Genomic DNA, 227,919 nt, shown 5'->3' with positions numbered 1-227,919 from the left:
GGCGCGCCACGAATACAACATCGAGAAGACGTATGAGGCGGGTCTCGTGCTCACGGGCACGGAGGTGAAGTCGCTTCGCCAGGGGCGAGCCAACCTGTCCGACGGCTACGCGTACATCGACGGGGGAGAGGCGTGGCTGGATGCGGTGCACATCCCCGAGTACTCCCAGGGGCATTGGACGAACCACGCCACCAAGCGCACCCGCAAGCTGCTGCTGCACAAGGACGAGATCATCAAGCTCAGCCACGCGGTGTCGGCCGGCGGCTACACGCTCGTGCCGCTGAAGCTGTACTTCTCGGACGGCCGGGCGAAGGTCGAGATCGCGATCGCCAAGGGCAAGCACGAGTGGGACAAGCGCCAGACGCTCCGCGAGCGTCAGGACAAGCGCGAGGCCGAGCGTGCCATGCGCTCCCGCAACCGAATGGGCGAGTAGCGCTTCTCGGCGAGCGACCGGATGCCGCGGCATCCGGCGCGCATCAACTTCGGACTATCGCGCCTCCATCGGCGCGGAACGGCCAAGCCGTCCGAAGTAGGTGACATTCTCCGAAGTCGGTGCGCCGGTGAGGCTCGCGGACGCGTGGCGCGACGCACTTCGTCTCGCTTCGCTCGCTCAGTGACCGGGGGGCGTGAAGACCGGAGCCCTCTCGCTCGCTCAGTGACCGGGGTCGGCCTAGCGGACGACCGGCTCGATCGCCGTCTCCGCTACGGCGGCATCGGTGAAGGCGGTGCGAGGAACGAAGGCCAGAGCCGCAGCGGCGACGAGGGCCGTGACGCCGCACACCATCCACACGGTGAAGTAGCCGCTCAGCGAGCCCGCCGTCCCATCACCCGCGGCGCCCGAGACACCCTGCAGCAGCGCGATGCCGAAGACGCACGAGGCGATCGCGCCGCCGACGGTCTTGACCGAGTTCGTCAGCCCCGTGGCGACGCCGGTCTGCGATGCCGGAGCAGCGGATGCCGCGGCCGCCGGCAGGGCGGCGACCAGTGCGCCCGACCCCAGGCCCACGACGACCATGTTCGTGATGACCTGCCCGTAGGTCTCATGGAACGGAAGGAACATCAGGAATCCGACACCGACCAGGATCGACGCCCCGATCAGCGTCAGCCGAGGCGCGGTGAGCCGCGCGATCACCGGGAACAGCAGCGCACCCACGATCATCGCGATCAGGTAGATGCCGATGATGAGCGAGGTGGCGAACCCCGACGTTCCGAGCCCATACCCGTACACCGCCGGGTCGGTCCGCGCGAAGGTCGACAGCGGCGCTTGGGCTCCCAGGACCGAAACGCCGAACAGCCCCGCTGTGAGGAACACCGGCCCCAGCGCCGGTGACCGGAACATCCTCACGTCGATGAGCGGATCCTGGTGGCGCAGCTCCCACAGAGCGAACGGCGCCACCAGCGCAAGCCCGAGTCCGACGGTCGCCCACGACCACGGGTTGCCGAGCCCGCCGTCGAGGCGCAGCAGACTGAGCCCGCCGGTGAAGCAGATGAGCGCCAGCGAGATGAGCACCAGCCCCACGGTGTCGAACACGCCGCCGGTGGGCTCCGGCGACTCCTTCACTCCGAACAGGATCACGAAGAAGCAGACCACGATCAGCACCGCGGGCACGAGCAGCACGACCGTCAGCGGCAGGGAGTCGATGAGCGCGCCGCCCGCGAGCGCTCCGACGATCGCCCCGACCTCCAGGGCCGCCACCAGCAGTCCGGCCGCGCGCGCCGTGATCACCGAGCGCCCTTCCATCCGGCGCGATCGCGACCAGATCAGGGCGATCTCCAGCGGGAGCCACACGACGTAGAACCCCATCAGCGCCCACGCGACGAGGAACACCGCGAAGGAATCCGTGAACGGCAGCACCAGCGCCGCGGCTCCGGTCAGTGCCGTGGAGATCAGCAGCATCCGCTTGTGGCCGACCATGTCGCCCAGCTTCGCGAACGCCGGCACGACGAGCGCCGAGAGCATCAGCTGCGCGCCCTCGAGCCAGTTGACGTCGGCGTCGTGGATGCCGAGGTGCCGGGCGATGTCGGTGAGCATGGGCGTGTAGTAGCCCTGCAGAACGCCGCTCGTGAACTCGACGAAGGCGAGGAAGCCGACGACGGTCGCGAGAGTGCCAAGAACGGCGCGCTTCATCGCGGCTCCTTCTGAACGGATGTTTCGGGTGCGATCACTGTAGCCGCTGCCCGACCGCCCGAGTGGCGTACAGGCGTCATCCTGTGGATCGGATCAGGGCAAGCGCCGGAGCAGTGCTCGCTGGAACCGTTCCCCCCGTTCCAGGGAGGCGATCTCGACCCGTTCGTCGACGCCGTGAATGGAAGCCCGCTGCGCCTTGGACATCTCCAGCGGCGCGAACCGGTACACCGCCGGGGAGAAGCGGTGGAAGTGGCGCGAGTCGGTCGCCGCCATCATCACGTAGGGCACCGTTGCGGCTTCCGGATACGACGTCTTCACGGCGTCGACGATCAGCGCGAACTGAGCGTTGTCGGTGGGCGATTCGGGCGACGGCTCGCTCGCCTCGACCACCGTCACCTCGACGAGGGGATCCGCGATCCGGCGCTTCACTCGCCGCAGCGTGCCCTCGACCGTCTCGCCGATCGCGATCCGAAGATTCAGAACAGCGGATGCCTGTGAAGGAAGCACATTCGCGGCGGTGCCGCCGTGCTGCATGGTCGCCGCCACGGTCGTGCGCACGAGCGCCGCCGCCTCGCCGCCCATCCGGGAAAACGCCCTCGCGGTCAGCCAGGGGAACGTCGCCAGCGTGCGCAGCAGCGTCTGCTCCGGGCCTCTGGCGCGGTTCGCGAACAGGCTCAGCATCCGTGTGATCGCCGGGGGCGTCCGCGCCGGGAAGGTGCTGGGCCCGAGCCGGTCGACGGCCCGGGCGATGCGCCCGACGGCCGTCACGGGAGGCGGCGCCGACGCATGTCCGCCTTCGCCCCGAGCCGTCAGGCGCAGGGTCAGCACGCCCTTCTCGCCGACGCCCACCATCGCGGCGTCGCCGAGCGCGAAGGGCAGCGGTGCGTCGACGACGGCGCCGCCCTCGTCGAGCACGAGCCACGGCACGATCCCGCGGTCCTCGAGTGTGGCCGCGATCCGCTGCGCCGCCGCGCCGTAGATCTCCTCGTTCCCGCCGAACGACAGATAGACGTCGCGCGCGGGGGTGAAGTCCTCCGCGAGCAGGTTCTCCACCGCATCCATCACCACCGCGAGGGGACCCTTGTCATCGAGCGCTCCGCGCCCGAAGACCCAGCCGTCCTCGATCCGGCCCTCGAACGGCGGGAAGGTCCAGTCGTCCGACTCGTCGACGGGCACCACGTCGTAGTGCGCCATCAGCACGACCGGCTGGGCGGATGCCTCGTGCCCGGCCCATCGGAAGAGCAGGCCGAAGTCCGTGATGCGCTCGAGCGTGAGGCGCTCGTGCACGAGCGGGTAGAGCTCGGCGAGCAGGCGAGCGAAGTCCTCGAAGAGCTCCGGTCCACGGGCGTCGAGCTCGGCACTCACGGTCGGCAGCCGAATCATGCGCGACAGGCGTTCACCGATGCCCGGGCGTGCCGTGTGTGCCTCCGATGATGGCGCGGTCGCCGGCATCCGCGTCAGCTGGCCGTGAAACGCGCCTCGACGGCGGCGCTCACGACGATCGGCTGCGGCTCGAACTCGAGCGCCGGCGTTCCGGACATGTCGGATGCCATCATGGCCCGCATCATCTTGGGCGAGCCCGGTGCCGACTCCTGGCCCGCCTTGCTCAGCAGGCCCACATCCGCGATCTCGAGGGCGGTGACGCTGCCGAGGCCGATGGCGGCGGCGTAGGCGGTGGCGCGGTCGACGGCGACCTGCACGGCCTGGCTCGCGACATCCCGTTCGGTGGCCTTGGAGGTCTCGGGCGTGAGCTCCCACGTGACGCCGTCGACGGTGATGCCCTCGCGCTCCGACACCTTGGTGACCCACTCGGACAGGGCCGCGAAGTCGCTGAACTCGGCGCGCGCGCCGACGCTTGCGTGGTGCACGAGGGCGAGGCGCTTGCCGTCCTGGCTCCAGGGGCGGTCGGACCAGATCGAGACCCGATCGCTCGACCATCGGATCAGCGCGCCGCTTGCTTCGAGTGCCTGCAGCTCTTCACGCAGCTGCAGCGAGAGGGTGGACGCGTCGGTCATGACCTGCTCGCGCTTCGGGCCGTCCAGGCGGACGGAGACGCGTGCGACGCCGACCTCGGCGGGGATGCGGTTCTCGTGCTCGCCGCGAACGGCGATGGTTACTTCACTCATGGAAGGGACTCTACGCGCGGCGATGCGGAATGGTCTGGCTGCGGCATCCGTTGTAGACTGTGATGCTTGACACCGAAAGGTGCGAGCTGACAATTCAACAGCGCGTGACAGCGGCCTCTGCAAGCAGAGGAACTCATGGGGATGATCGGTTTCGACAGCGCCTGAGCTCCTGCGAGAAGCGGGCCGAGGATGCAGGGTTATCTCGTAAACGATCTCTGCAAACCAATAAGTGCCAATTCCAAGCGCACTGAGTTCGCCCTCGCCGCCTAGGCGAGCCTGAACTCCGTCAGACCGTAGGTGTTCCCGCTACGGACCCTGGCGTCATCTAGGGGACTTGCTGAGAAACGGCGTCTGGACGCTTCTCGGGACTTTTTCCAGACTGGGCCTGTCGACCTGGATGCCTGTGGCAAAGGTCGGGGCCGAGCAGAACGTCAGCACAGGCTACGCCCGTAGAAGGCGCAGAGACACAGCGTTGGACGGGGGTTCGATTCCCCCCATCTCCACCACTCCGCCGTCACGGCGAACAAGGCCCGGCCCCTCATTGGGGTCGGGCCTTTGTCGTGCCTCCGATCCACCCCGGCAGCGCCAGATGTCAGGCTGTCGGGATGAGTGCTCTGATCATCTGCTGGAACCGCGACAAGTGGGATGGATGGGACACACCGTACGATGCCATTGCCGAGGCGATGCGAGATCCCGCCTTCCGGTATGTGTGCCGTTGGTCTGTCGGCGCCCGCCGCACCGTGACTGTCGGCACGGACGCGTGGCTGCTCAGACAGGGACGGATCCGAGGGCTCATCGGTCACGGACGCGTGCTGACCGAGCCGGTCGAGGGCCCTCATTTCACGGATCCGGGGAAGACCCGCCGCTACGTACTCGTCGAATTCGACACGCTGCTCGATGAATCCGACGTCATTCCCGCTGATCTCCTACAGGCGGTCGTGCCGCAGGTTGCGTGGGCGTTCCAATTCCAGTCCGGCAACTCGGTACCGGGTGATGCGGAGTCTCAGCTGCTCGAACTGTGGACGGATGCCACGGGTCGCGCGATCATGAACTGAATTGCCGGATGCCGTGAGCGATGCCCTCACACCGGGAGCGTTCCATCCGCCCACAGGTCATCCATCGTGATCGGCCGGCCGAGGATGCTCGACGCCGCGCGATGGCCGGAACCGATGGCGGCGGCGACGGTCGCGGGGTCGTCCGTCCACGTCGCTTCGCCGGCGATGTGAAGCACGCCGCCGACGGGCGCCGCCAGGGCCTCGTGGTCCATCGTCGTCGAGCCCACCGTCATGTACGCGTAGGAGCCGCGCGCGAAGGGATCGCCCTGCCAGTCGGTGACGTGCACGCGGGTGGGTTCTGCGACGGCGCTGCCGAAGAGACGCCGGAGCTGCGAGAGCACGGAGTCGACCAGCCGCTCCTCGCTCCAGTCCCGCGTCTCCACGGCGGCCGGTCCCGCGGCGAAGGTCAGCAGGGTCGGTGTTCCGTGCAGAGGAGTGAGGTCGTACCAGGAGTGCCACCAGCGGCCTTCGGAGCCCTGCTGGCGGATCGCATAGACGCCGTCATCCCAGAACTTCGTCGGGAATCGTAGGACGACCTTCTCGAAGGCGTTCATTCTCAGGCGACTCAAGGCACCGGCGTTGGGCTCGGGAAGCGGCGGCTCGATCACGAAGTCCTCCGACTGCAGCACCCCGACGGGCACCGTCACCACCGCGGTGTCCGCCGTGAAGATGCCGCGATCCGTTGTCACGGTCACACCGTCTGCGGCCCGGCGCACGCGGGACACGACGTGCTGCACGCGGACCTCGAGTCCAGCCGCGAGCTGTGCGGTAAGCACGTCGTAGCCATCCGGGAACACGACCTCGTCACCTTCGATGGAGTCGTCGTCGAGGCCATGCGCTGCGAGGTCCTCGATCCAGGCCCCGTACTGCTCCTCCGACCGGTGCTCCAAGTACTCGCGGACGCGCTGGGTGCGCTCCTCGTCCCAGCCCTGGGCGGCGAGCGCCGCCTCTGTGACATCGCGGTAGGAAGCATCCGGAGCCGACTCGGCGACGACGTCGAGGAGCGTGGCGTCGAGGGTGTGGATGTCGTCCGCGAAGCGCCGGGCGGCAGAATCCGAGAGTCGCTTGCCGTCCGGGCCGTAGTAGGCGATCGGGCGACTGTCGGGCTGGTAGCCGCCGACCGTGAACTCGACCATGCGCATGCCGAACGCCTCGGCGGCCGAGGCGACGGGGGAGTCGGTGATGCCATGGATCCAGGACGCGCCGAGGTCGGTCACGAGCCCGTCCGTGCGCTCGGTGTAGACGCGGCCGCCCGCGCGGTCGCGCGCCTCGAGCACGACGACGCGGCGGCCGGCCTTGGCGAGCAGGCGGGCGGCGGTGAGGCCCGCCACGCCCGCGCCGACCACGATCGTGTTGAAGTGATCCATCGACCAGCCTTCCGCTCTGGCACACGGTGCACCGTGTGCTCTGAACGCTAGCGACCGGAGCGCGACTCTGCGAGCCGACGCCCGGCGAGTGCACCGCGTTTCGTCTCGCGCAGCGGTTCTTGAGCGAGGACGCTTCGTCTCGCGCAGCGGTCCCTGAGCAAAGACGCTTCGTCTCGCCTCGCTCGCTCAGCGACCGGCTCCGCGACGAAACGAAGGGCGCTCAGCGACCGGTGTGGTCCGCCCGCCTGCGACGGCAGGACTCTGAATCTCGGGCCTCGAACGCGATTGGATGCCGAAGCGGTCTAACCTTTTCGAGGCTCGAGTCGTCGGCCGCGGTTCTATCGAGAAGGAGCATCACATGCGCGCACTCATCCACTTCACATTCGGCGACCCGACTGAAGTGCTCGAGGTCGCCGATCGCCCACTGCCCGAACCCGGTGCGGGCCAGGTGCGGGTGCGCACGCTGCTCTCGCCCATCCACAACCACGACCTCTGGACTATTCGCGGCAGCTACGGCTTCACGCCCGAGCTGCCGGCGGCATCGGGCAGCGATGCGGTCGGCATCGTCGACGCGTTGGGCGAGGGCGTCGAGCAGCTGCGGGTGGGCCAGCGGGTCGCCGGCGGCACCTTCGGTGCCTGGGCCGAGTACTACGTGGCACACGCGGCAGGGCTCGTGCCCGTGCCGGACTCGATGGCCGACGAGACCGCCGCACAGCTGCTCTCGATGCCGTACAGCGCGCTCGCCCTGCTCCACACCCTCGACATGAAGCCCGGCGAGTGGATCGCGCAGAACACAGCGAATGGGCTCGTCGGCAAGCTGGTCGCGCAGTTCGCTCGATCCCGCGGGATCCGTGTGCTCGGCCTGGTGCGGCGGGACGCCGCCGTCGACGAGCTGGCGGCTCTCGGCATCGGCGACGTCGTCTCCACCGAGAGCGCCGACTGGCGCGATCGCGTCGCGGAGATCCTCGACGGAGCGCAACCGCGCGCGGCGGTGGACTCCATCGGCGGCACGGCGGCCGGAGACCTGCTGTCCCTCCTCGGCGAGGGCGGCACGCTGGTGTCGTTCGGCGCGATGGGATCGGAGACGCTGCAGCTGTCCGCGGGCGACCTCATCTTCAGGCAACTCACCGTGAAGGGGTTCTGGGCCAGCACCATCGGCAGGACGATGGATGCCGCCACGCGGGAAGTCCTGTTCTCTGAGCTGCTTCAGCGCGTCGGGTCCGGCGAGATCGCTCTGCCGGTGGAGGCGGTGTACCCCTTCGAGGAGGCTCGGGCCGCCGCTGCCGCGAGCGCCGTGCCGGGGCGGGCGGGGAAGATCCTGCTGCGATTCTCGTCCTGACGACGAGAATCGCGTCGTCATGCCGCTTCAACGGCGCGCGGCGAGCTCCTGTGTGCCGAGCACCGAGAGGAGGCGTAGCAGGTCGTAGCTCTCCGTTCCCGGCGTCGCTGTGAGAACGAGCAGGGTCTGGCCCTGCTCCGGGTCGACCAGGAACTGGCACTGCAGCTCCATCACCCCGACCTCTGGATGCTGCACGCGCTTCTCTCGCGGGTGGTTGCTGCGCACGTCGTGGGTTTCCCACAGCGCCGCGAACTCGGGACTCTCCGCGAGCAGCGCCCGAACCATCGCGCTGGCGCGCGAGTGCTCACCGTGCTTCGCATAGACCGTACGGATGTCGGCGGTGAACGCCCGCGAGTGCATCGGGTGGTCCTCTGCGGGGTATACGTCGCGCACCGACAGGTCCATGAACCACCGGAAGCCGACGCTGCGCATGAGCCCCTCGTAGCGCGTCTCGTCCCCGAAGAGTGCTCGCGCGGCTGGTGTCTGAGCGAGGGTCTCACCGAGCTCCGTCATCACCTGCGCGGGCGTGTCCGCGAGGCGATCGAGCACGCGCATGATCCCGGGGGAGATGTGGTCGCTGCGCAACGCCCGCACCGGCGCGGTGTGCCCAGCGAGCCGGAACAGGTGGTCCCGCTCATCCAGCGTGAGCCGCAGTCCGCGGGCCATGGCGGCGAGCATCTGCTCCGACGGCTGCGGACCGCGGCTCTGCTCCAGCCGGCTGTAGTAGTCGACCGACATGTCGCAGAGCGCGGCGACCTCCTCGCGGCGAAGGCCGGAAGTGCGTCGGCGGGAGCCGCGCCGCAGGCCGACATCCTCCGGCTGCAGCGCCTCGCGGCGACGACGCAGGAAGTCTGCCAGCTGTGCTTTGTCCATGAGGTGAGTCTCCGAGATCGATGAGTCGGGAACAAGGGATCGATGGTCCCTGGCTGCGCCGCCTTCGGCAAGCTCCTACCTGTGCACGCCGCGACGCGCTCAACCCGCGACCTTCACGCCGACGAGGCGCTCCGACAGATCCCAGATGCGGCGCGCGCCCGCGTCATCCTGCAGTCGCGAATACACGCGCTGCTCGGCCGGCAGGCCACTCAGGTGCTGGAACCCCTTGGGACCGTAGAGGCGCCCACCGGCGGCATCCGGGCTCGCCGCGGCATACACGGCCGACAGCGCGGCCGACGCCGGAGTGCCGACGAGGATGCCGAGCCGTGACATCGCGCGGATGACCTTGACGGCTCCCGTGTCCTGCGCGCGGCCCATCCCGGGCTGGGCGGCGAGCAGATTGGTCGGGGTGATGCCCGGGTGCGAGAGATTACTCCGGATGCCCCAGCCCGCGGCATCCGACCGCCGTTGCAGCTCCATCGCGAACAGGCCGAAAGCGATCTTGGAGGAGCTGTACGCCTTCATAGGGTCGTAACCGCGTTCCCAGCTGAGGTCGTCCCAGTTGATCGCACCCTGGTCGGCCGCGAGGCTGACCTGGCTCGTCACGCGTGCGTTGCCCGCGGTCAGCAGCGGCAGCAGGCGGGCGACGAGCGCGAAGTGACCGAGGTGATTGGTCGCGAACTGCAGCTCGAACCCGTCGTCGGTCGACCTGCGCGTCGGCGGGGTCATGACTCCGGCGTTATTGATCTGGATGTCGATTGCTCGTCCCTCCGCGAGGAGCTGGTCGGCGAGCGATGCGACCGACTCGAGCGACGACAGATCGAGTGGGCGGATGCGGATGCCGGCGCCGGGCGTCCGCTCCCGGATGCGGGCGGCCGCCGCCTCACCCTTCTCGGGATTCCGGACCGGCATGAGGATGTCGGCGCCGGCACGGGCGAGCCGGGCGGCGATCTCGAATCCGACGCCGTCGCTTGCGCCGGTCACGAGCGCGAGCCTTCCGGTGAGGTCGGGGACGGGAATGTCGAGGGTCTTCGGCATGAGGGGCAGCTCCTGGTCAGGTGGGATTGCCTCTATGGTCGATCGTTCACCCGGGGGAGATTCAGGGCCCGGTTACCCAGGGATCGCCGATCCGTGTCTGGGTGTGGATAACGTCAGACGGCACGCGCGCCACCCCCTAGATTCGATGCAGGGCCCGCATCCCCCCCAGCGGGCCGGATCTGGAGACCCTCGCACATGGATCTGTTCGGACTCATCGGCATCGCAGTCGCTGTCGGAGTCATCCTCTTCATCGCGCTGCTCGGATTCCTTCTGTTCCGAGCCTGGTACCAGGTGCCGAAGGCCGACGAGGCCATCGTCATCGTCGGAAAGAAGGCCCGCGACAGCACCGAGGGCGAAGCCAACAAGATGACCGTCATCAGCGGTCGCGGCGCGTTCGTCAACAAGCTGACCCAGCGCTCCGACAAGGTGTCGCTTCGGTCGCGGCAGATCAAGTTCGAGCCGACCGCGCAGACCATCAACGGCGTGACGATCGACCTGACCGGGGTCGCCCTGGTGAAGATCGGCTCCACGCCCGACCAGGTTCGCCGTGCGGCCGAGCGCTTCGCGTCTCAGGACGAGGCCATCGTCATCTTCACGACCGAGCAGCTCGAGGGCGCGCTGCGCGGCGTCGTCGCCAAGCTCACTGTCGAGCAGGTCATGCAGGACCGCCAGAAGCTCAGTGACGAGATCGCCGAGGGCATCTCCGGCGACCTGCTGTCACAGGGCCTCGTGCTGGACTCGTTCGCCATCCAGGGCATCACCGATAAGAACAACTACATCTCCGCGCTCGGCGCGAAGGAGGTCCAGCGCGTCAAGCGCGAGGCGGATGTCGCGGAGATCGACGCGACGCGCGAGGTGAAGAAGCGCCAGCTGGCCGCCGACGAGGCGAACCTGATCGAGCAGACCGCGCTCGACAAGAACAGCGCGGCCGCGAAGTCCGAGGTCGGGCGAGCCAACGCGCAGGCCGAGCAGGCCGAGAACCTCGCCCGCGCCGAGGCCGAGCAGGGTGTGCTTCTGCAGGAGGCGAACAACACGCAGGCACGACTGGATGCCGAGGTGAAGAAGGTCGCCGACGCCGACAAGTACAAGCAGCAGACGTCGGCCGATGCCGAGGCGTACCGGCAGCAGATCGCCGCGGATGCCGAGGCCTACAAGCGCGAGAAGAACGCCGAGGCCGACCGCAAGGTGGCCCAGACGAAGTCCGACGCGGAGGCGTACGCGGTGAAGGCACAGGCCGAGGCCCGCGAGGCCTCCGCTTCGGCCGAGGCGGCGGCGGTGCGGATGCAGGCGGAAGCCGAGGCTGCCGCGGTCCGTGTGAAGGCGGAGGCCGAAGCCGAATCCATCCGCCTCCGCGGTAACGCCACGGCCGAAGCCGTCGCCGCTGAAGCGGCCGCGCTCCGCGAGAACCAGGACGCGATCCTGGCCAGGGAGGTCATCGGCCAGCTGCCGCAGCTGATGGCGGAGTTCGCCAAGGGCTACGACAAGGTCGGCAACATCACCCTCATCGGCGGCGACAGCGCGGGCACCCACCTCGCCCGTGAGCAGTCGGCGAGCCTCACCGCGACCTTCGAGAGCGTGAAGGCCGCCACGGGACTCGACCTCGGTGCCGTCATCCAGGGGCAGGCCCTCGGTCGCGGTATCGCGGACGGTGCGCAGGCAGCGGGCGCGAACGGTCACGCGGAGGTCGCCAAAGCCTGACCCGCACCCGACGACGGCGGTGGTGGTCCGCGTGAAGGGCCGGCCTCAACGCAGCAGAACGGGCCCGGCATCGATGGGGAACCGGAACAGGTGGTATGGGTACACCCGCAGATCCTCGCCATCCTGATACTTGTCCTGACGGTGCAGCTGGTTGGCGGTGACGTAGAGGTACCCGTCGGTGGCAACAGACATCGTGTCGGGCCAGAGCAGACGCTCGTCGTGCACGAGCGTCTGCAGTTCGCCGCTCGGCAGGCGCCGCAGCACCGCATTGTGCTCCCAGTTCGTTGAGTAGATGCGGCCCTGATCGTCGCTCTCGAGGCCGTCGGCCGCGCCGCCCTTGTCGCCCTCGTCGGCGACGGTGGCCGCGACATCCTCATCCGACATTTCCCGGTCCCGCAGCGCCGAGGTCGCCACGCTGTACCAGCGCCGGGAGATCAGCGGGCAGTACCAGAGGCGCTCACCGTCGTGCGATATCGCAATGCCGTCGGATCCCATCTTCACGGGCTGCGGCGGCTCGCCGGGGGAGCGCTCGGCGAAGACCCGGCCCTCTGCCATCGGCGCCATCTCCGCAAATGGCAGCGCCTTTGTGCTGGGGTGATCGTGCAGCCGCCGCCAGGCCTCACCGGTCGCAAGGTCCACGACGATGATGCCGTTGGGGCCGCTGTCCGAGGAGTCGGTGATGTAGGCGATTCCGCCGCCGCCCTGGCGCAGGTCGAATCGGACGTCGTTGAGATACGTCGTGGGCAGCGCGACGTCCTGCTCGAAGAGGATCGTCTGCGTCAGGGTGTCCGTCGTGAGATCGACGCAGACGAGCTTCGGACCACCCCGCTGCGTCGGTTGGAACATGGGGCTTCCCGTGTCCAGGATCCACAGCCGATCGAGCGGATCCACGACGATGCTCTGCACAGAAACGAGCGCGTCCGGGTCGGCATCCGACCCCGGCTGGTTGTACTGAACGCTCGGATAGGGCACCGGTCGACCGTCGACGAGCTCGACGACCGTCGCCGGCACCTCGTCGCCCCACTTGGGAAAGTTCACGAAGATGCGGCCGGTATGGGAGACGCTGACGCCCGTGGGCATCGGGCCGTCGTCGAAGGTGTGCACCACCTCCAGGGAACCGCGCGCGGTATCCGTGGGCACGGTCGGCCGGCTCGTGCCGTCACCAAGAAATGCGTTGCTCATGGGAGCCTCCTGTCGATCGCCCGAAGCCAAGCTCTTGCACGACGGCGAAGCGAGGGGGTTGACGGCAGCGGCATCCGCGGTGCGCGCCCGCAGTCCTGTGCGACCGGCCCGAGGAGTTCACGCGACCCGTAGCCCACGCCGCGCCCCGGGTCTACCCTCGAACCGAGCCTCCTGGTGGATCGCCTGATCCCGGCTGAGGAGCGATGAGCATGGAACAGAAACGGCTGGCACAGCTGCATTCCCGCGCCGAGGCGAAACTCGGCCGCATTCCCGGCGTGATGGGCGTCGGTTTCGGATTGAAGGAGGTGGGCGGGCTCACCACCGAGGAACGGGCGTTCCGGGTCTACGTCCGCGAGAAGAAGCCGCTGGGCGACGTGCCGGCGGACGAGGTGCTGCCGCGCGAGTTCGAGGGAATCCCCGTCGACGTGCTGGTGGTCCGCGAATTCGAGCCCGTGCACTGCGAGGACATGGCGCAGCATCACCCGCTTCTCGGCGGCATCAGCATCACGAACTTCGATGTCAGCGCTGACGACAGATACGGCTCCGGCACCCTCGGGTTCTTCGCCACGCTCAACGGGGTGGAGGGTCCGAAGAACGTGGTGCTCGTCTCGAACCGCCACGTCCTGATGGCCAACGGCGCGGCGGTCGGCAATGCGATCTATCAGCCGAAGTACATCAAGCAGGATGGCGCCGTCGTCCTCGACCTCGGTCCCGACTCGAGAAGGGCGATCGCCGACATCCACGATGCGGGAATCGAGGGCAGCCACTCATTCGCCTACCCCGGGGAGACGGCCCAGGACTACTACGTCGACGCATCCACTGCGCTGTTGAAGATCTCGGTCTCGAGCTGGTGCAACTCGAACTGCGGGGTGTCGTACAAGAACGAGATCAGACAGTTGGACATCGGCGGCAGCAGCAGGATCGAGGATGTCGCGCGCGTCGCTCAGGCGAATCTGGATGCGGAGGGGGACTACGCGGTCTTCAAGGTCGGGCGCAAGACGGGCAAGACGGTCGGCAAGGTGGTCGACATCGCGGCGGTGCTCTCGACCGCGCAGCGCGTCATCGAGATCGATCCCACCGCCCCCGACTGCGACGGACGGAACCAGTTCGTCGCCGAGGGCGACTCCGGCTCGGCGTTGATCAACGCCCAGAACCGGCTCGTCGGACTGGTCTTCGGGCGGGGCAAGGGATCGGAAGCCCACAAGGGGTTCGCGTCGCACATCCACCCGGTGATGGACAGGCTCAAGATCACGCCGGTCAGCATGGCCAACCCGCCGGTGAAGCCTGCGGGACAGGCCGGCTCGGCGCGCGCCGGGGCCTCAACGGGCGAGCAGGATGCCAGCATGCAGCTTCGGCAGCGTGCCCAGGGCAACCCGGGGAGCGCGCCCCTCTATGCCGCTTTCGAGCGGCATCGCGAGGAGGCGGTCGGTCTGGTCAACTATCATCGACCGGTCACCGTCGCCTGGCACAAAGGCAAAGGTCCTGCCTGGCTCGCCCACATCGCCGAGAACGCCCGCAGCCCCGAGCACCGGATCCCGTTCGAGATCGACGGCGTCAGCCGTCGTGACCTGGTGACGAGACTCGCGGATGCTCTGGAGGCGTGGGGCAGCGAGCGACTCCGTGGTGCGGTCGCCGGGCAGCGGGACGCGCTGCTGGCGATGATCGACGGGTTCGACGACCTGCACGAGCTGGTCCGTCGGCTCGAGGGGGATCCCGCTCCCGGTTGACCGGGCGGATGAGGAGAACGGGCCGCCATCCCGTGGCGACCCGTTCTTCTTCTCAATCCGCTGTGCCGAATGCCGTCACCGACGACCTCCGCTGTGGACGCATGTTCCTATTCGGGTGCGACGTCGTCCCACAGCCCCAAGGGAGCGAGCACGGACTCCGTCCAGGTCTGCACCTCTACGGTGTCGACGCGGTACGGGAAGCCCTGGCCCCCGCAGCTCCAGTTCTTCACCCACGAGTTGACGCCGAGGACCGTGTCGGTGTCTCCGGCGAAGACCGGACCACCCGAGTCGCCGAAGCAGGTGCCGACGCGCCCGTTGCCGAAGTTCGACGCGAGCTGCAGGTTGTAACCCGCGGTGTCGGGATTGCGCGTGCTGATGATGAACGTCTCGCCCATCAGGCGCTCCCGATACGAGACGGTGTTCTGGCCGGTCTTGCCGTTGGTGCGCGTCACGCCGTAGCCGGAGACCGTGACGACAGCGTCAACGCCGGTGCCGAGCTCGTCGGCGGCGCCCACCGGTGCGAGCGTCCCAAAGGTGTCGATCTCGGGATAGACCGCCTCGAGGGCCCCGTCCTCCAGCACGATGAGTCCGACATCCTGGGTCTCCGGGATCGTCGAGAGGTCGGTGAATCCGTAGTTGTACAGCATGGTGGACGTCACTCCGCCGCTGACCGGGTAGCCGGAGGTCGCCGGAGTGCCCGTTGCGGGGTCGTAGTCGGCGCCGGCGTCCTGTTCGAACCAGATTCGTGCGGATGCGGCGACGTTGCCTTCATCGTCGCCGGCAACGCAGTGCCCGGCGGTGAGGAACACCTCCGGAGACAGCAGCGTCCCCGAGCACCGGTGCAGGAAGACTCCGTCCTCGTCGTAGAAGGCGACGAGTCCGACGTACTCGTGTTCGAAGTCCTCGGTGATGTTCGGGCCTGTGATCGCCCCCGCTGGGGTCGCCACGAGGGCCGTCGCTGTCATCGCCAGTGCCAGTGGTGCCAGCACCCAGCGACCGAACCTTGCAAGCATGTGATGCTCCTTAGGGTTGGTGGTAATGGATGCGACCGTTGTAGTTCATCGCGGGAAAATCCCACAAGCGCTTGCGAATCTGGACGCAGGGTGTAGTGAAGACGCGGCGCCGACTCCTCAGTCGAAGTGCCGGAGTGCCCCGGAGTGGCCGTCGGGGGCGCGCTGCAGCGGTTCCGCGCAGGAGTGCAGCTGCTCGTGGGTGCAGCCTTCAGTTCGAGGGGCTCGAGATCGGCTGATCCTCCGGAGAGACGTCTTCTCCCGACCCCCCGGGGCCGGAAGAAGACGTCTCTGTTCGGTTGTCAGTCGATCGATCGATAGATGCTGCCGTTGCTCCGGTCCTCGAACTCCATGCCGTCCACGTCCCCGCAGAGTGCCGCCTCCAGCGTGGAGGGGTACTCGCGGCCGCAGGTGGTGCATTCCTTCACTTCGGTCCCCCTCTCCATGCAGAAAGGTCGCTCCCCGCATCAGGGCGCGACCTCTGCGTACGACGATACCCGGAGCCGCCGAGGCTGGAGAAGATGCGAAACACAACGTTCACGCAGTCTTTTTTTGGCCGGTGCATCCAAAGCCGTCGCGTGCGCGGAAGAACTCCTTGAAGGGCGGAACCCCCCGCCCACCCCAAGGAGGACAACGTGCGTAAGACAATCGCAGCCGGCGCAGTGGCCGGTTTCGTCCTGGCGGCGGGCTTCGCAGCCCCCGCACAGGCGATCTCAGCAACCACCGCGGACCTTTCCGTTCTTCACGCGATCCCCGGCCTGACCGTGGACGTGTACGTCAACGGCGCATTGACGCTGGACGACTTCGAGCCCGGCGACCTTGCCGGACCGCTCGACCTGCCGGCCGGTGAGTATGTGATCAACGTGACCGCCTCGGACGCAGCGGATGACAGCGCTCCGGTGCTGACGGCGACCGTTCCCCTCGAGGCGAACAAGAGCTACACGGCCACGGCGAACCTCACCGAGGCCGGCGAGCCCGCCCTGAACCTCTTCACGAACGACACCGCGACCACGAAGGCGGGCGAAGGCCGGCTGACGGTCCGCCACGTCGCCGCCGCACCGGCCGTCGACATCCTTGCAGGGGGAGCACCCGTCGTGTCGAGCCTGGTCAACCCGGATGAGGCGACGCTGAACCTTCCGGTCGGCACCGTCTCGGCCGCCGTCGCGCTTGCCGGCACCACCCAGCCGGTCATCGGACCGGCGGATGTCCCCATCGAGGACGGCAAGCTCACGATCGTCTACGCGTGGGGCAGTGCCGAGGACGCGAATCTCGCCCTGGCCGTCCAGTCGGTGACGGTCGGACACTCCACCCCCGGTGGCGTTCCCTCCGGCACCGCCGGCTACGCCGCCGAGCGCGACGCGATGAACGAGGCGTTCGGCATCATCGGCTTCGCCTTCGCCGCAGCCGCGGCATCCGTCGTCGCCTTCATGGTGCGCCGCTCGCGTGCCGTGAAGACCGACAACTGACCCGCCCCCAAGGCCGTGAGAGAGAACCACCAAGACGTGGAGACACCCTTCGTGAAGACACGCCTCATCGCACCCATGGTGCTGGTGCTCGCTCTCGCCGCCTGCGCGCCCGCCCCGTCCCCCAGCGGGGCGGGTGCCGCCTCCTCTTCGCCGCCCCCGACGGCGTCTCCGGCGCCGGCGGCGACGCCGACTGTCGATGTCCCCATCGTCGCCACCACGCCGCAGGCGGCTCGGGCGCCCGTGCCTCCCGTGCGGGTGCGGATCGCGCAGATCGAGGTCGACATGCAGGTGATCCCGGTCGGGGTCGAACCCGGTGGCTTCATGGAGTTGCCCGTGGATCCCGCCACAGCGGGATGGTACGAGTTCGGCCCCGATCCGTGGAGCGCCGACGGCAACACCGTCATCTCCGCGCACATCGACGCCCCGCAGTATCCGATCGGGCCGTTCGCCCGCCTGCGGGATCTGACACAGGGCAACGAAGTGGTCGTCGCGGCAGCGGATGGGACGGAAGCCCGCTACTCGGTGGCCAGCGTGACGTACTATCCCAAGCAGGAGCTTCCGGTGGAGGAGATCTTCGCGCGGTCCGGCACGAGGGCACTGGTGCTGATCACGTGCGGGGGAGCGTTCGACAGCTCGACCGGACGTTACGCCGACAATGTCGTCGTGGTGGCCCAGCCCCTGGCCTGATGGACGCCCCATGACACAGCCGAGGAGTGCAGTGAACGACGCCGAGAACGAAGCGGCATGGGATGCCCGCTTCATCGCGGGCGACGAACGTGCCCTCGAGCAGGTCTACCGGAGGTGGTCACCCGTCGTCTTCACCCTGGCGCTGCGTTCCCTGGGCGACCGCGGCGACGCGGAGGATGTCACGCAGAAGACCTTCGTGTCGGCCTGGACGTCGCGGGCATCGTTCGATCCGACACGGGCGCGCCTTTCCACCTGGCTGGTCGCGATCGCGAAGCGCCGCATCGCCGACACGCACGAGGCCCGCGCCCGAATCCGCGCGCTGCAGCAGCAGCTGCAGCGGGTCACACGGCCGGATGACCTGGTGCAGGCGCCCGGGGTCGACCTGGGCGAGACCCTGCTCGTCGCCCAGGAGATAGAACGGCTCGAACCGGACGCCCAGCAGGTCATGCGTCTGGCCTTCTTCGACGATCTCACGCATCAGGAGATAGCCAGGCGACTGGACATGCCACTGGGTACGGTCAAGAGCCACATCCGCCGAAGTCTCACCCGAATGCGCACCCGATTGGGGGTCACACATGTCTCACCTTGAGCCGGAGCAGCTCGCTCTGCTTGCCATGGGCGAACCAGTGGCTTCCGATGCGGAAGCCGATCACCTCGCGGAGTGCGCCGTGTGCGCCGACGAATTGGCCCTGTTCCGCCATACCGCGATCGTCGGTCGGTCGGCCATCGACGCGGGCGAGCTCGAAACGCCTCCCGATGTCGTCTGGTCGCGGATCTCGGAGGAGCTCGGTCTCGGCGCGCACGTCCTGGTCGCCGACCGCGTAGACGAGCAGCACGAGCCCGAGCGCGCCCCCGCGCCGGCCACGGCATCCGCCCCCACCGCCGACGTGGCGGCCGTTCCGGCTCCCGCGCGGCACGCCAAGCCGCGACGTCGCTCGCGGCTCGTCTGGGCACTCGCTGCCGCCCTTGTCGTGGTGGCGGGCGTCGGTGTCGGCAGCTGGGCGCTGTTGCAGCGCAACGCCTCCACGGAGATCGCCCAGGCCGAGTTGAATCCGTTCCCGGACCACCCCGACGCCGTCGGCGCGGCGGTCGTCGAGGAGGAACGCGACGGCGAGCTGCTCGTGCGGGTGACCGTCGATTCAGCGGCCACGCCGGACACGTACCGGGAGGTCTGGCTGATCAACAGCGACGCCACCGCGCTCATCAGCCTCGGCGTGCTCGACGGCACGGAGGGGACGTTCCCGATTCCGTCGGGCGTGGACCTGCGCGACTACGTGCTCGTGGACGTCTCGCAGGAGCCGATCGACGGCGACCCCCAGCACTCGGGGGACTCCATCGTGCGCGGCGAACTCTCCTTCGTCTGAGCCGTCCGCGTGCGGGTCAGCCGGCCCAGGTGATCAGCAGCAGTCCCTGCTTGGTGTCGGCCAGTTTCACCCAGCCGTCGCCGAACAGGTACGTCATGCCGTAGCCGTCGGCGTCGGTCGTGATCGTCGTCTCGGGGTTCTCGGTGATGTAGACGCCCTCGTCGGACTCCTCGCGCAGCCAGCCTTCGGTGAGCAGCGACTCCTGGGCGTCCGCGGCCGCATCGGCCTCGATCGGGGCCCATCCGAAGATCTGCACGTGGTCGGTCGCCGGGCCGGAGAAGTCTGCCCACACGCACTGGATGCCGTCCTCGATGACCGTGGCACCGACGCGGAACTCCTCCTGCTCGGCCGACCAGGCGAGGCTCTCGAAGTCCTCCACGGTGGCCGCGGGGATGATCGTCTCGCAGGTCGGCTCGGCACCGGCGACCGGTGTCTCGTCCACTTCCGAGGCGGGCGGAGGGGTGTTGGCGCCGGACGGCGCGATCGTCGGCAGGGCCGAGGGCGCGGGGGCGGGCGTGCCGCACGCCGTAACCACGGTCATCGCGGCGGCGATCGCGAAGGCGGCGCCGAGGCGGTGAAGGGGTGTCATCGTCGGTACTCCGGGGGCAGTGCGTCGGGGAAGGGGAAGGTGAGGCGAGGAAGGCGGAAGGAGAGGCGGGCGTGGTTCACCGCGTCGGGTGACGGGCTCAGGAGGCGTGGAAGAAGTCGAGGAAGGCGTCGTGCAGCACGCCGTTGGTCGCCAGTGTCGACCGGGCCGAGATCGTCTCGGCGCCATCGAACGAGGTCAGCCGGCCGCCGGCCTCCGTGATGATCGGAACGGCGGCCGCGATGTCGTACTCCTTGACGTCGAACTCGGCCACCATGTCGATGCGGCCCTCGGCGAGCAGCATGTACGCCCACACATCGCCGTAGCCGCGATCTCGCCAGACTCCGCGAGAAAGGGCGATGAGCGCATCCAGCCGGCCGGCGGCGTCCCACTGGGCGATGCTCTGGAAGCTGACACTCGCGTTCTCGAGCGTGTCGACGGATGAGACGGTCAGGCGCTGCGGCTCGGTCTCGGTCGCGGTCCAGGCCCCGGAGCCGGCCGCGGCCCACCAGCGGCGTCCCAGGGCCGGGGCGCTGACCACCCCGACGCGCGGGACGCCCTCGACGGCCAGCGCGATCATCGTGCCCCAGACCGGGACCCCTCGAAGGAAGTTTGCCGTGCCGTCGATCGGGTCGATGATCCACTGGCGCGCGCTGTCGCCCTGGGCTCCGAACTCCTCGCCGAAGATGCCGTCATCCGGTCGTTCCGTCGCCAGCGCGTCGCGGATCACGCGCTCCACTGCGAGGTCGGCATCCGTGACGTGCGAGGCGTCGGCCTTCAGCGAGACGCGGAGGTCGGATGCCGCGAAGCGGGGGAGCGACTGCTCGTCGGCCGCGTCGGCGAGCCGGAGAGCGAGGGCCAGGTCGGCTCCGAACTCCCCATTCGCGGGCGCGCCGGAAGCGGGCGGGCGGGAAGGGGAGGGCACGTCTTCCAGGATACCGGGGCGAAGGCACCCCGATTGGCGGCGGACGTAACCGTGATGGTAATGTTGACCCTCGTTCGCCTCGGCGCGGGCGCACGCACCTCTAGCTCAATCGGCAGAGCAACTGACTCTTAATCAGTGGGTTCAGGGTTCAAGTCCCTGGGGGTGCACAGACAGGGCTCCGGCTTCAGCGAAACGCAGAAGTCGGGGCCTTCGCTGTCGGCTCAGGTGGCCTGTTTCAGTTGTTGGTTCGCTCTTCGGATGCCGGGGGATCGCGCATGAATCGGTACACCGTCGCCACGGATGGCGCCTGCATGCGCAATCCCGGTCCCGCGGGGTGGGCGTGGGTGGGGGAGGACGGGCGCTGGGCTGCCGGGTCGCTCGCCGCGGGGACCAACAACATCGGCGAGCTGCTGGCGGTGCTCCACGCGATCCGCGACCACGGCCATGTCGAAGACCTGCTGATCCAGGCGGATTCGATGTACGCGATCAACACCTACACGTCGTGGATGGACGCCCACAAGCGCCGGGGGTGGAAGACCAGCACCAAGGAGCCGACGAAGAACGCGGACATCCTCGAGGCGCTCATCGTGGCGCGCGACGCCCGTCGCGCCGCGGGGCTGCCCGATGTGACATTCGAGCACGTCCGTGGGCACGCGGGGCATCGGCTCAACGGCTGGGCGGACGAGCGCGCGGTGCGCGCCTCCCAGCACGGGGATCGGGGCCTCGAGGCGATCTGGTCGACGGATCGCGGGCAGGCGCTTCTCGACGTGTCGGTCGACGCGCCCAAGGCGGGCGAGGACCGGCCCAGGCGCCGCAAGGCGTAGCCCGGGTGCTCTCGGTGGGCGCCATGCTGCGGGTCTCCAGCGCCGTTCCCTACATCGCCAGCGCCACGACGAGGATCGCGACGTAGAACGTGAGGACGAAAAGCGCCGAGAGCGCTGCGGGGAACCTGTCCTTGCTGGACGTCAGGAATCGCACGATCGCGACGATGACGATGACCAGTGGAACAGCGGGCAGCCAGGCGAGGGGTGCGAGAAGCCACGGCTGCACCAGAGCGACATAGGCCGCGACCGCAGTGGTGGCGAGTGCTCCCACCACGAAGGTGGAGCCCGTGACCCCGAGGGCGTCGGAATAGAGGTGTTCGCCCGGAGTCCCGGTGCGGGCGGTCTTACGTGCGAACTCGAACTGGAGGAAGGTCCCGGCGAAGATGACGAGCGTCCAGACGACCACGGGATCCGGAGCGACCTGACCTGTCGCGACGGCCGACGTGAGCAGCCACCCCGTGAGCACGATCTGGATGGGATACGTCACGACGAGGTTCGCCAGGACGCGCGTCCGTATCCGCTCCGATCGCACCTCGATCGCCCAGAGAACCAGGCCGTAGGCGAGGGTCGCGAGAAGCAGGAGGGCCGTCCACGGGGCGAGTGCCACCGCCCCGGCGACGCTGACAGCGGCGATCACCGCCATCGCCGCCCGCAGGTCGCGCGCCGTCACCGCACCTGTCACGAGCGGCCGGTCGAGGTGGTGCGTGCGGTCGTAGGTAAGATCCTTCTGGTCGTCGATGATCCTCAGATACAGGAGGACCAGCAGCACGATTCCCACTCGTGCGGCGGTCTGCCACGTCGGCCGCCAGTCGGTGTCGGGCGGGGGAGGAGCGATCGTGGCCGCGGATGCCTCGACGGTCAGCGTCCACAGCACTCCGTAGAGCAGGTACTGGGCTTTGAACCGCGTCGCGGTGAATCGCGCGATACGCCGGATCATGCCCCCCACCGATTCCAGTGCGTGACCTCCGCGGCACTGCGCGGCGAAGAGCTTGCCGGATCTCCCCGCAGGTGCGCGACCGGGATCAGGGCGATCTGCGCGACATCGTCGAAGGGGATGCCGACGACCTCGGCGACCTCGCGCTCGTGCCGTAGATGCGCCGTGGTGAAGGTCGAGCCGAGCCCGCGCGAGCGCAGCGCGAGCTGGAAGCTCCAGATCGCCGGGATGATCGACCCGTAGAAGCTCGCGAGTTTCGATTCGAAGCCGACGGGGGGCCGTCCTTTCTGGCAGGTGAGAACGAGCACGGGCACGTTGCCCAGATTCATCGCGAGGTAGCGGGCCGAGTCCAGATCGGGGGATGCCGGGAGCCCGCGACCCGCGAGGTTCTCCTCGAAGCCGCGCCGGTAGAACCCCCTATCTGTACGCGCAGCCCTGGGTCGTCAACCGCGATGAACTGCCATGCGCGGCGATCCGAGCCGCTTGGGGCACGCACCGCGAGGTCGAGGCACTCCGAGATGACGGCCCGATCGACCGGACGTGACAGATCGAGCCGCCGGCGGAAGGCCCGCGTCGACGTCAGCGCCGTGTCTACGTCCATGCCCGCACCGGCCGGTACTGAAGGGTGATGGATGCCGCATCCCTTCCCTTCTGGCTCACCTGGCAGACGACGGACAGATCGTCCCGCTCCGACGTCGCCACCGCGGTCGCCGTGGCGACGAGATCCAGCTCGATGAAGCTCGTGAATCGAGCGGTGAGCCTGCGCAGCTCCATCGGCTCTTCGGTGTTCTTGCCCACGAACGCCACAGCCAGCTGCCGTGCCGCCTCGACGACGAGGGCACCCGGAACGTGGTCGAGGGGATGGTCGAAGAGAGTGGCGTGGTCGGTGTCCACCACCAGGTCGGCACGGAGGCCCTCCTCGGATTCACGAGGCTCGGTGATGACGACGTTTCGGCGGTCGATGCGTCCGACGGTGGCCGGCGAGGCCCGTTCGCCCGGCGCGAGCGCTCGTGGTTCGCCGGTAAGGCCGAGCCCCTCGCGCGCCGATGCGCGAAGAGCTTCCCACTGGCCGCGCGTGGTACCGGAGAAGCTGTACTGTGCTTTCGCCCCCGGCGCGCCGTCACGGCTCAGCGCCATGGCCACGAGCCCGCCCACGAGCCGATCCCCGGCGAGGAACGGTCGGACCAGCGAGACATCGCACACCAGCCGCGCCGGTGAAGGGTCACGGCGCCACGGCGTCTGGGCGACATCCTCGATCTCGAGGGTGCGAAGCAGGAACGCCGTCGACGTCGGCAGGCCGTGGAATCTGTGCATGACGGCCATTCCGCTCTGGCGGAATGCCTCCTGTAACAGGAGCAGGTCCCCGCTGCGCAGCCATGCCTCCGTATGGTCGCCGAAGTAGGCGTGCGAGCGCGGGAGCTGGATCGCGGCCTCGTGGCGCCCGTCGTCGGTCGCGCGGAGTCCGGTGACGAAGACCTCGGCGACCGATGCGCGGTGGACGAGATCGCGATGGATCGTGCGGTTGTAACTCGGCTTAGGAATCCTGGGCTCCTTCGTCGAGGTCGACGTCGTGGTCGATCGGTCGGGGCGGGGGGATGCGCATGGGGAGCACACTCGCGCCGACGACGATCGTCGGCCACGGATCGAGTGGCGTGCCCTGGTGCCAGGCGTCGCGCAGCGCGGTCGCCCACTCCGTGCCCTGGGAATCGGGCCGCAGGTTCGAGGCGTTGAGCTGCTCGATGAGTGCCGACTTGGCGACGTCCAGATCGAAGGACTGCTCGGGCGCTGACTCGTACAGGTTCGCCGCGATCCGGCGAGCGTCGGCCTCGCGATCCAGCCCCTGAAGCGCCTCGTGCACCACTGCCAGACGATCGCGTGCGCCGAAGTAGACACCGAGCTCCCGCAGTACTTCGGCCGCGGTGTCTGAGGTGTGCACGAAGTTCAAGAGGTAGGTGCTGCCGCCCAGCAGATGTCGCAGTTCACCGAGGCGTCGGTCCTTCGGTGCCGTCGGCCCTTTTCCCTCGGTCAGTCGCGGTGCGACCGGGCCGGATCGGTCGTCGGTGACGACGAGCAGGAGCGAGGGGGAGAGCTCGACCATGAGATCGGCGATCGTGCGCCTTTCGGGAGACGCGATGTGCCAGTTGTGGTACCAGAGCGCCCGGGCCCGCAGTCTGTCGACGGCCATCTCGCGGGCGGCCACCACTCGGTATCCGTTGGCGGCAAGCCAATCGAGGGTCGGCTCCACACCACGGGCGACGATCGCGTCGGGCTTCAGCAGGAGCAGTCCATGACGCTCGGCGAAGGGCCTGGCGTCAGCCCCGAGCTGCTGGACCGACTCGAGGTAATAGGTGTCGCGGTGGTAACGGATCGGCTCTTCACGCGAGCTGGTCATCTTGGCTCCACTCCTGCGGGACGGCCGCCGAGATAGCCGCTCTCGAGGCAGTGATCGATGAGGAGTCGCAGGTAGTCCGGACCCGTGCCGGGGCGCGGCCGCTCCACGAGTGCATCCGTATTCGTCGCATCGAAGGTCACGCGTCGATTGAAATAGCTGGCGTACATCTCGCCGAACCTGCGGTAGTAGCCGCGTTCGACCGCAGGCAGGTCGGCGACCGCGAACGCGCTCGGCGGAACATACCGGGCGATGAAGAACGGGGGATACTCGGCGAAGATGTCCGACAGCTGCCGCAGCGAGATGTCGTCCGCCCCGACAAGGTGGTGGGTCCGTCCCACGGCTTGATCTATCTGCCGCACGACGGATGCGAGCGCGTCGGCGACGTAGTCGATCGGGACGAGCGACAGCTTCGCGTCGTAGCGACCGGGCAAGGTCTGGAGCCGACCCTCGACCACCAGCTTGAGGATGGGATAAAGGTTCTTGTACGTGCCGATCGAGCCGTCTCGGCTGTCGCCGACGACGATGGACGGGCGGACGATCGCGGCGCGCAGCCCGTGCGCGGCCGCGGCGTGCACGAGGGTCTCGGCACGCAGTTTGCTGCTCTCGTAGCCGTTGCCGAACGCTTGACCCACATCGAGCTCGTCCTCGCGGACCGTGCCCCCGCGCATTCCGCAGACATACGCCGTACTGACGTAGACGAGCGGCACGTCGAGGTCGCGTGCGACGCCGATGGCGTGTGCCGTTCCCCGAACGTTCAGCGTCTCGTAGGCCGTGTCGTCGAGACCGAAGTCGGTGGTCGCCGCGCAGTGCACGATGCACTGGACGTCATCGAGCGAGGCAAGGATGCCGCTCGTCAGGCCGAGCGCCGGTTCGCGCACGTCCCCACGGACGGTGCGGATGCCCCCGATCGAGGCAGAATGGACGAGTCCGACCGGATCATCGACTCGGCCGACGAGTGCGCGGCCCAGCTCGCCGCTCGCTCCGGTGATGAGGACGCTCATGCGCTGCCGGCCGCGAGCGGCTGTGAGCCGCCGGACTCGAGCAGATCGCGGGCCTCGTCGAGCGGGAAGCTCGTGTCGAGGTATCCGCCCAGCCGCAGCCAGTCGTAGCCGATATCGAGGGTACGCCGCCATTCCTCCCTCGAGGCGAAGGAGGAGGGAAAGTCCGAGCCGCCGACGACGTCGCGGACGACCTCCGTGAACCGCACGAGGTGCTCGGCATCCGTCCGTGCCGTGGCAAGCGCCTCGAGGAATTCGTCGCGTCGCCATCCCTCCGCGGGCAGCATCCAGCGCACCGTAGCACCGGCGGCGACGTCGGCGGGCAGCGGATCGACGCCGAAGGCCGAGACGACCGCTCGCACGCCCATGGCCACGAGGCGGTCTGCGGCGATGCCGGCCACGGCGGACTGACCGCTCGCTATCGCGCCGTCAAGGTCTTCTCGGGCGTTCTCGAGCACGATGTTCGCCCAGACGAGCGCGATTGCGCTGCGCACGAACCGGGTTGCCGGAAGGGCGATGAGACTCACCGGCTCGCTGTTCGATGCATGCGCGCCGCGCAGCCCCAGGGCGGGTCGATGCGACGTGGGCGACGGCGTGGATCCCTCGAACACGGGACACATCGCAAGGGCGGGCCGCACCGGCTCGGTGCCCGTTCGCAGGCCGACGAGGCCCAGCTGGATGAACCTCGCGATGGTCGGTCGGTGCCGCGTGTCGAGTTGTGTGAGAGGACGGCCGAAGACCACCGAGCGCCATGCGGGCGCGGCGTCGTCCGACAGCACGAAAACGTCCGCACGACCCCGGATGACGTGCAGGCGCCCGGCGATGGGCCATGTGGTGACATCGGGGATGCGGCGCAGCACAAGACTCTCGCCATCGGCCGGAATGTCGACGCCGAACGCGGCCGCGCTCGCCAGTGCATCGAGGAAGGAGCCGGTCCGAGCGGACCGATAGTGGACCTGCGTCTCTTGGTCGGCGGATCGGTCGAACTGCTTCGGGAGCCATTTCGTCTCGATGTAGCCCTCGCCCTGTCCCGCGAGCCATGACTTCGCCGCCTGGTCGAGTCCGTCGCGAGCCCATCCGAGGGCCGATTCGTCATCCCCGAGGGCCGCGAGCGCCACGGCGAAGAGCAGCGCCTGCTCGGCCCGTTCGCGCCACCACCGCTGCATGTGCGCGGTGAAATCCGGATAGGGGAACAGCGCGCGAAGTCTATCCAGATCGGGAGCCCGGCCGTCGCGCGCGACCTCCTGCGCGCGAAGGAACCGCTGCACGCGGTTCAGTACGTCCTCGTCCGCCTCGCCCGACGCCGCGAGCTCGAGCTGACGACGCAGCTGGGCTTCCGACCGCGTGCGCACCTCGACGCGGCGCCCCGCCTCGAAGAGCACGGTCGGCATGGTCGGCGTCTCTTCGTCGCCGGCGATGAGCACCAGGAAGTCGACGTCCGAGCCCGCATTCCCGAAGCCTTCGGCGAGGGACCCCTCGTGTACGACGATCGCGTCCGGTGCAAGGTGCACACGGTTGCGCACGGCCGAGAAGATGGCGGCGATCTGCTCGGGGGCGCGATCGGGTCGCTCGCCCTGCAACGCAGTGGCGGGAATCATGCTTGCTCTCTCTCGTCGTCGAGGATCGTGACCGTGCCCGCAGCACCGTCGACCTCGATGTGCATCCCGGTGCGGATGAGCGTCGAGGCGTCCGGCAGCTGGACCACGGTGGGCACTCCGAGCTCGCGCGCGACGATCGCGAGATGGGTGAGTGGGCTGCCCCTCTCGATCACCAGGGCGCGGGCGGAGGGGAGGATGGCGACCCAGCCGGGGTCGGTGCGGTAGGCGACGAGGATACCCCCGGCGATGTCGGCGGGTTCGGTGACGACGACAGCGGTGCCGCGCACGATGCCGGCGGCCGATGGAACGCCTACCAGCACGGCGCCGAGAGTCGCCGCCTTCGTCGCCGCCACGGGCACCCAGCCCTGTTCGGCCAGCGCGGGTGCCCCGAAGTCGTCGCCCGAGGTCACGAAGCGCGCGGGAGCGACGAGCAGGGCATCGCGCGACTGCGCTGCGCGCCTCGCGGCGACCAGGTGGCGGTAGGACGGCCCGTTCGGCGCGCCCTCGTAGGCGTCCCGCAGCTCGTCCACGGTGAGCAGGAAGACGTCGGCGAACTCGTCGATCACGCCGCGTGCGACCAAGTCGCGCCCGAGCGCGCGAAGGGTCCGCTTCACCATCCCGAACGCCCTGGTCCGGCGGAACCGCAGGGTCTCACGATGACCGACCGCGCGGCTCGTCTTGCGGCGCAGACGCTCGTAGAGCGTTCGCCGGATGCCTCGGAGGTGCTCGTCGAGGTAGACGTCGGCATCCGGACCAGCCGTCAGCGGAGCATCCGCGGTCGCGCTGCGCAGCATGAGGAACAGGCTCGCCGGCTCTTCGCGAAGGTCGGGAACCTCGAGCTTCAATTCGTCGACGCTCCGGTAGCCGAAACGCCCGATGTATTGGTCCACGGCTCGCGCGAAGGCCGTCCACCGTGATCGGGCGAGCGCTTCGTACGCCTCCGCGGGCGGCGTGGCCGCCAGGAAGTCGGCGAGCTCTGGATCATCTCGCACGCTGCGTGCGAGCTCCCGCATCGCCAGCGCCGGTTCGGCCGACTCAACGTTGAGCCCGGGATTGACCACCGCGTACATGAGCCACTCGGGCGCGCGGGGGAGCCACGCCTTCGTCAGCGCGTACATCGCCCCCGAGAGCGTGAGCAGGATCGCGTCGAGAACCATCATCGGCCCCCACCGCTTGACGAGATCATCGACGGCGGCTCGGTAGCGCCTGTACAGTTCGTCGCCCGCAACCGAATCGAGGTCGTCCCGATCGAAGTCGTCGTAGGCGCGGGCGAAGTCCTGCGTGAACCGCTCCATCATCCGGTCGATTCCGGCGAGGCGGCGGGCGTAGACGACCGTCGTCACCGTCCGCGAGACCAGTCGGTGCACGGGGGAGCGGAAGACGAAGGGATGCAGCCGCCGGGCCTCCGCGGCCGCCAATGGTTCGCCGACACCGAGGGCCACCTCGAGCACTCGCCGGTTGAGTGGGTATCCGGGTGCGATGCCGACCATTCGGTACCAGTGCAGGAGGTTGTAGTACACACGGCCGTGGAAGATCCCCAGCATCGCTGGGGTCCAGCGGCTCATCTGCCGCAGCTGCGCAGGCGGCACACGCAGAGAGCGGGCGTACTCGAGGTAGACCCGGCCGTACACCTCTGCTGCGGTCGTCGCCGTGAGCGGAGACGTCACGCCGTTGAAGCTCTCGATGATGTTCGAGTTGTCCCAGATACGCCGTGCCCCAGGTTCGGTCCGCTCCTTCGCACCCAGAAGCGGTGCGGGCGGGAGCGCGGTGATCGGGCGGCATTGCAGCACCCACAGGTTTCCGTCGGCAACGGCGAACTCGATGTCGACGGGCCGCCCCAGCCGGCGCTCCTGCCGGAGGGCCGTCTCGACGATCCTGTCGGCAGTGGTGCCATCCAGCGCCGCAACGACCCTGTCCGCGTCCGGGACGGTCGACGTCGTGATCCCGTCACCGTCCGCCGCATCCCGACGATTCGCCTTCTCACCGACGACGGTCTCGAGAACGAGGCGTCGTGCACGGTCGATGACCAGGAGGTCCGCGTCGACAAGACCTTCCACCAGCCCCTCGCCGAGCCCGTAGACAGTGCTCACCAGCAGCCGCCGCCGATCGCCGGTGATGGGGTCTGCCGAGAAGACCACTCCACTGATGTCGGCGGCCACCATCGCCTGGACAACGACTGCGATCCCCGCCGTCGAGACGGACCTTCCTCGCGCAAGCCGATAGCTCGCGAGTCGATCGGAGAACGCGGATGCCCAGCACACCCGCACCGCGGACTCGAGACCGGTCGTGACGTTCAGCACCGTCGAGAACTGCCCCGCGTACGAGTCGGCGTCGCCATCCTCATCGAGCCCCGACGAGCGCACGGCCACGCGACCTCCACCCGCTCGCTCGTGCGCCGCGGCGAGGAGCCGGGACAGCTCAGGCCCGAGCGGCGCGGCGAGGATGCGACTTCGGATCTCCGCAAGGGCGGCTTCGGGCGCCGAATCGAGCCCAGTAATCAGCTCTGCCAGGTGTGCACGATCGACGAATTCGGCGAAGATATCGGTTCCCAGGACGGACCACGGCGGAACGCGCTCCCCGGAGCGCTGGAGCGCCTGCAGGCCGGCGGCTTTGGCGCCGCCGGTGCTCGCGACCCGATCGGACGGCGACGAGACGTCAAGGATGTGGAGCACCGCACCTCCGATGGCGAGGCGATGGCGCTGGACTCCGGACGCTCTCTCGAGGACGCAGCCGGGGCGCGTCATCGCGGGGACTCCGCCAAAGGCGGAGCGTGAGTCGATTATGCCCGTCCGGCGAGGTCAATGCCAACACCGGCATGTTCTCCATTCCCACAGGCGGCCGGGTCCCGATCGGTGGCCCACGTAGCGAATGCGTAACGACCGGCCGTCCGGGGTGCCCGCGGCTTGACGAAACTTCTAGAACTTTCTAAATTTGCGGTTACCTGAATCAGTTCTCAGGTTAGAACCTCCCGCACCAACCTTCCAATGGTGAAAGGCACTCACATGCGCGTAACGAAGAAGTTGCTCTTGGGCTCCGTGGTCGCCACGGCCGCTCTCGTCCTGGCGGCGTGCGCGCCGCAGGCCGCCGAAACCGGCGGCGCCGCTGACCCCTCGGCCGGCCCCCAGGAGGTCACGGTCGGCATCGTCACGAGCGAGACCGGCCCCCTGGCCGGATACGGCAAGCAGTACCTCGACGGCTTCAAGGCGGGTCTCGACTACGCGACCGACGGCACGGACGAGGTCGATGGGACCAAGATCGTCGTGGAGTACGCCGACGACGCCGGCGACCCGGACAAGGCGGTCACCGCCGTGAAGGAGCTCATCGGGTCGGGCATCAACATCATCGGCGGCAGCGCGTCCTCGGGCGTCGCCCTCGCCGTCGCCGAGCAGGCCGAGCAGAACGAGGTGCTGTTCGTCTCCGGCCCCGCCGCCGCCGACGCGATCACGGGCATCAACGACTACACCTTCCGCTCGGGCCGCCAGAGCGCCCAGGATGTCGCGACCGCCGGCACCTTCCTCGATGACCTCGACGGCAAGACGATCACGGTGTTCGCGCAGAACAGCGCCTTCGGCCAGGGCAACGAGGCGGCCGTCAAGGCGATCCTCGGCGCACAGGGCGCCACGGTGAACTCGGTGCTCGTCGCGGAGGACGTGACGGAGTTCACGCCGTTCGCGCAGCAGGTACTGGCCGGCAACCCCGACCTCGTCTTCGTGGCGTGGGCAGGCGCGACCTCCGGGGCGATGTGGCAGGCGATGAGCCAGCAGGGCGTGCTCGATGAGATCCCGGTCGTCACGGGCCTCGGCGACTCGGCGACCTTCGGCGCCTACGGCGAGGCATCCGAGAAGATCAGTTTCCTGAATCACTACTTTCCCGGAGCGAACGACAACGACGTGAACGCGGCGATGATCGAGGCCATCGAGGAGGCGGGTGGCACGCCCGACCTGTTCAGCCCCGACGGCTTCAACGCCGCCATCATGATCGTCCAGGCGATCAAGGAGGGCAAGGGCGACGTCGGTGCGATGATCGACGCTCTCGAGGGCTTCGAATTCGACGGTCCCAAGGGTGCGATGACCGTGCGCGCCGATGACCATGCGCTGATCCAGGAGATGTACCAGGCCAAGCTGGTCGCCGACGGCGGCACGTTCGTCCCCGAGCTCGTCGACACGGCCAGCGCTGACGAGGTGGCCCCGCCCGAGGCGGAGTAGTCGTGAACCGGCCGCTCCACCTCGACCGCTGAAAGGCACCATGAGCACCCCTGTCCCGTCCGCGCTGAAGATCGAAGGCCTCGGCCTGCAGATCGGCGGCGCAACCATCCTGAAGGATGTCGACCTCGATGTCGCCGCCGGCTCCATCGTCGGCGTCATCGGGCCCAACGGCGCCGGCAAGACCACGCTGTTCAACGTGATCTCCGGCGTGATGAAGCCCACGTCCGGTCGCATCCTGATGAACGGAGCCGACCTCACCGGCACGTCCGTGCCCAAGAGGGCGCGAGCGGGACTGGGTCGCACATTCCAGACATCCAGCCTCTTCCCGAGGCTCAGCGTTCTCGAGAACGTGCGGCTCGCGGCGCAGGTGGCGCAGGGCGGCAACTACTCGCTGCTGAGCTTTCCGCGTCGGTCGGATGCCGCCACGCAGATCGCCCGCGCGAAGCTCGATGAGGTCGGGCTCAGCCACAAGCTCGACACGGCCGCGGGTGACATCTCGCACGGCGACAAGCGGAAGCTCGAGATCGCGGTTCTCCTGGCGACGGATGCCCGCATCGTGCTGCTCGATGAGCCCATGGCCGGCGTCGCGTCGGGCGATGTGCCGGGGCTCGTCGACAACATCCGTCGCATGCATGCCGAGAAGGGATGCACCGTGCTGATGGTGGAGCACCACATCGACGTGCTGATGGGCCTCGTCGACAGGGTGGCGGTCATGTACTTCGGCACGCTCATCGCCTTCGACACCCCGCAGAACGTCATGGCGAACCCGCTCGTGCAGAGCGCCTACCTGGGAACTGCCGCATGAGCGCGCCGATTCTCGAGGTGCGGGGGCTGCGCGCCTCGATCGCCGGGCAGCAGGTCGTCGAGGATGTGACATTCGAGGTGCCGGCGACCGGGATCACGGCCGTGCTCGGACGCAACGGAGTCGGAAAGACCTCCACGCTGCGCGGCATCCTGGGTCTCATTCAGCGCAAGGGCGAGGTGCGCCTCGCGGGCGAACGGATCGACGGGATACCCACCCACCGGATCGTGCAGCGGGGCGTCGGCTACGTGCCAGAGGACCGCGAGGTCTTCGCCCGGCTCTCGGTCGCCGAGAACCTCGCCCTCGCCGAGCGGCAGCGCAACCCCCGCCGCGAGTTCGTCGCCGAGCTGTTCCCCGACCTCGTGCAGCGCCGCGACCAGATGGCCGGCACGCTGTCCGGCGGACAGCAGCAGATGGTCTCGGTGGCGCGGGCACTCATCAACGACAACCAGCTGCTGCTCGTCGACGAGCCGACGAAGGGCCTCGCGCCGATGATCGTGACACAGGTCGCCGATGCGCTCCTCGAGGCGTCGAAGATCGTGCCGATCCTGCTCGTCGAGCAGAACCTCGAGGTCGTGCGCCGCCTCGCCGACGGGGCGATCGTGATCGCCGGCGGCCGCGTCGTGCACACGGGCCGGGCGACCGAGATCCTGGACGACGAGGGCCTCACGAGGCGCCTCCTCGGCGTGCACGCGGAGACGGTTCCCTCTCAGACGCCGTCCTCCCAGACCGGGCAGGGCACGAGATGAGCACCCTCGTCCTCACCCTCATCACCGGCGTCGGGCTGGGCGCACTCTACTTTCTGGTCGCATCCGGGCTGAGCCTGATCTACGGCCTCATGCACGTGCTCAATTTCGCGCACGGCGCGTTCCTGACCCTCAGCGCCTTCATCGGGTGGCAGGTCTCGCAGGCCCTCGGCACCGAGTCGTGGGGATCGTTCCTCGCCTCCGTGCTCGTCGGCGCGGTCGTCGGGGCGGTGTTCGCGACCCTGACGGAACTGGTGCTCATCCGCCCGCTCTACGAGCGGCACATCGAGCAGGTGCTCGTCACGGTCGGCCTCTCGTTCGCGGCCGTCGCCCTCTTCGAGGGCATCTGGGGCACCGACGCCATCAACATCTCCGGCCCTCCGTGGCTCAAGCAGACCACCGAGGTGCTCGGGGCGAAGATCCCGAACACCTACTGGGTGCTGATGATCGCTGCGGCGCTCGTGCTCGCCGGCCTCGTGCTGTTCCTGCAGAAGACCCGCTACGGCATGATCATCCGCGCCGGCGTGGAGAACCGCTCGATGGTCACGGCCCTCGGCATCGACGTGCGGCGCTCGTTCACCCTCGTCTTCGCCATCGGCGGCGCGGCGGCCGGCATCGGAGGGGTGCTCGCCATGCACTACACAACCTTCGTCTCGCCCCACTTGGGCGGCACGCTGCTGATCTTCGCGTTCATCGTCACGGTGATCGGCGGACTCGGCTCCCTCACAGGGGCCGCGATCGCGTCGGTGCTGGTGGCTGTGCTGCAGCAGTTCGCGAACTTCTATCTGCAGGGCACCGGCGACTTCATCGTCGTCATCCTGCTCGCCGTCGTGCTGCTCCTGCGGCCGTCGGGGCTGCTGGGGAGGAAGGCATGACCCTTCGACAGGCTCAGGGACCGGATGGACAGGCTCAGGGACCGGATGGACAGGCTCAGGGACCGGATGGACAGGTTCCGGGACCGGATGGACAGGCTCAGGGACCGGAGGCTGCGCGACCGGATGCCGCGAGCAGGCGCCTGGACATCCGTGCCCTGATCCCGGCGATCGTCGGCGTCGTTCTGGTCGTCCTCATGGCGATCCTGCCTCTGCTGAACATCTCGATCCCCGGCATCCTGCCCACCCCCACATACATGCCGGGAAGCCTCGCGCTGCTCTCGCTCTGCATGGTGTTCGCCGCGCTCGCGCTGTCGTACAACCTGCTGCTCGGGACGGCCGGGATGCTGTCGTTCGGGCACGCGCTGTACTTCGGCGCCGGCGCCTACGGGCTCGGCATCGTGCTCGAGAACGCGGGCGTTCCGCTGTTTCCCGGCATCCTGATCGCGCTCGTCGGCGGACTCGTCATCGCCCTCGTCACCGGTGCCGTGAGCATGCGGGTGTCGGGCATCCCGTTCGCGATGGTCACCCTCGCCTTCGCGCAGGCCGGCTCGGTGCTCGTGCGGCGCAATCCCCAGGTCACGGGCGGCGAGGAGGGCCTCGGGCTCAACACCGACAACGTGCCGGACTGGCTCGTCGGCGTCGCAGACACGCGCAACCTGTACTGGTTCACGCTCGCCGTGCTCGTGATCGTCTACCTCGTCGTGCTGTGGGTGGACACGTCGCGCCTGGGACACCTGGCCGAGGCGACCCGCGAGAACGAGCTGCGCGTTCGCGTGCTGGGCCTTCGCCCCTACACCGCGAAGCTCATCATCTTCGTGATCGCGGCGCTGCTCGCGAGCCTCGCCGGCATGGCCTACCTCCTGCTGCAGTCGGGCACGGTGCCCCGCTCCGTCTCGGCCGATCTGACGATCACCGTGCTCGTCATGGTGGTGCTCGGTGGTGTCGGGTTCCGGTGGGGTGCCATCGTGGGGGGCGTGGTGTACACGCTCCTCGACCAGCGCCTCACCGTGCTGGCCGGATCGGACGCCATCGCGGGCCTTCCCGCTGTGCTGCGCGTTCCGCTGTCGGAACCGCTCTTCATCCTCGGAGTGCTGTTCATCCTCGTCGTCATGTTCCTGCCGGGCGGCATCGCCGGCACCGCCGACGCGTGGGTGCGTCGTCGCCGCGGGGAGCGCGCCCGCACCTCGCTCGCCCGCCTCGACGATGCGGATGCCTCGGCCGAGACCGCACCCGAAGAGGTGAAGGCGTGACCTGGGAATGGGAGTTCGCCGGGCGCTCGTCGTCGGACGGAGCGCACACCATCGGACGGTGGCTGACCGACCGGGCCGTCGCCTCGCCGGACCGCATCGCGATCGATGACCGCGGCGTCACGATCGGCTACCGCGACCTCGAGACCCGGGCGCACGAACTGGCGCTCGCACTCCGCCGCGCGGGGTACGGTGCCGGCGACCGGATCGCCACGGTGTCGGGCAACTCCATCGATCACGTCGTCGCCTTCTTCGCGTGCGCCAAGGCGGGCGTCGCGTTCGTCCCGCTCTCGTGGCGCCTGACCGCCCGCGAACTGGCCGGGGTCGCGCAGCGCGCCGACGCGCAACTCGTGCTCGTCGAGGACGAATACGAGGCCGTGGCCGCCGATGCCCTGGTTGTGATGCGGATGGGGACGGATGCCCAGGCGCCGCCCATCGCGACGCTCGGCACGACCGGGGTCGAGGCGCTCGTGCCGCCGCGCGACCCGCGCTTCGGCATCCCGCGCGAGACCCGCGCGGTGCTCGACGACGACCCGCTGCTGATCATCTTCACCTCGGGCAGTGAGGCTGCGCCCAAAGGCGTGGTCCTGACACATGCCAACTGCTTCTGGAACAACCTCGCACTCGCCGGCGCCGTGCAGCTCACGGCCGATGACGTCGTACTGGCGATGCTTCCGCAGTTCCATGTCGCCGCCTGGAACTGCCAGCCGCTGCTCGCGTGGTGGGTGGGAGCGACCGTGGTGCTCGAGCGCTCGTTCCAGCCGTCCCGCGTGCTGCAGCTGCTGCAGGAGCGCCGGGTCACCACGATGATGGGGGTGCCCACGCAGTACCAGCTGCTGGCGGAGGACGCCCGCTTCGCGGCATCCGATCTCTCGCACCTGCGCACGGCGCTCGTGGGCGGCGCGACGATGCCGCCGGCCCTGTTCGACACGTGGACCGATCGCGGTGTCACACTGACTCAGGGATACGGGCTTACCGAAGCCGCCCCCAACGTGCTCTGTCTCACGCCCGCCGACGCGTCGCGGCATCCGGGCGCCGTCGGTCGCCCCTACCCGCACGTCGATGTCTGCCTCGCGGATCCCGAGACCGGCGAAGTGCTCGAGGGGCCGGTCACAGGCGAGCTGTGGGTACGAGGACCGAGCGTCTTCGTCGGATATCTCGGCGATCCGGATGCCACCCAGCGTGCGCGTTCCGGGGAGTGGCTGCGCACCGGCGACCTCGCAGCGCGCGATGCGGACGGCGTCTATCGGATCGTCGACCGCATCAAGGACATCTTCATCTCGGGGGGCGAGAACGTGGCACCCGCCGAGGTCGAGCAGGCGCTCATGCTGCATCCAGTGATCGAGGCGGCCGCGGTCGTCGGCGTTCCCGATCGCGTCTGGGGCGAGCGGGGCGTCGCATTCGTCGTCGCATCCGGCACGATCGACGAGGCCGAGGTGCTCGCGCACGCTCGTTCCGTGCTCGCCGCCTTCAAACTTCCCGTTCGTGTCGCCTTCGTCGACGAGCTGCCTCGCTCGACGATCGACAAGCTCGCCCGTTCCCGCCTCCGCGATCGCGCGCAGGCCCTCGTGGAGGAGGTGCGCCGTGAGCGCTCCTGACCCGCTGACCCTCGACGACGAGGCCGCCGGCATCTCGCAGGCGACCGGTCGCCCGCTCACCAAACGGGGGGAGGCGACTCGCCGCCGGCTGCTCGAGGCCGCGGAGCACGTGTTCGCCGAGTCCGGCTACCACGAGGCATCCATCGTCAAGATCACCGAGCGCGCGGGCGTGGGGCTCGGCACGTTCTACCTGTACTTCGACGGCAAGCAGGTGATCTTCGAGGCGCTGGTCATCGACCTGAACCGCCGCGTGCGCCACTCGATGGCGGAGGCGATGGCGGGCGCGGCGACGCGCCTCGAGGCCGAGCGCGCGGGATTCGCGGGCTTCTTCCGGTTCACCGCCGAGCACCCGGCGCTCTACCGGGTCGTGCGCGAGGCCGAGTTCGTCTCGCCCGAGACGCTGCGCATGCATTACACGCGCATCGTCGAAGGCTATGAATCGGGACTGCGGGCGGCGCAGGCCGTCGGCGAGGTCGACCCGGCTCTCGATCCGGGAATCACCGCGTGGGCGCTCATGGGGATGGGCGAGCTGATCGGGATGCGGTTCCTGCTGTGGGAGCGGGATGCCGATGGCCGGCCGCCGGCCGAGCTTCCGCCGGCCATCTTCGACGACATGATGCGCTTCATCCACAACGCACTGGCACCACGTGAGCAGGGGGATGCACGATGACCGAGCAGGATCTGAGTGGCAAGCGCGCGCTCGTCACGGGCGGCGCGAGCGGCATCGGGCTGGCCTGCGCCCGGGAGTTCGCCGGGCGCGGCGCACACGTGGTGATCGCCGACCTGGACGGACCGGCGGCGGACGCGGTGGCCGCCGAACTCGGCGGAGAGGCGTGGTCCGTCGACCTCGCGGCCACGACGGCCCTCGACGACCTGACGCTCGACGTCGACATCTTGGTCAACAACGCGGGCATCCAGCGCGTCAGCCCGATCCCGGAGTTCGATCCAGAGGCGTTCCGCCTGATCCAGCGGCTCATGGTCGAGTCGCCGTTCCTGCTGATCCGCGCGGCGCTGCCCACCATGTACGAGCGCGGCTGGGGGCGCATCGTCAACATCTCGAGCGTGCACGGCCTGCGCGCAAGCCCGTTCAAGTCGGCGTACGTCGCGGCCAAGCACGGCCTCGAGGGCCTGTCGAAGGTCACCGCGCTCGAGGGGGGGCCGCACGGAGTGACGAGCAACTGCATCAACCCCGGCTACGTCCGCACACCCCTCGTCGAGAAGCAGATCGCCGACCAGGCCCGCCTGCACGGCATCCCCGAGAGCGAGGTGGTCGAGAAGGTCATGCTGACCGAGAGCGCGATCAAGCGGCTCGTCGAGGCGACCGAGGTCGCGTCGCTGGCCGGCTGGCTCGTCTCGGACAAGGCCGGAATGGTCACGGGCGCCTCGTACACGATGGACGGCGGGTGGACGTCGCGATGACCGCGGGCGCCTATCGAACGCTGGACGTGCCCGTGGCCGGGGGAGACCTCCGGGTCGGGGTCTGGGAACCCGAGGGAGCGGAGGATCCGGATGCCGCGCCCGCCGTACTCCTGATCCACGGGGTGACGGCATCCCACCTGTCCTGGCCGCTGGTTGCGGAGCGCCTGCCTTTCGCGCGGGTGATCGCTCCCGACCTCCGGGGCCGCGGGCGCAGCAACGGCCTCGAAGGCCGCGCCGGGCTGGACACCCACGCCGCGGACCTGGTCGCCGTGCTCGACGCGCTCGGCGTGCAGCGCGCGATCGTCGTCGGACACTCGATGGGCGCGTTCGTGGCCCTCGTGCTGTGCGACCTGTACCCCGACCGCGTGTCGCGGATCGTGCTGGTGGACGGAGGCCTGCCGCTGGACCTGCCCGACGGCCTGTCGCCCGAGGGCACCATCAAGCTCGTGCTCGGCCCGACGGCCGAACGGCTGGCCATGCGGTTCGCCTCGGTCGACGCGTACCTCGACTTCTGGCGCGCGCACCCCGCGTTCCGGCGCGACTGGTCGCCGGCACTCGAGGCGTACCTCGCGTACGACCTCGTGGGAGCGGAGCCCGACCTGCGGCCCGCGACGAGCTACGCGACGCTCGAGGAGGACTCGATCGATCAGAACTCCGGGACGGCGATCGTCGATGCGCTGGCGAGGCTGCGGCATCCGACCGTTCTCCTGACCGCCGAGCGCGGACTGCTCGACCAGGTTCCGCCCCTCTACGGCGAGGATCGGCTGCCCGGACTGCTCGCCGCCTATCCGGGACTCGAGCACGTGCCGGTGCCCGACGTGAACCACTACACGATCGCCCTCTCCGACCGGGGCGCGGACGCCGTCGCCTCCGTGGTGCGCGAGCACGCCAGGATCCCGGCGGACACAACGCAGGACTGAGCGCCGTGCAGGGCCGAGTTCGGGACGCCTGGTGGCCCGATTCGACCCCGTTCTCCTGCGTTGTGTACGTGGGGCGGGGGCCGTTCGGACGTGTGCGTCGCGCGCCGGTCGGGTGGGTGTGGCCCGCCGGGGGCGCCGAGCTGCCGGTCGGCCCAGGACGCCGCCGATCACCGGGGAGCAGATCCGCGGTCCGCAGGCCCCTGGGGTGCGGATTCGTCGCTTTCGCGCCCGGATCTGCTCCCGAGTGCTCGGTCCGCTCCCCCCGCCGCGGCGCACCACCGGCGGGTCAGCGGCCCGAGGCCGCGATCCGGGTCGTGAGCTGGTGGGCGTGTGCAAGCAGCGTTCGGCCGAGGGACGGAAGCCGATCGGGGCCGAACCGGAACTCCACGCCCGTCAGGCTCAGCGCCCACTCCGGCTGGCCGGCGCGGTTGAAGACCGCCGCACCCAGACCCCAGCTGCCCTTGACGATGAGCCCGGGGTTGACCGCGTACCCGCGATCGCGGGTGTCCGCGATGCGGGCACGCAGCGGGCGGGGGGCGTGCGGGCGCCCGAAGCGCTCCGGCAGCTCGGGATGCCGCTCGAGGTAGGCCTCGACATCCGCCTCCGGCAGGAACGCGAGGATCGCGAGCCCCGCCGACGCCACGCCGAGCGGGAACCGCACGCCCTCGCTGAGCACGAACGACCGGATCGGGAAGCTGCCCTCTTCGCGCAGCAGGCAGACCGTCTCATCGGCGCGCCGCACGGACAGGAACGCGCTCTCCTCCGTCTTCACGGCGAGCGATCGCACGATGTCGCGCGCGAGACCCGTCACGTCGTACCGCGCGGCCGCGACGCTGCCCATCAGGAACAGCTCGGGCCCCGGCATCCACCGTGCGGTGTTCTCATCCTGGTCGACGAGTCCCTCCACGCGGAGAGCGGTGAGCAGCCGGTGGGCGGTGGAACGCGAGAGGTCGGCCTGCCGCGCGAGCTCCTGGACGCCTGCCCCCGTCTCGCCGGCGGCCGTCACGAGCCGCAGCAGCCGCGCCGCCCGCGCGATCGCCTGGGCACCGGGCACCGAGGTCGTCCGTTCCATAATGTGGACACTACGTCCCACGGAACCCACATCACAAGCAAACGCTTGAGACCTGCGTGCATACGGGAGCAGATTGGATGTGGCAACCCTGTCGGAACGCCACGCACCGGGCCGCGGGCAGCGGTTCTGCGCCGCAGTGCTCGCTGAAACCCAGAGTGCTCACCGAAGGCAGTGCTCACCGAAACTCAGTGCTCATCGAAACCGAGGGTGCACCGAAACCGGCGCCCACGACGACCAGTGTTCGACGAAGGAGTGGCAACACGTGATCGACAAGACGTACGCATCGGCGGCGGAAGCCGTGGCCGATATCCCGGACGGCGCAAGCCTCGCCGTCGGCGGATTCGGGCTCTCCGGCAACCCGATCGCCCTCATCGAAGCGCTGCTCGCGCAGGGAACGAGCGACCTCAGCATCGTCTCCAACAACTGCGGGGTGGATGACTGGGGCCTCGGCATCCTGCTGAACGCCAAGCGAATCCGCAAGATGACCTCGTCGTACGTCGGCGAGAACAAGGAGTTCGAGCGGCAGTTCCTCTCCGGCGAGCTCGAACTCGAGCTGACGCCCCAGGGCACGCTCGCCGAGAAGCTCCGCGCCGGAGGCTCCGGCGTTGCGGCCTTCTTCACGCAGACCGGCGTGGGGACGCAGGTGGCCGAGGGCGGCCTTCCTCGTCGCTACGACGGCAACGGCGGCATCGCGGTCGCATCGCCGGTGAAGGACGTGCGCACCTTCGATGTCAGCGGCGCCCCTCGCGAGTACGTGCTCGAGGAGGCGATCGTCACCGACTTCGCCCTCGTGCACGCGCTGAAGGGCGACCGGCACGGCAACCTGATCTTCAACAAGGCCGCCCGCAACTTCAACCCACTCGCCGCGATGGCGGGCAAGGTGTGCATCGCCCAGGTCGAGCAGCTCGTCGAGCCGGGCGAGCTCGATCCGGACCAGGTGCACCTCCCGGGAATCTACGTGCACCGCATCATCGAGGTCGGCACCGACATCGAGAAGCGCATCGAGCGCCGCACCGTCAGCGTCGACCGTTCGACAGGCTCACGGACCGATACCTCGGCCCCGATGCCGGAAGGAGCGTGACCGCCATGGCCCTCACCCGCAACGAGATGGCGGCCCGCGCGGCCGCCGAGCTCACCGACGGCTCGTACGTGAACCTCGGCATCGGTCTGCCGACCCTCGTCCCGAACTTCGTGCCCGAAGGCGTCACGCTCGTGCTGCAGTCCGAGAACGGCATCCTCGGCGTAGGCCCGTACCCGAGCGAAGAAGCCGTCGATCCCGACCTCATCAACGCCGGCAAGGAGACGGTGACGACGCTCCCCGGTGCGTCGTTCTTCGACTCGGCGACGAGCTTCGGCATGATCCGCGGCGGAAAGATCGATGCGGCGATCCTCGGCGCGATGCAGGTCTCCGCCACCGGTGACCTCGCCAACTGGATGATCCCCGGCAAGATGGTCAAGGGACCGGGCGGCGCGATGGACCTCGTGCACGGCGCCGCCAAGGTCATCGTGCTGATGGAGCATGTCGCCCGCGACGGATCGGCCAAGATCGTTGACGAATGCTCTCTCCCGCTCACCGGCAAGGGCGTGGTCGACCGGATCATCACGGACCTCGCGGTCATCGACGTGACGGATGCCGGACTCGTGCTCGTCGAGACGGCCCCCGGCGTCACCGTCGACCAGGTGCGAGAGTCCACCGAGCCGACCCTTCTCGTCTCCGACGCGCTTAAGGTGGCCTCATGAATTCCCGCACCGCCCTCGACACCGGCGACGTCGTGCTCGTCGCCGCCGCCCGCACGCCGCAGGGCCGGCTCAAGGGCCAGCTGGCCCCGCTGACGGCGACGCAGCTCGGCTCGATCGCGATCCGCGGCGCTCTCGAGCGCGGGGGCATCCCCGCCGACGCCGTCGACGCGGTGATCGTCGGGCAGGTCCTTCAAGCCGGGGCCGGCCAGAACCCCGCCCGCCAGGCCGCCGTCGGCGCCGGCATCCCGTGGTCCGTGCACTCCGTCGCCGTCAACAAGGTGTGCCTGTCCGGCCTCACCGCCATCATCGACGCGAAGCGCATGATCCAGACCGGCGATGCGGATGTCGTCGTCGCGGCCGGCATGGAATCCATGACGCGTTCGCCCCACCTGCTGATGGGCTCTCGCGACGGCTGGAACTACGGCAGCGTCGAGGTGCTCGACTCCATGGCGTACGACGGCCTGACCGACGCCTACGACTCCGAGAGCATGGGCGCCTCCACCGAGCGGCACAACGAGCGCTACGGAATCGATCGAACGACTCAGGATGCCGTGGCCGCCCGCTCGCACCAGCGCGCCGCGGCCGCCCAGGCTGCTGGCGTCTTCGATGCCGAGATCGTGCCGGTCGAGATCCCGCAGCGCAAGGGCGACCCGGTGGTCGTCACGAAGGACGAAGGCATCCGGCCCGACACCACGGTGGAGACCCTCGCCGGTCTGCGTGCCGCGTTCGCCGCCGGCGGCTCGATCACCGCCGGCAACTCGTCTCAGATCTCGGATGGCGCATCCGCCGTCGTGCTCACCACACGGGCCCACGCTGATGAGAAGGGGTGGCCCGTGCTCGCGGTCATCGGATCCTCCGGTCAGGTCGCCGGCCCCGACAACTCCCTCCACTCACAGCCGTCGCGGGCGATCGCCAACGCGTGCAAGAAGCAGGGCATCGAGCCCGCGGACCTCGACCTGGTCGAGATCAACGAGGCGTTCGGCGCGGTCGTCGCGGCGTCACAGGCGGAGCTGTCGCTGTCGGACGATGTCGTGAACATCCACGGCGGCGGCATCGCCATCGGCCACCCCATCGGTGCGTCCGGCAACCGCCTCGTCGTGCACGCGGTGCACGAGCTCGTCCGTCGAGGAGGCGGCACGGCGGCCGTCGGCCTCTGCGGCGGTGGGGGACAGGGCGAGGCCCTCATCCTCACCCGCTAGGGCGACCCCTCGACAGCTCGGGGACCCGGGAGGATTGCTGAGGGGCGACCCTCGACAGGCTCGGGGACCGGGCGGATCGGTGAGCCGCGTTCGGTCGCTGAGCCTGTCGAAGCGTCGGAGTACCCTCGGCAGGGTGACGACGATTGCGCGATTGACGGCATCCGACCACGACGAGTGGCTGTCGCTCTGGTCGGGATACCTCGACTTCTACGAGAGCGTCCTGACGCGGGAGCAGACCGAGCTCACGTTCCAGCGCATCCTCGACGCCGACTCCGGGATCCACGGCGCCATCGCTCGGGATGACGGGGGCCACGCAATCGGCATCACCCACTGGCTCACGCATCCGGCGACCTGGTCGGCCGGTCCGTACTGCTATCTGGAGGACCTGTATGTCGACCCGGCCGTGCGGCGTTCCGGGGCCGGCGCGGCGCTGATCGAGCATGTCCGGGACTGGGCGCGGGAGCACGGCTGCGCGAAGGTGTACTGGCTTACACAGGAGCACAACCGAACGGCCCGTTCGCTGTACGGCCGGGTCGCCAAGGACACCGGCTTCGTGCACTACGAGATCGAGCTCTGACACGAAGCCCGAGCCCCCCGGCCTTCGGACTACCGCGTCGACGCCTCGATCTTGCGAAGGCGCTTCGCGCGCAGCTTCGCTTCCTTCCCGTGCGCGGGTGAGTCCGGGTCGATGGGCGCACCCATCGCGGCGCGGCGCATGTCGACGATCGCCCCGACCGCGAGGGCGAAGGTGATACCCCAGCTGATCCACCCCAGCGCCTCCCGCCAGGTGAATCTGCTGTCTCGCGACCCGCGCAGCAGTGTGAGTCCTCCGACGATCGCCGGGATTATGCCGCTACCGAACAAGTACTTCCGCATGGCCCCACGCTATCGCGACCATTCGCTCGGATGGTGCCCCTTGACACCGGGCTGATCGCGATGCGAGGGCACGGTAGCCTGGAAAGACCGCGCCACCCACCGGCAGGAGCACGTGTGCCTCAGGCAGATTTCGTCGTCGTCGCGAACCGGCTTCCGGTTGATCGCGTCACGGATCCCGATGGCGAGCATTCCTGGCGGCGGTCGCCCGGTGGCCTCGTCACCGCCCTCGAGCCGGTCATGCGCCGCGCGGAGGGCGCGTGGGTCGGATGGCCGGGACAGCCGGACCTCGAGCTCGAGCCCTTCGATTTCGACGGGACGCATCTCGTTCCGATCTCGCTGAGCGCCGAGGACGTCGAGCTCTATTACGAGGGCTTCTCCAACGACACGATCTGGCCGCTCTACCACGACGTGATCGCCGAGCCCCGTTACAGCCGTCCCTGGTGGGACGCGTATGTACGCGTGAACCAGCGGTTCGCCGAGGCTGCGGCATCCGCCCTCGCCGAGAACGGCACCGTATGGGTGCAGGACTATCAACTCCAGCTCGTGCCGAAGATGATCCGCGAACTGCGGCCCGACGCGACGATCGGCTACTTCCACCACATACCCTTCCCGGCATACGGCTTGTTCTCGCAGCTGCCGTGGCGTCGCCAGGTTCTGGAGGGACTGCTCGGCGCCGACGTCATCGGCTTCCAGCGCGTGGCGGATGCCGGGAACTTCGCGCGCGCCGTGCGGCGGCAGCTGCGCTTCGAGACGAAGGCGTCCGGCATCACCGTGCCGCTCGCCGACGGCACGACCCGCATCGCCCGTGCCCGCGCGTTCCCGATCTCGATCGACGCGGCCTCGTATGTGCAGCTGGCCCGCAAGCCCGAGGTGCGTGCGCGCGCGGCGGAGATCCGCGAGAGCCTCGGCAACCCGAAGAAGATCCTGCTCGGCGTCGATCGCCTCGACTACACGAAGGGGATCGGCCATCGGCTCAAGGCCTACGGCGAACTGCTCGCCGAGGGCCGGCTCAACGTCGAGGACGTCACGCTCGTGCAGGTCGCGAGCCCGAGTCGCGAGCGGGTCGAGGCCTACATGTCGCTGCGCGACGAGATCGAGCTGACCGTGAGCCGCATCAACGGCGACGTCGACACGATGGGCCATTCGGCGATCCGCTACCTTCACCAGGGCTACCCCCGGGAGGAGATGGTCTCGCTGTTCCTTGCCGCCGACGTGATGCTGGTCACGGCCCTCCGCGACGGCATGAACCTCGTCGCGAAGGAGTACGTCGCGACGCGCACCGACAACCGCGGGGTGCTCGTGCTGAGCGAGTTCACCGGAGCGTCGGATGAGCTGGGCAGCGCGATCCGGATCAATCCCCACGACATCGAGGGCCTGAAGGACGCGATCATGCGCGCCATCGAAATGCCGGGAGCGGAGCAAGGGCGCCGGATGCGCGCACTCCGGCGTCGCGTGATGGAGCACGACGTCGACGCCTGGTCGCGGGACTTCCTGCGGGCACTCGAGCGGGCCAAGCGCGAGGACGCGCAGACGGAGGCGGCACGATGACCTCGGAACTCGACGACACGGCGCTGGAGAACGACACGGCGCTGGGCCAGACGACGGCGCTCGACCAGACGACGGTCGACGCGGTGCGCCGCATCGCGGCATCCGAGAGGCTGCTGATCGCGCTCGACTTCGACGGCACCCTGGCGCCCCTCGAGGACGAGCCGATGCGCGCCCGTGCACTTCCCGAGGCGATCGCGGCGATCGACCGTCTGACGGCGCTGCCGGACACGACGGTCGCCTTCGTCTCCGGACGGCAGCTCGCCGACCTGGTCGTGATCTCCGAGCACACCGACGCGTCGCTCATCCATCTCGCCGGATCGCACGGCGCGGAATTCTGGCACCCGGCGTCCAGCCGCGTCGCCGCGCGTCCTATGGCCGACGACGTCGCCGAGCGCGCGCACGCGGATGCGATCGTGGATTCCGCGCGCGACCTGGTCGCGAACATCCCCGGCGCATGGATCGAGCCCAAGGCCTTCGGGTTCGGGCTGCACACCCGCCTCGCGGACGACGCCGCCACCGTGCGGGCGACCGACGCGATCGACGAGCTCGTCACCACCCACGTCCCCCGGTGGCGCCGGCGCGTCGGCCGCGACATCCTCGAGTACGCCTGGCGACACGAAGGCAAGGACACCGCGGTCGAGGCCCTCAGAGAGCTCAGCGGGGCGACCGCCGTGCTCTTCGCGGGCGACGACGTGACCGACGAGGACGCCCTGGCGAGCCTCGGGCCCGATGACCTCGGCGTACGCGTCGGAGAAGGCAGGACGGCGGCGTCCGTTCGCGTTCCGGATGCCGCATCGCTGGCCGTGCTGCTCGATCTGCTCGGCACCTTCCGCGCCGAGCGCTCGCAATAGACTGCAGGAATGGCGTCAGACACCTCCGCTCCCGACATCAAACCCCGCAGCCGCGTCGTCACAGACGGCATCGAAGCGACCACGTCGCGCGGCATGCTGCGCGCCGTCGGGATGGGTGACGCCGACTGGGAGAAGCCCCAGATCGGCATCGCGTCGAGCTGGAACGAGATCACCCCCTGCAACCTGAGCCTGGACCGCCTCGCACAGGGCGCCAAGGAGGGCGTGCACTCCGGCGGCGGGTATCCGCTGCAGTTCGGCACCATCTCCGTCTCGGACGGCATCTCGATGGGCCACGAGGGCATGCACTTCTCGCTCGTCTCGCGCGAGGTCATCGCCGACTCGGTCGAGACCGTCGTGATGGCGGAGCGCCTCGACGGCACCGTCCTGCTTGCGGGGTGCGACAAGTCGATCCCGGGCATGCTCATGGCAAGCGCCCGCCTCGATCTCTCCAGCGTCTTCCTGTACGCCGGATCGATCGCCCCTGGTTGGGTGAAGCTCAGTGACGGCACCGAGAAGGACATCACGATCATCGACTCCTTCGAGGGCGTCGGCGCGTGCATGGCGGGCCGGATGACGGAGGCCGACCTCAAGCGCATCGAGTGCGCCTTCGCGCCTGGCGAGGGTGCCTGCGGCGGCATGTACACCGCGAACACGATGGCGTCGGTCGCCGAAGCCCTTGGCCTCAGCCTGCCCGGCTCCGCGGCGCCGCCCGCGGCCGACCGTCGCCGTGACTACTACGCGCATCGCTCCGGCGAGGCTGTGGTCAACCTGCTGCGCCTGGGCATCACCACGAGCGACATCCTCACCAAAGAGGCGTTCGAGAACGCGATCGCCCTCGCCATGGCGCTCGGAGGATCGACCAACGTCGTGCTGCATCTGCTGGCCATCGCTCGCGAGGCTCAGGTGGATCTGACCCTGCACGACTTCAACCGCATCGGCGACAAAACCCCCCACATCGCCGACATGAAGCCGTTCGGCAAGTACGTGATGAACGACGTCGACCGCCACGGCGGCATCCCGGTCATCATGAAGGCGATGCTCGACGAGGGCCTGCTGCACGGCGACGCCCTCACCGTGACGGGCAAGACGCTCGCCGAGAATCTGCGCGACCTCGACCCCGACCCGATCGATGGCACCGTGATCCACACCATCGACGATCCGATCCATGCCACCGGCGGCATCACGATCCTGCACGGCTCGCTCGCCCCCGAGGGGGCGGTCGTCAAGTCCGCCGGGTTCGACGCGAACGTGTTCGAGGGACCGGCCCGCGTCTTCGAGCGGGAGCGCGCCGCGATGGACGCCCTCGAGGCGGGGGAGATCGCCGCCGGGGATGTCGTCGTCATCCGCTACGAGGGACCGAAGGGCGGCCCGGGAATGCGCGAGATGCTCGCTATCACGGCCGCCATCAAGGGAGCCGGGCTCGGAAAAGATGTACTACTCTTGACGGACGGCAGATTCTCAGGCGGCACAACCGGCCTGTGCATCGGCCACATAGCACCCGAAGCGGTGGACTCAGGTCCGATCGCCTTCGTGCGCGATGGTGATCTGATACGGGTCGATATCGCGGCTCGCACTCTCGACCTACTCGTCGACGAGGCTGAGCTGAGCTCCCGCCGGGACGGCTGGGAGCCACTTCCTCCGCGCTATACCCGAGGCGTTCTGGCCAAGTACTCCCGACTCGTGCGCTCCGCTGCAGAGGGCGCGACGACGGGCTGAGGCCCGTCCCCGACATCCATCCGCAATCGCAAGGACACTCCCATGCCTGCCGAAACCGCCACGGCCGTACCTCGGCCACCCGCTCGCGCCGCGTCAACGCCCGTGCTCACGGGCGCGCAGGCGGTCGTCCGCTCCCTCGAGCTGCTGGGCGTCACCGACGTCTTCGGCCTCCCGGGCGGTGCCATCCTTCCCGTCTACGACCCGCTGATGGACTCCACCGAGCTGCGGCACATCCTCGTGCGCCACGAGCAGGGCGCCGGCCACGCGGCCGAGGGCTACGCCGCGGCCTCGAACAAGATCGGGGTGGCGATCGCCACGTCGGGCCCCGGCGCCACGAACCTGGTCACCGCCATCGCCGACGCCTACATGGACTCCGTGCCGATCGTCTGCATCACCGGCCAGGTCTTCTCGAACCTGATGGGCACCGACGCGTTCCAGGAGGCCGACATCGTCGGCATCACGATGCCGATCACGAAGCACTCGTTCCTCGTGAAGCGCCCGGAGGACATCCCCGGAGCCATCGCCGCCGCGTTCGAGGTGGCGGGCACCGGTCGCCCCGGCCCCGTGCTCGTGGACATCACGAAGGACGCCCAGCAGGCCGAGGCGCCGTTCATCTGGCCGCCGCGGATCGACCTTCCCGGCTACCGGCCCGTCACCAAGGCGCACGGCAAGCAGATCCAGGCGGCGGCGCAGCTGCTCGCCGAGGCGAAGCGGCCGGTGCTCTACGTCGGCGGCGGCGTGATCCGGTCCCAGGCGTCGGCCGAGCTGCTCGCCCTCGCCGAGACGACGGGCGCACCGGTGGTCACCACGTTGATGGCGCGCGGCGCGTTCCCGGACTCGCACCAGCAGCACCTCGGCATGCCGGGCATGCACGGCACGGTTCCGGCCGTGCTGGCGCTGCAGGAGGCCGACCTGCTCGTCTCGCTCGGCTCGCGGTTCGATGACCGCGTGACGGGCAAGGCGGCGCTGTTCGCGCCCAAGGCGAAGGTCGTGCACGTCGACATCGACCCCGCCGAGATCGGCAAGATCCGCGCCGCCGAGGTGCCGATCGTCGGTGACCTCAAGGACGTGCTCGTCGACCTCGAGGGCGCGTTCCGCGGTCAGACCGACGGCGCGAAGCCCGACTACGAGGAGTGGTGGTCGTACCTCGACGGCCTGCGTGCGGAGTTCCCGCTCGGCTATGCACCCACCACCGACGGGCTGATGGCACCCCAGTACGTGATCTCGCGCATCGGCGAGCTGACCGGGCCGGAGGGGATCTTCGCCGCCGGCGTCGGACAGCACCAGATGTGGGCGGCGCAGTTCATCAAGTACGAGCGGCCGAACGCCTGGCTCAACTCCGGCGGCGCCGGAACGATGGGCTACGCGGTGCCCGCCGCGATGGGGGCGAAGGTCGCCGAGCCGGACCGCCACGTGTGGGCGATCGACGGCGACGGCTGCTTCCAGATGACCAACCAGGAGCTCGCGACCTGTGCGATCAACAGCATCCCGATCAAGGTCGCCATCATCAACAACTCCTCGCTGGGCATGGTGCGCCAGTGGCAGACGCTGTTCTACAACGGCCGCTACTCGCACACCGACCTGAACACGGGTCACGACACCATCCGCATCCCCGACTTCGTGAAGCTGGCGGAGGCGTACGGATGCCTCGCGATCCGCGTTGAGCGGGAAGAGGACGTGGATGCCGCGATCAAGCTCGCGCTCGAGACGAACGATCGCCCCGTGGTGATCGACTTCGTCGTGAGCGCCGACGCGATGGTGTGGCCGATGGTGCCGCAGGGCGTCAGCAACAGCTACGTGCAGTACGCGAAGGACCACTCGCCGTCGTTCGAAGAGGAGGCCTGAGCGTATGCCCAGCCATGTGCTGAGTCTCCTCGTGGAGAACAAACCCGGTCTGCTGACCCGCGTGGCGGGGCTGTTCGCGCGGCGGGGCTTCAACATCGAGTCGCTCGCGGTGGGTGTCACGGAGATTCCGGGGCTCTCGCGCATCACGGTCGTCGTCGACGTCGAGGAGCTGCCGCTCGAGCAGGTGACGAAGCAGCTCAACAAGCTGATCAACGTCATCAAGATCGTGGAACTCGACCCCGTCGCATCCGTGCAGCGCGAGCACATGCTCGTGAAGGTGCGGGCCGACAACGCCACCCGATCGAACGTGCTCGAGGTCGTGAACCTGTTCCGCGGCTCGATCGTCGACTACGCCCCCGACGCACTCGTGGTGGAGGTGACCGGCGACTCCGGCAAGGTCGACGCCTTCCTCCGTGCGCTCGAGCCCTTCGGCATCCGGGAGCTGGCGCAATCCGGCCTGCTCGCCATCGGGCGCGGCGGCAAGAGCATCACCGAGCGCGTCCTGCGTGCGTGAGAACTGTCCCGGTCGCTGTAGTTCGACAGGCTCACTAACCGGTCGAAGCGTCGCGACCACAGCACGACCCCTCGACAGGCTCGGGGACCGATATCCGAACAAGGAGAAACAACACGTGACCGAGATCTTCTATGACTCCGACGCCGACCTCGCGCTCATCCAGAGCAAGAAGGTCGCGATCGTGGGCTATGGCTCGCAGGGCCACGCCCACGCCCTGAACCTGCGCGACTCCGGCGTCGAGGTCGTCGTCGCCCTCAAGGAGGGCTCGTCCTCGATCCAGAAGGCCGAAGAGGCCGGCTTCACCGTCAAGACGGTGGCGGATGCCGCGGAGTGGGCCGATGTGGTGGTCATCCTTGCGCCCGACCAGCACCAGCGCGGTATCTACGCCGAGTCGATCAAGGACAAGCTGACCGAGGGCAAGGCCCTGATCTTCAGCCACGGCTTCAACATCCGCTTCGGCTACATCCAGGCGCCGGAGGGCGTCGACGTCCTGCTCGTCGCGCCGAAGGGCCCGGGGCACACCGTGCGTCGCGAGTTCGAGGCCGGCCGCGGCGTGCCGATCATCGCGGCCGTCGAGGTCGACGCATCCGGCACCGCATGGGACCTCGCGTGGTCGTATGCGAAGGCGATCGGCGGCCTGCGCGCCGGGGGCATCAAGACCACGTTCACCGAAGAGACCGAGACCGATCTGTTCGGCGAGCAGGCCGTGCTCTGCGGCGGCACGTCGCAGCTGGTGCAGTACGGCTTCGAGACGCTGATCGAGGCCGGCTACCAGCCGCAGATCGCCTACTTCGAGGTGCTGCACGAGCTGAAGCTGATCGTCGACCTCATGTGGGAGGGGGGCATCGCCAAGCAGCGCTGGTCGATCTCCGACACGGCGGAGTACGGCGATTACGTCTCCGGTCCGCGGGTCATCGACCCCAGCGTCAAGGAGAACATGAAGGCCGTGCTCGCCGACATCCAGTCCGGTGCGTTCGCCGAGCGCTTCATCGCAGACCAGGACGCCGGAGCCCCGGAGTTCCTGGCGCTGCGCGAGAAGGGGGCGAACCACCCGATCGAGGCGACGGGCAAGGAGTTGCGCGCGCTCTTCGCGTGGAAGCAGCAGGATGCCGATTACACCGAGGGATCCGCCGCGCGCTGAGTCCGCGCTCGGTCCCTCGGCCGGCCGACTTCCGGCATCGACAAGGGCCGCCCCTCCGAGGGGCGGCCCTTCGTCATGCGCGGCGTTCATCCTCTTCCGTTTGCGGACGCCCTGAGCCACGCTGAAGGGTGGAAGGGATACTGGCATGAACCTCGAACCTTGGAGCACCGTCGGAGCGGGCGCCACCGGACCGGTGGTGACCGGCATCCAGTTCCTCCTTCGGGCTCGAGCGCACGCGGTCGCGGCCGACGGGGTGTATGGCCCCGCGACGGGTGCCGCCGTCGCCGCGTTCCAGTCGGCGGCGGGGGTGCCATCGGATGGCATCGTCGGTCCCGAGACCTGGCCGCAGCTCGTCGTCTCGACCGGCCCTGGTTCGACCGGCGACGCAGTCCGCGCCGTGCAGCAGTTCGGGCTGCTCACCATGCCCGGCGACCAGCCCCTCGCCGTGGACGGCGAGTACGGGCCGCTCACCACGGATCGGGTGAGCTTCTTCCAGGAGTCATGGGGCCTCTCGATGGACGGCTTCGCCGGTCCCGAGACGTGGTCGTTCCTGAGCACCGCACTGCCGGGGCCGCGGCCATGGCCCCTGGTGAAGCAGGGCGCGACGCAGGCGACCAACTGGCGGGTGCTCGCCGCCCAGCACCTGCTTCGAGCCAGGGGCCACGACATCGCCGCCGACGGCGACTTCGGCCTCGAGAGCGGGGGCGCCGTCATGGCGTTCCAGAGGACCCTGCGAGACACCGAGATCAGCACGAACCTGGGGCAGCTGGACTGGCCGGCGCTCGTTATCACCGTGCGCCAGGGCGACAGCGGCGAGGCCGTGCGGGCTTCGCAGACGCTGCTCGGCGGCGGGCTGGTGGTCGACGGAAAGTTCGGTCCTCAGACGGACGAAGCCGTGCGGGCCTTCCAGAAGAGCTTCGCTCCGCCCGCCGACGGGATCGTCGGTCCGGTGACCTGGCACGCGCTGACGCTGCGGATCTTCGACTGACGCAGCCGCCTCCGACGGGTCCGAGTTCCGTCAGGCGGCGGGCCGTTCACCGGCATCCGGCGACCAGCCCTCGCGCTGCAGGCGTGCAATCCGCGAACGGGCCGCCTCCTCCGACGTCGACCGCTCGCCCAGCAGCCCGCGCGCCGATCGGAGCACCGCGCTTGTCGCGGGCACGACGAGCAGCGGCGGCTTGCCGAGGCCGAGCATGCGGCGGTGCTGGGGCTCGAGCGAGGCGACCGCCCCGGCGAACATGATCCGGTACGCGGGCAGCATGCCCCGGGCCAGGGGAGGGTTGCGGATGAAACGCACGATCTCGCGTACCCGGTCGTCACTCTTCAGCACCCCATCGCGCGCGAAGGCGTCGAGGCGAGCGCGCAGTTCCGCGGCCGTTTCGGGCGGATGCTCCATGCCGATGAGCCGGCCGGCGACCGCCCACTCCCCAACATCGGCGTCCACGCCACCGGGAATGGGCGCCTCCCACAGCTCATGGCACGCGAGGAACGAATCGGTGAAGGCGAGGTGCACCCACTCGATCAAGTCCGGATCGCTCGCCTTGTATGAGCGGGACTCGCCGCGCGCGTCGACGTACTCTCCCTGCACTCGGCGATGAAGGCCTCGCACCATCGCGGATGAGCGCTCCGCCGTCGCACGGTCGCCGAAGGTCACGGTGATGAGCCACCGGATCGTCCCGGTCAGACGACCGGGGGGGTCCTCCCGGTAGCGCGACCAGTCGTGCACGCCCGCCATCGCCCCGGGATGCAGCGCCTGCACGAGAAGGGCCCGGATGCCGGCGACCATCGTCGCCATGCCTCCGTGGACGGCCCACGACGCGGAACCGGGACCGAAGTACCCCGCGTCATCTCCCCGCTCGAGATCGAGCACCCACTGCGGTGAGCCGTCGTCGGTGCCGGAGAGCGTCTGCAGCAGGTGCGAGCGCATCCTGTCGCGTACCGAGGCCATACGGCCAGTACAACACGGGCAGAAAGGGTCGAGGGCCGTCGGCAGGGTGTCTGGCTGGGGCAGCAGAGCGACGCGCCGTGAGGAGGCGGGTATCGGCACCTACACGATGTACCGCGACGACCAGGCCGATCCACCGGCCCTGGTCTGCCGGGTCGGCGCCATGACGCTCACGTACCACGCGTCGGCGATCGACGATCTCGCCGCGTGGCTCCGCGAGCAGGGCGACTGGGTCCCCCTCGGCGCCGCGGACGAGCAGAAGCCGGCCGCCGATGGCACCGTGGAGGCGTGGGGTCGCGATCTGACCGCGCGCACGAGGTTCGGAGAATGACGCGGAGCTCGGGGCCGCTGGCGAGAATCGCCTTCACGTCGCGACATCGTCCGAACTTCGTGGCGGCGCCCGAAGCAGCCTAAGAGCGCGGTTACGCTGACCCTATGGTCCGACGCGACGACGACGCCCTGTCCTGGGAAGGGGATGACGACCCGACGCTCGACGTCGGGTCACCGGCTCCGGGCGCAGAGGCCACCGGACCGACTCGCCCCGCGCCGAGCCCCGCGACGCTCCCGGATGGCTGGAGCGCCGTCGGCAAGGGCAGCAACGCGGTCGCCGCCGACGCGGCGGCCAAGGATTCCGCATCCGGATCCTCGGCATCCGAGTCTCCCGATGCCGCGCACGAGAGGGCGCCGGCCCTCGGAAACGGCGCCCTCATCGCCACGGGTGTGATCGGGGGCGTCTACCTGATCTACGCGATCGGATGGCTGATCGGGGGCCTGCGACTGCAGGGTCTCCGCACCTATCTCGTCACGGACGTCATGTACATCGGCAGCCTGTGGCTGGCCACCCTGGCCCCGCTCATCTGGTTCTCGACCGTATGGCTCCTCACCAGACGAAGCGCGACCTGGGTCCGGTTCGTCTGGCTCGCTGTAGGTCTGCTGCTGCTCTTGCCGTGGCCGTTCGTGCTGTTGGGAGCGGTAGGACAATGAGCAATACGACGGTGGATGCCGCGGCTCCGCGCCGCACTCCGACATGGCTCGTGGCGACGATCGCCGGCGCGTTCGGCCTGTTCTACGCGTATGCGGTGTGGAATGCCCTCGGCAACCTTGTGCAGGCTGCCGGCCTGCCGACGGGCATGAACGGACTCGGCTGGTTCGTGTGGATCTTCGCCGTGGCCTTCCCGATCCTCGTCTTCGCGGCCGCGTTCGCCTTCGGGTACAAGCGACCCCCCCACCACTTCTTCCTGCTTCTGTTGACGGGCCTCGCGCTGGTGGCCGTGGTCTGGCTCGATGTCGTGGCGTACACGACCCTCTACACGGCGTCGCTGCTGGCCTGACCGGTCGCGCGACGCCCAGCGGACCTCGCGGGCCGTCACAGAGTAGGGCGGCGCGCGAGCGAGCCGGTAGGCTGATCGGGCCTCGCCCCCACGGTGTGCGGCGGGGCGTCCCCATCGCTCTGCCCGCGCTTGCGCATGCATCAAAGGATCCGCTTTCGTGTCGAAGCCCGTCGTGCTCATCGCTGAAGAACTCTCTCCCGCAACGATCGAGGCCCTCGGCCCCGACTTCGAGGTGCGCAACGTCGACGGGACCGATCGCCCCGCCCTGCTCGCCGCACTCGCCGATGCGAGCGCCGTGCTCGTCCGCTCTGCGACGAAGGTGGATGCCGAGGCCCTCGCCGCCGCGCCCGCCCTGAAGGTCGTCGCCCGCGCCGGGGTGGGGCTCGACAACGTCGACATCAAGGCCGCGACCACCGCCGGCGTCATGGTCGTCAACGCCCCGACATCCAACATCATCTCGGCCGCGGAGTTGACCGTCGGCCACATCCTGAGCCTGGCCCGCCGCATCCCGGCCGCCCATGCCTCCCTCTCCCACGGTCAGTGGAAGCGCTCGTCGTTCACCGGCACCGAGCTCTTCGAGAAGACGGTCGGCATCATCGGCCTCGGCCGCATCGGCGCACTGATCGCGGCGCGCCTGAATGCGTTCGACATGCGCGTGATCGCGTACGACCCCTACGTCACCAGCGCCCGCGCCCAGCAGCTCGGCGTGCAGCTGGTGGGCCTCGACGAGCTGGTCGAGCAGAGCGACTTCATCACGATCCACATGCCGAAGACTCCGGAGACCACGGGGATGATCGGCGCCGAGCAGCTGAAGCGTATGAAGCCCACGGCATACGTCGTCAACGTCGCGCGGGGCGGGCTCATCGACGAGGACGCGCTCTTCTCCGCGCTCACCTCTGGAGAGATCGCCGGAGCGGGTCTGGATGTCTTCAACTCCGAGCCGCCGGTCGACAAGAAGCTGCTCGATCTGCCGAACGTCGTCGTGACCCCGCACCTCGGCGCCAGCACCGAAGAGGCGCAGGAGAAGGCGGGCGTCTCGGTCGCCCGGTCCGTGCGACTCGCGCTGGGCGGCGAGCTCGTTCCGGATGCGGTCAACGTCGCGGGCGGCGTGATCGACCCGTACGTCCGCCCCGGCATCCCGCTGGTCGAGAAGCTGGGCCAGATCTTCGCCGCCCTGTCGCACTCGCCCCTGACGAGCCTCGACGTCGAGGTGCACGGCGAGCTCAGCCAGTACGACGTCAGCGTTCTGAAGCTCGCGGCCCTCAAGGGCCTGTTCACGAACATCGTGAGCGAGTCGGTGTCGTACGTGAATGCGCCGCTGCTCGCCGAGCAGCGCGGGGTCGACGTGCGACTGATCGTGGATGACGAGAGCGACGAGTACCGCAACGTGATCACTCTGCGCGGCGCGCTGTCGGACGGATCCCAGCTGTCGGTGTCGGGAACCCTCACCGGAACGAAGCAGATCGAGAAGCTCGTGGGCATCAACGGCTATGCGGTCGAGCTGCCCATCGAGAAGCACCACATCGTGATGCTCTACACCGACCGCCCAGGCATCGTCGCCATCTACGGCCAGAAGTTCGGCGAGGCGGGGATCAACATCGCCGGTATGCAGATCGCGCGAACGGCCGCCGGCGGACAGGCGCTCAGCGTGCTGACCGTCGACTCGCCGGTGCCCGACGAGCTTCTGGACGTCGTCCGATCGGCGATCCAGGCAGACCTGTTCCGCCCGATCGAGATCACCGAGTCCTGACGCGCCTCCCTCGCTCGCTGGTCGCGAAGCGCGGGTAGCCAGAGCGGCGCCCCGCGGTTGGCGACGAGTGAGACGCCCGGACGACAGGGTCAGCGCTTCGTGGCGCCTTCGACGAGCTCGATGAGCGCATCCATGTCGGCGCCTTCGGGCACCGGACCGGGGATGCTGCCCCCGGCCAGCGCGTTGTTGAAGTAGAGGCCGTCGCTGACGAGCATCACGAGGTTGAGCGCCGCCTCGCCCCTGGTGTGCGGGCCGATCGCCTCGGCCCAGCGCCGCCGGATGTCACGCAGCGCAGCGCTCGCGGCCGGGCTGCCGTTCTGAGCGAGCCGTGCCGTCGCGATGATCGCGCGATCCAGAGGGTCGTTCTGCATCACGGACGAGCGCAGGAAGTAGGCGATCGGGCCCTCTTCGGCGCTCATGATCGCCGCGATATCCGCCTCGACGAGCACGTCCAGTCGCTCGAGCAGCCCGGCCTCGAGAGCCTCCTTGGAGCCGAAATGATAGAGCAATCCACCCTTGGACACGCCGGCCGCGCGGGCGGTCGCTTCGAGCGTCGCCCCGCGTTCTCCGCCGTCCACCAGGATCGCCTCGAAGGCGTCGAGCACGCTCTCACGGGCACGGGGAGGGCGGCTCATGGGCACGAGCCTAGTCACGCCTGCACGGTCATATCTGATACTATACCGGCTGGACGGTTTAGAAACTGAGGAACGGCGAATGACGGACACCATCACCCGCACGGCGGCCACCGCGACTCCGCGCGTCGGCTGGCGCGGCTGGGCTGCACTGGTCGTGCTGATGCTTCCGGTGCTGCTGGTCTCGGTCGACAACACGGTGCTGAGCTTCGCCCTGCCGCAGATCGCCCTTGACCTGGAGCCCACGGCCACGCAGCAGCTCTGGATCATCGACGCCTACCCGCTCGTGCTCGCGAGCCTGCTCGTCACGATGGGCACGCTCGGCGACCGCTTCGGGCGGCGGCGGATGCTGCTGATCGGTGCGACCGGCTTCGGCGTGGTCTCAGCCCTGGCGGCCTTCGCCCCGAGCGCCGAGTGGCTGATCGCGGCCCGGGCAGCCATGGGCGTGTTCGGGGCGATGCTGATGCCGTCGACCCTGTCGCTGCTGCGCAGCATCTTCACCAACCGGGATCAGCGCCGCATGGCGATCGCGGTCTGGGCGGCGGCCTTCTCGGCCGGCGCCGCGCTCGGACCGATCGTGGGCGGCATCCTGCTCGAGCACTTCGCATGGGGATCCGTGTTCCTGCTGGCCGTGCCGGTGCTCGTACCGCTGCTGATCCTCGTTCCGGTTCTCGTGCCCGAGAGCCGGGATCCTCATCCCGGCCGATTCGACCCGGTCAGCATCGCGCTCTCGCTCGGCACGATGGTGCCGATCGTGTACGCGATCAAGGAGTTCGCCGTGCACGGGGCGGAGAGCCCGCTGCCGCTCGTGCTCGCCGTCGCGGGAATCGCGTTCGGGGTGCTCTTCGTGCGCCGCCAGAATCGCCTCGAGACGCCCATGCTCGACATGAACCTGTTCCGCAGCGGTCCCTTCTCGGGCTCGGTGCTCGTGAACCTGCTGAGCGTGGTCGGCCTCGTCGGCTTCCTCTACTTCGTGGCGCAGCACCTGCAGCTCATCGTGGGGCTGTCGCCCCTCGAGGCCGGCCTGGCGCTCGTGCCGGGGCTGCTCGCGATGATCGTCGCCGGCATCGGCATCGTGCCGATCGCAAAGCGGGTTGCCCCGCGCGTCGTGGTTCCCGTGGCGCTGGTCTTCTCCGTCGTCGGCTATCTGCTGGTCGCAGTCAGCACGGACGCCGCCGCGCTGGGGCTGCTCGTCCTCGCGTTCGTCTCGCTGGGCATCGGCATCGGCGCGGCCGAGACGGTGTCGAACGAGCTGATCCTCGCCAGTGCCCCGCCCGCGAAGGCCGGCGCCGCGAGCGCCGTGTCGGAGACGGCGTACGAGCTCGGCGCCGTGCTGGGAACCACCATCCTCGGCGGCGTCCTCGCGGCGTTCTACCGCGCGAATCTGGCGCTGCCCGATGGATTTCCCACCGGTGCAGCGGATGCCGCGCGCGAGACGCTCGGGGGAGCGGTGGCGGCATCCGAGGGGCTCGAGGAGGCGCTGGGGCAGGCGCTGCGGGATGCGGCTGCGCACGCATTCGACGCCGGCGTCGGCGTGACGGCGCTCATCGGCGCGGGGCTCATCGTGGTCGCCGCGGTGATCGCTGCGCTGACCCTGGGCGGTCGCCCGAAGCAGACCGGCGCCCCGCACTGACGCGAGTCGACGCGCTGGCTTCAGCGTGCCGGCATCCGCCCCCTCTGCACCGCGGGCGCATGACTTCCCGTCCAACGCACGGAATCCCGCCCAACGCACGGCCCAGCGCGCCCGGAAGCCGTGCACTCGGCGGCATCCCGTGCACTCGGCGGCTTCGACCTCGCCGGTACGCTGGCAGGGACAGAAGGAGAGCGATGTCGCGCGCGCAGGAATCAGGGATCGTGAGGCTGGCCGTCATTCCCGGCGATGGGATCGGTCCCGAGGTGATCGCCGAGGCCGAGAGGGTTCTGGATGCCGCGACGGCGGGCTCCGGCATCCGCTTCGATAAGACCCGCTTCTCGCTGGGCGCGGGGCGGTATCTCGAGACCGGGGACACGCTCACCGACGATGACCTCGAGGCGATCAAAGGACACGACGCGATCCTGCTCGGCGCCGTCGGCGGAGTACCGGGCGACGTGCGGCTGAAGGACGCGAACATCGAGCGTGGCCTCCTGCTGAAGCTGCGCTTCGAGCTGGACCACTACGTCAACCTTCGTCCCTCGAAGCTCTACCCGGGTGCCGCGGGACCGCTCGCCGCGCCCGGTGAGATCGACTTCGTGGTCGTACGGGAGGGCACGGAGGGCCCGTACGTCGGCAACGGCGGATCGATCCGCAAGGGCACTTCGCACGAGGTCGCGAACGAGACATCCGTCAACACGGCCTACGGAATCGAGCGGGTCGTGCGTTACGCGTTCGATCTGGCGGAGCGCCGGCGCAAGACGCTCACGCTCGTGCACAAGACCAACGTGCTGGTGCACGCGGGCGGCATGTGGCAGCGCATCGTGAACGAGGTGGCGGGGGAGCACCCCGACGTGGCCGTAGACTATCTGCACGTCGACGCGGCGACCATCTTCCTGGTCACAAACCCGTCCCGCTTCGATGTCCTCGTCACCGACAACCTCTTCGGCGACATCCTGACAGACCTGGCCGGCGCCGTCACCGGTGGCATCGGTCTCGCCGCATCCGGGAACATCAACCCGGATGGCGCGTTCCCGTCGATGTTCGAGCCCGTCCACGGTTCGGCGCCCGACATCGCGGGGCAGCAGAAGGCCGACCCCACGGCCGCGATCCTCTCCATCTCGCTCCTGCTCGATCATCTCGGGCTGTCGGACGAAGCCGCCCGCGTGACCCGCGCGGCCGAGCAGGACATCGCGCAGAGGGACGGCACCGCCCGCACCACCGCACAGATCGGCGAAGCGATCGCCGAGCGACTGCGGGCGTAACCTGGACATCGCGGACCTCCACCCGCACCACACGCAGGAGCGCACATGACCCTTCTCGATTCCGACACAGGACTCGCCCCGCTCGAGTTCGCCGTCACCAAGAACCTCGCGGCGAAGTCGCCGGCTCAGCGAGACGAGATCCTCGCCAATCCGGGGTTCGGCACGAACTTCACCGACCACATGGTCGACATCTGCTGGTCGTCCCGCGGCGGATGGCACCGCCCGCGCGTGCAGCCGTACGGCCCGATCTCGCTCGACCCGGCCGCAGCCGTGCTGCACTACGGCCAGGAGATCTTCGAGGGGATCAAGGCCTACCGGCATCAGGACGGCTCGATCCACACCTTCCGGCCCGACCAGAACGGACGACGCCTGCAGCGCTCCGCGCGGCGCCTGGCTTTGCCGGAACTCCCGGTGGAGTACTTCATCCAGTCGCTGCGCGAGCTCGTGGCGGTGGACGGCGCCTGGGTCCCCTCGGGCGAGGACCAGAGCCTCTACCTGCGCCCCTTCATGTTCGCGAGGGAGGCGTTCCTCGGTGTGCGGCCAGCTCAGAAGGTCGCCTACTACGTGATCGCCAGCCCTGCGGGGGCCTACTTCCACGGCGGGGTGAACCCGGTCACGATCTGGCTGTCCGAGGACTACGCACGCGCCGGCAAGGGCGGCACCGGTGCGGCCAAGACCGGCGGCAACTACGCGGCGAGCCTGCTGCCGCAGTCGGAGGCGTACGAGCACGGCTGCGACCAGGTGGTGTTCCTGGACGGCGATGGCAACGTCGAGGAGCTCGGCGGGATGAACGTGATCTTCGTGATGAAGGACGGGACGCTGGTCACCCCGGAGTCGCCCAGCATCCTCGAGGGCATCACGCGCGACTCGATCCTGCAGTTGGCGCGCGACCGCGGGCACACCGTGCACGGGCGTTCCGTGTCGCTGGCTGAATGGCGCGAGGGCGTCGCCTCGGGCGACATCGTCGAGGTGTTCGCGTGCGGCACGGCCGCGGTGGTCACGCCGATCGGGACGCTCAAGGGCAAGGACTTCATCGACGAGCAGCCGACGGGCGAACTCGCCCTGTCGCTGCGCGAGGAGCTGACCGACATCCAGTACGGCCGCCGTGAGGACAAGCACGGCTGGCTTCTGAAGCTCGACGGTTAGCCTCTCGGGTCTTAACGCCGACCCGTCACCGCGAAACAGCACTTCGGCGCCGAGACATCGCCCATTGCGTGATGTCTCGGCGCCCCTGTGCTGTTTCGGTGCGCGCAGGGGGTTCGTCGGGCGGCGGGACGACCCCTGGGCCGTGTCCGTGGCCGTCGCTAGGCTGATCCGGTGAGAATCGCACGCTTCAGCCACCAGGACGCCATTCGCTACGGGATCGTGGATGACGGTGAACTCGTCGTGCTCGCGGGCGACCCGATGTTCGCCGGCTACGACACGACGGGCGAACGGGTGCCGCTGGCCGACGCGGTGCTGCTGGCCCCCGTCATCCCTCGGTCGAAGGTCGTTGCGGTGGGTCGCAACTACCGCGCGCACGCGGAGGAGCTCGGCAACGAGGTTCCCGCCGAGCCGATGCTCTTCTTCAAGCCCAACACCGCCGTCATCGGACCAGGCGATACGATCGTGCGACCGCCGCAGTCCAGCTTCACGTCGTTCGAGGGCGAGCTCGCCGTCGTCATCGGCTCCATAGCGAAGAACGTCAGTGCCGAGCGCGCCGACGAGGTGATCTTCGGCTACACGATCGCTAACGACATCACCGCCCGCGACCTGCAGAAGACCGACGGCCAGTGGGCCCGGGCGAAGGGCTTCGACACCTTCTGCCCGCTCGGGCCGGCGATCGAGACCGAGTTCGACGTCGCCGCGGCGACTCTCGAGACCCGCCTGAACGGCGAAGTGACACAGAGCGCTCCGCTGACCGACATGATCCACTCGGTCGCCGACATCATCGCCTATGCCTCGGCGGCCTTCACGCTGCTTCCTGGCGACGTCATCCTGACGGGCACGCCGTCCGGGGTCGGTCCGTTCCAGGCGGGCGACACGATCGAGGTCGAGATCAGCGGCCTCGGCATCCTCCGGAACGGCGCGCGCGATGCGTAGCGCAGCATCTCCCGCGCTGGCGCTCTGACGACCATGACCGACACGACGCTGGATGTCGCCGCCGTTCAGCGTCGCACCGTCTGGGTGCTCTCGGGCGGTCAGGTGCTCGGCGGTCTGGCCTTCGGAGCGACTGTTTCCCTCGGAGCGCTGCTGGCGGCGCGGATCTCCGGCGACGACTCCCTCTCGGGCCTCGCGACCGCGGCACTGACCCTCGGCTCGGCCGCTCTCGCGGTTCCGCTCGCGGCCCTCGCTCGCCGCCGGGGTCGTCGCGTGTCGCTGGCGGGCGGGATGCTGCTGGCCCTCACGGGCGTCGGGGTCGTCATCGTCGCCGCCGGGCTCTTCAGCTTCCCGCTGCTGCTCGTGGGCTTCGTGCTCATCGGCGCAGGGCAGGCGGCGAACCTCCAGTCCCGCTTCGCCGCCACCGATCTGGCGTCGGCGGCGACGCGCGGGCGCGACCTCTCCATCGTCGTCTGGGCGACGACGATCGGCGCCGTCCTCGGGCCGAACCTCGTGGGGCCCGGCGAAGCGATCGGGGCGGCCATCGGCATGCCGGTGCTCACGGGACCGTACGTCTTCGGCATCGCGGCCCAGATCGCCGCCGTGCTGCTCTACGTCATCTTCATGCGCCCCGACCCGCTCCTCCTCGCCGATCGCATCGCACGGCAGGAGCGTCTCGATCGCCCTGCCGCGGTGCAGAAGGCCGACCGTCCGTTCGTCGCGCGTTACGCGATCCTGGCCGTGTCGGCGAGTCACGGCGTCATGGTCTCGGTCATGGCTATGACGCCCGTGCACCTGCTGCATCACGGCGCCAGCCTGTCCATCGTGGGGCTGACGATCAGCATCCACGTCGCCGGCATGTTCGCCCTGTCGCCTGTGTTCGGCATCCTGGCCGACCGCGTCGGTCGATTCGCGACGATCCTGCTGGGACAGGCGCTGCTGCTCGCGGCGCTGGTGACTGCGTGGCTCGGCGCCGAGAGCACGACGGCCGTGACGGTCGCGCTCGGGCTGCTCGGGCTCGGGTGGAGTGCGGCGACCGTGGCAGGATCCGCGCTGCTGACCGAGGCCACGGCCGAACCCCTGCGCACCCGCCGCCAGGGCCGCAGCGACCTGACGATGAGCCTCGTCGGAGCATTCGGCGCAATCGTCGCGGGGCTGCTCCTGGGCTGGATCGGCTACGGCGGGCTCGCCGTCGTGGCGATCGGCGCCGTCGCCCTGGTCGTCGGCTTCACGCCCGTCGCGCGCGTCCGCGGGGCGGTCCAAGATGCGGACGCGTCCGTTGCGATTCCTGCGGTCCCGGGCGCGGCCGCGGCAGCCTCTGCGCCGGCAGCCACTTCTTCAGCGGACGCTGCGGCACCGGCCACTTCTGCCCGGACCTCAGCGGTGCAGAGCGGCGACGGCCAGCTCGACGTCCCGCTCGTCGTTGAAGACGTGGAACGCAACCCGCGCCCGCCCCGCCCGTCCTGACGCAACGATCCCGCCGACCGTGAGCCGGTCGAGGTCCCCACCGTCCGGGTCGTCCCACGTCACGATCGCGCTCGCGCGCGTCGGCTCGGGGATCCCGAGCTCCGCCCGCAACTGCGCCGCGAGCCGGGTCGTGTGCTCGTACACAGCGGCCGGATCGAGCGCTGCGAAGAGCTCGAGCGCCGGCTCGGCGCCCACGAACGCCTGCCAGGCAGGGGACACGTCGTAGCGCCGGGCGTCCTCGGCCAGGGTGGCACCTCCGCCGTAGCAGGCGGCCCACGGGTCATCGCCGGCGTACCAGCCGGCGTGGATGGGCCGCAGCTCCCAGCCCTCCGCGACAGTCAGGAACGCGACGCCTCGCGGCGCGCACAGCCACTTGTACGCGTGGCACACCGTCGCATCGAAGGCGGATGCCGACACCGGCAGCCACCCGACGGCCTGGGTCGTGTCGCAGAAGGTGCGGGCGCCGTGCCGGGCGACGCCGGCGACGATGGCCGCGGCATCCGCCACCTGCCCCGTCGCCGACTGCACGAGCGAGAACGCGACGAGGTCCGTAGCCTCGGTGATCGCTTCGGCGAGCCGGTCGAGTGGCACACTGCGCACGTGGATGCCTCGCCCGGCGTGCACGAAGGGCAGCACGATCGACGAGAAGTCGCCGTCCACGCAGAGGACCTCGGCGCCGTCCGGAAGCGACGCGGCGACGAGCCCCGCGAAGACCGAGGCCTGCGAGCCGATCGCCACTCGGCCCGGGTGCACACTCACGAGCCCCGCGTAGAGCTCTCGGCTCCGCTCGACGACAGCACAGTACTCCGCGATGTTCATGCGGCCGGCGGCTGCCGACTCGACGTCTGCGATGACCGCACGCCGCGTCGATGCCGGCGGCGGCCCGACGGTGCACGCGGCGAGATAGCCGGACTCGACCGCGAACGCGGCACGGCCCGAAGCGAGCGGGTCCAGGAGCTTCGCGGAGGTCATGGGTCCAGCATCCGTGTTGGCAACTCATCGGTCTACGGGCGGCTATCGATGCGTCATCGCTCGAATGCTTATGATTCCGGGTTGCGGGCACCGAGAAGGCGCGAACGGGCGGGCGCGTTCGCTGGAGGTCTGCGGCGAGCCCGCTATGGTCAGAGCCATGGCAGCAGAAGATCGTGATCAGATGCGTGGCGGCGTGCTCAGCAACGGTGGCAGTCCCGGACTGTGGGGAGCGCTGCTCGGGCTGATCGTCTTCGCCTTCATCGCCGTTCCGCTCTCTGCCGCCGTGAGGTATGCAACACATCCGGCATCACAGCAGCTGTTCGCCGGGCGACTTTCGGAGGCGACGACGGGGGGATACGTCGCGTTCTGGTGGATCGTCGCTCTCTTCCTCCTCGCGCTGCCGTTCCTCATCGGCTACGCCGTGGCCAACCTCTCCGGCCGAACGCTCGCGATCGTCGGCGCGGTCATCGTCTTCTTCTTCGTCGCCGTCCTGATCCTCGGTCAGCTCTTCGTCTTCTAGACCGCAGCGCTCGCTCCCGTCTGGCGGTGGGGCCGACCGCTACGAATCAACGGTTCACACCGGCAGACAGCCATAAATCAGCGCGTCCGCTTATGCTTCTGGCGTGCCCGATGATGAACTGCCGGATGTCGACCCCCTGACTCTGCGGGTGGTGAAGGCGATCGCCGACGAGGGGTCGGTGACGGCGGCCGCAGCGGCGCTCGGCTACAGCCAGTCGGCGCTCAGTCAGCACGTGCGCCGGGTCGAGGTCCGCCTCGGCGTGCCGCTCGTGGAGCGTGCCGGCAGGCGGCTGCGGCTGACGGAGGCCGGCCGCATCCTTGCTCGCCATGCCACGGCGGTGACGACGGCTCTGGATGCCGCGGCCGGCGAACTGGCCGAGTTGCAGGGTCTGCGCGCAGGGCGGGTTCGCCTCGCGGCCTTCCCCTCGGCGTCCCCGACGGTGCTGCCCCGGCTGATCCAGACTCTGCGCGACCGGCATCCCGGGCTTTCGCTCACCTACGTCGAGGCCGAGCCGCCGGAGGCCGTGCAGCTCGTGCGCGACGACAAGGTGGACCTCGCGCTCACCTTCAGCTACCCGGGGGACCTCGGCGATCCGCACCGCCGCAGCGCCCGGGGGCTGGCCACCCGACGGGTGGGTGCAGATGACGTGCTCGCCGTGCTGCCGGAAGGCCACGATCAGGCGCGCCGCGAGGCGGTGGACATCGGCGAGCTCTCCGCCGAGCCGTGGATCGCCGGCTGCCCCCGGTGTCGCGGCCACCTCGAACAGGTGTGCCGCACGGCCGGCTTCGACCCGGCGATCGCGTTCGAGACCGACAACTTCGTGGCCGTCGAGGGGCTGGTCGCCATGGGCATCGGCGTCGCGCTGCTCCCGCGCCTGGCGATCGACTCCTTTCCGGTGCTGGCGGGCGTCGTCGTGCGCCCCACCACCAACTCCGACGCCCGCACGATGCACCTCGTGTCGGCTCAGGGGGCGGCGCGCGTGCCCGCCGTGGCGGCGGCCGTTCGCGCGCTCCAGGAGTCCCTCGCCGGCTGAGCCCGTCGTGTGCACAATCGCGGGGGTGGCCGGCCGACTCACGGGATGAATGCAGCCGAGCGGGGCGCGCACCCGGGAGCAGATCCGGACCCCGACATCCGCCCCTGCGGCCGTATCGCCCCACCCGACCACCGTTCTGCTCCCGGATGCACAACTAGGCTTGAGGCGCCATGTCTGAGACCTCTCCCGCGAACGCCCACCCCACGACCACCGCGACCGGCGCCGATGTGCGGGTGCGATTCTGCCCGTCGCCGACCGGGCTGCCGCACGTCGGTCTCGTCCGTACGGCCCTCTTCAACTGGGCGTATGCGCGTCACACGGGCGGCAAGATGGTGTTCCGCATCGAAGACACGGATGCCGCGCGCGACAGCGAAGAGAGTTACCTGCAGCTGCTCGATGCACTGACGTGGCTCAACATCGACTGGGACGAGGGCGTCGAGGTCGGCGGCCCGCACGCCCCCTACCGTCAATCGCAGAGGCACCACCTGTACCGCGAGGTGCTCGAGAAGCTGATCGCCAGCGGCGCCGTCTACGAGAGCTACTCGAACCCCGAGGAGATCGACGCCCGCAACGAGGCGGCGGGGCGCGCGAAGCAGCTCGGGTACGACAACCACGACCGCACCCTCACGGACGAGCAGAAGGCGGCGTTCCGGGCGGAGGGACGCGAGCCGGCGCTGCGCCTCAAGGTGCCGGACGAGGACCTCAGCTTCACCGACCTCATCCGCGGCGACGTGACCTTCCCCGCCGGATCCTTCCCCGATTTCGTGATCTTCCGCGCCGGCGGGATCCCGCTCTACACCTTCGTGAACCCGGTGGATGACGCGCTCATGGGCATCACCCACGTGCTGCGGGGTGAGGACCTGATGCCCTCGACGGCCCGCCAGCTGGCGCTCTACCGGGCGTTGATCGATGCCGGCGTCACGACCTTCATTCCGCGCTTCGGCCACATGCCGCTCGTGCTCGGCGACGGCAACAAGAAGCTCTCCAAGCGCGACCCCCGCGCCGATCTGTTCCTGCAGCGGGAGCGCGGGTTCATTCCCGAGGGCCTGCTCAACTACCTCTCGCTGCTCGGGTGGTCGCTCAGCCACGACCGCGACGTGTTCTCGCTCGATGAGATGGTCGCCGCCTTCGACATCGCCGACGTCAACCCGAACCCGGCTCGCTTCGATCAGAAGAAAGCTGAGTCGATCAACGGCGATCACATCCGGATGCTGGAGCCCGACGACTTCGCGCGTCGAATCGTGCCGTACCTGGCTTCAGCCGCGGTCTTGGCCGACCCGCCGACCGCCACCGAATTCGCGCTGCTGACGAAGGCTGCGCCGCTCATCCAGGAGCGCCTCCCTCTGCTGGGCGACGCCCCCGGTCTGCTCGGCTTCCTCTTCACGAACGACATCGCGATCGAGGACGAGGCCCGCGCGTCGCTGCCCGAGAACGCGGGCGAAGTCCTGGTGGCGTCGGTCGGCGCGCTGGAACTGATTCCCGAGTCGGAGTTCACCGCGGCCGCCGTCCAGACGGCGTTGACGTCGGCGCTGATCGAGGGCCTCGGCCTGAAGCCGCGCGTCGCCTACGGTCCGCTGCGCGTCGCGATCAGCGGTCGCCGGGTCTCACCGCCGCTCTTCGAGTCGATGGAGCTGCTCGGCAAGCCCGAGTCGATCCGTCGGCTCGGCGCCCTCGTGGGGGAGACCAGCGCGTAGCGCGACCCCCTCGGTTTGGACGGCTCAGGGAACTGGTCTAGACTTGATCCTTGGCACGAGCTTCGGTTCGTGGCCTTGGGGTATGGTGTAATTGGCAACACGGAGGTTTCTGGTACCTTTGTTCTTGGTTCGAGTCCAGGTACCCCAGCAGTGAATTCCGCAGGATTCCGCCACAGAATCCCTACTCGTTTGAGCGCTCTTCGCTCGGTCTGAATCGCCCGGAGACCAGAAACGAGACCAAATACTCGCGCGAGTGTCTTCGCACAGTAGGTGCGTCCCGATTCCCACGCGGGCGCACGGTCACGTACGGGTTGCCCCGGAACAATCCGGCGCACCTTGTGTGCATGGACGCATCTACCCTCGGCACTGCCGGGTTCAAGACCCAGGCGGAGGTCGCCCAGATGCTCCAGGTGCCCGAGCGCACGTTGGAGGACTGGCGTCTCACGCACCATGGTCCGCCCTACCTGAAGCTCGGCCGGCACGTGCGGTACGACCCGGCTGACGTGTACGCCTGGGCCAGAGAGCACCGGCATGCCTAGGCCGCGGATCCCCGCCGGCGAGGTCGGCGCCGTGCAGATCACCAAGCTCGCCGACGGGCGGTATCGCGCCCGCGGGCGGATGCGCGACGACGCCGGGGAGCTGCACCAGCTGCGCGCCACCGCCGACACCAAGGACGGCGCCCTCGCCGAGCTGCGCCAGGCCGCCGCGCAGCTCACCAGCAACGGCGAGGGAGCGCTCACGGGGGCGAGCACGATCGCGGCGGCCGCGAACGCGTGGCTCGTGCACGTCACGGTGCGCGCGGACGCCGGAAGCCTGGCCTACTCGACGCTGGAGTCCTACGAGACGACAGTGCGACTGATCCTGAAGCCGGCGTGCGGCGGGATCGCGCTCGACCAGCTCACGGTGGGCCGTGCCGACCGGATCATCCAGGGCATCTTCCAGGGCGGCTCGCTCTCCAAGGCGCGCCGGGCGCGGGCCGTGCTCGGACTGATCTGCGGCTACGCCGTGCGCGACGACGCGATCCCGCGCAACCCGGTGCGCGACGTACAGCGACTGCCGATGCCGGAGAAGAAGACGTCGGTCCTCACCGCGGCACAGGTGAGCGCGATCCGCGACCTCATGCATGGCTGGCGCGCGGTCGGCGGCCCCGGCCCCCGGCCGAACTACAGCGCCCTGATCGACGGGATGGACATCATGCTGGGCACCTCCGCCCGCGTGGGGGAGTGCATCGGACTGCGACGCAAAGACGTCGACATGACCAGCAGCCCGCCGACGCTGCTGGTAGACGGCACGATCGTGCACACCAAGAAGCAGGGCCTGCACCGCAAGAACGCACCCAAACGCGCCCGGCAACGCCGTCGCGTCGCGCTGCCCGCGATGGCGGCCACCGCGGTCCGCAGCCGGCTCACCGTCGCCGGGCCGGGGGAGGAGGCGTACCTGTTTCCCACCAGCACCGGGCGGCCGATTAGCGTGAGCAACTACGAGCGACTGCTGCGTACGTTCGTCGAAGACAACCGGGCGGCGCTGATCGCGCTCGACGTGGACGTCGCGGAGTACAGCACGCATCTGTACCGACGCACAACGGCCACTCTCGTCGAGCGGGCGGCCGGGATCACCCTCGCTTCCCGCCTGCTCGGGCACGCGAACGAGCAGATCACCCGCGCGAGCTACGTCGTCTCCGCCGTCGAGGTTGACCCAATCACGATCGACATCCTCGACGACGTGCTCGGATCCTAACAGGCAAGGAAGGTGCGACATGCGAACGGGACGACCACCCCTCGAACTCGGCACACACGGCAAGATCACCACCCGCACCGTTGGCAGCGGTCACGCGTGTGCCATGGCGCGAATACGGCTGTGGGATGGGGATATTCTCCGGGTCACTGCCACGGCAAGTACGGCGTCGGATGCCCGAGTACTTCTGAAACTCCGGATGGCGGAGCGCCTGCGGTTGTCCGAGCTCGATGCCTGGCGATATCTCACGCCGGAAGACCCCTTCGACGAACTCGTGTACATGTGGCTCAATGACCTCGGATGGCTCTCGGATGCGAGCGAGGCTGCGTGCGAGTTGTGGCGGCGTATCGTTCGAACGCAGCTCACGCCGGCATTCGGCGATTTGACGATCGGTGAGATCACTGCGGAGCGGATCGAGCATCACTTGGCTATCCAGAGAGCCACGTCGGAGGGGGCCGCCGCCTACTCGCGCGAGGCGATCGAGTTGCTCCTGAACTTCGCGGTCGGCGAGGGCGTGATCATCTCAAACCCGATGGGATTCGCGGCGCGAGATGAGACACCCGGGCGTCTCGGCGATCTGGGCGCCCACAGGAACCTGGTTCGCGGACGAATAGCACTTCGTCGCGAAGACCCCTGCGCGAAGCCGGCCTCACACACGACTGAGGTCGTCGGAGCACAGCTGGGCGCCGTCACTACGGAGGCCGGGCGTGCGGAAGATGCCGAGCTGGGGCTGGCATCTTCCGAACCCGATGCAGGGGGTCAGGGGTTCGAGTCCCCTCAGGTCCACCAAAACTCCCGGTAAAGCACCAAATCTTCACTCCCTGATCAGGGAGCTTGAATGTTTGGTAGTCGTTTACTGGACACTTCGCCGGGTCGCCGCAGTGCGCTCTCGGACCTTCTCGAAGTATCTGGAAGGTACGCGGCAAGGCCCGCGCACCTTCGCTATATGGACGGTTTTGGCACCTCAGAGTCGGGACACGGGAACTACGTCTCGTTGGCCGAGCTTGCCGCCGAGCTGAAGGTTTCCGTCCAGACGATCTATGACCTGCGAAGCAAGGGCCGTGGACCCCGTGGATTCCGCGTCGGCACGCAGTTGCGATTTCGCAAGAGCGAGATCGACGCATGGGTCCACCGCATGGAGCTGGCCGACGAGCAGCGACACAGCGGGGGAGTGCTGTGAACGGGGGCCGGCCGCGCACCCTGATCGGCTCATACGGAACCATCAGCGTCAGCAGGCGCGGATCGTCGTACGTGGCGCTGGCGCGCATTCGTGATGCCGACGGGCGCCTGCGCAGAGTGACGGGCGCGGCACGTACGGAGTCGGCCGCTCGAGCCCGTTTGAAGGAGCGCCTCCTGGACAGGCCGGGCTTCGGCTCAGGAGGCCTGCTCGATCTCAGCAGCTCGTTCCGTGATCTCGCTGATCTGTGGCTCGAGGATCTGGAGATGCGCGAGCTGTCGGATGGGACGAAAAAGAACTACCGCGATGATCTCCGCCTCCGCGTGCGGCCGCAGTTCGAGCACTTCTCGCTCGGTGAGATCACCACGGGCCGCGTGGAGTGGTTCCTCCGCTCTGAGAGGGCCGCGTCGTTCTCTCGTGCGCACCACTCGCGGACGATTCTCAATCAGCTCTTCGGGTTTGCTCTCCGCCACGACGCGATCCCGAGGAATCCGGTGCAGGGAACGAGTCCTTTGCGCCGGCCGAGGGGCGAGCGCCAGGCGTTGACCGTCGAGCAGATCAGCGCGATCCGCGATGCCGCGGGTCGCTGGCGGACCGGCCCCGACGTCAAGGGTCCCAAGCCCGACGGGCAGGTGCGCGACATCATCGAGGTGCTCCTCGGAACCGCGCTGCGTATCGGTGAGTGTCTCGCGCTCCGCGTGTGCGATGTGGAGGACGGTCCCAGCGGGATGACGATCTCGGTGAAGGGGACGGTCGTGTTGCGCACAGGCAGCGGCGCCGTCCGTCAAGACCACCCGAAAACCGAGCACTCCATCCGCCGGATCGCGGTCCCCGACTTCGCTGCGGACGTCCTTCGAGCACGGGTCGCCGGCATCCTGACTGCCGACCCGGACCGGACCGTCTTCGCCAATCGTGCGGGCAAGCCACTGAGCCCGTTCAATGTGCGACGTACCTTCCGAGCGTTCCTCGAGCTGGCAGATCTCGCGGGGGAGGGGATCACGTTGCGCTGGTATCGGCGAACCGGTGCAACGGTCATCGCGCGCGGGGCGAGCGCCGACGCTGCCGCCACCTTCCTCGGCCACGGATCGACCGCGATCACAGAAGGACACTACATCGAGCCCGACCGGACGGTCGACCGAGGGCCGGCGAAGATTCTCGAACGTACGCTGCGCCCGGTGAATCCTGACTCTTCGCTGCTCTCGACCGAGGACGCCGAGTCGGACGACCCCGCTCTCGCCTTCCTTGACGAGGAAGATAGCGAGGCGGCATAGCGGCTACTCAAGCGACCCGCCTCGATCCTGCCTGCCCCAACTCGCGATCGGTCCGCCGCTCGGGCCGTGGGCCCGCAAGAACTCGCGGTGAGTGCGCTCGCACGCGAGGCGGAGGGTCGTTGACCATCCAATGACCTCACCACGGAAGCTGGCGCGGTAGCGGACTTCGGTGTCGTTCATCACCCGGCGGATCTCGATGGTGCCGTATGAGCGGCCTTGGGCGTCGATCATCTGCCAGGTTCCGGTTGGGTCCTCGTGCGCGGCGAGAATCGGATGCCAGTCCCGCTGTTCCTTCATCGGTCGTTCCCATCTCCGGCCGACGGATCGACGCTAGATGATGCGGCGGACATCCCGCCTATGCAACTCCGTGGGAGGCGTGCGCGCACCTTGATGGCATGACCGATCGAGACCACGCCGACGCCGTCCTCGAGCACGTGGCGGTGCTCGCGTTCCTCTACTACCCCGGCATCCAGGTCGATGACCCGACGTACCGCCTCGCCGAGGACAACGAATGGTGCATCGCGCGACTCGGCGACGTGTCCGATACCGAGCGAGAACGGATGCGAGCACTCATCGCGCGAGCGATCATCGACCCAACAGCAACGCGCGAAGAACTCTTCACGGCGCTCGCTGAACTCACCGGTGTGCACGCGGCGGGACACCATGCATGACGAGGCGCTCAACGAAGACGAACGTGCCGCGCGGCATGCAGCGCAGCGGCGGGCCTGGAACGATGCGCACCCGACGTACTACGCCGAGTATCGGGAGCGGAACCGGGAGTACATCCGGAAGACGGGCCGCGAGCGTGAGCGTCGGCGGGCGCAGCGCGAGCGAGACGAGAAGGCGCGTCGGGAGAAGGGTATCGAGCGGGCCAAAGAGTGGGCACGGCAGCATCCGGAGGAGCGCCAGCAGGCGCGCGAGCGATACAAGCAGAAGCACCCGGAGGCGTACAAGCAAGCCCAGCGCGACTACTACTACCGGAATCGTGACGCCATCGCCGAGCGCCGGCGGGCGCGAGAGGCTGCGGATCCGGAGAAGGCCAATGAGGCTCATCGTCGCACGGTCGCCCGCGCACGCGAAACCGGCCGTGTGTCCGAGTGGACACCCAGTCCATCTCAACAGGAGTCCTATCGGCAGCGAGAGAATGAAGCGCGGCGCCTTCACCGTCGTCGCGCTCGTGCCGGACTGCCCGACCGCCGACTTCACCAGGTGTTGGCTGCGGAGCGGCGTCAAAACGACGCCGCCGCGGAAGCGTTCTTCGCTCGGAAGCGCAGTCGGGAGGAGTTGGCTCAGATCAGGGAGCAGGACGTGCCGACCCCACCCGAGCTGGTGCAGGCATGGCAGCACCGTTCAGAGACCCGCCGAGCGGCCAGGGAAATCCTGGCGATAGCAGATGCGTACTTCATTGATCATGAGGTCGAGTTGCGGGCCCGCGTCGCGGAGGTCTCTCGGGCGCGCTTCCGGGCCGGTTTGCTCCCACTCGACGTCTACACCGAGCCGCGTCGCCGTGCTCTCGAACTAGCGAGCACCGGCTACCTTCACCGCACTGCGGTGTCTCCGACCTCATCTCTCGCAGCCTTCCAGTGGCTGACATCGGACCTTGCAAAGCGGGCAACCGACATCCTGCTTTGATCTCTTCGCCGTTCTCGACCTTGAGAACACTCGACGGAAGTGGAGATTGTCTCGCTCTCGACTGTGCCCAAGCCCTGGTCGTGGCTCGCGCACGAGACGCCACACGTCGGTGCCGTCTGGTGCCCGCCGGGTCGTACCGGTCAGCAGGATCAGTGAAGGGCGCCCATGTCACCGGGGCCGAGGTTGCCTAGGCCCGGTGTGTGCGGGCGAGGGTTTGTAGGAGAAGCCGACCCGTCTCTGCCGGGCAGAGATTCGGTGCCAGTTCGAGGGATTGAGGCGTGACGCCCGACAACATGGCTCTCTTGTGGGCGGTCGCTGCGTAGGAGGATGCTGGTGCCACATTTGCCAGTGGGCGGGAGTCGGCCGCCGTCGCCGACTGGCCGGTTCAGAAGGAGTCGGAATGCTCGCAGCGAAGACACTCGACTATGTATTCCGGCTCATTCAGTTGCGTCACCCGATTCAGCCCGGAGGGTGTGAGCGCCATCCGGTCGATACCAATACCGCCGACGAGCATGTCGATTCGCCACTTCCGGACTTCTTCAAGGCAGAAGCGACTGGCTTTGCCAAATTGGTGCGGACCGACTTCAATGTCGCGCCATCGCTGCGCCGCAACCCGGCGCCCGGTAACATCCGGACGGAGGAAGGCACTCCACCCGACGCCGATGACAACATGCACAGGCCGATTGCCAATGAGCTCGACAAATCGACTGGAACAGACCTAGGTGAAGTTCCTGTTGGCGACCCGTGGGAGCCGCGGCTCCCGATGCGCCAGCGTCATCCTCCGGTCGGAAAGCTGCCTACCACCAGGCGACGGAATGACACTGGCGTGCGGACGGGGCATGCCTAAGCCGGCGGCAAACCTATAGACGATTCGGCACAAGTGAACGCAGTTGGGCAATGACATACTTCATCGACTACCTTCCGGTCACATCAGGTAACGCGCTGCGACTCTACGTCGACGGTGAGGCATTCGGTAGTGATCTGCTGGCTGACCTGCAGGGTGCCCGTCGCTTCGTGTTCCTGACGGGGCTGCACTTTATGGCCGACTTTCGGCTCGTGCGCACCGGTTCGCCGCGCGATGCCGAGTCTGCGATCGGGCCCCTGCTGGCGAGCGCGGCCAAACGTGGTGTGATGGTCTATCTGCTGGTGAACCAATTCTGGACGGATGAGCAGCAGTTGAGCACCGCTCCGGTTAGGCGCCTGATAGCCAAAAAGGGCGAACTATTCGGGTATTTGCCTGAGACTTACAAGCTCTTCCAGATGTTGTCGGTGTACCCAACGGCGTACTGCCGCACCGATATACATGCCAACTCGGACGTCTTCGCCACCCACCACCAGAAGACCATCGTGATCGACGACCGAGTGGCCTACCTCGGCGGCCTGGACCTCACTTACCTCGACGGCGATCGGTGGGACACCCCGGCGCATGCCACACCCATGAACCAGCCCGCCACCCGGCGCGCGACCGACCGTACGCAAAAGTACTGGCACGACGTGCATCTGCGGGTTGAGGGCCCGGCCGTAGAGTTCGTCAGGGACAACTTCGTGCAGCGCTGGCGATGGGGCCATCTTCACCGCGTCCGTCCGCGACCCTCCGACCGGGGCTCTCCCGATGCTCGCACGCAGGACACCACTCGGTCGAACTACTTCGGTGAACTGATCGGTGTGCGAGATTTCAACCCACCTGTCCTGCCGACTTTCAACGCTTCGAGTTCGTTCACATATCCAGATCAAGTAGATAACCCTGTCCCGCAGCTCCAGATTGTCAGGTCTATGCCCAGGCCTGTCGGGTGGCTGTCGACTGAGCAGTGGGATCGTCGGCTGACGACTCCCGAACGTCGCCAGGCCGCGCAGTATGTCAAGCAGAAGCCGAAGTGGAACCTCTCGACGAACCCGTGGGAGCGGTCCGCGAAGGATGCGTACCTGATCGGCATCCGTTCCGCACGCAAGTACATCTATCTCGAAAACCAGTGGGTGGCAGACGAGCAGATCTGGGCCGAACTCGCGACCGCCGCAATGAACAATCGGAACAACCCCGACTTCCGGATCGTCCTGATGATGCCGCACGAAGGGCTCCTCGCAGCCGGCCTGGGCGCCAACCAGGAACTTGAGATAACGGATGAGATGCGCCTGGTGGAGGAGAATGCCGGGTCTGCCTTGAAGTTCGGCGTATACAGCCTGAATCCGAGGCGTGATGGTCAGGGACGCGTCGAGGGCCAGATTTATGTGCACTCCAAGATCCTCATCGTCGACGACGTTTGGGCGCTCATCGGCTCCGCGAATGCGGGCGGCACCTCTCTTGAAGGGGTCCGCGGGGGACGCGACCAACCAGACTCTGAGCTCGCAGCGATCATTCACGACCCCACCTTCGTGAGCCAGATGCGGCAGAAGCTGTGGACCGAACACCTCCAGGCCCCAGCCCAAGCCGCTTACGTCAGCCACGACGCCGACCTGTTCCGTGTCCGTGCCGAGACTCCGCGGTCCCGCGTCACCTTTGAACCCCGGTACGAACAAATGATCACTGAGGGGATCGTCGGTGGAGGCGCAGCCGCCCCTCATGAGGTGCTAGTGGATAGACGACGGTCCCGCATCGTGCCCAACTTCTTGGACCGGGGTGGTTACGGCGTCCCTCCGACCTTGGTGCGAGCGTCTTTCTCGGCCCATGTGGTACCCAATATTGATTCTGCGCGGACTCGCTTCGCCATTGCACACGGTATCGAGCCGCCGGCGGCAACTTGGCAGATCGCCTTCAAGGACCGCAGGCGGAACCTGCCGATTCAACTTTGGTACCGGTGGATCGTAGAGGTACCTTTTCAGCGCTTTCCGGATGGGACCGAAGTCCGCGGCGACCGTTATCTGATGCGAAGCCTGCCCGACGATAAGGCGGACGTGTTGCAGTACTCTCCGCACAGAACCGCATACATCGGCCGCGAGAGCGCGGAGCGAATCTGTCCGCCGCGCGGTCTAGTCTACGGACGAGTCTTGTGTCGCGTCGTCCCGACTTTCTTCCGGGTCACGCCGCCGCCCAAGGACGTCCGGGGCTCCGTGTTGCTTGAGTACAAGATCGCGTTCTTAAGCGAGGGGTATGCCCGTGACTATCATCCTGACTTCCGGCGATGATGGCGCATGGACTCACGTCCGCTCCGCCGGGCCGACAGCGTATGCCGGTCATCGTTATCCGCACGGTCCACCTGCTCATCGGCTGCCAAGACTGTCGAGTTCTAGACCCGATGCCCACCCCGACGCTGCCACAGTCCATTCCCAACCCACACGTCCATCGCAGCTTCCGCCGCGATCACGGACGAGGGTTCACTGGTGCTCGATCCGCCGCGCGAGCGCCGCGGCTTAGCTTGCGATACTTGGCGAATCTCGCATTCATCTGGCGCACTCCGTCAATCGGGACCGACCACGCGGACCGCATCGACCCGGCGAATTCGACTGCTAGACACGCGCACTTCCTGAGAGGAGCATGGAGGCGTCCACGCTGACGCGTAGGAGATAGGCGGTGAACGGCATGGCACTCCTGACCGATCGTTTCGGGTCGCCGATCATGAATCTGACTACGAAGCGACCCGCTGATCTCGAGCTGACCAGGAATTCGATCCATGTGGATCTGTCTGTTCCGGATGCAGTTCGCGCGGTAATGCGAGGGAAACACGTCACTCCCAATGAGGCGGCGAGGCTCCTGTGGAACACTCGAGCGGCCGCTTCGCTCGACGACTCACTTTCCGGCTGGGAGGCTGCCCCTGGGGTCAAACTGCTGAGCGGCGCCCTTGTGGAGCTGAAAGAAAAGAAGGGTGCTGGAAGACCGAAAGACCTCCCAGAACTTCAATCGTTAGCAGCTAAAGTTGCGGGGACGACTTGGCAGGCGATAGACGGAGAGCTCTCGAAAGGGGAAACGGCGACCTTCCTGAACGATCTAGTTCTGCTGTTTAAGTACGGGACGCCGAATCGACAAAGACCTCTCCGGCTTCTATCCGACCTCTATCGGCTCAGTCAGGCGCTCTTGGCCAACCCGGTCACGTGGAAGACGCGCGACGGTCTTTACCAACTGCTTGTCGCGCCACTTCGGGTGCCCCGTGTGTTCACAACTCCCGCCGCCGACCGCGGTGGCGCCGGACCCAGCGTGGTCGATGGAGGGTTGCAACTCGACTTTGACCTCTCCACCCCACGTGCCGTGAGCGCATTGCAAACGCTGACTGGGCAACTCGCGGAGTTGCAGCGACTGTCCGATGCACTCAAGGTCGCTCAGGCAGCGGAAGATGTCGCCCCCGATAGCGGCCTCCTAGATCGACTGATGGATGTCTTCTCGTTAGGGCGGCAATTCTCTCAAACCGCATTGCGCGCTCAGATCGAGAACCTTCGGGCGGACATCGCACGCGACAGCGGGGACGCCCCACATGGAAAGCGCTTCGTCCGCGTAGCCGTGGGAGGGTTTCCAATCATCATCGACGTGAACGAATCCAGGGTGCTCGATGTCCGCGCAAGGAAGGCTGCTGCCGCGCGCCTGTCTCATCTGCTGCCGAAATCACTCCTCGACCAGCTGGCCAGCCTCAACTTCGATGTGGGCGATCTGTTATGCCTGGACGATCTAGTCCGAGACTCCCCGCGGTCCCCGAGCTACCTAAGGCCCGCTGGCAGGAGCGACTTGCTGGTGGTTCGTCAAACAACGACAGGGTACCGGCGGGCCGAGATCGCGTACGTGGAGAACGTGCTTGTTGGCGAGAAGCGGACCCGCGAGCACACCTCACGAGTGCTCAGCCGAGAGGAGTTCTTCACCGGTGCCGAGACAGAGGTTGAGGAGACCCGGGATCTACAAGTGACGGACAGTGCCGACCTGAGCACAGAAGTCAAGAACGTGGTAAAGGAGGACCTGAACGCAAGAGGGACTGTCGTAGTGACCAGTCGAGGCCCCACGGTGGATGTGTCTGCGACAGCAGAACTGAAGCACGACTCATCCAGGGAGGAGACTGCAGAATCGGTCGAGAAGTACGCACGCGAGACCGTTGATCGCGCCGTCGAGCGAACGCTTACCCGGACAAAGCAGGAAGCGCGTCGCCTCTTCGAGCAAGAGACGGTTGAGATGAACACCCATGTCTTGGATGGGAAGGGTGAACCAGACCACATTCGGGGGGTGTATCAGTATCTCGAGCGGGTGAGCAGAGCGAGGATCTATCGTTATGGCGAGCGGGAGCTCTACGACGTCCTCGTGCCCGATCCGTCGGCGCTGACATGGGCGCTGGCGGCGAATCGGAGCGATCTGGGCGTCTCGGTGCTTCCTCCGAATGAGGAGGCGTTCGCGCAACTGTCAGTGGACAATATCCACCTCCACCTTGAACGCGTAATTCGTGACCTCCGAATTCACGACATCCCACCGTTGCCAGCGGAGGAATCAGCGGTAGACCTGCCGATCTCCATCACAAGTGGGAACGCGCAGGTTGTTCAGAAGGAGCTGAGAATACCTGACGGCTACCAGGCGACCCGCGCAGACTACAACGTCGCGGTCGAAGTCGAGAGTGAGGACCCGAATGCAACTAACGGCAGCGTAGTCGTAGCAGATGAGGTGCGCCCGTTCCGAGAGGAGCCTCAGAATCAGCCGTTGATAGTCGGGTCAATTGTCTTCGCAACTCCGATACCTGGACCGACGATCATGGCCGGGCTGCAGATCGACAACTACAACACGGTGCTTGGCAACATCCACATCACACTCCAGCTGACCTCGGCCGCACGCCGCCGATGGGCGGTCGACGCCTACTCTCGGGTAGTCGCGCGGTACGAGCAGCAACGCCGCGATTACGAGCAGGCCATTCGTGAGGCGCAGGCATTCGTGGCTGATCCGGTTCAACTGCCTGTCGGATCGCGTGCGCGACTCGAGCGGATAACTCGGACGGAGATGCAGCGTGGCGCAATCGACATTATGCGCAACGCCCCGGTGAACTACGACAACATGACGGAATTTCCCTTTACCCAACCCGACGGGAGCCTGTCCGACGAGACACATCCGGTCGCCGACCTGCCCTCGCTGACCGTCGCGCGCCAGGAGGTCCAGTTCCTTCAGCAGGCCTTTGAGTGGGAGCACTTATCGTGGGTCCTATATCCCTACTTCTGGGGTGAACGCAGCGGCTGGCGGAGAAAGGCAACCATCACGCATCCAGACCCGGATTTCGATGCGTTTCTAAACGCCGGCGCGGCACGGGTGCAGATCCCGGTCCGGCCAGGATTCGAGGCGTTGGTACGGCACTACATGGAGACCCTCGAGGTCTATGGCGGTGACGGTTTGCCTCAGATGGGGGACGATGGGTATTTGCCGTTCATCGATGAGCAGGCGGTGAGTCTGGGAGAACCGGGTGCGGAAGTCCCGTGGCCGCCTGATCGTCCACGGGAGTGGGACGTTGTCTGCCCGACACCGCTCGTGCTCCTACGGCCAATTGCCGAACCCACGCTGCCCGCTTGGAAACCGGCTGATGGCTCCGAGGTCTAGCGCTCCGTGTCGCCGGGAGGTGGGCGAAAACCCTGGACCGAGTCAATTGGCGATTCCCTTCTCCCTCGGCTCCTACTACTCCTTGGCCTGGGGACCTGATCAGGTGACCGCGGCTTTCCGACGCCCGATGGAACAGATGAGCAGGGCGGCGCTGCGAAGCGGTGGCTGAGCGCCCGCACGCCGGTCCGCCGGCGTGCGAGCTTGAGCGATGAACAGGACCCGTCATGCGGTATTCGTGCGGGCCTCGACCCACAATGCAAACTTCGATCGCATGACCAGCACGCGGGCTGGCGCGGTCATCCCCAGCCAAACGGGCCAGTATTCGCAAACTCCACCCGAGTCGGCTCACGGGTGATGATTCGACCCGGCGGGCTCAGTCAAAAGAAGTGCCCATCAGGACACCTAACTGACGATCCCCGGCGGAACCTCCAACTCCCCACGGCTATCTCGCGTCGGCGGCTTCCGCCATGAATGCGTCCTCGACAGCGCGACGGCGCACGACGTCTTCGACGACGAATCTGCGGAAGTCGGCTGCCCGGTCCTGGATCGCCGTCTCCTCGACTGACGGCGCCGTATCCTCTCCGGGCCACGCGGTCTGACGCGTCGCCCTGTCGCGGTCGAGACGTGAGCCGCAGGCAGCGACCCAGTCGTGCAGGCGTTCGCGGGCCTCGGCGAAGTCGCGGTGCCAGCCGAGGGGAGCGGAGCCATGCTGTTCCTCGTCGTAGGCGCAGAGCCAGTGCAGGTGTAGGGCCGAGAGTTCCCAGACCAGTTCGGAGTGGCGATGCCACAGCGGCGGGATGATCGACGGTCCGAGACCGTAGGTGCGTCGTAGCCAGTTGACCCACCTGTCGAGCTCGACCCACTCGAATGCCGCTCGGTCCGAGGTGAGCACGTTCCAGTTCACCGGGCGGGGAACGCTCGGCAGGCCATCCGCCTCGGCTTCCGGGCCGTCCGGCGTCGGGGGCTCAAACTCGTAACCGGGGAAATGCAGGGGCTCATCGGCGGTCATCAGACGCCTCAGATGGCCACTGGCCTGACGGCGGGCTTTGCGGTCGATGGGGCGGATGCGGGCACCGGCGGAAGGGCGTTGCGTCGGCGTTGCAGGGTGTAGTTCGTGCGCGCTGAGTCGTGGCCGAGGCGCTTCGCGACGAACTCCTCGGTCTCGACCGATTCGCCGTCGCGTTCCCGCGTCGAGTTGTGCGTGTATCCCTCGGCGATGAAGACGTCGCCCTTGTTGAACATCGCGTAGGCCCGCTCCGCGTTCCGCCGGAACATGACGAGGTCGTGGTAGGTGGTCTCGGTCTGGGTGAAGGTTCCGTCTTCGTTGCGTTCGAAGTGCTCCTGCCCGATGCGCACCCAGAAGCGTGCTTCGCCTTTCGCGTTGAATGCGAGTTGAGGCTGCGACGCGATAAACCCGGAGAGAGATTGCTGGGTGTGGATAGTCATCGGATGCTCCTCTCAGGGCCGCAGGTCGGCCATCTCCTGATAGGTGCGTCACCTATCCCCGCCGCAGTTGTTCCTCGACTCGAGCCCGTTCGGCGCGAAGTTCTGCAGCGTCGGGCCGGGCAGTCCATTCGCGCATGCGCGTGACGATTGGTGGCGCCGACCTCAGCAGTAGGAGCGCCGTGCCGTACGGCATCGTGCGAATCACGTCGGGCGGCATGATCGGAACACGGCGCGTTGATCGCTGGTTGGAGCGCATGCCGCGTTCGCCGATAGTGATCGAGTCGCTGGCCTCGTCGCGGTCGCCAATCAGGGTGGCGATGTCTTGGAGGTCTCGAGACCCTGAGGCGCCGCCGAGCACGATCTTGGCGATACTCGCGTCCCAGATCGCCGTGGCTGCGTTGTCGCCCCACCGCTGACGGGCCTGCGCGAGCGACTGAAGCACCGGCATCGTGGTGACACCGGTGCCTCCGCCTTCGGCCATCAGGACAGGCAGCGACGGCAGAGGGGCAAGGTTGCCGATCTCATCCAACGCGAGAAGCAGCGGCGGGTCCAGGCGGGCGCCTGGGGATCTCGCGGCAACCCGCCGGGCTGTCTCGACGAGGTCCTCTACCAGCGCGGCGACGAGGGAGGAGGAAGCGCCGGCGCCAGCGCCCGTCGCGAGAAGGTACAGGGTGCCATTGCGTCGGAGAAAGGTCTCCGGATCGAACTGCTCGTCCTCGCTCGGGCTGACCGCATCGAGAACACGAGGGTCAGCCAGAGCCGCCAATGCAAGGGAGACGCCCTGCCAGATCGAGTCGCGCGTGCGGGGGTCGGCGTCGATCATCGCCTCAAGCGACTCGGCCCATCCCGTCGCGGCGGCAGGGTTGGATGTGAGGATCGCGACTGCATCCTTCGCCGCGGCAGGGTCGAGCGTCCAGCGAAAGAGCTCACCAGGCGAGCGGCCGTCGAGCGCCGCGGCGTGCAGTAGCGACTGAAGGGCTGTGCGGGTCTTGCCCTCCCAGAAGCCGCCGTTCTCCACCCCTACGCTCGACAGGCCTGTACCGGCTGCGAGTCCCGCGGCGCGAATCATCGCGGTGAGTGGAAGCTCGCAGCCGCGTACCGGCGACCACCGCAAGCCCGCCGGTACGCCCGGAGCAAGACGTTGCGGATCGAACACGGCGACCGGCCCCCGTCTCATGCGCGAGCGAATGGTGGTCGTGAGGTTGTCTGGCCTGGTGGAGGTCGTGACGACTGCACCAGGTGCATCGAGTATCGCGTTGATGACGATGTGGGCGCCCTTGCCCGACCGGGGAGGGCCGATCACGAGGATCGAATCCTCGACCGACGTCCACACCTTCGTTCCTCGTGCCACGCCCACGAGATAGCCGACGTCCTCGGACCGCGGCTTATCGACGGACGCGCGAAGGTGGGCAGCGCGCTTCAGCAACGCGCGATCGGAGGCGGCGCGGCGCACGTCGGCCGACGTCGCGATCCCAGCAATCCGGTTCGGGTCGGACCTGGCGTGACGAGTGTGGTTCCGGATGACGCGCCACACCCACCACCCCGAAACGCTGAGTAGCGCCACGAACGCCGCAACGACAGCCCAATACGCCACGGCGTTGAGCCCAGGAGATCCGAGTGCCGCCCCCGGGTCAGCGGGGGAGCCGAAGACACCGAGCCCCGCTGCCAGACCACCTGTCGGCTGCTTCGCTCCTGACAGGAAGGCGGCGAGATTGCCGCCCACACGCAGGATGCCGGCGATCGCAACGGCGCCGCCGAGAGCGAGCAACGCGACGTTGGTCAGCCCGTCGGGACCGGAGACACCGACACCGTGGGGACCCGTCATGTGACGATCCCGAAGACACACGTGCCGGAGATTCTCCCCACGAGGACAATCTCGCCATCGGCGCTCACGCGGCAGAGCCCCGATTCCAGCAACGCTCGAGCGGACCCGTCCGCAGTAGCCTTGATGTGACGCACGATGACCGCTAGGGCTACCTCCTCGCCCGGGAGGAAACCCTCTTCGCCGTAGACAACGCGAGGCGGCTCGATCAAGGGCGTCGCATCGATGAGTGCTGCTGGTGCGGCCAGTGGCTCCGCCGGAGCGCTCGACCCTCCTTCCCGGACCTGCGGCGCACTCGGGGCGACCGAGCCCTGCAGCGGCCGGGTGATGAGGTCGGTGAAGACCGTGCCGTCTGCCTCGTGGACGACGACCCGCACCGGCGACCCGTGAGCGAGCAGGACCGTGTCTATGACTTCCGCAAACGACGCGCGGGCCCAGGGTGCCCCGAACCGAGGCGGTTCGAACGGCGTCCCATCGACGGCGACGGTCATCGTGCCGTCCGCCGAGATCGTCATGGTGATCAGCGGAAGGACCGCCGGCACGCGGATCGCGTCGGTGGATCGTCGTAATGCGTGCGCTGTCGTCATTTCACGCCCTCCGTCATCCGGCTCGTCGTGTCGAACGCTGCAAGCTCCGCGGGATGCAGTTGGTGCTGAACCACGAAGCTGCGGTCCTTGATCCGCCAGAGACCTTGACCCGTTGCCAAGCCGGGCAGCAGGCTCTGCTCAGTGCCAGTGAGGCCCAGCGCGGTCGCAGTCGCTCCGAGCTGGTCCGATTCCTGCCGGTAGATGATTCGGGTTTCCGCGTTGGCGAGGAGCGACGACGCGATCGCGCGCATCGCGGAACCCTGGTCACCGACGTTGTCGAGGTCGGAGAGCTTGTGGAACACGAGCAGGTTCGCGATTCCGTAATGGCGCGCGAGCCGCCACTGCGCATCCATGCGTCGCAGCAACGCAGGATGCGACATGAGACGCCAGGCCTCGTCATAGATGACCCAACGCTGTCCGCCGTGCGGGTCGAGGAGGGCGGACTCCATCCAGGCGGAGGAGCACGTCATGAGGACAGAGACGAGCGTCGTGTTCTCGGCAACGCGCGACAGGTCGAGCGAGATCATCGGCAGGCTCGGGTCGAAGGTGACGGTGCTGGGACCGTCAAACAGGCCGGCGAGATCTCCGGCGACGAGCCGACGGAGTGCGTGCCCCACGACCCTGCCGTCCTCGACGAGGCGGCGGTCGGCTTGCTGAGATGCGTCCGGGGAGAGGATGCGTTCCACGACCATCGGCAGGATCGGGGTCTCACATGTGCGGACAGTGTCCGCGAGAGCGAGGTCGATCGCAGTGTGCTCCAGCGGGCTCAGTGGTCGTTCGAGCACCGTTTCGGTCAGGGCGCCGATGAGATCGCGCCGACGAGAGGTGACCTGACCGGCCCAGCTCTCGTCGGAAACGCCGGATGGGCGATGCCCTTCGTCGAGCGGATTGAGTCGGTTCGCCATGCCGTGCCCAAGCACGATTGCCTGCCCACCGACCGCTTCGGCGACTGCAGTGTGTTCGCCCTTCGGGTCGCCTGGTACGTAGACGCGGCGGCCGAAGGGGATCGAGCGCGTGTAGAGGCTCTTCACGAGCGATGACTTGCCGGAGCCCACGATGCCTGCCAGGACGATGTTCGGCGCGGTGATCATCCCACGTGAGTAGAGCACCCACGGGTCATAGACGAATGACGCACCCGAGTAGAGGTCCTGGCCGACGAAGACGCCTTGCGAGCCGAGTCCGCCTTCGGCGAGGAACGGGTACGCTCCGGCAAGCGTTGCACTGGTGTCCTGGTGGCGCGGTATCCGCAGGCGGCCGGGCGTTCGGAGCGCCGTGGGGCGCGACTCGCCGGATGCGGGCAGGTAGGCCGTCGCGCGTAGATCCGCGCGCTGCGCTTCGGCCTCGGCACGGTCGGATGCGGTGGTGGCAGCGCGAGTGGCGGCACTGAGACGCTGGGATGCCTTTCGTCGGGCGCGACGCTCCTTCCTGCGTTCGCCTGCCGGGTCCACGAGCGTTGTGGTGTGTATGCGCTCACCCCCTTGCGCGTTCACAGCGACATCCCGTTGCGGCGGTGAACTATCGCACCAGACCCCTGGAAGGCGAAGTAGCCAGGGCGCTGAAAGGAGTCGTTCGGATTGACGCGGGGCGCGACTGATTCCGAGACCGGCGGCACGGCGGCGGCGGAGGAGCCCCATGCAATTCGGCCGGAGTGCTGAGATGCCCGATCCAGGGCCAGGCCGGCCCGAGCGACAAGGGTCGACGCACGGCGCAGCGCGAGGGCGGCTGCATGGGCTTCCTCCACCCCAGCCCAGTGATCGCCGTCGTCAGTTCGGGCGATCGCGTCCGAGCTGGTGTGCGCGAACGCGAGCTGATCGAGCACCTGTTCGAGCGACCTCAGGCCGCCCAGCAGGTCCCCGACCACCTCGTACGTCTGTGCCGGGTCAGCGAACGTGCGCGTGGCGTGCGCGAGAGCGCGCAATGCGTGACACGCTTCCTCGCCATCGACGACAGGATCCTGGAATGTAGGCATTGCGTGTCCCCTTGCAACAGAAGTCGTCAGTCAGGTGCGCGAGGTGTCCCCGCGCGTCATACGGTTCGGCACAGGGGCAGCGCGGCGACGGTGAACGCTTGCGCCTGCTGACCCACGAGCCTCCGTGTTTCGCAGGCAGCTTGCACGGCGGCCTGCTCGATCGCCGCGACTGCGGCATCCAGCTCGTCTACGCTCGGCGCCGACACTGCGACGAGCCCGGTGAAACGCAGCACTCCGTGACCAGCCGTGAGGTCTGACTCTTGCTGCACAACGTCGTTGTATTCGGCGGTGCGCGCGGCATCCTCGATCTGCCCGACCTTCGCCCGCTGCGCAGCATCCGAGAGAAGCCCTACCTTCTTTCTCCTGATGTCCCGCGCGGCGAGGTCGGCACGGACCGGCGTGCACGTCAGAGTGAATGTGCGTTGGATGCCGGAAGTCAGCAGCAAGGGGGAGAGAAAGCCGGGGTACACCTGTGACCGCGGCCACTCCGAGATCCAGAGAACCGCGTGGTGGGCCGAGTCGGTACGAAGCCGGTCCCAGTTTTCGGAGACCGCGATGGGTCCGGCCGTTGCGAGGGACCTACCGATGTCGCCGTGTCGCTCCAGAGCGGGAGCAGCGGCGGGATCGTACGCGGAGCGCAGTACGACCGCGACTTCGCCTGGGCTGAGCCAGCCTGTTGGCGTCAGATCGGCTGCCCGCAGTGCCGCCGCGAAAGTCGCCATCTCCTGACGCAGGACGCTCGCGGCCCCCTTCATGCCACCCCCGGCGGCGCGGATCTGGCGGGCCGCCGCGCGCATGTCGAGCGCGAGGGCGACTGTCGTGTCGTGTCGTTCGCCTGCGGGGCCGGCACGCTCAATGAGTTCTTTGTAGGTGACCGCGGGCCAGGAGTCATCGTCGATGCCGTGCCGGGCCCACCATTCGGCGAGACCGCTTCCGGAGCTGGGCACCGTGCGCTCGGAGATCTGCACCCGCGCGATCCGGCCCGACCGGCAGACCGTCGCGAGCACCCGCCCCCAGCCGGCCACCCGACGCTCCTGTTCGCCGCTGTCGAGAAGAACGAAAGCCGGATGCGTGATGCCAGCGATCGCCGTCAGCGTCTGAGCGTGAGGGTCTTGGATCATGGCGGCGCCCGTCTCGGGGTCGACCCACTCTCGGAGCGCGGCGGCGTCGCCAGGGAGTGCGAGCGTGCCCGCGGGGCGCGGCTTGACCAAGTCCGCGCGGAATCGCAGCTGCCCGCCGACGCTTCGCCACACCCAGCGGATCGAGATCGGCACCCATTCAATGAGCTTCCGGCCGCCCACGGGGACGAACGCAAGAGCGACGCTTGTCACCCAGATCGGTGACGTGAGGCCGAAGAGGATGCCGCCGCCCAGGTACACGGCACTGGTGAACGCGATCAGTCCGATGGCGAGCGTCACGAGCTGTGCCAGGGAGAGGCCGAGCATCACGCCTCGCTTGGACAGACGGGAGAACTGAACCGGGCGCAGCTGGTTCGCGCGCGGGAGGTTGTTCGCTGTCATGCTGTCGTCCTTTCGCGCGGAGTGGGGATCGGTCGCGGGGGCGGGGTCGGTGTGCGCGGCTGTGGGATCGGTTGCCCGGCAGCCGGGGAGGCTGTCGGTGACGGTGGTATGTCTGCCGGAATGGCACCCTCGGCATGTCCCATGGCTGCTAATCCGGTGGCGTTTCCGAGCTTGGGTCCGGCGGAGGCAGCCTTGCCAGCCACCTGACCGCCGACGATGACTGCGGCGGCCGGGCCGGCGGCCGCCGCAGCTCCTGAAGTTCCTGCGCCCGACGCTGCTGCACCAGACGCTCCCGCGCTGGCACCCGATCCGGCCGTGCTGCCGGCGGCGCTCGTCGCCGCGGGGGGCGCCGACCCGCTCGAGGTGCCACCTCCGTCGAGGATCGACTTCGCCGACTTCGCAGTCGCGGGGCTAATCGGCACGGGGACGGGCCGATTCAGCGCTCCCTTCGCCTCCTGTTCGGTCGACATCGCGTGGTACATATCGACGCCGACGAACGAGATGAACTTGTAGGTCATGTATGGCGCGAAGGCTGCGACGAGCATGAGCACGACTCCGGCCACGGGATCGCTGATCGAGGCGAGATCAAGGTCAATCGGCGCCGCGGTCTGATTGATCGCGACGAGGAAGAGGACGACGAGCACGAGCTTGGAGAACACGAGGGCCACAACGAACGCCACCCACTTGCCGAACCAGCCACGGGTAGCATCCCAGGAGAATCCGGCGAGTGCGATCGGCGCGAACACGATCGCCACCAGGAGCAGGGCTTTGCGGATAAGGAGCGAGAACCAGACGATCGCGGTAGCTGCGATCGCGAGTCCGGCGAGGAAGATCGTCATGATCGCGCCGACGCCGGGGCTCGCGATGTTGATCGCGACCAGCCCGGCGGCCATCAAGGCGATTCTGTCGCCCATTCCCTCCATCGTGTTGCCGGTTGCCTGGACGATCCCGATGGCCAGCTGATCCGTGAGCTCCAGCACCGTCGCCGTCAGGGCGATCGCGACGAACGATCCGAGCACGGACTTGCCGAGCCCCACAGCAGCCCGGGAGAGCGCAGTCGGATCGCGATGCGCCAATCCGGTGATCAATTGCAGGCAGAAGAACACGAGCATGACGAACAGCGCCACGCCAAAGAGCAGGTTGTACACCTGGGTGTACTGGTCACCGGTGACGTCGACGAGGGTGGTCGTGTCGAACACCGCCCAGACGGCTTCGAAGAACCACGCGGCGGCTGCGGCGAGCGTATGAGCGAGCCAATCGAAGGGCGCGGCAACGAGCGATGTGACACCCGACCCGACGGTCTGGCATACCTCGGCGATCGCCGGGATATCGCAAACTCCGCCCACTCGCGTCGTTCCTCTCGATCGGCCGCGTCTCGCTCAGACAGACTGACCGACACCCCAGAAGAAGTTCACGAGCGTGACCGACGCCCCGCAGATGAGTGCCGCGCCGCACGCCACGAGAACGCCGAGCTTGCCGCGAGAGGCGAGATGGGGGTTCGATGAGTTGGCTCCATACCCCCAGGCGACCGCGGCGATAATGAGGGCGAGCACGGCGAGGATGAGCCCGACAGTCATCACCGCGCCGACGATGACGCGGAGTTGTTCGATGCCGGGGAGGCCTGACCCGTTTGGTGTGATGTCGATCACGGTCGTGCTCCTTGTCTGCGCAGAAACGAACCTGCGTACAAGGTGCGTGCGGCGTCCCCGAGATTCGTCGTGCCGCGCAGTGCATGCGTTCACTCGGGCTACAGCTGCTGGCCGACCCCGATGAGGAAGTTCATCCAGGCGACGGCCGCGCCGGCAAGTGCCGCTGCGCCGACGGCGACAAGGAGGCCGGTACGGGCTCGCATGGCCGACTGGTAGTTCCCGCTCGTCGACGCAATCGCCCATGTGGCGGCACAGATGAGGATCGCAAGTACCGCGAGAACCAGGACATACATGAGGAGAGCGCCGACGATCGCGCGGAGGTCACCCGCACCTCCAACTGCTCCGAAGTCGGGGAAGATATCCATTCCGGTCACGCTCGTGCGCCCGTCGCGCACGCTGTCCTGCCAGAGGTCGAGGAATCCAATCCTTCAGCCCCGTGCTCGGCGAGCCACGGGTCTGCGTCGATAGCGGGCTCGAACGCGCCGCCGGGACGAATCTCGAAGTGCAGATGGGATCCGGTCGATTTACCGGATGCCCCGACGTCCCCAATGTGGTGCCCGGCGGTGACGCGTTCACCGACCGTCACGTGTACGCCGGTTTGCCACATATGCGCGTACGCCGACGCCACCCGCTCTCCGTTGACCGTGTGCTCGATGACGATCAGCTGTCCGTAACCCCCATACGGCCCCGCCCAGCTGACGATCCCGTCCGCGATCGCGAAGATCGGCGTGCCGTCTGCCGCGGAGAAGTCGGTTCCTGCATGGAACGCAGGTTGACCGGTCATGGGGTCAGTGCGCCCACCGTACCCGCTGGACCGCACCCACGTATCGCTCGGGAGGGCGAAGACGATGCGGGTCGTCTCGGGGATGGAATCGAGCGGTGCGCCGCCTCCGTTCGCCGAGACGGTAGGCCGGGTCAGCGCTACGAGGATGGCTTCCGCGACGGGCTGATACTCCTGATAGCGGTCGGGGAAAGCTGAGCGCTCGACAGATTGCGCAGCCGAGCCGGGGTCAGCTGACTGCCAGCCCGGTATGTCGAGGAGCCCCGCGGGGGAGGGAAAGTTGGGTCCTTCTGCTCCACCGAAGAATGCGCGCACCTGGTAGTCCGGATCCATGAGCTCGTCGACAGTGCCCCAGCCGGAGGCCGGGCGCATCTGAAACAGGCCGAGTGAGTCGTGGTCGCTGCCGACGCCGTCGTTGGGCATGCCGAGCGATGCGGGATGGGCCGCGTTTGCGAGCATCCGTAGGGTTGACTCGGTGAGTGCGGCCATCAGCCCGATCACCACCCCCTGCCGCCCGACACCCTCAATGCCGCTGCCTACCGTGATGATGGTCGCGGCGTGGGTGAGTTGTGTGTGCCCGAGGGTCACGGACACGCCGTCGCTCCGTATCGCAGTTAGTCTCTCCGGCACGTCGGTAACGACGAGCTGACCGGATGTCTGGCAGGCAGCGAGTGCGGCGGGGGAGAGGACGAGAGGGAGCGCGATCAAGCCGGCGAACGGCAGGGTGAACAGAACGACGGCGAGAGCGATGACGAGCTTCTTCATGCGCGACGTCCGTCACCGGAGCGGATTGTTGACCCCAGAGAGCCGGAGCAATCGGCACTCGTCGAAACTCGGCTCGCAGGCGATGAAGAGGGTGAACGCGATCGGTCGAGACGTCTCCTGGGCCTGCGTCCCCACGATGCCGGCGCGATGGCGTGTTCCCGTGATCGTGTACGCGATGGTTCCGGGGAGTAGTTGGCCAGGTGCCGCTTGACCGACGGCGTCGCTCCAGGATGCCGGAACGAATGCCTCATCGATGGTGAGCCACTGGCGCGTGCCGTAGCCGCGCAGCGTCAACCAGGCGTCCGCCGTCGGCAGGTAGGTGCGAACATCGGAGGCTAGCCCGGCGGTCTCAGTACCAGAGGGATCCCCTGCGTCGATGATCACCTGCGCGTAGTCGGCCGGATCGAAGTCCGTGGCGGCGTCCCAGTTGATGAGCGCGTGGGCGGCATCGCGCGCGAAGGACTCGGCATCCGATGTCGAGCGGATCGGGGGAAGCGTTGCGCTCGAGGCGCTCGGTTCAGGATCGACGGCCGCGGCGGTCGGGGCTGTCGGCTCGACGGAGGTCGTCGGCGTGCTGGGCGCCGGTGCCAGTACAAGGCCGTAAAGGCCGACGCCGACGAGTGCGGCCAGCACACCGAACCCGATCGAGAGGAGAAGGACGAGGCGCCGCCCTGGGCGCACAGACGCGGCCATCACGCGATCTCCCGTCCCCGCTGGACACGTGCGTTGCGGAGCGCCGCGAAGAACTCCACGGTCGACGCGAGTGTCGCTTCGAACTGCTCGAGTTGCTCATCCGTCAGTTCATTAGCCACAGCCGCGACATCGAAATGGGTCCACCAGAGATCCAGGTCCTCCCACACACGCACGAACGCGCGGACGGGGAAGACGTGTGCCGTAGCAGCACGAGACCTGGATGGCCGCCGGTTGCGCTTCGCCTCCTTGACTCTCGCGAGAGCCGCGTTTGCCAATTGCTCGAGTTCGTCGGGCGGCTCGAAGTCCTCGGGTGCTTCGAAGTCCTCGAACTGCCTCGGCGGCTCCGGATCGAGGAGTTGCCTGATTCGCAGGTGTGACGCGGCGACACTGCCGCCATCGTCGATGAGCCGCAGTTCTTCGCTCGCTCTCTCCTTCAGTGCAGGGTCGGCGCCGGGGTCAGCGACAAAGCGCTGCAGTTCGGCAATGCGTTCCAGCGTCGTGTATGACGCCTTTCCGGTGACCATCTGGGCTGCCTGGGTGCGACTCTTGCCTGACTTGAATTGCGGTGGTGCCACGGTGGCACCACCGTCTTTTCCATCCCGAGAATCCGGACGGCTGAAACGCGTCGCGGACTGCCGGCGAGTCGCGTCGTCGGCGATGTGATCCTTCAGTTCGGTGTACAGGGCGGCCGCCTCTGTCGGCGTGAGCGGCTTGTGGAGGAGGTTCTCGGCCTGCTCTGCCAACAGCTCGGCGAGCCGATCCGAGATCCCGGACCTCACCCACACCTTGATCGTCTTCTCACCAAGCCGCTTCAGCGCTTCGAGCCGACGAGCGCCGCACACCAGGACGCCTTCCGGTGTCACGGTGACCGGCTGAAGAAGTCCGTCGCGGGTGATCGACGCGGCGAGCTCATCGATGTCTCCGAACTCGGTACGGTGCCGCTTCCCGACGACGATCGACTCGATCGATCGTTCGAGCTCGATGTGGCCGACTCTGGTTCCCACGGTCACCGCCTCGATCGCTCGGCGGGGGCGGCGAGACTGACCGCGAGAACAAGGTCATCATCCGTAAGCAGCGAACGTAGCGGTTCACCGATCAGAAGGCGGAGAAGGATGCCGCGGCCGGCTGTCGTCCGGGAGACCTCCGGTTCCGGGTTGCCGAGGACAGCGCGGAGCAATCCATTCCACGACGCGGACGACAGGTCGAGGAGGGTTCTCCCGTGAACGTCGCGCCGGAGCGATTCCCAGGCGGTTGCACGCGAGGGAACCTCACTGAGCCGCGCGCAGATGTACTCCATCGCCGTGCGCGCGGGCGTGCGCGGCCAGCCGAGCAAGGTCATGAAGGCGATCGCATTCTCGACTGCCTCACCGATCCCCGCGCCGTCTGAGTGGCCATCATCGGGCGCGTCCCCGATCGACTGCACACGAAGTGCCGGGTGATAGCCGCTCAAAGGGTTCTCCCGGTCGCTGAATCGCTCGGGGTCATGGAACGACGAGAACTCAGGACGGCGCGCCTGGTAAACGGAGCACAGCAGGCCGTTCGCCCGTTCCTCCGCGATCAGCGTCACCTGCACGGCCCGTGTGACTACCGCCCAGGGGTCGTCGGCATTGCGCACGGCCGATGAGCGCATCGCGTCGAATGCGGCCGCGGCCGCATCCCATGGATCGAGCCCGTGCTTGCGCGCCAGCTTTGCGTAACGCCGAACGACATACTCCATGAGCGCTGCGGCTTCGGTGTCGCGACGCCACGCGCCGTGGTCCTGCGCGGCAAGGCGCTCGAGCACTTCGCGCAGCCCCTCCGAGGTCTCAAACGCAGCGGGGACGCGTGCTGGCTCGGACGAATCCGAAACGCGCTGCGAGTGGGCCGATGCGGCGGCAGCTGACCGGGAACCTTGGCTCGACATGGCAACCTCGCTACCGACCGATTCCAGAACGACGGACGGACCCGTGATCAGCGCGGCCGTTTCCGAAAGCCTCCACCGGCGGTAGGTGAAGGGCCCGTTCACGAATTGCGCGGCGAGTAGCCGCAACCCCCTGCGTCGGGAAAGCGCGCGCTCGCCGGGCGAGCGAGGACTCGAGGTCGATTCCCTGGCCCGCGACGCGCCCGGTGACCGCTCGAACGAGTTCCGTAGGTCGCATCCAGACCACCTCGCTTCGAACCCGCTCAGCGCCGGATAGGGACAGCGGCTGCCTCGCAAGCGAAGGATCGCCGTGCCGCGCCAACTCGGAGACCTCTTCGGGTGACCGCTTGTCGACGAGTTCACGTTCACGCTCGGACGCGTCCACGCGACGTGGCAGGCCGGGTCGCTCGACTCGCTCGTATTCGTTCCTGACGTAACTCCCTTCTGAACCTCAGGTGTGCCGATCGTCCCCGCGAACCACCGGCCGACTGTCGACGGATGAACTCCCGTGGCGCTCGCAATCTCCTTGTTCGACATCCCGCGCTGACGCATCAGCGCGGCAACGCTTCTACGGGCACCCTTCTCGGGAACATCGACCAGCGAGCGAATCGGAACGACTTCTGTGGACAGGTCTCGTGACGTCTCTGCTGTGGAGGAGACGTGAAGCCGGAATCGCTGGGCGAGAACGACCGTCAGGTGAGTGATCGCGAGAAGCACCAGCGGCGGTACTGCGGCAACCGACGCTGCAAGCACGGGAAGAACATCGGCATCCGCCGCGACCACGGCATGGATCGAGTTTGCGGCGACCGATACCGCAGCGCCGATCATGAGCAGCATCCACGGATACCATGCACCCCGCTGTCCGGCGAGCGCGACGACGGCAACGGTTCCGACGACGATGATTCCGTCCACAATGAGCGGCCACGCCCACGCCTGCGTCGCCGCGATGCCGGACGCGTGGGCGAGATCCGCGAGAGCGGTGAACGACAACCAGAACGCACCGACAGCGATGAACACGGTGCCGACTACCGCGGTCCATACGGCAATCCGTCCTGACCGCGGGTCCGTCGTAGCGGGGATCACGAGATCACCTGCCTGCTGAGCGAGCGGGATGCTGAGCTGCCACCACTGATGCGAAAGGGTGGGGTCGGCCCCACCACCGTTCGGTACGCAGACCGGATGGTCGTCAGGATTTCAGCCCGATGCAACCCCGCGTGCTCCGCAGCAGGCCCGAGTACGTTGCGCGCGCTCTGATCGTTGACGCCGTTCTCGGCGAGCCGGCATGCGGCCCAGTACAGGGCGCGGTTCCGTTCGCCCTCAGCCCGTGCGGCCAGCCACGCCGCGATACGCTCCGTGTCAACATCGCGGCGGGCTTCCGCGGGCATCGTCGCAGTAGGGGTCGGCCTCGGGTCAAGGAACTGTCGAAGCGCCGATCCGTCGATAGACACGGCGTCCCCGCGGCCAGCGCCGATCAACTCATACGCGGACCTGTTGCCTTCGAACAGCACCAGCGACGGCGGCACGATGACGTAGCCTCCCTCGCCCCGGAAGTCGATGCCGGCGCTGGCGGCCTGCCACGATGCCTGAACGCGATCAGGGTCTGCGGGGTAGTAGGCGTGCATCCCACCGGATGCCGTCTTCACCAGCGCCTGCCAGCGATCCACGAGACCTTCCCGGCGAGCGAGCTCGAAGGCAGCGAATCCGCGCACTCGCCCGTGCACATCGATGTCTACGACCTCGACGGAGGAAGCTCGCCCGGTCGGCATGCCGATGTTCGCATCGGGCCATCGAGACCACCATCGGGCAATCTGGCCGCCGTCGAATGTCGCATCGCGGAACCCGTGCTCAGTGAGTGGCCGCTTCTCGAATGGCTTGCATGGGAAGATCGGGACTCCTGCCGCAGCGAATCGAGCGGCTCCCTCCTGCGGTGAGAGGCCGATCACTCCGGCGAATAGGGCGACGGTGTCCATCACAGATCCCGGGCCGAGATCGCGGATTGGGCAAAGGAATGCCGAACCCTCGCGAAGCGGACATCATCGAACCGTTCCACTTGACCAGCAACGGTTGGCTGAAGTGCACCCCGCTGCGCTTCCCTCGTCAGACCCGGCGGGTCGCCCGAGCCGGCTTGCATCGTCGGCAGCCCCTTGAGGATGGTGACCGCTGCCGTGCGCACTCGCTCACCAGTCGCTTGCACGACTTCCACCGGCGTCTTTCCATCGACGGATGTTGCCCAGGTCGCCACATACGGGATGGTGTAGCCCGATGTGTCGACGCCGTGGGCTGCTCCGATCATCAGAGCAACGGACTCCGCCTCGACCTCCCCGACCCCGCGATGGAGTGCGGCATCCGCGTAGTTAGGGCCGTGCAGCATCACGTGCGCCAGCTCGTGCGCCAAGGTCTTCGCACGCGCCGCCGGTTCCATGTCACCCCGAATGGCAACGCTCCGAGTCAGGTAGTCAGTCATGCCGTTGGCTCCGCCGAGATCGCGACCGCTCCCAACAATGCGCAATGTGTACCCGTGTCCGCGTACCAAGGACGCCAGACCATCCCAGAGACCCGGTGGCGCCCCGCCTGCGAGCAACTGCGGCGTGGGCACCTGGGGAATTGGGACACCACTCGTCTGCGAGGCGTCCCACACGTATGCGGGCCGCACGCCGACCAGTCGCGCGCGCACGACGTCGTTGCGTCTCGGGATCTCGCGAGGCGCAAGACGACGCCATGACTCGGCGACATGTGGCGTGGGCGAGGCGAACCGCGCGAGGATCGGCGCAAAGATCATGTAGCCGGTCTGGCCACGCTCGACCGCCCTTCCCAGCGCGAGCCACTGCCGGAACCCCGCGACGTACGTCGGCGTGGGCTCAGCCACCCTGCCCTGCTCGAACGCGGCGAGGTGTTGCATCCAAATGAGCACGGTGTTGTTGAACGAACGCGATCGGAATCGAGCGGCGAACTCGAGAGCCCGCACCCAGTCATCGCCCGTCACGAGCGTGGCCACAGCATCCGCCAACTGAGCGTGCAGCCGTTCGAGCTTCGCCTCCGTGGCACCGACGGTGGGGTGTTGGTGAGTCATGGCAGGGGCACCTCCTTCTGAGCCGACGTAGCGGCTTCTTGTTGGAGGTACGCGCCATCTCACCGTCGACGTTGTCGGCCCGGCGGCGGTGGGCCGGGGAGTGAGCACTGGAGGTATGCGTACATAGGAGCACGATACGCCTAATGTGCTGAAATAGGTACCAAACGCCGCGGCAATGCATAGCGATAGCCTGTTTTCGTGGGTAGACGTTCCCAAGGCGAGGCTGGCGCGTGGTCGATGGACCTGGTGCGCGCCGTTTCGACTCTGCGCGACGCGGCCGGGATGACGAATCAGGAACTGATCGACCGGTCAGGCATGTCAGCGAGCTACTTCTACGGGCGATTGCGGGGGGCCGCGCCGTTCGACGCGAACGACATGGAAAAGCTCGCGCGCGCGTTGGGGACTCATCCGCATGAGATCTCGCGCGTGGCGGCATCCATCGGCGAAGCTCACGAGATCGAGCCCACGGTGGATATCGAGACCAAGGAGCTGGGCCGCCGGCTGACCGCGGTCTCCCGTGCACCTCGCCTTGACGGCTCGATGTTCGACCTCGACGGCCTTGTAAGTGAGCTCGCGGATCGCGGTGTCGCGCTGGACCGGGATGAGTGGTCCGCCCTCGTTGCTGGAGACTCCACGTCGCCAGTACGTGTGCGAGTTCTTGAAGGCGTCGGAGTGTATGCGGGCGTCCCTAGTGCGTACCTGCTGGATCTGGCCGATGCTGCGGCGGTGGAAGCAGCCGAAGCGAACTTCGAGTTCCGTGAGGCACTCAAGGCGTCCGGTGCAGACTCGGTATCAGCCAGGGCGGTGGGTGAGATTTCACCTGCCGCGTTGCGCGCGATTGCGCAGACACTCAGGTCAATCTCTGCTCAATAACGTACTGACCTGACCTCTACTGCGCATCGGCGTACAGTGGAAGCATTCGAGCGATCGCTGTGCCGAGGTCGTAATCGGAGGTCGGGCGTCATGAGCTACCGCGCATCTCGAGATCATGAAGAGTTGCGCGCCCGCGCGGAAGCACAGCTGGAACGCCTCGAGCTTCCCGCCGACGTAGACCTGGAAGGCATTGTCCGGCATGTCGCGTCAGCGACCGGCAGGCGGATTGACATCGAGCCGGTCGGTGATCGGGACTGGGAGAACATCACCGGTCTGGTTCTGCTCACAGCCGATTCAGCCACGATCCTGGTGCGGAAGTCCGATCCTCGCTGGTACCAGTTCCACACGGTGCTCCACGAGCTGTCCCACATCCTGTTCGAGCATGCGGGTTGTGCGACCCTGCCCGTCAAGCATCCGGGCACCCGTCATTTGCGTGCCGGTCAGACCGTGCTTGCGCGCGGCATCGTCACCCCTGACTTCGAAGTCGACCTGGACTTCAGCGATACCGAGTTGGTCGTCGAGGCGGAGGCCGAGAAGTTGTCGCAGCTGCTGTCTCGTCTCCTACTGCAGCCGCGTCATGGTCACGACGAGGCGGTGTTCGGCTGATGCTCGTGCCCATCGAAACTGTCGCGTTCCTCGCGCTGCTCATCCTCACACTGATCCGGTTGCCTTCCGCGATCCGCGAGCCGTACAGTCGCCTGACCTGGATTGCCACGATCACCGGTCTGGCGGCGATCTTCATGGTCGGTGTCGCGGTGCCACTGGCAATCGTCGACGGCTGGCTCGGTGGAACGAATGTCGCGAACTTGCTCCAGAACATCCTCGCGACCGCGGCGTTCTGGTTCGTCATGCAGGCTGCCCTCACGCTTGACGGCAGCCGGTTCAATCCGCGCAGCCTCTGGGAGCTGCCGGTGATGTTCCTCTCCTTCACGATCCCTTTCCTATTGATCGCCGATCGGGGATCGACGACGGATGGCTTCATCAAGGAGACCGCGGACCACTTGGGCCTCTGGGCGTATGCGTCGATCTATATGGGATGCGTCGTGCTGATCATGACCCGGATGCTCCGCGGCATCCGCGGTCGCAGACCACGGCCGTACATCCTCATCCGGATCGGCGCGTGGGCCATCATTGGCGCCAGCCTGCTGGAGATCGTCTACCTCACGCTCCGCGTGGCCGGTTTGGGCCGGACCCCGACGGTTGAAGCGGTCGGGAATCTGTTCACGATTCCGTTCTACGGCGGTATCGTCCTGGTGTGCGTCGGCATCATCGCGTTCGCGATCGCCCGCGCAGGCCGCCGGTCGATGAATGCCGCGCTGGGCCGTCTGCTCACAACAGCGAACGTCGGCCGGGGGATGCTCCTGACTCCCATCCCGGACGAAGACCCCATCCACGAGACCTACCGGCTCGCCGTTCGTCTCACCGACATCGCCAACAGCCAGGAGCTCACAAAGCGTGAGCGAAACCTGCTGCGCGCCGCGACTGCAATGCTGGATCGACAGATGAGAGCGCCCGCCGTCGTGCGGATGTCAAGCGCCGCGGGGAGGGTGACCGCACCTTGAAAGTGATCGCCATCGTGGCCACACTCATGACCGTATTCGTGGCGGCCGCCGCGGGTCTGGTCCGCCTGCTGGCGCGACGCGTCGTCGGCGTTGAACCGAGACGGAAGACTCTGACCGTCCGGCGCGTCGGCGACGGTGTCGAGCTGCCGCAGGATGTTCTGACGTCGGCGACGGGTAGCTACGGACTTTGGTTTGGGGAGCGCTTCGAGCACCACGCCCTCGTGGGGCCCGTGGTGCGTTCGGATGGTGAACGAGTTGTGCGCCGCGTCCTCAAGGCGACGGCACCGCTTCCCGCCGAGCCGTTTCCGGCTCAATGGACGGGTCACGTCATGAGCAGCCCGGCAGAGATCGATGGCACGTGGGAAGACGTCACCGTCCCGCTACGAGACGGCGCATCCGCGCCCGCCTGGCTGTTTCGCGGTGACAGTTCCGATAGGGCATGGGTTATTCACGTCCAAGGCATCCGGACGTCAAGGCTGGTCACTCTCCGCTCCGTCGAAGCAGCGCAACGCGCCGGACTCACCTCCCTGGCGGTCACCTACCGCGGCTCCGGAGACGGACCCGCGACAATCACCTCCAACCTCGGTCAGCGAGAGTGGTCCGATCTGGCCGATGCAATCGCCTATGCCCGAGCGCACGGGGCGCCGGAGGTATACGTCGTCGCCTGGTCGATGGGCGCCGGGCTCGCGCTCGAGCTGCTGCGCCGGGAACCGGGAGTAGTTGACAGGCTCGCGCTAGTCGCTCCGGCGACCAACTGGCGGCGCATCATCAGGCAGGGTGTAAAGCAGGGTGGTCTGCCGGACTTTCTCGCGCCGATATTGACCTGGGCTTTGGAGTCTCCGGTTGCCAGTCGGATGATCGGGATGCCTGCTCCGCTGGAATTCGACCGACTCGACTGGAGCCAAGCGGAGCCGATCAGCATCCCCACCCTCGTCCTGCACTCCGAAGGTGACATGGAGATCCCTTTCGAACTCACCGAGGACTTCGCTGCGGCGCACCCGAACGTCACGCTGGTGAAAACCGCCGCGGCACCCCACGGCTGGGAAGCGAACGTCGCCCCCGAACGGTTCCAGGCCGCACTCACATCGTGGTTCGCCAGTCCCAACCTGACGTAGCCGTTCCAAGAAGGTGTTCGGGCGGAGGAGCGGGCTGGTCACGTGAAGCGGTCTCATCTCTGTCGTCGGCCCTTATGCAAGCCGGGCGCGCGTGACGCGGGCGGCGGCGCATTTCGCGTGCGAGACATGGGTTTGCCCGAGAGCTTCATGATGCCGCCTCACCTTGCGTTAGCTCGGAAAGCGGAAGTCATACCGGCTGACCCTGGCCTTCCAGGTGGGAGCCTGGATGAGCCAAAGTGGGACGGATCTTGAGCAGTCTCCGGCTGAGGCCAGCGGTGAATAGATCTCGAGACCACAACGCGGGGGCATCTGACGCGCGCGCGACCCCGAGCGGCTCTGCCACAACCTCATCGCTTGTGGCACCCGCCTAACATCGACGGATGCCACAACGCGCACCGGGTTACTGTGCTGCGTCCAGGATCAGGTCGACGACCACGTCGGGGTGGCTGATCATTGCGACGTGTGAACTGTCGATCTCGACCGTGGTGGCCCCAGCGCGTTCTGCCATGACCCGTTGCGCCTCCGGAGGAATCGCATGGTCCTGTGCGGCCACCAGATACCAGCTCGGAATGGTCATCCACGCAGGAAAGCCGGACGGGGTGAACAGCGAGGAGAGCGCGGCCGGCCGCTGGGATGCAGCCATGGTTGCGGCCAGCTTGGGCGGAAGGTCGGCTGCGAACAGTTCAGCGAAATGGGCCGGGTCGATGTAGCCGTCGGCGTCACCCTCGGGAGCCCCCGGGTAGGGACGGATGACGAGGTGCTCGCCGAGGGAGGAGTGGCCGCCCCCGAGTTCGTTCGCGTCGATCAGTCGCTCACCTTCGTCGGGGGCGTAGCCGGCCACGTAGACCAAGGACTTCACGTCGGGGTCACCGGTCGCCGCGTTGGTGATGACCGCTCCGCCGTAGGAGTGTCCGACGAGGACGACCGGTCCCTCGATGGTTGCGACGATGGACTTCACGTAGTCGGTGTCCGATTGGAGCCCACGCAGCGGGTTGGAGGCGGCGAGCACGGTGTAGCCGCGCTTCTGCAGCTTCGTCGTCACGTCGTTCCAGCCCGATGAGTCGGCGAAGGCTCCGTGGACGAGCACCACGGTGGGCAAGGGCTTTGCCGGCGCTCCCCTGACCTGCGCTGCCGCCGGTATGGCGACGGCGGCCGCGGTGAGCGCGGCCGCGGCGGACAATGCCAACGCGATTCGGAACGGACGCCTGAGGCCTCCGCTGTGAGTGGTGTGCATGGTGGGTCTCCTTCGGGTTCCGGCTATGCCGTGGCGGCAGAGGTCGGAGTGGGGATGGCCGCGTTGAGCCCTTTCGAGGCGAGCCATTCGAGCGTGGCGTCGGCGACGGTGCGCCAGCCGCTGTCGATCGTGAGCGAGTGTCCGCGGCCTTCGAACTCGTGATACTCGGTCGTCGATGACGGGTTGTCGGCGTATATGCCGAGCACTTCGAGGGTCACCGCTTTCGGCACGGTGTGGTCCTCGGTGCCGGATGCCAGCAGCAGCGGGCCACGGACTGCGGTGCGTGTGTCGACTGTCGCGGGCGAGTTCCGTGTGAAGTTCGCCGTCGCATCCTCAAACAGGGGGCGACCCGGACCGGGGATCGTCCATGCTGCGTGGAGAGCGTCGGATTCCTCTTCCGAGATCGCGTTGCCGAAGCTGTAGCGGAACTGCTTGGCGGTCAGCGAGACGGTGCGCCGCTTGTTGGCGGGGTTGCCCAGCACAGGGAATCCGGAGCGCAATTGCGAGAACGGCAGCTTCTTCACGCCCTTGATCGGAGCCGGGTCGATGGCGACCGCCGCGACCGCGAGATCGTTCGCAAGCAGCTCCTGGGCGATGAGGCCGCCGAACGAATGCCCGATCACGATCGGCTTCGCGTCGAGCGTGTCCATGTAGTCGGCGTAGTGGTGGCAGATCTGCTCTATTCCGACGTCATCGAGGTGCTCCGCGTTCGCGCGGGTGGCCTCGACGGTGTCGGCATCCCCCGGCCAGCCGGGCGCGCTCGCTTGGTAGCCGTTGGCGGCGAACAGTTCGATCCACGGCGCCCAGGCCGTTGAGTGGATCCATAGTCCGTGGATGAAGACCACTGGCGGGTTCGACATGATGCAACTCCTTGCTCGGGATGGGGTGGTCGGATGCTGCGGGTGCAGCTAGAGGTCTTTGGAGAGCCCGCCGTCGATTCGGAAGTCGGCGCCGGTGACGTTGCCGGCACGGTCGCTGGCGAGGAGAAGAACAAGGTCGGCGACCTCTTCTGGTTCCGTGAAGCGGCCGGTGGCGAATCCGCCGCCGCCGGCGATGATCCGCTCGCGGGCCTCGTCGAACGAGACGCCCATGCTCTTGGCGATGGTGGCCGCGACCCCGGACTGGCCGAGCCAGAGCGCAGTCGACACCGGGCCGGGGCTGATCGTGTTGAATCGCACGCCCTGCGCTCCGAACTCCTTGGAGAGGGACTTGGAGAAGTTCCACACCGCTGCCTTCACCGCGGAGTAGTCGATGACGCCGGGGTCGGGCAGGTAGGCGTTGACCGACCCGATGGTGACGACGTCCCCGCCGCCTCGCTCGAGTAGGTAGGGGATCGCGGCACGCGTGGTCCGCACGGCGGCCATGAAGCTCAGGTTGAACGTGCTGAACCAGTCGTCGTCGGTCACGGCGAGGAATCCATCGGTGCGGGGGGTGACCGCGCCGACGTTGTTGACGACGATGTCGAGGCCGCCGAAGTGTTCTGAGCGGGCGACGAGCTCGGCCGGCCCAGTCACCGTTGACAGATCCACCGGGACTGCCATGACCTGGCCGGTGTCGGAGAGAGCCACGAGCTCGTCGGTCAGGGTGCGTGCGCCGGCGACCACTCTGACGCCTTCGGCGACGAACGCCCGGGTGACCGCAAGCCCGATTCCCTTGCTCGCGCCGGTGACAACGGCGACCTTGTCGGTCAGATTGAGCTCCATGAGCGCGACGCTAGTCCGAGCCCCGTGGTTGTGCCTGCCCCCGCTACTACTACCCCCGAGTAGACAGGGTCGCCAGCGCGTCCGCCGTCGGGCCGCGCGGTTCTGCGTAGTACAGGAAGATCGTGTGCCCGTCCGTGCCGATGAGCGGGAGGCGCGCGTAATGCAACGTCAGCCGGCCCGCCTGCGGATGTCGCAGCACGTGGGTGCCGCTGGAGGTCTGCACGACGTCGTTGCGCGCCCACAATTCACTGAAGCGATCGCTGCGCGCGGACAGTTCGGCCGCCAGCGCGCGGAGGTGCGGGTCGTCGGCACGCTGGCCGAACATCGATCGGAGCAGCGCGACCGATCTCGTCGTCAGCGCGTCCCATCCTTCGTGCAGCTCTTCATCCGCAGGGTCGGTGAGCAGCGAGACCAGATTGTTCACTCCAATCCGGTAGTTCGGGCTGAGCGCGCGGGCAAGCGCGTTGGTCGCGAGCACATCGATGTAACGATTGTGGACGACGGCGGCGGTGACCGGCCAGGAGTCGATCAGCCATTGCACGCGTTCGTCGACGACGTCGACGCCCTCCGTCGGACCGGGAGACGGTTTCTGCGCGAGCTCGTGCAGGTACGCGGTCGCCGGCGCGTCCAGGAGAAGTGCTCGAGCAAGAGCGTCCAGAACCTGGTCGGACGGGTGCGCCTCCCGCCCCTGCTCCAACCGCAAGTAGTACTCGCTGCTGATGCCCGCGAGGATCGCCACCTCTTCGCGGCGCAACCCTGCAACCCGGCGCTGCTCATCCCCGACCGGGATACCGACATCCTCCGGATGAACCCGTGCTCGCCGCGCCCGCAGGTAGTCACCCAGGCGGCTGCGTATGACCATGCCGCAGTGTACCGATGAACCTCGATGTGCCGGGGGTCAGCGCGACCACGTCAGTCCTGCGGCGGCGGTGGCGGGGAGGGTCACGATGTGCTCCCTGTCGTGTGGACGGCTCCTTGCGCTGCACCGTGCCTTCGAGCAGGGCGTTGCGTCTGGGCTGCGGGATACCGCACACCGGTCAGTTCTTCCGATGCCGTCCACAGCCGCGCTGCAATGACGGGGTCTGCCGCCTGGCTCGATCGGCCCACCAGAACCGGCGGTCCCGCCATCTCGCGGCGGCGGCTCGGTCCTGCGTAGCTTCCGCCGGGGAGATCCTCGGCGGCTGCGAAGAGTGTGGGTGTCGCGCCCATGACGGCGTCTTGGGCGAAGAGTCGCACGGCCACTTTGGCGAAGGTGGTCATGATGGGGCTTTCGGAGCTGGACATGAGGTTCGTCGCAGCCATCCCGGGGTGAGCGGCGGTCGCGATGACCGGTGACCCTGACCCTTCGAGCCGACGCTGCAACTCCAGGGTGAACAGCAGGTTGGCGAGTTTGGACTGCTCGTACCCGCCCGATCCGTTGCCGTAGCGTCGCGTGTGCCAGTTGAGGTCGTCGAAGTCGATCGTGGCGGAGCGGTGGGCGCTGCTGGCGACGGTGACGACGCGTCCTGAGATGTGGGGCAGCAGCAGATTGGTGAGCGCGAAGTGGCCGAGGTGGTTGATGCCGAACTGCAGTTCGAAGCCGTCTGCGGTGCGACCCAGTGGAGGAACCATGACGCCGGCGTTGTTGACCAGGATGTGGACGTCGTCTTTCCACATCCCCGCGAATGCGAGCACTGACTGTAGGTCGGCGAGGTCGAGGTGGCGGATCTCGGTCGAGCCGGTCACGCTGGCCGCAGCGTCCCGGCCTCGCTTCTCATCGCGGACGGCGAAGATGACGTGGGCCTCTTTGGCGGCGAACACGCGGGCGGCCTCTAGGCCGATGCCACTGTTCGCCCCGGTGACGATGACGGTCTTGCCGGCCAGCGACGGTATGCGGTCGACAGTCCAGTGCGGTACGTGCGTTTGGGCGGTCATGGTCAGCTCTTCGATTCCGTTGGGGCTTCGACGGTGAGGACGACCGTGCCTCGGGCATGGCCCGTCTTGACGTGCTCGATCGCGTGCGCAGCCCGGGACAACGGGTATGTGCGTTCGATGAGCGGTGTCACCCTGCCGTCTTCGATGATGGCCTTCAGAGTGAGCAGGTCCTCCCGTGTTGTGAACTTGATGGAGGGCGGAGCCTGTCGTCGCGTGAAGATCGAGACCACCGCGGTCTTGATCACGGTTCCGAGCGTGCCGAACCAGCGGCCACCGGAAGTTCCGTTGTTGGACTGCAGGACCCCCCGCTCGGTGAGCGCACGTCGGGTTCGGGCCAGCGAGTGGTTCGCGACGTTGTCCAGGATGAAGTCGTAGCGTTGCTCGCCACGCGTGAAGTCTTCCTTGGTGTAGTCGATGACGTGTGCCGCTCCCAGCGACCGGACGGTGTCGACGTTGCGGGGCCCGCACACTCCGGTCACCTCGGCGCCGAATGCTGCGGCGAGCTGGACGGCGTACGAGCCGAGGCCACCGGACGCCCCGTTGATCAGCACCTTCGCTCCGAAGACTGCCCGATCTCGGAGGAGCTGAAGAGCGGTCGTAGCGGAGACTCCCACCGCGGCGGCTTGCTCGAAGCTGAGGTTCGCGGGCTTGGGCAGGAAGTGGTCTTCCGCAGCGCAGACATACTCCGCGAACGCACCCGTGCACCAGCCGAACACCTGGTCCCCGATGCGGAGACTCGTGGCGGCGTCGCCGACCGCGACGACGGTGCCCGCGACGTCGGTCCCGGGCACCCGGTTGGTCGGCTTGCGGAGCCCGGTAGCGAGGCGGGCGATGATTGGCTCGCCTTCGATCGAGACGAGGTCGCCCACGTGGATGGATGCAGCATGCACTCGCACGAGGACCTGGTTGGCCTCGGGCGCTGGTACAGGAATGTCGTCCGGTCGCAGCACCTCTTCGGCGGGGCCGTATGCGTCTTGGACGGTTGCCCTCATGGTCGTGGGGACGCCGACCTGGCGGCCCGGGATCAGTGGGTTGGCCGGTTTTGCGGCCGGTGCGTGAGTTGTCATTTCCTCTGCTCTTCTCGTGGCGGATGCTGTTGGGTTTGCAAGGCTCATGCGTTGCGCGGGATCAGGCGGTCGTCGGGGTGGGGCCCACGTACGCCTCGGGGCGGAATCCCTTGATCAGGAGCCAGAGGGGCAGTGCGAGTTCGAAGAGGAACCCGGGCATGGTGAGGTACAGGCCGATCTCGACCCCGAAGACTTCGGCGATCGTGCCCAGAACGTGGCTCGGGTATCCGACCAGGCCCGCCACGGCGATCCATCGCGGAACCAGGCGGGTCCGGAACAGGATCACGCACAGGACGGTCGCGCCGACGCCGAGTGTCATCTGTCCCACCTGGTAGGCGGTGCCGTTCAGTTCGACCAGGATGGTTCCGAGGGTCGCCGCTCCGGGGTCCGCCGCCATCTGGCTCAGCGGCACGAGCATCAGAATCGCGAGCACGCCGATGCTGAGGAACACGACCTGGACGATCATGGTCGCGAAGTAGGTCAGGGCGGCGCGCTTGCTGTGCCGTTCCAGGATGGGGAAGAACAGCACCGCTTTCGCGATGTCCACCGCAGTGTTCAGCAGCATCAGGAACGCTCCGAGTGCGAGAAGCAGCCGGAGCGGGGCGATCGTGTCCAGGAAGTCAGGTGCGGCCACAAGGGATGACACCAGTGACAGGCCGCCCCCATATACGACGAAGCCGGCAAGGAACAACGTGCCCATGATTCGCGATTGCCGCATGCGGGAGTCCGCGAGCCCGTCCGGCGGCCAAGCCACCGATCGCGTTTCGGATACCACCGTGCCGGGAAGAGTTGCAGTAGCCATGAGTCGTCCTCGATTCCTGTAAGTGAGGCTGTACTCGTAGCCTGCTCGACCGAAGTCTCCGTTCGATTCCGGGGCAGCACGTAGCGGGTACTGAGAAACGGCCGCCGCCGACTCGATGGCTACGTACCGGCTCGGTGTTCACCGCGATGCCGTGAGGCCGTGGATCGACGACAGTCGGAGCCATGACGTGCTTCCTGGTAGAGATTCCGCTGTCCAAGCGCGACGGATCCCGAGTCGCCCTCGCAACGTCGACGCTTCGGGCGGCTCAGGTGCGGATGTCCAGGAGCGCGACTCCTGTGCGACTCCGATTCGCGGGGCTGACCGCGGCGGATGGTCGCCTGGTCTGCGTGATTGAAGCACCGACCATGGAAGACGTGCGGGACCTTATCGCCCTGGCATTCCTACCTGCGGAACGACTACGCGAGATTTCTGGCGTCGACCTATCCTTCGGGCAGAACCCAGGCGGCGATCTTGGTTCGTGAGTTCAGCCCTAGCTTGTTGAGGATGTTGTAGATATGGGTCTCGACGGTCCGCTCGGAGACGAAGAGGCGGCTGGCGATCTCCTTGTTGCTCAGTCCGGTCGCAGCCAGTTCGGCGACCTGCCTTTCTCGCTTGCTGAGCGGGTTGGCGTCAATCGGCTCCGGATCGGCGCTCCGCACGAGTTCAGTTCCGAGTGCAAGCGCCACGGCTGACTCATGATCAAGGCCCGCGCCGAGATCATGTTCTCTCTCGTACCACTCGCGGCCCAGTCGGGCGCCCGCGAGGGACGCAGCCTGGGTGACGAGGGGCTGGACGAATGGGCTGACGTCGTATCCACCTTCAGCGCGCAGCATGTCCGTGGCGCCGAGGAGCCTGGCTGCACGTTCGGCCTGACCCGCCATGGCTGCGTTCGCGGCGAGAGCTTGCAGTCGCATCACGAGGCCGGGTCGGTCGTCGATGGCCAGGGTGGCTCGCAACGCGTCGGTCAGGGACGACTCGGCCGCGGGATGGTCGCCGAGCATCATCGACCCCACCCCGGCGCTGGTCAGGTGCGTGCTGAGCATGTAAATCTCGTGGACACGTCGGCAGCGCTCTGCGGCCGCCAGTCCGATGTCGCGCATGTGTACGAAGTCGCCGTCCAAGGAGGCGATCAACGCCTCGGACTGTGCCGCGGCCGCCAGCGCGATGTCGTCATCCAGGATGCCGGCGATGGACGTTGCTTCCTCCGACGAGCGTCGAGCTGCCGGGATGTCCGCGTTCGCCACATGCAGCGCCGCCTCTGACGCGAGAATTCGGACGAGGAGCACGTCGTCGGCCCCGCGTGCGAGCCGGGTGGCTTCGACTGCTGCCTCCAGTCCTGCGGACGGGTCGCCCTGCGCTACAGCGAGGTAGCTCCGAACGAAGAGAGCCCGCGCACGCGGGCCCGTGATGCTGCTGTCTCGCTCGAGCAGCGCGTCAATCCAATGGGCCCCTTCGCTGAGAGCTCGGTTTGTCCAGAATCTTCCGAGGCCGGCCGCCATCTCCAGCCCGATCTCGACACTGGCCGGGTCAGCCAGGCAGTAACGGAGTGCTTCGCGGATGTTGTCAGCCTCCACGTCGACCGCCTCGAGGTTTGCAAGCGTGGTCTCGTCGTCGGCAACGTGCCCGTCGGAGTCGGCGCGGCGACACAACTCCGCGAAGTACGTCAGATGCATGCGCCGTGCGAGTTGCTCCTCCTCCGCCGTGCGGAGCTGAAGGAGCGCGAACTCACGGGTTGTCTCGTGGAGGCGGTAACGAGACTCGCCGGTCGAGCGTTCGACATTGACGAATGATCGCTCCGCCAAGGCCGTGAGCGCGGTCAGAACGTCGCGGCCGGGGGGCGCGCCTTCGGATACGCGCTCGGCCGCCTCCAACGTGAACGATGCGGGGAACACGGCCAGACGCCGCAGCACCGTCTTCTCGTCGGACGCGAGGAGGTCGTGGCTCCAGGCGATGGTCGCCTCGAGAGTCTGCTGACGAGCAGGCGCAGCCGTGCTACCACCGTCGAGGAGGTTGAATCGGTCGTTCAGCCGCTTGACCAGCTGGTGCAAGCCGAGTGTGCGGAGCCGCACGGCGGCGAGCTCGATGGCGAGCGGGATGCCGTCGAGGCGCCTGACGAGTTCGACGGCGTCGGCGAGATTGGCTTCAGTCAGCGTGAGGTCCGCGCCCGCCTGGCTTGCACGCTCTACGAGGAGCGCGACAGCCTCGGCGTGCCCGGCTCGCGCAAGCACCAGCGGCCTACCTGAGTCCGGGAGTGACAGGGGATCGATGTGGACAACCCGTTCCCCCGCGATCCCGAGGGCCTGTCTGCTGGTCGCGAGCACTCTCAACTCGGGCGCCGCGCGCAGCAACGAGTCGGCCAGCACGGCGCACGCGTCCAGGAGATGTTCACAATTGTCCAGGACGAGGAGAAGTCGCTTCTCGGAGAGGTAGTCGATCAGTCGAGACAGCGGCCACAATCCCGACTCGTCGCGAAGACCCACCGATGTCATCACCGCTTTCGGGACCAACCTGGCGTCCGTCAGTCCTCCGAGTTCGACGAACCAGGCGCCGTCGGCGACGCCACGCTCGAGGTCTGCAGCGGTCCGCAACGCGAGGCGCGTCTTGCCGACTCCGCCCGGTCCGACGAGGGTCACTATGCGCGAGGTGGCGAGGGAGGTCTTGATCTCCTGGATCTGGAGGCGTCTCCCTACGAAACTGCTGAGCTCCGCGGGCAGGTGGCCCCGGGGCTTGGCCCTGGCACCCATGTTCGTAGTCTACGGCGGCGTCCGGGTGCGCCGCTCGGCGGTCTGAGGCGCATGGGGTTCATTCCGCGCACCCGCATGGTGACCCGCTCAAGATCACCACATCTGATGATGCCGGCTCACCACTTCGATTCGTACGTTGCTAACAAGAAGCACCGCCCGATCGATACGTGTTGGAGAACCACCATGAAAGCTGCTGTCTACCGCCGATTCGGCGGCCCCGATGTCGTCCATGTGGAGCAGGTCCCCGACCTTGAACCGAAAGCCGACGAGATCCTCATCCGGGTTCTTGCGACCACGGTGAGCGCAGCCGACCACCGCTCGCGGTCCCGTGACATCCCGGCGGGTCTGATCCTCCCCAGCTCGCTCGTGCTCGGATTCTTCCGCCCCCGGCGGCCGGTGCTCGGCATGGACGCATCCGGAGTCGTGGAGAAGGTCGGCGACGACGTCCAGGGTTTCGTACCGGGAGACGAGGTGGTGGCCATGCTTGGCAGCCGGTTCGGGGGCCATGCCGAATACGTCACCGTGAAGGTGACCGACGCCGTGGTTCGCAAGCCGCGCAACCTGGCCTTCGACGAAGCAGCCAGCCTCATCTTCGGCGGTCTCACTGCGCAGGCGTACCTCAACCAGACAACCGTTCGGGCCGGCACCACCGTCCTTGTCAACGGGGCGTCCGGGGCGGTCGGTTCCGCGTTCGTGCAGATCGCCAGCGCGGTGGGTGCGAGCGTGACCGCCGTGTGCAGTGCCGCGAACCACGAGCTCGTCACAGATCTCGGCGCGCAGCGAACAATCGACTACCACGCTCAGGACTTCACGGCGAACGACACCACCTACGACGTGATCGTCGACTGCGTCGGCAACGCCCCTGTCGACCGAGTTCGCCACATCCTGAACCCGGGCGGCGCCGTGCTTCTGGTGGCCGCCGGTCTCCGCTCCCTGATCAGCGCGAAGCGGGACGCCCAGCGATACGGGATCACCGTCATCACAGGCCCGGGACCTTATCGCGCCGCCGACCTGCGGCATGTCATGTACCTCGCCGAGCTCGGAGACCTGCGGCCCGTCATCGACCGCTCGTACCCCTTCGACGACATCGCGCAGGCCCATCGGTACGTGGACACCGGCCGCAAGCGCGGAAGCGTCGTGATCAATGTCGCCGAAGCAGACCAGATCGTCCCCGCCAGCACCGCTTCCGATCACCGCACCCTCTAACAGACCTCTGCATCCTCTAACAGACCTCCGCATTCCCTCACCCTCCTTCGAAAGGCACCTCATGACCTTCCCGCAATCCATCCGTGGCGGGTTCCGCCGCTACGCCGACTTCTCAGGCACCGCGAGTCGATCTGAGTTCTGGTGGTGGATCCTCTTCACCGTGCTCGTCGGCGCCGCCCTCGCCGCCCTCTCCGGTCCGACACTCGCTTCCCTTGACGGAACAGCGCTGAGCGTGCCGACGCTCACCCCCGTCTGGCAACTCGCTGTCCTGCTGCCCACGCTCGCCGTCACCGTGCGTCGGCTCCGGGGTGCCGGCTCGAGCTGGGGACACATCTTCTGGGTCTTCCTTCCCGTCGCCGGGGCCATCGTGCTCGCCGTACTGTGCTCGCAGCCTTCCACCACCCGTATGACCGCCCCGGCGCTCGCCAGCACCCCCGCACAGGTGCTCCGATGAGGGCCGAAGGTCCCGCCGCGATCCTCGACGTTCATGACCTACACCGTTCCTACGGTCGTGGTGCCAGCCGGTTCGACGCGCTGAAGGGCGTGTCCCTCCGGGTTGATCGCGGGGAGTCCGTCGCGATCGTCGGCAAGAGCGGCTCCGGCAAGTCCACGCTGATGCACCTCCTGGCGCTCCTCGATCAGCCCGACCACGGCACGTTGCGGGTCGGGGGAGTGGATGCCGCCTCCCTCAGCTCCCGCCAGCTCAGCCGACTCCGCAACGAGACCTTCGGGTTCGTCTTCCAGCAGTTCTTCCTCAATCCGAACGCCAGCGTCTTAGAGAACGTCATCCTGCCGTTGAAGATCGCCGGTGTAGGGCGTCGCGAACGGCGGGCCCGGGGCGTGGCGGTGCTGGACCAGCTGGAAATGGCCGACAAGGCCAAGAACAAGGCCGTGAGCCTCTCAGGGGGCCAGAAGCAACGTGCGGTGATCGCCCGCGCGCTCGTGAACAACCCCAAGCTCATTTTCGCGGATGAGCCGACCGGCAACCTCGACACCGTGACTGGCCGGTTGGTCGAAGACATCCTGTTCCGCTTGAACAGCGAGAGCGGGATCACCCTCGTCGTGGTGACGCACGACAGCGAACTTGCCGCGCGCTGCGACCGCCAGATCTACATCAGCGATGGCCGAGAAGTACTTCCCGAACTGGTCGGAGCATTCGCATGAAGATCACCGACATGCTGACCACCGCGGTCGGCAACACCCTGCGCAGCAAGACACGGACCACTCTCACGGTGCTCGCCATCTTCATCGGCGCGTTCACGCTGACCATCACCAGCGCGATCGGCACGGGCGTCTCCGACTACATCGACAACCAGATCGGCGCTTTCGGCGCCAAGGACGTCCTCACCATCACCAAGGCGAGTGAGGAGACAGCGCAACAGGAAGGGCCGGCAGAGTACGACCCGGATGCAGGGATCGTCGGCGCCGACCTCACCCAGTTCGAGACCGAACCCCTCACCAAGGACGATCTCGAAGCCATCCGCCGGGTCGAAGGCATTCTCGATGTGAGCGCCGTGCGGCAGGTCAATCCCCGCTATATCGATTCCGACCATGGCGGGAAGTACATGCTCGACGTGAATGCCTCGGCGAATCTCACCACTCCCGACCTGGCGGCCGGCGCTCAACTCGACAACGCAGGCGCCAATCCGCAAATCCTGCTCGTCAGCTCCTACGTCGACGCGCTGGGATTCGAGGATGCGGACAGCGCGGTGGGCGCGACGGTCCGGATCGGGGTCGCCGATTACACCGGAGCGTTGCACGAGGTCGTCGCCACGGTCGCGGGCGTGCAGAACGAGACGATCATGGCTTCCGGTGCCGCACTGAACGAGGCCCTGATCGACCAGCTGCACGCCGTGCAGAGCATCGGGCAGCCGTCGGCCACATCCGAGCAGTCCGTCGTCGCCATCGCGCACTTCGACCCCCAGGCCACCGAAGCCCAGATCGACACGATCCAGACCGCCCTCACGGACGCCGGGTTCCAGGCGGCCACGGTGTCGGACCAGATCGGCGTGATCCAGACCGTCGTCGATGGCATCATCGCGGTGCTGAACTCCTTCGCCGTCATCGCGCTGATCGCCGCCGGATTCGGCATCGTCAACACGCTGCTGATGAGCGTGCAGGAACGCACCCGCGAGATCGGGCTGATGAAGGCGATGGGGATGCGAGGCGGAAGCATCTACGCCCTGTTCAGCACCGAGGCCGTCTTCATCGGATTCCTCGGCAGTGTGCTTGGCGCGGCGGCTGCTATCGGGGTAGGCAGCGCTGCCAACGGCCTCATCGTCGACAGGTTCCTCACCGACCTGGAGGGACTCCAGGTGCTGCGCTTCGAGCTCGTGCCGGTCGCGTCCATCCTGCTCACCGTGATGCTCATCGCCTTCCTCGCCGGCACCCTGCCGGCTCGGCGGGCAGCCCGCCAGAACCCGATCGACGCCCTCCGGTACGAGTGATCACCATGAGGATCACCAGAAGTGCTGATGCCTTCTCACCACATCGCTGCGTAGCTTGCAGTCATCGCCACGCAGATGCTGTGGGCCACACCGATCAGGAGCACCGATGAGCCTCACGACCTCCCAGCCCACGCCCGGTGTCCGGCCCGTGCGCAAGCGCGGCGTCGGCTGGCTGCTCCCGGCCGGGCTGATCACGTTCGGGCTGGTCCCCATCCTCGCCAACGCGCTCCGCCGAGTCGCGATGGCCGTCGCCCCAGCTACCCCTTCCTCCGGCGAGGGCGGTGGGATGTCGCTCCCGGTCATTCTGCACGTCGTCGGGGCGACGGTCTTCGTCGTCCTCGGCGCTCTCCAGTTTTCGGCGGGCTTTCGGCGACGCCGGCCGTCGTGGCACCGGATCGCCGGGCGACTGGCGATACTGGCAGCTCTGCTCGCCGCCGGCTCGGGCATATGGCTGGCATTCGCCACCCTGGCGGACTACTCTCCGCTGCTGTTCGTCTTCCGGCTTCTGGCCGCGGCCGGGCTGGCGCTGTGCATCATCCTCGGATTCCGTGCCATTCGACAGCGTCGACTCCCGCGGCACCGCGCATGGATGATCCGCGCCTTCGCCATCGGGCTCGGCGCCGCCACCCAGGTGTTCACGCTCGGTTTCGGCGAGGGCATCTTCGGTGAGAGCGAGCTGAGCATCGCTCTGCTGAACGGCGCGGGCTGGGCGATCAATCTCGCTGTCGCCGAGTGGATCATCCGTCGGACACCCAGACGTGTCGTTCGCCCCGCCGCTGACCAGACTGGGGTCCGAGCATGAGCTCGGGGACGACTCGCGAGGAATCCGGCGAGTACGAAGTGCGCGTTGGCCGGCACCTCGACGATCGCTGGGGCGAGTGGTTCGGCGACCTGACGATGACCCGAGAGCCGGACGGGACGACGACGTTGCGGGGTCGTGTTGCCGACCAGGCCGCCCTGCACGGCATCCTGATCAAGATCCGCGATCTCGGAATGGTCCTCCTCGCGGTGCGTAGGTTCGACGACTGATCGTGGCCTCTCAAGAGGGCGGTGTCCCGCCGCCCCGCCCGAGCTCACCCAGTTCCCGGGCGCGGACAACGGCCGCTCGTCGGCTGTTCACACCGAGCTTGGTGTAGATCCGCTGCGTGTGAGTGCGCACCGTATTCAGTGACACGACGAGCAGACGGGCGATCTCGGGCCCGTTCATCTCGGTGGCGAGGAGCCGGAGCACCTCCCGCTCCCGTTCGCTCAGCGGCTCCGCGAGACCGGCCACTCGATCGCCACTCGGCATGGCAGCCTCTGGAGCGCCGAACAGCGTCAGCAGCCGTCGGGCATACGCTCGGACAGGATCGCGCGCCGCGATCGTCTCGAGGAGTTCGGCCATCGGGGCGCCCTCGTCCACGAACAGCCGGGCGTAGCCCTCGGGCTCGGCGAGCAGCAGAGCCCGCTCCAGCGGGGCAACGGCATCCGGAACGTTGCCGTGCTGGCGGTATGCGAGAGCCTGCAGCACGAGGATCTCCATGACGCTTCCGGTTCTTCCCCCGGCATCGGCTGCCTGGAGAAGACGGGCCAGGAGCGCCGAGGCGTCGCGAAGCGGCTGCTCTTCCCGCTGTCGGCGATGCTGCGCGAGCAGTGTCCGCGCGAGGGTGATGTGCTCGTATTCCCGCAGATAGCTGAGGTCGTCTTCCGCGGACAGTCCCGCCCCGCGGGCCCACGCCAGGGCTTCGGCGACCCTTCCCTGCTGCAGCCAGACGCGGGCCCTCGTCGCGGGAACGGGGCGGACCACAGGCCCCATGTCTGCGACGAAGAAGTGCTCTGCCTGGTCCAGGAGTTCGACCGCGCCGGACAGGTCTCCCTGGGCTTGTCGCAGCTGGGCCATGGCGAGTCTCAAGCGATATCGGTACTTCGGCAATCCGGCGGCGTCGCCCAGTGCGGCGCCGAGCTCCAGGTGCTCGGTTGCTCCCTCCAGATCACCGCGCTCGTACAGGATCGTGCTCATCCCGATATGCATGTCCGGGATGCCGCGGCGGACCCGCGGCGTCTGATCGAGCGCCAATTGCAGTGCGGTTTCGTAGCTCGTCATCGCGTCGCCCAGGCGACCCTGTGTCAAGCGGATGTCGGCCAGGGTGACCGTGCAGCCAAGCACGTCAGCGACATGCCCCGAGCGGAGGAAGCTCGAGATGGACTCCGCGTAGCCGTCGTACGCGCCCTCTAAGTCGCCGCTTCCCCACAGCGCAAGGCCCTCAAGCGCCGCGGCCGCCCCCCGGAAATACGGGTCGTCTTCGTCGAGCAGGTCGAGCGCCCGCCGGGCATACGCCACGGTGGCTGTCGCATCTCCGCCGGCCAGCGCCTGCCCCGAACGGTAGATCGCTATGGTGCCGGGCAGGCGCCGGAACGCATCCGCATCGACCACCACGAGCTGATCCGGATCCGGTCCTCCGCCGTCCGACGCATCCGTCCATCGCTCTGCGTCGCGCAGTCGAGCCTCCACACCCGCCAGTTCACCAGTGGACAGCAGGGCGCCGGCAAAGCCCAGACTGAGGACGGGTCGTGTGCGGAAGATTTCCTCTGGGAGCGCCTCCATCCAGTCGCGCAGCGTCGCTTCCCGGCGATCCCTCGCCATCGCCGGCATGGCAGCCTCGATGAGCCGCGCAGCCAGCCCGTGGTCCGACGCAGCCACGGCGTGCTGGATCGCTGAGTCGAGTTCGCCCTGCTGCTCATGCCACGCACTCGCCCGGCGGTGAAGTTTGGGCACCTCGTCCGGCTGCTCTTCGATCAGCCGCGCCCGCAGCACCTCCGCGAACAGGTGGTGGTAGCGATACCAATGACGGTGGTCGTCGAGAGCCACCAGGAACAGATTGGCCCGATCAAGCGCCTCCAGCATGGTTCTGCTGTCCCCGCGTCCCGTGAGCGCATCGCCGAGTGGCGCATTCATGCGGCCGAGAATCGAGGTGTGCAGCAGGAAGGAGCGCACTTCCGGCGGCTGGTTCTGCAGCACCTCCTCGACCAGGTAGTCGACGATGTAACGGTCGTCCCCGGCGAAACCCGCGACGAAATCTCCGAGGTCGTCTCGACCACGCATCGACAGCGCCGCAAGCTGAAGTGCGGCGATCCACCCCTCCGTGCGATCGTCGAGGGTGCTGATCTGCTGCGACGTCAGCGGCAGGTCCATCACGCGGGTGAGATAGTCAGACGCCTCCTCCGCGGTGAACCGCAGGTCGGCAGCGCGAACCTCGACCAGATCACCGCGCGCCCGGAGCCGTGCGATGGGAAGCGGCGGATCTGCCCGGCTCGCCAGCACCAGGTGGACGTTCGGCGGCATGTTGGCGATCAGGAACCCGAGCCCCTCGTGCACCACCGGTCTCTCGATGACGTGATAGTCGTCGATGACGAGAACGAGCTCATGCCCGACGCCGGCGAGGTCGTTGAGGAGGCCGGTGAGCAATGCCTGCGGAGAGACAGCGCCGGGCGTCTGCACCATCGCAAGCGCCTCCGCCCCCACGTCCGGCGCGATCGACCGCAGTGATGCGATGACATACGTCCAGAACAGCGCCGGATCATTGTCACCTGAATCGAGCGACAGCCATGACGCGGCGGGCTCACCCTCCCCATCTGCGGAAGCCTGCGCAAGCCAGACGGCAAGCAGGGTCGACTTGCCGAAACCCGCCGGCGCGGACACGATCGTCAGGCTGGATGCAAGTCCCCGATCAAGCAGCTCCAGCAGTCGCGGGCGCGACACCGCCCCTTGCCGCGGCTTCGGTCGGTAGAGCTTCGTGTTCAGCAACGGACGCGATGACGCCGTGAGGGCCGGCTCACCCGCAGAGGAAACCGCCTCCGCGTGCGGTTCACCTCCGGATTTCGTCGCCAATGCGACCCGGAGCTGCTCTGCCGAGCGTGCGAGGTCGGCGGCCGAGCGCGGCCGCCCGCCAGCGTCCTTCGCCATGCACGAAAGAACCAGGTCGCGCACCCGGTCCGGCACGTCGGGAGGCATCGTCGGCGGCGCGTCATTCACCTGCGCCAGAGCGATGGCCACTGGCGAGTCGCCGGTGAACGGACGCCGTCCCACCAATGCTTCGTAGGCGACCACGCCCAGCGAGTAGACGTCACTGGCCGCAGTGACCGGTCTGCCAGTTACCTGTTCCGGAGAGATGTACTGAACGGTTCCCATGACATGGCCGGCGACGGTGAACGGGACCTGATCGGCGAGGCGTGCAATCCCGAAATCAGTGACCTTCAGCCGTCCGTCCGGAGTGAGCATGAGGTTCTCCGGCTTGATGTCCCGGTGCACGAGGCCCGCTGAGTGAGCGGCGTAGAGTGCGTGCGCCGTCTGCGCGACGATGTCCAGAACGCGATCCGGCGGCAGTCGTGCCTCCCGCCGTAGGACGGCCGAGAGCGGTTCACCCTTGACCAGCTCCATCACCAGGAATGCCGTCCCGCCCGCTTCGCCGTAGTCGTACACGCGTGCGATGCCCTCATGGTCCACCCGCGCCGCGTTCCGGCCTTCGGCGCGGAAACGCTCCAGGAAACCGGGCGAGTCGACGAGCTCCGCCTTCAGGATCTTGACCGCAACGGTGCGGCCGATGACCCGATCCGATGCCTTCCACACCTCACCCATGCCGCCGACCGCGATCCGACTTGACAGCTCGTAGCGGTCAGCCAACGCCATCCCCGGTGCGACGGTCATCGATTGAGCCCCGTTGCGTCGATCGATGCATTCATGACCGATCCCTCCCGAAGGCCGGCTCCCGATGGGTTGCAAAAACTCGTGCGCATCTGAGAGTTGCGAACGAGTGATCCTCACCGAGGGCGGGTTCCTTGCCCTCAAGCTTCCCATTTGTTCACCTCCCGAGGTAGGGAGCGCGGCCGCCGTACAGCGACGACGGGTCAATGGGCTAAGGACGCGAGCCTGGCGACAGTGCAGAGGAGAAGGCTTGCGGGAAAGAACGAGCGGCCATCGCGGTAGACGAAGCTTCGTCCTCGCCCGAGGACGGAGACCACACTATTCCTAGGTCGTCGCGGTCGATTATCGGCGACATGTGAGACTACCCATAAGGGAGAGGTAGTTATGTCCAGCCCGTTCCTCGAGACCAAGCTGCACGTGCCTCGGGGACGTCGCGGCTTGGTATCGCGTCCGAGACTCAACGAGTACTTGAGCCGCGGGGCGGAGTTGGCGCTGACCCTGGTGTCAGCGCCGGCCGGGTTCGGCAAGACAACGCTGCTTGCCGAGTGGCTGGCCGACGGTCGAGCGAAGGGCCGCTCCGCGGCCTGGCTCTCACTGGACCAGCGCGACAACGATCCTGTGCTGTTCTGCACTTATCTGGTGGCGGCGCTGAGGTCGGTAGAGCCGGCGGTTGGGGACGATGCGTTGTCGTTCCTGCAGTCGCCCCAGCCGCTGATCGAAGCGGTCCTCGGGACTGTGCTCAATGACCTCAGCGCTGTCTCCAACGATGTCGTGGTGGTGCTCGACGACTACCACCTCATCGAAGCCCGGACCGTCCACGACGGGATGGCCTTCCTGCTGGAGCGTCTACCCCCGCAGGTGCACCTGGTACTCGCGACCCGCGAAGACCCACCACTGCAACTGGCGCGGTGGCGAGGACGCGGCGAGCTGTTGGAGATTCGCGCCGCCGAGCTGCGTTTCACGACCGATGAGGCCGCCGCCTACCTCAACGGTGTGACGGGGATCGAACTCACGTCGCAGGACGTCGCCGCCCTGGAGCGGCGCACCGAAGGGTGGATCACCGCGATCCAACTGGCGGCGCTCTCGATGCAGGGCCGAGATGACATCCCGGGCTTCATCGCGGGCTTCGCCGGGGATGACCGTTACATCGTCGACTACCTGGTCGAAGAGGTGCTACAGCGTCAGCCGGAAGACCGTCGAAGCTTCCTGCTGCAGACCTCCATCCTGAGCCGACTGAACGGCCCTCTGTGCGAGGCCGTCACCGGCCGCGGCGGCGGCGGAGCGACGCTAGAGGCTCTTGAGCACGGGAACCTCTTCTTGTTCCCGCTCGATGACCGCCGCCAGTGGTACCGCTATCACCATCTCTTCGCCGACGTGCTGCAGGCCCGCATACTGGACGAGCAACCCGACGAAATGACCGAGCTGCATCGGCGGGCAAGCGACTGGTGCGAGCAGAACGGCGAGAGGTCCGAGGCGATCCGCCACGCGATGGCCGCCAAGCAATTCGATCGAGCCGCGGAGCTGGTCGAGCTGGCGATGCCAGCGTTGCGTCAGGCCCGACATGACGCCACATTGCTCGACTGGCTGCAGGCTCTGCCCGACGAGGTGATTCAGGCCCGGCCCGTGCTCAACATCGGGTATGTCGGGGTCCTGATGTCCAGGGGCGAGGTCGAGGGCGTCGAGGAGCGCCTGCGAGCTGCCGAACTGTGGTTGCATGCGCCGACGGCGATCGAGCAGGCACCAGGGGAACCGTCGGCGAAGCCCGTAGTCGTGGATGAAGCGGCGTTCCGCCGACTGCCTGCAGCGATCGCCTTCTACCGGGCCGCGTTGGCTCACGTCGTCGGCGATGTCGACGGCACCATGACCAACGCCCGACGGGCGCTGGAACTCGTCGGTGAAGACGATCCTGTCGAACGCGGGTCGGCGGCCGCTCTCCTCGGACTTGCGTACTGGTCAACAGGCGCTCTCGATGACGCGTACCGCTGGTACTCCGACGGGATGTCGAGTTTCGAGAACGCCGGATTCGTCCCCGACGCCGTCAGCGGCGCCATCACCATCGCTGACCTGCAGATTGTCCAAGGCCACCTTCGGGAGGCAATGTCCACCTATGAGCGTGGATTGCGGCTCGCCACCAACACCACACCGCCCTTGAGCGGAGCGGCGGACCTGCATGTGGGCATGAGCGTGCTCCTCACGGAACACAACAACCTTGACGCCGCCAGGCAGCACCTGCTGGCGAGCAGTGAACTGGGCAAGTATGCCGGTCTGCCGCAGAACCGGCATCGGTGGTCCGTGGCGATGGCCCGGGTCCTGCAGGGTGAGGGTGATCCACGCGCGGCGCTCCAGCTGCTGGACGAGGCAGAGCGCCTGTATGTGGATGGTTACTCTCCCAACGTCCGACCGGTCTCCGCCTTGAAGGCGCGCGTGCGGGTGGCAGCGGGTGAGCTGGCCGAAGCGCTCGGCTGGGTGCGCGAGCGTCGGCTCTCCGCGGATGACGACCTCAGCTACCTGCACGAGTACGAGCACATCACCCTTGCCCGGGTCCTTCTGGCGAAGCACGAGACCGAGCGTGCCGCGGGTGGCCTCCACGACCCGGCCCAACTCTTGGAGCGCCTTCTGGGAGCGGCAGAAGCGGGGGCCAGGACGGGGAGCGTCATCGAGATCCTGGTTGTGCAGGCGCTGGTACACCAAGCGGGACGCGACATCCCGGCTGCGCTGGCTGCGCTGGAGCGGGCGCTGACGCTGGCTGAACCCGAGGGATACGTTCGACTCTTCGTCGATGAAGGCCCGGCCATGGCCTCCCTACTGAGAACGGCCGCGAAAAAAGGGATCGCCCCGGGGTATGCCCGCCGACTCGTTGCCGCCGGATCCAAGACCCCCGTCACCGTAGCCGTCCTACCGGGCTTGATCGAGCAGCTGAGCGAGCGCGAACTAGACGTGCTCCGGATGCTGGGCACCGACCTGGACGGCCCCGACATCGCTCGGGAGCTCTCGGTGTCTTTGAGCACCGTGCGGACTCACACCAACAGAATCTTCGCCAAGCTCGACGTGCACGACCGTCGAGCAGCGGTTCGCCGGGCCAGAGAGCTCGGCCTGCTGGCGCGAAACAACGACCGCTGACCCCGCCGCGCAGCAGCGGCACCGCAGGCGCTACGGCAGCCACCTGACGCGAGTCCGGCGCACCCCAACCCAACAAGCCTGCCCCTCTGGCTGCGGCCGACCACCTGTCCACTGTGTCCTGCGCCCACGTCGTGCCAGATCGGCAGATGGCCAGATAAATCAACACATGTGTGGATGTTCCCTCATCACATCTCGCTCTACGTTTCGGGCAAGCAAGGAATGTCAGCAACCACGGAGATTCCGGCAAGCAACACCGAAAAGGATCACAATGAGCGACGCATCGACCGATCGTCATGACGAGGCAGGCCGCTACGAAATCCGCCTGCAAGGCCACCTCGCCGCCCGCTGGTCCGCCTGGTTCGACGGCCTCACGGTCACCAACAAACCCGACGGCACCACCGTCATCTCTGGTCCGGTGGCCGACCAGGCCGCCCTGCATGGTCTGCTGCAGAAAGCACGCGACGTAGGCCTTCCGCTGCTCTCGGTCACGTCCGTCAATCCGGACCAGCCCGAAGTATCCACCGTCGACCCTCGATAACTGCTCACTGAAATCCACACAAGGAGAACGAAATGAACGTCATCGCTCGAACCACAGCAACGAAACGAGTCCCGATGGACTCACTGCGCAAGACCGCGCTGGTCGCCGGCATCCTGTACCTGGCAACCTTCGTCTCGATTCCGATCCTGGCCCTCTACGCCCCAGCGCTGAACGACCCGAACTGGGTCACCGGACCCGGGCCGGACACCCCGATCCTGATCGGCGGCGTACTCGAGGTGATCGTGGCGCTCGCCGGCATCGGCACCGCCGTCGCGCTGTACCCGGTTGTCAAGAGGCAGAACGGAGGGGTCGCGCTGGGCTTCGTCGGCACGCGGGTCCTGGAAGCCGCCGCCCTCTTCGCCGGCGTGGTGGCCCTGCTGTCCCTGGTGACCTTACGCCAGTCCGCAGCCGGAGCGGACGCTGTCGTCACCGGACAGGCGCTCGTCGCCCAATACGGCTGGTCGTTCCACCTCGGGGGAAGTCTCATGCCGGCCATCAACGCCCTGCTGCTCGGCTCGCTGCTATACCGGTCCGGCCTGGTCCCGCGAATCCTGCCCCTGATCGGATTGATTGGAGCTCCCCTGCTGCTCGCCTCCGACTTCGCCGTGCTGTTCGGCGTGTGGGAGCGGGTGTCCCTGCAGTCAGGGCTTGCCGCAATACCGATCGCAATCTGGGAATTCTCACTGGGGGTCTACCTGATCGTCAGAGGGTTCAAGCCTTCCCCGATCACTGCCGGCATGAACGCCGCCGCCAGCGCCGGCCCCGTCAAGCAGCACACGACGGTCTGATCGTCGACGCCCCGGCTGTATCCACGTTCACACAGAGTAGGAAGAGGTCATGATGTCCCCGAAAGGAATATTCGCCGAGCAGCCCCCTGGGGTAGCGCCGACTTCGATCAAGCGCCTGGCGCGGATTGCGGGTGTCTTCTATCTCGTCGTCGGCATCACCGGTGGGTTCTCGGAGGGCTTCGTGGACCCGTCCATGTACGTCGCGGGCGACGCTACGGCCACGAACGCGAATCTTGTCGAGAACTCCGGACTCGTTCGACTGGCCGTGGTCGCCCACTTGACGGACGCGGTCTTCTTCGTGCTCACCGCTGTGACCCTCTATGTGCTCCTCAAGCACGTGGGCAAGCACGCCGGCCGTCTGATGGTGTTGCCGGTCGTGGTAGCGGCCGGCATCATCTCGGTCAGCTCCGTCTTCACGTTCGTGGCGCTACAGGTCGCGACGAACGGTTCGTACGTGGCAGCGTTCGGTGAGGTTGAAGCGAATGCGCTCGTGCTGCTCCTGCTGGAGATCGAGCACTACGGGATCCTGGCCGCGCAGGTCTTCTTCGGGCTGTGGCTTGCCCCGCTGGGGTATCTCGCTTATCGGTCCGGACTCTTCCCGAAGGCGCTCGGCATCATCCTCATCGCGGCCACGGCCAGCTACCTGACTGACGTCGTCGTGGCGTTCCTGCTTCCCGATCTTGCCGCGCAGATTCACATCTTCCTGGGCATCGTGCCCGCGACTGCGGAGATCTGGATGGTCCTGTACCTGCTGATCGTCGGGGTGCGCTCCCCGCGATCCGCAGCCCGACCGCATGTCGCCACCGTGACCCCGATCGCGGCGTGAGGACATGACCATGATGAAAGCATTCGTTCGGGAAGAGTACGGCCCACCAAGTGTTCTCGAGCTGCAGGACATCAACCGTCCCGAACCGAAGGACGACGAAGTCCTGGTGCGCGTCCGCGCCTCATCGCTGAATCAAGGCGATCTGGACTACCTCTACGGCAAACCCTTCCTCACTCGGATGGGCACGGGGCTGCGCGTACCCCGCAAAGCTGGTCTGGGTTTCGACGCAGCGGGGGAGGTGGAGGCCGTCGGCAAAGACATCACGCGATTCAAACGCGGTGATGCTGTGTTCGCGGATCTCACTCAGTTCGGCCACAGCGCCTTCGCGGAGTACGCAGTCGCTCCGGAGCGAGCATGGTCACACACCCCCAAACGGCATCAGCTTTGAAGAAGCCGCGACTCTGCCACAGGCGGCGATCCTCGCGATTCAGGGCCTGCAGGGCAGGAGCGGCATACGGCCAGGAAGCGAGGTGCTGATCAACGGTGCCTCAGGAAGCGGCGGTCCATTCGCCGTGCAGGTCGCGAAGGCCCTCGGCGCCCACGTGACCGGCGTCTGCAGCTCGAAGAAGGCAGACATGGTGCGCGGGCTGGGCGCGGACGACGTCATCGACTACACCGCCGAGGACTACACGAAGGGCGGGCCGCGGTACGACTGGATCCTGGATATTGCGGGGAACAAATCAATCTTCGAAGGCCGGCGGGCATTGAAGCCCAGCGGAGTGTACGTCCTCCTCGGAGGCACCACGCCCCGGATCTTCGGATGCCTGTTCTGGGGCCTGCTGATCTCGCTGGCAACACGAAAGAAGATGGGATTCCTGTGGTGGAAACCCTTCCACGCAGAAGACGTGGCACTCCTCAAGCGCCTCATCGCGGCAGGGAAGATCAAGCCGGTGATCGACAGAACCTTTCGGTTCAGCGAACTCCGCGAAGCGATCTCCTACTTGGAGACAGGAAACGCGCAAGGCAAAGTCGTCATTTCCACTTCCATGCCCGGTGCATAGTGCTTTCCCCAATCGCGGTTAGAGCGCACCGTAGAGGATGAGGTAGGTCATCAGCCAGGCCGCCGACAGCTCCGCATCGTCCGGCCGTCACGACGGCGCTGATCCTCCCCGCGGCCCTCGCCGTGCGTACGTCGAAGGCGAGGAAGCGACGGAGCGGGGCCCGGATCGATGTGGGGGAGCACGGAATGCCTATGGTGCCCATGGGTGAGGGCTGGGCGAGCGGTCGGGTCTCCGCGCAGCGAATGCGCTCTGCTCCAGTGCGCGTCGTGTTGCTCCGTATGCGATGGTTCGAGCGATGACCTCTTTGTGGCGGAGGTGCCGGGCGACGATGGCGTATGCAGTGAGTCCCACGATCAGCGTCACGGGAACCAGCAGGTGGGAGATCATGGGCCACCTACTCGACTTCGCTGAGGACGCGCAGCACCGCGTCCGCAGCGATCTGCGGTTGATCGAGATGCACGTAGTGGCCGGCATCCTGTATTTCGGACACCACTCCCGCGGGAGCCAGTCGGGCGAAGTCGGCTTGGCCCTCGATCCAGGCATCCTCGACTTCGGCGTCCCACATCTGCTGGTCGCGGTAGACGTCGGAGTCGTGCCGGAGGATTTCGAAGGGAATGTCGGGCCAGGCGGTGATCCGGTCGACCTCGCGTGCGCTGACCGCTCCATCCCAGTTGGGGTAGAACTGGCTGAAGTGGTATCGCCAGGAGAAGGATGAGACGGTCGGATCGAACAGGACCACTCCTGCGACGTCGTCGGGGTGCCGGCCGACGAAGAGTCGGACGGTGAGGCCGGCGATGCTGTGTCCGACGAGGACGACCGGCTCGTCGATTCCGGCGGCGGCGAGGGTGGCGTTGAGGGATGCTGCGGCTACGCCCGCTGTCATCGGGGCGGCGCCGGTTGATTCGCCAATGCCGGGGTAGTCCCAGGCGCAGGTTCTGACGTCGGGTCCGAGGGTTTTTCTGAACGGATTCCACACGGTGGAGTCGTCGCCCATGCCTGCCATGAGGATGACCGTGGTGCTCCCGTCGCCCTGGCAGTCCAGGTGTGCCTGGCCTCCCATGATCGCGTAGGTGTTGCCGGTTGCGCATCCGGAGAGTGCGAGCATCGCGGCGAGGGCCGGGATCACGATCAGCCGGTTCATTTGCTTGCCCGTCTGGTGCTCGCACGCAGGACGACGGCCGCAACGGCGAGGACGACTGCCACGAGGACGGTGGCTGCTTCTGCGGGCAGGACCGCGACGTACACCTGTCGTTCCGGCCAGACGACGAATGCGATCAGACCGCCGATGGCGAGGGCAGTGATTGTGCCCCGGACAGCGTATAGCCGCGAGGTGGTCGGTCCTGTCTGCCAGAGCCAGCGGCGATTGCCGCGGCGCGCCTGGACGGCGGTGACGATGATGACGGCCAGGACGCCGATGAAGACGACGGCCGCGCCACCGAGCAGGATTGTGCGGGGCTCGTCGAGGTCACCGACGGCGATCTGCGTGGTGGAGGTTTCGGAGACGCCCAGCCACTGCGTCCAGGCTCGGAGCGTCAGGCCGGTGCTTTCCGTGTCGCTGTTGGTGAGGATCACAATGCCTTCTCCGAGTTCGGGAATCATGACCATGTTCGCGATCCAGCCCTCGGTGTGACCGTTGTTCCCCGTCGCGCTGAGCCCGCCGTCGAGGTGGTCATGCAGGTGGCCGAAGCTGACGACGCTCCCGTCGGGCATGTCTCGGCCGGCCATCATGGTCTGCACCGATTCGCTGGTCAGCACCCCCCGTCCGGCGACCCCACCATCGGAGCTGGACATGCTGGCGGCAAGGAGACGGGCGAGATCGTTGGCTGTCGAGTAGAGACCCCCCGCTGCCTGCTCCGTCAATCGGTAGTGCGGCAGAGCTACACCGTCTGGGTAGTACCCCGTTGCCTGGGCGGGCACCCGGTCAGGGTCGAAGGTGCTGTTCGTCATTCCGAGTGGGTCGAGGATGACCTCCTGCATGTAGTCGGAGAACCGCTGCCCCGTCACCTCTTCGATCATCAGTTGAAGGAGGGTGTATCCGGCGTTGGAGTAGTTGAACTGCCGGCCGGGCTCCGATTCGATTCGAAGGCTCTGCCCTCCGCCGTTGTTGCCATCGAGATGGTCCTCGAGAGAGGGCAGCGGCTGGTCACCGGGCAGGGGATATCCGTCGACCCGATTGAGTCCAGCGGTGTGGCTGAGCACCCGGGAGACCGTCGCGCCGCTCGAGCCGTATGCAGAGGGCGGGAATGCCCACTTCGTGAGATACGACTCGATCGGGGCATCCAGTGAGACCTGCCCGGTCTCGACCAGGTGCATCACACCCCACGCCGTGAGGGTCTTGGAGATGGAGCCCACCTGGAAGACGGTGTCGGCGTTCACTTCCGTCCCCTCTCGCACCGAGGCGAGCCCGTAGCCGGTGGACCAAACGGTCTCTCCGTCGCGGACAACCGCAACCGCCGCTCCGGGCACGTTCAAGGCAGCCATGATCAGCGGTTCGTTCCGATCGAGCCGATCAGACAACGCGGCAAGCTCAGGGCGCCCGTCTGATTGAGCGTCGAACCGCACGAAGCCGGCGAGAGCAAGCGTCGACAGTGCGCCGAGAGCGACCACCGCCAGGAGCCGTGCGGCTGCGGAAATCTTGGTGGGCATGAGGTCTCGTCTCTCTGGAGGGGTTATCCTCACGGTAGGGTTCGACTTCCGCACCCCCTAGGACACGTCGTTGACGATCTCGGCCACCCGCGCCCCAGCAGCCCTACTGAGGGAGCATGGTGACCGAGCCACACATCGTGATCGTCGCCTTCCCGTCCGGCCAGATCCTCGATGTCAGCGGCCCGATGGAGGTCTTCTCCACCGCGTCTCGATTTCTCCCGATCCCGCCCTACCGCACACAGCTCGTCAGCGCCCAGGGTGGCGCAGTGCTCTCCACCAGTGGCATGGAGTTTCTCACCACCGCTATTGCCGATGTGGTCGGCCCGATCGACACCCTCGTGGTCGCTGGGGGCCGCGACATCCACGAGGCCAGCGAAGACGAACACCTCGTGCACCACATAGCCCGGCTCGCCGCCGACTCCCGCAGGGTGACCTCGGTGTGCTCCGGAGCGTTCCTCCTCGCCGCTGCCGGGCTGCTGGACGGCAGGCGCGCGACAACGCACTGGGCTGACTGCGCGCTGCTTGCGGGCGATTATCCGCTCGTGACCGTCGAACCCGACGCCATCTACGTCCACGACGAGAACGTCTGGACCTCGGCTGGTGTCACGGCCGGGATCGACCTCGCGCTCGCCCTGGTCGCTGATGACCACGGCCCGCGAGCGGCCGGGGAGGTCGCGCGCCAACTGGTCGTCTACCTCCGGCGATCCGGTGGGCAGGCGCAATTTTCGGCGGTGCTCGCCGCCCAATCCAGCGACCATGAGCCGGTTCGTGACGTGCTCACCTGGCTCACCGACCATCTGACCGCGGACCTATCGATCCCGGCGCTCGCGATGCACGCCCATCTGTCCGACCGCCAGTTCAGCCGAGTATTCAAAGCCGAGGTAGGCATCACGCCGGCGGAGCACGTCGAAGCGGTACGGATGGAGTCCGCCTGCCGGCTCCTGGAGACCACGTCCAAGTCGATGGAACAGATCGCCGCAGATTGCGGATTCGGTGTCCCGGAAACGATGAACCGGACATTCAGAAGACGACTGAACACCACCCCGGGCGAGCACCGTCACCACTTCGGCACTGCCTAGGGATAGCCGCCGCCCGGCCACGTGCGGTGCGCCAGGTCAGATAGAGGGTGGGTGCGAAGGGACGTTGTCGACCGCGGCGAGCGGAATCGGACGACCACCCTCGTCGCCGATCGGCTTCGTCGTGGCCGAGATCGTCAACGACCTGTCCTAGGTGGGTCGGCGAGCGAAACCTACGGTGAAGTCAACCCACAAACACGACTCCAGCCTGGGCTATCCCATCCATCACACCAACGGGAAAGAGCACATCATGACCACCACCGCCACCCCCATCGACACCCCCGCCACGGCTGCGACCGCCGCACCCCGCCGGCGCCGGTGGCGGCGCATCGGGCAAGCAGCCGGAATCGGCCTGGGGGTCGTTGTGACCCTGACCCTCCTATCGACCATCGCGAACGTCGCCGCGACCGCAGCCGAGAAAGCCGAGCTCACACCGTACGGCGAGACAGTCACGCTCAGCGCGGGGGACATCAACGTCTCCCGCAACGGCGGATCCGGCCCGACCATGGTGCTGCTGAGCGGGTACGGTACCCCCGCTCCTGCGGTCGACTTCGCGCCGCTCATCCGCGAACTCGAGGCCTTCGACGTGATCGTCGTCGAAGGCTTCGGATACGGGTACAGCGACGTGGACGTCCCCAATCGCACGATCGAGAACATCACCTCCGAGTTGCACGAAGTACTGGCCAAACTGCACATCGAGGAGCCCGTCATCCTGGTCGGGCATTCTGTCGGCGGGCTCTACGCCCGGTACTACGCCAACACATACCCTGACGAGGTCTCCGCAGTCATCGGCATCGACCCCATGGCAGCCACGACCTCCTCACTCGAGGTCGGCACCCCGTCGGTCACCGACTCTGTAGTCGCCGCACTCGGCCTGGTCCGCGTGGTCAGCACGATCGCCCCCGACCTCATTCAGCCTCCGGGAACCGCGTATACGGCTGAGGAACGTCGCCTTACAGCCGCGATGACGAACTGGAACTACGGCAACCCCTCTATCTCGGATGAGTGGAGCCAGATCGGCGCCAACTCGACAAAGGCCGCCGCCTTGCCGTTCGCCGCGGACCTGCCGGTGCTGGAGATGCTCGCCACCGAAAGCGTCGACACCATGCCTGAGTGGCTGCCGAACCACGAGGCCGAACTCGAGGGCGTCACGACACACCAGCTCGAGGTACTCGACGGCGCCCACTACCTTCACTGGACGCAATCGCCCGCTATGGCGCGCATCATCACCGACTTCGTGACGGCGCACGTCAACCCGTAGCCTCGACCACGCGTCCGACCAAGAACCCACTCGGCGCCCAAGACCTCACGACCCCACGCTGATGAAGCCAAAGTACGATCGCCCGGGTCACATCAGCAGCGCGACGCCGGTGACAACGAGCCAGAGTGACCAGACGATGTAGACGAATGGGGTGGCTACGGCGGCGGGCTTCCATCCTTTGATCTCGAAGGGGCCGACGAACTCGAGGGAACAGAGCGCGAGGGCGATGCCGATGATGATCCCGGCGACGCCGACCCACCCGTTCACGTTGGAACTCTGCAGGATGGCGACACCGACCAGCGCCGTCCAGGTCCCGGTGAACAGGAAACCCAGGTGCTCACCCACCGCCACGCCGAGGTAGCGGTTGAAGGACTGGAAGACGATGTCGATCGCTTCTCGACGCGCCGGGGTGGTGTCGGGCTTCGCGGACTCACGTGCCAGGTAGGGCACCAGGAACGGCCATCGGATCAGACCGAGGAACTGCACCACGCTGGCGACCACTCCGACCGCGGCTGCGGCGAACAGAAGCGCCGGTGCTGCGCCCTGCAGGGAGTCGGAGACCAGAATCGCGAGCGGCGTCAGTAGCGCCGCCGTCATCGCGAATCCCCACCAGAGCAGCACCAGGGCCGAACCGCCGGCACTGAATTTCGCCAGCACCTCCGCGGTGGGCTTGCGCAGAATGTCCGGGTAATCGAACTTCGCCGCCAGCGCGGCGAAGGCGGCGTTGAAGGCGATCGGCACCGCGATCAGCAGGATGCCGGCGATCACGGTCGAGGTGGTGTCGGTCGAGGGATTCATCGGTTCCGGCTCTCTTTCATGTACGTTGTACGCTATTTGTAACGTACAACGTACACAAATGCAAGAGGATGACCGAACGGTGGCACGGTACTCCGGCCACAAGGAGCGGGTCGCCGTGGCGGAGGGGAGTTCTAAAACCGTGGGCTCCTCGATCCGCTACTTCGGGGCGGTCACGCCCACGCCTGCGATCAGCTGGCCGAGGGCGAACCTGTAGTGCCCGTCGCTTCCATAGTTGCTGAGCTCGTCCGCGACGGAGAGAGTTAGCGGGAATCGGTCGGCGGGCAGCATTGACAGGGAGGCGGCCAGTACAGCCTCCGGATCCACGGACGTCCTGGTCGCGTCTCGGGCGGTACTGAAGGCGAACCAGCCGTAGTTGAGGGCGAGGATGCCGCAGAAGGTGGCCACCGCGTCGGCGCCGCTGATACCCCCACGCGCCAGGATCTCCAGAGCGGTCTCACCGATGACGGTCGCGTTGATGCCGGGGTTGGAGTGCGTGAACAGCGGGACGATCGCCCAGGGGTGATCGGAGAGCACCGCACGATGAGCCGCGGCGAACGCGGTCAAGTCCGCCAGCCAGTCATCCGTCGCCGGCGCGCGGCCGATCCGACCCAGCACGCGATCCAGCATCGCGTCGATGAGCTCGTCCTTCGTCGCGAAGTACCGGTACAGCGCCATCGGCGATGCCCCCATCTGCGTCGCAACCGCGCGCATGGTCAGCGCGTCGAACCCGTCACGGACGACGTGCTCCGCCGCCAGCAGGATCTCATCGGAGGTGACGGAGCTGCGCACCCGGCGCGGCCGGTCCTGGCTGGAAGGTGTGTTTTCTGACATCGCTTGACTCACAGTTCGTTTACGGCGTACGTTATGGATCACGTACACAGTACACTAACCGTTTGGAGCACCAAAAGATGCCTACGACACCCGCCGCCCTGAAGACCATCCCACGGACCAACACCGTCACCCGCGCTCCGTTCCTCCGCAACCTCCTGATATGGATGCTGAGCTTCCTGGCAATCCCGATCGCCGGTTTCCTCGGCACGGCGATCGTCGGTCGGGTCGATAATCTCGTCTCCGCCCTGGTGGGCGGAGCAGTCGTGGGTTTGATCGTCGGAGCGGTCCAAGCACTGGTCTCCCGGCGACGCCTCCCGCTGCTGCGCTGGATGACCGCCAGCACGATCGGAACCAGCGTCGGGCTCACCGCCGGCACACTCGCCGTCGGCTACCAGACATCGTTGGGCTCGCTCGCCCTCGCCGGACTGATCACCGGCGTGATCGTCGGCCTGGCCCAGACCTTCGCGCTGCCTGCGACCACCCGGTTCCGTTGGCTCTGGCTACCGGCCACCGCCGCGCTGTGGCCGCTGGGATGGACGGTCACCACCCTGGCCGGCATCAAAGTAGAGGAGCAGATCATCGTCTTCGGGGCCAGTGGCGCGTTGGTCTACACCCTGCTCGCTGGCCTCATGCTGCAGGTGCTGCTCCCGCAGCCGGTCGCAAAGACCTCGAAGCCGAGCCTTTCGGCGCGGCGATGAGAGCGACCGAACACGTCATCTTCGGCTCCGGCGCTAGCGCTCTGGTCAACTACGGCGCCCCTCCGCAGCCGCGGCATAACCCCGCGGATCATTAACCGATCCGGCACCGTGCGGTCCCCGCCAACATCGAGCGCTGGCTGCGATGGGAGCCTCGCGATCGTCGGCGGAGTCGGGCTCGGGCGGCGCGATCAGGCTGTGGATCCGACAGGGTGTCGTCCGAGCCACCCTTCGAGTCCGTCGAGGATGAGATCGAGGCCGAGCGGGAATTCATCGCCATACGAGTAGCCCGGTTGCAGCACGTGGTCCGCCGTCAGCTCGGCGAGGTAGGGGTATTCGCTGGCGGGCAGCTGGGCGAGCATGATGTGCGCCATCGCAGCCGTCTCTTCTTCGGTGTGGAACGGCAGGCTCTTTTCTTGCATGGCGAAGCCGTAGATGTAGCTGTCCAGTGCCGAGAACGCGTGGGCTGCCATGGCGATGGAGAATCCGGCGTTCCGGAGCGTGCCGATCACCCGGTCGTGATGCCGCAGGGTGGCGGGCCCCGGGTTGGTGCCGGAGTCCTTCAAGCTCGTGGCCCAGGGGTGGCGGGAGAGGGCGGCGCGGAAGGACACCGATCGCTTCCGCATCGCGGTCTTCCAGTCGTCACGGTGTGAGGGCAGTTCGATCTCGTTGAACACGGCGTCGACCATGGCGTTGAGGAGGTCTTCCTTGTTGGCGACGTGCGTGTACAGCGACATCGCTTCTACCCCGAGTTCTTCGCCGAGCCTGCGCATCGTGAGCATCTCGATGCCGGCGGCGTCGGCAAGCGCGATGGCCGTGCTCAGCACCTGGTCGCGGTTTAAGCGGCGGCGTGGCGCCACACCGGTCTTGCTCGAGGCCCTCGCCATGATGTCTCCGTTCATCCGTGCCATTGACAACCTTACCACGTAGGCATACTGTGCTTACATCATAAACTTACAAAGTAAGGAAATACGATGACTCGCACAACGCTCGACTCGGCTCAGCCCGCGGTGTCGCAACGCCCGTTCAATTTCAAAACTTGGTCACCGCGCACTGCGGCGATCGTCGCTGGAATCTCGCTCGCGGTGATGGCAGTGTTGGGCGGCTTCGGCAACTTCGGCGCATTCGTGCCCCTGATCACTCCGGGTGACGCGGTGCAGACTGCCCACGACATCTCCGGCGCGCCGCTCTTGCTCTGGGCGGGTGTCATCAGCTTTTTCGTCGTGGCCATCCTCGATGTCGTCGTGGCCGGAGCGCTGTACACACTGTTCCGGCCGGTGAGCCGCCGGATCTCGGCAGCAGCCGCCTGGGCAAGGACCGTGTACGCAGTGCTGTTGGTGATTGCCACCAGCCAGCTGGTGATCGGGTTCTCGCTGCTCGGCGATCCCGAGGCCGCACTGCCCGTGCTCGAGTCGTTCAACCCCATCTGGGTGATCAGCCTGGGCCTGTTCGCCATCTCTCTACTGCTCGTCGGCTATCTGGCCTTCCGGTCGGGTTTTGTCCCGAAGATCTTCGGCATCCTGCTCGCGATCGCCGGCGTCGGATACCTGGCAGATGCCATCGGCATGATCTTTATCCCCGACTTCAACGCCATCTTCGCGACGTTCATGTTCGTAGGCGAAGTCGCGATCATCTTCTGGCTGCTCATCGCCGGCCGCCGCCTCCCCGCCAACTGAACAACGGATGACACGAGGCAGACCAATGACCAATCCCGCGCTCACCGCCCCCACCGTCCGACGCGACGGCACCATGCGCGCCCTCGTGTCCCGCCACTATGGCGGGCCCGACGTCGTCGCGGTCGAAGACGTGGTCAAACCCGCGCCCCAAGCAGGTGAGCTGCTGATCCGAAAGCACGCCTCGGTGGTCACCGCCGCGATCTGCGCCGCCCGCGTCGGCAAGCGTCTCGCGACCCGGCTGTACTTCGGCCTCACACGCCCCAAGTGGCCCATTCTCGGCACCAACTTCTCCGGCGTTGTCGAGGAGGTCGGAAGTGAGGTGACCCGCTTCCGAGTCGGGGATCGCGTCTCAGGAACCTCCGCCACGAACTTCGGTGCCTTCGCCGAATACATCGTCGTAGCCGCCGACGCAGCGATCGTTCTGACGCCCGCCCACCTGAGCGACGCCGAAGCGGTCGCCGTGTTCGACGGAGCAGTCACGGCGTTGCCATTCCTTCGCGACACCGCATGCCTCCACGCTGGCCAGTCCATCCTCATCAACGGTGCATCCGGTGCCGTGGGAACCGCGGCGATCCAGCTGGCGAAACACTTCGGCGCCACAGTGACTGCAGTATGCAGCACGACGAACCTTGAACTCGTGCGGACGTTGGGGGCGGATTCCGTTATCGACTACACGACCGAGGACTTCACGGAAAAGACCGACGCGTACGACGTCGTCTTCGACACGGTCGCAACAAGCTCGTTCTCGCGAAGCCGAGGCGCACTCAAGCGAGGCGGCATCTACCTGACCACCGTGCCCTCGCCGACGATCCTGCTGCAGATGCTGTGGACGAGTCGAATCGGACCGAAGAAGGCCGCCATCACCTTCACCGGTCTCGCCAAACCCGCCGAGCTGGCCAAGAACCTCAGCTTCATCGCCGAGCTCGCCGAATCAGGCGAATTCGTTCCGGTCATCGGCGCCACACATCCGATCGAGCGCGCGGCCGAAGCACACCGCCTCGTCGACACCGGGCACAAGACAGGTAGCGCGGTTCTCATCATCGGAACCGAGCAATGACTCCCACCGCGCCCGGCACCTCGAGCGGCGACGAACGCGCGGTGTCACTGCGTCACCTCGGCGGCAGTGCACGACGCCAAACTCACCCGACGACCAGCCGCGAACGGGCATCCAGATCAGCAGGGAGAAGTGAAGCGAAATGATTTCCGACGTGGCCCTGATCGTCAGCCTCACCATCCTCGGGAGCCTCCTAGTGATGCAGATACTCCTGATCGCTGGGGTTCCCATCGGCCACTACGCGTGGGGCGGAAAGGAACGCGTCATGCCCCCGCGGATGCGAGTCGCAGCAGTGCTCGCAATCGTGCTCTACGCCGCGTTCGCCGCACTGCTAATCAGCAGAGCCGTTGTCCTCCCCGGTGGAGTCTCCCTCGCGGTGATCATCGGCACGTGGATCCTCTTTGCCTACTCCGCCTTCAGCATCATCGCCAACGTTGCCTCACGATCACGCCAAGAACGAGCAGTCCAAACGCCAGTAAGCGTCGCGCTCACCCTCGGAATCCTGGTCATCGCCCTCAGCCCAACAACCTGATCCCGGCCCCATCAAGCCTCGACGCCCCCGTGTCAATACCTTGGGTCGGGCGACCCCGTCTCGGGTCGCCCGAGCCCATTGACACCGCCGTGTGCAGCATCGATGATCGCGCCTCGCGAGCCGGCCGTCACCGCCGCCATCCATCACCGACCTCACCGGGCCCGGCACCGACGACTGGTGCAGACGCCACCCCAGACCAAAACTTCCACACGTCTTGCAGATCGAGGGCCGTGCGCGCTGACGCGGGCACGGCGGCGCACCTCTCTGGCAGAGGAGAGGCGGTGCCGGTGTCGGTGTCGATGCGGGTGATGAGCGCCGGGGATGGTTACAAGTACCTCCTCCGCACGGTTGCCGCGGCCGATGGGGAACGGCCGCTTTCCACCCCGCTGACCCGCTACTACGCAGAGGCGGGGACACCACCTGGGCGGTGGCTCGGGAGCGGACTGCCGGCCCTTGCCGACGGGCGGATCGATGCGGGATCGCGGGTCTCGGAAGCCCAACTCGAACTGCTGCTGGGGATGGGGCGAGACCCTGGAACTGGTGCGCCTCTCGGGCGGGCGTATCCCGAGTATGCGGCCTCCGAATCCGGGCCGGATGGCGTGACCTCGCCCGGGTCGACAACCTCGCGGCAGACCCGCCGCCGCGCCGTGGCCGGCTACGACTTCACCTTCTCACTGCCGAAGTCCGCATCCGTCCTGTGGGCGATCGCCGACGCGGATACTCAGGAGAAGATCTCGGACGCTCATCACAGGGCGATCCACGAAGTGCTCGCCTTCATGGAGCGCGAGCTCGCCGCGACGCGCGCCGGTGAGGCGGGGAGGGACGGTGCGGTTGCTCAGGTCGAAGTCACGGGGTTGATCGCCGCGACCTTCGACCACTTCGACTCGCGCGCGGGCGATCCGCAGTTGCACACGCACGTCGTGGTGAGCAACAAGGTGCGCACGGTGTTCGACGGCAAGTGGCGCTCGCTCGACGGACGACCGCTGCATGCGGCGACCGTGGCACTCTCCGAGTTGCACAACGCCGTGTTCGCCGACCACCTGACGCGTGCGCTCGGAATCGGGTGGGAGCGGCGCGAGCGCGAAGCCGATCGCAACCCCGTCTGGGCGATCTCCGCCGTCCCTCAAGAGCTGGTTGCCAAGTTCTCGTCTCGCTCGCGTCACATCGACATTGAGAAGGACCGGCTTATCGACGAGTACATTGTCACGCACGGCCGCGAACCGTCGAAGGTCACGGTCATCCGGCTACGCCAGCGGGCGACGCTGGCAACCCGCCCTGACAAGCAACTCCGGTCGCTCGTGGATCTCACGCACGAGTGGCGCATCCGCGCCAGTCGACTGCTCGGACTCGACGCGACGGCATGGGCTCGAGACGTGATTCGAGATGCGGATGCCCCGACGCCGTTGCGCGCGGAAGACGTGTCGCCCGGAATCCTGGATCAACTCGCGGCGGGCGTGGTCGAGGCGGCAAGCGAGCGCCGTTCGACCTGGAGCCACTGGAACCTGTTCGCCGAAGCTGCGCGGCAGACGATGGGCTGGCGGTTCACTTCAGCCGAGGATCGAGAGGCGATCGTCGGCATGATCACGGATGCTGCGGAGCAACGCTCCGTGCGGCTCACCCCGCCCGTACTTGCACTCTCGCCCGCCGAGTTCCGACGTGCGGATGGCACGAGCGTCTTCCGACCAAGGAACTCCGAGCGCTACTCGTCGATCACCCTCCTGGATGCGGAGGAGCGACTGCTCGCCGCGTCGCGATCAACCGCCGGACCAGTCGTCGGCGCTGCAACTCTCGAGCACGCTGAGCGAGCGCGCCGCAATCACGGGATCGTCCTCGGCGAGGATCAGCGCAACGCCCTCCATTCGATCGCAACCTCGTCGCGCAAGCTCGATGTCTTGATCGGCCCGGCCGGTGCCGGCAAGACGACGGCGATGCATGCACTGCGACTCGCGTGGGAGCACGAGCACGGGCGCGGCTCGGTCATCGGGCTCGCGCCTTCCGCTGCCGCCGCGCGCGAACTTGCCGATGACCTCGGCATCTCCACCGAGAATACGTCCAAGTGGTTGCACGACAATGGCCACGGGCACGCGTCGTTGCGAGCCGGCCAGCTCCTCATCATCGACGAAGCATCCCTCGCCGGCACGCTGACGCTTAATCGCATCTGCGCTGTCGCCATGCACGCGGGCGCGAAGGTTCTCCTGGTGGGGGACTGGGCGCAGTTGCAGTCGGTCGATGCAGGCGGCGCGTTCCGGATGCTGGTCCAAGAACGCCCCGATGCTCCCGAGCTCGGAGACGTCCATCGCTTCCAACACGCCTGGGAGAAGGACGCATCCCTCGACCTACGCAACGGACGACTGCAGGCCCTGGATGCATACGGCGCGCACGACAGGATCGTTGGCGGCGATGCGGATGCAATGTCCGACGCGGCCTACAGTGCGTGGCAACGAGACATGGCCTCGGGCGTGTCGTCGGTGCTCGTCGCCGACACGGGGGAAGCGGTCGGTGCACTCAACCGACGTGCCCGCGCCGAGCTGATCCTTTCCGGCGTCGTGGATGCCAGCGCCGAAGCGCCGCTGCGCGATGACGTGGCGGCATCCGTCGGCGATGTCGTCATCACCCGGAAGAACGACCGTCGTCTGCGATCGGGAGGCAACTGGGTGCGCAACGGGTCACGGTGGAGAGTCGTATCGGTTCGACGCGATGGCTCGTTGCGCGTGCGAAACCTTGACCGCATCGGGGCTCGACCGCTCTGGCTGCCTGCCGATTACGCGGCCAAGAACGTCGATCTTGGTTACGCGGTGACCGCCTACCGAGCGCAGGGGATCACGACCGACACCGCGCACGCAGTCATTGAGCCTGGAACGACCCGCGAGAACCTGTACGTCGCGATGACGCGGGGGAGAGCATCGAACACTTCCTACGTGGTCACATCTCGTCCCGACGGCAATCACTCCGCGCGTCATCCCGGTAGTCGTCCGGATGCGACCGCCCGCGACGTCCTCGTCGGCGTGCTTGGCCATGTGGGAGCCGAACTGTCGGCGCACGAGACACTCGTCGACGAGCAGGAGAGTTGGGGGTCGATCGCGCAACTCGCTGCCGAGTACGAGACAGTCGCTTCGTCTGCGCAGCGGCCACGGTGGGCGAATCTCATCCACGCATGTGGACTTCCAGCCGCATTGGCCGAGGCCGCGATCGCCTCGGACGCGTTCGGTGCACTGACTGCGGGCCTTCGACGCGCAGAAGCGCTCGGGCACAGCGTCGACGCGTTGCTCCCACGAATCGCTTCTGCGCGCGGATTCGGGGATGCTCAGGATGCCGCGGCCGTGCTCCACGAACGTCTTGAGCGAGTACTCGCTCAGCCGTCGAGCGGTAGCTCGCGGGGGAGTGGGCGTCGGCTGATCGCGGGTCTTATCCCTGCGGCGGTGGGGGAGATGGATGCCGACACGCGGCGTGCCCTCGACGAACGCGCACATCTCATCGAGGAGCGCGCTTCGGTGCTGGTCGAGGCCGCACTTACGTCGCGAGCGAACTGGATTGCGTCGCTCGGACGCGTCCCGGTCGACACAGCGCGGGCGGAAGCATGGCGTCGCCAGGCGCGTATCGTTGCGGCCTATCGTGACCGGTACGGCGTTTTCGAGGATGATGCGCTCGAGGCTCGTGCTACCTCGGCGAACCAACGGATGGATGCTGCGGCCGCAGGCATGGCGCGGGATCGCGCGATCTGGCTAGCGCGTGGTGCCGCTCCTACACAGCCTCAGCCGACGCCAGGCGGCTCGCGGCCTGTGCACAGCCTGTAGACGAGGGTTCTATCCGCGCAGCGAGAAGCGGGCGTACCCTGAAAGCAGTACCGAAACCCACGCCCATAGGAGAGGCCTGGACGATGTTTCAACTGCTCATCGCATTCGTGAGTCGCATCTACGCGTTCTTCCAGCGGAGCATGCCGACGAACATCCTGATCCGCGCCACACACATCCGCCGGGGGCTCAAGTGGGGCGTACCCGCGATGCTCGTCGCCGTCGTCTACATGGTGATCGCCGCCGCACTCGCGCAGTGGGTTGCCGGCGGCGCGCCGGGATGGATCAACTTGCTCGTGCTGGTGTGCCTGTGGAACGCGATCAAGTTCTTCGTGAATGGGCCGATCACCGCCGCACGGTTGGCGCGGGTCCGGGCGCGCGAACGGCGCTACCGCGACGAGATGCTCGAGGCACAACGTCCGGGCACGCCCGTGGGCTATCGAGCGGTTGCGGCAGAGCCGGGCTGAACTAGCCGGCGCTCGATTCAGTGACGGTCATCGGGCATTGCTACGTGCCGGTCATCTGGGCATCACGGCTGACCATCCGCCCAGTACGGCGATCGGCTCGGGGCGCCGCGAGGCGCGCGGGGGAGGACCCTCTTCCGTACTTGGCGAGCAAAGCCTGCGACGAATTTGTGCGCACAGACCAAAGGAGATGCCCACGCAACCTCGGCGAGAAGGGAAGCATTGATTGCCGGTAGGTCTCCTGAACGTGGGGCGCGACCACTCGGTCAGGTGAAGCCCAATAGGATCGCGTTGTGAACGCCTCCGCCAGTGAAAAGCTGAGTCGGCCATCCGTAGCTGCGTGACGCTCGGACATCGAGCTGTGGAGAGACCGTTGAGCTCGATGTCCGACGCCCGTGATGAGATCTAGACCGTGAAAGCAGACCGTCAATGGCGAGGCTGACCCTCAAAGCCATCCAGGAGCGCGTGGCTCCTCTTGCCGGCCGCGACTCGTATGACCGCGAGTTCATCTTCGACCTGTTGCTCGCGTACGGGAAGCCGCAGGCAAACGTCACGCGACTGCGGAAGGGCTCGCTCAGCGTCGCCGACGATAAGGCGACCGAGGTTGCGCAGAAGAACGTCGTCTACTTCAAGGAAACGGCGGAGGATCCACTCGGCGTGATCGACGAGCTCAAAAGCTCCCCCACAGTCGTCCGGTACAACACGCGGTTCGTGATCGTCACCGACTACGACCAGCTACTCGCCGTCGACACCAAGACCGGCGAGAACCTGATGATCCCGATCCGGGACATCGACCAGCACTTCACATTCTTCCTGCCCTGGGCCGGCATGGAGAAGGCTCAATACGTCGGCGAGGCGCATGCCGACGTGAAAGCCGCCGAGCGGATGGGCAAGCTCTTCGACGAACTGCTCGTCGCAAACCCGGGTCTGCTAGAGCTTCCGAACGGCCGGCATACGCTGAACATCTTCTTCACGAGGCTGCTGTTCTGCTTTTTCGCCGAGGACACCGGGATTTTCGACGAGAGTCAGTTCATAAACGCCGTCGGGTCGCACACCCAGTCCGACGGATCGGACGTCGCAGATTTCCTCTTCGACCTGTTCACGGCGCTGGACACGGAGAAGCCCGAGGACAAGCCGAGGCACCTCGCGCGTTTCCCGTATGTCAACGGCCGGCTCTTCACGATGAAAACCGACCACCTCGTGCCGGCATTCACGAAGAAGGCCCGCGACCTGCTGATCGAATCGGGCACACTCATCTGGCGCGAGATCAACCCCGACATCTTCGGGTCGATGTTCCAGGCGATCGTCACGCCCGGCAAGCGGTCGGACCTGGGGCAGCACTACACCTCGGTACCGAACATCCTCAAGACGATCGAGCCGCTATTCCTCGACAGACTAAAGGAGGAGTTCGACGCTGGCTACGACTCGATCAAGAGACTCGAAGCATTGCTGACCAGGATCAGCGAGATCAAGGTCTTCGACCCTGCTTGTGGTTCGGGGAACTTCCTCATCATCGCCTACAAGGAGCTCCGGCGTCTGGAGCACGCGATCCTCGAGCGGCTCGCGGAACTCGATCCCCGCTATCAGGTGCTGTACGCGGTGTCGAAGATCAACATCGAGAACTTCTACGGCATCGAGATCGACGATTTCGCCGTCGAGGTGGCGATCCTCTCCCTGTGGATCGCGAAGCACCAGATGAACGCCGAGTTCAAGGCGAAGTTCAACCTCTCGATCCCACTCATCCCCCTCAAAGAGACCGGCCAGATCCATGCGGGCAACGCTGCTCGCGTCGACTGGAACGTCGTCTGCCCTAACGATGGCGGCGAGATCTATTTGATCGGGAACCCGCCGTACAAGGGTGCAAAGAATCAGACGCCTGAAATGAAGGCGGATTTTCTCTCTGTGTTCGGGCAGAGGCCGTACTCCAAGAACCTGGACTACATCGCGCTGTGGTTCGTGAAGGGCTCGGACTACATCCAGGGGACGCGAACAGAGCTCGCATTCGTGACGACGAACTCAGTCGCCCAAGGTGAGCACGTCGGGCTGATGTTCCCGATTATCTTCGCCCAGGACATCGAGATCGGATATGCCTACACCTCCTTTAAATGGGAGAACAACGCCAAGCGAAATGCCGGCGTCACCGTCGCTGTCATCAACCTCCGCACGAAACGATCCGGGACGAAGTACATCTACACGGATGGCCTGGAGGTCGAGGTGACAAACATCAACGGATACTTGGTGCAAGGTTCCGATCTGATCATCTCAGGCCGTAGGAAACCGCTGGCGGCTTTGCCCGCCATCTCGAACGGCAGCATGCCCAATGACAATGGCCAGCTGTTGTTGTCTTCATGGGAGCGCAACGAGCTGCTGTCCAAAGATGAACGAGCTCGCAGATTCGTAAAGCGATTCACGGGGACAGACGAGTTCATTGACGGTGTAGACAAGTTCGCGCTCTGGATCGAGGACCACGCATCGGAAGAAGCATGTCGCGTGCCTGTCCTCGCAGCGAGGATCGAGCAAGTCAAAATCCACCGACTGAAGAGCTCAAGGGGAGCGACCGCTCGCCTCGCCAGCACGCCTTGGCGGTTCGGCGAGATTCGATACCGCGAAACTGACGCAATCTTGATCCCGCGTCACTCGTCGGAAAGACGGGCATACATCCCCATCGGGTACCTGGGACCGCAGACGATCATTGGAGACTCTGCGAGTGCCGTTTACGACGCGGCTCCCTGGGTTTTCGGTTTACTGACCTCTGCTATCCATATGGCCTGGGCTCGGGCAGTCGGTGGTCAGCTCGAAACACGGATCCGCTACTCCAACACCATCGTTTACAACAACTTCCCAGTCCCGCCGCTCAGCGACGAGCTGAAGGAGCAGCTCACCGTCGCGGCGCTCCGAGTACTCGACGTGCGGGAGTACCACTGCGACAGGACACTCGCCCAGCTGTACGACCCGGACCTGATGCCAGAGGACCTTCGCGGGGCACACGCCGACGTCGACGCGCTGGTCGACTCGCTCTACTCAAAGCGCGGCTACGAGACCGACGAGCAGCGACTGTCCGACCTGTTCGCCATGCACGAGGCCATGACCACTGCGGAGGCCGTGAAGGCTCCGGCAAAGAAGACGAGGGGTGCGCGAGGGTGAACGCGATCAAGAAGCCGGTCAACATCGTCAACGTGACCTACGCCCGCACGGGCGGGTCCGTGAACACCGACTCGATGGGCATGCGCGAGATGCAGCAGCGCGTCTTCGCCAAGCGGGACGCTCAGCACTTGCTCGTGAAGGCGCCGCCAGCGTCGGGCAAGTCGCGTGCGCTGATGTTCGTGGCCCTCGACAAGCTCTACAATCAGGACCGCAAGAAGGTCATCGTCGCCGTCCCGGAGCGCTCGATCGGCGCATCATTCTCGTCGACGAAGCTCACCGAGCACGGGTACTTCGCCGACTGGGAGGTCAAGCCGGAGCACAACCTGTGCGACGCCGGCTCCTCGCAAGGCAAGGTCGGCGCGTTCATCGAGTTCCTCGCGGGTCCGGCCGCTGTCCTCGTGTGCACGCACGCGACGCTGCGTTTCGCATTCGAGAAGCTCGCCCCGGAGGCGTTCGACGGCACCGTGCTCGCGATCGACGAGTTCCATCACGTCTCGGCGGATGTCGAAGCCAACCGCCTCGGCGCACTCCTCAGGGACGTCATGAACGGTTCAGACGTGCATATCGTCGCGATGACCGGCTCGTACTTCCGCGGCGATTCCGTGCCCGTATTGTCGGCCGAAGACGAGGCGCGGTTCACGCCCGTCACATTCAACTACTACGACCAACTCAACGGGTACGAGCACCTGCACTCGCTGGGGATCGGTCACCACTTCTACCAGGGCCGCTACACCGACGCGATCAGAGAGGTCTTCGATCTCGACAAGAAAACGATTCTCCACATCCCGAACGTCAACTCAGGCGAGTCAACCAAGGACAAGATCGAAGAAGTCGGCTTCATCATCGACTCGATCGGCCACGTTGAGTCCACAGACCCGGAGACCGGGATCATCGAGGTCCGTCGCACAGACACCGGCGAGATTCTCCGTGTGGCCGACCTCGTCGACGACACAGACCTGAAGAAGCGCGGGGACACGTTGCACTACCTGAATACGGTGGCATCCAAGGACCGTCGCGGCGTGGACGTGATCCTCGCCCTCGGCATGGCGAAGGAGGGCTTCGACTGGCCGTTCGCCGAACATGCCCTCACGGTGGGCTACCGAGCTTCGCTTACGGAGGTCATCCAGATCATCGGCCGCGTCACCCGTGACTCGCCCGGCAAGGACCACGCTCAGTTCACGAACCTGATCGCCGAGCCGGATGCCTCTCAAAGCGAGGTGAAGGTCTCAGTGAACAACATGCTCAAGGCGATCACTGCGTCGTTGTTGATGGAGCAGGTACTGGCGCAGAATTTCGAGTTTAAGACCAAGCGCGCCGGCGACGACGAGCCAACTCCCCCCGGCGTCATCAAGATCAGGGGATTCAGGGAACCCTCGACGCCGCGGGTAAAGCAGATCGTCGAGACCGACCTCAACGATCTCAAAGCCACGATCCTGCAAGACGACACCTTCGCGAAGGGGGCATTCGGTGGGGTGGACCCGGAGATGGCGAACAAGGTCCTCATCCCGAAGATCATCCGGGAGCGCTACCCCGATCTGGACGAGGCGCAGGTCGAAGAGCTGCGGCAGCAGGTCATCGTGGACTCGGTCATCAAGAACGGCGAGGTGAAGACCGTTGGCGACAAGCGGTTCCTGAAAATGTCCGAGAAGTTCGTGAACATCGACGACATCAACATCAACCTCATCGACTCGGTGAACCCCTTCCAGCGCGCGTTCGAGGTGATCTCGAAGTCGGTCACGACGTCGGTGCTGCGGATCATCTCCGACGCGATCACCGCCACCCGGGTCGAGGTCACCGAAGATGAAGCGCGCACGCTGTGGCCGAAGATCCAGCAGTGGGCGAAGGTGAACGGCCGCAAGCCGACCATCAGGTCCGAGGACCCCACCGAGAAGCGCTACGCCGAGGTAGTGCTGTTCCTGCAGCGTAAGAAGCAGGAGCGCGAGGCGGCAGAGCGCGCGACTGAGATGGTGGACGAGTCTTGAGCAACGCTGACGACATCGACAATCTCGAGGGCGAGATCCCTTCGAGCATCGACGAGATCCTGGACTCCGACGTCGATGGTCTGCTCGACAGCCCCGAGGCGCCGCAGAAGATCACCTCGGCCGATCGGCTCCAGCGCGCCTTCCTGGAGATCGTTGAGTTCCGGCGCACCCATGACCGGATCCCGAGCTCGACGACACGAGAGATAGCCGAGCGCAAGCTCGGCGCCCGGCTGGACGGGATCCTCGTGAGCGACGAGAAGATCGAGGCCCTCAAGCCGCTGGACGAGTTCGGTCTCCTTACGATGCCCGAGGCGCCGGCATCGATCGATGAGCTCCTCGGAGAGGACGAGCTCGACCTGCTGGCCTATGAGTCCGGCTTGATGGACGTCTCTGACCTGCCGGTGCGCCGGCAGATCTTCGAGAGCAAGAATGTCGCGCGTCGGGAGAAGGCCGAGGATTTCGAGCAGTTCGAGCCGCTGTTCAAGCAGAAGCACGAGGAGCTGCGCGACGGCGCGAGCAGGATGCTCCCCTACCCCGGCATGTCGCACATCGTGCCGGGCGCATTCTTCGTCCTCAACGGCGTCATGCTGTTCGTTGCCGAGGTCGGTGAGACGGAGTACAAGCAGACCACCGTGCGCGAGAACAAGCGCGAGCGGCTCAGGGTCATCTTCGAGAACGGCACCGAGTCGTCGATGTACCGGCAGTCGCTGGGGATCCGCCTGAGCGACGAGGACGGCCACATCCTGGTGCGGGCCGAGCTTCCCGAGATCCTCGACGCCGACGAGGTCAGCGGATACATCTACGTGCTCCGATCGAAGAGCAATGATCCACAAGTCGCAGAACTTCAGCACCTCCATAAAATCGGATTCACCCGAGGGGCGGTCGAGGAGCGAATCAAGAACGCCGACAAATCGCCGACGTACTTGATGGCGCCGGTCGACATCGTGGCGAGCTACCGCACTTACAACCTGAAGGCGTCGGCGCTAGAGAACCTGCTGCACCGGCTTTTCGCCGCCGTCCGCCTGCATCTCACACAGGCCGACCACAAGGGGCGCGCGTATGACCCGTCGGAGTGGTTTGTCGTGCCGCTCGACGTAATCGACCAGGCGATTGAGCTGATCATCTCTGGCGGCATCGTCGACTACGTCTACGACGCGAAGAACCAGAAGCTCGTTGCGAGCGCCGATTGATGCATGGACCGAGGTGAGACCCACGGCGAGATCGATGTATCCGGCGAAGCTCATCGAGAAGTAGGGCAACCGTCAGGCGCTCCGATTCCTTGGGCTCGAAGTTCGATGTTCGCCACGTCCGGCTTCCGTGCACTGACCGATTGAGGATCACCGTAGGGCGACTTCTCAACGTTGGTCACCACGGGACTAGCTTTGAAGTCGTGTTACGCCCGGTCATACTTCCTGACACCAACGTCTGGAACTTCATCGTCGACGCCGACGCCATCGAGCCCATCCGCAGAGCTGCCAAGCAGTTCGACGTTGCGATCGCGGCTTGCCCGGCGGTCGGCTACGAGTTCCTTCGCGCCGAAAACACGGACGCGAAGCGGCGACGAATTGATGCACTGACTCGCGGTTCGTGGGTACGTCTGATGCCCGAGTCCTATTCGGAAGCACTCGAGGTCAGGGAAGCCATTCGTTCACTGCATCCGGAATGGATCAACCCGCAGCCGGACCTTCGAACGTGGCAGTTGAACAAAGCCGACTGGGAGTCTGGTTGGTGGCGGAGAGCTCGTCACGACCCGTACACCATGGCCATGCATATCGCACAGCTCGAGGGAGACGGGCTCGACCTGGCGCGGAGGGAGGCCATCCAACTGCGCGAGCAAGCTCAAAGGTACCGGTGGACATTCGAGACCATCTCGTTCGACATTCAGGATGTGGCGCCCGAGGGCCTGCCCGGATGGGACGGGAAGCCGTTCGATCTGTGGCGGGCACACGCTGAACATAGATGGCGGAATGCGCTCGAGCGCGAGCGCGGCGCTGACTTCCAGTGGCTGTCCCCGTGGCTAGTGAGAGATATCGATCGCGCAGAGTGGAACCTGATGTGGCTTCGTGAGGTCACACCTGCGCAAGTGCCCCGAGCCTGGTTTAGGTGGGCGTTCCAGCATCTGCAAGCAACGCGCGCAACGAACTCAGGGACCCCTGTGGACAATCAGATCGCCACGTACCTGACCGAGTGCGACCTGTTTGTCACAGCCGACAAGGCATTTGCTGCGTGCGTGGAACGGATCCGTCCGCACTCCCCAACCGTGCTAGCTCGAGGTGTTCGGGTCCGCGCGAACTCCGAGGCAGTGGACGACCTCCTCTCCGTTATGGAGGAACTCGCGTCGGCTGAAACCCCCGACTGAGAGACGCTCCTCCGACCACGTGTGCCGGGGCGGGGGATCGAGCGCCAAGCGAGCAGGCTGGTGCAATTAGTGGAGCCACGTCCGGACATGGGCGGATAGGGATCGTTTCGAGCGAACTGGTCGAGCCTGGGCATCAATGGGCTCATCTGGATTGCCCGCCGAGGGATGCATTAGCGAGCGTTCTGCGAGACGATTCTGAACGATCCGGGACCGGTTCTCGGCCAGGGAGTCACGGCGCGATCGTAGTGAAAGGGAGCTCGGGGCGCGTGGTGCCGCTGTCGCCGTAGCGTTAATTGTGCGTAAGGACTCAGATGCGGCAAGGCAGCTAGGCGCGGATGGCAAGACGGAAGTCCGGTTGATTCCGATTCTTCTGTTCGTTGCTTTGGGCGGGCTCTGCATTTTTATCGGCGGGTCGATCGCCTATCAAGGGACAGCGCTTCGAGGTGATCACGCTTCATTCTGGTCGGGCCTTCTTGTGAATGTAGGAACATCGCTCCTACTAGCTGCGGCCCTCGTCTGGTTCGAGCGTGTCGTGATCAACGAAGTTCAGAAGAGTAACCAGGCCGCCGTCGATTCTGCGGCTACGTCCGCCGCACGGGCCGTTGAGGACCGCGTGGGCGGGCGCCTTAACGAGCGGCTAGATGAACTCGACCGTCGCCTCGAGGCGGCGACAACCGACGCAGCCAATGCCCGAATGAGGGCGGCATCCGACGTGGGAGACCTCACCTTCGAGTCAATGAAGAGGGCGCTGTCCCAGGCCCGAGCCATAAACGCCATCGCTTCCCGCCCCGGTTACGCAAGTGATGTGGCGACGATCATCGTCCCCGCGGGTGACCACCGCGACGCTCCGCAAGTTCAGGTGATCTACTACCCCCCGTCGAACGAGTATGGAGAAGTCATCGACTTTGACGTCCATACGGCAAGCGGTAGCGCTCGCGGCACTTGGACCGCGGACAGACCGGTGGCCGACGCGTTTGCCGAGCTTTCGCAGGAACTAGTGACAATCGGCGAACGCTCGGCGGCTCACGCACTGTCAGCGGAGGCTGTCTTTCGAAACGTCGGGTCCGTACTGTTCGACGCTGTCGCGGGCCGCCAGGGGGACGATTCATCGTGGACGCAGGGCGAACCGGTCTTCGAGATGGTCGCAGAGGGGTGGATAGTTTCAACGGCGGGGATCGAAGTCCGTGACCACGGCGTTGTGCTGGAAGCCTCACAGTTCGGTTCGTACGGGCGCCCCGGCTACGGAAGCCAGTCGAACCGCGTACATGGAGAAAACATCCCAACCGCGCCACCTTCTGGGCTGGACGTGGGGATCTGGGAGCGTGCGATCAAGCAAGCGAGACCCCACATCCTCGGAGTTCCGCTCGGGTTCCCCGTTCCTGAGATGCCACCACCTGGACGAGGTAGCTCAACGCCGCCTCATCGTTAGAGGTATGGGCGTCCCTTCCGATTGGGCACTCGCTCCGGCCGACATTACGTCGTCCCGGTCTTCGTAGTATCGAGGAGAGACTTCGCCGGCCACGCAGGAGTGGTTGTGAAGGCGTCGGCGGGAACGGGACCACTCTTCCTGACAGGATCTCACTCGCCGGGTTTTCGTCCGACAACTCTTAGAGTTCAGGTCCCCGTATGCGACCAAATATCGACAATCCCGTGCCCAGTGCCCGGGGAGGGATCGCTATTCGAAGAAGTCCTCGTCGACCTCGACGATTTCGACCGTCCGGCGCACCTGCGTGCCGATCCGATACCGGATCATCAAGCCGGCGAGCCGCTCCCCGTCGATCAGAACGACGCTCTTGCTGCTTCGGTCCGCCGCCACCTCGGCATCTCTCGTGTAACGACTCGTGGTGAAGAACACTCCGAAGCTGGCCTTCTGTGTGTCAAGTGAGCCGAGGAATGTCCGGACGGTGTCGCTATCCACTGCGCTGTCGCGGAATCGCTTTGCCTGGATGTAGATACGGTCGAGGCCCAGGGTATCGCGATTGATCACTCCGTCGATTCCCCCGTCGCCTGACGTCGTGGCGCGCAGCTTCGTTCCCTCGGTTCCGTACCCCATTGTTGCCAGGAGTTGGCGAACGGTTCGCTCGAAAAAGCGCCAATCCCCGTCGCGTAGCCGCTGTAGAAGATCCACCGCCACACTCTGATCGGTGTTGGCCTTGGCGGCATCGAGCAGATCGTCGGGGTCGCTGGACGGTGTGTCGATGATCTCGGGTAGAGCCTCAGGCTGGGAGGTGGAGACGCGACGTTTGACTTCGTACTCGTCCCACGCCGGCAACTCCTCTAGAGCCGACTGTTTGAACTCGTATGGGTGATCGGCAAGAAAGGCACGACCGGCGTCAGTGATGCGGAACACGCCACGACGCACGGTCTCGAGTAGGCGCGCGCGTGTCAACGCCGACTTGGCCCAGCCCACGCGGTTCTCCGCCGCATAGTTGCCCGACGAACCGTACTGAACCAGGCGGAGATCCTCAGAGACCCCGGCACGGTCGAGCGCAGCCGAGTACAAGTCTCGGCGTGCCCAATCTCTCCCGTCCGCGGCAACCTGCAGAAGGGGATGCATGAACTGCCACCACTGGGGAATCCCCAGCTCGGTCACATTGACGTCGGTCATAGCTATGGCTCCGCTCGGTGTGCGGGAGTGTCGAGCGGCCGAGACGTCATCGTGGGCGAGACTGAGGCCTCCCGTCATCACACGAGCCACTCTAGTTAGAGACCTGCTCCCAGCACTGACATCATCCGGGCGGCGGCCATCGCCGGACAAGAGGCGTACTTCAAGGCCCTTTGAATCGCACGCAACGGCCCGTGCCCTTAGGGACTCTTGCCACGGCACCGACTACAAATCGGTCGGCGTCTCAAGGCGGGTCGGCCGGGTAAGTGGACGTCGAGCCAACTGCCCGTTGGGGGATCGTCAGCGAGCGAGCGCGGGCAAGGCGAAAGCGTGGGTTCGCAGGTAGAGAAGGTTGCAAGACCGGCACTCGAACCCCGCGGCGACGTCACGCAAAATCGTCTCGCACATCGGGCAATGCGGTTGTGTCAACCAGTCATCCATGCCAGAAGGCTAATTCGCCAGCGAGCTCACCCTCGCGAGTTTCCACAGGGATGCTCGCAAGTCGGTGAGGTGGCCGGAGACCACCAGTTTCCGGCAGTTCGACGACCTTGCTCTCTGGGGGATCCGATCGGAGCGCGTCGAGGAGGACGGCGCTGAGCTCGCCGCGGAGGAGACCTACGCGGTCGCGTGAGTTGGGCGGCTGCCCTATGCGACGTTCGCACGACGGCCTTGGGGTCGTTGAGGTCGACCCCCGAGGAGAACGCCCCCTCCTGGCGTCCCGGACGAGTGCCGAGGCGCGCCCGTTCCCCGCATGCCGCGTCGAGGGAATTGAGTGCTGGTCATTTACTGGACGGTTCAGATAGGTCGAGAGCCCTCGAGCACCATCCAGAAGCCCCGAACGCCGATCGCGTATGCTGGCAGTCATCACCACTGGAGTGAAGCCGAAGGGCGCGATTCCAGGGGTTTTGGGAACATATGAGACCATCCGGGCCTGTGGCGCAGCTGGTAGCGCACCTGCATGGCATGCAGGGGGTCAGGGGTTCGAGTCCCCTCAGGTCCGGACACCCTCAGGTCCACAATTGTCCTGAGTCGCGACAAAGGTCGGGTCTGCTGCACGAATAGGTGACATCCGATCTGGCTTGCCCGGGAGGGCTGCCTGGAAGGATGTTGCTGTGCCCCAGCCCTACCCGAGCGAGTTCCGTAATGACGTGGTGCGCGTCGCGCGGAATCGATTGAATCGCGTAGTCGCAAGAACCGAGGGCTATCCGCGAATGATCCCGTTCGCGGAACGCCTCCTTGACGTCGGGCCCTGCGGGTGTCAATATCAGCACATCGCGACTTGGTCTTCATCGGTGGTCCCGCGACGGCAACGTTGTATGCGCTACTGGTCTTCGCGCCGTTCATAGTAGTGAAAGGGGTCGATAGATCCGACACCTGCTGGCACAGATGACCAGCCCCGATATGGATGCGAGTTTCTCAAGGGGTCATGATGGCCCGACCGATGGTGTGGCGACATGCACTTGCGATCGCGCTGACCTTCGCGGTCCTCGCCTCCGTCGTGCCTCCGCCACACGCTGCGCGCGACCTCGCTCGCGCCTTGGACTCTCACACAGGAGGTGCGCCTGAAGTTTCCGAGGCCACGGAGAGTGGCGGATTCCGGATTGAAGTCCCTCACTTCCACGGCCTCCAACCGTCGCTTGAGGTAGATATCGGCTCCCGCAACCACGACGGTTGGCTTGGTACCGGCGCGACGTTGAAGGGTCTTACCGCAATCGAGCGCAGAGGGCGGAACTGGGGACCTCCCAGCTATGGACCCCATGACAAGTACCTCCTGGACGGAATGGAACTGGTCCGGTGCGACGTCGCGAGTGGATTCCCGGCGTGTCAGTCGCCTAGCCCCGGCCGTTCTTCAGATGCAGTGGAATTTAGGGAGCACATCGATAACGCTCGACGGATAGAGTTTACGCCGTCTGCATCTGGGGGTATCTGGACCACATGGAACCCGGACGGCAGCAGGGTCCTTTTCGCTCCTCGTGATGAGCCACGCACGGGTACAGTCACGGCCGCCGAGGCGCACGGCTGGCACGTTCGGTCCATTGAAGACACCTCTGGCAACCAGGTTCTATTCGAGTACGAGTCGGCACGGTCTTCCAGGGGGGTCGCCCGCGAGTATCTCTCCCGCATCACTTACGCGGACGTCGCAATAGTATTTACATCTGAGCTTCGGCCTGACCTAGTCATGCAGGCGGTTGGTGACAATTCAATGATCGTCACCGATCGACGGCTTGCGCGCGTTGATGTGCTTGTAGCCGAAACATTGGTTCGGGCGTACGCATTTGACTATGCGCCAATAGACATGGAGAGCCAGCACTCGACGCTCAGGAGCATCAGAAAGTTGGGGTCAGACACGATCCTGGATGCGGCCGGCGCGCTTGTTGCCGGCACGGTTGCGAGGCCGCTTACCCTCGATAGGTCTACCCCGGGAGCCGGAGACTTGGGATCCTTCTCCGCCTCTCCCGTTCAATCAGTTACGTCGAGTCTTGTCCCTGTCACTGGAAACGACGGACGCGACTGGAACAACGAAACAGGCCGACCCTTCTTCCAGCGGTGGCACGCGAGCCTCGGCAATCAGTGGCGAAGCGGTGACGTCGATGGTGACGGCCGATCCGACTTCATTGGGTTCACCATCGACAAGGAACCAGATGGTCGGTCGTATTTGCGCCTGCACGTTGCGATGCCAAACGCCGTAGGTGTGCGAGTTCCGATCCAGCCGAACACAGGCACATTCAATTACCGCTATGAATTTGATCAGCCCACCGCAGTCGCCTTTTCCGAGGAAAGGTTCCGAAGATTCCACAAGCCATCGTTCGAACCGCTGATCGGCGATATAAACGGCGACGGACTTGACGACATCGTGATCCTAAGCTCGAAGACGGGGGGATACGACGACTATCCGGAGAACGAACGCGTGTATGTCTACAGCTTCCTTTCGCGTGGCGACGGCCGCTTCAGCACTTGGCGACCGCGGCCAGTCGACCTGGACTGGCCAATTCGAGGCGAGTACGTTCCCGTAACGTGGGAGATCGAGCATGAGTGGTTCTTGGGTGATGCGGATGGTGACGGTCGCGAAGACATTATGGCGGTGATCGACCACCTGTACTGCGATCCCGCCGAGAGTGGGGTAACGGGGTGTGAGGTTGGCCGTCCAAGTAGGCACGTTGCCCTGAATGTCGGTTTTGCGCGGGGTGATGGATTGTGGCGCTGGGCGCACCCGCAAGAGACCGATTGGCGTGATTGGACGCGTGGGCACTGGTTCGTCGCAGACGTGGACGCTGATGGACGGTCCGATTTCCAAACTGTTATCAACGTGGAGGCGCATGACGAGTACACGTCGGACCATGCAGCAATTCAAACCGCCATGTCGCAGGGTGATGGCTCGTTCGCGGTTACGCCGCGTCCGTCGGGCTGTACCCCGAATGTTGCGGGTCCCTGGTGTGCGAGCGGGACCCAGGAGATTGCAGAACAGTGGACAGGCTGGGAAGGCGGAGTTCCTTGGGTTGACCAGTTTGGTGGAAGCGACGTTGTCCAGTCCGGTGACTTCGATGGTGATGGACGTCGTGACTTGGTCCTCGCGAACATCGACCCGGATGCCGAAGGTAAGACGGTGCGATTCATCTTCGCGTTCTCTGAGGGCGGCGGCCTCTCGCGAATCAGCGTTCACCACTCGGACCTCTCCGCGGAGCACCTGAACTTCTGGTGGACCACTGTCCGACGTCGTGACAACTACGCCAATCGCTGGTTGGCAGGTGACATCAACGGCGACGGCGTGACCGACCTAGCGGTCACCTCCCCGGACGTCTTCGCACCCGGCGACAACGGTAAGGTCGACCTGCGCGTTGCGTTCACGAAACTAATCTCTGACAAGCGGGGCGGATTCAAAGTTTCGCAGATTCCGCGAACGGACCTCCTCTACGAGTGCTGGTCGTCACAGGCGGATTCACGCGTATGTTCGACCGGCATGTGGTTCACACCGATGCTGGGCGACGCAGATGGGGACCGTCAGGCCGATCTGTACTATGCAGGTGGTCGCGAGGACATTCGATTTCAAACGTCCTTTCGAGTGCTTCTGGAGCCGCCCAGTCCGAACGCGGCACACGACTGGCTGCAGGGGGACGTGGATGGCGACGGCATCGAGGATCTCGTCTATCCGAACCACGTAAATCCCGGAGTAATTGTTCGCACCATCCGTACCACTGGAGAGACCCCGACCAGCTTCGACTCGCCGGTCGTCTTGAAGACCGTGCGGAATCCGATAGAACGAAATTGGCGGCTACAAGATGTTGGAAGCCTACGCGGCGGGCCCGATGGTCTGGCTGATCTGATTTACGTCCATTCAGACGATCCGCGCGTGGGTACGGACTTGCGATTCAGTGTCCTTCTAAGCCTCGGGAACGGCGAATGGCAACGCGCGCCCGATTCGGCATGGCAAAAGTATCCGCTGCGCGACGCCCAGAATTGGCGAACCAGTGACATCGATGGAGATGGAGATTCAGACCTCGTACACCTGAGCACCCGGGCGCCATTCGAGTCAGCGGGCTCGCCGGTCCGGATAGTCCTGGACGCAATGCGCTCGAACGGCGATGGGACCTTTTCAGCGTTGCCTCCGCATGAAACTTGGGCCTTCTTCGGCACAAATAATACAACGGCTTGGACAATTATGGACGTAGACGCAGATGGTCGCCAGGACTTTGTCCACGTCGCGTCTGACAGCAGTGGCACACGTGTCCGGTCTTTGCTCGCACGCGAAGACGGCAGTTGGAGTTCTCGGTCAAACGTCTACCCCGCAATAGAGGGCGTGCCTGGCGGAAAACTGTGGCAGGGCGCAGACGTAAATGGCGACGGGGTACCTGACCTACTAAACCTTGACGCAACCTCTGGCCGAGTATCTTCCACCGTTCTCCTCGGTGCGGGGGACGCGTCATTCGTGTCCGTACGGCGTCAGATCGATATGAGTGGCAAGACTTCGGATACTTATCGTTGGAGGCCAGCAGATCTGAATTCGGACGGTGCAGCCGATCTCGTCAAGATTGATTTCGGACCAACCGGCGCGCGGATACGCGTCCTGCTGGGAACATACGAAGGACACCTCGATGACTACTCGCCGCCTACTGTGCAGACAGAACATGTCGGCGGGGATGCCGAGTGGCGCTCGGTGGACGCCGATGGTGATGGGAAAACTGATCTGCTTCACGTAGAGGATTCATCGGCGCTGAGTCTTCGAACGCTACGCTCGACTTCACCATTGAGCCTGGTGACGGGAATCGACAATGGCGTGGGGTTGCAGACCTCCATAACCTACCTTCCGTCTTCGGACGCGAGAGTCGTGAATTACTCAGGGCCTGGGCTTTGTTATCTCCCGCATGGCGCGATCCTGCAGATGCCGTGGGTGATTGCGGAGAGCCAGGACGGCTCTCTAAGTGAGCGGCGGACGTTGTCGTACCGCTGCCCCGAGTGGTCCTTCTCCAGAAGAACATTGCTCGGCTGGGTGGAGACAACGGAACGCCGGCAAGGGACTCCTTCTCGCCCTGACGTCGTAGTGTCCCAGAGCCATCTTCTCGATGATGAATGTCTCGATCGCCCACTGCTCACAGCAGTCCGCGATAGCGTCGGTGACGTCCAGATGACGACATCCTTTGAGTATGATTCAGGCGCTGGCCCAAACGCGTGCCGCCCAAGTGCGTTAACCAGGTCTGAGCGCAGCGGTGGCGGAGCCGAACTGCAGTCGTCCATGTCGTTCATTTACGACCCTTTCGGGAACGTCGTGCAACGGTTCGAGGCCGGGGCGGTCGGCGATGCGTCTGACGATCGTGTACTCCGTCGGGAATTTGCCGAGGGTTCAGATGCTTGGACAGTGCGCCTACCTGTTCGTGAGACGCTGCACGACAGGCTGAGCAGCCCTGTGCCACAACTGTTGAGGGACGCTAGGTGGTGCTATGACGTACCTGTCGAGTTCACGATGGAAAGCTGCTCTGGGCCCATAACACGCGGGCTGGTGAGCCACGTTGGATTCCTTCAATCGGACGGCAGCCTCGCACAATGGAAGTACGAGTTCGACGCCTGGGGCAATACGGTCGCGGAGGTCGACCCGCTCGGCGCTAGACAGACGGCAGAGTACTTCAGCGGCCTTCCGCACCCAAAGCGGATGTGCGACGCGCTGGACCACTGTTCATCGTTCACATGGGATGCGTGGGGTTACCCAGACACATTCATCGACCCGAACGGTGAGAAGTCAACATGGAAGCGAGACTCCCTTGGTCGATTGTTGCGCCAGCAGTCTTCAAGCGGAGCGGACACGGGATACGAATACCTCACGGTTCCCGGGGCGCCGAACTCCCGGCGGATTCGCACCACGACAGCGGACCAATCGGTCGACGGCCTATGGTCGGAGTCACATGTGGACGCCTACAACAGGGTTTGGAAGACCGTCCGCGAAGGCGGGGCGCGAGGCTCTCTCGTGAAGGTCACGGACTACGACAATTCGTCCACACTGCCAGCAGCGAGTTGGGGCTGGACGACGCTCGCGTCGGGAAAGAGCGACGCAGTAGAGAGATACCAATACGACGCGCTGGGACGAATTATTGTAGCGACGCATGCGGACGGATCGAAGCAGACCTCACTCCACAAGACTGATGTGTCGCTTAGTCATGCCGAGCGGACCGATGAGCTCGGAAAAACCTCAGTCCTGTCCTATGACGCATTTGGGCGCCTCGCACGGGTGTCTGATGCTCCGGTTGCCATGGTTGGGGCGCCCATTCAATATGCGTATGACGGCGCCGATCAACTGCGCACGATTACGGACGGCAACGGAAACGTGACGATATTTCGCTACGACGTATCAGGGAATCGCACAGAGGTAGATGACCCTGACCGAGGCCTCTGGGCATGGTCGCACGACCGACTGGGTCGGCTGGCTTCCCAAGTCGATGCCAAGGGCACTCAGTTGCGGTTCGCATATGATGCGCTGAGTCGCGTCGTACGAAAGTCCTACCCCGACGGCTCAATTGCTGAGTGGCGGTACGACGAGGCGGGGCATGGGGCGAGCATTGGACGACTGACGTCCGCATCGGATCGAGATCGGTCGAAATGCGGGATCTCGCTGTCTCTCTCGTACTATCCGGATGGGAATGTGGCTTCGGAAGTGCACTGCGTTGACGGTTACAGTAACAGAACTGGATATGAGTACGACGCCATGGGCCGGCAGGCAGCGGTAATCTATCCCGACGGCGAGCGGCAGAGGTACGTTTACGATCAAGCCGGAAACCTTGCCAGCATGCCGGGGCTGGTGAGTGAGTTCAGCTACGCCCCCGATGGCAAGATCACCAGCCTGAAGCGCGAGAACGGCACGGAGAGTAGCTGGAAATGGGACGCGCAACGCGGATGGCTCGACTATGTTGGTACGTCGCTTGGGAATGGGATGCCCCTTGGCAACAAGATTCTGTTCGAAGAGTTCGCGTCCCACAACGCCGACTCTTCGGTCGCCTCGCTTAGACCTTCGGACGGCGATGAGACGGACTACTCGTATGACGAGCTAGGTCGGATCGTTTCGGTGGGTGGAGGTGAGAGTTTGACCGTCACGTGGGATACAAACGGAAATCTGACTAGTCGCTCGGACGTCGGATTATTCTCCTACCCATCGCCAGGGAGTTGTCGGCAGCATGTCGGCTCGGGATGCGAACATCCTCATGCCCCCATAACGGCCGGCAATCGTGCGTTTAGCTATGATGCAAACGGGAACATGGTTTCCATGACCTCTCTTTCGTCACCGTCGTTCGCAGGTGGACCTGAGCAAGCCGGCGCAGGGCAGCATATAGTGCAATCGAAGCAGCCAAATCGACGGCGAGACACGCTTTGGGCGATAGCCGAGGACTTCTTGGGCGACCCCTTGCGATGGCCGGAAATCTTCGCGCTCAACCGCGGAACTCAGCAGCCGCAATCACCATCTGGCCTATTCGACGATCCCCACTGGATCTATCCAGGGCAAGTTTTGCAGTTGCCTGCCGCGACGCTACCCGGCGACACCGCCTGTCCAGCTGTGAGTCAGGCCTCCGCGGGCTCAACACAGATGCATTATGACGCCGATAACAGGCTGACCTTCGCACAAGGCGCCGACGGCAAGTCCGTATGCTACCGCTACAACGCCAATGGAGACCAAGTGGCAAAGACGGAGGGGGACCGCACCGAAAGGTACTTCGGCCAGAGCGCAATTAGGACCGGGGGTCCACGTCATGCTGGACCTCTGACGAAGCTGTATTGGGCTGGAACGATGTTGGTTGCCATTCGCGCACCGGACGGGCCAAGGTACTTCCACGTCGACAGGCTGGGGTCTCCTCGCACGGTGACCGGTGCGACCGGCGCCGTTAGCGCTAGCTTTCGATATAACACTTTCGGTCAAAGGTCACCTGAGACCAGCAATCTCCGACCCAATGTGGCGTACACGAGTTCGCGATTGGATTCAGTTGGCTTGATTGCAATGGGTCCCCGGTTTTACGATCCCTCGATAGGCATATTTGTCAGCCCCGACCCGACGGTGCCGGATCCGACTAGATCGGAGGCTCACAATCCCTACTCCTACGCTTATGGCAGTCCACTGAATTGGACCGACCCAACCGGATTTGCGCCCGAGGAGAATTACAATGCGGATTACATCCCTGAGGAGCCCGGCGTAGGCGAGCTCGACAGTGCCGACCTGTCACTTACGGCGGTCGTTGAATGGGATGAGCCCGAACCGGCTGTTGACGAGCCTGCGTTAGATGAGGAGCCCGGGTTAGATGCTGATGGCTCCACGAACTGGTTGTGGGTTATTGAACAGACTCTCCAGCGGATCAATATTGATGCGACTACCGAGGATCGGGTGGCCCAAGTCGCTGCTATTCTCGAGCGCAATGGGCAGCCGCCGGGGGTGGCAAGAAGCGACGCAACGTCCATCATGCGCGGTTGGCAGGGGCTGGGTGCAACTATGGGCCTCGGCGCTAGTCGCGCATTAGGACCCCTATTCCGTTCACTGTTCGTACCCGCTCCAGTGGCTGGCGTCAGCACTTTGCAACTCCCGCCGACGGCTGCGCCGATTGCGCCGAAGGTCACGGCCGCCACAATTCGAGAGGCGATGGCGGGTGCTCCCCTCCAGTCCCAACAAGCCTCCGTGTCACTCCCAAGGGTTCAACAGGCGGTCGATCAGCTCGCCAGTGGCAGTCCCGCACCGCCAATCAAGGTTGACGGATCGATCATCGTGGACGGGAACCATCGGTACATTGCCGGTCGAATCCTCGGTAGGGAACCAGCGATTCAGCCTTGGGCGGGTGGTAGTCCGAATCGCGTGATTCCATGGTCACAGCAGAGAATCGACCCTGGGGACTGGGGGCCTTGACCCCGCGGGCAGCTGGAGTCTCGGCGCCCCGGGGTGCGATCTTGGCTCCGACGCCGAGACGCGGTCCCGCTGCTGCGTCGCACTGCAGCCCCGGGCGCGCCAGTTCTGTCGAGCATGGTGGTGTACGGAGCTCGGGACCGCGTCGCTGCAGACGTAGCGACGGTCACCGCGTGATCTTTCGAGAGAACTCTTCACATCCATCCCGCAAGAATCTTGACGATGACCGTCGCACCTCAGAATATCGACCCCGCCGTTTCTTGACGAGCAGCTCGCGCAGGCGTCTCCGGATCTGCTGCGGCAGATCCGCACTTCTGGGCGTGACGACGCCGCGCGGACCGCCAGACTGAGGGGCTGAGATGCAACTCTGCGGCACCCGCGTCCGACGCGTCGGCCTGCCACGCTCTGTGAGCGTTTAATGGTCCGAGTCGGACGTGCGCCCAACCGCAGCTTCCGTCGACCAGCCCGACCATGACTCGATCGCGCGAGCGGGTCGCAGTGTCGTCGGCGCTCGAAAACTGGACAGTATCGGCTTGAGAAGTGACCTGGCTCTTCACGAATGACGGTGTAGTGCGGGTCTGAAGCCGCCGGCTTCGAGCAGGCTGCGGTCGATGTAGTGGCTGAGGTTCCGGAAGCCGAGGGGGGAGCCGCGGAGGTGTTCGAGGCGACCGTTGATCGCCCCCGTGGGCCCATTGCTGGTGCCGGGTCGGTCGAAGAATGCGAGCACGTCGACGGCTCGCTGCTTGAGCGTGCGGCCGAGGCGTCGGATCTCGACCGGCGCGGCGGGAACCCGGCTGGTCATCACGGCGTGCATCGCCTGCTTACCCTTCTGCTTGTCGGGTTCCCGGTAGGCGGCGACGATGCGCTGGTAGATACCCCAGGTCGCCTCCACCTCCACATGCTCCTCGGCCGCGAACACCGCGTTCAGCCGGGCTTGCTGGCGTTCGGTGAGGAGGCTGGCACAGGTGTGCAGGGTGCGGCGGTCCCTGTAGAGCGGGTCCCCGGCCATTCCGCGGTGCCCGAGGGTGTCTCGCTGGACGCGTTGCCGGGTGCGGTCCAGCGCGTCCCCGGCGAGGCGGACGACGTGGAACGGGTCCATCACCGGGACCGCGTCGGGGAGTTCTTCGGCGGCGGCGGTCTTGAACCCGGTGAACCCGTCCATCGCGACCACCTCGATCGCCTTGCTCCACTGCTTCGGGCGGGCGGCGAGCCACTGCTTGAACACCGCCTTCGACCGGCCCTCGATCATGTCCAGCAGCCTCGCGGGGCCCGTCTTCTCGCGGGCGGGGGTGAGGTCGATGATGACCGTCACCTACTTGTCCCCGAACCGGGTGTGCCGCCAGACGCGCTCGTCGACCCCGATCGTGGTCACCCCGTCGAACCGGTGCGGGTCATCGATCAGACGTCGGCGGCCCTCCGCGAGAACAGCGTCGTTCGCAGCGCTCCAGGACACCCCGAGGCCGGCCGCGACGCGGGTGACGGTGAGATGGTCGATCACGATCCCGGTCAGCGCCCAGGCCAGCCCGCCACGCGAGATCTTCGCCCGCGCCGCGCCGCGCCGCCTTCGCGGTGTCTTGACGCCAGATCCGGCCGCACCCCGAGCACTTGTAGCGGCGGACACGGATGATCAGCGTCGTCGGCCGGTGCCCGAACGGCTCGTGCGCGAGCTCACGCGTGACCGTGTCTCTGGGGACGCCCTCCGCGCCGCACTTCCTGCACCACTGGTCGGCGCCCACCACGCTGCACTCCAGCACCGCACGATCGGGCGCGAGATGCTGCCCCAGCGCCTCGAGGCCGAGCTCATCGAGTCGGCAGAACGTCGTCAGGTCAGGGGTCGCGAAGGTAGCGTGAAGCACGTCGAGGTCTCTTTGCAGATGGGCAGCCTAGGAACGCCCATCCTCGGGAGCCTCGACCCCCAACCCCGACACCGACGCGCTCACACCACTACACCCTCATTCGCGAAGAGCCCGCAATGCTCGCGCCGATGCCTACGGCGTGGAGGCCGTCGACATGGGGGTCGGCGGATCGATTCGCTTCATCGCGGACCTCGTGCGCCAGTTTCCGGGAGCGCAGATCCTAGTGACAGGCGTGAAGGATCCTCACAGCCGGCACACAGTCCCAACGAATCCCTTCACCTGCAGACTTTCCGCAACGCCCTCGTCGCAGAGGCGCTACTGCTTGAGACGCTGAACACCCGGACGCTTTGAGCTGCAATTGCTCCCTTCGTCGATGTTGCGAGAGGGGCTGGGCTCGGCGACCTCTACCGTTGCAGACACGTCACTGAGGCTCGAGGGGAGACCACCGTTTCCTTCGGCGACGGCGTGCTTTGCTGCTACCCAACGAGCACCGCGAGAGAGGCTAGGAGCGGCCCACGGCTCAGAGCGTGTCACACAGCCATCACCGGCAAGGCCGAAAGTGCACCAGCACGAATGCGTGATCGCACTGGCATGGAAGTCGTTCCATCGCCGTGACCAGAATCGAGACCAGAAACTCCTTGAGCGAACCAGAATCAGCCCGTTCGCGCCCGTGGCAGTCCGTATACTAGGCCCATGAAAACCGCGGAAATCCGCGGAAGCTTGCGACAACACGACGGGGGAGTCGTCACCTCGACGACCTACCTTTGTTCTTGGTTCGAGTCCAGGTACCCCAGCTGAGAAAAACCCCCGCTCAGGCGGGGGTTTTCTCGTTCCCGCCGCACGAGCGCACGGCGCTGGGCGCCGTGTCACGAGGCCACGCCGGCGGATCCGAGCCTCGAGGCGCACGCCTCTGCCTCGGGCCGAACGCACACCGTCGGCAGTCCCGCCCGCCGACGCCGGCCCTTTCACCGGTGCCGCATGTCCCCTCCGGGCGGATAATGGGGGCATGGGCGGGACGCAGGCGTCGCCCTCCCGGGCGGATCTGGCCGAGCTCGCCGAGCTGCGGCGGCGCGCGTATGGGCCGGAGGCGGACATAGGCGGCGACGCGGTCGCCTGCGCACGACTGATCGAGCTCGAGGCAGCACTGGGTTTCGCGAACGCGCTTCGGCCGGTCGAGGAGTCCGGGAGCGCGAACGAGTGGCGGGACGCATCCGAGACGGAGTCGATACCCGGGCGGATGCCGGTGGGCGTCGCTGCGGAATCACCCGCTGAACCGGGACCGGTGCAGCACTCCGCCCGCCAGATGCAAGCGCCCCGCTGGTGGCAGCGGCGCGCCGCGATCCTCGTCGACCTGGGGGTCGCCGTCGCCACTCTGGGTGTCCTCGCCTCGGTGCTCAGCCCTCCGTCGAGCGATGTCACGCTGCATCCGCGCACAGACGTTCCGGTGGAGGCATCCGTGGAACTCGGCAGCGCCGATGAGCTGAACTACCTCGGCATCTCACCGGGCGACGTGCGGCTGTACGACGAGTTCCGGGGCCTCAACATCTGGAGCGGGCCGCGCGGGACCAGCACGACCTGCATGTTCGTGACCACCGATGCCCGGCCGCGGTGGCGGGTCGATTGCTCACCGTGGAACGGCGAGCCGACGATCGACCTCGTCAAGTACCGCGAGTCTTCCCGGCTCTCCGGCATCGAGGCATGGGGCGATATGCCCGTGGGCAGCATGATCCGGCTCATCCTGCGGGACGGGGTCGTTCTCGCACAGACGGTGGACGCGCCGCCGCCGCTGGCCGGCCCCTCGCGCTGAAGCGCGCCGGCACACCATCGCCTGGCGTCCCGCTGCACGCGGATAATGGGGGGATGGACACGGCGCTGGGGTCGATCGACGAGTCGGACGAACTCGAGCGGCTGCGGGAGCGCGCGTACGGTCCGGATGCCGACATCGCCCAGGATGCCGCCGCCCAAGCCCGGCTCTCCGAGCTGGAGGCGGCCCGTCGGCTGTCGATCATCGCACCGGTCCCCGAGGTTCCCCGCGGTGGTGACGCCGCTCCGGCGTCGGGGCCTGCGCACGGGTCGATCTTCATGGCGACCGGTCCGGCGGGTGCCCCTCTCCCGGTTGATGCCCACCTGGAATCAGGTCCGGGGGCCCGGCTCGAGGAAGGGGCGGGGCCGGTCACGACGTCCGTCGGCGCGTCGGCGCCCGCGGCCGCGGTAGCGGGCGCACCCACGGGACTCGCCGCCACACCGTGGTGGCGCCGCCGACGCTGGCTGGCGATGATCGGCGGGTGCGTCGCTGCTGTGCTCCTCGTCGCGGCAGTGGTCAACTCGCTCGCGCCGCGCCCGGACTTCGTGCTCCAGCTGCAGGGGCCGGCCGGTGACGAGCAGGAGATCACCGACATGAACAGCAGCATCACATGGCTGGGCCTCGACCCGGAACAGCTGCTGAGGTTCGAGGACTTCCGGGGATTCCGGGTGTGGAGCGGTCCGACCCAGTACGGGACCGACTGCCTGATCATCTCCCGAGTCGACCAGGGACTCGCCGCCCTCGGCTGCTCGCCGGCCGGCCTCGCGACCATCGCCGATCTGCAGCGGTACTCCGGCGTCACCGATGAGGTCTTCGCCGACATGCCGACCGGAAGCATGATCCGATTCGTGCTCGACGGCGACCGCGTCGAGGTGTTCCTCGGTGAGGCGGAGGCTACGGCGTCCTAGGCGCGGAATCACCGGCCGCCGCGCGTCGCGGCGACGCGTCGCAGGGGATCGACACCCCTGGCCGGGCGGCGCTTGCGGGTGCACAATGGCCCCATGGACGCCGCGCTGCGGGCGGTCGAAGGGGACGAGCCGGATGAACTGAGGCGTCTCCGTGCGCGCGCGTACGGCCGGGATGCCGACATCTTGAGCGATCCCGTCGCTCTGGCGAGGTTGACGGAGCTCGAGGCGGCGAAGATCTCGCGGCAGACCGCGGCACACGCTGGGGGCGCGGGCGCCTCCGCCCCGGAACGAGGAACGCATACGCCGTGGGGGTCGCTCCAAGAACCGTCCCCGGTGCACGCACTGGAGTCGGTGCACGCACCGGAGTCGGTGCACGACCCGGAGCCTGTGCCCGCACTGGACCCGGTGCCCGCACTGGACCCGGTGCCCGCACTGGACCCGGTGCACGACCTGGAGCCTGTGCCCTGGCAGGAGCCGGGGCCCGAGCCGGAATCTACCCACGACCGGCGTCCGGCTTCCGGCTCGCCCTCAGCCTCCGCGCCCGTCGAGGCGTTCCCGCGCGCCTCACGCCCGTGGTGGCGCCGATGGCGGTGGTGGGTGGTCCTGGCGGGCGGGGCAGCGGCGCTGACCATCGCCGTCTCGGCTTTCAGCTGGTTGAGTCCTCGCCCGCCGGACTACGTCCTGCACCTCGTTCCGCAGTCACCCGAGGACGCCCCCGGACCCTACATCGGGGGCTACCTGGCGCAGTTCGGCATCGACGACGAAGGTCTGCGTCGGTTCGAGGACTTCAGGGGTTTCTCCGTCTGGAGCGGCGAGTCGCGCTACGGAACGGACTGCGTACTGGTCACCCATCGACAGGAAGGAGGAACGGGCGGCTGCGCAGCCGACGGCCTGATACCGACCGTCGACCTCACGCGATACCAGGGGTGGAGCGACAACCTCTTCCAGGGGATGCCGACCGGCAGTCTGGTGCGCTTCACGCTCGAAGGCGACCACGTGAACGTCTATCTCTCCTCGGCATCTCGAGTCGGGTCGGGTTCTTGAGCCAGCTCCGCAAGGCACTCCCGGCCGAGCGCGGCGTATGACGGGTTGTCGTCGCTGTGGGCCAGCAGCATGAGGGTGACGGCCGCCGCCCACGCGCGTGCGCGCGTCCACGTGGCCGCATCGACCCGGGTACCGCAGGCCTCCACGAACACCTTGCGCGCGGGGGCATCGAACGCCAGCCAGGCGACCGCGAGATCGTAGGCCGGATCACCGGCGGTGACGTCGCCGAAGTCGATGATGCCGGCCAGGGCCGATCCTGCCGTGATGACGTTTCCGGGATGCAGGTCGCCGTGGATCCACACCGGCACGCCGGCCCACGGGTCCGCTGCGAGCCCGGCCGCCCAGGCATCGGAGACCGCTCGCAGGTCGGCGGCCCCCAGCGTGCCTCCCAGGTGGCCGATGCGCTCGCGCACCGCATCCGCCCGTTCGCTCAGCGGAGCTCCCCGAAACGGGTTCCGGGGGTGGTCGTCCGGCGCAGCGACGTGCAGCGCCTCGAGGGCGGCGGCGAGCGGCTGCGCCCAGCCGGCACGGTCCCTGCGGTCGAGGGCAAGCCCTGGCCCGCCGTCGATCCAGGGCACGATCGACCACGACCACGGGAAGTCCTCGGTCGGTCCGCCGGCGAAGACCGGCGCGGGGACCTCGATGCCGGTCGGCCGGATCCGCTGCGCGATCGCCGGGAGCCACTGCTGCTCGTGCAGCACGAGCGGCGCGGCGACGGCCCGGCGGGGGAGTCGCACCGCGCGGTCCGACCCCAGCCGCCACACCGAGCAGTCCCACCCGTCGGCCGCGTGCGAGAGCGCGAGCCCGTCGGCTTGCGGGTACTGGCCGGCCAGCAGTCCGCGAACGAGCTCGGAGTCGATGATCACTTCGGCGGCTGGCTTGTCGGGCACGCCTGACAGCCTAGGGCGGGTGCCCCCGGTGGCACTCGCCGATGTTGTTCTGTCTGTCGATCTGTGGCTTCCGGGTGGCGGGGCCGGCAGGGGGGTTCTCTGCTGCCGAAGCGCCGCGCATAATGGCCCCGTGGACACGACGGGGCAGTCGGTCACGCCGGGAATCGCCGCCGAGCTTCAGCGGCTCCGTCGGCGCGCATACGGCCCGGATGCCGACATCGCCGGCGACCCCGCTGCTCAGGCCCGGCTCGCCGCCCTCGAGACCACCATCGGACGCACCACCCCGCCACTCCGCACGGGGGACGACGACGCGGATGACGCGGAGCCGACGCCCGCGCGGGCCGCGTCCGTGCAAGCCGCGTCTCCCCGACCCATCGAGGAGCCCGCGCTCGGGCGTCGTGGCATCGACGAGTCCGCTCCTCCCTGGTGGCGCCGCCGCGACATCCTTGCCCTGGCCGCCGCGCTGCTGCTGATCTGTGCGGGCATCCTGGTCGGGATGCCCGGCGCGCTGCCCCCCGTTCCGGCGGAGACCCTGCATATCCGAGCCGAGAGTGCCGGCGTCCCGTCCGCCCATCGCGCGGAGCTCGATGCCGCGGGATCCCTCAGCCACCTCGCCCTGGTCGATGACGGGCTGCGCCTGTACGAGGACCTCCGCGGCATCAACGTGTGGAGCGCACCGACGGTGCACGGCACGACGTGCCTGCTGCTCACGACGCGGTCGCAAGGCCTCTGGGCGGTGGCGTGCGCACCTTCCGAGACCGAACCCCGGATCGAGCTGAACAAGTACGGCAGCGTGCTGGTTCACCGTGACGAGGAAGACCCGTGGCACGGGATGCCGTTCGGCAGCCTCATCCGCGTGGAGCTTCGGGGCGACACGGTGCTCGTCTGGGACTATCCGGCACTCGGCCCCGTATCGCTCTTCGACTGAGCACCGTCATCACGGCGCACACCAGGCCGGCCACGGGTATCCGAATCTCTGCGTTTGCACCTTGTTTCATCTGTGTTTGTGTTGTAGCGTGTGGATATCTTCCGCACAACGAGGAGCACGATGTACGCAACGGAGCGGCAGGGCCGCATCGCCGAGGGGATCGCGACGCAGGGGCGTGTCTCGGTGGTCGAGCTCGCCTCGAGCCTCGGCGTCACGACCGAGACGATCCGTCGCGACCTTGACGCCCTCGAGAACGCCGGCCTCCTTCGCCGCGTGCACGGCGGAGCCATCGCCCCCCGCCGAGCCAGCCTGGTCGAGCCGTCGCTCGACGAGCGCTTCGGCATGGCAGGCACCGCCAAGGCTGCCATCGCCGCGCGTGCCCTGGAGATGATCGGCCGCGGCTATCGCGGCGCGGTCCTCATCGACGCCGGATCCACCACGGGGGCCCTCGCCACGCTGCTGCCGGGGCACGTCGCGGAGAACCAGGCGAACGTGGATGTCGTCACCCACGCGGTGCCGATCGCCCACGTCCTTTCCGCCGTTCCCGGTATCGACCTCACCGTCGTCGGGGGACAGGTGCGCGGTCTCACGGCCGCCGCCGTCGGCGCCTCCACGGTTCACGCCATCGAGAACCTGCGCTCCGACCTTGCATTCGTCGGCGTCAACGGCATCTCCGCCGACTTCGGCCTCAGCACCCCCGACCCGGGCGAGGCGGCCGTGAAGTCAGCGATCGTGAGGGGCGCGCGCAGGGTCGTCGTGCTGGCGGACTCGAGCAAGTTCGGGGTCGAGTCGCTCGTCCGCTTCGGCCGGCTTGAAGACGTCGACATCCTCGTGACGGACGAGAATCCGGATGCCGCGCTGGCGCGGACGCTCGACGAGGCCGGAGTGGAGGTGTGGCTCGCATGATCGTCACCGTGACTCCGAACCCGTCACTCGACCGTGCGATCGCCCTCGATAGCCCCCTCGAGGCGGGCGAGGTGCAGCGCGCGACCGGCGACCGGCAGGATGCCGGCGGCAAGGGCATCAATGTGAGCCGGGCACTCGCGGCCGCCGGCCTGGAGACCGTCGCGCTCTTCCCTGCCGCGATGACCGACCCCTTCATCCGGCTCGTCGAGGGCTCGGGCGTCGCGGCCCGCGCCGTACCCGTGGCAGGTCGGGTCCGCTCGAACATCACGCTCGTGGACCCCACCGGCACCACGACGAAGGTCAACCTTCCGGGTGATGCCTCCGTGGCCTCCGCCGCCGAGCTCCTCGTGACCGAGATCGTGGAGGCATCCGCCGGCACGACGTGGCTCGTGCTGGCCGGATCGCTGCCGCCCGGGCTCGGCGACGACTTCTTCGCACGCGTCACCCGCATGGTGCGCAAGCGATGGGGAGCGGATGCCCCTCTCATCGCCATCGACACGTCCGGCGGTCCGCTGCGCGGAGCGGTCGAGGCCCACCCCGACCTGATCAAGCCCAACGGCGAGGAGCTCGCCGAGCTTCTCGGCGAGGAGCCGGGCGACGACGCCGAGCATCCGGCGGTCGCCCTCGAGCGTGCGCGCCGGCTCGTGCCGGAGCGCGTCGGAGCGGCCCTCGTGACCCTCGGTTCGCGCGGCGCCCTCTACGTCGACGCCGACACCGCGCTGTTCGCACCGGCGCCGAAGATCACCGTCCGCAGCACGGTCGGTGCGGGCGACAGCTCGCTCGCCGGCTTCCTGATCGCCGACGGCGGCGACCCCGCCGATCGGCTGGCCAGTGCCGTCGCGTACGGTGCGGCCGCGGCCTCCCTCCCCGGTACGCAGACCCCGACCCCGGCGGACGCGAGCATGCTCGTCACCGTCACCGACTGGACGGCCGGACCCCCGGCCGGACTTTGACCCTCGAAGAGGAGAGTTCCATGGCCAACACGATCACCCCAGAGCTGGTGACGCTCGACGCCGATCTCGGCGCCGACAAGTCAGCCGTCATCCGGGCACTCGCCGCGCGTGTCGTGGCGGAGGGCCGGGCGACCGACGCCGACGCCCTGCACGCCGACGCGTGGGCCCGCGAGCAGAAGGATGAGACCGGGCTGCCGGGCGGGATCGCGATCCCGCACGCGAAGAGCGCCGCCGTCACGCAGCCCTCCCTCGCGTTCGCCCGCCTGAAGCCCGGCGTCGACTTCGGCGCCCCAGACGGCCCGGCCGACCTCGTCTTCCTGATCGCCGCGCCCGCGGATGCCGCGGAGGCGCACCTCGCGGTGCTCTCCAAGCTCGCGCGCAGCCTGATGCAGGACGACTTCACCGCCGGTCTCCGGGCCGCCGAGACCAACGACGACGTCGTCGCCATCGTGCGCAACGCCATCGGCGAAGGGGATGCCGCGGCCCCGGCATCCGCGTCTGCCGCTGCGGTCCCGGCTGCCGCGGCCGTCCCGGCCGCGTCCGCTGCCACCGCCGCACCACCCGCCGCGACCGCCGTCGCCGACGGACTGAGCGTCGATGGGCGCCCGGCTCGCATCGTCGCGGTCACCGCGTGCGCCACGGGTATCGCCCACACGTTCATGGCGGCCGACGCGCTCACCGCCGCGGGCAAGAAGAACGGCATCGACCTCGTGGTCGAGCCGCAGGGATCGAGCGGCTATCAGGCGATCGATCGCAGCGTCATCGACAACGCCGACGCGGTGATCTTCGCCACCGACGTCGATGTGCGGGAGCAGCAGCGGTTCGCCGGCAAGCCGGTCATCCGATCGGGTGTGAAGCGCGGAATCGAGCAGCCCGATCAGATGATCCGCGAAGCCGTCGCCGCCGCGAACAACCCGAACGCGGCGCGCGTGAGCGGCACCGCCAGCCAGGGAGGCGCCACCGACGCCGCACCGCTGTCGATGGGAGCGCGCATCCAGCGGATCCTTCTCACCGGCGTCAGCTACATGATCCCGTTCGTCGCCGGTGGCGGTCTGCTGATCGCGATCGGCTTCGCCCTCGGCGGCTACGAGGTGGGCAACGAGGCCGGCACGGTCATCGTCGACAACGCACTGTGGGATCTGCCGGCCGGAGGGCTCGGACAGTACCTCGGCTCCGTCGCCTTCATCATCGGCGTCACATCTATGGGCTTCCTCGTCTCGGCCTTGGCGGGGTACATAGCCTTCGCCATCGCCGATCGCCCTGGAATCGCCCCGGGATTCGTGGCAGGTGCCGTGGCCGTGCTGATGAACGCCGGCTTCATCGGCGGTATCGTCGGCGGTCTCATCGCCGGTGTCGTCGCCTGGTGGCTGGGACGCCTGGCCGCACCCCGGTGGCTGCGCGGCCTCATGCCCGTCGTCATCATCCCACTCATCGGCTCGATCATCGCCTCGGGTCTGCTGATCCTCTTCCTCGGTCGCCCGATCGCGACGCTGATGGAGGGCCTGAACACCTGGCTGACCGATCTTGCCGGAACCTCCGGAATCATCATCGTCGGCGTCATCCTCGGCCTGATGATGTGCTTCGACCTGGGCGGCCCCGTCAACAAGGTAGCCTACGCGTTCGCCGTCGCCGGACTCTCGGCCGGTACCGCCGAGAATCCCACTCCGTACCTGATCATGGCCGCCGTCATGACGGCGGGCATGGTGCCGCCGCTCGCGATGGCTCTGGCCTCGACGGTGCTCGCCCGAAAGCTGTTCACACCCGTCGAGCGCGAGAACGGAGTCGCCGCCTGGCTGCTCGGAGCGGCATTCATCAGCGAGGGCGCGATCCCGTTCGCCGCCGCGGACCCGCTTCGCGTCATCCCCTCCTCGATGGTGGGTGGAGCCGTGACGGGTGCCCTCAGCATGGCGTTCGCCGTCCAGTCGCTGGCGCCGCACGGAGGCATCTTCGTCCTCTTCGCGATCAACCCGATCTGGGGCTTCCTGCTGGCCCTCGTTGCGGGTGTGCTCGTCTCGGGATTCCTCGTGGTGGCCGCGAAGCGCTACATCGCGCCGAAGGAACTCGCCGCGGCAGAGGACATCCCCGCGGTCGCCGTTCCGGTGTGACCCTCGCCTCCGCATCCTGGATGCGGAATGCTTGACCCACTCGTCGAACCATCAGCACGTCGAAGAAAGGAAGTCCCATGGCAGAGCGCCAGGCCACCATCGCGAGCGCCTCAGGGCTGCACGCCCGCCCAGCGAAGCTGTTCGTGCAGGCCGTGCAGGAGAAGAAGATCCCCGTGACGATCGCGACCGAGGGCGGTCCCGACCTGAACGCCGGCAGCATCCTGTCCCTCATGGGTCTGGGCGCGTCGAACGGCACGGTCGTGACGCTGAAGGCCGAGGGGGATGGCGCCGAACAGGCGCTCGACGAACTCGTCGCTCTGCTCGAGACGGACCTCGACGCCGAGTAGTCGCCGCATCGAAGGCGCCCGCCGACCGTCCCGGTCGGCGGGCGCTTCTGCGTTCGGGTTACGCGTCGAGCCCCTCGCCCGGATCGAGGAAGAAGAACTCGCCACCGTTCTCCTCCGTGGCCCACTTCAGGCGGGCCCGCGCCATGTCCCGACCGATGACCGACAGTGTCATGTCGTGCGTCCCGAACGCCATCTTCGGCTTCACGGCGAGCACGAAGTCCATCGCCTCGCCGATCTTGAGCCACGGTGCGCCGATCGGCGCCGCCAGCAGGTTGACATCGACTCCGCGCGGGACGGCATACGAGTCCCCGGGGTAGTACAGCGACCGGTTCACCAGCACCCCGACGTTGTCCACGACGGGGATCGTCTTGTGGATGACGGCGTGCTCGCCGCCGAAGAATTCGAGCGTGAAGGGATCCAGATCCACCGTGTCACCGGGCGCGACGACGGTGATGTCATAGCCGGCCGCAGCCTTGGCTACGCCCTCCGGAGCATAGATCGGGATGCCGGGTGCGCCCTTGAGGATGCGGTCGAGGTGCTCGGGGGTCCAGTGGTCGGCGTGCTCGTGCGTGAGCACGAGGCCGATCACGGGTCCGAGGTTGTCCAGAGGGGTCGTGAACGACCCGATATCGATGAGGAGGCTCTTCCCCGAGTCGTCTACCCGGAGGGCGGCATGTTCGTACTTCGTCACTCGCATCGTCCGAGTCAAGCGGTCCATATGGGGACTGGCAAGGGGCGCTCCCTCGATTTGTTGAGGCGCCCCGGCCCATGGCATACTTGTCAGGTTGTCTTGTGAGGCCCCATCGTATAGCGGCCTAGTACGCCGCCCTCTCACGGCGGTAACGCGGGTTCGAATCCCGCTGGGGTCACAAGCGCAGAATGCCCGTCCGAAGGACGGGCATTCTGCGTTTATGGTTACGGCAGGGTGAGAAACGCACCGCGGGCGGGCCCCGCCGCCGGAGGCTCCACACGTCGCGAAGCGACGAGTGGAGGGGCGGTGGGACGAATCCCCCTCGGGCCACCGCAGGAGAATTGCCTCGGGCCACCGCAGGAGAATCGCCTCGGGTCACCGACGGAGAGGATGCGCAATGAAGATGCACCCGATCACCTCGGACAGCCTCCACGCCGTCGGATACGACGATGCACGAAGAACCCTCCGCATCGAATTCCGGAACGGCGGCGTCTACGACTACTTCGACGTCGACCCGTCGCTCTATGACGCCATGCTTCAGCCCCATCCGTGGCGGACACTCAGCGAGACCGTCAAGGCGCACGCGTACCGAAGGGTGCGCTGACGCCCGGGCTCACACGCCGCCGAGGCGCTCCTCGATCTCCACGTAGGCATCGAGCAGCCGAAGCGCCCGGGCCGCCTGGGGGCCGCCCTCGGCGGCTTCAGCCTCCAGCGAGGACCGCATCTGCTCGAGCTTGTCACCGGCCGCGGCGAGGGGTGGGAGCATCGGTGTGGCCGGGTCGGTCTCGATCGCCAGCACGCACGGGCGGTCGGCCGCCCAGGCCCGCTGCCACGCGGCATCCACGTCATCCGCGGCGGACACCCGTTCCCCGGCCAGGCCGAGCACGCGCGCATACTCCTCGTAGGGCACCGCCGGCAGGGCCTGACTGGCTTCGAAGGGCGGGCTTCCCTCCATTTCCCGCTGCTCCCAGCTGACCTCGGCCAGATCGCGGTTGTCGAAGACCGCGATCACGAACCGCGGATCCGGCCAGCGCTGCCACCGCGAGGCGACCGTCACGAGCTCGGCCAGGCCGGTCATCTGCATGCCGCCGTCGCCCGAGAGCACCACGACGGGCCGGTCCGGGGCCGTGAGCTTGGCTGCCAGGCCATACGGGATTCCGCAGCCCATGCTCGCCAGCGTCCCCGACACGTGCGCGGGCACACCGGGCGGCAGGATGAGCTGGCGCGCGTACCAGTAGACGACGCTGCCCACGTCGAGTGCCACGCGGGCGTCGGCGGGCAGGTGCTCGTTCAGGGCGCGCATCGCGGCCTCGGGGTTCCGTGGCTCGGCTTCCACCGCGGCCCGTTCGGCGCTGATGTCGCGCCAGCGCCGGACGACATCCCGCACGCGTTCGCCCCAGGCCGGGTCGGATGCCGGCGCGGCCGCTTCGCGCAGGCCGCGCAGGGTTGCCGCAGCATCCCCGGCCAGTCCCACATCCACCGCACTGCGGTTGCCGATCATGCGCGGGTCGATGTCGATCTGAACCGTCTTGGCCTGCCCGGGCTGGGGATAGAACTCGGTCCAGGGGTCGTTGGAGCCGACGATCAGCAGCGCGTCGCACTCCGCGAAGACCTGAGCGCTCGCGGTCGTGCCGAGGTGCCCCATCGTGCCGGCGGCGTAGGGGAGGCGCTCGTCGACGTACGGCTTGCCGAGAAGGCTCGTGATGACCGCGGCTCCCAGGTGCTCGGCCAGGGCGACCACCTCGTCGACGGCGCCGGCGGCCCCCTGCCCCACGAGGAAGGCGGGGCGCCGCGCCGCGCCCAGAAGCGCGGCAGCCTCGGCGATGCGGTCGTCGACGGCGCGAACGATAGGTCGGTCGAAGGTCGCGGCGCTCGGCACGATGCCGTGTTCATGCGGATGCTCGGGCTCGGGCTCCGACTGCACGTCGTGGGGCAGGATGACCACAGCGGGGGAGCGGGAGGCCAGCGCCGCGCGGAATGCCCGGTCGATCACCATCGGCACCTGCTCGGCGGTCGAGACCTCCGCGATGTAGCTAGCGGCTACGTCCGAGAACAGGGTGCGCAGGTCGATCTCCTGCATGTACCCGGATCCGAGCACGCTGCGGTGCTGCTGGCCGATCAGGGCGACGACCGGCACGTGGTCGAGTCTGGCGTCGTACAGACCGTTCAGCAGGTGTACGGCGCCCGGGCCCTGCGTCGAGAGGACCACGCCCACCCCGCCGGCGTACTTCGCCTCTCCGACCGCCATGAAGGCCGCGTTCTCCTCGTGCCTCGCCTGGACGAAGTCGACTCCGCCCTCAGAGCGGCGGAGAGCGTCGAGTACGCCGTTGATCCCGTCTCCGCTGTACCCGTACACGCGCGATACGCCCCACTCGACGAGGCGATCGACGATCGCGTCGGACACCGTCCGCTGCTGGTCAGCCATCGGCTCCTCCCTTCGCCTACTCGGGGTCGTCGTCGCCGCCGACCACGACGATGTCGTCATCCACATCGCCGCCGTCCGTGATGACGCCGGTCGGTTCGGCGTCGAGCACGCTGTGACGGGTGCCGAGCTCGTCGGCGAGCCGCTGCCCCGCCTCGACGGCCTCTTCCCGACTGCTGAAGCTCTGCGACAGATCCTCTTCACCGATCACCCGGTTCACCCACTGCCCGCGCTTCGAGCGCGTCTCCACATCGCCATCGGCCATGTTCGATCCCTTCGTCTGTGCCCGACGGTATGCGGCGGCGCCCGGGTCACGGAGGGGCTTGCAAGTGACGGATGCCGTGTGCAAGAGGCGGCATCGGGGCCTGAATCCTTCCTGGGAAACGCCCCGCCAGGCCGCTCAGCGATATATCGTCGAGTATCGCTGGACCCACGGGGGTCCAGGACAGAGGAGGTCATCATGAGCGGTTCCAACATCGGGGATTGGTTCGGCGGAAGCAGCGGCGGCAGCGGCGGGCGCGGCACCGGCGGAGGCTGGCCGACCGGCGGCCTCTGGGAGGCGATGGAGAATCTGCGCGGACAGTTCGAGCAGAAGGTCGGCGGCACGCGGATGGGCAAGGGCGACGTTCGCTCGGCGGTGCTCGCGCTGCTCGCCGAGAAGCCGATGCACGGGTACCAGATCATCCAGGAGATCGACGACCGGAGCGGCGGGTCGTGGAAGCCGAGCCCCGGTTCGGTGTACCCCACCCTGCAGCTGCTCGCCGACGAAGGTCTCATCCTCGCCGAGGAGTCCAACGGTCGCAAGACGTACTCGCTGACCGTAGAGGGACGCGCGGTCGCGGATGCCTCGGGCGACCGGTCCGCGCCGTGGGAGGCGTCGAGTTCCCGCGACAGCGGGCGCGCGACGGCTCTGCCGAAAGCGGGCATCGATCTCGCTCAGGCCGCCGCACAGGTCGGACGCTCGGGCAACCCGGATCAGGTGAAGCAGGCCGTCGCCGTGCTCGAAGAGGCGCGACGTAAGCTCTTCAGCATCCTCGCCCAAGACTGACCCTGCTGAACGACGCTGCAGCTGAACGACGACGCGGCCGCAGTACGTCGGCGTCAAGGAGACTCGATGGCCGACGTCGGCAACATGCGGGCACGCTACCGCCGGATCACGCGGTTTGCCGCCCGGTATCTGGTCCAGGCGTGGTGGTACGAACTGTTCCTTCCACGCCTGGGCCTCTCCCGGATCTCCGCACGCGGTCGTGCGGCGCGGCTGCAGCGGATCGCGCAGCGCTTCCACGTGCTCGCGGTCGACCTCGGCGGGCTCATGATCAAGGTCGGCCAGTTCATGTCGTCGCGCCTCGACGTGCTGCCTCCCGAGATCACGAAAGAGCTCGCGGGGCTGCAGGACGAGGTCCCACCCGTCCCGTTCCCCGCGATCCGGGCCCTCGCCGAGGCGGAGCTTGGCGTGCCGCTCGAGCGCGCGTACTCGTTCGTCGATCCGACGCCTCTCGCCGCGGCATCCCTCGGTCAAGCGCACAGGGCGCGACTCTCGGATGCCGATGCCGCCCAGACGGGTCTGACCGACATCGTCGTGAAGATCCAGCGGCCGGGGATCGACGAGGTCGTCGACGTCGACCTGCGCGCGCTTCGCCGGGTGGCCGGATGGCTGTCCCGCGTGCGTGTCGTCGCGGACCGCGTGGACATGCCGGCCCTCGTCGAGGAGTTCGCCGCGACGAGCATGGAGGAGATCGACTACCTGCATGAAGCGGCCAGCGCCGAGCGCTTCGGCGAGCTGTTCCGCGATGATGCCCGGGTGAGTGTCCCGGAGGTCGTCTGGGAGCGCACCACGCGGCGGGTGCTGACTCTGCAGGACGTCACGGCGATCAAGATCAACGATGTGGAGGGCCTGCGAGCGGCGAGCATCGACCCGTCAGAGGTCGCGACCGAGTTCGCGGCCGTCATGTTCGATCAGCTGTTCGCCGACGGGTTCTTCCATGCGGATCCGCACCCGGGCAACATCTTCGTGACTCCTCGCGTCGGGCCGGAGGCCCGGTCCTGGACCCTCACATTCATCGACTTCGGCATGATGGGGGAGGTCCCGGATGGCCTGCGGCGCGGGCTGCGGCGCATCCTCATCGCCGCCGCATCGCGGAACGGCAAGGGCATGGTCGACGGCATGCGCGACGTGGGCGTGCTGCTTCCGTCTGCGGACACCGCCGAGCTCGAGCGCGCGATGACCAAGCTGTTCGCTCGCTTCGGCGGGATGGGGTTCGCGGAGCTGCAGGAGGTCGATCCGCGCGAGTTCCGCGACTTCGCGATCGAGTTCGGCGACGTCGTCCGCTCGCTGCCGTTCCAGCTGCCGGAGAACTTCCTGCTGATCGTGCGCGCGATGTCGCTGACGTCGGGAATGTGCAGCTCACTCGATCCCGCATTCAACATCTGGGACGCGGTCGAGCCGTACGCAAATCGCCTGATCCGCGAGGAGTCGGGCAACGTGGTGCAAGGATTCGCCCGGCAGGCCGTGTCGAGTGCGAGCGTCGCTGCGCGGCTTCCGCAGCGGCTCGACGAGCTGGCCACGCGAATCGAAGACGGGCGCCTGGTGGCTCAGGTCCCGCGGATCGAGCGACGGCTCGATCGCGTGGAGCGGATGGTGCGGCGTGTCGTCTCGGCGATCCTCTTCGCGGCGCTGCTGATCGGCGGCATTGTGCTCCGTGCGGATGAGGCCATTCTCGGGACCGTTTTGATGGCGGCATCCGTTCTACCGCTGCTGCATGCCCTGTTCGCAGGTTGGGCCAGCGGCCGTGGGCCGGCGTAGACCCTCTGCGGGTCAGTCTCGGAGACCCACCCTGTCGGGGATCTCGAACGGGAGGTGCGGCAGCCAGGCCGCAGGGTCGGGCCACGCCCGCGACGACGGGAGCTTGCGCAGCAGGCGGCGCACCGCGGCATCCCGCGGCGTCGTCGGGGCCGGCGAAGTGAGAACCCGGCGGGGGGCGTGGTGCCCGAGGGCACCGCACCACCAGTGTCGCCAGGTGTCGGGAGCGCCCTCCGGTTCGAGCACGATGTAGTAGTCGGGCATGAGCGCGGAGCCGGCCTCGAAGAGCGCGAGGGCGTTCTCGACTTCCAGCTCGAGCGCCCCGAGCGTCGACCGCTCCTCGAACAGCTCCACCCACGCCGCGGCCACGTGCTCGAGCGGGTCCGCGTCGTGCACGATCCACGGTGTGCCGGCGGCGGTGATGCGCCGTGTCGCCAACGTGGGCTCGCTGTCACGCAAGGCGAGAACCTCGACCCCTCGGATGCCGTCCAAAGTGGCCAGTGCATCCTCCGAGTGCTCGCCGACGATTGCTATCACCGTCCCGGTGTTCATCGAGTGCGCCATGTTCGATGGTATGTCGGCGAGGCGCCGGAGGGCGGGATCTTCTCGGCGGGGATTCAGTCCTCGCTCGAGTGGAGCCCCTGCCGCGCCGACAGGATCGTGATCTCCGGATGCGCCTCCGCGAACTGGTGATCCACGCGGTCGAGCACATCCCTCACGTGCGCCGCGTCGCTCGCGACGACCGACAGGCCGATCCGGGCCCTTCGGTGCAGGTCGTGGTGCCCGACCTCCGCCGCGGCCGCTTCGGTGCGCCGGCTCAGGTCGGCGATCAGTGGCCGGATGACGCTGCGCTTCTCCTTCAGAGAGTGCACATCGCCGAGCAGCACGTCGAACTCCATCCATCCGATCCACACCCTTGCGAGTCTGCCAGGCGCCGCGGGTTCCGGCACGGTGGCGGACACGCCCGCGGCCGCACCCGGAGCACCGCGGGCACCGCGGGCTCAACGGCGGGGATCGTCTCCGACACGCCGACTCCGGATGCCGCAACCCGGCGTGTCGCCGAGGATCCCCGCCGTTGTGCCCCGGCCCGATGGCCCCGGCGGATGACCGACACAGAACCCCGATCTCTCCGTCGCGCACCCCGAGCACAACGGCGGGGATCGTCTCCGACACGCCGACACCGGATGCCGCTGCCCGGCGTGTCGCCGAGGATCCCCGCCGTTGTGCACGACCGGCCCTCGCCCAGGCCCGATGGCCCCGGCGGATGACCGACACAGAACCCCGATCTCTCCGTCGTGCGACCCCGAGCGCAACGGCGGGGATCGTCTCCGACACGCCGTCACCGGATCCGCTGCCCGGCGTGTCGCCGAGGATCCCCGCCGTTGTGCACCACCGGCCCTCGCCCGGCGCGGCGACCGGCACCCTCCCGACGACCCCTCCGGTATCGGGCGAGTGGCATCATGGCCGCATGAAAGCCGCGCTCGTGCTCGCCACTCAGGTCTTCGAGCGGCATCCGGCCTTCGACGACCCCGAGATCGACCTCGTGCTTTTCATCGAATCGGATGCCGCCTTCCGTCGCCGCCGGTACCACTCGCACAAGATCGTGCTGCTGCTCGCCGCCATGCGGCACGCGGCGGACCGGCTCGCGCGCTCGGGGACGAGGGTGGAGCGGGTCGGGCTCGAGAGCGGCCTCGGATTCCTGGACGGCCTTCGCGCCCTCGTCCGGGAGCACGGGATCGACGCACTCGCGTGGATGAGCGCCACCGACCGCGGGATCGACCAGCGACTGCTGCGGTTCTGCACCGACCAGGGCCTGCGGACGCGCGTCTACCCGGACGCCCTGTTCCTCACACCGGCGCCGGTCATCGACGAGTGGTTCGCCGCCGCGCCGCCGAGCGCGCGGATGGAGGACTTCTATCGGTGGCAGCGCCGCCGCACCGGCATCCTGATGGACGGCGACCGGCCCGCCGGGAGGCGCTGGAACTTCGATGCCGACAACCGCGAACCGCTTCCGCGCACCGGGATCGACGTCCCGGCGCTGCCGGTGCTCCCTCACGACGAGATCACCCGCGGCGCCATCGCCGAGGTGACCGAGCGATTCCCCGACGCGCCCGGGGATCCCCAGAACTTCTGGCTTCCGGTCGCACCGGACTCGGCGCGAGCCTGGCTCGGGGACTTCGTCGAGCACCGCCTCGCCCTGTTCGGCCGATACGAGGACGCAATGGCGGAAGGCGAGCCGTTCCTGTTCCACTCGGTCAGCAGCGCCCTGCTGAACATCGGGCTGCTGACGGTGGAGGAGGTCGTCGCCACGACACTGGCTGCCCGGGATCGGGTGCCGTTGGCATCGCTCGAGGGATACCTGCGCCAGGTGATCGGATGGCGGGAGTACATGCGCGGCGCCTACCGCGCCATGCCGGAACTCCGAGAAGCGAACCACCTGGGGCAGACGCGCCGACTCGAACCATGGTGGTACACCGGATGCGACATCCCCGACGACCTGCCGGTACCGGTGCGCACGGTGCTCCAACGCGTGCACCGGTGGGGTTACGCCCACCACATCGAGCGGCTCATGGTGCTCGGCAACTGGTTCCTGCTGCAGGGGTACGACCCGCGCGAGGCGTACGAGTGGTTCTCGACGATGTTCGTCGATGCGTACGAGTGGGTGATGGTGCCGAACGTGCAGGGCATGAGCCAGTACGCAGACGGCGGCCGGGTCGCGACGAAGCCGTACATCTCGGGCGGCGCGTACCTGCAGAGGATGGGCTCATGGTGGCGGAACGATCGCGAGGCGCGCGGGTCGGAGTTCACGACCGCCTATTGGGAGTTCCTCGAGGCGCACGAGGATCAGCTCGTGGGCAATCCCCGGCTCGAGCTGCCGCTGGCGCAGATGCGCAAGCGGCGCAGCGGGTGAGGACGCAGCGGGTCAGGAGGCAGCGGGTGAGAACACAGTGGTGGGGAAGGTGAACACGGCTGTCAACCCGTTGGCGGCACGGCCTCCGGCTCGAAGAATGGAATCGTGACTGACGACGACGCAACGACGGAGAAGAAATTCTCGGATGCGGTGAACATGACCGCCTCGCAGATCGAGAAGTGGCTCGACACCGACGAGTCCAAGAGCGTGGGCGACCGCTCCGGCGGGGGAGAGTCGACGGGGCACGCGTCCGGGCGAAGGATCATCGACATCCTGCGCAAGAAGAAGGCCGAGCTCATCGACGGTGATCGGGAGCACATGCGGAAGGTCGTGGGGTACGTCCACCGCCACCTCGCCCAGCGGCCGTCGGGGGATGTCACCGACACACCCTGGCGCTACTCGCTGATGAACTGGGGACACGACCCGAGCAAGTAGGCCGGGCGACGCCTGAGCCTCGCGCGGATCGGGTCCACGATCGGTGACCGTCATCCAGGATGAGAACATGCCCACCCACTACGACACCATCCCCGCCCGCTACCGTCGCCTGCTCGCGCTGCCCCTCTACGGTCACCTGGGCACCATCCGCCCCGACGACACGGTGCAGGTGACCCCGATGTGGTTCGAGTTCGACGGCGAGAATCTTCGCTTCACGCACACGACGTACCGGCAGAAGTACCGCAACCTGCAGCACAACTCCTCGATGGCGCTGTCGATCATCGACCCCGATGATCCGCATCGCTACCTTGAAGTGGCTGGTCGGCTGGTCGAGACCCTTCCGGACCCCGATGGCCTGTTCTACGTGCGGCTGCAGAACCGCTACGGCAACCCGAGTTCTACACCGCCGAACGACAAGGCCGATCGCGTGATCCTGGTGATGTCGATCGAGCGGTCGACGAAGCAGTAGCCGCACGCCGCCTGGCGCCGCCGTGCGCCGGCGCGGACAATGAATCCATGACCGACCCCGCGCCGCAGGATGAGGACCCCGTCCTGCTCGTCTCCCGGATCGCGGAGTCGCTGCCCGCGCTCGACGCGGAGGCGCTCGAGAGGCTCGCCGGCGCGCTCGATGAGCTGACGGAGGCCGTCGGTCTGCTCATGACCGCAGACGACGGCGAGTAGCGACCGCTCCACCTGCCGCACGGGCGTAGCCTGAACGGATGCCCGCCGATCACGCCCCGCAGAGCGCTCGGGCTCAGCTGATCGCCCTCGCCGACCAGTCCGCGAACGGCCATGGGGTGCCCGGATGGCGTGTGCTCACCGACCTGCCCGACGTTCCGGATGCCCGCTCCGCGGCCGTGCTGATGCTGTTCGGCGTCCTCGATTCGCTCGAGAGCGACCATGAGGCGCAGGCCCGGGCGGTCTCGCGCGACCTCGACGTGCTCCTGCTCGCCCGGGCATCCACGCTGCGTTCGCACCCCGGGCAGGTCGCCTTTCCCGGCGGGCGGGTCGATCCGGGCGACGAGTCGGTGGTCGCTGCGGCGCTGCGCGAGGCGCGAGAGGAGACGGGCCTCGACCCGGACGGCGTGGAGGTGCTCGGAGAGCTGGAGAACATCCCTCTGGAGTACTCACGGCATCTGGTGACGCCCGTGCTCGCCTGGTGGCGGCATCCGTCGCCCGTGCGCGTCGTCGACGAAGCCGAGTCGGCCGACGTGTTCCGGGCGGGCGTCGCGGATCTGCTGAACCCCGCCAACCGCGGCTCGACGGTGATCCGCCGGGACGGGCAGGAATGGCGCGGCCCCGGCTTCGTCGTGGGGCACGCGACGGGCGAACACCTCGTGTGGGGATTCACCGGCATGCTGCTGGACGGACTCTTCGACCGCCTCGGCTGGACCGAGCCGTGGGACCCCAGTCGCGAGCTTCCGCTCGTGCTGCCCGACTAGCGCGGGGTCAGTACCAGCCGACCGACTGCGAGTGCGCCCACGCCCCGCACGGCGTTCCGTAGCGGCCCGCGATGTAGCCGAGGCCCCACGCGACCTGCGTGGCGGCGTTCGTCTGCCAGTCGGCACCGGCCGACGCCATCTTGCTGCCGGGGAGAGCCTGCGGGATGCCGAACGCACCGCTCGACGCGTTGTAGGCGCGATAGTTCCAGCCCGACTCCTTGTTCCACAGCGGCACGAGGCAGGAGGAGAACTGGTCATCGCCCCAGCCGTAGTTCGCGGCGGCCATACTCCGCGCGGTCGCCTGCGCGCCCGCGGGGCTGTTGTCACCGCCCCCCGTGGCGACGGGCATCGGGGCGGCGCCGCCGCCGGACGAGCGCGCCGGCGCGGACGCCTTTGCAGCGGCAGCCTTCGCCGCTTCGGCTTCGGCCGCGGCCGCCGCGGCAGCCGCCGCCGCCTCGGCCTCGAGTCGCGCCTTCTCAGCGGCCTCTTCAGCAGCCTTGCGCGCCTTCGCCTCGTCGAGGAGTCGGCGCAGCTCCGAGACCCGGCCGTCGACGGAGTCGACCAGGCCGTTCAGCTCGTCGGTCAGATACGGCAGGAAGGGGGTTGCAGCGCTGTTCGCGCCGGAGAGCCGCTCGACCGTGGCCTCGAGCTCGGCGGTGTCGATGGAGGTGTCCGGCTGTCCCAGGTCCAGACCCGTCGCTTCGATGTCGGCAGCGAGCACCAGCGCGGCCGCCTTCGTCGCGTCGGCGGCTGTCAGAGCTTCGCGTGCCTCCCCCGAAGCGCTGTCGCTCTCCGCCGCGACCGAAGCCATGGCGGGCGCCGATGTCGCGAACGACGCCAGCGCGATGCTCGGCGAACCGAAGGCCGAGCTCTGCGACGAGGCGGACGCCTCGGCCGACGAGGCCGGGGCTGTCGCGACGCCGGCGGTGGCGAACAGGCCCAGCGCGAGGCCCGCGGCGATGATCGCCGACCGGCGATCACGACGGGTCATCGCCGAGCGGCGGTCGCGACGACGGGGCTGAATGGCGGGCGAAGGGGTGCTGAGAGAGCGCATGAAAACCGAGTTCCGTATATGAAGACCGAGCCGATGGGGCGGCGAGTGCACCCGCTCGCGGGACGCAAAGCACCGAGTCTGCACGGCGCGTCTGGACGATTCCCGTGTATTACCTGTGTGCCGCGAACATGGCCGAGCACCGGAACCAGCACCGCTCGCGCTTCCGAGGCGCGAAGAGCATCCTGGACTCATGACAGGCGCGCAGCGGAGATCAGGCCCTCCGAAGGCTCTTCAGCGGGCGACCGAATCGATCGCGATGCTCCTCGCCGGCCGCCGTTGGTTCCCCCTGTGGGCGGTGATGCATCATCGAGGGCGACGCTCCGGCGGCGAGTACGCCACCCCCGTCGCGGTGATCCCCACCATCGACCGTGGCACCATCCTGATCGGCCTGCCATGGGGTGCGGGCACGAACTGGGCGCGGAACGTCGAGGCCGCCGGGGGAGCGCAACTCACCTGGAAGGGGCGCGAGCACCGGGCCGCGTCGCCTCGGATCATCGATCCCGCAGAAGCCGCCTCCCTGGCGAAGCCGATGTTCCGGCTCGTCGTGCGGCGGATGCCGGCCGCCATCGCGCTGAGACGGGTGCCGTGACCGCCGCCGCTCGAGCGCGCGGCCTTCTCGTGGCGCTGGCCGCGGCATCCGCGCTGCTGCTCACCGCCTGCGCGCCGCTCGCCGACCCCACCCCGCCGGGGGCGAGCGATCTGCCGGAGGACGCGCCCGTGGTCGCCTTCTACGGCGACTCGTACACACGAGGCACAGGCGCGTCCGATCCCTCATTGCGCTGGTCGACACGCATCGCCCAGGAACGAGGGTGGCGGGAGTTCAATCCGAGCGTCGATGGGCTGGGATTCGTGAACAACCGCACCGAGACGCGGGCGGACCTGCCGGGCGAGATCATCGAAGCCGATCCCGACATCGTTCTCGTCACAATGGGCTTGAACGACGCGTTCAGCTACGACCGGGCCGGCAGCGGCATCCGCGATCAGATCGAGAAGGACTTCGAGCGCCTGAAGACGGAGCTCCCGGATGCCCGCTTCGTCGTGGTGGAGCCGTTCTGGTACACATCCGATCGCCCGGCGTCGATCGAGGCGATCGTCGGCTGGGTGGAGGCCGCCGCCGACGACATCGGCGCCGACTACATACCGGGCGCCTCCCGCTGGATCCAGGGGCGGGAGGGCGAGATGGCGGCCGATGGGCTGCATCCGAACGACGACGGGTACGAGCTGATCACGCAGAGGATGGATGCGGCGCTCAGCGACCTCGGACTGTAGCCGGCGCCGCGCGGAGGCATCGACGGGGGCTTCACTTCGCGCGCCGAGTCGTCGTAGGTTCGGTGGATGGCGGATCGCTCAGTGCCGAACCTTCCCTCCCGCGACTTCGACGCGACCATCGACTTCTACACCGGCTTCGGGTTCGAGGTGTCGTATCGCGACGGCGGGTGGCTGATCCTCGCCCGCGGAGGGGTCGTGCTCGAGTTCTTCCTCGCCCCCGAGCACGACCCGTACAGCAGCTGGTTCATGGCGAGCATCCGCGTCGGCGACCTCGATGGGCTCTATGCGGCGGTGCGGGGCAGCGGCGTGCCGGAGGCGGATTCGGGCATTCCACGGCTCGTTCCCGTCGCCCTGCAGGAGTGGGGCCAGCGGGCGGGGTATCTCGTGGACCCCGACGGGACTCAGCTGCACCTCATCGAGGATGCCGGTTAGCGTCGGAGCGCGAGAAGCTGCCGCCCGCGCCCACACCGGCGGCGCCCGCCGGTACCGTCGCGGTGGTACGACCCCCCGGGAAGCGAGCCTTGGCGCGGTCGTGTCTGCGGCCGGGAGCGGCCGCGCTCGCTAGCCTGAGCACGTGATCGCCGACGATACCCGCACGACGGTGCACCGGCATCCGCTGGCGACCTCGCACGTCGTCGGGGCGATGCTCGCGCTGACGGTGGTGCTCGCCATGCTCTCGCCGCAGTACGGATATCACCGCGACGAACTCTACTTCCGGATGCTGCCACCGGCGTGGGGCTACACGGATCTGCCGCCGCTGACGCCGCTGCTCGCACGCCTGTCGATCGCGGTGCTCGGCGACAGCGTCGTCGCGCTCCGGGTCATCGCCCTGCTCTGCGCCGCGGCATCCATCGTCCTGCTCGTCCTCATCACGCGCGAGGTGGGCGGTACCCGGCGGGCGCAGGCTTACACGGCCTGGGGGATGGCGGGCACGACCGGAACGCTGCTGTTCGGGCACGTCCTGCTCACCGCAAGTCTCGACCTCGTGGTGTGGCCGGCGGCGCTGCTCTTCGCGATCCGCGCTGTCCTGCGCGATGACGGCCGGTGGTGGCTCGCGGCCGGTGCCCTGATCGGCGCGAGCACGTTCAACAAGCTCCTCGTGGTCGTGCTCATGATCGGGATCGCCGGGGGACTCGCGGTCTGCGGTCCTCGGCGCTGGTTCGCCTCCGCGTGGCTCTGGGGAGGTGTGGCGCTCGCGGGGCTCCTTGCACTGCCGAATGTGATCTACCAGGCGACGCACGGGTGGCCGCAGCTCGCGATGGGCGCGGCGCTCAGCGAGAACAACGCCGAGGAGGTGCGCGTCATGATGTGGCCGATGCTGGTGCTGCTCGTCGGCCCGGTGCTCGCCGTGTTCTGGGTGGTGGCACTCGTGGCGGTGTTCCGCAGGCCTCGCTGGAGGCCCCTGCGCTTCCTCGCGGTCACGTTCGCCATCGTGGTGGTGTTCGTCTTCGTCGGAGGCACCCAGTTCTACTACACCGCGGGGGTGCTGTCGGTGCTCTCGGCGGTGGGCGCCGCCGTCGTCGCCGACTGGGCGCGCACCCGGGCGAGACGCGTGCTGGTGCCGGCCCTGCTCGGCGTCAATGCGGTCGCCTGTGCGATCGCGTCGCTTCCGGTGCTGCCGGTGCAGGCGTTCGGTGCGACGGGGCTCGCGAACATCAACTCCGCAGCGGCGGATCAGGTCGGATGGGAGCGATACGTCGAGCAGGTGGTGGATGCCGCGGCATCCGCCGAAGCGGACGTCGTCATCGCGACGAACTACGGCGAGGCCGGCGCTCTGAACCGGTTCGGCGCCGGGCTGCCGCCCGTCGTCAGCGGCCACAACGCCCTGTGGGCACTCGGCGCCCCCGCCGAGGATGCCGAGACCGTGCTGATCGTCGGATGGCAGGCGACTCGCGCTCAGGAGTGGTTCACGCAGTGCGACGTCGTCGCGGTCTTGGACAACGGTGTCGGAGTGGACACCGAGGAGCAGGAGGCACCTCTCATGCGTTGCTCGTTCCCGCTGGCGCCCTGGAGCGTGCTGTGGGAGAGGTTCCGGCACCTGGACTGAGCGAATGTGCTAGACCCGAGTGCCCACCCAGCCGAGCGCCGGAGCAACGAGCGTCGCGAAGGACTCCACCACCCGAAGGTTGAAGTCGACGCCGAGCTGGCTGGGAATCGTCAGCATCAGCGTGTCCGCGCTCTGGATGGCGGCGTCCGCCAGCAGCTGCTCCACCAGCGCGTCGGGCTCGGCGGCGTAGGTCTTGCCGAACGTCGATCGCATTCCGTCGATGATTCCGATCTGGTCGCCGTCCTGTCGGCCGCCGAAGTACATGTGGTCCTCGGCCGTCACCAGCGGGAAGATCGAGCGGCTCACCGAGACGCGCGGTTCGCCGGCGTGCCCCGCCTCGCGCCACGCGGCGCGGAAGGCATCGATCTGCTCTGCCTGCAGGATGTCGAAGGGCCTTCCGTCGGCCGAGGTCAGCAGCGTCGATGACATGAGGTTGACGCCGACGCGGCCGGCCCACTCCGCCGAGTCGCGATTGCCCGCGCCCCACCAGATGCGCGAGCGCAGGCCGGGGGAGTGCGGCTCGATCCTCTGCATCCCCGATCCGCCGCCGAAGGGACTCGAGGCGTCCCGCTCGGCGAGACCCTCGCCCTCGATCGCGCGCAGGAACAGCTCGAAGTGCTTGCGGGCGAGGTCCGCGCCCCGGGGGTCTTTCGAGCCGGTGTAGCCGAACGCCTCGTAGCCGCGCACGACCGTCTCGGGTGACCCACGGCTCACGCCGAGCGCGAGCCGTCCGTCGCTGATCAGGTCGACGGCCGCCGCTTCCTCTGCGAGGTACAGCGGGTTCTCGTACCGCATGTCGATCACGCCGGTGCCGACCTCGATGCGCCGCGTGCGGGCGGCGATCGCGGCGAGCAGCGGCAGAGGGGATGCCTGCTGCCGGGCGAAGTGGTGCACCCGGAAATAGGTGCCGTCGACGCCGAGGTCGTCCATGCCCTGCGCCAGGTCGATCGCCTGCAGCATCGAGTCGCCCGCGGTGAGCTGGCGGCCGCCGCCGAGGGGTCCGTAGTGGCCGAACGAGAGGGTTCCGAAGCGCTGCATGACAGGTGCAACGGTAATCCTCCGGTGTCCATTCCGGTGGATGCGCGCGCCTGCGCAACCGTGGCTCGACGGCCGTCGGCGGGGCCGGATCGCGCGGTGTGCGCCAAGATCGGTGTGTGTACCTGCCTCCGATGTCCGTAACGCCCCCGGAGGACGCTCTGCCGGGGGGCCACTCATATGGCGGAGTGATCCTTCCCGCCGGCGACGTGGAGCTGGATGACCTGCTCGCGCTCCTGCGCGTGATCCGCTTCTCCGGTTGGGTGGCCCCGCCCCAGGACGGCTGGATCGTCGTGCTGGGCGACCCCGGCGCCGGCGTCGTGGCCAACGGCCGGCGCGGCGTCCTCGAGGTCGGCGCGCTCCTCGCGGAGCGCAGCCCCGGCCCGTCGCTCGCCATCCGGGTGCTGCGCGACCGACAGCTGGCACTGGTCGCCTGGCGCGGGGGCGAGGAGTTGGTGCGCTACTGCAGCGATCCGTCACGTGAGCCGGGGGCGGATGAGGACGTCCTGAGCGAGCCTGTCGGAGCGGAATCCGCGGAACTGATCGCGGGGCTGTGGGATCGACCGGATGCCGCGGAGCCGCTCGGTGAACTGCTCGAGGAAGAGCTCGACCCCGACAGCGTCTACGAGTCGGAGCGACTGGGCCAGGTGCTTCGGATGCTGGGGCTGCCCGCGTGGCTCGTCGCCGCCGGCGAACTGCCTCGCCGCATGCCGACGGGTCCCGCACCGTCGGAGCTCACCCGGCTGCGAGCAGGGCAAGCCGGATGGGCGGGGAGGGCGTTCGGGGCGCTCTTGCGGCCCGTGCGCCGACGGCAGACGGCGCCTCCCGTGATCGCGGACCCGCCCAAGGGGAACGACATGGGGTTCGAGGGATGGATGTACTGATCAGTGACACATCCGTCCACGATGTCAAGCCCCCTCCGCGACGTGAAGCGACCGATTTAGCCTTCCGAAAACCGGGCCCACACCCACGTGCGGTCCAGCACCAACCATGTTCGGAGGCATCACCATGAGTGCATCACAACCGGCGAGCACCCGGCGCTTCGCCGAGACGGCCGTTCAGAAGGCGGCACTGATCGTCGGCATCGTCTTCCTGGTCGTCGGCGTCGCCGGATTCATCCCCGGGCTGACGACGGACGTCAACGCCCTGCTGATCGCGGGGCACGAGTCCCACGCGCTGCTGCTCGGCGTCTTCCAGGTCTCGATCCTGCACCACATCGTCCACCTGCTGTTCGGCATCGCCGGAGTCGCCGTCGCCCGCAGCGCCTCGGCGTCGCGGCAGTACCTGATCTGGGGCGGGGTCATCTACCTCGTGCTGTGGATCTTCGGACTGTTCGTGGCGGGGGACAACCCGGCGAACTTCGTCCCGGTGAATACGGCGGACAACTGGCTGCACTTCGTGCTCGGAGTCGGGATGATCGCGCTCGGCCTGCTGCTGACGCGCGATCGCACCAGGACCCGCCGCACCACGACCGCCTGAGCCGGAGAGGCGTCGCTCCCGGGTCGGCTCGTCCGACCCGGGAGCGAAGTGCTCCGACAATGCGCGACCGCACGAGGCGCTTCTCCTCGCTCAGAGCCCGTCGAGGAGTTCCTTCATCCGCTCGATCTCGAGCGTCTGCGCTGCGACGATCTTCTTGGACAGGTCGATCGCGCCCGGGTTCTTCCCCTCCTCGATGTGCTCCTCGGCGATCTCGATCGCGCCTTCGTGGTCGGCGATCATCTGCTCGAGGTAGAGGGAGCCGGCGGCGGTGCCGGAGGCGCTGCGGAGCGCATCGAGATCGGCATCCGTGATCATGCCATCGTCGGCATCCGGCTCTTCCGGCTCGGCGGTGGCATGCCATTCGTCGAGCCATGTCTCGAGCTGGTCGATGTCGGTCTCATAGGCGACCTTGATGCGGTCCGCGAGCTCGGTGACGCTGCCGTCGACATCGTCCTTCTCGAGCACGATGTCGGAGGCGTCGATCGCCTGCTCGTGGTGCGCGATCATCGTGCTCGCGAACTCGATGTCGTCTTCGTTTGCATCGACCGCCGCTCCGGAGGCGTGGTCCATGTCCGACATGTCGTCATCGCCGCCCGCGGTCCCCGCGCATCCGGTCAATATGAGCAGTGCGGCCAGGATCAGCGTCGATGCCGCGCCAGGTCGTGTCTTCATGTCGCTCCCCTTCGATCGAGTCGAACCCCTGCGTCAAGGGTACGCGGGGCAGGCGATTCATCGACGGTGGCCGCCTTTCCGGGCGGCGCGGGACTCCTAGAGCGAAGCGCGCTCGCCGCCGGCATCCTGTGTCGGAGTGGAGCGGCGCGCTGCGCGGCGACGTCGGACGAGCCGCACGATGCCCCACAAGAGAAGCGCGGCCACCCCCACGACCACGATCCACGGGAGAAGGAAGCCGAGCGCGATGACGATGCCGTTGAGCGTTGCGACCAGGGCGTTCCATCCGGTGACCAGGCCGTCGCCGAAGCCGGCGGGGTCGGCCTTCACCGGCGGGGTCTCCGAGGTCAGGTTGACCTGCAGCGATGACATGGCCACCTGGCTCTCGAGCTGAGCGAGCTGCTGCTCGTAACCCTCGAGGAGAGCCTGCCGATCCGAGAGGGCCACCTCTGCGGCGATGAGATCGTCTACGGATGCCGATTGCGACATGAGCTGCGTCAGCCGGTCGACCGAGGCCCGCGTGGCATCGACGCGCGCACGCAGGTCGATCGCCTGGTCGGTGACGTCGGTGCGATTCACCGATACCGCAGTGACCTCCCCGACATCGTCGAGGTCATCGATGGCCGCCTGCAGGTCGTCGGCGGGAACCCGGATACTGACCCAGCCGTAGTTCGAGGACGGCGGCTGTGGCGGGTAGATGGTGGACATGTCGCCGACCATCGGCTCGGCGCCGCCGACAGTTCCCACATTCATGCTCTCGACATAGCCGTCGTACCGGGCCGCGAGGGCGCTCACCTCGTCGGCGCCCGCTGCGACATCATCCACGAGCACGGTGGCGGATGCCGACGCGATGATCTCGCGGGCCGCATCGGCCTGGTCCGTGGCGGCACCGGCCGAGCTGTCGCTGCTGCTCGATTCGTCCGCGGCTTCCAGCCGAGCCGCGTCAGGCGCCACGATCCCGCTCCCGGCGTCGGGGGCGACCGCGGACTGGTCCGCCGAGCTTCCGGCCTCCATCGGAGACACGAGGCCGCCGACCGTCGGCGCGAGCACGGCCGCAGCCACCACGACGACGGCGGCCGCCGCACCGGCGCCCAGCCACGCGCGGCCCCGGCGACTGCGGGCACGCGAGACGTCCCGCGTACGGTCCTCCGCGATCCGGGCGAAGACGCCGGACTCCATGCGGTCGATCGATTCATCGGTCAGTTCGGGCAGGTTCTCGGTGGGAGACATCAGCCTTCCGTTTCTCTCAGAGCGGTCCGCATACGCGTGCGGATGCGCGAGAGACGATTGCGCACGACCCCGTGGGCGACACCGAGTTCGTCGGCGGCCGCCTGGTAGGCGAAGCCCTCCGTGGCGCAGAGCCGGAAGATCTGCTGATCCAGGGCGCTGAGTCCCTCGACCTCCCGCAGGATGCGCGACGCGAATTCCGCATCGATGACCTGCTGCTCCACGTCGACCGTGTCGGGAAGGGTGTCGTCGGCCTCGCCGGCGATGTGCTGGCGATCCCGACGCCGGGCACGGATGCGGTTCGCCGCCTGAAAGCGGCACACCGTTGCGAGCCAGGGCAGGAGCGAGTCTCCGGCCAGCTCGAGCCCCGGAATCCTGCGCCAGGCGACGACGAAGGTCTCCTGCGTGACATCCTCCGCGTCGGCCGGGTTGCCGAGTAGCCGGTGCGCCAGCCAGTACACGGGGCGGACGTACGCGCGGTAGAGCGCGCGGAAGGCCTGCTCGCTGCCGTTCGCGGCCTGCGCCACGAGCTCAGCGTCATCCGTCGCCACCCGCTCGGCCATGCCTCATCCGTTCCGCGCCCGTTCCCAGACGGTCGGCGCCTCATTGTCTCTCACTGATAGGTGTCGAGGCAGGCGAAATCGTCTCAAACGGTCGGCGAAGCGAGCGGGACGCGCGGTCGAAACCCCTGATGCGGCAGGAAGTCAATCCTCCCTCTCCACGCTCTTTCCGGCGGTATGCTTCTTGCTCCTCCTGCCCGAGGAGGTGCGCTTCCGCCGCGTTCCAGCGCGTCGCGACAACCTGAGTACGTCGAGAGCAGAGCCGCCCGATGAACACGCCTCGCCCGCCGGACACCTCGCCCGAGCCTGCCCCGGCGCCAGCGCAGGGGCCCGCAGCAGCGAAGAGCCCAGCGGCGGCAACGACGACGTCCGCGTCCGCGAAGAGGCCCGCGTCCGGCAAGAAGCCCGCGCCAGCGAAGAGCTCGGCGGCGACGAAGAAGCCGACGCCCGCGAAGAGACCCGCCACGGCCGCGAAGCCGACAGCGGCGAAGAAGCCGTCCGCTTCTTCGAAGCCGGCGCCGCCCGTGAGCAAGCCCGCCGCGTCCGCGAAGCCCACTGCGGCGACGTCGCCGGCGCCCGCGAAGAAGCCCACCGCACAGAAGCCCACCGCAACAGGAAAACCCCGCCCGACAGGAAAACCCGCCGCGCGCAACCCGGCGGCGAGCGGAAAGCGACCGGCGGCGAAGCCGGCGGCCGGCAAGCCGCGCGTGACCACTCCGACCGTCACGAAGCCCGCCGCGGACGACCTCGCCGTCCGGGAGTCTCTGTCCAGCGGGGCCACTCCCGTCGCATCGGCCAGGAAGCCGCTGCCCGTGGACGTGCCCGGATTCGTGGTGCCTCCCGTGCCGCCGCTTCCCACGCAGCCTCCCGTGCGGTTCGAGGATCCGGCGCCGATCCCGCCGCCGCGGACGACGCACACGGCCGGCACCCCGCCCGTCCGTCCCGCACATGGGGAACGGCTCACGGGGCCGGGGCGAGGACGGCGCAGGCTCGGCGGAACGCTGCTCTGGCTGGTCCCCGCGGTGATCGCAGCGTGCGTTCTCGGCGCCGTCGCGTACATCGTCACCACCGCTGATCGGCCCGCTCTCATCGAGAGCACCGGCGGATCGCTCACCCCACCTCTGCACGAGGCGAAGGGCTGGCTCATCGAGAATGCGGAGAGAAGCGACCGACTGATCGTCGACGATGCGATGGCCGACGACATGGTGCTCGCAGGTTGGACCGTGGACGACGTGATCGCCTATGAGGAGCTCACGACCGGCTCCGCGGCGGCGTCCGAGCCTCTCACGGCATGGACGGATGCGCGATACATAGTGACGACCGAGGCGTTGCGCACCCCGCCCGATGGCTCCGAAGTGGTGAGCTCCGCCGTGGAGAATTCGGTCGTGGTCGCCTCGTTCGGCACGGGGGCGCAGGCGGTGGAGATCCGACGCATCGTGCCCGAGGGCGCATCGGCGGCATCCGAAGCCGAGCAGAGAGCGGCATCCGTCCGCGCGGCCTACGGAGCCGAACTGGCGCAGAATCGGTCGGTCCGGATGTCGGACGCCGACCGCGCGCTGCTGACGGAGGGCCGCGTGGATGATCGCATCGCCGTCGTGCTGGCGGGGCTCGCCGCACAGGGCGAGGTCACCGTGGCCGGGTTCCCGGTGATCGAAGGCGAGCAGCAGGAGTCGATCCGCGAGGTTGCGCTCATGGACGTTGCCGGCACGACGCTCGTCCGCGACAACCGTCCGTCACCGGAGACCGGGGCCCTCCTCGGCGGCCTTCAGGGCCGCTTCGCCCCCGACGACGTGTACGTCGAGGGCGACCGTCTGATTCTGCGGTACTCCGTTCCGATCGACGCGCTGTTCGACTGATCGAACCGACCATTGGGGAAGGACACACCATGAACAAGCTCACCCTGGACCGGAGGGCGACCTTCCTGGCGGGGCTCGCCGTGCTGCTGGCCGGCGGTGCACCGGGTATGCCCAGCGCGGCGGTGGGGGCAACGGCTCCGCTGGCCGCTCAAGCGGTGCCCGCGGCCGCCCCGGAGGGCGGGTGGCTGAGGCTGGGGCACTTCTCGCCCGACACCGTTGCGGTCGACGTGCGCGTCTCTGCGCTGAGTGGAGGCACCGTCGTGCTCGAACTGCAGGATGTCGCGTACGGCGACATCTCGGGATATCAGTCGCTTCCCGCCGGCACATACGCGATCGGCATGATCCCGTCCGGCTCCGATGACTGGACGCAGCTGGCGGTCTCCGATTCGGTGACGGTGGATCCCTCGAAGGCCGCGACCGTGGCCGCGTACGGCCCCTCGGACGATCTGCAGGTGCAGGCGTTCGCCGACGACCTCACACCACCGAGCGCCGGCACCGCGCGGGTCCGCGTGATCCACACCTCCACCATCGTCCCGAGCGTCGATGTGCAGACGACGACAGGGGTCGTCATCGCCGACGACGCCCAGTCGGGGTCGGCCGCCCCATACGTGTTGGTGCGCCCTGGGACTCTCGAACTCGAATTGACCGGTGAGGGCGTCAGCGACGAGGCGAGCGTCGACGTCGCGGCAGGCACCATCACGACGCTCTTCGTCCTGGACACCGCCGACGGCGGGCTGACGGTCATGCCGGTCATCGACAGTGCCAGCCCCGCGGTCGTCCCGGATGGTGGTGTCGACACCGGCGGCGGCTGGCTCGGCGGCAACCACTCCGAGCGGCACCACGCGGCCGCCCGCTTCGGCATGATCGCGGTCTGAGTCATGCCCACGAGCACGCGGAGTCGGCGTTGACAAGAAGGCCGTCGTTCGCGGCGCTGGCCTCCGCGCTGGCGCTCACCCTGCTGCTCGCGGGGTGTGCGCCGCGCGACAGCGTCGAGATCGCAGGACCGGCTGTCGTCGTCGGGGCCGCCGAGAATCCGCTCGCGGCGGGGCGGATGCAGGATCCGCGTGTCGGGCGGTGGGCGCAGACCCGAGGAGAAGCCTCGACGCCGACGCGCATCCTGATCCCATCCATCGGCGTGGATTCCGGGCTCGAGAGCCTGGGGGTCGGCCCCGACGGGCGACTGGATGCCCCGGCGGACTACGACGCCGCAGGGTGGTACTCCGGCGGTGTCGTGCCGGGGTCGGTGGGTCCCGCCATCATCGCCGGACACATCGACTCCCCGACGGCGCCGGCTGTCTTCGCCCGCCTCGCGTCCCTGACCACGGGCGCCGACGTGATCGTGTCGATGTCGGACGGCTCGGAGCGGAGATTCCGGGTCACCGGGTCGACGCAGTCATCGAAGTCGGAATTCCCGACCGCCGAGGTGTACAGCAACGTGCCGGCCCCCGAACTGCGCCTCATCACGTGCGCCGGCGGCTTCGATGCGGCGTTAGGCCACTACACCGACAACCTCATCGTCTTCGCCGCCCTGACCGGCTGACAGCCGGACCTTCACTGTCAGGGCGTAGGCCGCGGCATCCGCCCTGTATCCTTGGAAGGCGAGAGGGAGTATCCCGTCATCGCGCGTTCGTCACCACGGGAGCCATCGCCGCATCCCCGGGCGCGTGACGCAGCAACCGGATTCGGGTGCTGCGGGGGAGAGACTTTCGACTCTTTGTCCTCCCTCTTGAAAGGCCCGCATGGACCTCCAGCTTCCTCTCTGGTTCGAAATCGGCTCGCTCATCGTGCTGACGCTGATCCTCGCCGCCGATCTGCTGCTCATCCTGAAGCGCCCGCACATCCCCTCGACCCGCGAGTCGACGCTGTGGGTCGTGTTCTACGTCACTCTCGCGCTCATCTTCGCGGGGTTGATGTGGATCTTCGCCGGGCCCGAGTACGCCGGTCAGTTCGTGGCCGGCTGGCTCACGGAGTACAGCCTGTCGATCGACAACCTCTTCGTCTTCGTGCTGATCATGAGCCAGTTCTCGGTGCCGCGGCGCTATCAGCAGGAGGTGCTGATGGTGGGCATCATCATCGCCCTGATCCTGCGAGGGGCGTTCATCCTCGTCGGCGCCGCCGTGATCGAGCAGTTCAGCTGGGTGTTCTACATCTTCGGGGCGTTCCTGGTGTGGACGGCATGGCGGCAGGCCTTCCCCGGTGGCGACCACGACTCGGACGTCAAGCAGGAGAACTTCGTGGTCAGGCTGCTGCGTCGCACGATCGACATCAGCGACCACTACGACGGAGCCAAGCTTCGCACCCTCGTCGACGGCAAGAAGATGTGGACCCCGATGGTCATCGTCTTCGCGGCGATCGGCGTGACCGACCTGCTCTTCGCCATCGACTCGATCCCGGCGATCTTCGGCATCACCACGAGCCCGTTCATCGTCTTCACGGCGAACATCTTCGCCCTCATGGGGTTGCGGCAGCTCTACTTCCTGCTCGGCGACCTGCTCGACCGCCTGCGCTACCTGCACTACGGCATCGCGTTCATCCTCGCGTTCATCGGATTCAAGCTGGTGTTCCACGCGATGCACGTCAACGAGCTGCCGTTCATCAACAACGGAGAGCACATCGAGTGGGCACCCGAGATCTCGACGTGGATGTCGCTCGGCGTCATCATCGTGTCGATGCTCGTGGCCACCGTGGCCAGCCTCATCGCGTCGGCGCGCGACAAGAAGGCCGGCACGGTGGAATCCGCCAAGGCGGTCGCCGACGAGAAGGGCACCCCGGCGACGGTGGACGATGCCGCTGCCGGGCGGGACGCCGTGGCGGGCACCGCGCCCGCGGACCCCGCCTCGTCCCGGGCGTCGGCCCAATCCTCGGCTGGCCAGGGCCCCCTGGACGAGGATCCCGCCGTACCGGACCCCACGAGCAAGCGCGGCCGCGCGTAGCATCCCGCGGCGCCCCCTCGCCGTAAGGAGTCCGTGTATCGCCAGGCCCTTGGGTCGCGAAGGGGCGCAAGCGGCGTGAATCAGCCTCGTGACGACGCGCTTTGCGTCCTTTCGGGACCCGCGCGGCGCGCTGACCGGGACGAGACAGCGGGCGCCGATGCAACCGGTACTCAGGCGAGGCCCCGGAAGCGGAGCGCCCGGCGAGTGCGAGCGATCAGTTCGTGGGGGCGCATCCTCTTCGACACCCTGATGACCAGCCAGCCGGCTTCGGTGAGGTCGTTGTACCGGGTGAGGTCGGTGGCCCACTGCGCGGGGTCCGTGAGGTGCTGTTCGCCTTCATATTCCAGCAGCACCATCCATGGCCGAAATACGAGATCGCCCTTCGTCCATCGCCCAGAGCGCAGCAGGATGCGGCCATTGGCCTCGGGTTCGGGCAGCCCCGCCCGCACCAGCACGAGCCGCGCCCACGTCTCGCGCGACGAGTAGGCGTTGGGCCGCATCTCCGCCCGTGCCTCCCGAAGACGGACCACGCCGCGCATGCCCGACCTTTCCTGTATCGCGCGGTCGATCTCGCCCAGCGTGGCGATGGGAATCGGGAGGCCGATCAGGCGGTCTCCCGCAGCGATGAGGTCGTCCAGAACCAGGAATGTGGCGAGACCACACCATGCCTCGACCGCTTCGACCACGGGCAGCCCGTCGATGCGATCGATCGGCAGCGGCCGGTCAGCGCGATGTCCCATGACTTCCCGTCCTCGTGGTGCCCGATCGCCGTACCGAGCGATGACGTGGAGGCGGGGGTCTCGCTCGAACCAGCCGGGCAGCGGCAGACCGTGGAGGAGCGCAGCCGTTGCGTGGGAGAACGCGTGGTGTCGCGGCATCCGTGTCGCGTAGGAACGGCATCGATCGAGGAGGCTCATCCCTCCTGCCGGCGCCCGCACCCCCTGAAACGGTGACTGCAAGTCGTTGCTGCGAAGCCGATGCGGCCGTACCCCCTTCGCAAGCGCCGAGCCGACGGAGAAGGGCCTATCGCGGAGATCGGCCGGGAGAGGCTCAGGATGACGCATCCGCCAAGCCTCGAACCTCAAATCGCCGACAACCCGCACTCCTGGTTGTCGGTGGAATCCACCCGATCAGTTGCCCCCTGTGCAGAGTGCCGCGAAGGGACGCAGGTTGCTGCCGATGGGGCGCCAGAGCAGCACAATGCGTCCCCTCGGCGTCGCCCGCAGGGATACGACCGACATGCGAGGGGCCCAAGCAGCATGCCCCAGTGTGCCCCGGCCGACGCTGGCGAAAGGACGCGATCTGCGGCACATCGGGCGCCTGAAGCGACAGAATGCGTCCTTTCGCGAAGAAGGGTCGGGGCGCGCCCGGAGCGACCGCTGCTGGGCCGGTGGTATTCTGGCCGGGTGCGGATCGCTCTCCTTCTCCTTAGCGGCCGCGACGAGACCTCGTTCTAGGCCTCTCTCGTCGCGGAGTCTGTTGCGGGCCCACACCCCTAGCTCCAGGAGATTGAACGCATGAGCACCAGCCCGGTTTCCGGCATCCCCGACTCCCCGCGCACACTGGCGGAGAAGGTCTGGGACGACCACCTCGTCGTGAAGGGCGAGAACGGCGAGCCCGACCTGATCTACATCGACCTGCACCTCGTGCACGAGGTCACGAGCCCACAGGCCTTCGACGGCCTCCGCGCCGAGGGCCGACCGCTGCGGCGCGTCGACCTGACGATCGCGACCGAGGACCACAACACGCCGACGCTCGCGATCGACAAGCCGATCGCCGACCTGACGAGCCGCACCCAGATCGAGACGCTGCGCCGCAACGCCGAGGAGTTCGGCGTGCGGCTGCACTCGCTCGGCGATAAGGAGCAGGGGATCGTCCACGTCGTCGGCCCGCAGCTCGGCCTGACGATGCCGGGGATCACGGTCGTCTGCGGCGACAGCCACACCAGCACGCACGGCGCGTTCGGCGCCATGGCGTTCGGCATCGGCACGAGCGAGGTCGAGCACGTCATGGCGACCCAGACGCTGCCGCTCAAGCCGTTCAAGACGATGGCGATCACCGTCGAGGGCACGCTGAAGCCCGGCGTCACCGCGAAGGACATCATCCTCGCCGTGATCGCGAAGATCGGCACCGGCGGCGGGCAGGGCTACGTGCTCGAGTTCCGCGGCAGCGCCATCCGCGCGCTCTCGATGGAGGGACGGATGACGGTCTGCAACATGTCGATCGAGGCCGGTGCACGCGCCGGCATGGTCGCGCCGGATGAGACGACGTTCGCCTACCTCGAGGGCCGCCCGCACGCCCCGAAGGGCCAGGACTGGGAGGACGCCGTCGCCTACTGGCGCACCCTGCCCACGGACGAGGGTGCCGTGTTCGACGCCGAGGTGTACCTCGACGCCGACGAGCTCGAGCCCTTCGTCACGTGGGGCACCAACCCGGGTCAGGGCGTCTCGCTCTCCGGCGTGGTTCCCACCCCCGCCGACATCGCCGATCCGAACGAACGGGCAGCCGCCGAGCGGGCCCTCGAATACATGGACCTGCAGGCGGGCACTCCGCTCAAGGACGTGCCGGTGGATGCCGTCTTCATGGGCTCCTGCACGAACAGCCGCATCGAGGACCTGCGTGCCTTCGCATCGATCGTTCGGGGGCGCAAGAAGGCCGACGGCGTGCGCGTCATGGTCGTGCCCGGCTCGGCCCGCGTGCGGCTGGAGGCGGAGGCGGAGGGCCTCGACAAGGTCTTCACCGACTTCGGCGCCGAGTGGCGGTTCGCCGGCTGCTCCATGTGCCTCGGGATGAATCCCGACCAGCTCGCGCCGGGGGAGCGGTGCGCCTCGACGAGCAACCGCAACTTCGAGGGGCGACAGGGCAAGGGCGGGCGCACGCACCTCGTCTCGCCGCTCGTCGCGGCGGCCACGGCCGTCCGGGGCACACTGTCGAGCCCCAGTGATCTGGAGGAGACGCCGATCTTCGCGGCGGTCGACGCCTCGACAGGCTCGGCGACCGGGATCAATGGCGGGCGGGGGCCGGTCCCTGAGCTCGTCGAAGGGTCGACGCACGAGGGGGCACGCTGACGATGGACAAGTTCATCACCCACACGGGAATCGCGGCGCCGCTGAAGCGCTCGAACGTCGACACCGACCAGATCATCCCGGCGGTCTACCTCAAGCGCGTCACGAAGACCGGCTTCGAGGACGCGCTGTTCGCCGCCTGGCGTCAGGACCCGGACTTCGTCCTGAATCAGCCGGCCTTCCAGGGCGCAAGCGTCCTGGTCGCCGGCGCCGACTTCGGCACCGGCTCGAGCCGCGAACACGCCGTCTGGGCGCTGCGCGACTTCGGGTTCAAGGTCGTGCTCAGCCCCCGCTTCGGCGACATCTTCCGCGGGAACTCCGGCAAGCAGGGGCTCGTCACCGGCCTCATCTCCGAGGAGGACCTGGAACGCATCTGGGCGGCGATCGACGCGGATCCCGGTGTATCGATGACCGTCGACCTGGAGGCGCGGAGCGCCACCCTGGGCGATATCCGGGTTCCTTTCGACATCGATGATTACACTAGGTGGCGGCTCCTCGAGGGGCTCGATGACATCGGGCTCACGCTGCGCAACGAAGACAAGATCGCGCAGTTCGAGGCCCGCCGCGAGGCGTGGCGGCCACGGACGATACCCGTCCCGTGAGCCTGGCGCCCCCATCACCACCGGGGCCGCCGGCTGATTCAGACCACGCGCTCGAACACACCAAGTGAGGCCCATCGCATGACGACCATCCTGAACGAGTCCGCAGTGTCATCCTCGGGAGGGTTGGGCGAAGTCCTTGCCATTCGCGGTGGACGCCCCTTGCGCGGCCGCGTCGAGGTCAAGGGTGCGAAGAACCTCGCCACCAAGGCCATGGTCGCCTCGCTCCTCGGCGACACGCCGAGCGTGCTCCGGGATGTGCCGGACATCAGCGATGTCAAGGTCGTCCGGTCGCTGCTCGAGGTGCACGGCGTCATGGTCGAGGAGGGCGACGAAGAGGGCTCACTCCGGTTCGACCCGCGCGGCGCCGTGTCTGCGCACATGGAGGAGATAGACGCGCACGCCGGCGCCTCCCGCATCCCGATCCTGTTCTGCGGTCCTCTGCTGCACCTGCTCGGCGAGGCGCTGATCCCCGACCTGGGCGGCTGCCGCATCGGCGACCGTCCGATCAACTTCCACATGGACGCGCTGCGTGCGTTCGGCGCGATCGTCGACAAGAGCTATGAGGGCATCCGCATCACGGCCCCGAACGGTCTGACGGGCGCGAACATCGAGCTGCCGTACCCGAGCGTCGGCGCCACCGAGCAGGTGCTGCTGACCGCCGTGAAGGCGAAGGGCATCACGGAGCTCAAGAACGCGGCGATCGAGCCCGAGATCATGGATCTCATCGCCGTGCTCCAGAAGATGGGCGCGATCATCTCCTACGAGCCCAATCGCGTCATCCTCATCGAGGGTGTCGACCGGCTCACCGGGTATGACCACCGCGCCATCTTCGACCGCAACGAGGCCGCATCCTGGGCCTGCGCCGCGCTGGCGACCGACGGCGAGATCTTCGTCGGCGGTGCCAAGCAGCAGGAGATGCTGACCTTCCTCAACGTCTTCCGCAAGGTCGGCGGCTGGTTCGACGTGCGAGAGGACGGCATCCTCTTCCGCCGCGGCGGCCCGCTGAAGCCCGTCGTCGTCGAGACGGATGTGCACCCCGGGTTCATGACCGACTGGCAGCAGCCGCTGATCGTCGCGCTGACTCAGGCCCAGGGCGAGTCGGTCGTGCACGAGACCGTCTACGAGAACCGCCTCGGCTTCACGGAGGCGCTCGTCGCGATGGGCGCCGACATCGTCGTGCACCCGAACGGCATCGACGCCGGCGGGCGGCGCGTGCCGCGGCGCGCGCTCGAGCAGGCGGCCGTCATCAACGGCCCGACGCCGCTGCACGGCGCGGACATCGTGGTTCCCGACCTGCGGGGCGGCTACAGCCACGTCATCGCCGCGCTGACCGCCGAGGGCGAGTCCGTCGTCTCCGGCGTCGGAGTGATCAGCCGCGGTTACGAGAAGTTCTTCGCCAAGCTCGAGGCGCTGGGCGCCGACTTCGACGTCATCGGCTGACGCGCGTGTCTCGCCCTCCGGCATCCGCCGAGAAGACGCGGCCGTCGATCTTCTGGCCCCTCGCCGCCGTCGCCGTTCCCGCGATCGGAGTGCTCGCCGCCATCAAGCTCGATGGCGGTGAGAAGCTGCCCCGCGATGGCGCGTTCGTCATCGCACCCAACCACTACACCGAGATCGATCCGCTCATCGTGGCGGCCGCCGTCTGGCGCGCCGGACGTGCTCCCCGGTTCATGGCGAAGGACAGCCTGTTCAAGGTTCCCGTCCTCGGTTCGATCCTGCGGGCCACGGGCATGGTGCCGGTCGCGCGCGCGTCATCGAGCGCGTCCGCCCGCGCCACGCTGGATGCCTCGGAGCAGCTCGTCGAGCAGGGATCCGGCGTCATCGTGTACGCAGAGGGCACGCTGACGCGCGACCCCGACATGTGGCCCATGCGCGGCAAGACCGGCGCGGTGCGCCTTGCGCTCGAAGCCGACGTGCCGCTCTATCCGATGGCCCATTGGGGCGCGCAGGAGGTCATGGCCCGCTACGGCAAGAAGATCGATGTGTGGCCGCCCCGCAAGAAGGTGCGGGTGCTGATCGGCGACCCGGTGAACCTCGACGCCTACCGCGGCCAGCCGCTCAACCCGGCGGCGCTGGCGGCCGCGACGACACTCCTCATGAACGACATCACGCGTCTCCTCGAGGAGATCCGCGGCGAGAAGGCCCCCGCCGAACGGTGGGACCCCGCGTCGCACTCCCAGAAGGAGACGGGTCGCTTTGAGTCGTAGAGATCCCGCCCCCCGGGTCGCCGTCATCGGCGCCGGCAGCTGGGGAACCACGTTCGGCAAGATCCTCGCCGATGGCGGCGCGCACGTCACCATGTGGGCCCGCCGCCCGGAACTCGCGCACGAGATCGCGGAGGCCAAGCGCAACAGCGGCTACCTCCCGGGCATCAACCTGCCGCGCTCGATGACCGCCACGCATCACCTGTCAGAGGCGCTCGAGGGCGCCGAGCAGGTCTACCTCTCGATTCCGAGCCAGGCGGTGCGCCAGAACCTCAAAGCGGTGCGGCCCCTTCTCTCCGACGGCGAGTCTCTCGTGGTGAGCCTCATGAAGGGGGTCGAGCGCAGCACCGGCCTCCGCATGAGCGAGGTCATCGAGCAGGAGCTGCACATCGACTCCAGCCGGATCGCTGTGGCATCCGGCCCGAACCTCGCCCTCGAGATCGCACGCGAGCAGCCGACGGCCGCCGTGATCTCGTCGACGAGCCGTGAGACCGCGGATGCCGTGGCCCGGCGCGCGCGCAACGGATACTTCCGCACCTTCGTCAACACCGACGTGATCGGCACAGAGTTCGGTGGAGTGCTGAAGAACCTCATCGCCGTCGCCATCGGGATCGTCGACGGCGTCGGATACGGGGAGAACACGAAGGCATCCATCATCACGCGCGGACTCGTGGAGATGACGGACTTCGCCGTCGCGTACGGCGCACACCCCGAGACGCTTCAGGGACTGGCGGGGCTCGGCGACCTCATCGCGACCTGCCAGTCCCCGCTGAGCCGCAACAACACCGCCGGCCGGCTCCTCGGGCAGGGCTACCGCTTCGACGATGTGGTCAAGCAGATGAACCAGACCGCTGAGGGGCTCGCATCGGTTGCGCCCATCCTGCAGCTGGCGAAGGAGGTCGGCGTCGAGATGCCGATCGTGGAGCAGGTGAAGATGGTGCTCGATGGCACCATGAACCCGCGCGACATCGCACCGCACCTGACGACAGACGATGACACCCCGAAGGGTGAGAGGACGCAGAATGGACAAGCCGGCGGTGGCGGTGCTCTTTGGCGGTCGCTCCAGCGAGCACTCGATCAGTTCCGCAACAGCGGGCGGGGTGCTGAGGGCGATCAACCGTGACCTGTACCGGGTGATCCCGGTCGGCATCACCCGGGCCGGCGTGTTCGTGCTCGAGGACGACGACGCCGACAAGTTCGCGATGGACGCCGATCGTCTCCCGGAGGTCGTCGACAACGGCACGCGAGTGCTGTGGCCCGAGGGCGGGGGCGACCGCGCTCTGCGTGTTCGCCGAGCGGACGGCATCGTCGACGAGCTGGGCGACGTGGATGTCGTGCTGCCCATCCTGCACGGGCTGCACGGCGAGGACGGGACGATCCAGGGCTTCTTCGACACGCTGGAGCTCCCGTATGCGGGCGGTGGCGTGCTGGACTCGGCGCTCTGCATGGACAAGCACTTCATGAAGATCGCCCTCGAGGCGTCCGGCGTGCCGGTGTCGCCGTGGGTGACCGTGCGGGCTGCGCGGTGGGCAGCGGACCCCACTGGCGTCCGAGCGGATGCCGAGGGCCTGGGTCTTCCCGCGTTCGTCAAGCCGGCCAGGGCGGGCTCGAGTGTCGGCGTCTCGAAGGTGTCGGAGTGGACCGAGCTCGATGCCGCGCTGGAGCTGGCTTTCGCCGAGGACGACAAGGTCCTCATCGAGACGGGCATCGACGGGCGGGAGATCGAGGTGGCGATCCTCGGCGCGCGACCCGGGCATCCCGTGCGTGCGTCGCTTCCGGGCGAGATCGTGCTCACCACCCGCGAGTTCTACGACTTCGAGGGGAAGTACCTCGGGGGCGCCGGAGTGGATGTCGTCTGCCCGGCCGACCTGCCGGCTGAGGTGGTCCGCGACATCCAGCAGCTCGGCATCCGTGCCTTCGAAGCGGTCGATGGACAGGGGCTCGCGCGCGTCGACTTCTTCGCGACGCCGCAGGGGCTGGTCGTGAACGAACTCAATACGATGCCGGGCTTCACGCCGATCTCCATGTTCCCCAAATGCTGGATCGCGTCGGGGATGACTTATCCCGCACTCATCAGCGAGCTCATCGAAGGCGCTCTCGCCCGAGGCTGAGCAGAGCGAGGCGACCGACCGCCCCCGTCCTCGGTTCTCCGGAACAGGGCGTACAGTGTACGGAGACCTGTTCTGGGGGTGGGTCTGAGACGTCTGTTCTGGGGATGGACGTCGGGCGCTCGTCTGCGGACGGACGTTCATCGCAGCTGTCGGGGGACAGGTGTGTGCATAGCACCTAGGGGGACAATCGTGCTGAAGAAGTCACTCTCTGCTCTGGCGTTGGCCGGGGCATTGATCGCAATGCCCATGGCCGCGAACGCGGCGGAGTCGTATACTCCGAATCCGCAATCAGATCTGTCGCTGGCCGGTACGGTGGCCACGAGCGAGTGCCTGGGGGATGTGCCGTGGATCAGTTTCAAGGTGTCGATGGATGACCCGGGCGATGTCGCGACGAGCGGCACCGCGGTACTGGTCATGAGCGATGGCGCGAACTCCGTCACCGTGCCGCTCGGCGAGCTGGTCGACGATTCGCTGTCCGGACGCGTGCTCTGGCCGGGTGCGAGCATCGACGCCGCCGGAAACCCGACGGGCTGGCCCGGATGGGCGCAGCAGGATGGCGCCTGGGTCGAGACGTCGGGAAACTTCGCGTGGACTCGTGGCGAGATCAGCGCGGTCATCGTCGTGAACCCCGAGATCGGCGTGCCGCTGTCCTACCCGCAGGCGACACCGGAGTGCGCGACGGGACCCCGTGGCGCCGTGGCGGCCGCGACGGAGCATGAGGCGGCGCTCGCGATGACCGGCACCGACGCGGCAGCGCTGTCGATCGCCCTCGGGGCAGCGGGCACCCTGCTCGCCGGTGGCGTCCTTCTCCTCGCGCGGCGACGCTCCGCGCGACGATAGGTCGTCGTGATCTTCGAGTACGCACCCCCATCTCCCGCGCACCGCGGGAGATGGGTGTGGATCGCATTGGGTGTCGTGCTCCTCGCCCTCCTGGCATGGGGAGGGTGGGTCGGCGTGCGCGCCATCGAGGCGAAGGGCGAGCTCGATGCTCTGGTGCCGGCGGCCGTGGGGGTGCAGGACGCGCTGAAGGCGGGAGACATCGCCGAAGCGACGGATATGGCCGATGACTTCTCCGCGCATGCCGCGCGCGCGTCGGAGCTCAGCGGCGATCCACTGTGGCGTGCCGCCGAGTCCCTTCCGGCGCTCGGACCGAATCTCGCCGCCGTCCGGGTCGCTTCGGCTCAGCTCGACGCGCTCAGCACCGAGGCGCTTCAGCCGGTGCTCGGGGCGTCGGGGCAGCTGTCTTCGCTTCTGGATTCGACGACCGGGTCGTTGGATGTCGTGGCGATGGAATCCCTGCATTCGCCGCTCGTCCGGGCCTCTGAGGCGCTCGACACCGCGGGCAGCGAACTCGGCCGGCTCCCGCTCGCCTCTGTACTGACTCCGATCCGTGCCGGTGTCACGCGGATGCAGGGGCACATCGAGGAGGCGCGCTCCATCACCTCCGACCTCGCCGATGTGACCGCGGTCCTCCCTTCCATGCTGGGCGCGGACGCTCCTCGCAGCATTCTGATGGTGTTCCAGAACAACGCGGAGCTTCGCACAGGTGGCGGGATCACGGCCGCGTTCGCCGAGGTGCGCGCCGACGCGGGCGCGCTCTCGCTGGTCGATCAAGGCAGCTCCCGCGAGTTCCCGGAGCTGGACGAGCCGATCATGCCGCTTCCGCAGACGTTGACGGCTCTGCACGGGGATGTGGCGGGTCGCTGGGTGCAGAACATCTCGATGTCGGCCGACTTCACCGTGTCCGCGGATCTGGCCTCGGAGTGGTGGAACGTGCGGACGGGTCATCGCCCGGACACCGTCGTGTCTCTGGACCCCGTCACGCTGCAGTCGGCGTTGGCCGCCCTCGGTCCGGTGGACGTGCCGGGGTGGGGCCAGCTGACGGCGGACAATGCGGTGCACCGCCTGCTCGTCGAGCCCTATATGACCGTCGACGATGTGGCGGCGCAGGACACCATCTTCGAGAACGCAGCGGCCAGCGCCCTGGCGGTGCTGCTCAGCGGCTCGGCCAACCCGGTCGAGCTGATCGCCAGCCTGGAGCAGCCGATCGAGGACGGCCGGATCTCGGTCTGGAGCGCCTATCCGGAAGAGCAGACCGTTCTTGCGGCCGGCCCGCTCGCCGGTCAGGCCGCGCGGCAGGAAGCGGCGGGTGAGGACGCCTTTGCGGTCTACCTCAATGACACGACCGGCGCGAAGATGGACAGCTACCTCGACATCGCCATTGCGAGCACCGTCGCGGACTGCCGGCCCGACGGGCTGCGGGACGTCACCGTGGCGGTGACGCTCACGAACAGTGCGCCGGCCGACGCAGCGACCTTCCTGCCGCCGAGCATGACCGGTGACGGCACCTACGGTGTGGCTCCGGGGAGCATCGGCACGTACGTGGCCGTGTCGGCGCCGAGGGAGAGCTTCCCCGGCCCGGTGACCAGGGACGAAGGATCCAGCTACTCCATCCAGGCCGACGCCGATGGGCGCCCGGTCAGCCAAGCACGTCTGGATCTTGCACCGGGACAGACCAACACGCTCGTCTTCCGCTTCGTGGCCGGTTCGCCGGGAAGCATCGAACCGCAGATCCTGCACACCCCGACGATCGGACAGGTCGACGTGACCGCGCCGATCGCCGGCGATTGCCCGGCTCTCGGCTGACGCCTCGCCGAAGGCGCCGCTATGGCGCCGGTGTGGCGTCCTCGGGCGCGACGCACTCCGCGTTCTTCGGCAGCTGTTGAAGGATAGGCGAGAGAGCCTGCAGCGCCTCGCCGCCGGAGACGGCGTCGTAGTCCACGAACACCTCGACGGCGGGGGTGCGGCCATAGGTGGTGAACAGGTACTTCGGCGCCCGGGACTCGTCGATGATCCAGTCGACTCCGGCGACGGTCTGGCATCGCAGCGTCGTCGGGCCGGGGGGAGCGACCCCGCAGGTCAGCAGTACGGCCGCCGGATCGCCCCACGCCCCCGTGGACTGGGCATCCGTCCATCGACGTTGCAGCCCCGCCACCGTGTCGGGCAGCCGGACGCTGACATCGGCGCAGAGCGTGGCGTTCGCGTTCTCCGCCGGCTCCATCGACACCGTGCCCGCGCAGCCGGTGAGTCCGACGCCGGCGAGCAGAACGAGGGCCAGGGAGCGGAGGCGGGGCACGATTCCAGGTTAACCGGCGCCGCGGCGATGGTCGGCCGCGCGGCACGGCCAGTAGCGTGGGGGCATGAGCGCGCCCGCGGACGATCCTGCCGTCGGCGAACTGTCGGAGGGCGAGATCCTGCGCCGCATCCTGTCGCGGCTGACGTCCGTGCCCGGGGTGGATGTCGGGCCCGGGGACGACGCGGCGGTGCTGGCGGCTCCGGGCGGCTCGGTCGTCGCCACGACGGACACCCTCGTGCACGGTCCTGACTTCCGACTCGCGTGGTCGAGCGGGTTCGACCTCGGGTGGAAGGCCGCCGCGGTCAACCTCGCCGACATCGCCGCGATGGGCGCCCGGCCGACCGCCCTCCTCGTCGCCCTGGCGATGCCCAACGACACGCGGGCGTCGTTCGTGGAGCAGGTCGCCGACGGGCTCCGCGCCGCGTGCGAGGCGCTCGCCCCCGGCTGCGGCGTGGTGGGGGGAGACCTGACGGTGTCCGACACCCTGACGATCGCGGTGACCGCGCTCGGCGCGCTCGATGGCCGCCCGCCCCTGCTGCGCTCCGGCGCCCGCGTGGGAGATGTCGTCGCGGTCGCCGGCGAGCTCGGCGTGGCGGCGCGTGGCCTGGAGGCGCTGTTCCGGGTCTTCGTCGATGCGGCTGGGGCGCCCGCCCCGGTCGATCCGGACGTGCTCGCCGACCTGCCCGATGCCGCCGACGTCGGCGCCATCGTCGCGCAGCTGCGCCCCGAGCCGCCCGTGTCGCTGGGCGCCCTGGCGGCCACCCACGGCGCGACCGCGATGATGGATGTCTCGGACGGCCTGGTGCTCGACGCGACGCGCATGGCGGATGCCTCCCTCGTGACGATCGAGATCGATACGGGCCGCCTCGGAGCCGACGCGCACCGGGCTCTCCACGGCGGCGAGGACCATGCGCTGCTCGGCACGTTTCCCGCCGACGCGGGCCTGCCCGAGGGCTTCCGCCCGATCGGCCGAGTTCTCCCGTGCGGCGAAGTGCCGGTGCTCGTCGACGGGGCTCCGTACCAGGGCGTCGGGGGGTGGGATCCGTACCGCGACTGGGACTCGCAGGGCGGCTAGCTGTGCGGGTGCACCCACCAGAGCACCGTGTCGCCGTACCGCTTGTGGCGCGCATGCTCGAGCCCCGCGGGGAGTCCCGGCGCGGGTGAGCGCCGTGCCCGCTCGATGATGACCGTGGCGCCCGGCGCCAGAGCGCGCACGAGCAGTTCGAGGCTGCCCGCCAGCTCCGCCTCGGAAACGTCATAAGGGGGGTCGAGGAACACGAGGTCGAATGCTCCCTGCGACGCCCGGAGGTAGGCGTCCACAGACGAACGATGCACGCGGATCGCGGCATCCGAGCCGATCGACTTGGCCACCTTGACGGCGTTGCGCTGCACCACGGCGGCGGCACGCGGTGCCTTCTCGACGAGGTCAGCGGATGCCGCGCCGCGGCTCACCGCCTCGAGTCCGAGAGCTCCCGATCCGGCGTAGAGGTCGAGCACGGCCGCTCCCCGCAGGGCGTCGGCCGACTCCAGCGAGCCGAAGAGCGACTCGCGCACGCGATCGGCCGTCGGCCGCGTCCCGGCGTCGGGCACCTCGAGGGCGATCGAGCCGGCGCGGCCGGCGATGATGCGTGTCACACGATCACGATAGCCGCGGCGTCATGCACCGGCGCGCGGCCCAGCGCCGTCGTCGGCCGCAGCGCGATCAGCCTGCGACCGGCGGATCCTCTTCGCGGAGCCGCGGTTCCATGCGCAGTTCCGGCCGCAGCCCGGACTTGTCGGAGTAGAACGCCCGGATCACTTCCATGTCGGCGCGAACGTCGCCGGTCAGGTCGATCGTCGGTCCGAGTCCGGTCGTCCTCGTGGTGCGGTCGACGTAGCCCAGCGTCACGCCGAGGCCGGCCTCCCTGGCGATGCGGTAGAAGCCCGACTTCCAGTAGCCGCCGCCGCCGCGCGTGCCCTCCGGCGTCACGACGAGGCCGAAGACCTCGCCGGCGTGGATGCGCTCGACGATGTCCGCCACGACGCGGGAGGCGTCCGCCCGGTCCACCGGGATTCCGCCGATGCCGCGCATGATCGGACCGCGCCAGCCTCTGAACAGGCTCGCCTTGCCGAGCCAGCGGAAGTTCATTCCCAGGCGCCACGCGATCCCGAGCATGAGCACGAAGTCCCAGTTCGACGTGTGCGGCACTCCGAGCAGGATGGTGGGGCGAGTCGGCGCCGGCTCCGTGGAGAGGGTCCAGCGGCTGCAGGCCCAGTACACGCGTGCGAGCAGTCGTCGGAGCATGCGCACTACGGTAAGGCACCCGGCTGGGCGGAGTCCGTTTCGGCGCGGAGCGCGGGTCGGTGCCCCTGCCTAGACTCTTGGCATGTCGTTCACCCTCGAGTCGCGCCTGGACGGCATCGTGGGCGGCAAGACGGCGGGGGTGCTGACCCGCGCGTTCGGCATGAAGACCGTGGGCGATCTGCTCGTGCACTACCCCCGGCGCTACGCGCACCGTGGCGAGCTCACCCCGATCGGCTCGCTGCCTCCGGGCGAGACGGTGACGATCGTCGCCGAGGTCAAGCGGGTGAACGAACGGCGGATGCAGCAGCGCAAGGGCACGATCCTCGAAGTGATCATCAGCGACGGGAACGGCGAGATGTCGCTGACCTTCTTCGGCCAGAGCTGGCGCATGAAGGACCTGCGGCCCGGTCGTCGAGGCGTCTTCTCGGGCAAGGTCGGCGAGTACCGGGGCGGCATGCAGTTCACGCATCCGGACTACGAGCTGTTCGATGACGAGGACGAGGCGCGCATGAACGCCGAGGCCTTCGCCAACCAGCCGATCCCCATCTACCCCGCGACGTCGACGGTCGCGAGCTGGCAGCTGCAGAAGATCGTCGCGATGGTGCTCGACGGCCTGGCCCCGATCGAGGACCCGCTGCCCGCTGACGTCCGCCGCACGCGCGGGCTCCTCTCCGCGAGCGATGCCGTCCAGCGCATCCACCGGCCCGACTTCGACGACCAGATCGGCCCCGCACGCCAGACGCTGCGCATGCACGAGGCGCTGGTGCTCCAGACCGCGCTGCTGCAGCAGCGGCAGTTCGTGCGCGCTCTCTCCGCCACGGCGCGACCGGCGGCGTCCGGTGGGCTGCTGGAGCGTTTCGATCGGGGGCTGCCTTGGGAGCTCACCCCCGACCAGTCGGAGGTGGGGAAGCGGATCGCCGCGGACCTGGTGGGCGCCTGGCCGATGAACAGGCTCGTGCAGGGCGAGGTCGGCTCGGGCAAGACCCTCGTGGCGGTGCGCGCGATGCTGCAGGTCGCCGATTCGGGCGGGCAGTCCGCGCTCATCGCGCCGACCGAGGTGCTCGCGGGGCAGCATCTGCGCACGATTGCCCGGATGCTGGGGCCGAAGCTCGCGCCGGAGCTCATACCGACGCTGCTCACCGGCCAGATGCCCGCCGCGGAGCGGCGAAAGGCGGCCCTGCGCGTCGCCTCGGGACAGGCTCTCATCGTCATCGGCACGCACGCGCTGCTGAGCGAGAGCACCACCTTCGCCGACCTGGGCCTCGTGGTCGTCGACGAGCAGCATCGGTTCGGGGTCGAGCAGCGGGAGACGCTCCGCGGCAAGGGGTCCAGCCCGCACGCCCTGGTCCTGACGGCCACCCCCATCCCTCGCACCGTGGCGATGACCGTGTTCGGCGACCTCGACGTCTCCACGATCCGCACGATGCCGCAGGGGCGAGCCGGCATCCAGAGCTTCGTGGCCCCCGTGGCCGAGAAGCCGGCGTGGTTCGGGCGGGTGTGGGAGCGAGCCGCCGAAGAGGTGTCGAAGGGACACCAGGTGTTCGTCGTCTGTCCGGCGATCGACGCCGACGCAGGCGCCAAGGATGCCGATGCCGAGGCGCCGCCGGTGGAGGGCGAGGCGCCGAAGGCGCACTGGGGCGTCGTCCAGGCCGCCGACGTGCTGTCGCGGCATCCGCTGTTCGGTGAGATCCGCGTCTCGACGCTGCACGGTCGCATGCCCTCGGACGAGAAGGATGCGGTCATGCAGGCCTTCGCCCGTGGTGAGATCGATGTGCTCGTCGCGACGACCGTGATCGAGGTCGGCGTCGATGTGCCCAATGCGTCGACGATGATCATCCTCGACGCCGACCGGTTCGGCGTCTCGCAGCTTCATCAGCTGCGCGGGCGGGTGGGACGCGGTGGTGTACCGGGTCTCTGCCTGCTCGTGACCGAAGCCGCGCCACGCACGCCGGCGCGGGCGAGGGTCGAGGCGGTCGCAGCGACCCTCGATGGCTTCGAGCTCGCCGAGGTCGACCTCGAGCTGCGGGGTGAGGGTGACGTGCTGGGTGACGCGCAGTCGGGCGCCCGTTCCTCCCTCCGCCTGCTGCGGGTGGTGAAGGATGCCGACATCATCGCCGATGCACGCGCGGTGGCCGAGGGGATCCTCGACGATGACCCCACGCTGTCGGCGCACCCGGGTCTGGCCGCCGCCATCGAGCGGCGGGTCGGCATGGAGGAACGAGCGGCCCTGGCCAAGAACTAGCCGCCCTTCGACGGGCTCAGGGACCGAATGGCCGGAAATCGCAGAAAGACCGGATCGGCGGTGATCGCAAATAGGCTGATTGCATGAGCAGCCGGATCGCCGTCGTACCTGGTTCCTTCGACCCCCCGACGCTCGGCCACCTGGATGTCATCCGCCGTGCGGCGACCCTCTACGACGAGCTGCACGTGCTGGTGGTGCACAATCCAGGCAAAGAGGCGATGCTGCCGATCTCCCAGCGCCTCGCGCTGCTCGAGCAGTCGATCGCCGAGAGCGACATCGACTCCACCGTCATCGTCGCCTCGTGGAGCGTGGGCCTGCTGGTCGACTACGCGACGGATGTCGGTGCCGGCGTGCTGGTGAAGGGCATCCGCTCGCAGGTCGATGTGGCGTACGAGACACCCATGGCCATCGTCAACCGCCATCTGGCACACGTCGAGACCGTCTTCCTTCTCCCCGATCCCGCGCACGCGCTGGTTTCCAGCTCGCTGGTCCGCCAGGTCGCAGGCCTCGGGGGAGACGTCTCGCCCTTCGTCCCGGCGCCCGTGGCGCGCTTCCTCGACAGCGGCGCACGCGAGGCCTGACGAGCTCCTCCTGACGCACCACGGGTAGGATTGTCCGGTGAGAACCCGGCGCCCGACCCCGTACATGATCAATGTGCGCGACATCGCACACCACCCCGGTGAGATGCGAGAGCACTCGCTCACCGTCGTACCCACCGAGCGCTGGGGCGAGGGACTCGTGGCCGTCGAGGACGGTCGGGAGATCGACCTCGACGTCCGGCTGGAGTCGGTGCACGAGGGCATCCTGGTGACCGGTGAAGCCGAGACCTTCTACGACGGCGTGTGCGGTCGTTGCCTCACGGCGATCACCCAGCCCGTCGAAGTCGAGATTCAGGAGCTTTTCACGTATCCTGGGAACGAGACATCTGACTACGAGGTTCAAGACGACCACGTGGATCTTGAAAATCTGGTCAGAGATGCGATCGTATTGTCGCTTCCGTTTCAGCCGGTATGTCAGCCGGATTGCCCCGGCCTCGACCCGGTCACGGGCGAGCGACTGGCAGAGAAGCCCGGTACAGAGCCACGCGAACCCATCGATCCACGCTGGGGCGCGCTCCAACAATTCACAGACGAGGGCCGCGGAGCGTAACGCCCCGCGTCCGAAGAACACAGAAGAGAGCTAGCCATGGCAGGTAACCCCCCGAAGCGGAAGGTCTCCCGCTCCAACACTCGTTCGCGTCGCGCTCAGTGGAAGGCGGCGCCCATCACGCTCACCAAGACCGTCGAGAACGGCGTCGTCGTCTACAGCCGTCCCCACCAGGCCAAGGTCGTCACCGACTCGCAGGGCACCGAGCTGTTCCTCGAGTACAAGGGCCGCAAGGTCGCCGACGTCTAACCGCCGGTTCACGAGCGGTGTCAAGCATTTCCGAGCGCACAGCGCTCTCCGAGAAGCTCGGGGTTGATATCGACCCCGAGCTTCTTTCGCTGGCGCTCACGCACCGTTCCTTCGCGTACGAGAACGGCGGCCTGCCGCACAACGAACGCCTCGAGTTCCTCGGCGATTCCGTGCTCGGCCAGGCGGTCACGGTCATGCTGTTCACCCGGCATCCGGAACTCGATGAGGGTGCGCTCGCCAAGCGCCGCTCCAGCGTCGTGTCGACACTCGCGCTGGCGGAGGTCGCGCGCACGATCGGCCTCGGCGAATATCTGATGCTCGGTCGCGGCGAAGAGCAGACCGGCGGACGCGACAAGGACTCGATCCTCGCGGACACCATGGAGGCCGTGATCGGGGCCACCTATCTCTCGGTGGGTCCCGAGGCGGCGACGGCGCTCGTGCTGAGGCTCACCGAGCCGCTGCTCGCGGACCCCGAGCGCTACGGCGCTGCGATGGACCCGAAGACGAGCCTTCAAGAACTCGCGGCCAGGGTCGGTGCCGCGCCGCCCGTCTACTCCGTCGAGTCCACCGGCCCGGATCACGATCGGCTCTTCACCGCGACCGTCCGCGTCGGCGAGGTGCTCACTCAGGGCACCGGCGGCAGCAAGAAGTCGGCCGAGATGGCCGCGGCGCTTCGGGCATGGCACGAGCTCGGCGAGAGTGCCTGAACTCCCCGAAGTCGAGGTCGTGCGCGCGGGCCTCGCCCCTGCCGTGACCGGCGCCCTCATCACGGGCGTGCAGGCGTTCGATCCTCGCGCGCTGACGAGGTTCGCGGGATCACCCGCCGAGTTCGAGGCGGCACTCGATGGTCGGCGGATCGTCGGCGCGGCTCGACGAGGCAAGTTCCTGTGGATGCCGCTCGGCGGCCGCCCCGAAGCCGAAGAGGCTTCGCTGCCGCAGGGGCTCGTCGCGCACCTGGGCATGAGCGGGCAGCTGCTGCTTCGGGATCCGGGCGCTCCGCAGGAGCGCCACGAGCGCGTTCGCCTGACGATCGAGCATCCGTCCCACGGGGAGCTCGCCGTGGTCTTCGCCGATCAGCGCACCTTCGGGTCGCTCACCATCGACATCCTGGTGCCCACTCTCGACGGCGCCGCCGGCGGCCTCGGAACCGAGGAACCACTGGTGCCGAGCCAGGTCGCGCATATCGCCCGAGACCCGCTGGACCCCGCGTTCCTCGACACGAGGTTCCGCTCGCTCCTCCGACGAAAGGACTCGGCGATCAAGCGGGTGCTGCTCGATCAGAACGTGATCAGCGGGGTCGGCAACATCTACGCCGACGAGGCACTCTGGGCGGCGCGCATCCACCCGGAGACGCCGGCGCGCGCGCTGTCGACCCGCGCCGTCAACCGGCTGCTCGCCGAGGTGCGCGCGGTGCTGCACAAGGCCCTCGCGGAGGGGGGCACGAGTTTCGACGCCCAGTACGTGAACGTCAACGGTCAGGCGGGGTACTTCGCCCACAGCCTGAACGCCTACGGGCGAGGGGGTCAGCCGTGTCCCCGCTGCGGACGGCCGGTCGTGCGCGTGTCGTTCATGAACAGGTCGAGTCACTACTGTCCGTACTGCCAGCGGATACCGCGCGCGGCCTGATCAGGCGAGGCGCTTCTGCCACTCGCCGGCGTGCAGCACCGGCGCGAAGCCCATCGCCTCGTTGATATCGAGCATGGGACGGTTCTCCTCGGCGTTGAAGGTCTCGATGCGCTCCGCCCCGGGAACGACCTCGAGCCATCGCAGCAGGGTCTCGCACTTCACCAGCAGCCCGAGCCGATGCCCGCGGTGCTCGCGGAGCACGGGTGTGTCGTTCCGGTGGGTCAGCGCGGGGGTGGACGTATCGACCGTGAGCGAGAGCTTCGAGGTGCGCGAGCATCGCCGAGCCGATACCCCGGCCCCACCGTTCGTGTGCGACCCGGACGTTGAGGCCCGCGGTTCGATCGCCCGGCTCGAGCGGGAGATCGACCGAGCCCGACGCCACAGCGGCACCGCCCAGGCCCCCAGGTGGAACAGCTGACGTCTGTCGGACTGCTCGCGCCAGAACGGCGGCGCCTGCTCGACGGTGAGCGAATGCTCGTCGTTTCCGCGGACGCGGCACATATCGGCGTTCCGGAGCCCGATGAGCTGCGTCAGATCATCGGACTCCGGAGCCTCGCCGTCGGCGGGGATCCGTATCCGCGTGATCACCGTGGTTTCAGGCATCCATCACCTTCTTCCACGCCCCGGCGTAGGAGGCCGGTACAAATCCGAGCGCCTCGTTGATGTCGAGCATGGGGCGATTCTCCTCCGCGTTGAACGTCGAGACGCGTGGCGACTCGGGCACGAGGTCGCGCCAGCGGCGCAGATTCTCACCCTTGACGAGCATTCCGAGGCGGTGACCGCGATGCTCCTCGAGCACCAGGGTGCCGTACTGATGGGTCGGTCCGCTGTGGTCTGGGCCGATCACCAACTCGTTGTACGCGACGATCCGCCCCGACGGCACGTGCTGCACCGCGGCGACGGAGATCGTCTGACCACCCTTGAGCAGCCGTTCGTCCCGGCGGGCGATGCGCGCCGCATCCCACGTCTCCTCGTCGAACACCATTGCGCCGCTCGGCACATCGGTCGCCATGCGGGAGATGACGTACGCGTACCCCTCGGCGTACTCGGCAGGCGTCGGCAGGTTCCAGGTCACCACGCGGTAATCGGCGCCGGCCTTCTCGCGCGCCTCGGCGAGAAGGCGATCGGCCTTCTCGAACGATCCGCGCAGGTCGAAGACGCTGTTGCGCTCCGTCTGCTCGAACGTGTAGCCGCGACGAAGGAACAGCTCCGTCTGGGGGTCCGTCGCCGGGATGCCGCCGAAGCCCGTCGGGGCCATGAGCTTCTCGCCGGTCGAGTCGCCGCGGTGCAGCGTCCAGGTGTGGGCGACCGAGCGTCCGCGTTCCGCCGCCACCCGCTCCACCGTGTCGAGCAGCGCGTCCCCGATGCCTTCGCCCCAATGACCCGGGTGCACGAATGCATCGAAGTCGAGTGTTCTGCCGCCCTCCTCCGTCGGGATCGTGATCGTCACCGCGCCGACGAGCCTCCTCCCGCTGTACGCGAGGTAGCCGAGCCGGGTGCTATCGGTCTGGTCCTGCCAGGACGGCAGGACCTCCGAGGGAAGGTGGTCGAAGTAGTCGTGGCCGGCCTCGTGCCGGCACACCAGGTTGTCGAGCTCGGCGAGCTCGACGAACGGACGCGCATCCGGCCCCTCCAGCGTCTCGGGCACGACGAGCGGGACGATGCGAAGCTCGGTCAACGTCGAGTTCGTCATGGCAGAACCTTCTTCCAGGCGCCGTTGTAGGCGATCGGAACGAAGCCGATGGCCTCGTTGATGTCGAGCATGGGGCGATTCTCTTCGGCGTTGTACGTGATGACGCGGGGAGATTCAGGGGCGACGTCCCGCCACGCGAGCAGGTTCTCGCATTTGACGAGCATTCCGAGCTTGTGACCGCGGTGCGCCTTCAGCACCAGGGTGTCCTCCTGGTGCGACGCCTCGGTCTTGTCCACGCCGACGACGAGCTCGTTGAATGCGCAGAGCTCACCCGTCTCGATGTGCTGGGCGGCGGTGACGTGCAGCGTGCGACCCGCCGAGGTGTACCGCGCGTCGTGGATGGCGATGCGCCCGGCATCCCAGGTCTCCTCGTCGAACTCGAGCGCTGCCGCCGGTGCGTCCGTGACCATGCGCGACTTCATCCACGCGTAGCCCTCGACGAACTCCGGTGGCGTCGGTGCGAACCACTGCACCACGCGATAGCCGGCGGATGCTGCGCGTGCGTGCTCGAGCAGTTTCTGCACTCCCTCGAACGACCCTCGCAGGTCGAACGCGCTGTTGCGCTCGATCTGCTCGAGCGTGAATCCGTTGGCGACGAACCACCGCGCGGCGTGGTCGTCCGCCGGGATGCTGCCGAACCCGGTCGGCGGCTCTAGGCGGCGCCCAGGCCCGTCCGGGTGCTCGGCCCATGACTGCAGCACGGAGCGGACGTTCTCGCGCGCAACCTTCTCGACCAGTTGGAGCGCCGCCGTGCCGATCCCCTGTCCCCAGACATCCCGGAGCAGTTCGATCAGCACGAAGGCGACCTTCGAATCGTCCTCGATCGGCAGGTCGAGGCCCACGCGGCCGACGGGCCGGTCGTCGACCAGCGCGAGCCAGGAGAGGCGTCGCTCGTAGTCGTTCGGCGAGTAGTGGGGGAGCAGCTCCGCGGCGGTGATGAAGTGGTCGTCATGCCCGGAGATATCCCGGTAGATGACATTGCGCACGTCGACCATCGCGCGGAAGTCGGCGGCATCGTCGCCGTCGATGGTCGATGGAACGTTCAGCGGCCGGAACTCGAGTCCGGTGAGCGTGAGGTTCATGGTGTTCTCTCTGTTGCGTCTGGGCGACGGCGGGGTCGGGGTGGGTGTGGCCGCGTTGGTCCGGGGATGACCCGGGGTCGGATGAGGACCCCGGGTCACGCACCGGTCACGCGTGCACCGTGGACAGGAGGTTCCGCCGCAAGGCGGCCTGCTCGCGGGCGAGGCGGGCTCGCTCGTTGGCACGGCGCAGGTGGTGGGATTCGTGCGCGGCGTTCCGCTGAACGCTGCGCGTGCTCCGGAGCAGCAGCCACAGGCCGACGCGCAGGAAGACGCGGTCGGCGAGCGAAGGGCGTGCGCCGGTTGCCGGCAGAGCCGGGACGGTGAACTCGGACCTGTCTCGATCGGGAGATCGGACGGGCGACAAGGTGTCGTGCATGGTGGTCGTGTCTCTTTTCAGAAGAAGGGTTGGGTGGAGGTTCGCCTGGTGGCGATGTCGCACGCATGCCGAAGAGGCCACGCGCCGACGGGAGGGCGCTCGAAGGGGCGGCGGATCTCATCGATCGGAGTGATCGAGCGATCGGCGGCGGGACGTCCTGCCCGAGGGCAGAGTCCTCCCCGGCGGCGCCTAGCGGGCGGCGGGCGTGAAGGCGCCGAAGGAAACGGCCACCACGGGGCAAGCGACTCCGCCGAAGGGCGCGAGTGCAATCGGCGCAGTGCCGGACTTGTTGATGTGCATCATCATGGTGACCTCCTTTCGACTTCAGACGCGAAGAGTGACGTTAGCGCGCTCCAGATACCCACGTCAAGCGAATTCCCAGAAATGATCGACGCCCGGGCGTTGCGGCGACGGCGCGGCGGGTGCGGTCGGGTAGCGTATGGCTGTCAACGAGCATGGCCGGGAGGCGCGTTTATGCACCTGAAGAGCGTCACGCTCAAAGGGTTCAAGTCGTTCGCGCAGCCGACGACGTTCGCCTTCGAGCCCGGGGTCACCTGCATCGTCGGGCCGAACGGATCCGGAAAATCGAACGTCGTCGACGCTCTCGCCTGGGTGATGGGCGAGCAGGGGGCCAAGACGCTGCGTGGCGGCAAGATGGAAGACGTCATCTTCGCCGGAACGGCGACGCGGGGACCACTCGGCCGCGCCGAAGTGCAGCTCACGATCGACAACGCCGACGGCGCCCTGCCGATCGAGTACGCCGAGGTCACCATCAGCCGGACCCTGTTCCGCAATGGTGCCAGTGAGTACGCGATCAACGGGGACGTGTGCCGGCTGCTCGATGTGCAGGAGCTTCTGTCCGACTCGGGGCTCGGCCGCGAAATGCACGTCATCGTCGGTCAGGGACGGCTCGACACCGTGCTGCAGGCGTCGCCGGAGGACCGACGGGGGTTCATCGAAGAGGCCGCCGGCATCCTGAAGCACCGCCGCCGCAAGGAGAAGACCCTCCGCAAGCTGGAGGCGATGGAGACCAACCTCACGCGCCTCAGCGACCTCGCGGGAGAGATCCGCCGGCAGCTGAAGCCACTCGGCCGGCAGGCCGAGATCGCCCGAGAGGCGGCGACGATCGCGGCGATCGTGCGCGATGCGAAGGCACGACTGCTCGCCGACGAGGTCGTCGCGCTGCGTGCGGCTCTGGCGGATCACGCGCGCTCCGAACGGGAGCGGCACACCGAGCGGATGGTCCTGCAGGATCAGTCGGCGAACCTGCGGGCGCGCATCGAGGGACTCGAGCGGGAGCAGGGGTCCGAGGTCGTCGACGAGGCACGGCGGGTGTCGTTCGCGCTGGAGCAGGTGCAGGAGCGTCTGCGCGGCCTGTTCACCCTCGCGAATCAGCGGCTCGCGCTGCTGGGAGCCGACGACGAGGCCGGCGGCAGCGGTGTGACCGTCACCCAGGTGATGATCGACGAAGCGCGCGCAGAGATCCAGCTGATCTCCCAGGGGCTCGGCGACGCCCACGACGCCGCACTTGCCGCATCCAGGGAGGTCGTTCGCGCACGCGCCGAACTCGATGCGCTGGACACCGACATCGCCGCGCAGAGCGCTCTGGTGTCGGCGCATGACATGCGCCTCACGGCACTGCGCGGCCGCGCCGAGGCTGCGGCATCCGCTCTCGCTGCCGTTCGGGGCGGCGTACTTCGACAGCAGAACGCGCTGGATGCCGCGAACGCGCGCCGCGCCGAAGCCGAGCAGGCGCTGGCGGGGCTCGACCCGTCGCGCGCACCCGAAGGGTCGGCCGCAGAGCACGCGGCGGCGTACGAAGCCGCGCAGCGGGAGGTCGGCACCACCGAGGCGGACGTCGAAGCGCTGCGCGAACGCCTGCACGCCGCGGAGCGCGAGGCCGACGCCCTGACCGCGAAGGGGGCTGCGCTCGGCAGCGCCCTCGACATCACGAACGGTGCCGCGGCGCTCGTCGCGGCCGGCGGGCCGGGTATCCGGGGCATCGTCGGCGACGCGGTGCAGGTGACGGCGGGGTACGAGGCGGCGATCGCGGCCGTTCTCGGCTCGTTTGCCGAGGGGCTGCTCGTCGAGACACGGGAGGACGCCCTGCGCGTCGCCGGCGACGCCCGCGACGGGAACATGGGTGTCGTCGACATGGTGATCGCGGAGGCCGGCGCCATGCGCCCCGGATTCCCGGACATTCCGGGGATCGTCGCGGCACGCGATGTCGTTCGGGGACCCGAGGGGCTGCTCGGTGTGCTGTCCTTCGTCGCGGTCGCCGACGACCTCGAGACGGCCGCCGGTGCCGCCCCGGCGTTGACCGATGCCGGCCTCGGCGGTCCGGTGACGCTGGTGACGCGGGCCGGCGAGGTGTACACCGAGCACACGCTGCGGGCGGGGTCGGGTGGAGAGCGCTCGCGCCTCGAACTCGTCGCGGAGCGGGAAGCCGCATACGAGCGCCTCGCGGAGGTCCGGGTCATCGTCGATTCGCTGCGAGAGGCTCGTGGAGACCGCGTGCGCGACCTCGAGACGGCTCGGCAGCGGGCGAAGGCCGCGCTGACGACGTTGCGAGAGCACGACGCCGCACTCGCCGCCCATGCTGAGCAGGTGAACCGCGTGACCGTGCGGCACGAGGCGGTTCTCGCCGAGTGCGAGCGGCTGGCCGCCGGGCTCGCGCAGGCGCAGGGTGCAGTGGCGGATGCCGAAGGCGCGGCGCGCGCGGCCTCCGCTGAACTGAACACCGCGCTCGAAGCGCCACGACCGATGCTCGACGCATCGGCGCGAGATGAGATGCTCGCCGCGCTCGACGCAGCACGCGAAGGCGAGATGCGGGCCCGGCTCGACGTCGAGACGCTGCGGGAGCGCGTTCGGGCCGGCGAGGCGCGGGCGACAGGGCTCGAGCGCCAGCGGGAACGCGAGCGGGAGGCCGCCGCTCAGGCGGCGCGGCGCGCCGTGATCCGCCGGGCGCAGAGGGATGCGGCGGCCGGCGTCGTGGCGGAGCTTCCTCACCTCCTCGACTCGGTGGACCGATCGGTCGCCGAGGCTCGGCTTGCGCTGAGGACCGCCGAGTCCGAGCGGTCCGCCGTGACCGCCGAGCTCACGGAGCTCCGCGGGCAGGAAGCTGGGATGCGGGAGCGACTCGCGGGGCTCACCGAGAGCGTGCACGGCCTCGAGCTGCAGATCCACGAGAAGCGACTGCATGTGCACGGGCTGCTCGAACGCGTCGGCTCCGAGCTGGGTCTCGACGAAGATATTCTTGTTTCGGAATATGGACCGGATCAGGAGGTTCCTCGCGATGGTGTCGAAGAGGGCGACGGTCACCCGGCATCCGTCCCGTTCGATCGCCGCATGCAGCAGCGCCGACTGCAGGACGCCGAGCGGAAGCTCGGCCAACTCGGCCGGGTGAATCCGCTGGCGCTCGAGGAGTACGCCGCTCTGGAGCAGAGGCACGCCTTCCTCACCGAGCAGCTCGCCGATCTCACGCAGACCCGCAAGGACCTGATGACGATCATCGGGGAGCTCGACGAGAGGATGCAGATCATCTTCTCGGCGGCCTTCGAAGACACGAAGGCCGCCTTCGCCGAAGTCTTCCCGGTGCTGTTCCCCGGTGGAACGGGCAGCATCTCGCTGACCGATCCCGAGAACATGCTGACGACGGGCATCGAGGTCTCGGTGCGACCGGTCGGGAAGAAGATCGAGCGGCTTTCGCTGCTCTCCGGAGGCGAGCGATCGCTGGCCGCGGTCGCACTGCTCACGGCGATCTTCAAGGCCCGCCCGAGCCCCTTCTACATCCTCGACGAGGTGGAGGCGGCGCTCGATGACGCGAACCTGGGCCGGCTGCTCGGGGTGTTCGAGCAGCTCCGCGAGAGCAGCCAGCTCATCGTCATCACGCACCAGAAGCGCACGATGGAGATTGCCGACGCGCTCTACGGTGTCTCGATGCGCCAGGACGGCGTCTCGGCCGTCGTCGGCCAGCGCGTCGGCGACCGCGTACCGGTCTGACGCCCGATCCTCGCGGGATCCCCCGGTCGTTGAGCCAGCGCAGCGAGACGAAGCCTCCGCCACCCGATACAGGGGTGCGCTCGCGCTGCACTTCTCTGAACGCGCGCCATCAATAGGTGCAGCCTCTGCAGGAAACGCCCGCGCGACCGGCGGGTGCCGCATGCACTGATCCCCGGTCGTTCACGGCCCTTGGTCTCGCTTCGCCCGCTCAGGGACCGGGGGAGGAGGCGCTGGCTCAGGACCGGGGGAGGAGGCGCTCGCTCAGGGGCCGGGGAGGAGGCGCTCGCTCAGGAGCCGGGGGACGGCGGGGAGGGCGGCGGCCGCGGGGCGCCCCGTAGGCTGGAGGCATGGCGGAGAACTCCTGGTCGCTCGGCCGCGCACTGCGCGGCATGTTCGTCAAACCCACCATCGACGAGACGACCTGGGATGACCTCGAGACCGCGCTGATCACCGCCGACTTCGGGCCCGACATCACCGAGCGGATCGTGGACGAGCTCCGCGAGAAGGTCGAGCGCTACCGCACGACCGACCCCAAAGACCTGCGGCGCATGCTGAAGGAGACGCTCGAGGAGCACTTCGCGAAGTTCGACACGACGCTGCGGCTCACCGAGCGACCGGCCGTTGTGCTGGTCGTCGGCGTGAACGGCGTCGGCAAGACCACGACGATCGGCAAGTTCGCGAAGTTCCTGCAGCGCTATGGGCGCACGGTGGTGGTCGGCGCAGCCGACACGTTCCGGGCGGCGGCCGTGGACCAGCTCGCGACCTGGGCCGAACGAGGGGGAGCGGCGATCGTCCGCCCGCAGCAGGAGGGCCAGGACCCGGCATCCGTCGCCTTCCAGACCATCGAGTATGCCAAGCGCACCGCCACCGAGATCGTGCTCGTCGACACCGCCGGCCGCCTGCACACCAAGGGCGGGCTGATGGACGAGCTGACCAAGATCCGCCGGGTGATCGAGAAGCAGGCGCCGATCAGCGAGGTGCTGCTCGTGCTCGACGCCACCACGGGCCAGAACGGCGTCATGCAGGCCCAGGCCTTCCTCGAGCACGCGGGGGTCACCGGCCTCGTGATCACGAAGCTCGACGGATCCGCGAAGGGCGGGTTCGTGCTGGCCGTGCAGGAGCGCACCGGCATCCCCGTCAAGCTCCTCGGCCAGGGCGAGGGAATCGGCGACCTCACCGGTTTCACGCCGCACGTCTTCGCGGCATCCCTGGTCGAATGATCCCGGTTATGCGCGAATCCGTGGTCATTCTCCGCGTGTCGAAGTCCGTTCGGGCTACCGCCCACGCCTACACCCTGGTTTCATAGCCGTATGGCGATCGAGCACGATTTCTTCGGGCTTCTGGAGTCCGGACCGGACGGGTCGATCTTCTGGTCGGAGAACGTCGATCTCGGCGACCAGTCGGTCACCGTCGATCTGACCGCGCCCGATCAGGACGACGTGTCCGAGGACGCTCTGGATGTCGCGGCCGCCATGGTCTCATCCCTCGAGGCCATCGATTCAACGGCCCGCGACGCGATGCTCGCCGAGACCGACGACCGCACCAGCGAGGTGACGGAGTACATCCTGCAGCAGCAGGCGACCCTCGGCGACGAGCTCGAGGAGCTTCTGCTGGACAACAGCGGCGACATCAGCGTGGACATCATCCGCTCGCTGCAGCTGATGAGCATGACGATCCTCGCCGACGAACACGGCGGCAACGATCCGTTCGCCGTGCTGGAGTATGCGCTGGACCCGGATGCGACGGACGACGTGCTGCTGGTCAACCTGGCATCCGACGGCTCGGTGCAGTCTGTCACCAGCGCCGACTGACGCCGCTGTACAGGTTCAGGGACCCGAGAACGGTACGCGCGCGATGCAGACGTTCCTGCCGTACCCCTCGTTCGCGCGCTCCGCTGAGGTGCTCGACCCCGTGCGACTCGGCAAGCAGCGCGTCGAGACCTTGCAGCTCCTGCGGGCGAACACCATCCCGACGTATGGGTGGCGGCACCATCCGGCGGCCAAGATGTGGGGCGGATATCTCCCGGCGCTCGTGTCGTATGGGCTAGCGATGACGGATGCCTGGACGGCGCTCGGACGGGCTGACACCGTGCGACCGCAGCTGCTGGAGTTCGCCCCGGAGGTCGATGGCGTGCCGCAGGATGAGCTCGAGATGCCGCCGTGGCTCGGCGATCCGGACTTCCACCTCGCGCACCGCTCCAATCTGCTGCGCAAGGATCGCGAGTTCTACGGCCCGAAGTTCGGAGACATCGCCGACGACCTGCCGTACATCTGGCCCCTGCCCTGACCCTTGACAGGCTCAGGGACCACGCTTCGAGGGGCTCAGCCACCGCGGCTCGAGGATCCGCCGTACGTCACACCGCCTGCGCGAACCCCAGGTCGGCGCTCTCGGCGATGTGCGCCAGGTGCGGCGGGATCTCCCGTCCCTTCGACAGCATCGACTGCGCCCACAGACGGCCCGCGCGGTAGGACGACCGCACGAGGGGTCCCGCGAGCACCCCGAGGAACCCGATCCGCTCCGCCTCCTCCTTGAATCCCACGAACTCGTCCGGCTTCACCCAGCGCGCCACCGGCAGGTGCCGCGGCGTGGGTCGCAGGTACTGCGTGATCGTGATGATGTCCGTACCGGCGTCATGCAGGTCCTGCAGCGCTTGCACGACCTCTTCGGGCTCTTCGCCCATGCCCAGGATGAGGTTGGACTTCGTGATCAGCCCGAAGTCGCGTGCCTGCGTGAGGACATCGAGCGACCGCTCGTACCGGAACGCCGGCCGGATGCGCTTGAAGATGCGGGGCACCGTCTCCACGTTGTGGGCGAAGACCTCCGGCCGCGACTCGAACACCTCGCGCAGCAGCGTCGGGTTGCCGGAGAAGTCGGTCGCGAGGATCTCCACGCCGGTCGCGGGGTTCTCGGCGTGGATGCGCCGCACCGTCTCGGCGTGCAGCCACGCGCCCTCGTCGGGCAGGTCGTCGCGGGCCACACCGGTCACGGTCGCGTAGCGCAGGTTCATCCGCTGGACGCTCTCGGCGACGCGCCGGGGCTCGTCGATGTCGTAGTCGGCCGGCTTGCCCGTGTCGATCTGACAGAAGTCGCAGCGGCGTGTGCACTGGGATCCGCCGATGAGGAAGGTCGCCTCGCGGTCCTCCCAGCACTCGAAGATGTTGGGGCAGCCTGCCTCCTGGCACACCGTGTGCAGACCTTCGTCTTTGACGAGATGCTGCAGCTGCGTGTACTCCGGGCCCATCTTGGCCTTCGTGCGGATCCATTCGGGCTTGCGCTCGATCGGGGTCTCGGCGTTGCGGATCTCGAGCCGCAGCAGCTTGCGACCCGCGGGAGCCGTGGCGGCGTTCGCGCCCGAAGCGCCGGCGCGATCGTGCGCCGACCCGGAGTCGTGCGCGGTCCCGCCCGCCGGCCCGCAGCCGCTCACGCGGGCACCCCCGCGTACTCGGCCTCGAACACGCGGAGCACCGAGTCGAGGATGCCGGCGGGGGAGACATCCGCCCCCACCACCTCGCTCACCGTCGTGACGCCGGCATCGGTGATGCCGCACGGGATGATGCCGCGGAACCCCGCGAGCGAGTTGTTGCAGTTGACCGCGAAGCCGTGCATGGTCACGCCGTTCTGCACCCGCACCCCGATGGCGGCGACCTTGTCCTCGGACAGCGGGCGCCGCACCCACACGCCGCTCCGGCCCTCGACCCGGTATCCGTCCACGCCGCGATCGCGCAGCGCGTCGATGAGCAGCCCCTCGAGGCGGCGGACGTGGGCGACGACATCCATCGGCTCGGGCAGTCGCACGATCGGATACCCGACCAGCTGACCGGGCCCGTGCCACGTGATCTTCCCACCGCGGTCGACGTCGATCACCGGGGTGCCGTCGGCCGGGCGCTCCTGGGGTTCGGTGCGCTTGCCGGCGGTGTACACCGCCTCGTGCTCGAGCACGATCAGCGTGTCGGCGCGTTCCCCGGATACCACGCCGGAGTGGATGCGCCTCTGCAGCTCCCACCCCTCGAGGTACGGCACATAGGCGGGGGACATCCCCGCGTTGACGATGTCGAGCATGCGCGTCCTCGTTCCTCGTGGGTGTTCTTGGATCGAGTGCAACAATACGCCCGTTGCGCCTCACAGGCGTGCACCTAAGGTGGTTGCATGACGGTCGATCCCAAGGCCGGTCGCCCCCGCGCCTCTTCCCGCGAGACGCTCGCCGAGGCCGCGTGCGAACTCTTCCTCGAGCAGGGGTACGAGGCGACATCCATCGCGGAGATCGCCACGCGGGCGGGCGTGAGCCGTTCGAGCTTCTTCAATTACTTCTCGTCGAAGGGGGACATCCTCTGGGCGGCCTTCGACGAGCGAGCGGATGCCGCGATAGCCGCACTCGCGGCCGGCGACGCCTCGACCCGGTACATCCTCACGGCGATCGCCGACGACTTCGCGCCCGACAGCCTTGCGCTGGCCGTCGCGAACGCCGACGTCATGGGCCTCGATGACGAGCTCCAGCGCGAAAGGGCGATGCGGCAGGCGAGACTCGCCCGGGCCGTCGCCGACCGCGCGCAGCGCGACGGCGTGGCGCGCCTGCGCGCCGAGGTGGGGGGCGCGGCCGCGGCCGGGGCCGTGCTCGCCGCCGTGTGGGAGTGGGCGCTCGCCGGCGCCGGTCGTGCGGACCTCGCACCTCTGGTGGCGGAGGCGCTCGACGCGGCGCCGCTTGGCGCAGCGGGATCCGTGCGTCAGCTGCGCGTGGTGGTGCAGGCGCCCGATTTCGACACCACCCTCGCGTTCTACCGCGACGTGCTGGGAATGGTCCAGGCCGAGGCCTATGAAGAGGAGGGCGGGGCGCGCGTCGCCATCCTCGACGCGGGCCGCGCGACCCTCGAGCTGGCAAACCCGGCTCAGGTCGCGTTCATCGACCGCGTCGAGACGGACGGCGTGGCGAGCGATCGCATCCGCGTGGCTCTCGAGGTGGGGGACACCGCGGGAGTGGCCGAGCGGCTGGTCGCAGGCGGAGCCGTCATCGAGGCATCCGCTCGCGAGACGCCGTGGCGGTCGCTGAACGCCCGGCTGCGAGGCCCCGCCGACCTGCAGCTGACGCTCTTCCAGGAGCTCGGGCCGGCCTGAGACCCGGTGCGCCTGCAGAAACCCGTGCCGCCGGGGCGTGGTGCCGCCCGACGGCGCCGTGCCGCGACATCCGCTCGCGTAAACTTGGATCCACCATGGCTACCTTCGGCACCCTCTCCGACCGGCTCACCGAGACGTTCCGCAACCTCCGCAAGAAGGGGCAGCTCACCCCCGCCGACGTGGACGGCACGGTCCGCGAGATCCGCCGAGCGCTGCTCGATGCCGACGTCGCGCTTCCGGTCGTCAAGGAGTTCACCGCCAAGGTGCGTGAACGCGCGCTGGGCGACGAGGTGAACAGAGCCCTCAACCCCGCGCAGCAGGTCGTTCAGATCGTCAACGAGGAGCTCGTCGCCATTCTCGGCGGCCAGCAGCGCCGCCTGCAGTTCGCCAAGAACCCGCCGACCGTCATCATGCTCGCGGGACTGCAGGGATCCGGCAAGACGACCTTCGCCGGCAAGCTCGCGAAGATGCTCGAGAAGGACGGCCACACGCCGATCCTCGTCGCGGCGGATCTCCAGCGCCCGAACGCCGTGAACCAGCTGCAGGTCGTGGCCGCCCAGGCCGGTGCGGCGATCTACGCGCCGGAGCCGGGCAACGGCGTCGGCGATCCGGTGCTCGTGGCGCGCGACGGCGTCGCGTACGCGACCCGCCAGCAGCACGACGTCGTCATCATCGACACGGCCGGCCGGCTCGGCGTCGACGCCGAGCTGATGAAGCAGGCATCCGACATCCGCCGCGTCACGAACCCCGACGAGGTGCTGTTCGTCATCGACGCGATGATCGGTCAGGATGCCGTCAACACGGCGAAGGCGTTCCAGGAGGGCGTCGATTTCACCGGCGTCGTGCTCTCCAAGCTCGACGGCGACGCCCGCGGTGGTGCGGCACTGTCGGTCGCTTCGGTCACCGGACGTCCGATCATCTTCGCGTCGACGGGTGAGGGACTCGATGACCTCGAGCCCTTCTACCCCGACCGCATGGCCTCCCGCATCCTGGACCTCGGCGACATCCTCACCCTCATCGAGCAGGCGCAGTCCGCGTTCGATGAGGAGGAGGCCCGCAAGGTCGCGGAGAAGTTCGCGACCGACAGCTTCACGCTGGAGGACTTCCTCGAGCAGATGCAGCAGCTCAAGAAGATGGGCTCGATGAAGAAGATGCTCGGCATGCTGCCGGGCATGGGCCAGATGAAGCAGCAGCTCGAGGACTTCGACGAGAAGGAGATCGACCGCACCGAGGCGATCATCCGCTCGATGACCCCGGGGGAGCGACGCAACCCCAAGGTGCTCAACGGCTCGCGGCGCCTGCGCATCGCGCGCGGCTCCGGGATGACGGTGACAGACGTCAACGGGCTGGTGCAGCGCTTCGACCAGGCCGCGAAGATGATGAAGACGGTCGCGAAGGGCGGCGTGCCGCAGATCCCCGGCATGGGCCCCATGCCCGGCGCGCACGGCGGCGGCAAGCGGAACAAGCAGGCTCCGAAGCAGGTGGGTTCGCGCTCGGGCAATCCCGCGAAGCGCGCGGCCGAGAACGCCGGCCTCGCCGCGGCACCGGTCGCCCCGACCGGCTCGGGCTTCGGGCTCGGCGCCAAGGGCACGGGGGCACCCAGCGAGGCCGACCTCGCGGAGATCCAGAAGCTCTTCGGCAAGGGCTGAGTGGCGCGCTGCGGGGTGGCCAGGTGGCCGGCTGATGCCCGCGCGAGCACCAGCTCAGGCAATGTGCTTCGGATCAGGCGGGAAACGGGTCCATCGGCCTGATTTGACGCCGAACACCTGATCTCGTGCACAGCACGTAGGAGCTGTTCGCTCCCTCCACAGGCTCGTCCGGGAGGGGAACCTTCCCTTTGGCTTCTGTTGCCGGGGGGTCGGTTCGATGTCGAGGGAGCAAGCTCATCGGATGGCGCGGGGGAAGGCTGTTCGGGAGTGGGTCACGGTTCAGGGCGGAATCGCACACGGGGCGGAAGCGCGGGATGCTGTCGACGACGCTTGAAAACTGGACAGTAACGACGCCTTGGTTTCCAGCGGTCATCGCAACGAGGGGTGATTCTCGGAATCTAGCAGCCGTCCGAAGAGCTCCGCTGGGGCG

206 protein-coding genes, 4 tRNA genes, 1 other RNA gene and 5 pseudogenes (1 of these 216 only partly in view) are annotated in these 227,919 nt (G+C 67.6%); 136 read left to right on the top strand and 80 right to left on the bottom strand.

Features of this window, described 5'->3' with window-relative positions; all coding sequences use genetic code 11:
* On the top strand, positions 1 to 433 hold the 3' portion of the coding sequence (gene smpB, locus ACPW96_RS08850) for an SsrA-binding protein SmpB (protein ID WP_425820263.1). 44 nt of this gene lie to the left of the window's left edge; only the last 433 of its 477 coding nucleotides appear in the window; its start codon lies beyond the left edge, outside the window; the stop codon is at positions 431 to 433.
* Between the two features lie 237 nt (positions 434 to 670).
* On the opposite strand, the gene ACPW96_RS08845 is transcribed toward smpB, so the two are convergent.
* From ACPW96_RS08845 to ACPW96_RS08835, 3 genes are all read right to left on the bottom strand, one after another.
* Positions 671 to 2,128, bottom strand: coding sequence for an MFS transporter (locus ACPW96_RS08845; RefSeq protein WP_425882772.1), 1,458 nt, complete (start codon positions 2,126 to 2,128; stop codon positions 671 to 673).
* A gap of 93 nt (positions 2,129 to 2,221) precedes the next feature.
* Entirely contained in the window at positions 2,222 to 3,493 is a 1,272-nt protein-coding gene (locus tag ACPW96_RS08840; RefSeq protein ID WP_425882771.1) for a M20/M25/M40 family metallo-hydrolase, read from the bottom strand.
* A 92-nt stretch (positions 3,494 to 3,585) separates the two neighbouring features.
* Complete coding sequence (locus tag ACPW96_RS08835; protein WP_425882770.1) at positions 3,586 to 4,254, bottom strand: SIMPL domain-containing protein; 669 nt, start codon at positions 4,252 to 4,254, stop codon at positions 3,586 to 3,588.
* 137 nt (positions 4,255 to 4,391) lie between these two features.
* Between ACPW96_RS08835 and ssrA the strand changes: the two genes are divergently transcribed.
* Positions 4,392 to 4,760, top strand: a transfer-messenger RNA (tmRNA) gene (gene ssrA, locus ACPW96_RS08830).
* A gap of 99 nt (positions 4,761 to 4,859) precedes the next feature.
* Positions 4,860 to 5,309 (top strand): hypothetical protein, encoded by a 450-nt coding sequence (locus tag ACPW96_RS08825; protein ID WP_425882769.1) that lies wholly within the window; start codon positions 4,860 to 4,862, stop codon positions 5,307 to 5,309.
* A 26-nt stretch (positions 5,310 to 5,335) separates the two neighbouring features.
* Here the strand turns inward: ACPW96_RS08825 and ACPW96_RS08820 are convergent, their stop codons facing one another.
* Positions 5,336 to 6,676 carry a flavin monoamine oxidase family protein gene (locus ACPW96_RS08820; protein WP_425882768.1) on the bottom strand — a complete coding sequence of 447 codons (1,341 nt, stop codon included), beginning with the start codon at positions 6,674 to 6,676 and terminating at the stop codon, positions 5,336 to 5,338.
* A 358-nt stretch (positions 6,677 to 7,034) separates the two neighbouring features.
* Here ACPW96_RS08820 and ACPW96_RS08815 point away from each other — a divergent pair, with 358 nt between their 5' ends.
* A complete protein-coding gene (locus ACPW96_RS08815; RefSeq protein ID WP_425882767.1) occupies positions 7,035 to 8,015 on the top strand; it encodes a zinc-binding dehydrogenase in 981 nt (326 codons plus the stop codon).
* Between the two features lie 27 nt (positions 8,016 to 8,042).
* Here ACPW96_RS08815 and ACPW96_RS08810 read toward each other — a convergent pair whose 3' ends face one another.
* Both ACPW96_RS08810 and ACPW96_RS08805 read right to left on the bottom strand, forming a co-directional pair.
* Positions 8,043 to 8,888 carry a helix-turn-helix transcriptional regulator gene (locus tag ACPW96_RS08810; RefSeq protein ID WP_425882766.1) on the bottom strand — a complete coding sequence of 282 codons (846 nt, stop codon included), beginning with the start codon at positions 8,886 to 8,888 and terminating at the stop codon, positions 8,043 to 8,045.
* 99 nt (positions 8,889 to 8,987) lie between these two features.
* The gene (locus ACPW96_RS08805) at positions 8,988 to 9,926 is read right to left on the bottom strand and encodes an SDR family oxidoreductase (protein WP_425882765.1); all 939 of its coding nucleotides are present in this window, start codon (positions 9,924 to 9,926) and stop codon (positions 8,988 to 8,990) included.
* A gap of 195 nt (positions 9,927 to 10,121) precedes the next feature.
* Here ACPW96_RS08805 and ACPW96_RS08800 point away from each other — a divergent pair, with 195 nt between their 5' ends.
* A complete protein-coding gene (locus tag ACPW96_RS08800) occupies positions 10,122 to 11,624 on the top strand; it encodes an SPFH domain-containing protein (protein ID WP_425882764.1) in 1,503 nt (500 codons plus the stop codon).
* Positions 11,625 to 11,669: 45 nt separating this feature from the next.
* Here the strand turns inward: ACPW96_RS08800 and ACPW96_RS08795 are convergent, their stop codons facing one another.
* Positions 11,670 to 12,806 carry an L-dopachrome tautomerase-related protein gene (locus ACPW96_RS08795; protein ID WP_425882763.1) on the bottom strand — a complete coding sequence of 379 codons (1,137 nt, stop codon included), beginning with the start codon at positions 12,804 to 12,806 and terminating at the stop codon, positions 11,670 to 11,672.
* 209 nt (positions 12,807 to 13,015) lie between these two features.
* Here ACPW96_RS08795 and ACPW96_RS08790 point away from each other — a divergent pair, with 209 nt between their 5' ends.
* Positions 13,016 to 14,533, top strand: coding sequence for a hypothetical protein (locus ACPW96_RS08790; RefSeq protein ID WP_425882762.1), 1,518 nt, complete (start codon positions 13,016 to 13,018; stop codon positions 14,531 to 14,533).
* Between the two features lie 107 nt (positions 14,534 to 14,640).
* Here ACPW96_RS08790 and ACPW96_RS08785 read toward each other — a convergent pair whose 3' ends face one another.
* Both ACPW96_RS08785 and ACPW96_RS08780 read right to left on the bottom strand, forming a co-directional pair.
* Positions 14,641 to 15,546 carry a trypsin-like serine protease gene (locus ACPW96_RS08785; RefSeq protein ID WP_425882761.1) on the bottom strand — a complete coding sequence of 302 codons (906 nt, stop codon included), beginning with the start codon at positions 15,544 to 15,546 and terminating at the stop codon, positions 14,641 to 14,643.
* 299 nt (positions 15,547 to 15,845) lie between these two features.
* Positions 15,846 to 15,971, bottom strand: coding sequence for a hypothetical protein (locus tag ACPW96_RS08780; RefSeq protein WP_425820276.1), 126 nt, complete (start codon positions 15,969 to 15,971; stop codon positions 15,846 to 15,848).
* Positions 15,972 to 16,178: 207 nt separating this feature from the next.
* Between ACPW96_RS08780 and ACPW96_RS08775 the strand changes: the two genes are divergently transcribed.
* Genes ACPW96_RS08775 through ACPW96_RS08760 form a run of 4 tightly spaced genes read left to right on the top strand, consistent with a single transcriptional unit; the run spans position 16,179 to position 19,060 of the window.
* Positions 16,179 to 17,009 (top strand): DUF4397 domain-containing protein, encoded by an 831-nt coding sequence (locus ACPW96_RS08775; protein WP_425882760.1) that lies wholly within the window; start codon positions 16,179 to 16,181, stop codon positions 17,007 to 17,009.
* A 51-nt stretch (positions 17,010 to 17,060) separates the two neighbouring features.
* Positions 17,061 to 17,696 carry a class F sortase gene (locus tag ACPW96_RS08770; protein ID WP_425882759.1) on the top strand — a complete coding sequence of 212 codons (636 nt, stop codon included), beginning with the start codon at positions 17,061 to 17,063 and terminating at the stop codon, positions 17,694 to 17,696.
* 31 nt (positions 17,697 to 17,727) lie between these two features.
* Complete coding sequence (locus tag ACPW96_RS08765) at positions 17,728 to 18,285, top strand: RNA polymerase sigma factor (protein WP_425882758.1); 558 nt, start codon at positions 17,728 to 17,730, stop codon at positions 18,283 to 18,285.
* A complete protein-coding gene (locus ACPW96_RS08760) occupies positions 18,272 to 19,060 on the top strand; it encodes an anti-sigma factor (protein WP_425882757.1) in 789 nt (262 codons plus the stop codon). Before ACPW96_RS08765 ends, ACPW96_RS08760 begins: the two co-directional genes overlap by 14 nt.
* A gap of 16 nt (positions 19,061 to 19,076) precedes the next feature.
* Here ACPW96_RS08760 and ACPW96_RS08755 read toward each other — a convergent pair whose 3' ends face one another.
* On the bottom strand, positions 19,077 to 19,649 hold the full coding sequence (locus ACPW96_RS08755) for a hypothetical protein (RefSeq protein WP_425820281.1): 573 nt from the start codon (positions 19,647 to 19,649) through the stop codon (positions 19,077 to 19,079).
* 97 nt (positions 19,650 to 19,746) lie between these two features.
* Positions 19,747 to 20,571, bottom strand: a complete 825-nt coding sequence (locus ACPW96_RS08750; protein WP_425820282.1) for an inositol monophosphatase family protein — start codon at positions 20,569 to 20,571, stop codon at positions 19,747 to 19,749.
* A gap of 94 nt (positions 20,572 to 20,665) precedes the next feature.
* Here ACPW96_RS08750 and ACPW96_RS08745 point away from each other — a divergent pair.
* Positions 20,666 to 20,738 (top strand) — tRNA-Lys (locus ACPW96_RS08745).
* A 108-nt stretch (positions 20,739 to 20,846) separates the two neighbouring features.
* Positions 20,847 to 21,395 carry a ribonuclease H family protein gene (locus ACPW96_RS08740; RefSeq protein WP_425882756.1) on the top strand — a complete coding sequence of 183 codons (549 nt, stop codon included), beginning with the start codon at positions 20,847 to 20,849 and terminating at the stop codon, positions 21,393 to 21,395.
* A 49-nt stretch (positions 21,396 to 21,444) separates the two neighbouring features.
* Here the strand turns inward: ACPW96_RS08740 and ACPW96_RS08735 are convergent, their stop codons facing one another.
* Genes ACPW96_RS08735 through ACPW96_RS08700 form a run of 8 tightly spaced genes read right to left on the bottom strand, consistent with a single transcriptional unit; the run spans position 21,445 to position 29,989 of the window.
* A complete protein-coding gene (locus ACPW96_RS08735; protein WP_425882755.1) occupies positions 21,445 to 22,332 on the bottom strand; it encodes a hypothetical protein in 888 nt (295 codons plus the stop codon).
* Positions 22,329 to 22,643, bottom strand: a complete 315-nt coding sequence (locus ACPW96_RS08730; RefSeq protein ID WP_425882754.1) for a hypothetical protein — start codon at positions 22,641 to 22,643, stop codon at positions 22,329 to 22,331. The genes ACPW96_RS08735 and ACPW96_RS08730 overlap by 4 nt, the downstream gene beginning before the upstream one ends.
* A gap of 11 nt (positions 22,644 to 22,654) precedes the next feature.
* Complete coding sequence (locus ACPW96_RS08725) at positions 22,655 to 22,930, bottom strand: nitroreductase family protein (protein WP_425882753.1); 276 nt, start codon at positions 22,928 to 22,930, stop codon at positions 22,655 to 22,657.
* Positions 22,921 to 23,943 (bottom strand): AfsA-related hotdog domain-containing protein, encoded by a 1,023-nt coding sequence (locus ACPW96_RS08720; protein ID WP_425882752.1) that lies wholly within the window; start codon positions 23,941 to 23,943, stop codon positions 22,921 to 22,923. Before ACPW96_RS08720 ends, ACPW96_RS08725 begins: the two co-directional genes overlap by 10 nt.
* Positions 23,864 to 24,721: a nucleoside-diphosphate kinase gene (locus ACPW96_RS08715; RefSeq protein WP_425882751.1), complete on the bottom strand. Its 858-nt coding sequence runs from the start codon at positions 24,719 to 24,721 to the stop codon at positions 23,864 to 23,866. Before ACPW96_RS08715 ends, ACPW96_RS08720 begins: the two co-directional genes overlap by 80 nt.
* Entirely contained in the window at positions 24,718 to 25,722 is a 1,005-nt protein-coding gene (locus ACPW96_RS08710; RefSeq protein WP_425882750.1) for an SDR family oxidoreductase, read from the bottom strand. Before ACPW96_RS08710 ends, ACPW96_RS08715 begins: the two co-directional genes overlap by 4 nt.
* Positions 25,719 to 27,317 (bottom strand): hypothetical protein, encoded by a 1,599-nt coding sequence (locus tag ACPW96_RS08705; RefSeq protein WP_425820289.1) that lies wholly within the window; start codon positions 27,315 to 27,317, stop codon positions 25,719 to 25,721. Before ACPW96_RS08705 ends, ACPW96_RS08710 begins: the two co-directional genes overlap by 4 nt.
* Positions 27,314 to 29,989, bottom strand: a complete 2,676-nt coding sequence (locus tag ACPW96_RS08700; protein ID WP_425882749.1) for a phosphoenolpyruvate synthase — start codon at positions 29,987 to 29,989, stop codon at positions 27,314 to 27,316. Before ACPW96_RS08700 ends, ACPW96_RS08705 begins: the two co-directional genes overlap by 4 nt.
* A 330-nt stretch (positions 29,990 to 30,319) precedes the next feature.
* Between ACPW96_RS08700 and ACPW96_RS08695 the strand changes: the two genes are divergently transcribed.
* From ACPW96_RS08695 to ACPW96_RS08655, 9 genes are read left to right on the top strand one after another with little or no spacing between them, the layout of a single operon-like run.
* Positions 30,320 to 31,522, top strand: coding sequence for a substrate-binding domain-containing protein (locus ACPW96_RS08695; protein WP_425882748.1), 1,203 nt, complete (start codon positions 30,320 to 30,322; stop codon positions 31,520 to 31,522).
* A gap of 40 nt (positions 31,523 to 31,562) precedes the next feature.
* Positions 31,563 to 32,327 carry an ABC transporter ATP-binding protein gene (locus tag ACPW96_RS08690; protein ID WP_425820292.1) on the top strand — a complete coding sequence of 255 codons (765 nt, stop codon included), beginning with the start codon at positions 31,563 to 31,565 and terminating at the stop codon, positions 32,325 to 32,327.
* Positions 32,324 to 33,073, top strand: a complete 750-nt coding sequence (locus ACPW96_RS08685) for an ABC transporter ATP-binding protein (protein WP_425882747.1) — start codon at positions 32,324 to 32,326, stop codon at positions 33,071 to 33,073. The genes ACPW96_RS08690 and ACPW96_RS08685 overlap by 4 nt, the downstream gene beginning before the upstream one ends.
* On the top strand, positions 33,070 to 33,945 hold the full coding sequence (locus ACPW96_RS08680) for a branched-chain amino acid ABC transporter permease (protein ID WP_425820294.1): 876 nt from the start codon (positions 33,070 to 33,072) through the stop codon (positions 33,943 to 33,945). Before ACPW96_RS08685 ends, ACPW96_RS08680 begins: the two co-directional genes overlap by 4 nt.
* Positions 33,942 to 35,195, top strand: a complete 1,254-nt coding sequence (locus ACPW96_RS08675; RefSeq protein ID WP_425882746.1) for a branched-chain amino acid ABC transporter permease — start codon at positions 33,942 to 33,944, stop codon at positions 35,193 to 35,195. The genes ACPW96_RS08680 and ACPW96_RS08675 overlap by 4 nt, the downstream gene beginning before the upstream one ends.
* Positions 35,192 to 36,790 (top strand): AMP-binding protein, encoded by a 1,599-nt coding sequence (locus tag ACPW96_RS08670; RefSeq protein WP_425882745.1) that lies wholly within the window; start codon positions 35,192 to 35,194, stop codon positions 36,788 to 36,790. Before ACPW96_RS08675 ends, ACPW96_RS08670 begins: the two co-directional genes overlap by 4 nt.
* Positions 36,777 to 37,460 carry a TetR/AcrR family transcriptional regulator gene (locus tag ACPW96_RS08665; protein ID WP_425820296.1) on the top strand — a complete coding sequence of 228 codons (684 nt, stop codon included), beginning with the start codon at positions 36,777 to 36,779 and terminating at the stop codon, positions 37,458 to 37,460. Before ACPW96_RS08670 ends, ACPW96_RS08665 begins: the two co-directional genes overlap by 14 nt.
* Positions 37,457 to 38,209, top strand: coding sequence for a 3-hydroxybutyrate dehydrogenase (locus ACPW96_RS08660; RefSeq protein ID WP_425882744.1), 753 nt, complete (start codon positions 37,457 to 37,459; stop codon positions 38,207 to 38,209). Before ACPW96_RS08665 ends, ACPW96_RS08660 begins: the two co-directional genes overlap by 4 nt.
* Positions 38,206 to 39,129, top strand: coding sequence for an alpha/beta fold hydrolase (locus ACPW96_RS08655; protein WP_425882743.1), 924 nt, complete (start codon positions 38,206 to 38,208; stop codon positions 39,127 to 39,129). The genes ACPW96_RS08660 and ACPW96_RS08655 overlap by 4 nt, the downstream gene beginning before the upstream one ends.
* A gap of 286 nt (positions 39,130 to 39,415) precedes the next feature.
* Here the strand turns inward: ACPW96_RS08655 and ACPW96_RS08650 are convergent, their stop codons facing one another.
* Entirely contained in the window at positions 39,416 to 40,201 is a 786-nt protein-coding gene (locus tag ACPW96_RS08650) for an IclR family transcriptional regulator (RefSeq protein WP_425882742.1), read from the bottom strand.
* Between the two features lie 262 nt (positions 40,202 to 40,463).
* Here ACPW96_RS08650 and ACPW96_RS08645 point away from each other — a divergent pair, with 262 nt between their 5' ends.
* The 4 genes from ACPW96_RS08645 (at position 40,464) to ACPW96_RS08630 (ending at position 43,717) form a co-directional block, all read left to right on the top strand.
* Positions 40,464 to 41,282 (top strand): CoA transferase subunit A, encoded by an 819-nt coding sequence (locus ACPW96_RS08645; protein ID WP_425820300.1) that lies wholly within the window; start codon positions 40,464 to 40,466, stop codon positions 41,280 to 41,282.
* A gap of 5 nt (positions 41,283 to 41,287) precedes the next feature.
* Positions 41,288 to 41,941 carry a CoA transferase subunit B gene (locus ACPW96_RS08640; protein ID WP_425882949.1) on the top strand — a complete coding sequence of 218 codons (654 nt, stop codon included), beginning with the start codon at positions 41,288 to 41,290 and terminating at the stop codon, positions 41,939 to 41,941.
* Entirely contained in the window at positions 41,938 to 43,140 is a 1,203-nt protein-coding gene (locus tag ACPW96_RS08635; protein ID WP_425882741.1) for an acetyl-CoA C-acetyltransferase, read from the top strand. The genes ACPW96_RS08640 and ACPW96_RS08635 overlap by 4 nt, the downstream gene beginning before the upstream one ends.
* A 133-nt stretch (positions 43,141 to 43,273) precedes the next feature.
* On the top strand, positions 43,274 to 43,717 hold the full coding sequence (locus tag ACPW96_RS08630; RefSeq protein WP_425882740.1) for a GNAT family N-acetyltransferase: 444 nt from the start codon (positions 43,274 to 43,276) through the stop codon (positions 43,715 to 43,717).
* A 29-nt stretch (positions 43,718 to 43,746) separates the two neighbouring features.
* Here ACPW96_RS08630 and ACPW96_RS08625 read toward each other — a convergent pair whose 3' ends face one another.
* Complete coding sequence (locus ACPW96_RS08625; RefSeq protein WP_425820303.1) at positions 43,747 to 44,016, bottom strand: hypothetical protein; 270 nt, start codon at positions 44,014 to 44,016, stop codon at positions 43,747 to 43,749.
* A 60-nt stretch (positions 44,017 to 44,076) separates the two neighbouring features.
* Between ACPW96_RS08625 and ACPW96_RS08620 the strand changes: the two genes are divergently transcribed.
* From ACPW96_RS08620 to ACPW96_RS08590, 7 genes are all read left to right on the top strand, one after another.
* Positions 44,077 to 45,564: an alpha,alpha-trehalose-phosphate synthase (UDP-forming) gene (locus tag ACPW96_RS08620; RefSeq protein WP_425820579.1), complete on the top strand. Its 1,488-nt coding sequence runs from the start codon at positions 44,077 to 44,079 to the stop codon at positions 45,562 to 45,564.
* Complete coding sequence (otsB, locus tag ACPW96_RS08615) at positions 45,561 to 46,415, top strand: trehalose-phosphatase (protein ID WP_425882739.1); 855 nt, start codon at positions 45,561 to 45,563, stop codon at positions 46,413 to 46,415. The genes ACPW96_RS08620 and otsB overlap by 4 nt, the downstream gene beginning before the upstream one ends.
* A gap of 9 nt (positions 46,416 to 46,424) precedes the next feature.
* Positions 46,425 to 48,131: a dihydroxy-acid dehydratase gene (gene ilvD / locus ACPW96_RS08610; RefSeq protein ID WP_425820305.1), complete on the top strand. Its 1,707-nt coding sequence runs from the start codon at positions 46,425 to 46,427 to the stop codon at positions 48,129 to 48,131.
* A 42-nt stretch (positions 48,132 to 48,173) separates the two neighbouring features.
* Entirely contained in the window at positions 48,174 to 49,976 is a 1,803-nt protein-coding gene (locus ACPW96_RS08605; RefSeq protein WP_425820306.1) for an acetolactate synthase large subunit, read from the top strand.
* A gap of 4 nt (positions 49,977 to 49,980) precedes the next feature.
* The gene (ilvN, locus tag ACPW96_RS08600; RefSeq protein ID WP_425820307.1) at positions 49,981 to 50,490 is read left to right on the top strand and encodes an acetolactate synthase small subunit; all 510 of its coding nucleotides are present in this window, start codon (positions 49,981 to 49,983) and stop codon (positions 50,488 to 50,490) included.
* A 115-nt stretch (positions 50,491 to 50,605) separates the two neighbouring features.
* Complete coding sequence (ilvC, locus tag ACPW96_RS08595) at positions 50,606 to 51,631, top strand: ketol-acid reductoisomerase (RefSeq protein WP_425820308.1); 1,026 nt, start codon at positions 50,606 to 50,608, stop codon at positions 51,629 to 51,631.
* Between the two features lie 145 nt (positions 51,632 to 51,776).
* Positions 51,777 to 52,619, top strand: coding sequence for a peptidoglycan-binding domain-containing protein (locus ACPW96_RS08590; protein ID WP_425882738.1), 843 nt, complete (start codon positions 51,777 to 51,779; stop codon positions 52,617 to 52,619).
* A gap of 30 nt (positions 52,620 to 52,649) precedes the next feature.
* Here ACPW96_RS08590 and ACPW96_RS08585 read toward each other — a convergent pair whose 3' ends face one another.
* Complete coding sequence (locus ACPW96_RS08585) at positions 52,650 to 53,579, bottom strand: oxygenase MpaB family protein (protein WP_425882737.1); 930 nt, start codon at positions 53,577 to 53,579, stop codon at positions 52,650 to 52,652.
* A gap of 46 nt (positions 53,580 to 53,625) precedes the next feature.
* On the opposite strand from ACPW96_RS08585, the gene ACPW96_RS08580 reads away from it, so the two are divergent.
* The 4 genes from ACPW96_RS08580 (at position 53,626) to serA (ending at position 56,657) form a co-directional block, all read left to right on the top strand.
* The gene (locus ACPW96_RS08580) at positions 53,626 to 53,907 is read left to right on the top strand and encodes a DUF6855 family protein (RefSeq protein ID WP_425882736.1); all 282 of its coding nucleotides are present in this window, start codon (positions 53,626 to 53,628) and stop codon (positions 53,905 to 53,907) included.
* Between the two features lie 104 nt (positions 53,908 to 54,011).
* Complete coding sequence (locus ACPW96_RS08575; RefSeq protein WP_425882735.1) at positions 54,012 to 54,560, top strand: hypothetical protein; 549 nt, start codon at positions 54,012 to 54,014, stop codon at positions 54,558 to 54,560.
* A complete protein-coding gene (locus ACPW96_RS08570; RefSeq protein ID WP_425882734.1) occupies positions 54,557 to 54,907 on the top strand; it encodes a hypothetical protein in 351 nt (116 codons plus the stop codon). Before ACPW96_RS08575 ends, ACPW96_RS08570 begins: the two co-directional genes overlap by 4 nt.
* A gap of 157 nt (positions 54,908 to 55,064) precedes the next feature.
* Complete coding sequence (gene serA / locus ACPW96_RS08565; RefSeq protein ID WP_425882733.1) at positions 55,065 to 56,657, top strand: phosphoglycerate dehydrogenase; 1,593 nt, start codon at positions 55,065 to 55,067, stop codon at positions 56,655 to 56,657.
* A gap of 89 nt (positions 56,658 to 56,746) precedes the next feature.
* Here the strand turns inward: serA and ACPW96_RS08560 are convergent, their stop codons facing one another.
* Positions 56,747 to 57,292, bottom strand: coding sequence for a TetR/AcrR family transcriptional regulator (locus ACPW96_RS08560; RefSeq protein WP_425882732.1), 546 nt, complete (start codon positions 57,290 to 57,292; stop codon positions 56,747 to 56,749).
* 79 nt (positions 57,293 to 57,371) lie between these two features.
* Here ACPW96_RS08560 and ACPW96_RS08555 point away from each other — a divergent pair, with 79 nt between their 5' ends.
* The 5 genes from ACPW96_RS08555 to ACPW96_RS08535 all read left to right on the top strand — a co-directional run bounded on the left by ACPW96_RS08555 (position 57,372) and on the right by ACPW96_RS08535 (position 63,730).
* Positions 57,372 to 58,922, top strand: a complete 1,551-nt coding sequence (locus ACPW96_RS08555; protein ID WP_425882731.1) for an MFS transporter — start codon at positions 57,372 to 57,374, stop codon at positions 58,920 to 58,922.
* Between the two features lie 218 nt (positions 58,923 to 59,140).
* On the top strand, positions 59,141 to 60,184 hold the full coding sequence (locus ACPW96_RS08550; protein ID WP_425882947.1) for a 3-isopropylmalate dehydrogenase: 1,044 nt from the start codon (positions 59,141 to 59,143) through the stop codon (positions 60,182 to 60,184).
* Positions 60,185 to 60,229: 45 nt separating this feature from the next.
* Positions 60,230 to 61,330, top strand: coding sequence for a branched-chain amino acid aminotransferase (locus ACPW96_RS08545; protein ID WP_425882730.1), 1,101 nt, complete (start codon positions 60,230 to 60,232; stop codon positions 61,328 to 61,330).
* Positions 61,331 to 61,501: 171 nt separating this feature from the next.
* A complete protein-coding gene (locus ACPW96_RS08540; protein WP_425882729.1) occupies positions 61,502 to 62,266 on the top strand; it encodes a fumarylacetoacetate hydrolase family protein in 765 nt (254 codons plus the stop codon).
* Positions 62,267 to 62,299: 33 nt separating this feature from the next.
* A complete protein-coding gene (locus ACPW96_RS08535; protein WP_425882728.1) occupies positions 62,300 to 63,730 on the top strand; it encodes an MFS transporter in 1,431 nt (476 codons plus the stop codon).
* Here the strand turns inward: ACPW96_RS08535 and ACPW96_RS08530 are convergent.
* On the bottom strand, positions 63,641 to 64,702 hold the full coding sequence (locus ACPW96_RS08530) for an aminotransferase class V-fold PLP-dependent enzyme (RefSeq protein WP_425882727.1): 1,062 nt from the start codon (positions 64,700 to 64,702) through the stop codon (positions 63,641 to 63,643). The two genes, ACPW96_RS08535 and ACPW96_RS08530, sit on opposite strands and share 90 nt — an antisense overlap.
* Positions 64,703 to 64,859: 157 nt before the next feature.
* Between ACPW96_RS08530 and ACPW96_RS08525 the strand changes: the two genes are divergently transcribed.
* The 9 genes from ACPW96_RS08525 to ACPW96_RS08485 all read left to right on the top strand — a co-directional run bounded on the left by ACPW96_RS08525 (position 64,860) and on the right by ACPW96_RS08485 (position 72,131).
* Complete coding sequence (locus ACPW96_RS08525) at positions 64,860 to 65,222, top strand: hypothetical protein (protein ID WP_425820322.1); 363 nt, start codon at positions 64,860 to 64,862, stop codon at positions 65,220 to 65,222.
* A 103-nt stretch (positions 65,223 to 65,325) separates the two neighbouring features.
* On the top strand, positions 65,326 to 66,255 hold the full coding sequence (locus ACPW96_RS08520; protein ID WP_425882726.1) for a LysR family transcriptional regulator: 930 nt from the start codon (positions 65,326 to 65,328) through the stop codon (positions 66,253 to 66,255).
* A gap of 170 nt (positions 66,256 to 66,425) precedes the next feature.
* Positions 66,426 to 67,949: a glutamate--tRNA ligase gene (gene gltX, locus ACPW96_RS08515; protein WP_425882725.1), complete on the top strand. Its 1,524-nt coding sequence runs from the start codon at positions 66,426 to 66,428 to the stop codon at positions 67,947 to 67,949.
* Positions 67,950 to 68,025: 76 nt separating this feature from the next.
* Positions 68,026 to 68,097: transfer RNA gene (locus ACPW96_RS08510), tRNA-Gln, on the top strand.
* 196 nt (positions 68,098 to 68,293) lie between these two features.
* On the top strand, positions 68,294 to 68,488 hold the full coding sequence (locus tag ACPW96_RS08505; protein WP_425882724.1) for a helix-turn-helix domain-containing protein: 195 nt from the start codon (positions 68,294 to 68,296) through the stop codon (positions 68,486 to 68,488).
* Positions 68,481 to 69,686 carry a tyrosine-type recombinase/integrase gene (locus ACPW96_RS08500; RefSeq protein WP_425882723.1) on the top strand — a complete coding sequence of 402 codons (1,206 nt, stop codon included), beginning with the start codon at positions 68,481 to 68,483 and terminating at the stop codon, positions 69,684 to 69,686. Before ACPW96_RS08505 ends, ACPW96_RS08500 begins: the two co-directional genes overlap by 8 nt.
* A gap of 196 nt (positions 69,687 to 69,882) precedes the next feature.
* Positions 69,883 to 70,485: a hypothetical protein gene (locus ACPW96_RS08495; protein WP_425882722.1), complete on the top strand. Its 603-nt coding sequence runs from the start codon at positions 69,883 to 69,885 to the stop codon at positions 70,483 to 70,485.
* 144 nt (positions 70,486 to 70,629) lie between these two features.
* The gene (locus ACPW96_RS08490; RefSeq protein ID WP_425882721.1) at positions 70,630 to 70,863 is read left to right on the top strand and encodes a helix-turn-helix transcriptional regulator; all 234 of its coding nucleotides are present in this window, start codon (positions 70,630 to 70,632) and stop codon (positions 70,861 to 70,863) included.
* Positions 70,860 to 72,131 (top strand): site-specific integrase, encoded by a 1,272-nt coding sequence (locus ACPW96_RS08485; RefSeq protein WP_425882720.1) that lies wholly within the window; start codon positions 70,860 to 70,862, stop codon positions 72,129 to 72,131. Before ACPW96_RS08490 ends, ACPW96_RS08485 begins: the two co-directional genes overlap by 4 nt.
* Before the next feature lie 3 nt (positions 72,132 to 72,134).
* On the opposite strand, the gene ACPW96_RS08480 is transcribed toward ACPW96_RS08485, so the two are convergent.
* Positions 72,135 to 72,428, bottom strand: a complete 294-nt coding sequence (locus ACPW96_RS08480) for a hypothetical protein (RefSeq protein ID WP_425882719.1) — start codon at positions 72,426 to 72,428, stop codon at positions 72,135 to 72,137.
* Positions 72,429 to 72,526: 98 nt separating this feature from the next.
* On the opposite strand from ACPW96_RS08480, the gene ACPW96_RS08475 reads away from it, so the two are divergent.
* The 5 genes from ACPW96_RS08475 (at position 72,527) to ACPW96_RS08455 (ending at position 80,244) form a co-directional block, all read left to right on the top strand.
* A complete protein-coding gene (locus ACPW96_RS08475; RefSeq protein WP_425882718.1) occupies positions 72,527 to 72,802 on the top strand; it encodes a hypothetical protein in 276 nt (91 codons plus the stop codon).
* Positions 72,795 to 73,763: a hypothetical protein gene (locus ACPW96_RS08470; RefSeq protein WP_425882717.1), complete on the top strand. Its 969-nt coding sequence runs from the start codon at positions 72,795 to 72,797 to the stop codon at positions 73,761 to 73,763. Before ACPW96_RS08475 ends, ACPW96_RS08470 begins: the two co-directional genes overlap by 8 nt.
* 400 nt (positions 73,764 to 74,163) lie before the next feature.
* On the top strand, positions 74,164 to 74,610 hold the full coding sequence (locus ACPW96_RS08465) for a hypothetical protein (RefSeq protein WP_425882716.1): 447 nt from the start codon (positions 74,164 to 74,166) through the stop codon (positions 74,608 to 74,610).
* Between the two features lie 50 nt (positions 74,611 to 74,660).
* Positions 74,661 to 76,883, top strand: a complete 2,223-nt coding sequence (locus ACPW96_RS08460; protein ID WP_425882715.1) for a phospholipase D-like domain-containing protein — start codon at positions 74,661 to 74,663, stop codon at positions 76,881 to 76,883.
* Positions 76,884 to 77,268: 385 nt separating this feature from the next.
* The gene (locus tag ACPW96_RS08455) at positions 77,269 to 80,244 is read left to right on the top strand and encodes a hypothetical protein (RefSeq protein WP_425882714.1); all 2,976 of its coding nucleotides are present in this window, start codon (positions 77,269 to 77,271) and stop codon (positions 80,242 to 80,244) included.
* A 442-nt stretch (positions 80,245 to 80,686) separates the two neighbouring features.
* On the opposite strand, the gene ACPW96_RS08450 is transcribed toward ACPW96_RS08455, so the two are convergent.
* The 17 genes and pseudogenes from ACPW96_RS08450 to ACPW96_RS08370 all read right to left on the bottom strand — a co-directional run bounded on the left by ACPW96_RS08450 (position 80,687) and on the right by ACPW96_RS08370 (position 96,446).
* A complete protein-coding gene (locus ACPW96_RS08450) occupies positions 80,687 to 81,253 on the bottom strand; it encodes a hypothetical protein (protein WP_425882713.1) in 567 nt (188 codons plus the stop codon).
* Positions 81,254 to 81,261: 8 nt separating this feature from the next.
* Complete coding sequence (locus ACPW96_RS08445) at positions 81,262 to 81,690, bottom strand: single-stranded DNA-binding protein (protein ID WP_425882712.1); 429 nt, start codon at positions 81,688 to 81,690, stop codon at positions 81,262 to 81,264.
* A 52-nt stretch (positions 81,691 to 81,742) separates the two neighbouring features.
* The gene (locus ACPW96_RS08440) at positions 81,743 to 83,515 is read right to left on the bottom strand and encodes a type IV secretory system conjugative DNA transfer family protein (RefSeq protein WP_425882711.1); all 1,773 of its coding nucleotides are present in this window, start codon (positions 83,513 to 83,515) and stop codon (positions 81,743 to 81,745) included.
* Positions 83,512 to 84,003: a hypothetical protein gene (locus ACPW96_RS08435; protein WP_425882710.1), complete on the bottom strand. Its 492-nt coding sequence runs from the start codon at positions 84,001 to 84,003 to the stop codon at positions 83,512 to 83,514. The genes ACPW96_RS08440 and ACPW96_RS08435 overlap by 4 nt, the downstream gene beginning before the upstream one ends.
* A gap of 92 nt (positions 84,004 to 84,095) precedes the next feature.
* Positions 84,096 to 85,589, bottom strand: a complete 1,494-nt coding sequence (locus tag ACPW96_RS08430) for a hypothetical protein (RefSeq protein ID WP_425882709.1) — start codon at positions 85,587 to 85,589, stop codon at positions 84,096 to 84,098.
* Complete coding sequence (locus tag ACPW96_RS08425; RefSeq protein WP_425882708.1) at positions 85,586 to 86,068, bottom strand: hypothetical protein; 483 nt, start codon at positions 86,066 to 86,068, stop codon at positions 85,586 to 85,588. Before ACPW96_RS08425 ends, ACPW96_RS08430 begins: the two co-directional genes overlap by 4 nt.
* Positions 86,069 to 86,124: 56 nt before the next feature.
* Entirely contained in the window at positions 86,125 to 87,588 is a 1,464-nt protein-coding gene (locus ACPW96_RS08420; protein WP_425882707.1) for an SCO6880 family protein, read from the bottom strand.
* Positions 87,585 to 88,934, bottom strand: coding sequence for a hypothetical protein (locus ACPW96_RS08415; protein ID WP_425882706.1), 1,350 nt, complete (start codon positions 88,932 to 88,934; stop codon positions 87,585 to 87,587). The genes ACPW96_RS08420 and ACPW96_RS08415 overlap by 4 nt, the downstream gene beginning before the upstream one ends.
* Positions 88,935 to 88,967: 33 nt before the next feature.
* Complete coding sequence (locus tag ACPW96_RS08410; protein ID WP_425882705.1) at positions 88,968 to 89,237, bottom strand: DUF6112 family protein; 270 nt, start codon at positions 89,235 to 89,237, stop codon at positions 88,968 to 88,970.
* A gap of 98 nt (positions 89,238 to 89,335) precedes the next feature.
* Positions 89,336 to 89,602 carry a DUF6112 family protein gene (locus ACPW96_RS08405; RefSeq protein WP_425882704.1) on the bottom strand — a complete coding sequence of 89 codons (267 nt, stop codon included), beginning with the start codon at positions 89,600 to 89,602 and terminating at the stop codon, positions 89,336 to 89,338.
* A 5-nt stretch (positions 89,603 to 89,607) separates the two neighbouring features.
* Positions 89,608 to 90,783 (bottom strand): M23 family metallopeptidase, encoded by a 1,176-nt coding sequence (locus ACPW96_RS08400; RefSeq protein ID WP_425882703.1) that lies wholly within the window; start codon positions 90,781 to 90,783, stop codon positions 89,608 to 89,610.
* Between the two features lie 12 nt (positions 90,784 to 90,795).
* Complete coding sequence (locus tag ACPW96_RS08395) at positions 90,796 to 91,476, bottom strand: hypothetical protein (RefSeq protein ID WP_425882702.1); 681 nt, start codon at positions 91,474 to 91,476, stop codon at positions 90,796 to 90,798.
* Positions 91,476 to 92,480, bottom strand: coding sequence for a ParB N-terminal domain-containing protein (locus tag ACPW96_RS08390; protein WP_425882701.1), 1,005 nt, complete (start codon positions 92,478 to 92,480; stop codon positions 91,476 to 91,478). The genes ACPW96_RS08395 and ACPW96_RS08390 overlap by 1 nt, the downstream gene beginning before the upstream one ends.
* A 2-nt stretch (positions 92,481 to 92,482) precedes the next feature.
* Entirely contained in the window at positions 92,483 to 93,259 is a 777-nt protein-coding gene (locus ACPW96_RS08385) for a hypothetical protein (protein ID WP_425882966.1), read from the bottom strand.
* Positions 93,260 to 93,841: 582 nt separating this feature from the next.
* Positions 93,842 to 94,393, bottom strand: a pseudogene (locus ACPW96_RS08380) (DUF2637 domain-containing protein); the annotation flags it as partial.
* A gap of 62 nt (positions 94,394 to 94,455) precedes the next feature.
* The gene (locus ACPW96_RS08375; RefSeq protein ID WP_425882700.1) at positions 94,456 to 95,346 is read right to left on the bottom strand and encodes a bifunctional DNA primase/polymerase; all 891 of its coding nucleotides are present in this window, start codon (positions 95,344 to 95,346) and stop codon (positions 94,456 to 94,458) included.
* Positions 95,346 to 96,446, bottom strand: coding sequence for an ArdC-like ssDNA-binding domain-containing protein (locus ACPW96_RS08370; RefSeq protein ID WP_425882699.1), 1,101 nt, complete (start codon positions 96,444 to 96,446; stop codon positions 95,346 to 95,348). The genes ACPW96_RS08375 and ACPW96_RS08370 overlap by 1 nt, the downstream gene beginning before the upstream one ends.
* A gap of 198 nt (positions 96,447 to 96,644) precedes the next feature.
* Between ACPW96_RS08370 and ACPW96_RS08365 the strand changes: the two genes are divergently transcribed.
* From ACPW96_RS08365 to ACPW96_RS08350, 4 genes are all read left to right on the top strand, one after another.
* Entirely contained in the window at positions 96,645 to 97,319 is a 675-nt protein-coding gene (locus ACPW96_RS08365) for a helix-turn-helix domain-containing protein (RefSeq protein ID WP_425882698.1), read from the top strand.
* A gap of 90 nt (positions 97,320 to 97,409) precedes the next feature.
* The gene (locus ACPW96_RS08360) at positions 97,410 to 97,925 is read left to right on the top strand and encodes a hypothetical protein (RefSeq protein ID WP_425882697.1); all 516 of its coding nucleotides are present in this window, start codon (positions 97,410 to 97,412) and stop codon (positions 97,923 to 97,925) included.
* A 5-nt stretch (positions 97,926 to 97,930) separates the two neighbouring features.
* Positions 97,931 to 98,881 carry a hypothetical protein gene (locus tag ACPW96_RS08355; protein WP_425882696.1) on the top strand — a complete coding sequence of 317 codons (951 nt, stop codon included), beginning with the start codon at positions 97,931 to 97,933 and terminating at the stop codon, positions 98,879 to 98,881.
* Positions 98,882 to 98,907: 26 nt separating this feature from the next.
* Positions 98,908 to 99,996: an alpha/beta hydrolase family protein gene (locus ACPW96_RS08350; protein WP_425882695.1), complete on the top strand. Its 1,089-nt coding sequence runs from the start codon at positions 98,908 to 98,910 to the stop codon at positions 99,994 to 99,996.
* 400 nt (positions 99,997 to 100,396) lie between these two features.
* Here ACPW96_RS08350 and ACPW96_RS08345 read toward each other — a convergent pair whose 3' ends face one another.
* The 8 genes from ACPW96_RS08345 to ACPW96_RS08310 form a co-directional block, all read right to left on the bottom strand.
* Positions 100,397 to 101,230: an alpha/beta fold hydrolase gene (locus tag ACPW96_RS08345; protein ID WP_425882694.1), complete on the bottom strand. Its 834-nt coding sequence runs from the start codon at positions 101,228 to 101,230 to the stop codon at positions 100,397 to 100,399.
* A 23-nt stretch (positions 101,231 to 101,253) separates the two neighbouring features.
* The gene (locus tag ACPW96_RS08340) at positions 101,254 to 102,090 is read right to left on the bottom strand and encodes an alpha/beta hydrolase (protein ID WP_425882693.1); all 837 of its coding nucleotides are present in this window, start codon (positions 102,088 to 102,090) and stop codon (positions 101,254 to 101,256) included.
* 48 nt (positions 102,091 to 102,138) lie between these two features.
* Positions 102,139 to 102,933 carry an oxidoreductase gene (locus ACPW96_RS08335; RefSeq protein ID WP_425882692.1) on the bottom strand — a complete coding sequence of 265 codons (795 nt, stop codon included), beginning with the start codon at positions 102,931 to 102,933 and terminating at the stop codon, positions 102,139 to 102,141.
* Between the two features lie 49 nt (positions 102,934 to 102,982).
* Entirely contained in the window at positions 102,983 to 103,795 is an 813-nt protein-coding gene (locus ACPW96_RS08330; RefSeq protein ID WP_425882691.1) for a helix-turn-helix transcriptional regulator, read from the bottom strand.
* Between the two features lie 80 nt (positions 103,796 to 103,875).
* Complete coding sequence (locus tag ACPW96_RS08325) at positions 103,876 to 104,847, bottom strand: oxidoreductase (RefSeq protein ID WP_425882690.1); 972 nt, start codon at positions 104,845 to 104,847, stop codon at positions 103,876 to 103,878.
* Between the two features lie 2 nt (positions 104,848 to 104,849).
* A complete protein-coding gene (locus ACPW96_RS08320; RefSeq protein ID WP_425882689.1) occupies positions 104,850 to 105,914 on the bottom strand; it encodes an NAD(P)-dependent alcohol dehydrogenase in 1,065 nt (354 codons plus the stop codon).
* A 61-nt stretch (positions 105,915 to 105,975) separates the two neighbouring features.
* Entirely contained in the window at positions 105,976 to 106,716 is a 741-nt protein-coding gene (locus ACPW96_RS08315) for a DUF4386 domain-containing protein (protein ID WP_425882688.1), read from the bottom strand.
* Positions 106,717 to 107,156: 440 nt separating this feature from the next.
* Positions 107,157 to 109,460 (bottom strand): LuxR C-terminal-related transcriptional regulator, encoded by a 2,304-nt coding sequence (locus ACPW96_RS08310; RefSeq protein WP_425882687.1) that lies wholly within the window; start codon positions 109,458 to 109,460, stop codon positions 107,157 to 107,159.
* Positions 109,461 to 109,643: 183 nt separating this feature from the next.
* Between ACPW96_RS08310 and ACPW96_RS08305 the strand changes: the two genes are divergently transcribed.
* The 6 genes from ACPW96_RS08305 to ACPW96_RS08280 all read left to right on the top strand — a co-directional run bounded on the left by ACPW96_RS08305 (position 109,644) and on the right by ACPW96_RS08280 (position 114,142).
* A complete protein-coding gene (locus ACPW96_RS08305; RefSeq protein ID WP_425882686.1) occupies positions 109,644 to 110,666 on the top strand; it encodes an NAD(P)-dependent alcohol dehydrogenase in 1,023 nt (340 codons plus the stop codon).
* A gap of 61 nt (positions 110,667 to 110,727) precedes the next feature.
* On the top strand, positions 110,728 to 111,120 hold the full coding sequence (locus ACPW96_RS08300; protein WP_425882685.1) for a DUF805 domain-containing protein: 393 nt from the start codon (positions 110,728 to 110,730) through the stop codon (positions 111,118 to 111,120).
* Complete coding sequence (locus ACPW96_RS08295; RefSeq protein ID WP_425882684.1) at positions 111,117 to 111,830, top strand: ABC transporter ATP-binding protein; 714 nt, start codon at positions 111,117 to 111,119, stop codon at positions 111,828 to 111,830. Before ACPW96_RS08300 ends, ACPW96_RS08295 begins: the two co-directional genes overlap by 4 nt.
* Positions 111,827 to 113,113 carry an ABC transporter permease gene (locus ACPW96_RS08290; protein ID WP_425882683.1) on the top strand — a complete coding sequence of 429 codons (1,287 nt, stop codon included), beginning with the start codon at positions 111,827 to 111,829 and terminating at the stop codon, positions 113,111 to 113,113. The genes ACPW96_RS08295 and ACPW96_RS08290 overlap by 4 nt, the downstream gene beginning before the upstream one ends.
* Before the next feature lie 106 nt (positions 113,114 to 113,219).
* Positions 113,220 to 113,915: a DUF2306 domain-containing protein gene (locus tag ACPW96_RS08285; RefSeq protein ID WP_425882682.1), complete on the top strand. Its 696-nt coding sequence runs from the start codon at positions 113,220 to 113,222 to the stop codon at positions 113,913 to 113,915.
* The gene (locus ACPW96_RS08280) at positions 113,912 to 114,142 is read left to right on the top strand and encodes a hypothetical protein (protein ID WP_425882681.1); all 231 of its coding nucleotides are present in this window, start codon (positions 113,912 to 113,914) and stop codon (positions 114,140 to 114,142) included. Before ACPW96_RS08285 ends, ACPW96_RS08280 begins: the two co-directional genes overlap by 4 nt.
* Positions 114,143 to 114,152: 10 nt before the next feature.
* Here the strand turns inward: ACPW96_RS08280 and ACPW96_RS08275 are convergent, their stop codons facing one another.
* The gene (locus ACPW96_RS08275) at positions 114,153 to 117,797 is read right to left on the bottom strand and encodes a protein kinase domain-containing protein (RefSeq protein WP_425882680.1); all 3,645 of its coding nucleotides are present in this window, start codon (positions 117,795 to 117,797) and stop codon (positions 114,153 to 114,155) included.
* Between the two features lie 381 nt (positions 117,798 to 118,178).
* On the opposite strand from ACPW96_RS08275, the gene ACPW96_RS08270 reads away from it, so the two are divergent.
* The 6 genes from ACPW96_RS08270 to ACPW96_RS08245 all read left to right on the top strand — a co-directional run bounded on the left by ACPW96_RS08270 (position 118,179) and on the right by ACPW96_RS08245 (position 124,067).
* The gene (locus tag ACPW96_RS08270; RefSeq protein WP_425882679.1) at positions 118,179 to 120,914 is read left to right on the top strand and encodes a LuxR C-terminal-related transcriptional regulator; all 2,736 of its coding nucleotides are present in this window, start codon (positions 118,179 to 118,181) and stop codon (positions 120,912 to 120,914) included.
* Positions 120,915 to 121,182: 268 nt separating this feature from the next.
* Positions 121,183 to 121,452, top strand: coding sequence for a hypothetical protein (locus ACPW96_RS08265; RefSeq protein WP_425882678.1), 270 nt, complete (start codon positions 121,183 to 121,185; stop codon positions 121,450 to 121,452).
* Positions 121,453 to 121,526: 74 nt separating this feature from the next.
* On the top strand, positions 121,527 to 122,240 hold the full coding sequence (locus ACPW96_RS08260; protein ID WP_425882677.1) for a DUF4386 domain-containing protein: 714 nt from the start codon (positions 121,527 to 121,529) through the stop codon (positions 122,238 to 122,240).
* Between the two features lie 49 nt (positions 122,241 to 122,289).
* Complete coding sequence (locus ACPW96_RS08255) at positions 122,290 to 123,066, top strand: DUF4386 domain-containing protein (protein ID WP_425882676.1); 777 nt, start codon at positions 122,290 to 122,292, stop codon at positions 123,064 to 123,066.
* Positions 123,067 to 123,076: 10 nt separating this feature from the next.
* Positions 123,077 to 123,454, top strand: coding sequence for an alcohol dehydrogenase catalytic domain-containing protein (locus tag ACPW96_RS08250; RefSeq protein WP_425882675.1), 378 nt, complete (start codon positions 123,077 to 123,079; stop codon positions 123,452 to 123,454).
* Positions 123,455 to 123,536: 82 nt separating this feature from the next.
* Positions 123,537 to 124,067: an NAD(P)-dependent alcohol dehydrogenase gene (locus ACPW96_RS08245; protein ID WP_425882674.1), complete on the top strand. Its 531-nt coding sequence runs from the start codon at positions 123,537 to 123,539 to the stop codon at positions 124,065 to 124,067.
* Positions 124,068 to 124,461: 394 nt separating this feature from the next.
* Here ACPW96_RS08245 and ACPW96_RS08240 read toward each other — a convergent pair whose 3' ends face one another.
* Together ACPW96_RS08240 and ACPW96_RS08235 are read right to left on the bottom strand one after the other, a co-directional pair.
* Positions 124,462 to 125,208, bottom strand: coding sequence for an alpha/beta fold hydrolase (locus ACPW96_RS08240; protein ID WP_425882673.1), 747 nt, complete (start codon positions 125,206 to 125,208; stop codon positions 124,462 to 124,464).
* Complete coding sequence (locus ACPW96_RS08235; protein ID WP_425882672.1) at positions 125,205 to 126,713, bottom strand: serine hydrolase domain-containing protein; 1,509 nt, start codon at positions 126,711 to 126,713, stop codon at positions 125,205 to 125,207. The genes ACPW96_RS08240 and ACPW96_RS08235 overlap by 4 nt, the downstream gene beginning before the upstream one ends.
* 119 nt (positions 126,714 to 126,832) lie before the next feature.
* Here ACPW96_RS08235 and ACPW96_RS08230 point away from each other — a divergent pair, with 119 nt between their 5' ends.
* Both ACPW96_RS08230 and ACPW96_RS08225 read left to right on the top strand, forming a co-directional pair.
* On the top strand, positions 126,833 to 127,792 hold the full coding sequence (locus ACPW96_RS08230) for a GlxA family transcriptional regulator (RefSeq protein WP_425882671.1): 960 nt from the start codon (positions 126,833 to 126,835) through the stop codon (positions 127,790 to 127,792).
* Between the two features lie 247 nt (positions 127,793 to 128,039).
* Positions 128,040 to 129,050 (top strand): alpha/beta fold hydrolase, encoded by a 1,011-nt coding sequence (locus ACPW96_RS08225; RefSeq protein ID WP_425882670.1) that lies wholly within the window; start codon positions 128,040 to 128,042, stop codon positions 129,048 to 129,050.
* 87 nt (positions 129,051 to 129,137) lie between these two features.
* Here the strand turns inward: ACPW96_RS08225 and ACPW96_RS08220 are convergent, their stop codons facing one another.
* Positions 129,138 to 129,848, bottom strand: a complete 711-nt coding sequence (locus ACPW96_RS08220; RefSeq protein ID WP_425882669.1) for a DUF4386 domain-containing protein — start codon at positions 129,846 to 129,848, stop codon at positions 129,138 to 129,140.
* A 156-nt stretch (positions 129,849 to 130,004) separates the two neighbouring features.
* The gene (locus ACPW96_RS08215; RefSeq protein WP_425882668.1) at positions 130,005 to 130,679 is read right to left on the bottom strand and encodes a TetR/AcrR family transcriptional regulator; all 675 of its coding nucleotides are present in this window, start codon (positions 130,677 to 130,679) and stop codon (positions 130,005 to 130,007) included.
* Between the two features lie 77 nt (positions 130,680 to 130,756).
* Between ACPW96_RS08215 and ACPW96_RS08210 the strand changes: the two genes are divergently transcribed.
* Complete coding sequence (locus ACPW96_RS08210; RefSeq protein WP_425882667.1) at positions 130,757 to 131,377, top strand: hypothetical protein; 621 nt, start codon at positions 130,757 to 130,759, stop codon at positions 131,375 to 131,377.
* Positions 131,378 to 131,565: 188 nt separating this feature from the next.
* On the opposite strand, the gene ACPW96_RS08205 is transcribed toward ACPW96_RS08210, so the two are convergent.
* Positions 131,566 to 132,285: a TetR/AcrR family transcriptional regulator C-terminal domain-containing protein gene (locus ACPW96_RS08205; protein WP_425882666.1), complete on the bottom strand. Its 720-nt coding sequence runs from the start codon at positions 132,283 to 132,285 to the stop codon at positions 131,566 to 131,568.
* 63 nt (positions 132,286 to 132,348) lie between these two features.
* Here ACPW96_RS08205 and ACPW96_RS08200 point away from each other — a divergent pair, with 63 nt between their 5' ends.
* From ACPW96_RS08200 to ACPW96_RS08155, 10 genes are all read left to right on the top strand, one after another.
* Positions 132,349 to 133,050 carry a DUF4386 domain-containing protein gene (locus ACPW96_RS08200; RefSeq protein WP_425882665.1) on the top strand — a complete coding sequence of 234 codons (702 nt, stop codon included), beginning with the start codon at positions 132,349 to 132,351 and terminating at the stop codon, positions 133,048 to 133,050.
* A 25-nt stretch (positions 133,051 to 133,075) separates the two neighbouring features.
* On the top strand, positions 133,076 to 134,107 hold the full coding sequence (locus ACPW96_RS08195; protein ID WP_425882664.1) for an NAD(P)-dependent alcohol dehydrogenase: 1,032 nt from the start codon (positions 133,076 to 133,078) through the stop codon (positions 134,105 to 134,107).
* 151 nt (positions 134,108 to 134,258) lie between these two features.
* On the top strand, positions 134,259 to 134,636 hold the full coding sequence (locus ACPW96_RS08190; protein ID WP_425882663.1) for a hypothetical protein: 378 nt from the start codon (positions 134,259 to 134,261) through the stop codon (positions 134,634 to 134,636).
* Positions 134,637 to 134,917: 281 nt separating this feature from the next.
* The gene (gene mobF, locus ACPW96_RS08185) at positions 134,918 to 138,430 is read left to right on the top strand and encodes a MobF family relaxase (RefSeq protein WP_425882662.1); all 3,513 of its coding nucleotides are present in this window, start codon (positions 134,918 to 134,920) and stop codon (positions 138,428 to 138,430) included.
* Positions 138,431 to 138,513: 83 nt separating this feature from the next.
* Positions 138,514 to 138,894 (top strand): hypothetical protein, encoded by a 381-nt coding sequence (locus tag ACPW96_RS08180; RefSeq protein WP_425882661.1) that lies wholly within the window; start codon positions 138,514 to 138,516, stop codon positions 138,892 to 138,894.
* 426 nt (positions 138,895 to 139,320) lie between these two features.
* Positions 139,321 to 142,035, top strand: a complete 2,715-nt coding sequence (locus tag ACPW96_RS08175) for a DNA methyltransferase (protein ID WP_425882660.1) — start codon at positions 139,321 to 139,323, stop codon at positions 142,033 to 142,035.
* Positions 142,032 to 144,017, top strand: a complete 1,986-nt coding sequence (locus tag ACPW96_RS08170) for a DEAD/DEAH box helicase (protein WP_425882659.1) — start codon at positions 142,032 to 142,034, stop codon at positions 144,015 to 144,017. Before ACPW96_RS08175 ends, ACPW96_RS08170 begins: the two co-directional genes overlap by 4 nt.
* Complete coding sequence (locus ACPW96_RS08165) at positions 144,014 to 145,207, top strand: GIY-YIG nuclease family protein (RefSeq protein ID WP_425882658.1); 1,194 nt, start codon at positions 144,014 to 144,016, stop codon at positions 145,205 to 145,207. The genes ACPW96_RS08170 and ACPW96_RS08165 overlap by 4 nt, the downstream gene beginning before the upstream one ends.
* A gap of 200 nt (positions 145,208 to 145,407) precedes the next feature.
* A complete protein-coding gene (locus ACPW96_RS08160) occupies positions 145,408 to 146,376 on the top strand; it encodes a hypothetical protein (RefSeq protein WP_425882657.1) in 969 nt (322 codons plus the stop codon).
* Positions 146,377 to 146,671: 295 nt separating this feature from the next.
* Positions 146,672 to 147,805 carry a hypothetical protein gene (locus tag ACPW96_RS08155; RefSeq protein ID WP_425882656.1) on the top strand — a complete coding sequence of 378 codons (1,134 nt, stop codon included), beginning with the start codon at positions 146,672 to 146,674 and terminating at the stop codon, positions 147,803 to 147,805.
* 246 nt (positions 147,806 to 148,051) lie between these two features.
* Here the strand turns inward: ACPW96_RS08155 and ACPW96_RS08150 are convergent, their stop codons facing one another.
* Entirely contained in the window at positions 148,052 to 148,984 is a 933-nt protein-coding gene (locus ACPW96_RS08150; RefSeq protein ID WP_425882655.1) for a restriction endonuclease, read from the bottom strand.
* 502 nt (positions 148,985 to 149,486) lie between these two features.
* Between ACPW96_RS08150 and ACPW96_RS08145 the strand changes: the two genes are divergently transcribed.
* The 4 genes and pseudogenes from ACPW96_RS08145 to ACPW96_RS08130 all read left to right on the top strand — a co-directional run bounded on the left by ACPW96_RS08145 (position 149,487) and on the right by ACPW96_RS08130 (position 158,345).
* The gene (locus ACPW96_RS08145) at positions 149,487 to 149,612 is read left to right on the top strand and encodes a hypothetical protein (RefSeq protein WP_425882654.1); all 126 of its coding nucleotides are present in this window, start codon (positions 149,487 to 149,489) and stop codon (positions 149,610 to 149,612) included.
* 296 nt (positions 149,613 to 149,908) lie between these two features.
* Positions 149,909 to 149,981: transfer RNA gene (locus tag ACPW96_RS08140), tRNA-Ala, on the top strand.
* Positions 149,982 to 150,386: 405 nt separating this feature from the next.
* Positions 150,387 to 151,058 (top strand): annotated as a pseudogene (locus tag ACPW96_RS08135) (SpvB/TcaC N-terminal domain-containing protein); the annotation flags it as partial.
* A 126-nt stretch (positions 151,059 to 151,184) separates the two neighbouring features.
* Positions 151,185 to 158,345, top strand: a complete 7,161-nt coding sequence (locus ACPW96_RS08130) for an FG-GAP-like repeat-containing protein (RefSeq protein WP_425882946.1) — start codon at positions 151,185 to 151,187, stop codon at positions 158,343 to 158,345.
* 550 nt (positions 158,346 to 158,895) lie between these two features.
* On the opposite strand, the pseudogene ACPW96_RS08125 reads toward ACPW96_RS08130, so the two are convergent.
* A pseudogene (locus ACPW96_RS08125) lies at positions 158,896 to 160,198 on the bottom strand (ISL3 family transposase).
* A gap of 1,006 nt (positions 160,199 to 161,204) precedes the next feature.
* On the opposite strand from ACPW96_RS08125, the gene ACPW96_RS08120 reads away from it, so the two are divergent.
* The 3 genes from ACPW96_RS08120 (at position 161,205) to ACPW96_RS08110 (ending at position 163,954) form a co-directional block, all read left to right on the top strand.
* Positions 161,205 to 162,005 carry a hypothetical protein gene (locus tag ACPW96_RS08120; protein ID WP_425882653.1) on the top strand — a complete coding sequence of 267 codons (801 nt, stop codon included), beginning with the start codon at positions 161,205 to 161,207 and terminating at the stop codon, positions 162,003 to 162,005.
* 53 nt (positions 162,006 to 162,058) lie between these two features.
* Complete coding sequence (locus ACPW96_RS08115) at positions 162,059 to 162,910, top strand: hypothetical protein (RefSeq protein ID WP_425882652.1); 852 nt, start codon at positions 162,059 to 162,061, stop codon at positions 162,908 to 162,910.
* A gap of 93 nt (positions 162,911 to 163,003) precedes the next feature.
* Entirely contained in the window at positions 163,004 to 163,954 is a 951-nt protein-coding gene (locus ACPW96_RS08110; RefSeq protein WP_425882651.1) for a hypothetical protein, read from the top strand.
* Here the strand turns inward: ACPW96_RS08110 and ACPW96_RS08105 are convergent.
* Entirely contained in the window at positions 163,915 to 164,844 is a 930-nt protein-coding gene (locus ACPW96_RS08105; RefSeq protein ID WP_425882650.1) for an aminoglycoside phosphotransferase family protein, read from the bottom strand. The two genes, ACPW96_RS08110 and ACPW96_RS08105, sit on opposite strands and share 40 nt — an antisense overlap.
* 130 nt (positions 164,845 to 164,974) lie before the next feature.
* On the opposite strand from ACPW96_RS08105, the gene ACPW96_RS08100 reads away from it, so the two are divergent.
* The 5 genes from ACPW96_RS08100 to ACPW96_RS08080 all read left to right on the top strand — a co-directional run bounded on the left by ACPW96_RS08100 (position 164,975) and on the right by ACPW96_RS08080 (position 170,083).
* Positions 164,975 to 165,772, top strand: a complete 798-nt coding sequence (locus ACPW96_RS08100) for a hypothetical protein (protein WP_425882649.1) — start codon at positions 164,975 to 164,977, stop codon at positions 165,770 to 165,772.
* 120 nt (positions 165,773 to 165,892) lie between these two features.
* The gene (locus ACPW96_RS08095; RefSeq protein ID WP_425882648.1) at positions 165,893 to 166,678 is read left to right on the top strand and encodes a DeoR/GlpR family DNA-binding transcription regulator; all 786 of its coding nucleotides are present in this window, start codon (positions 165,893 to 165,895) and stop codon (positions 166,676 to 166,678) included.
* Positions 166,675 to 167,631, top strand: coding sequence for a hexose kinase (locus ACPW96_RS08090; RefSeq protein WP_425820331.1), 957 nt, complete (start codon positions 166,675 to 166,677; stop codon positions 167,629 to 167,631). The genes ACPW96_RS08095 and ACPW96_RS08090 overlap by 4 nt, the downstream gene beginning before the upstream one ends.
* Positions 167,632 to 167,651: 20 nt before the next feature.
* The gene (locus ACPW96_RS08085) at positions 167,652 to 169,736 is read left to right on the top strand and encodes a PTS fructose transporter subunit IIABC (RefSeq protein ID WP_425882647.1); all 2,085 of its coding nucleotides are present in this window, start codon (positions 167,652 to 167,654) and stop codon (positions 169,734 to 169,736) included.
* 77 nt (positions 169,737 to 169,813) lie between these two features.
* Entirely contained in the window at positions 169,814 to 170,083 is a 270-nt protein-coding gene (locus tag ACPW96_RS08080; protein ID WP_425820333.1) for an HPr family phosphocarrier protein, read from the top strand.
* A 58-nt stretch (positions 170,084 to 170,141) separates the two neighbouring features.
* Here ACPW96_RS08080 and ACPW96_RS08075 read toward each other — a convergent pair whose 3' ends face one another.
* Positions 170,142 to 170,774, bottom strand: coding sequence for an MBL fold metallo-hydrolase (locus ACPW96_RS08075; RefSeq protein WP_425882646.1), 633 nt, complete (start codon positions 170,772 to 170,774; stop codon positions 170,142 to 170,144).
* Positions 170,775 to 170,879: 105 nt separating this feature from the next.
* On the opposite strand from ACPW96_RS08075, the gene ACPW96_RS08070 reads away from it, so the two are divergent.
* Positions 170,880 to 170,952, top strand: a tRNA-Glu gene (locus tag ACPW96_RS08070).
* A 219-nt stretch (positions 170,953 to 171,171) separates the two neighbouring features.
* Positions 171,172 to 171,378: a KTSC domain-containing protein gene (locus tag ACPW96_RS08065; RefSeq protein ID WP_425882645.1), complete on the top strand. Its 207-nt coding sequence runs from the start codon at positions 171,172 to 171,174 to the stop codon at positions 171,376 to 171,378.
* A 9-nt stretch (positions 171,379 to 171,387) separates the two neighbouring features.
* On the opposite strand, the gene ACPW96_RS08060 is transcribed toward ACPW96_RS08065, so the two are convergent.
* Together ACPW96_RS08060 and ACPW96_RS08055 are read right to left on the bottom strand one after the other, a co-directional pair.
* Entirely contained in the window at positions 171,388 to 173,199 is a 1,812-nt protein-coding gene (locus ACPW96_RS08060; RefSeq protein ID WP_425882644.1) for a thiamine pyrophosphate-requiring protein, read from the bottom strand.
* Positions 173,200 to 173,215: 16 nt separating this feature from the next.
* Positions 173,216 to 173,461 carry a DUF2188 domain-containing protein gene (locus tag ACPW96_RS08055; RefSeq protein WP_425882643.1) on the bottom strand — a complete coding sequence of 82 codons (246 nt, stop codon included), beginning with the start codon at positions 173,459 to 173,461 and terminating at the stop codon, positions 173,216 to 173,218.
* A 195-nt stretch (positions 173,462 to 173,656) separates the two neighbouring features.
* On the opposite strand from ACPW96_RS08055, the gene ACPW96_RS08050 reads away from it, so the two are divergent.
* Positions 173,657 to 174,244 (top strand): PadR family transcriptional regulator, encoded by a 588-nt coding sequence (locus ACPW96_RS08050; RefSeq protein ID WP_425882642.1) that lies wholly within the window; start codon positions 173,657 to 173,659, stop codon positions 174,242 to 174,244.
* A gap of 66 nt (positions 174,245 to 174,310) precedes the next feature.
* A complete protein-coding gene (locus tag ACPW96_RS08045; protein ID WP_425882641.1) occupies positions 174,311 to 175,999 on the top strand; it encodes an ABC1 kinase family protein in 1,689 nt (562 codons plus the stop codon).
* Positions 176,000 to 176,011: 12 nt separating this feature from the next.
* Here the strand turns inward: ACPW96_RS08045 and ACPW96_RS08040 are convergent, their stop codons facing one another.
* Together ACPW96_RS08040 and ACPW96_RS08035 are read right to left on the bottom strand one after the other, a co-directional pair.
* The gene (locus tag ACPW96_RS08040; protein WP_425820340.1) at positions 176,012 to 176,560 is read right to left on the bottom strand and encodes a hypothetical protein; all 549 of its coding nucleotides are present in this window, start codon (positions 176,558 to 176,560) and stop codon (positions 176,012 to 176,014) included.
* Between the two features lie 53 nt (positions 176,561 to 176,613).
* A complete protein-coding gene (locus ACPW96_RS08035; protein ID WP_425882640.1) occupies positions 176,614 to 176,910 on the bottom strand; it encodes a DUF503 domain-containing protein in 297 nt (98 codons plus the stop codon).
* Positions 176,911 to 177,464: 554 nt separating this feature from the next.
* Here ACPW96_RS08035 and ACPW96_RS08030 point away from each other — a divergent pair.
* The 5 genes from ACPW96_RS08030 to ACPW96_RS08010 all read left to right on the top strand — a co-directional run bounded on the left by ACPW96_RS08030 (position 177,465) and on the right by ACPW96_RS08010 (position 180,784).
* Positions 177,465 to 178,907 (top strand): cryptochrome/photolyase family protein, encoded by a 1,443-nt coding sequence (locus ACPW96_RS08030; RefSeq protein WP_425882639.1) that lies wholly within the window; start codon positions 177,465 to 177,467, stop codon positions 178,905 to 178,907.
* Between the two features lie 105 nt (positions 178,908 to 179,012).
* Positions 179,013 to 179,342, top strand: coding sequence for a DUF3140 domain-containing protein (locus ACPW96_RS08025; protein WP_425882638.1), 330 nt, complete (start codon positions 179,013 to 179,015; stop codon positions 179,340 to 179,342).
* A gap of 67 nt (positions 179,343 to 179,409) precedes the next feature.
* On the top strand, positions 179,410 to 179,811 hold the full coding sequence (locus tag ACPW96_RS08020; RefSeq protein ID WP_425882637.1) for a PPOX class F420-dependent oxidoreductase: 402 nt from the start codon (positions 179,410 to 179,412) through the stop codon (positions 179,809 to 179,811).
* Between the two features lie 47 nt (positions 179,812 to 179,858).
* A complete protein-coding gene (locus tag ACPW96_RS08015) occupies positions 179,859 to 180,023 on the top strand; it encodes a hypothetical protein (RefSeq protein WP_425820345.1) in 165 nt (54 codons plus the stop codon).
* Positions 180,024 to 180,061: 38 nt separating this feature from the next.
* Complete coding sequence (locus tag ACPW96_RS08010; RefSeq protein ID WP_425820346.1) at positions 180,062 to 180,784, top strand: NUDIX hydrolase; 723 nt, start codon at positions 180,062 to 180,064, stop codon at positions 180,782 to 180,784.
* Between the two features lie 7 nt (positions 180,785 to 180,791).
* On the opposite strand, the gene ACPW96_RS08005 is transcribed toward ACPW96_RS08010, so the two are convergent.
* A complete protein-coding gene (locus ACPW96_RS08005; RefSeq protein ID WP_425882636.1) occupies positions 180,792 to 181,838 on the bottom strand; it encodes a hypothetical protein in 1,047 nt (348 codons plus the stop codon).
* 190 nt (positions 181,839 to 182,028) lie between these two features.
* Between ACPW96_RS08005 and ACPW96_RS08000 the strand changes: the two genes are divergently transcribed.
* From ACPW96_RS08000 to ACPW96_RS07985, 4 genes are all read left to right on the top strand, one after another.
* A complete protein-coding gene (locus ACPW96_RS08000; protein WP_425882635.1) occupies positions 182,029 to 182,427 on the top strand; it encodes a nitroreductase family deazaflavin-dependent oxidoreductase in 399 nt (132 codons plus the stop codon).
* A complete protein-coding gene (locus tag ACPW96_RS07995; RefSeq protein WP_425820349.1) occupies positions 182,424 to 183,107 on the top strand; it encodes an SGNH/GDSL hydrolase family protein in 684 nt (227 codons plus the stop codon). The genes ACPW96_RS08000 and ACPW96_RS07995 overlap by 4 nt, the downstream gene beginning before the upstream one ends.
* 66 nt (positions 183,108 to 183,173) lie before the next feature.
* Positions 183,174 to 183,539: a bleomycin resistance protein gene (locus ACPW96_RS07990; RefSeq protein WP_425820350.1), complete on the top strand. Its 366-nt coding sequence runs from the start codon at positions 183,174 to 183,176 to the stop codon at positions 183,537 to 183,539.
* 142 nt (positions 183,540 to 183,681) lie between these two features.
* Positions 183,682 to 185,154, top strand: coding sequence for an ArnT family glycosyltransferase (locus ACPW96_RS07985; protein WP_425882634.1), 1,473 nt, complete (start codon positions 183,682 to 183,684; stop codon positions 185,152 to 185,154).
* Between the two features lie 9 nt (positions 185,155 to 185,163).
* Here the strand turns inward: ACPW96_RS07985 and ACPW96_RS07980 are convergent, their stop codons facing one another.
* Complete coding sequence (locus tag ACPW96_RS07980) at positions 185,164 to 186,192, bottom strand: LLM class flavin-dependent oxidoreductase (RefSeq protein ID WP_425882632.1); 1,029 nt, start codon at positions 186,190 to 186,192, stop codon at positions 185,164 to 185,166.
* A 131-nt stretch (positions 186,193 to 186,323) separates the two neighbouring features.
* Here ACPW96_RS07980 and ACPW96_RS07975 point away from each other — a divergent pair, with 131 nt between their 5' ends.
* Together ACPW96_RS07975 and ACPW96_RS07970 are read left to right on the top strand one after the other, a co-directional pair.
* A complete protein-coding gene (locus ACPW96_RS07975; RefSeq protein WP_425820353.1) occupies positions 186,324 to 187,073 on the top strand; it encodes a hypothetical protein in 750 nt (249 codons plus the stop codon).
* Between the two features lie 124 nt (positions 187,074 to 187,197).
* Positions 187,198 to 187,668: a DUF4383 domain-containing protein gene (locus ACPW96_RS07970; RefSeq protein ID WP_425882631.1), complete on the top strand. Its 471-nt coding sequence runs from the start codon at positions 187,198 to 187,200 to the stop codon at positions 187,666 to 187,668.
* Between the two features lie 90 nt (positions 187,669 to 187,758).
* On the opposite strand, the gene ACPW96_RS07965 is transcribed toward ACPW96_RS07970, so the two are convergent.
* The 4 genes from ACPW96_RS07965 to ACPW96_RS07950 all read right to left on the bottom strand — a co-directional run bounded on the left by ACPW96_RS07965 (position 187,759) and on the right by ACPW96_RS07950 (position 190,839).
* Positions 187,759 to 188,340, bottom strand: a complete 582-nt coding sequence (locus ACPW96_RS07965; RefSeq protein ID WP_425882630.1) for a DUF305 domain-containing protein — start codon at positions 188,338 to 188,340, stop codon at positions 187,759 to 187,761.
* 96 nt (positions 188,341 to 188,436) lie between these two features.
* Entirely contained in the window at positions 188,437 to 189,567 is a 1,131-nt protein-coding gene (locus ACPW96_RS07960) for a DUF4349 domain-containing protein (protein ID WP_425882629.1), read from the bottom strand.
* A complete protein-coding gene (locus ACPW96_RS07955; protein WP_425820357.1) occupies positions 189,567 to 190,127 on the bottom strand; it encodes an RNA polymerase sigma factor in 561 nt (186 codons plus the stop codon). Before ACPW96_RS07955 ends, ACPW96_RS07960 begins: the two co-directional genes overlap by 1 nt.
* A 40-nt stretch (positions 190,128 to 190,167) precedes the next feature.
* Positions 190,168 to 190,839, bottom strand: a complete 672-nt coding sequence (locus ACPW96_RS07950) for a hypothetical protein (RefSeq protein WP_425882628.1) — start codon at positions 190,837 to 190,839, stop codon at positions 190,168 to 190,170.
* Here ACPW96_RS07950 and ACPW96_RS07945 point away from each other — a divergent pair.
* The 4 genes and pseudogenes from ACPW96_RS07945 to ACPW96_RS07930 form a co-directional block, all read left to right on the top strand.
* The gene (locus tag ACPW96_RS07945) at positions 190,832 to 191,980 is read left to right on the top strand and encodes a hypothetical protein (protein WP_425882627.1); all 1,149 of its coding nucleotides are present in this window, start codon (positions 190,832 to 190,834) and stop codon (positions 191,978 to 191,980) included. The two genes, ACPW96_RS07950 and ACPW96_RS07945, sit on opposite strands and share 8 nt — an antisense overlap.
* A gap of 29 nt (positions 191,981 to 192,009) precedes the next feature.
* Entirely contained in the window at positions 192,010 to 192,855 is an 846-nt protein-coding gene (locus tag ACPW96_RS07940) for a DUF4397 domain-containing protein (protein ID WP_425820360.1), read from the top strand.
* Positions 192,856 to 192,884: 29 nt separating this feature from the next.
* Entirely contained in the window at positions 192,885 to 193,520 is a 636-nt protein-coding gene (locus ACPW96_RS07935; RefSeq protein WP_425882626.1) for a class F sortase, read from the top strand.
* Between the two features lie 199 nt (positions 193,521 to 193,719).
* Positions 193,720 to 194,715: pseudogene (locus ACPW96_RS07930) on the top strand (TerC family protein); the annotation flags it as partial.
* A 368-nt stretch (positions 194,716 to 195,083) separates the two neighbouring features.
* Here ACPW96_RS07930 and ACPW96_RS07925 read toward each other — a convergent pair.
* Entirely contained in the window at positions 195,084 to 195,653 is a 570-nt protein-coding gene (locus tag ACPW96_RS07925; protein ID WP_425882625.1) for a hypothetical protein, read from the bottom strand.
* 777 nt (positions 195,654 to 196,430) lie between these two features.
* On the opposite strand from ACPW96_RS07925, the pseudogene leuC reads away from it, so the two are divergent.
* From leuC to ACPW96_RS07885, 8 genes and pseudogenes are all read left to right on the top strand, one after another.
* Positions 196,431 to 197,861, top strand: a pseudogene (gene leuC / locus ACPW96_RS07920) (3-isopropylmalate dehydratase large subunit); the annotation flags it as partial.
* 122 nt (positions 197,862 to 197,983) lie between these two features.
* Positions 197,984 to 198,580 carry a 3-isopropylmalate dehydratase small subunit gene (gene leuD, locus ACPW96_RS07915; protein WP_425882624.1) on the top strand — a complete coding sequence of 199 codons (597 nt, stop codon included), beginning with the start codon at positions 197,984 to 197,986 and terminating at the stop codon, positions 198,578 to 198,580.
* Positions 198,581 to 198,658: 78 nt separating this feature from the next.
* On the top strand, positions 198,659 to 200,020 hold the full coding sequence (gene murA, locus ACPW96_RS07910; RefSeq protein WP_425820366.1) for a UDP-N-acetylglucosamine 1-carboxyvinyltransferase: 1,362 nt from the start codon (positions 198,659 to 198,661) through the stop codon (positions 200,018 to 200,020).
* A gap of 5 nt (positions 200,021 to 200,025) precedes the next feature.
* Positions 200,026 to 200,787 carry a lysophospholipid acyltransferase family protein gene (locus ACPW96_RS07905; RefSeq protein ID WP_425882623.1) on the top strand — a complete coding sequence of 254 codons (762 nt, stop codon included), beginning with the start codon at positions 200,026 to 200,028 and terminating at the stop codon, positions 200,785 to 200,787.
* The gene (locus ACPW96_RS07900) at positions 200,777 to 201,907 is read left to right on the top strand and encodes an NAD(P)H-dependent glycerol-3-phosphate dehydrogenase (RefSeq protein WP_425820367.1); all 1,131 of its coding nucleotides are present in this window, start codon (positions 200,777 to 200,779) and stop codon (positions 201,905 to 201,907) included. The genes ACPW96_RS07905 and ACPW96_RS07900 overlap by 11 nt, the downstream gene beginning before the upstream one ends.
* The gene (locus ACPW96_RS07895) at positions 201,807 to 202,895 is read left to right on the top strand and encodes a D-alanine--D-alanine ligase family protein (protein WP_425882622.1); all 1,089 of its coding nucleotides are present in this window, start codon (positions 201,807 to 201,809) and stop codon (positions 202,893 to 202,895) included. Before ACPW96_RS07900 ends, ACPW96_RS07895 begins: the two co-directional genes overlap by 101 nt.
* 189 nt (positions 202,896 to 203,084) lie before the next feature.
* Complete coding sequence (locus ACPW96_RS07890) at positions 203,085 to 203,735, top strand: LPXTG cell wall anchor domain-containing protein (RefSeq protein ID WP_425820369.1); 651 nt, start codon at positions 203,085 to 203,087, stop codon at positions 203,733 to 203,735.
* A gap of 54 nt (positions 203,736 to 203,789) precedes the next feature.
* Positions 203,790 to 205,541, top strand: a complete 1,752-nt coding sequence (locus ACPW96_RS07885; RefSeq protein ID WP_425882621.1) for a DUF4012 domain-containing protein — start codon at positions 203,790 to 203,792, stop codon at positions 205,539 to 205,541.
* Positions 205,542 to 205,560: 19 nt separating this feature from the next.
* Here the strand turns inward: ACPW96_RS07885 and ACPW96_RS07880 are convergent, their stop codons facing one another.
* On the bottom strand, positions 205,561 to 206,031 hold the full coding sequence (locus ACPW96_RS07880; RefSeq protein WP_425882620.1) for a DUF3515 family protein: 471 nt from the start codon (positions 206,029 to 206,031) through the stop codon (positions 205,561 to 205,563).
* A 64-nt stretch (positions 206,032 to 206,095) separates the two neighbouring features.
* Between ACPW96_RS07880 and thiL the strand changes: the two genes are divergently transcribed.
* Entirely contained in the window at positions 206,096 to 207,106 is a 1,011-nt protein-coding gene (gene thiL / locus ACPW96_RS07875; protein WP_425882619.1) for a thiamine-phosphate kinase, read from the top strand.
* Here thiL and rsmD read toward each other — a convergent pair.
* Together rsmD and ACPW96_RS07865 are read right to left on the bottom strand one after the other, a co-directional pair.
* On the bottom strand, positions 207,103 to 207,666 hold the full coding sequence (rsmD, locus tag ACPW96_RS07870; RefSeq protein WP_425882618.1) for a 16S rRNA (guanine(966)-N(2))-methyltransferase RsmD: 564 nt from the start codon (positions 207,664 to 207,666) through the stop codon (positions 207,103 to 207,105). The two genes, thiL and rsmD, sit on opposite strands and share 4 nt — an antisense overlap.
* Before the next feature lie 67 nt (positions 207,667 to 207,733).
* A complete protein-coding gene (locus tag ACPW96_RS07865; RefSeq protein WP_425820374.1) occupies positions 207,734 to 208,315 on the bottom strand; it encodes a 1-acyl-sn-glycerol-3-phosphate acyltransferase in 582 nt (193 codons plus the stop codon).
* Between the two features lie 82 nt (positions 208,316 to 208,397).
* On the opposite strand from ACPW96_RS07865, the gene ACPW96_RS07860 reads away from it, so the two are divergent.
* The 6 genes from ACPW96_RS07860 (at position 208,398) to mutM (ending at position 213,578) form a co-directional block, all read left to right on the top strand.
* A complete protein-coding gene (locus ACPW96_RS07860; RefSeq protein WP_425882617.1) occupies positions 208,398 to 210,557 on the top strand; it encodes an ATP-dependent DNA helicase RecG in 2,160 nt (719 codons plus the stop codon).
* Positions 210,558 to 210,640: 83 nt separating this feature from the next.
* On the top strand, positions 210,641 to 211,138 hold the full coding sequence (gene coaD / locus ACPW96_RS07855; protein WP_425820376.1) for a pantetheine-phosphate adenylyltransferase: 498 nt from the start codon (positions 210,641 to 210,643) through the stop codon (positions 211,136 to 211,138).
* Positions 211,139 to 211,175: 37 nt separating this feature from the next.
* Positions 211,176 to 211,706 (top strand): YceD family protein, encoded by a 531-nt coding sequence (locus ACPW96_RS07850; protein WP_425882616.1) that lies wholly within the window; start codon positions 211,176 to 211,178, stop codon positions 211,704 to 211,706.
* A 36-nt stretch (positions 211,707 to 211,742) separates the two neighbouring features.
* Positions 211,743 to 211,952 carry a 50S ribosomal protein L32 gene (rpmF, locus tag ACPW96_RS07845; protein ID WP_425820377.1) on the top strand — a complete coding sequence of 70 codons (210 nt, stop codon included), beginning with the start codon at positions 211,743 to 211,745 and terminating at the stop codon, positions 211,950 to 211,952.
* Positions 211,953 to 211,969: 17 nt separating this feature from the next.
* On the top strand, positions 211,970 to 212,659 hold the full coding sequence (gene rnc / locus ACPW96_RS07840; protein WP_425882615.1) for a ribonuclease III: 690 nt from the start codon (positions 211,970 to 211,972) through the stop codon (positions 212,657 to 212,659).
* Positions 212,652 to 213,578 (top strand): bifunctional DNA-formamidopyrimidine glycosylase/DNA-(apurinic or apyrimidinic site) lyase, encoded by a 927-nt coding sequence (gene mutM / locus ACPW96_RS07835; protein ID WP_425882614.1) that lies wholly within the window; start codon positions 212,652 to 212,654, stop codon positions 213,576 to 213,578. The genes rnc and mutM overlap by 8 nt, the downstream gene beginning before the upstream one ends.
* Here the strand turns inward: mutM and ACPW96_RS07830 are convergent, their stop codons facing one another.
* The 4 genes from ACPW96_RS07830 to ACPW96_RS07815 form a co-directional block, all read right to left on the bottom strand.
* Positions 213,579 to 214,181: a hypothetical protein gene (locus ACPW96_RS07830; protein WP_425882613.1), complete on the bottom strand. Its 603-nt coding sequence runs from the start codon at positions 214,179 to 214,181 to the stop codon at positions 213,579 to 213,581.
* Entirely contained in the window at positions 214,174 to 215,271 is a 1,098-nt protein-coding gene (locus ACPW96_RS07825) for a GNAT family N-acetyltransferase (RefSeq protein ID WP_425882612.1), read from the bottom strand. Before ACPW96_RS07825 ends, ACPW96_RS07830 begins: the two co-directional genes overlap by 8 nt.
* The gene (locus ACPW96_RS07820) at positions 215,268 to 216,353 is read right to left on the bottom strand and encodes a GNAT family N-acetyltransferase (RefSeq protein WP_425882611.1); all 1,086 of its coding nucleotides are present in this window, start codon (positions 216,351 to 216,353) and stop codon (positions 215,268 to 215,270) included. The genes ACPW96_RS07825 and ACPW96_RS07820 overlap by 4 nt, the downstream gene beginning before the upstream one ends.
* A 106-nt stretch (positions 216,354 to 216,459) precedes the next feature.
* Positions 216,460 to 216,729: a hypothetical protein gene (locus ACPW96_RS07815; protein WP_425882610.1), complete on the bottom strand. Its 270-nt coding sequence runs from the start codon at positions 216,727 to 216,729 to the stop codon at positions 216,460 to 216,462.
* Between the two features lie 474 nt (positions 216,730 to 217,203).
* On the opposite strand from ACPW96_RS07815, the gene smc reads away from it, so the two are divergent.
* The 4 genes from smc (at position 217,204) to ACPW96_RS07795 (ending at position 223,017) form a co-directional block, all read left to right on the top strand.
* Complete coding sequence (smc, locus tag ACPW96_RS07810) at positions 217,204 to 220,731, top strand: chromosome segregation protein SMC (RefSeq protein WP_425882609.1); 3,528 nt, start codon at positions 217,204 to 217,206, stop codon at positions 220,729 to 220,731.
* 347 nt (positions 220,732 to 221,078) lie between these two features.
* Complete coding sequence (gene ftsY / locus ACPW96_RS07805) at positions 221,079 to 221,951, top strand: signal recognition particle-docking protein FtsY (protein ID WP_425820386.1); 873 nt, start codon at positions 221,079 to 221,081, stop codon at positions 221,949 to 221,951.
* Positions 221,952 to 222,041: 90 nt separating this feature from the next.
* Entirely contained in the window at positions 222,042 to 222,542 is a 501-nt protein-coding gene (locus tag ACPW96_RS07800) for a DUF2004 domain-containing protein (protein ID WP_425820387.1), read from the top strand.
* A 43-nt stretch (positions 222,543 to 222,585) separates the two neighbouring features.
* Positions 222,586 to 223,017 (top strand): MSMEG_6728 family protein, encoded by a 432-nt coding sequence (locus tag ACPW96_RS07795; RefSeq protein ID WP_425820388.1) that lies wholly within the window; start codon positions 222,586 to 222,588, stop codon positions 223,015 to 223,017.
* Between the two features lie 67 nt (positions 223,018 to 223,084).
* On the opposite strand, the gene lipA is transcribed toward ACPW96_RS07795, so the two are convergent.
* Both lipA and lipB read right to left on the bottom strand, forming a co-directional pair.
* Complete coding sequence (lipA, locus tag ACPW96_RS07790) at positions 223,085 to 224,155, bottom strand: lipoyl synthase (RefSeq protein ID WP_425882608.1); 1,071 nt, start codon at positions 224,153 to 224,155, stop codon at positions 223,085 to 223,087.
* Complete coding sequence (lipB, locus tag ACPW96_RS07785; protein ID WP_425820389.1) at positions 224,152 to 224,790, bottom strand: lipoyl(octanoyl) transferase LipB; 639 nt, start codon at positions 224,788 to 224,790, stop codon at positions 224,152 to 224,154. The genes lipA and lipB overlap by 4 nt, the downstream gene beginning before the upstream one ends.
* A gap of 87 nt (positions 224,791 to 224,877) precedes the next feature.
* Between lipB and ACPW96_RS07780 the strand changes: the two genes are divergently transcribed.
* The gene (locus ACPW96_RS07780; RefSeq protein ID WP_425882607.1) at positions 224,878 to 225,840 is read left to right on the top strand and encodes a TetR family transcriptional regulator; all 963 of its coding nucleotides are present in this window, start codon (positions 224,878 to 224,880) and stop codon (positions 225,838 to 225,840) included.
* Positions 225,841 to 225,935: 95 nt separating this feature from the next.
* Positions 225,936 to 227,489 carry a signal recognition particle protein gene (gene ffh / locus ACPW96_RS07775; RefSeq protein ID WP_425820391.1) on the top strand — a complete coding sequence of 518 codons (1,554 nt, stop codon included), beginning with the start codon at positions 225,936 to 225,938 and terminating at the stop codon, positions 227,487 to 227,489.
* The last annotated feature ends 430 nt before the right edge of the window (positions 227,490 to 227,919 follow it).

The sequence above is a fragment of the Micromonospora sp. DT81.3 genome, assembly GCF_049847225.1.
In the GTDB taxonomy this organism is placed as follows: domain Bacteria; phylum Actinomycetota; class Actinomycetes; order Actinomycetales; family Microbacteriaceae; genus Microbacterium.
This window is presented reverse-complemented; position numbering and strand designations above follow the sequence as displayed.

Bases quoted from the DNA above. Each gene is read 5' to 3' on its own strand.
- ACPW96_RS07795 (WP_425820388.1), top strand. From the start codon at position 222,586: ATGCAGACGTTCCTGCCGTACCCCTCGTTCGCGCGCTCCGCTGAGGTG.
- ACPW96_RS08655 (WP_425882743.1), top strand. From the start codon at position 38,206: ATGACCGCGGGCGCCTATCGAACGCTGGACGTGCCCGTGGCCGGGGGA.
- ACPW96_RS08620 (WP_425820579.1), top strand. From the start codon at position 44,077: ATGCGAGGGCACGGTAGCCTGGAAAGACCGCGCCACCCACCGGCAGGA.
- ACPW96_RS08635 (WP_425882741.1), top strand. From the start codon at position 41,938: ATGAATTCCCGCACCGCCCTCGACACCGGCGACGTCGTGCTCGTCGCC.
- ACPW96_RS07975 (WP_425820353.1), top strand. From the start codon at position 186,324: ATGTCCGTAACGCCCCCGGAGGACGCTCTGCCGGGGGGCCACTCATAT.
- ACPW96_RS08810 (WP_425882766.1), bottom strand. From the start codon at position 8,888: ATGGACAAAGCACAGCTGGCAGACTTCCTGCGTCGTCGCCGCGAGGCG.
- ACPW96_RS08215 (WP_425882668.1), bottom strand. From the start codon at position 130,679: ATGTCAGAAAACACACCTTCCAGCCAGGACCGGCCGCGCCGGGTGCGC.
- ACPW96_RS07825 (WP_425882612.1), bottom strand. From the start codon at position 215,271: ATGACGAACTCGACGTTGACCGAGCTTCGCATCGTCCCGCTCGTCGTG.
- ACPW96_RS07815 (WP_425882610.1), bottom strand. From the start codon at position 216,729: ATGCACGACACCTTGTCGCCCGTCCGATCTCCCGATCGAGACAGGTCC.
- ACPW96_RS08625 (WP_425820303.1), bottom strand. From the start codon at position 44,016: ATGCGGAAGTACTTGTTCGGTAGCGGCATAATCCCGGCGATCGTCGGA.
- ACPW96_RS08790 (WP_425882762.1), top strand. From the start codon at position 13,016: ATGGAACAGAAACGGCTGGCACAGCTGCATTCCCGCGCCGAGGCGAAA.
- ACPW96_RS08475 (WP_425882718.1), top strand. From the start codon at position 72,527: ATGACCGATCGAGACCACGCCGACGCCGTCCTCGAGCACGTGGCGGTG.
- ACPW96_RS08710 (WP_425882750.1), bottom strand. From the start codon at position 25,722: ATGAGCGTCCTCATCACCGGAGCGAGCGGCGAGCTGGGCCGCGCACTC.
- otsB (WP_425882739.1), top strand. From the start codon at position 45,561: ATGACCTCGGAACTCGACGACACGGCGCTGGAGAACGACACGGCGCTG.
- ACPW96_RS08375 (WP_425882700.1), bottom strand. From the start codon at position 95,346: ATGGACACCGTCGCCCTATTCGCCGGAGTGATCGGCCTCTCACCGCAG.
- ACPW96_RS08085 (WP_425882647.1), top strand. From the start codon at position 167,652: ATGGCCAACACGATCACCCCAGAGCTGGTGACGCTCGACGCCGATCTC.
- ACPW96_RS08040 (WP_425820340.1), bottom strand. From the start codon at position 176,560: ATGGCGCACTCGATGAACACCGGGACGGTGATAGCAATCGTCGGCGAG.
- ACPW96_RS08095 (WP_425882648.1), top strand. From the start codon at position 165,893: ATGTACGCAACGGAGCGGCAGGGCCGCATCGCCGAGGGGATCGCGACG.
- ACPW96_RS08345 (WP_425882694.1), bottom strand. From the start codon at position 101,230: ATGCACACCACTCACAGCGGAGGCCTCAGGCGTCCGTTCCGAATCGCG.
- ACPW96_RS08285 (WP_425882682.1), top strand. From the start codon at position 113,220: ATGAGCCTCACGACCTCCCAGCCCACGCCCGGTGTCCGGCCCGTGCGC.
- ACPW96_RS08055 (WP_425882643.1), bottom strand. From the start codon at position 173,461: ATGGCCGATGGCGATGTGGAGACGCGCTCGAAGCGCGGGCAGTGGGTG.
- ACPW96_RS08250 (WP_425882675.1), top strand. From the start codon at position 123,077: ATGATGAAAGCATTCGTTCGGGAAGAGTACGGCCCACCAAGTGTTCTC.
- ACPW96_RS08675 (WP_425882746.1), top strand. From the start codon at position 33,942: ATGACCCTTCGACAGGCTCAGGGACCGGATGGACAGGCTCAGGGACCG.
- ACPW96_RS08505 (WP_425882724.1), top strand. From the start codon at position 68,294: ATGGACGCATCTACCCTCGGCACTGCCGGGTTCAAGACCCAGGCGGAG.
- ACPW96_RS08090 (WP_425820331.1), top strand. From the start codon at position 166,675: ATGATCGTCACCGTGACTCCGAACCCGTCACTCGACCGTGCGATCGCC.
- ACPW96_RS08400 (WP_425882703.1), bottom strand. From the start codon at position 90,783: ATGAAGAAGCTCGTCATCGCTCTCGCCGTCGTTCTGTTCACCCTGCCG.
- ACPW96_RS08330 (WP_425882691.1), bottom strand. From the start codon at position 103,795: ATGGTCATACGCAGCCGCCTGGGTGACTACCTGCGGGCGCGGCGAGCA.
- ACPW96_RS07980 (WP_425882632.1), bottom strand. From the start codon at position 186,192: ATGCAGCGCTTCGGAACCCTCTCGTTCGGCCACTACGGACCCCTCGGC.
- ACPW96_RS08015 (WP_425820345.1), top strand. From the start codon at position 179,859: ATGACCGACCCCGCGCCGCAGGATGAGGACCCCGTCCTGCTCGTCTCC.
- lipB (WP_425820389.1), bottom strand. From the start codon at position 224,790: ATGCTCGACATCGTCAACGCGGGGATGTCCCCCGCCTATGTGCCGTAC.
- ACPW96_RS07800 (WP_425820387.1), top strand. From the start codon at position 222,042: ATGGCGATCGAGCACGATTTCTTCGGGCTTCTGGAGTCCGGACCGGAC.
- ACPW96_RS08490 (WP_425882721.1), top strand. From the start codon at position 70,630: ATGGACGGTTTTGGCACCTCAGAGTCGGGACACGGGAACTACGTCTCG.
- ACPW96_RS08820 (WP_425882768.1), bottom strand. From the start codon at position 6,676: ATGGATCACTTCAACACGATCGTGGTCGGCGCGGGCGTGGCGGGCCTC.
- ACPW96_RS08585 (WP_425882737.1), bottom strand. From the start codon at position 53,579: ATGGCCTCGGTACGCGACAGGATGCGCTCGCACCTGCTGCAGACGCTC.
- ACPW96_RS08460 (WP_425882715.1), top strand. From the start codon at position 74,661: ATGACATACTTCATCGACTACCTTCCGGTCACATCAGGTAACGCGCTG.
- ACPW96_RS08240 (WP_425882673.1), bottom strand. From the start codon at position 125,208: ATGAACCGGCTGATCGTGATCCCGGCCCTCGCCGCGATGCTCGCACTC.
- ACPW96_RS07960 (WP_425882629.1), bottom strand. From the start codon at position 189,567: ATGTCTCCCACCGAGAACCTGCCCGAACTGACCGATGAATCGATCGAC.
- ACPW96_RS08210 (WP_425882667.1), top strand. From the start codon at position 130,757: ATGCCTACGACACCCGCCGCCCTGAAGACCATCCCACGGACCAACACC.
- ACPW96_RS08175 (WP_425882660.1), top strand. From the start codon at position 139,321: ATGGCGAGGCTGACCCTCAAAGCCATCCAGGAGCGCGTGGCTCCTCTT.
- ACPW96_RS08265 (WP_425882678.1), top strand. From the start codon at position 121,183: ATGAGCGACGCATCGACCGATCGTCATGACGAGGCAGGCCGCTACGAA.
- ilvN (WP_425820307.1), top strand. From the start codon at position 49,981: ATGCCCAGCCATGTGCTGAGTCTCCTCGTGGAGAACAAACCCGGTCTG.
- ACPW96_RS08320 (WP_425882689.1), bottom strand. From the start codon at position 105,914: ATGACAACTCACGCACCGGCCGCAAAACCGGCCAACCCACTGATCCCG.
- ACPW96_RS08530 (WP_425882727.1), bottom strand. From the start codon at position 64,702: ATGACCTCCGCGAAGCTCCTGGACCCGCTCGCTTCGGGCCGTGCCGCG.
- ACPW96_RS08800 (WP_425882764.1), top strand. From the start codon at position 10,122: ATGGATCTGTTCGGACTCATCGGCATCGCAGTCGCTGTCGGAGTCATC.
- ACPW96_RS08010 (WP_425820346.1), top strand. From the start codon at position 180,062: ATGCCCGCCGATCACGCCCCGCAGAGCGCTCGGGCTCAGCTGATCGCC.
- ACPW96_RS08785 (WP_425882761.1), bottom strand. From the start codon at position 15,546: ATGCTTGCAAGGTTCGGTCGCTGGGTGCTGGCACCACTGGCACTGGCG.
- ACPW96_RS08080 (WP_425820333.1), top strand. From the start codon at position 169,814: ATGGCAGAGCGCCAGGCCACCATCGCGAGCGCCTCAGGGCTGCACGCC.
- ACPW96_RS08560 (WP_425882732.1), bottom strand. From the start codon at position 57,292: ATGAGCCGCCCTCCCCGTGCCCGTGAGAGCGTGCTCGACGCCTTCGAG.
- ACPW96_RS08740 (WP_425882756.1), top strand. From the start codon at position 20,847: ATGAATCGGTACACCGTCGCCACGGATGGCGCCTGCATGCGCAATCCC.
- ACPW96_RS08825 (WP_425882769.1), top strand. From the start codon at position 4,860: ATGAGTGCTCTGATCATCTGCTGGAACCGCGACAAGTGGGATGGATGG.
- ACPW96_RS08815 (WP_425882767.1), top strand. From the start codon at position 7,035: ATGCGCGCACTCATCCACTTCACATTCGGCGACCCGACTGAAGTGCTC.
- ACPW96_RS08445 (WP_425882712.1), bottom strand. From the start codon at position 81,690: ATGACTATCCACACCCAGCAATCTCTCTCCGGGTTTATCGCGTCGCAG.
- ACPW96_RS08195 (WP_425882664.1), top strand. From the start codon at position 133,076: ATGACCAATCCCGCGCTCACCGCCCCCACCGTCCGACGCGACGGCACC.
- ACPW96_RS08205 (WP_425882666.1), bottom strand. From the start codon at position 132,285: ATGGCACGGATGAACGGAGACATCATGGCGAGGGCCTCGAGCAAGACC.
- ACPW96_RS08060 (WP_425882644.1), bottom strand. From the start codon at position 173,199: ATGGCTGACCAGCAGCGGACGGTGTCCGACGCGATCGTCGATCGCCTC.
- leuD (WP_425882624.1), top strand. From the start codon at position 197,984: ATGGACAAGTTCATCACCCACACGGGAATCGCGGCGCCGCTGAAGCGC.
- ACPW96_RS08465 (WP_425882716.1), top strand. From the start codon at position 74,164: ATGCTCGCAGCGAAGACACTCGACTATGTATTCCGGCTCATTCAGTTG.
- ACPW96_RS08470 (WP_425882717.1), top strand. From the start codon at position 72,795: ATGCATGACGAGGCGCTCAACGAAGACGAACGTGCCGCGCGGCATGCA.
- ACPW96_RS08640 (WP_425882949.1), top strand. From the start codon at position 41,288: ATGGCCCTCACCCGCAACGAGATGGCGGCCCGCGCGGCCGCCGAGCTC.
- ACPW96_RS08110 (WP_425882651.1), top strand. From the start codon at position 163,004: ATGGACGCCGCGCTGCGGGCGGTCGAAGGGGACGAGCCGGATGAACTG.
- ACPW96_RS08760 (WP_425882757.1), top strand. From the start codon at position 18,272: ATGTCTCACCTTGAGCCGGAGCAGCTCGCTCTGCTTGCCATGGGCGAA.
- ACPW96_RS08685 (WP_425882747.1), top strand. From the start codon at position 32,324: ATGAGCGCGCCGATTCTCGAGGTGCGGGGGCTGCGCGCCTCGATCGCC.
- coaD (WP_425820376.1), top strand. From the start codon at position 210,641: ATGAGCAGCCGGATCGCCGTCGTACCTGGTTCCTTCGACCCCCCGACG.
- ACPW96_RS08680 (WP_425820294.1), top strand. From the start codon at position 33,070: ATGAGCACCCTCGTCCTCACCCTCATCACCGGCGTCGGGCTGGGCGCA.
- smc (WP_425882609.1), top strand. From the start codon at position 217,204: ATGCACCTGAAGAGCGTCACGCTCAAAGGGTTCAAGTCGTTCGCGCAG.
- ACPW96_RS08545 (WP_425882730.1), top strand. From the start codon at position 60,230: ATGACCCTTCTCGATTCCGACACAGGACTCGCCCCGCTCGAGTTCGCC.
- ACPW96_RS08590 (WP_425882738.1), top strand. From the start codon at position 51,777: ATGAACCTCGAACCTTGGAGCACCGTCGGAGCGGGCGCCACCGGACCG.
- ACPW96_RS08270 (WP_425882679.1), top strand. From the start codon at position 118,179: ATGTCCAGCCCGTTCCTCGAGACCAAGCTGCACGTGCCTCGGGGACGT.
- ACPW96_RS07865 (WP_425820374.1), bottom strand. From the start codon at position 208,315: ATGCTCCGACGACTGCTCGCACGCGTGTACTGGGCCTGCAGCCGCTGG.
- ACPW96_RS08570 (WP_425882734.1), top strand. From the start codon at position 54,557: ATGAGCAATACGACGGTGGATGCCGCGGCTCCGCGCCGCACTCCGACA.
- ACPW96_RS08275 (WP_425882680.1), bottom strand. From the start codon at position 117,797: ATGACCGTCGCACCGGGGATGGCGTTGGCTGACCGCTACGAGCTGTCA.
- ACPW96_RS08495 (WP_425882722.1), top strand. From the start codon at position 69,883: ATGGCGGAGCGCCTGCGGTTGTCCGAGCTCGATGCCTGGCGATATCTC.
- ACPW96_RS07830 (WP_425882613.1), bottom strand. From the start codon at position 214,181: ATGCCTGAAACCACGGTGATCACGCGGATACGGATCCCCGCCGACGGC.
- ACPW96_RS08405 (WP_425882704.1), bottom strand. From the start codon at position 89,602: ATGGATATCTTCCCCGACTTCGGAGCAGTTGGAGGTGCGGGTGACCTC.
- ACPW96_RS08120 (WP_425882653.1), top strand. From the start codon at position 161,205: ATGGGCGGGACGCAGGCGTCGCCCTCCCGGGCGGATCTGGCCGAGCTC.
- ACPW96_RS07955 (WP_425820357.1), bottom strand. From the start codon at position 190,127: ATGGCCGAGCGGGTGGCGACGGATGACGCTGAGCTCGTGGCGCAGGCC.
- ACPW96_RS08395 (WP_425882702.1), bottom strand. From the start codon at position 91,476: ATGGCCGCGTCTGTGCGCCCAGGGCGGCGCCTCGTCCTTCTCCTCTCG.
- ACPW96_RS08235 (WP_425882672.1), bottom strand. From the start codon at position 126,713: ATGCCCACCAAGATTTCCGCAGCCGCACGGCTCCTGGCGGTGGTCGCT.
- ACPW96_RS07780 (WP_425882607.1), top strand. From the start codon at position 224,878: ATGACGGTCGATCCCAAGGCCGGTCGCCCCCGCGCCTCTTCCCGCGAG.
- ACPW96_RS08795 (WP_425882763.1), bottom strand. From the start codon at position 12,806: ATGAGCAACGCATTTCTTGGTGACGGCACGAGCCGGCCGACCGTGCCC.
- ACPW96_RS07940 (WP_425820360.1), top strand. From the start codon at position 192,010: ATGAACAAGCTCACCCTGGACCGGAGGGCGACCTTCCTGGCGGGGCTC.
- ACPW96_RS08200 (WP_425882665.1), top strand. From the start codon at position 132,349: ATGACTCGCACAACGCTCGACTCGGCTCAGCCCGCGGTGTCGCAACGC.
- rpmF (WP_425820377.1), top strand. From the start codon at position 211,743: ATGGCAGGTAACCCCCCGAAGCGGAAGGTCTCCCGCTCCAACACTCGT.
- ACPW96_RS07970 (WP_425882631.1), top strand. From the start codon at position 187,198: ATGAGTGCATCACAACCGGCGAGCACCCGGCGCTTCGCCGAGACGGCC.
- murA (WP_425820366.1), top strand. From the start codon at position 198,659: ATGACGACCATCCTGAACGAGTCCGCAGTGTCATCCTCGGGAGGGTTG.
- ACPW96_RS08300 (WP_425882685.1), top strand. From the start codon at position 110,728: ATGACCTTCCCGCAATCCATCCGTGGCGGGTTCCGCCGCTACGCCGAC.
- ACPW96_RS08260 (WP_425882677.1), top strand. From the start codon at position 121,527: ATGGACTCACTGCGCAAGACCGCGCTGGTCGCCGGCATCCTGTACCTG.
- ACPW96_RS08725 (WP_425882753.1), bottom strand. From the start codon at position 22,930: ATGGACGTAGACACGGCGCTGACGTCGACGCGGGCCTTCCGCCGGCGG.
- ACPW96_RS07895 (WP_425882622.1), top strand. From the start codon at position 201,807: ATGGACAAGCCGGCGGTGGCGGTGCTCTTTGGCGGTCGCTCCAGCGAG.
- ffh (WP_425820391.1), top strand. From the start codon at position 225,936: ATGGCTACCTTCGGCACCCTCTCCGACCGGCTCACCGAGACGTTCCGC.
- ACPW96_RS08715 (WP_425882751.1), bottom strand. From the start codon at position 24,721: ATGACCAGCTCGCGTGAAGAGCCGATCCGTTACCACCGCGACACCTAT.
- ACPW96_RS07925 (WP_425882625.1), bottom strand. From the start codon at position 195,653: ATGGGACATCGCGCTGACCGGCCGCTGCCGATCGATCGCATCGACGGG.
- ACPW96_RS07990 (WP_425820350.1), top strand. From the start codon at position 183,174: ATGGCGGATCGCTCAGTGCCGAACCTTCCCTCCCGCGACTTCGACGCG.
- ACPW96_RS08065 (WP_425882645.1), top strand. From the start codon at position 171,172: ATGAAGATGCACCCGATCACCTCGGACAGCCTCCACGCCGTCGGATAC.
- ACPW96_RS08340 (WP_425882693.1), bottom strand. From the start codon at position 102,090: ATGTCGAACCCGCCAGTGGTCTTCATCCACGGACTATGGATCCACTCA.
- ilvD (WP_425820305.1), top strand. From the start codon at position 46,425: ATGGCGTCAGACACCTCCGCTCCCGACATCAAACCCCGCAGCCGCGTC.
- ACPW96_RS08500 (WP_425882723.1), top strand. From the start codon at position 68,481: ATGCCTAGGCCGCGGATCCCCGCCGGCGAGGTCGGCGCCGTGCAGATC.
- ACPW96_RS08690 (WP_425820292.1), top strand. From the start codon at position 31,563: ATGAGCACCCCTGTCCCGTCCGCGCTGAAGATCGAAGGCCTCGGCCTG.
- ACPW96_RS08425 (WP_425882708.1), bottom strand. From the start codon at position 86,068: ATGCCTACATTCCAGGATCCTGTCGTCGATGGCGAGGAAGCGTGTCAC.
- ACPW96_RS08335 (WP_425882692.1), bottom strand. From the start codon at position 102,933: ATGGAGCTCAATCTGACCGACAAGGTCGCCGTTGTCACCGGCGCGAGC.
- ACPW96_RS08370 (WP_425882699.1), bottom strand. From the start codon at position 96,446: ATGACTCACCAACACCCCACCGTCGGTGCCACGGAGGCGAAGCTCGAA.
- ACPW96_RS08280 (WP_425882681.1), top strand. From the start codon at position 113,912: ATGAGCTCGGGGACGACTCGCGAGGAATCCGGCGAGTACGAAGTGCGC.
- ACPW96_RS08845 (WP_425882772.1), bottom strand. From the start codon at position 2,128: ATGAAGCGCGCCGTTCTTGGCACTCTCGCGACCGTCGTCGGCTTCCTC.
- ACPW96_RS08450 (WP_425882713.1), bottom strand. From the start codon at position 81,253: ATGACCGCCGATGAGCCCCTGCATTTCCCCGGTTACGAGTTTGAGCCC.
- ACPW96_RS08525 (WP_425820322.1), top strand. From the start codon at position 64,860: ATGGCAGCAGAAGATCGTGATCAGATGCGTGGCGGCGTGCTCAGCAAC.
- ACPW96_RS08535 (WP_425882728.1), top strand. From the start codon at position 62,300: ATGACCGACACGACGCTGGATGTCGCCGCCGTTCAGCGTCGCACCGTC.
- ACPW96_RS08835 (WP_425882770.1), bottom strand. From the start codon at position 4,254: ATGAGTGAAGTAACCATCGCCGTTCGCGGCGAGCACGAGAACCGCATC.
- ACPW96_RS08005 (WP_425882636.1), bottom strand. From the start codon at position 181,838: ATGCGCTCTCTCAGCACCCCTTCGCCCGCCATTCAGCCCCGTCGTCGC.
- ACPW96_RS08435 (WP_425882710.1), bottom strand. From the start codon at position 84,003: ATGACCGTCGCCGTCGATGGGACGCCGTTCGAACCGCCTCGGTTCGGG.
- ACPW96_RS08305 (WP_425882686.1), top strand. From the start codon at position 109,644: ATGAAAGCTGCTGTCTACCGCCGATTCGGCGGCCCCGATGTCGTCCAT.
- ACPW96_RS08130 (WP_425882946.1), top strand. From the start codon at position 151,185: ATGATCGTCACCGATCGACGGCTTGCGCGCGTTGATGTGCTTGTAGCC.
- ACPW96_RS08225 (WP_425882670.1), top strand. From the start codon at position 128,040: ATGACCACCACCGCCACCCCCATCGACACCCCCGCCACGGCTGCGACC.
- ACPW96_RS08605 (WP_425820306.1), top strand. From the start codon at position 48,174: ATGCCTGCCGAAACCGCCACGGCCGTACCTCGGCCACCCGCTCGCGCC.
- ACPW96_RS08660 (WP_425882744.1), top strand. From the start codon at position 37,457: ATGACCGAGCAGGATCTGAGTGGCAAGCGCGCGCTCGTCACGGGCGGC.
- ACPW96_RS08705 (WP_425820289.1), bottom strand. From the start codon at position 27,317: ATGATTCCCGCCACTGCGTTGCAGGGCGAGCGACCCGATCGCGCCCCC.
- ACPW96_RS08575 (WP_425882735.1), top strand. From the start codon at position 54,012: ATGGTCCGACGCGACGACGACGCCCTGTCCTGGGAAGGGGATGACGAC.
- ACPW96_RS08555 (WP_425882731.1), top strand. From the start codon at position 57,372: ATGACGGACACCATCACCCGCACGGCGGCCACCGCGACTCCGCGCGTC.
- ACPW96_RS08325 (WP_425882690.1), bottom strand. From the start codon at position 104,847: ATGACCGCCCAAACGCACGTACCGCACTGGACTGTCGACCGCATACCG.
- gltX (WP_425882725.1), top strand. From the start codon at position 66,426: ATGTCTGAGACCTCTCCCGCGAACGCCCACCCCACGACCACCGCGACC.
- ACPW96_RS08480 (WP_425882719.1), bottom strand. From the start codon at position 72,428: ATGAAGGAACAGCGGGACTGGCATCCGATTCTCGCCGCGCACGAGGAC.
- ACPW96_RS08360 (WP_425882697.1), top strand. From the start codon at position 97,410: ATGAGCTACCGCGCATCTCGAGATCATGAAGAGTTGCGCGCCCGCGCG.
- ACPW96_RS08050 (WP_425882642.1), top strand. From the start codon at position 173,657: ATGAGCGGTTCCAACATCGGGGATTGGTTCGGCGGAAGCAGCGGCGGC.
- ACPW96_RS08350 (WP_425882695.1), top strand. From the start codon at position 98,908: ATGACCGTATTCGTGGCGGCCGCCGCGGGTCTGGTCCGCCTGCTGGCG.
- ACPW96_RS08420 (WP_425882707.1), bottom strand. From the start codon at position 87,588: ATGACAGCGAACAACCTCCCGCGCGCGAACCAGCTGCGCCCGGTTCAG.
- ACPW96_RS07965 (WP_425882630.1), bottom strand. From the start codon at position 188,340: ATGAAGACACGACCTGGCGCGGCATCGACGCTGATCCTGGCCGCACTG.
- ACPW96_RS08255 (WP_425882676.1), top strand. From the start codon at position 122,290: ATGATGTCCCCGAAAGGAATATTCGCCGAGCAGCCCCCTGGGGTAGCG.
- ACPW96_RS08295 (WP_425882684.1), top strand. From the start codon at position 111,117: ATGAGGGCCGAAGGTCCCGCCGCGATCCTCGACGTTCATGACCTACAC.
- ACPW96_RS08315 (WP_425882688.1), bottom strand. From the start codon at position 106,716: ATGGCTACTGCAACTCTTCCCGGCACGGTGGTATCCGAAACGCGATCG.
- ACPW96_RS08735 (WP_425882755.1), bottom strand. From the start codon at position 22,332: ATGATCCGGCGTATCGCGCGATTCACCGCGACGCGGTTCAAAGCCCAG.
- ACPW96_RS08220 (WP_425882669.1), bottom strand. From the start codon at position 129,848: ATGAATCCCTCGACCGACACCACCTCGACCGTGATCGCCGGCATCCTG.
- ACPW96_RS07860 (WP_425882617.1), top strand. From the start codon at position 208,398: ATGTCGTTCACCCTCGAGTCGCGCCTGGACGGCATCGTGGGCGGCAAG.
- thiL (WP_425882619.1), top strand. From the start codon at position 206,096: ATGAGCGCGCCCGCGGACGATCCTGCCGTCGGCGAACTGTCGGAGGGC.
- ACPW96_RS08650 (WP_425882742.1), bottom strand. From the start codon at position 40,201: ATGGAACGGACGACCTCGGTGCCCGGTGCCCAGGCGATCGCGCGGGCG.
- ACPW96_RS08805 (WP_425882765.1), bottom strand. From the start codon at position 9,926: ATGCCGAAGACCCTCGACATTCCCGTCCCCGACCTCACCGGAAGGCTC.
- ACPW96_RS08290 (WP_425882683.1), top strand. From the start codon at position 111,827: ATGAAGATCACCGACATGCTGACCACCGCGGTCGGCAACACCCTGCGC.
- ACPW96_RS08000 (WP_425882635.1), top strand. From the start codon at position 182,029: ATGACAGGCGCGCAGCGGAGATCAGGCCCTCCGAAGGCTCTTCAGCGG.
- ACPW96_RS08045 (WP_425882641.1), top strand. From the start codon at position 174,311: ATGGCCGACGTCGGCAACATGCGGGCACGCTACCGCCGGATCACGCGG.
- ACPW96_RS08310 (WP_425882687.1), bottom strand. From the start codon at position 109,460: ATGGGTGCCAGGGCCAAGCCCCGGGGCCACCTGCCCGCGGAGCTCAGC.
- ACPW96_RS08755 (WP_425820281.1), bottom strand. From the start codon at position 19,649: ATGACACCCCTTCACCGCCTCGGCGCCGCCTTCGCGATCGCCGCCGCG.
- ACPW96_RS08150 (WP_425882655.1), bottom strand. From the start codon at position 148,984: ATGACCGACGTCAATGTGACCGAGCTGGGGATTCCCCAGTGGTGGCAG.
- ACPW96_RS08115 (WP_425882652.1), top strand. From the start codon at position 162,059: ATGGACACGGCGCTGGGGTCGATCGACGAGTCGGACGAACTCGAGCGG.
- ftsY (WP_425820386.1), top strand. From the start codon at position 221,079: ATGGCGGAGAACTCCTGGTCGCTCGGCCGCGCACTGCGCGGCATGTTC.
- ACPW96_RS08440 (WP_425882711.1), bottom strand. From the start codon at position 83,515: ATGACGGGTCCCCACGGTGTCGGTGTCTCCGGTCCCGACGGGCTGACC.
- ACPW96_RS08180 (WP_425882661.1), top strand. From the start codon at position 138,514: ATGTTTCAACTGCTCATCGCATTCGTGAGTCGCATCTACGCGTTCTTC.
- ACPW96_RS08030 (WP_425882639.1), top strand. From the start codon at position 177,465: ATGAAAGCCGCGCTCGTGCTCGCCACTCAGGTCTTCGAGCGGCATCCG.
- ACPW96_RS07820 (WP_425882611.1), bottom strand. From the start codon at position 216,353: ATGAACCTCACGCTCACCGGACTCGAGTTCCGGCCGCTGAACGTTCCA.
- ACPW96_RS08020 (WP_425882637.1), top strand. From the start codon at position 179,410: ATGCCCACCCACTACGACACCATCCCCGCCCGCTACCGTCGCCTGCTC.
- ACPW96_RS08695 (WP_425882748.1), top strand. From the start codon at position 30,320: ATGCGCGTAACGAAGAAGTTGCTCTTGGGCTCCGTGGTCGCCACGGCC.